The 227,088-nt window shown below is 61.9% G+C and carries 213 protein-coding genes and 10 pseudogenes; 138 read left to right on the forward strand and 85 right to left on the reverse strand.

Features of this window, described 5'->3' with window-relative positions:
- From AB3X95_RS12560 to AB3X95_RS12570, 3 genes are all read left to right on the forward strand, one after another.
- On the forward strand, positions 1-1,229 hold a 1,229-nt coding region (locus tag AB3X95_RS12560; RefSeq protein WP_368621496.1), incomplete at its 5' end, for a YadA family autotransporter adhesin.
- Positions 1,230-1,280: 51 nt separating this feature from the next.
- A complete protein-coding gene (locus AB3X95_RS12565) occupies positions 1,281-1,523 on the forward strand; it encodes a hypothetical protein (protein WP_176366298.1) in 243 nt (80 codons plus the stop codon).
- 266 nt (positions 1,524-1,789) lie between these two features.
- Entirely contained in the window at positions 1,790-4,006 is a 2,217-nt protein-coding gene (locus tag AB3X95_RS12570) for a beta-glucosidase (RefSeq protein WP_368621497.1), read from the forward strand.
- A 60-nt stretch (positions 4,007-4,066) separates the two neighbouring features.
- Here the strand turns inward: AB3X95_RS12570 and AB3X95_RS12575 are convergent, their stop codons facing one another.
- The 4 genes from AB3X95_RS12575 to AB3X95_RS12590 form a co-directional block, all read right to left on the reverse strand.
- A complete protein-coding gene (locus tag AB3X95_RS12575) occupies positions 4,067-5,389 on the reverse strand; it encodes an amidohydrolase family protein (RefSeq protein ID WP_368621810.1) in 1,323 nt (440 codons plus the stop codon).
- 369 nt (positions 5,390-5,758) lie between these two features.
- Positions 5,759-6,364 carry a hypothetical protein gene (locus AB3X95_RS12580; protein WP_368621498.1) on the reverse strand — a complete coding sequence of 202 codons (606 nt, stop codon included), beginning with the start codon at positions 6,362-6,364 and terminating at the stop codon, positions 5,759-5,761.
- A 17-nt stretch (positions 6,365-6,381) separates the two neighbouring features.
- Positions 6,382-6,921: a thioredoxin family protein gene (locus AB3X95_RS12585; RefSeq protein WP_176125872.1), complete on the reverse strand. Its 540-nt coding sequence runs from the start codon at positions 6,919-6,921 to the stop codon at positions 6,382-6,384.
- 1 nt (position 6,922) lies between these two features.
- Complete coding sequence (locus AB3X95_RS12590; protein WP_368621499.1) at positions 6,923-7,639, reverse strand: cytochrome c biogenesis CcdA family protein; 717 nt, start codon at positions 7,637-7,639, stop codon at positions 6,923-6,925.
- A gap of 374 nt (positions 7,640-8,013) precedes the next feature.
- Between AB3X95_RS12590 and AB3X95_RS12595 the strand changes: the two genes are divergently transcribed.
- From AB3X95_RS12595 to AB3X95_RS12605, 3 genes are all read left to right on the forward strand, one after another.
- On the forward strand, positions 8,014-9,057 hold the full coding sequence (locus AB3X95_RS12595; protein WP_368621500.1) for an alpha/beta fold hydrolase: 1,044 nt from the start codon (positions 8,014-8,016) through the stop codon (positions 9,055-9,057).
- Positions 9,058-9,437: 380 nt separating this feature from the next.
- Entirely contained in the window at positions 9,438-9,791 is a 354-nt protein-coding gene (locus AB3X95_RS12600; RefSeq protein ID WP_368621501.1) for a DUF4148 domain-containing protein, read from the forward strand.
- 88 nt (positions 9,792-9,879) lie between these two features.
- Positions 9,880-10,668: an alpha/beta fold hydrolase gene (locus AB3X95_RS12605; RefSeq protein ID WP_368621502.1), complete on the forward strand. Its 789-nt coding sequence runs from the start codon at positions 9,880-9,882 to the stop codon at positions 10,666-10,668.
- A 21-nt stretch (positions 10,669-10,689) separates the two neighbouring features.
- Here AB3X95_RS12605 and AB3X95_RS12610 read toward each other — a convergent pair whose 3' ends face one another.
- Entirely contained in the window at positions 10,690-11,163 is a 474-nt protein-coding gene (locus AB3X95_RS12610; protein WP_368621503.1) for an Lrp/AsnC family transcriptional regulator, read from the reverse strand.
- A 336-nt stretch (positions 11,164-11,499) separates the two neighbouring features.
- Between AB3X95_RS12610 and AB3X95_RS12615 the strand changes: the two are divergent.
- A pseudogene (locus tag AB3X95_RS12615) lies at positions 11,500-12,112 on the forward strand (LysE family translocator).
- 265 nt (positions 12,113-12,377) lie between these two features.
- Here the strand turns inward: AB3X95_RS12615 and AB3X95_RS12620 are convergent.
- The 5 genes from AB3X95_RS12620 to AB3X95_RS12640 form a co-directional block, all read right to left on the reverse strand.
- Positions 12,378-13,178: an SDR family oxidoreductase gene (locus AB3X95_RS12620; RefSeq protein WP_368621504.1), complete on the reverse strand. Its 801-nt coding sequence runs from the start codon at positions 13,176-13,178 to the stop codon at positions 12,378-12,380.
- Positions 13,179-13,283: 105 nt separating this feature from the next.
- Positions 13,284-13,439 carry a DUF3309 family protein gene (locus AB3X95_RS12625; RefSeq protein ID WP_013092523.1) on the reverse strand — a complete coding sequence of 52 codons (156 nt, stop codon included), beginning with the start codon at positions 13,437-13,439 and terminating at the stop codon, positions 13,284-13,286.
- A 689-nt stretch (positions 13,440-14,128) separates the two neighbouring features.
- Positions 14,129-14,347 (reverse strand): hypothetical protein, encoded by a 219-nt coding sequence (locus AB3X95_RS12630; protein ID WP_176106812.1) that lies wholly within the window; start codon positions 14,345-14,347, stop codon positions 14,129-14,131.
- Positions 14,348-14,533: 186 nt separating this feature from the next.
- Complete coding sequence (locus AB3X95_RS12635) at positions 14,534-14,833, reverse strand: hypothetical protein (protein WP_368621505.1); 300 nt, start codon at positions 14,831-14,833, stop codon at positions 14,534-14,536.
- A gap of 88 nt (positions 14,834-14,921) precedes the next feature.
- Complete coding sequence (locus tag AB3X95_RS12640; protein ID WP_176125864.1) at positions 14,922-15,191, reverse strand: hypothetical protein; 270 nt, start codon at positions 15,189-15,191, stop codon at positions 14,922-14,924.
- A 433-nt stretch (positions 15,192-15,624) separates the two neighbouring features.
- Between AB3X95_RS12640 and AB3X95_RS12645 the strand changes: the two genes are divergently transcribed.
- The gene (locus tag AB3X95_RS12645; RefSeq protein ID WP_368621506.1) at positions 15,625-17,784 is read left to right on the forward strand and encodes a protein kinase; all 2,160 of its coding nucleotides are present in this window, start codon (positions 15,625-15,627) and stop codon (positions 17,782-17,784) included.
- Between the two features lie 28 nt (positions 17,785-17,812).
- Here the strand turns inward: AB3X95_RS12645 and AB3X95_RS12650 are convergent, their stop codons facing one another.
- Positions 17,813-19,843, reverse strand: a complete 2,031-nt coding sequence (locus AB3X95_RS12650; protein WP_368621507.1) for an SUMF1/EgtB/PvdO family nonheme iron enzyme — start codon at positions 19,841-19,843, stop codon at positions 17,813-17,815.
- Positions 19,844-20,154: 311 nt separating this feature from the next.
- On the opposite strand from AB3X95_RS12650, the gene AB3X95_RS12655 reads away from it, so the two are divergent.
- The 9 genes from AB3X95_RS12655 to AB3X95_RS12695 all read left to right on the forward strand — a co-directional run bounded on the left by AB3X95_RS12655 (position 20,155) and on the right by AB3X95_RS12695 (position 32,856).
- Positions 20,155-20,658 carry a DUF4399 domain-containing protein gene (locus AB3X95_RS12655; RefSeq protein WP_254906118.1) on the forward strand — a complete coding sequence of 168 codons (504 nt, stop codon included), beginning with the start codon at positions 20,155-20,157 and terminating at the stop codon, positions 20,656-20,658.
- A gap of 45 nt (positions 20,659-20,703) precedes the next feature.
- Positions 20,704-21,141: a DUF4399 domain-containing protein gene (locus AB3X95_RS12660; RefSeq protein ID WP_176125861.1), complete on the forward strand. Its 438-nt coding sequence runs from the start codon at positions 20,704-20,706 to the stop codon at positions 21,139-21,141.
- Positions 21,142-21,391: 250 nt separating this feature from the next.
- Positions 21,392-21,676 carry a hypothetical protein gene (locus AB3X95_RS12665; protein ID WP_176106806.1) on the forward strand — a complete coding sequence of 95 codons (285 nt, stop codon included), beginning with the start codon at positions 21,392-21,394 and terminating at the stop codon, positions 21,674-21,676.
- 323 nt (positions 21,677-21,999) lie between these two features.
- Positions 22,000-23,403: an efflux transporter outer membrane subunit gene (locus tag AB3X95_RS12670; RefSeq protein WP_221313910.1), complete on the forward strand. Its 1,404-nt coding sequence runs from the start codon at positions 22,000-22,002 to the stop codon at positions 23,401-23,403.
- Positions 23,404-23,641: 238 nt separating this feature from the next.
- Complete coding sequence (locus AB3X95_RS12675) at positions 23,642-26,254, forward strand: FHA domain-containing protein (RefSeq protein ID WP_368621508.1); 2,613 nt, start codon at positions 23,642-23,644, stop codon at positions 26,252-26,254.
- On the forward strand, positions 26,232-27,605 hold the full coding sequence (locus AB3X95_RS12680; RefSeq protein ID WP_176106804.1) for an HlyD family efflux transporter periplasmic adaptor subunit: 1,374 nt from the start codon (positions 26,232-26,234) through the stop codon (positions 27,603-27,605). The genes AB3X95_RS12675 and AB3X95_RS12680 overlap by 23 nt, the downstream gene beginning before the upstream one ends.
- A gap of 38 nt (positions 27,606-27,643) precedes the next feature.
- Entirely contained in the window at positions 27,644-28,396 is a 753-nt protein-coding gene (locus AB3X95_RS12685) for a peptidylprolyl isomerase (protein WP_368595819.1), read from the forward strand.
- 39 nt (positions 28,397-28,435) lie between these two features.
- A complete protein-coding gene (locus AB3X95_RS12690; protein ID WP_176366289.1) occupies positions 28,436-31,504 on the forward strand; it encodes a peptidase domain-containing ABC transporter in 3,069 nt (1,022 codons plus the stop codon).
- Positions 31,501-32,856: a sigma-54-dependent Fis family transcriptional regulator gene (locus AB3X95_RS12695; RefSeq protein WP_176366288.1), complete on the forward strand. Its 1,356-nt coding sequence runs from the start codon at positions 31,501-31,503 to the stop codon at positions 32,854-32,856. The genes AB3X95_RS12690 and AB3X95_RS12695 overlap by 4 nt, the downstream gene beginning before the upstream one ends.
- A 56-nt stretch (positions 32,857-32,912) precedes the next feature.
- On the opposite strand, the gene AB3X95_RS12700 is transcribed toward AB3X95_RS12695, so the two are convergent.
- The gene (locus tag AB3X95_RS12700; protein WP_176125856.1) at positions 32,913-33,683 is read right to left on the reverse strand and encodes a protein phosphatase 2C domain-containing protein; all 771 of its coding nucleotides are present in this window, start codon (positions 33,681-33,683) and stop codon (positions 32,913-32,915) included.
- 5 nt (positions 33,684-33,688) lie between these two features.
- Positions 33,689-33,976 carry a hypothetical protein gene (locus AB3X95_RS12705; protein ID WP_176106799.1) on the reverse strand — a complete coding sequence of 96 codons (288 nt, stop codon included), beginning with the start codon at positions 33,974-33,976 and terminating at the stop codon, positions 33,689-33,691.
- Between the two features lie 451 nt (positions 33,977-34,427).
- On the opposite strand from AB3X95_RS12705, the gene AB3X95_RS12710 reads away from it, so the two are divergent.
- Positions 34,428-34,949 carry a lecithin retinol acyltransferase family protein gene (locus AB3X95_RS12710; protein WP_176125855.1) on the forward strand — a complete coding sequence of 174 codons (522 nt, stop codon included), beginning with the start codon at positions 34,428-34,430 and terminating at the stop codon, positions 34,947-34,949.
- Positions 34,950-34,989: 40 nt separating this feature from the next.
- A complete protein-coding gene (locus tag AB3X95_RS12715) occupies positions 34,990-35,241 on the forward strand; it encodes a hypothetical protein (RefSeq protein ID WP_018435181.1) in 252 nt (83 codons plus the stop codon).
- Between the two features lie 4 nt (positions 35,242-35,245).
- Here the strand turns inward: AB3X95_RS12715 and AB3X95_RS12720 are convergent, their stop codons facing one another.
- On the reverse strand, positions 35,246-36,124 hold the full coding sequence (locus tag AB3X95_RS12720) for a LysR family transcriptional regulator (RefSeq protein ID WP_184225266.1): 879 nt from the start codon (positions 36,122-36,124) through the stop codon (positions 35,246-35,248).
- Positions 36,125-36,463: 339 nt separating this feature from the next.
- On the opposite strand from AB3X95_RS12720, the gene AB3X95_RS12725 reads away from it, so the two are divergent.
- Positions 36,464-36,955: a DUF4126 domain-containing protein gene (locus AB3X95_RS12725; RefSeq protein WP_368621509.1), complete on the forward strand. Its 492-nt coding sequence runs from the start codon at positions 36,464-36,466 to the stop codon at positions 36,953-36,955.
- Between the two features lie 81 nt (positions 36,956-37,036).
- Here AB3X95_RS12725 and tehA read toward each other — a convergent pair whose 3' ends face one another.
- The 3 genes from tehA to AB3X95_RS12740 all read right to left on the reverse strand — a co-directional run bounded on the left by tehA (position 37,037) and on the right by AB3X95_RS12740 (position 40,101).
- Positions 37,037-38,062, reverse strand: coding sequence for a dicarboxylate transporter/tellurite-resistance protein TehA (tehA, locus tag AB3X95_RS12730; RefSeq protein ID WP_368621510.1), 1,026 nt, complete (start codon positions 38,060-38,062; stop codon positions 37,037-37,039).
- Positions 38,063-38,239: 177 nt separating this feature from the next.
- The gene (locus tag AB3X95_RS12735; RefSeq protein WP_176106793.1) at positions 38,240-38,590 is read right to left on the reverse strand and encodes a response regulator; all 351 of its coding nucleotides are present in this window, start codon (positions 38,588-38,590) and stop codon (positions 38,240-38,242) included.
- A gap of 5 nt (positions 38,591-38,595) precedes the next feature.
- Positions 38,596-40,101, reverse strand: coding sequence for an RAD55 family ATPase (locus AB3X95_RS12740; RefSeq protein WP_368621511.1), 1,506 nt, complete (start codon positions 40,099-40,101; stop codon positions 38,596-38,598).
- Between the two features lie 215 nt (positions 40,102-40,316).
- Between AB3X95_RS12740 and AB3X95_RS12745 the strand changes: the two genes are divergently transcribed.
- Both AB3X95_RS12745 and AB3X95_RS12750 read left to right on the forward strand, forming a co-directional pair.
- The gene (locus tag AB3X95_RS12745; protein ID WP_368621512.1) at positions 40,317-41,363 is read left to right on the forward strand and encodes a phytoene/squalene synthase family protein; all 1,047 of its coding nucleotides are present in this window, start codon (positions 40,317-40,319) and stop codon (positions 41,361-41,363) included.
- A gap of 104 nt (positions 41,364-41,467) precedes the next feature.
- Positions 41,468-41,716: a hypothetical protein gene (locus tag AB3X95_RS12750; protein WP_176106790.1), complete on the forward strand. Its 249-nt coding sequence runs from the start codon at positions 41,468-41,470 to the stop codon at positions 41,714-41,716.
- 195 nt (positions 41,717-41,911) lie between these two features.
- On the opposite strand, the gene AB3X95_RS12755 is transcribed toward AB3X95_RS12750, so the two are convergent.
- The 8 genes from AB3X95_RS12755 to AB3X95_RS12790 form a co-directional block, all read right to left on the reverse strand.
- On the reverse strand, positions 41,912-42,226 hold the full coding sequence (locus AB3X95_RS12755) for a DUF4148 domain-containing protein (protein ID WP_184225261.1): 315 nt from the start codon (positions 42,224-42,226) through the stop codon (positions 41,912-41,914).
- Between the two features lie 196 nt (positions 42,227-42,422).
- Entirely contained in the window at positions 42,423-43,985 is a 1,563-nt protein-coding gene (locus AB3X95_RS12760; RefSeq protein WP_368621513.1) for an alkaline phosphatase family protein, read from the reverse strand.
- 151 nt (positions 43,986-44,136) lie between these two features.
- Complete coding sequence (locus tag AB3X95_RS12765; protein ID WP_176366281.1) at positions 44,137-44,829, reverse strand: hypothetical protein; 693 nt, start codon at positions 44,827-44,829, stop codon at positions 44,137-44,139.
- Positions 44,829-45,311, reverse strand: a complete 483-nt coding sequence (locus AB3X95_RS12770) for a glycoside hydrolase family 108 protein (RefSeq protein WP_368621514.1) — start codon at positions 45,309-45,311, stop codon at positions 44,829-44,831. The genes AB3X95_RS12765 and AB3X95_RS12770 overlap by 1 nt, the downstream gene beginning before the upstream one ends.
- Before the next feature lie 53 nt (positions 45,312-45,364).
- Positions 45,365-46,840, reverse strand: coding sequence for a tetratricopeptide repeat protein (locus tag AB3X95_RS12775; RefSeq protein WP_368621515.1), 1,476 nt, complete (start codon positions 46,838-46,840; stop codon positions 45,365-45,367).
- 285 nt (positions 46,841-47,125) lie between these two features.
- On the reverse strand, positions 47,126-47,989 hold the full coding sequence (locus AB3X95_RS12780) for an ABC transporter permease (protein ID WP_176106784.1): 864 nt from the start codon (positions 47,987-47,989) through the stop codon (positions 47,126-47,128).
- A 16-nt stretch (positions 47,990-48,005) separates the two neighbouring features.
- A complete protein-coding gene (locus AB3X95_RS12785) occupies positions 48,006-48,800 on the reverse strand; it encodes an ABC transporter ATP-binding protein (RefSeq protein WP_026228638.1) in 795 nt (264 codons plus the stop codon).
- A 39-nt stretch (positions 48,801-48,839) separates the two neighbouring features.
- Positions 48,840-49,859 carry an ABC transporter substrate-binding protein gene (locus tag AB3X95_RS12790; protein WP_176106783.1) on the reverse strand — a complete coding sequence of 340 codons (1,020 nt, stop codon included), beginning with the start codon at positions 49,857-49,859 and terminating at the stop codon, positions 48,840-48,842.
- A 331-nt stretch (positions 49,860-50,190) separates the two neighbouring features.
- Between AB3X95_RS12790 and AB3X95_RS12795 the strand changes: the two genes are divergently transcribed.
- From AB3X95_RS12795 to AB3X95_RS12815, 5 genes are all read left to right on the forward strand, one after another.
- Entirely contained in the window at positions 50,191-50,868 is a 678-nt protein-coding gene (locus AB3X95_RS12795) for a response regulator (protein ID WP_013092490.1), read from the forward strand.
- Between the two features lie 2 nt (positions 50,869-50,870).
- Positions 50,871-52,256, forward strand: coding sequence for a sensor histidine kinase (locus AB3X95_RS12800; protein WP_176125845.1), 1,386 nt, complete (start codon positions 50,871-50,873; stop codon positions 52,254-52,256).
- 126 nt (positions 52,257-52,382) lie between these two features.
- On the forward strand, positions 52,383-53,423 hold the full coding sequence (locus AB3X95_RS12805) for an ABC transporter substrate-binding protein (protein ID WP_368621516.1): 1,041 nt from the start codon (positions 52,383-52,385) through the stop codon (positions 53,421-53,423).
- A 50-nt stretch (positions 53,424-53,473) separates the two neighbouring features.
- On the forward strand, positions 53,474-54,856 hold the full coding sequence (locus AB3X95_RS12810; RefSeq protein WP_368621517.1) for a sensor histidine kinase: 1,383 nt from the start codon (positions 53,474-53,476) through the stop codon (positions 54,854-54,856).
- A 31-nt stretch (positions 54,857-54,887) separates the two neighbouring features.
- Entirely contained in the window at positions 54,888-55,583 is a 696-nt protein-coding gene (locus AB3X95_RS12815) for a response regulator transcription factor (protein ID WP_176125842.1), read from the forward strand.
- Positions 55,584-55,664: 81 nt separating this feature from the next.
- Here the strand turns inward: AB3X95_RS12815 and AB3X95_RS12820 are convergent, their stop codons facing one another.
- On the reverse strand, positions 55,665-56,504 hold the full coding sequence (locus AB3X95_RS12820) for a DNA-binding transcriptional regulator (RefSeq protein WP_184225255.1): 840 nt from the start codon (positions 56,502-56,504) through the stop codon (positions 55,665-55,667).
- 220 nt (positions 56,505-56,724) lie between these two features.
- Between AB3X95_RS12820 and AB3X95_RS12825 the strand changes: the two genes are divergently transcribed.
- From AB3X95_RS12825 to AB3X95_RS12865, 9 genes are all read left to right on the forward strand, one after another.
- Positions 56,725-58,587: a bifunctional 3-(3-hydroxy-phenyl)propionate/3-hydroxycinnamic acid hydroxylase gene (locus AB3X95_RS12825; protein WP_368621518.1), complete on the forward strand. Its 1,863-nt coding sequence runs from the start codon at positions 56,725-56,727 to the stop codon at positions 58,585-58,587.
- A 1-nt stretch (position 58,588) separates the two neighbouring features.
- Positions 58,589-59,539, forward strand: a complete 951-nt coding sequence (locus tag AB3X95_RS12830; RefSeq protein ID WP_176125839.1) for a 3-carboxyethylcatechol 2,3-dioxygenase — start codon at positions 58,589-58,591, stop codon at positions 59,537-59,539.
- A gap of 18 nt (positions 59,540-59,557) precedes the next feature.
- A complete protein-coding gene (locus tag AB3X95_RS12835) occupies positions 59,558-60,367 on the forward strand; it encodes a 2-keto-4-pentenoate hydratase (protein WP_184225252.1) in 810 nt (269 codons plus the stop codon).
- A 35-nt stretch (positions 60,368-60,402) separates the two neighbouring features.
- Positions 60,403-61,353, forward strand: coding sequence for an acetaldehyde dehydrogenase (acetylating) (locus tag AB3X95_RS12840; RefSeq protein ID WP_368621519.1), 951 nt, complete (start codon positions 60,403-60,405; stop codon positions 61,351-61,353).
- Between the two features lie 13 nt (positions 61,354-61,366).
- Complete coding sequence (gene dmpG / locus AB3X95_RS12845; RefSeq protein ID WP_368621520.1) at positions 61,367-62,392, forward strand: 4-hydroxy-2-oxovalerate aldolase; 1,026 nt, start codon at positions 61,367-61,369, stop codon at positions 62,390-62,392.
- A 101-nt stretch (positions 62,393-62,493) separates the two neighbouring features.
- The gene (gene mhpT / locus AB3X95_RS12850; protein WP_368621521.1) at positions 62,494-63,756 is read left to right on the forward strand and encodes a 3-(3-hydroxy-phenyl)propionate transporter MhpT; all 1,263 of its coding nucleotides are present in this window, start codon (positions 62,494-62,496) and stop codon (positions 63,754-63,756) included.
- Between the two features lie 80 nt (positions 63,757-63,836).
- Complete coding sequence (locus AB3X95_RS12855; RefSeq protein ID WP_184225248.1) at positions 63,837-64,721, forward strand: alpha/beta fold hydrolase; 885 nt, start codon at positions 63,837-63,839, stop codon at positions 64,719-64,721.
- Positions 64,722-64,781: 60 nt separating this feature from the next.
- A complete protein-coding gene (locus AB3X95_RS12860; RefSeq protein ID WP_368621522.1) occupies positions 64,782-64,988 on the forward strand; it encodes a hypothetical protein in 207 nt (68 codons plus the stop codon).
- A 587-nt stretch (positions 64,989-65,575) separates the two neighbouring features.
- A complete protein-coding gene (locus tag AB3X95_RS12865) occupies positions 65,576-67,804 on the forward strand; it encodes an NADP-dependent isocitrate dehydrogenase (RefSeq protein ID WP_176366273.1) in 2,229 nt (742 codons plus the stop codon).
- Positions 67,805-67,992: 188 nt separating this feature from the next.
- Here AB3X95_RS12865 and AB3X95_RS12870 read toward each other — a convergent pair whose 3' ends face one another.
- Positions 67,993-68,220: a hypothetical protein gene (locus AB3X95_RS12870; protein WP_013092475.1), complete on the reverse strand. Its 228-nt coding sequence runs from the start codon at positions 68,218-68,220 to the stop codon at positions 67,993-67,995.
- A 360-nt stretch (positions 68,221-68,580) separates the two neighbouring features.
- On the reverse strand, positions 68,581-69,477 hold the full coding sequence (locus tag AB3X95_RS12875; RefSeq protein ID WP_176126375.1) for a LysR family transcriptional regulator: 897 nt from the start codon (positions 69,475-69,477) through the stop codon (positions 68,581-68,583).
- A gap of 98 nt (positions 69,478-69,575) precedes the next feature.
- Between AB3X95_RS12875 and AB3X95_RS12880 the strand changes: the two genes are divergently transcribed.
- The 3 genes from AB3X95_RS12880 to AB3X95_RS12890 are packed head-to-tail and all read left to right on the forward strand — an operon-like array spanning position 69,576 to position 72,571.
- Complete coding sequence (locus AB3X95_RS12880; RefSeq protein WP_368621523.1) at positions 69,576-70,880, forward strand: CitMHS family transporter; 1,305 nt, start codon at positions 69,576-69,578, stop codon at positions 70,878-70,880.
- 25 nt (positions 70,881-70,905) lie between these two features.
- Complete coding sequence (locus AB3X95_RS12885; protein WP_368621524.1) at positions 70,906-72,279, forward strand: acyclic terpene utilization AtuA family protein; 1,374 nt, start codon at positions 70,906-70,908, stop codon at positions 72,277-72,279.
- Positions 72,266-72,571, forward strand: a complete 306-nt coding sequence (locus tag AB3X95_RS12890) for a hypothetical protein (protein ID WP_176106766.1) — start codon at positions 72,266-72,268, stop codon at positions 72,569-72,571. Before AB3X95_RS12885 ends, AB3X95_RS12890 begins: the two co-directional genes overlap by 14 nt.
- Positions 72,572-72,628: 57 nt before the next feature.
- Here AB3X95_RS12890 and AB3X95_RS12895 read toward each other — a convergent pair whose 3' ends face one another.
- Complete coding sequence (locus tag AB3X95_RS12895) at positions 72,629-73,339, reverse strand: FadR/GntR family transcriptional regulator (RefSeq protein WP_176126372.1); 711 nt, start codon at positions 73,337-73,339, stop codon at positions 72,629-72,631.
- Positions 73,340-73,754: 415 nt separating this feature from the next.
- Between AB3X95_RS12895 and AB3X95_RS12900 the strand changes: the two genes are divergently transcribed.
- The 4 genes from AB3X95_RS12900 (at position 73,755) to AB3X95_RS12915 (ending at position 80,281) form a co-directional block, all read left to right on the forward strand.
- Positions 73,755-75,086 (forward strand): MFS transporter, encoded by a 1,332-nt coding sequence (locus AB3X95_RS12900; protein WP_368621525.1) that lies wholly within the window; start codon positions 73,755-73,757, stop codon positions 75,084-75,086.
- Between the two features lie 130 nt (positions 75,087-75,216).
- Positions 75,217-76,566 (forward strand): glucarate dehydratase, encoded by a 1,350-nt coding sequence (gene gudD / locus AB3X95_RS12905; RefSeq protein ID WP_368621526.1) that lies wholly within the window; start codon positions 75,217-75,219, stop codon positions 76,564-76,566.
- A 538-nt stretch (positions 76,567-77,104) separates the two neighbouring features.
- Complete coding sequence (locus AB3X95_RS12910) at positions 77,105-79,378, forward strand: beta-glucosidase (RefSeq protein ID WP_368621527.1); 2,274 nt, start codon at positions 77,105-77,107, stop codon at positions 79,376-79,378.
- 84 nt (positions 79,379-79,462) lie between these two features.
- A complete protein-coding gene (locus AB3X95_RS12915; RefSeq protein ID WP_368621528.1) occupies positions 79,463-80,281 on the forward strand; it encodes a peptidylprolyl isomerase in 819 nt (272 codons plus the stop codon).
- Positions 80,282-80,365: 84 nt separating this feature from the next.
- On the opposite strand, the gene AB3X95_RS12920 is transcribed toward AB3X95_RS12915, so the two are convergent.
- Entirely contained in the window at positions 80,366-81,874 is a 1,509-nt protein-coding gene (locus tag AB3X95_RS12920; protein WP_368621811.1) for an MFS transporter, read from the reverse strand.
- A 305-nt stretch (positions 81,875-82,179) separates the two neighbouring features.
- Here AB3X95_RS12920 and AB3X95_RS12925 point away from each other — a divergent pair, with 305 nt between their 5' ends.
- From AB3X95_RS12925 to AB3X95_RS12935, 3 genes are all read left to right on the forward strand, one after another.
- Positions 82,180-83,358, forward strand: a complete 1,179-nt coding sequence (locus tag AB3X95_RS12925; RefSeq protein WP_176125412.1) for a porin — start codon at positions 82,180-82,182, stop codon at positions 83,356-83,358.
- Positions 83,359-83,898: 540 nt separating this feature from the next.
- Positions 83,899-84,606, forward strand: coding sequence for a dienelactone hydrolase family protein (locus tag AB3X95_RS12930; protein ID WP_368621529.1), 708 nt, complete (start codon positions 83,899-83,901; stop codon positions 84,604-84,606).
- A gap of 530 nt (positions 84,607-85,136) precedes the next feature.
- On the forward strand, positions 85,137-85,838 hold the full coding sequence (locus AB3X95_RS12935; protein ID WP_176125414.1) for a GntR family transcriptional regulator: 702 nt from the start codon (positions 85,137-85,139) through the stop codon (positions 85,836-85,838).
- Between the two features lie 106 nt (positions 85,839-85,944).
- Here the strand turns inward: AB3X95_RS12935 and AB3X95_RS12940 are convergent, their stop codons facing one another.
- From AB3X95_RS12940 to AB3X95_RS12970, 7 genes are all read right to left on the reverse strand, one after another.
- Positions 85,945-86,490 carry a flavin reductase family protein gene (locus tag AB3X95_RS12940; RefSeq protein ID WP_368621530.1) on the reverse strand — a complete coding sequence of 182 codons (546 nt, stop codon included), beginning with the start codon at positions 86,488-86,490 and terminating at the stop codon, positions 85,945-85,947.
- A gap of 99 nt (positions 86,491-86,589) precedes the next feature.
- Positions 86,590-87,261, reverse strand: coding sequence for a 4-carboxy-4-hydroxy-2-oxoadipate aldolase/oxaloacetate decarboxylase (locus tag AB3X95_RS12945; protein WP_368621531.1), 672 nt, complete (start codon positions 87,259-87,261; stop codon positions 86,590-86,592).
- On the reverse strand, positions 87,258-87,935 hold the full coding sequence (locus tag AB3X95_RS12950; protein WP_176106756.1) for an RraA family protein: 678 nt from the start codon (positions 87,933-87,935) through the stop codon (positions 87,258-87,260). Before AB3X95_RS12950 ends, AB3X95_RS12945 begins: the two co-directional genes overlap by 4 nt.
- Positions 87,936-87,937: 2 nt before the next feature.
- Positions 87,938-88,600 (reverse strand): RraA family protein, encoded by a 663-nt coding sequence (locus AB3X95_RS12955; protein ID WP_176125417.1) that lies wholly within the window; start codon positions 88,598-88,600, stop codon positions 87,938-87,940.
- A 14-nt stretch (positions 88,601-88,614) separates the two neighbouring features.
- Positions 88,615-89,619, reverse strand: a complete 1,005-nt coding sequence (locus AB3X95_RS12960) for a protocatechuate 3,4-dioxygenase (RefSeq protein WP_368621532.1) — start codon at positions 89,617-89,619, stop codon at positions 88,615-88,617.
- Positions 89,620-89,646: 27 nt separating this feature from the next.
- Positions 89,647-90,660 carry an amidohydrolase family protein gene (locus AB3X95_RS12965; RefSeq protein WP_176125419.1) on the reverse strand — a complete coding sequence of 338 codons (1,014 nt, stop codon included), beginning with the start codon at positions 90,658-90,660 and terminating at the stop codon, positions 89,647-89,649.
- Between the two features lie 58 nt (positions 90,661-90,718).
- The gene (locus AB3X95_RS12970; RefSeq protein ID WP_176125476.1) at positions 90,719-91,678 is read right to left on the reverse strand and encodes a PDR/VanB family oxidoreductase; all 960 of its coding nucleotides are present in this window, start codon (positions 91,676-91,678) and stop codon (positions 90,719-90,721) included.
- Positions 91,679-91,951: 273 nt separating this feature from the next.
- On the opposite strand from AB3X95_RS12970, the gene AB3X95_RS12975 reads away from it, so the two are divergent.
- From AB3X95_RS12975 to AB3X95_RS13045, 15 genes are all read left to right on the forward strand, one after another.
- Positions 91,952-93,094 (forward strand): glycosyl hydrolase, encoded by a 1,143-nt coding sequence (locus tag AB3X95_RS12975; RefSeq protein ID WP_368621533.1) that lies wholly within the window; start codon positions 91,952-91,954, stop codon positions 93,092-93,094.
- Positions 93,095-93,175: 81 nt separating this feature from the next.
- Positions 93,176-94,360 carry an acyl-CoA dehydrogenase family protein gene (locus AB3X95_RS12980; RefSeq protein WP_368621534.1) on the forward strand — a complete coding sequence of 395 codons (1,185 nt, stop codon included), beginning with the start codon at positions 93,176-93,178 and terminating at the stop codon, positions 94,358-94,360.
- Positions 94,361-94,369: 9 nt separating this feature from the next.
- Complete coding sequence (locus AB3X95_RS12985) at positions 94,370-94,675, forward strand: hypothetical protein (RefSeq protein ID WP_368621535.1); 306 nt, start codon at positions 94,370-94,372, stop codon at positions 94,673-94,675.
- 59 nt (positions 94,676-94,734) lie between these two features.
- Complete coding sequence (locus tag AB3X95_RS12990) at positions 94,735-95,988, forward strand: Rieske 2Fe-2S domain-containing protein (RefSeq protein ID WP_176368715.1); 1,254 nt, start codon at positions 94,735-94,737, stop codon at positions 95,986-95,988.
- Positions 95,989-95,995: 7 nt separating this feature from the next.
- Positions 95,996-96,790 (forward strand): amidohydrolase, encoded by a 795-nt coding sequence (locus AB3X95_RS12995; protein ID WP_368621536.1) that lies wholly within the window; start codon positions 95,996-95,998, stop codon positions 96,788-96,790.
- Positions 96,791-96,816: 26 nt separating this feature from the next.
- Entirely contained in the window at positions 96,817-97,920 is a 1,104-nt protein-coding gene (locus AB3X95_RS13000; protein WP_368621537.1) for a zinc-binding dehydrogenase, read from the forward strand.
- A gap of 46 nt (positions 97,921-97,966) precedes the next feature.
- Positions 97,967-98,812, forward strand: a complete 846-nt coding sequence (locus tag AB3X95_RS13005) for an amidohydrolase (RefSeq protein ID WP_176125424.1) — start codon at positions 97,967-97,969, stop codon at positions 98,810-98,812.
- A gap of 241 nt (positions 98,813-99,053) precedes the next feature.
- Positions 99,054-100,112, forward strand: a complete 1,059-nt coding sequence (locus AB3X95_RS13010; protein WP_254906085.1) for an aromatic ring-hydroxylating dioxygenase subunit alpha — start codon at positions 99,054-99,056, stop codon at positions 100,110-100,112.
- A gap of 35 nt (positions 100,113-100,147) precedes the next feature.
- Positions 100,148-101,728 (forward strand): FAD-dependent oxidoreductase, encoded by a 1,581-nt coding sequence (locus AB3X95_RS13015; RefSeq protein WP_368621538.1) that lies wholly within the window; start codon positions 100,148-100,150, stop codon positions 101,726-101,728.
- 37 nt (positions 101,729-101,765) lie between these two features.
- Positions 101,766-103,106, forward strand: coding sequence for an MFS transporter (locus AB3X95_RS13020; protein WP_176368718.1), 1,341 nt, complete (start codon positions 101,766-101,768; stop codon positions 103,104-103,106).
- A 62-nt stretch (positions 103,107-103,168) separates the two neighbouring features.
- The gene (locus tag AB3X95_RS13025) at positions 103,169-104,341 is read left to right on the forward strand and encodes a mandelate racemase/muconate lactonizing enzyme family protein (RefSeq protein WP_368621539.1); all 1,173 of its coding nucleotides are present in this window, start codon (positions 103,169-103,171) and stop codon (positions 104,339-104,341) included.
- Positions 104,342-104,409: 68 nt separating this feature from the next.
- Complete coding sequence (locus AB3X95_RS13030) at positions 104,410-104,925, forward strand: hypothetical protein (RefSeq protein WP_176106742.1); 516 nt, start codon at positions 104,410-104,412, stop codon at positions 104,923-104,925.
- Positions 104,922-105,116 (forward strand): hypothetical protein, encoded by a 195-nt coding sequence (locus AB3X95_RS13035; protein WP_087738133.1) that lies wholly within the window; start codon positions 104,922-104,924, stop codon positions 105,114-105,116. The genes AB3X95_RS13030 and AB3X95_RS13035 overlap by 4 nt, the downstream gene beginning before the upstream one ends.
- 119 nt (positions 105,117-105,235) lie before the next feature.
- The gene (locus AB3X95_RS13040; protein ID WP_246391931.1) at positions 105,236-105,772 is read left to right on the forward strand and encodes a hypothetical protein; all 537 of its coding nucleotides are present in this window, start codon (positions 105,236-105,238) and stop codon (positions 105,770-105,772) included.
- A 12-nt stretch (positions 105,773-105,784) separates the two neighbouring features.
- Complete coding sequence (locus AB3X95_RS13045) at positions 105,785-105,973, forward strand: hypothetical protein (RefSeq protein ID WP_368621540.1); 189 nt, start codon at positions 105,785-105,787, stop codon at positions 105,971-105,973.
- 456 nt (positions 105,974-106,429) lie between these two features.
- Here AB3X95_RS13045 and AB3X95_RS13050 read toward each other — a convergent pair whose 3' ends face one another.
- Positions 106,430-107,518: a porin gene (locus tag AB3X95_RS13050; RefSeq protein WP_176125427.1), complete on the reverse strand. Its 1,089-nt coding sequence runs from the start codon at positions 107,516-107,518 to the stop codon at positions 106,430-106,432.
- Between the two features lie 632 nt (positions 107,519-108,150).
- Here AB3X95_RS13050 and AB3X95_RS13055 point away from each other — a divergent pair.
- The 6 genes from AB3X95_RS13055 (at position 108,151) to AB3X95_RS13080 (ending at position 112,752) form a co-directional block, all read left to right on the forward strand.
- Positions 108,151-108,414: a DUF4148 domain-containing protein gene (locus AB3X95_RS13055; protein WP_368621541.1), complete on the forward strand. Its 264-nt coding sequence runs from the start codon at positions 108,151-108,153 to the stop codon at positions 108,412-108,414.
- 474 nt (positions 108,415-108,888) lie between these two features.
- Positions 108,889-109,392, forward strand: a complete 504-nt coding sequence (locus AB3X95_RS13060; RefSeq protein WP_368621542.1) for a hypothetical protein — start codon at positions 108,889-108,891, stop codon at positions 109,390-109,392.
- Between the two features lie 23 nt (positions 109,393-109,415).
- Positions 109,416-109,937 carry a DoxX family membrane protein gene (locus AB3X95_RS13065; RefSeq protein ID WP_368621543.1) on the forward strand — a complete coding sequence of 174 codons (522 nt, stop codon included), beginning with the start codon at positions 109,416-109,418 and terminating at the stop codon, positions 109,935-109,937.
- A gap of 86 nt (positions 109,938-110,023) precedes the next feature.
- Positions 110,024-111,085 (forward strand): TRAP transporter substrate-binding protein, encoded by a 1,062-nt coding sequence (locus AB3X95_RS13070; protein WP_368621544.1) that lies wholly within the window; start codon positions 110,024-110,026, stop codon positions 111,083-111,085.
- Positions 111,086-111,180: 95 nt separating this feature from the next.
- Positions 111,181-112,536 carry an MFS transporter gene (locus AB3X95_RS13075; RefSeq protein WP_368621545.1) on the forward strand — a complete coding sequence of 452 codons (1,356 nt, stop codon included), beginning with the start codon at positions 111,181-111,183 and terminating at the stop codon, positions 112,534-112,536.
- Between the two features lie 15 nt (positions 112,537-112,551).
- Positions 112,552-112,752 (forward strand): hypothetical protein, encoded by a 201-nt coding sequence (locus AB3X95_RS13080; RefSeq protein ID WP_368621546.1) that lies wholly within the window; start codon positions 112,552-112,554, stop codon positions 112,750-112,752.
- A 200-nt stretch (positions 112,753-112,952) separates the two neighbouring features.
- Here the strand turns inward: AB3X95_RS13080 and AB3X95_RS13085 are convergent, their stop codons facing one another.
- A complete protein-coding gene (locus AB3X95_RS13085) occupies positions 112,953-113,927 on the reverse strand; it encodes a tripartite tricarboxylate transporter substrate binding protein (RefSeq protein WP_368621547.1) in 975 nt (324 codons plus the stop codon).
- A gap of 686 nt (positions 113,928-114,613) precedes the next feature.
- Between AB3X95_RS13085 and AB3X95_RS13090 the strand changes: the two genes are divergently transcribed.
- The 8 genes and pseudogenes from AB3X95_RS13090 to AB3X95_RS13125 all read left to right on the forward strand — a co-directional run bounded on the left by AB3X95_RS13090 (position 114,614) and on the right by AB3X95_RS13125 (position 121,832).
- The gene (locus AB3X95_RS13090) at positions 114,614-115,801 is read left to right on the forward strand and encodes a porin (protein ID WP_368621548.1); all 1,188 of its coding nucleotides are present in this window, start codon (positions 114,614-114,616) and stop codon (positions 115,799-115,801) included.
- Positions 115,802-116,082: 281 nt separating this feature from the next.
- Positions 116,083-116,376 (forward strand): annotated as a pseudogene (locus tag AB3X95_RS13095) (MarR family winged helix-turn-helix transcriptional regulator); the annotation flags it as partial.
- A 45-nt stretch (positions 116,377-116,421) separates the two neighbouring features.
- Complete coding sequence (locus AB3X95_RS13100; RefSeq protein ID WP_368621837.1) at positions 116,422-116,622, forward strand: hypothetical protein; 201 nt, start codon at positions 116,422-116,424, stop codon at positions 116,620-116,622.
- A gap of 266 nt (positions 116,623-116,888) precedes the next feature.
- On the forward strand, positions 116,889-118,454 hold the full coding sequence (locus AB3X95_RS13105; RefSeq protein ID WP_176368724.1) for a methyl-accepting chemotaxis protein: 1,566 nt from the start codon (positions 116,889-116,891) through the stop codon (positions 118,452-118,454).
- Positions 118,455-118,558: 104 nt separating this feature from the next.
- Positions 118,559-119,032, forward strand: coding sequence for a hypothetical protein (locus AB3X95_RS13110; RefSeq protein WP_176125438.1), 474 nt, complete (start codon positions 118,559-118,561; stop codon positions 119,030-119,032).
- Complete coding sequence (locus AB3X95_RS13115) at positions 119,029-119,205, forward strand: hypothetical protein (protein WP_176125439.1); 177 nt, start codon at positions 119,029-119,031, stop codon at positions 119,203-119,205. The genes AB3X95_RS13110 and AB3X95_RS13115 overlap by 4 nt, the downstream gene beginning before the upstream one ends.
- 337 nt (positions 119,206-119,542) lie before the next feature.
- Entirely contained in the window at positions 119,543-120,571 is a 1,029-nt protein-coding gene (locus AB3X95_RS13120) for a helix-turn-helix domain-containing protein (protein WP_368621549.1), read from the forward strand.
- Positions 120,572-120,575: 4 nt separating this feature from the next.
- Positions 120,576-121,832 carry a Zn-dependent hydrolase gene (locus tag AB3X95_RS13125; RefSeq protein WP_368621550.1) on the forward strand — a complete coding sequence of 419 codons (1,257 nt, stop codon included), beginning with the start codon at positions 120,576-120,578 and terminating at the stop codon, positions 121,830-121,832.
- An 8-nt stretch (positions 121,833-121,840) separates the two neighbouring features.
- On the opposite strand, the gene AB3X95_RS13130 is transcribed toward AB3X95_RS13125, so the two are convergent.
- The gene (locus AB3X95_RS13130) at positions 121,841-122,146 is read right to left on the reverse strand and encodes a panthothenate synthetase (RefSeq protein ID WP_368590926.1); all 306 of its coding nucleotides are present in this window, start codon (positions 122,144-122,146) and stop codon (positions 121,841-121,843) included.
- A gap of 134 nt (positions 122,147-122,280) precedes the next feature.
- Complete coding sequence (locus tag AB3X95_RS13135; protein WP_368621551.1) at positions 122,281-122,904, reverse strand: methylated-DNA--[protein]-cysteine S-methyltransferase; 624 nt, start codon at positions 122,902-122,904, stop codon at positions 122,281-122,283.
- Positions 122,905-123,203: 299 nt separating this feature from the next.
- Here AB3X95_RS13135 and AB3X95_RS13140 point away from each other — a divergent pair, with 299 nt between their 5' ends.
- From AB3X95_RS13140 to ilvD, 7 genes are all read left to right on the forward strand, one after another.
- Positions 123,204-124,583, forward strand: a complete 1,380-nt coding sequence (locus AB3X95_RS13140) for a leucine-rich repeat-containing protein kinase family protein (RefSeq protein WP_368621552.1) — start codon at positions 123,204-123,206, stop codon at positions 124,581-124,583.
- On the forward strand, positions 124,580-125,560 hold the full coding sequence (locus AB3X95_RS13145) for a substrate-binding domain-containing protein (RefSeq protein WP_368621553.1): 981 nt from the start codon (positions 124,580-124,582) through the stop codon (positions 125,558-125,560). Before AB3X95_RS13140 ends, AB3X95_RS13145 begins: the two co-directional genes overlap by 4 nt.
- Positions 125,561-125,621: 61 nt before the next feature.
- Positions 125,622-126,017 (forward strand): hypothetical protein, encoded by a 396-nt coding sequence (locus AB3X95_RS13150; protein ID WP_368621554.1) that lies wholly within the window; start codon positions 125,622-125,624, stop codon positions 126,015-126,017.
- Positions 125,936-126,583, forward strand: a complete 648-nt coding sequence (locus AB3X95_RS13155; RefSeq protein ID WP_368621555.1) for a LysE family translocator — start codon at positions 125,936-125,938, stop codon at positions 126,581-126,583. The genes AB3X95_RS13150 and AB3X95_RS13155 overlap by 82 nt, the downstream gene beginning before the upstream one ends.
- A gap of 23 nt (positions 126,584-126,606) precedes the next feature.
- Entirely contained in the window at positions 126,607-127,038 is a 432-nt protein-coding gene (locus AB3X95_RS13160; RefSeq protein ID WP_368621556.1) for an NUDIX domain-containing protein, read from the forward strand.
- Positions 127,039-127,322: 284 nt separating this feature from the next.
- Complete coding sequence (locus AB3X95_RS13165) at positions 127,323-128,468, forward strand: branched-chain amino acid ABC transporter substrate-binding protein (protein ID WP_176106719.1); 1,146 nt, start codon at positions 127,323-127,325, stop codon at positions 128,466-128,468.
- A 270-nt stretch (positions 128,469-128,738) separates the two neighbouring features.
- Positions 128,739-130,601 carry a dihydroxy-acid dehydratase gene (gene ilvD, locus AB3X95_RS13170; protein WP_368621557.1) on the forward strand — a complete coding sequence of 621 codons (1,863 nt, stop codon included), beginning with the start codon at positions 128,739-128,741 and terminating at the stop codon, positions 130,599-130,601.
- Positions 130,602-130,720: 119 nt separating this feature from the next.
- On the opposite strand, the gene AB3X95_RS13175 is transcribed toward ilvD, so the two are convergent.
- Complete coding sequence (locus tag AB3X95_RS13175; protein WP_368621558.1) at positions 130,721-131,929, reverse strand: GGDEF domain-containing protein; 1,209 nt, start codon at positions 131,927-131,929, stop codon at positions 130,721-130,723.
- Between the two features lie 338 nt (positions 131,930-132,267).
- Between AB3X95_RS13175 and AB3X95_RS13180 the strand changes: the two genes are divergently transcribed.
- Positions 132,268-132,723, forward strand: coding sequence for a CHRD domain-containing protein (locus tag AB3X95_RS13180; RefSeq protein ID WP_368621559.1), 456 nt, complete (start codon positions 132,268-132,270; stop codon positions 132,721-132,723).
- A 48-nt stretch (positions 132,724-132,771) separates the two neighbouring features.
- Here AB3X95_RS13180 and AB3X95_RS13185 read toward each other — a convergent pair whose 3' ends face one another.
- The 4 genes from AB3X95_RS13185 to AB3X95_RS13200 form a co-directional block, all read right to left on the reverse strand.
- Complete coding sequence (locus tag AB3X95_RS13185) at positions 132,772-133,464, reverse strand: cytochrome b/b6 domain-containing protein (RefSeq protein WP_368621560.1); 693 nt, start codon at positions 133,462-133,464, stop codon at positions 132,772-132,774.
- A gap of 153 nt (positions 133,465-133,617) precedes the next feature.
- Positions 133,618-134,817, reverse strand: a complete 1,200-nt coding sequence (locus AB3X95_RS13190; protein WP_368621561.1) for a diguanylate cyclase — start codon at positions 134,815-134,817, stop codon at positions 133,618-133,620.
- A 200-nt stretch (positions 134,818-135,017) separates the two neighbouring features.
- Positions 135,018-136,259: an FkbM family methyltransferase gene (locus tag AB3X95_RS13195; protein ID WP_368621562.1), complete on the reverse strand. Its 1,242-nt coding sequence runs from the start codon at positions 136,257-136,259 to the stop codon at positions 135,018-135,020.
- 395 nt (positions 136,260-136,654) lie between these two features.
- Positions 136,655-137,587: an MBL fold metallo-hydrolase gene (locus AB3X95_RS13200; protein WP_368621563.1), complete on the reverse strand. Its 933-nt coding sequence runs from the start codon at positions 137,585-137,587 to the stop codon at positions 136,655-136,657.
- A 363-nt stretch (positions 137,588-137,950) separates the two neighbouring features.
- On the opposite strand from AB3X95_RS13200, the gene AB3X95_RS13205 reads away from it, so the two are divergent.
- Entirely contained in the window at positions 137,951-138,706 is a 756-nt protein-coding gene (locus AB3X95_RS13205) for an SDR family oxidoreductase (protein WP_368621564.1), read from the forward strand.
- Positions 138,707-138,835: 129 nt separating this feature from the next.
- Here the strand turns inward: AB3X95_RS13205 and AB3X95_RS13210 are convergent, their stop codons facing one another.
- The 5 genes from AB3X95_RS13210 to AB3X95_RS13230 form a co-directional block, all read right to left on the reverse strand.
- Positions 138,836-139,294: an MEKHLA domain-containing protein gene (locus tag AB3X95_RS13210; RefSeq protein ID WP_368621812.1), complete on the reverse strand. Its 459-nt coding sequence runs from the start codon at positions 139,292-139,294 to the stop codon at positions 138,836-138,838.
- Positions 139,295-139,472: 178 nt separating this feature from the next.
- Positions 139,473-140,309 carry an alpha/beta fold hydrolase gene (locus tag AB3X95_RS13215; protein WP_176368731.1) on the reverse strand — a complete coding sequence of 279 codons (837 nt, stop codon included), beginning with the start codon at positions 140,307-140,309 and terminating at the stop codon, positions 139,473-139,475.
- Between the two features lie 255 nt (positions 140,310-140,564).
- Positions 140,565-141,563 (reverse strand): bestrophin family protein, encoded by a 999-nt coding sequence (locus AB3X95_RS13220; protein WP_184225213.1) that lies wholly within the window; start codon positions 141,561-141,563, stop codon positions 140,565-140,567.
- A gap of 207 nt (positions 141,564-141,770) precedes the next feature.
- Positions 141,771-142,343, reverse strand: a complete 573-nt coding sequence (locus tag AB3X95_RS13225) for a YbhB/YbcL family Raf kinase inhibitor-like protein (RefSeq protein ID WP_368621565.1) — start codon at positions 142,341-142,343, stop codon at positions 141,771-141,773.
- Positions 142,344-142,685: 342 nt separating this feature from the next.
- On the reverse strand, positions 142,686-143,063 hold the full coding sequence (locus AB3X95_RS13230; protein WP_176368733.1) for a response regulator: 378 nt from the start codon (positions 143,061-143,063) through the stop codon (positions 142,686-142,688).
- Positions 143,064-143,359: 296 nt separating this feature from the next.
- On the opposite strand from AB3X95_RS13230, the gene AB3X95_RS13235 reads away from it, so the two are divergent.
- The 3 genes from AB3X95_RS13235 (at position 143,360) to AB3X95_RS13245 (ending at position 147,281) form a co-directional block, all read left to right on the forward strand.
- Entirely contained in the window at positions 143,360-144,022 is a 663-nt protein-coding gene (locus AB3X95_RS13235; protein WP_184225211.1) for a response regulator transcription factor, read from the forward strand.
- 491 nt (positions 144,023-144,513) lie between these two features.
- Positions 144,514-145,257: an SDR family NAD(P)-dependent oxidoreductase gene (locus AB3X95_RS13240; RefSeq protein WP_184225210.1), complete on the forward strand. Its 744-nt coding sequence runs from the start codon at positions 144,514-144,516 to the stop codon at positions 145,255-145,257.
- A gap of 500 nt (positions 145,258-145,757) precedes the next feature.
- Complete coding sequence (locus tag AB3X95_RS13245) at positions 145,758-147,281, forward strand: PLP-dependent aminotransferase family protein (protein ID WP_368621566.1); 1,524 nt, start codon at positions 145,758-145,760, stop codon at positions 147,279-147,281.
- Positions 147,282-147,365: 84 nt separating this feature from the next.
- On the opposite strand, the gene AB3X95_RS13250 is transcribed toward AB3X95_RS13245, so the two are convergent.
- A complete protein-coding gene (locus tag AB3X95_RS13250; RefSeq protein WP_184225208.1) occupies positions 147,366-148,403 on the reverse strand; it encodes a LysR family transcriptional regulator in 1,038 nt (345 codons plus the stop codon).
- A gap of 903 nt (positions 148,404-149,306) precedes the next feature.
- Between AB3X95_RS13250 and AB3X95_RS13255 the strand changes: the two genes are divergently transcribed.
- The 3 genes and pseudogenes from AB3X95_RS13255 (at position 149,307) to AB3X95_RS13265 (ending at position 151,430) form a co-directional block, all read left to right on the forward strand.
- The gene (locus AB3X95_RS13255; RefSeq protein WP_260331996.1) at positions 149,307-149,588 is read left to right on the forward strand and encodes a DUF3331 domain-containing protein; all 282 of its coding nucleotides are present in this window, start codon (positions 149,307-149,309) and stop codon (positions 149,586-149,588) included.
- 409 nt (positions 149,589-149,997) lie between these two features.
- Positions 149,998-150,627 (forward strand): annotated as a pseudogene (locus tag AB3X95_RS13260) (cytochrome c).
- On the forward strand, positions 150,624-151,430 hold the full coding sequence (locus AB3X95_RS13265) for a cytochrome c (protein WP_368621567.1): 807 nt from the start codon (positions 150,624-150,626) through the stop codon (positions 151,428-151,430). The pseudogene AB3X95_RS13260 and the gene AB3X95_RS13265 overlap by 4 nt, the downstream one beginning before the upstream one ends.
- Positions 151,431-151,488: 58 nt before the next feature.
- Here the strand turns inward: AB3X95_RS13265 and AB3X95_RS13270 are convergent, their stop codons facing one another.
- Positions 151,489-151,797, reverse strand: coding sequence for an ATP-binding protein (locus AB3X95_RS13270; protein ID WP_368621568.1), 309 nt, complete (start codon positions 151,795-151,797; stop codon positions 151,489-151,491).
- 89 nt (positions 151,798-151,886) lie between these two features.
- On the opposite strand from AB3X95_RS13270, the gene AB3X95_RS13275 reads away from it, so the two are divergent.
- The 3 genes from AB3X95_RS13275 to AB3X95_RS13285 all read left to right on the forward strand — a co-directional run bounded on the left by AB3X95_RS13275 (position 151,887) and on the right by AB3X95_RS13285 (position 154,455).
- Complete coding sequence (locus tag AB3X95_RS13275) at positions 151,887-152,366, forward strand: carboxymuconolactone decarboxylase family protein (protein WP_176368746.1); 480 nt, start codon at positions 151,887-151,889, stop codon at positions 152,364-152,366.
- A 66-nt stretch (positions 152,367-152,432) separates the two neighbouring features.
- Positions 152,433-152,852: a cupin domain-containing protein gene (locus AB3X95_RS13280; protein ID WP_176368747.1), complete on the forward strand. Its 420-nt coding sequence runs from the start codon at positions 152,433-152,435 to the stop codon at positions 152,850-152,852.
- Between the two features lie 706 nt (positions 152,853-153,558).
- Positions 153,559-154,455, forward strand: coding sequence for a LysR family transcriptional regulator (locus tag AB3X95_RS13285; protein WP_176368748.1), 897 nt, complete (start codon positions 153,559-153,561; stop codon positions 154,453-154,455).
- Between the two features lie 191 nt (positions 154,456-154,646).
- On the opposite strand, the gene AB3X95_RS13290 is transcribed toward AB3X95_RS13285, so the two are convergent.
- The 3 genes from AB3X95_RS13290 to AB3X95_RS13300 all read right to left on the reverse strand — a co-directional run bounded on the left by AB3X95_RS13290 (position 154,647) and on the right by AB3X95_RS13300 (position 161,555).
- Positions 154,647-154,826 (reverse strand): catalase-related domain-containing protein, encoded by a 180-nt coding sequence (locus tag AB3X95_RS13290; protein WP_311733446.1) that lies wholly within the window; start codon positions 154,824-154,826, stop codon positions 154,647-154,649.
- 101 nt (positions 154,827-154,927) lie between these two features.
- On the reverse strand, positions 154,928-160,426 hold the full coding sequence (locus AB3X95_RS13295) for an AAA family ATPase (RefSeq protein ID WP_368621569.1): 5,499 nt from the start codon (positions 160,424-160,426) through the stop codon (positions 154,928-154,930).
- Between the two features lie 175 nt (positions 160,427-160,601).
- Entirely contained in the window at positions 160,602-161,555 is a 954-nt protein-coding gene (locus tag AB3X95_RS13300) for a LysR family transcriptional regulator (protein WP_368621813.1), read from the reverse strand.
- Between the two features lie 110 nt (positions 161,556-161,665).
- On the opposite strand from AB3X95_RS13300, the gene AB3X95_RS13305 reads away from it, so the two are divergent.
- The 3 genes from AB3X95_RS13305 (at position 161,666) to AB3X95_RS13315 (ending at position 164,005) form a co-directional block, all read left to right on the forward strand.
- On the forward strand, positions 161,666-162,415 hold the full coding sequence (locus tag AB3X95_RS13305; RefSeq protein ID WP_176368751.1) for an SDR family NAD(P)-dependent oxidoreductase: 750 nt from the start codon (positions 161,666-161,668) through the stop codon (positions 162,413-162,415).
- A gap of 30 nt (positions 162,416-162,445) precedes the next feature.
- Positions 162,446-163,447 (forward strand): LysR family transcriptional regulator, encoded by a 1,002-nt coding sequence (locus tag AB3X95_RS13310; RefSeq protein ID WP_368621570.1) that lies wholly within the window; start codon positions 162,446-162,448, stop codon positions 163,445-163,447.
- A 165-nt stretch (positions 163,448-163,612) separates the two neighbouring features.
- Complete coding sequence (locus tag AB3X95_RS13315) at positions 163,613-164,005, forward strand: DUF3331 domain-containing protein (protein ID WP_368621571.1); 393 nt, start codon at positions 163,613-163,615, stop codon at positions 164,003-164,005.
- 287 nt (positions 164,006-164,292) lie between these two features.
- On the opposite strand, the gene AB3X95_RS13320 is transcribed toward AB3X95_RS13315, so the two are convergent.
- The 4 genes and pseudogenes from AB3X95_RS13320 to AB3X95_RS13335 all read right to left on the reverse strand — a co-directional run bounded on the left by AB3X95_RS13320 (position 164,293) and on the right by AB3X95_RS13335 (position 167,480).
- Positions 164,293-164,838: a hypothetical protein gene (locus tag AB3X95_RS13320; protein WP_176368754.1), complete on the reverse strand. Its 546-nt coding sequence runs from the start codon at positions 164,836-164,838 to the stop codon at positions 164,293-164,295.
- 111 nt (positions 164,839-164,949) lie between these two features.
- Complete coding sequence (gene flgE / locus AB3X95_RS13325) at positions 164,950-166,209, reverse strand: flagellar hook protein FlgE (protein ID WP_368621572.1); 1,260 nt, start codon at positions 166,207-166,209, stop codon at positions 164,950-164,952.
- Positions 166,210-166,443: 234 nt separating this feature from the next.
- Positions 166,444-166,793 (reverse strand): annotated as a pseudogene (locus AB3X95_RS13330) (alpha/beta fold hydrolase); the annotation flags it as partial.
- Positions 166,794-167,102: 309 nt separating this feature from the next.
- Complete coding sequence (locus AB3X95_RS13335; RefSeq protein WP_184225199.1) at positions 167,103-167,480, reverse strand: response regulator transcription factor; 378 nt, start codon at positions 167,478-167,480, stop codon at positions 167,103-167,105.
- A 295-nt stretch (positions 167,481-167,775) separates the two neighbouring features.
- Here AB3X95_RS13335 and AB3X95_RS13340 point away from each other — a divergent pair, with 295 nt between their 5' ends.
- The 4 genes and pseudogenes from AB3X95_RS13340 to AB3X95_RS13355 form a co-directional block, all read left to right on the forward strand.
- Entirely contained in the window at positions 167,776-168,432 is a 657-nt protein-coding gene (locus AB3X95_RS13340) for a response regulator transcription factor (protein WP_176368757.1), read from the forward strand.
- A gap of 591 nt (positions 168,433-169,023) precedes the next feature.
- Positions 169,024-169,233, forward strand: coding sequence for a dodecin (locus AB3X95_RS13345; RefSeq protein WP_184225198.1), 210 nt, complete (start codon positions 169,024-169,026; stop codon positions 169,231-169,233).
- 227 nt (positions 169,234-169,460) lie between these two features.
- Positions 169,461-169,763, forward strand: a complete 303-nt coding sequence (locus AB3X95_RS13350; RefSeq protein ID WP_260331961.1) for a hypothetical protein — start codon at positions 169,461-169,463, stop codon at positions 169,761-169,763.
- Positions 169,764-169,845: 82 nt separating this feature from the next.
- Positions 169,846-170,202, forward strand: a pseudogene (locus AB3X95_RS13355) (methyl-accepting chemotaxis protein); the annotation flags it as partial.
- Positions 170,203-170,299: 97 nt separating this feature from the next.
- Here AB3X95_RS13355 and AB3X95_RS13360 read toward each other — a convergent pair.
- The 3 genes from AB3X95_RS13360 to AB3X95_RS13370 form a co-directional block, all read right to left on the reverse strand.
- Positions 170,300-171,592, reverse strand: coding sequence for an SUMF1/EgtB/PvdO family nonheme iron enzyme (locus tag AB3X95_RS13360; RefSeq protein WP_368621573.1), 1,293 nt, complete (start codon positions 171,590-171,592; stop codon positions 170,300-170,302).
- A gap of 115 nt (positions 171,593-171,707) precedes the next feature.
- Complete coding sequence (locus tag AB3X95_RS13365) at positions 171,708-172,364, reverse strand: helix-turn-helix domain-containing protein (protein WP_176369513.1); 657 nt, start codon at positions 172,362-172,364, stop codon at positions 171,708-171,710.
- Positions 172,365-172,672: 308 nt separating this feature from the next.
- Complete coding sequence (locus AB3X95_RS13370; RefSeq protein WP_176106710.1) at positions 172,673-173,140, reverse strand: universal stress protein; 468 nt, start codon at positions 173,138-173,140, stop codon at positions 172,673-172,675.
- Between the two features lie 281 nt (positions 173,141-173,421).
- Here AB3X95_RS13370 and AB3X95_RS13375 point away from each other — a divergent pair, with 281 nt between their 5' ends.
- Positions 173,422-174,111, forward strand: coding sequence for a FadR/GntR family transcriptional regulator (locus AB3X95_RS13375; RefSeq protein ID WP_176106709.1), 690 nt, complete (start codon positions 173,422-173,424; stop codon positions 174,109-174,111).
- Positions 174,112-174,168: 57 nt separating this feature from the next.
- On the opposite strand, the gene AB3X95_RS13380 is transcribed toward AB3X95_RS13375, so the two are convergent.
- Positions 174,169-174,762 carry an acyl-homoserine-lactone synthase gene (locus AB3X95_RS13380; protein WP_176106708.1) on the reverse strand — a complete coding sequence of 198 codons (594 nt, stop codon included), beginning with the start codon at positions 174,760-174,762 and terminating at the stop codon, positions 174,169-174,171.
- 154 nt (positions 174,763-174,916) lie between these two features.
- Here AB3X95_RS13380 and AB3X95_RS13385 point away from each other — a divergent pair, with 154 nt between their 5' ends.
- Positions 174,917-175,234 (forward strand): hypothetical protein, encoded by a 318-nt coding sequence (locus AB3X95_RS13385; protein ID WP_013092374.1) that lies wholly within the window; start codon positions 174,917-174,919, stop codon positions 175,232-175,234.
- Here AB3X95_RS13385 and AB3X95_RS13390 read toward each other — a convergent pair.
- A complete protein-coding gene (locus tag AB3X95_RS13390; protein ID WP_176106707.1) occupies positions 175,218-175,922 on the reverse strand; it encodes a LuxR family transcriptional regulator in 705 nt (234 codons plus the stop codon). The genes AB3X95_RS13385 and AB3X95_RS13390 overlap by 17 nt on opposite strands.
- Before the next feature lie 575 nt (positions 175,923-176,497).
- Here AB3X95_RS13390 and AB3X95_RS13395 point away from each other — a divergent pair.
- The 7 genes from AB3X95_RS13395 (at position 176,498) to araD (ending at position 184,700) form a co-directional block, all read left to right on the forward strand.
- Positions 176,498-177,487 carry a dihydrodipicolinate synthase family protein gene (locus tag AB3X95_RS13395; protein WP_368621574.1) on the forward strand — a complete coding sequence of 330 codons (990 nt, stop codon included), beginning with the start codon at positions 176,498-176,500 and terminating at the stop codon, positions 177,485-177,487.
- Positions 177,484-178,428, forward strand: coding sequence for an SMP-30/gluconolactonase/LRE family protein (locus AB3X95_RS13400; RefSeq protein ID WP_176125456.1), 945 nt, complete (start codon positions 177,484-177,486; stop codon positions 178,426-178,428). The genes AB3X95_RS13395 and AB3X95_RS13400 overlap by 4 nt, the downstream gene beginning before the upstream one ends.
- A gap of 252 nt (positions 178,429-178,680) precedes the next feature.
- The gene (locus AB3X95_RS13405) at positions 178,681-179,850 is read left to right on the forward strand and encodes an ABC transporter substrate-binding protein (protein ID WP_368621575.1); all 1,170 of its coding nucleotides are present in this window, start codon (positions 178,681-178,683) and stop codon (positions 179,848-179,850) included.
- 171 nt (positions 179,851-180,021) lie between these two features.
- Positions 180,022-181,101: an ABC transporter ATP-binding protein gene (locus AB3X95_RS13410; protein ID WP_368613136.1), complete on the forward strand. Its 1,080-nt coding sequence runs from the start codon at positions 180,022-180,024 to the stop codon at positions 181,099-181,101.
- The gene (locus AB3X95_RS13415) at positions 181,098-181,985 is read left to right on the forward strand and encodes an ABC transporter permease (protein ID WP_368621576.1); all 888 of its coding nucleotides are present in this window, start codon (positions 181,098-181,100) and stop codon (positions 181,983-181,985) included. The genes AB3X95_RS13410 and AB3X95_RS13415 overlap by 4 nt, the downstream gene beginning before the upstream one ends.
- Positions 181,985-182,932 carry an ABC transporter permease gene (locus tag AB3X95_RS13420; RefSeq protein WP_368621577.1) on the forward strand — a complete coding sequence of 316 codons (948 nt, stop codon included), beginning with the start codon at positions 181,985-181,987 and terminating at the stop codon, positions 182,930-182,932. The genes AB3X95_RS13415 and AB3X95_RS13420 overlap by 1 nt, the downstream gene beginning before the upstream one ends.
- Before the next feature lie 31 nt (positions 182,933-182,963).
- Positions 182,964-184,700, forward strand: a complete 1,737-nt coding sequence (araD, locus tag AB3X95_RS13425) for an L-arabinonate dehydratase (protein ID WP_368621578.1) — start codon at positions 182,964-182,966, stop codon at positions 184,698-184,700.
- A gap of 3 nt (positions 184,701-184,703) precedes the next feature.
- Here the strand turns inward: araD and AB3X95_RS13430 are convergent, their stop codons facing one another.
- Positions 184,704-185,309: a short chain dehydrogenase gene (locus AB3X95_RS13430; RefSeq protein ID WP_368621579.1), complete on the reverse strand. Its 606-nt coding sequence runs from the start codon at positions 185,307-185,309 to the stop codon at positions 184,704-184,706.
- Positions 185,310-185,453: 144 nt separating this feature from the next.
- Complete coding sequence (locus tag AB3X95_RS13435; RefSeq protein WP_368621580.1) at positions 185,454-185,906, reverse strand: DUF3005 domain-containing protein; 453 nt, start codon at positions 185,904-185,906, stop codon at positions 185,454-185,456.
- A gap of 326 nt (positions 185,907-186,232) precedes the next feature.
- On the opposite strand from AB3X95_RS13435, the gene AB3X95_RS13440 reads away from it, so the two are divergent.
- The gene (locus AB3X95_RS13440) at positions 186,233-186,466 is read left to right on the forward strand and encodes a hypothetical protein (RefSeq protein WP_013092363.1); all 234 of its coding nucleotides are present in this window, start codon (positions 186,233-186,235) and stop codon (positions 186,464-186,466) included.
- A 146-nt stretch (positions 186,467-186,612) separates the two neighbouring features.
- Positions 186,613-187,539: a serine O-acetyltransferase EpsC gene (gene epsC, locus AB3X95_RS13445; RefSeq protein ID WP_176125463.1), complete on the forward strand. Its 927-nt coding sequence runs from the start codon at positions 186,613-186,615 to the stop codon at positions 187,537-187,539.
- Between the two features lie 35 nt (positions 187,540-187,574).
- On the opposite strand, the gene AB3X95_RS13450 is transcribed toward epsC, so the two are convergent.
- From AB3X95_RS13450 to AB3X95_RS13460, 3 genes and pseudogenes are all read right to left on the reverse strand, one after another.
- On the reverse strand, positions 187,575-188,087 hold the full coding sequence (locus AB3X95_RS13450) for a metal-dependent hydrolase (protein WP_368621581.1): 513 nt from the start codon (positions 188,085-188,087) through the stop codon (positions 187,575-187,577).
- A 149-nt stretch (positions 188,088-188,236) separates the two neighbouring features.
- A complete protein-coding gene (locus tag AB3X95_RS13455; RefSeq protein WP_368621582.1) occupies positions 188,237-188,746 on the reverse strand; it encodes a hypothetical protein in 510 nt (169 codons plus the stop codon).
- Between the two features lie 92 nt (positions 188,747-188,838).
- A pseudogene (locus tag AB3X95_RS13460) lies at positions 188,839-189,033 on the reverse strand (porin); the annotation flags it as partial.
- A 605-nt stretch (positions 189,034-189,638) separates the two neighbouring features.
- Between AB3X95_RS13460 and AB3X95_RS13465 the strand changes: the two are divergent.
- Positions 189,639-190,175: a hypothetical protein gene (locus AB3X95_RS13465; protein ID WP_176125465.1), complete on the forward strand. Its 537-nt coding sequence runs from the start codon at positions 189,639-189,641 to the stop codon at positions 190,173-190,175.
- Positions 190,176-190,563: 388 nt separating this feature from the next.
- Here the strand turns inward: AB3X95_RS13465 and AB3X95_RS13470 are convergent, their stop codons facing one another.
- The gene (locus AB3X95_RS13470) at positions 190,564-190,995 is read right to left on the reverse strand and encodes a hypothetical protein (protein WP_184225192.1); all 432 of its coding nucleotides are present in this window, start codon (positions 190,993-190,995) and stop codon (positions 190,564-190,566) included.
- Between the two features lie 241 nt (positions 190,996-191,236).
- On the opposite strand from AB3X95_RS13470, the gene AB3X95_RS13475 reads away from it, so the two are divergent.
- The 5 genes from AB3X95_RS13475 (at position 191,237) to AB3X95_RS13495 (ending at position 196,122) form a co-directional block, all read left to right on the forward strand.
- The gene (locus tag AB3X95_RS13475; RefSeq protein ID WP_184225191.1) at positions 191,237-191,938 is read left to right on the forward strand and encodes a CDP-alcohol phosphatidyltransferase family protein; all 702 of its coding nucleotides are present in this window, start codon (positions 191,237-191,239) and stop codon (positions 191,936-191,938) included.
- On the forward strand, positions 191,935-192,750 hold the full coding sequence (locus tag AB3X95_RS13480; RefSeq protein WP_184225190.1) for a 2OG-Fe(II) oxygenase: 816 nt from the start codon (positions 191,935-191,937) through the stop codon (positions 192,748-192,750). The genes AB3X95_RS13475 and AB3X95_RS13480 overlap by 4 nt, the downstream gene beginning before the upstream one ends.
- Positions 192,747-193,799 carry a lysylphosphatidylglycerol synthase domain-containing protein gene (locus AB3X95_RS13485; protein WP_176369502.1) on the forward strand — a complete coding sequence of 351 codons (1,053 nt, stop codon included), beginning with the start codon at positions 192,747-192,749 and terminating at the stop codon, positions 193,797-193,799. The genes AB3X95_RS13480 and AB3X95_RS13485 overlap by 4 nt, the downstream gene beginning before the upstream one ends.
- A gap of 28 nt (positions 193,800-193,827) precedes the next feature.
- Positions 193,828-194,592, forward strand: coding sequence for an NTP transferase domain-containing protein (locus AB3X95_RS13490; protein WP_368621583.1), 765 nt, complete (start codon positions 193,828-193,830; stop codon positions 194,590-194,592).
- A 126-nt stretch (positions 194,593-194,718) separates the two neighbouring features.
- Positions 194,719-196,122, forward strand: a complete 1,404-nt coding sequence (locus AB3X95_RS13495) for an MFS transporter (RefSeq protein WP_176125484.1) — start codon at positions 194,719-194,721, stop codon at positions 196,120-196,122.
- 23 nt (positions 196,123-196,145) lie between these two features.
- Here the strand turns inward: AB3X95_RS13495 and AB3X95_RS13500 are convergent, their stop codons facing one another.
- Positions 196,146-197,195, reverse strand: a complete 1,050-nt coding sequence (locus AB3X95_RS13500) for a S1C family serine protease (RefSeq protein ID WP_368621584.1) — start codon at positions 197,193-197,195, stop codon at positions 196,146-196,148.
- Positions 197,196-197,370: 175 nt separating this feature from the next.
- Between AB3X95_RS13500 and AB3X95_RS13505 the strand changes: the two genes are divergently transcribed.
- The gene (locus tag AB3X95_RS13505) at positions 197,371-197,769 is read left to right on the forward strand and encodes a glyoxalase/bleomycin resistance/extradiol dioxygenase family protein (protein ID WP_176106685.1); all 399 of its coding nucleotides are present in this window, start codon (positions 197,371-197,373) and stop codon (positions 197,767-197,769) included.
- A 163-nt stretch (positions 197,770-197,932) separates the two neighbouring features.
- Positions 197,933-198,859: a polyphosphate kinase 2 gene (gene ppk2 / locus AB3X95_RS13510; RefSeq protein WP_176125470.1), complete on the forward strand. Its 927-nt coding sequence runs from the start codon at positions 197,933-197,935 to the stop codon at positions 198,857-198,859.
- Between the two features lie 102 nt (positions 198,860-198,961).
- On the opposite strand, the gene AB3X95_RS13515 is transcribed toward ppk2, so the two are convergent.
- The gene (locus tag AB3X95_RS13515; RefSeq protein ID WP_176125471.1) at positions 198,962-200,548 is read right to left on the reverse strand and encodes an inorganic phosphate transporter; all 1,587 of its coding nucleotides are present in this window, start codon (positions 200,546-200,548) and stop codon (positions 198,962-198,964) included.
- Positions 200,549-200,731: 183 nt separating this feature from the next.
- Complete coding sequence (locus AB3X95_RS13520; RefSeq protein WP_013092348.1) at positions 200,732-201,325, reverse strand: short chain dehydrogenase; 594 nt, start codon at positions 201,323-201,325, stop codon at positions 200,732-200,734.
- 225 nt (positions 201,326-201,550) lie between these two features.
- On the opposite strand from AB3X95_RS13520, the gene AB3X95_RS13525 reads away from it, so the two are divergent.
- Complete coding sequence (locus AB3X95_RS13525; protein WP_368621585.1) at positions 201,551-202,396, forward strand: CHAD domain-containing protein; 846 nt, start codon at positions 201,551-201,553, stop codon at positions 202,394-202,396.
- 169 nt (positions 202,397-202,565) lie between these two features.
- Positions 202,566-204,095: a diguanylate cyclase gene (locus tag AB3X95_RS13530; RefSeq protein WP_368621586.1), complete on the forward strand. Its 1,530-nt coding sequence runs from the start codon at positions 202,566-202,568 to the stop codon at positions 204,093-204,095.
- A gap of 66 nt (positions 204,096-204,161) precedes the next feature.
- Here AB3X95_RS13530 and AB3X95_RS13535 read toward each other — a convergent pair whose 3' ends face one another.
- The 3 genes from AB3X95_RS13535 to AB3X95_RS13545 all read right to left on the reverse strand — a co-directional run bounded on the left by AB3X95_RS13535 (position 204,162) and on the right by AB3X95_RS13545 (position 207,240).
- Complete coding sequence (locus tag AB3X95_RS13535) at positions 204,162-205,271, reverse strand: VTT domain-containing protein (RefSeq protein ID WP_368621587.1); 1,110 nt, start codon at positions 205,269-205,271, stop codon at positions 204,162-204,164.
- Between the two features lie 263 nt (positions 205,272-205,534).
- Positions 205,535-206,173, reverse strand: coding sequence for a GTP cyclohydrolase I FolE (gene folE, locus AB3X95_RS13540; protein WP_176125881.1), 639 nt, complete (start codon positions 206,171-206,173; stop codon positions 205,535-205,537).
- A gap of 137 nt (positions 206,174-206,310) precedes the next feature.
- A complete protein-coding gene (locus tag AB3X95_RS13545) occupies positions 206,311-207,240 on the reverse strand; it encodes a LysR family transcriptional regulator (protein ID WP_013092343.1) in 930 nt (309 codons plus the stop codon).
- A 433-nt stretch (positions 207,241-207,673) separates the two neighbouring features.
- Here AB3X95_RS13545 and AB3X95_RS13550 point away from each other — a divergent pair, with 433 nt between their 5' ends.
- From AB3X95_RS13550 to pcaC, 5 genes are all read left to right on the forward strand, one after another.
- A complete protein-coding gene (locus tag AB3X95_RS13550) occupies positions 207,674-208,381 on the forward strand; it encodes a 3-oxoacid CoA-transferase subunit A (protein WP_176106678.1) in 708 nt (235 codons plus the stop codon).
- A 13-nt stretch (positions 208,382-208,394) separates the two neighbouring features.
- Positions 208,395-209,054 (forward strand): 3-oxoacid CoA-transferase subunit B, encoded by a 660-nt coding sequence (locus AB3X95_RS13555; RefSeq protein WP_176106677.1) that lies wholly within the window; start codon positions 208,395-208,397, stop codon positions 209,052-209,054.
- 292 nt (positions 209,055-209,346) lie between these two features.
- Positions 209,347-210,726, forward strand: coding sequence for a 3-carboxy-cis,cis-muconate cycloisomerase (locus tag AB3X95_RS13560; protein WP_368621588.1), 1,380 nt, complete (start codon positions 209,347-209,349; stop codon positions 210,724-210,726).
- Between the two features lie 5 nt (positions 210,727-210,731).
- Positions 210,732-211,523 carry a 3-oxoadipate enol-lactonase gene (gene pcaD / locus AB3X95_RS13565; RefSeq protein ID WP_013092339.1) on the forward strand — a complete coding sequence of 264 codons (792 nt, stop codon included), beginning with the start codon at positions 210,732-210,734 and terminating at the stop codon, positions 211,521-211,523.
- A complete protein-coding gene (gene pcaC, locus AB3X95_RS13570) occupies positions 211,520-211,921 on the forward strand; it encodes a 4-carboxymuconolactone decarboxylase (protein WP_176106674.1) in 402 nt (133 codons plus the stop codon). The genes pcaD and pcaC overlap by 4 nt, the downstream gene beginning before the upstream one ends.
- Before the next feature lie 130 nt (positions 211,922-212,051).
- Here the strand turns inward: pcaC and AB3X95_RS13575 are convergent, their stop codons facing one another.
- The 5 genes from AB3X95_RS13575 to AB3X95_RS13595 all read right to left on the reverse strand — a co-directional run bounded on the left by AB3X95_RS13575 (position 212,052) and on the right by AB3X95_RS13595 (position 213,942).
- Positions 212,052-212,255: a hypothetical protein gene (locus AB3X95_RS13575; protein WP_176125883.1), complete on the reverse strand. Its 204-nt coding sequence runs from the start codon at positions 212,253-212,255 to the stop codon at positions 212,052-212,054.
- 117 nt (positions 212,256-212,372) lie between these two features.
- Positions 212,373-212,765 carry a hypothetical protein gene (locus AB3X95_RS13580; protein WP_176125884.1) on the reverse strand — a complete coding sequence of 131 codons (393 nt, stop codon included), beginning with the start codon at positions 212,763-212,765 and terminating at the stop codon, positions 212,373-212,375.
- A gap of 12 nt (positions 212,766-212,777) precedes the next feature.
- On the reverse strand, positions 212,778-213,167 hold the full coding sequence (locus AB3X95_RS13585; RefSeq protein ID WP_176125885.1) for a hypothetical protein: 390 nt from the start codon (positions 213,165-213,167) through the stop codon (positions 212,778-212,780).
- A gap of 14 nt (positions 213,168-213,181) precedes the next feature.
- Complete coding sequence (locus tag AB3X95_RS13590; protein WP_176125886.1) at positions 213,182-213,574, reverse strand: hypothetical protein; 393 nt, start codon at positions 213,572-213,574, stop codon at positions 213,182-213,184.
- Positions 213,571-213,942 carry a tlde1 domain-containing protein gene (locus AB3X95_RS13595; protein WP_176125887.1) on the reverse strand — a complete coding sequence of 124 codons (372 nt, stop codon included), beginning with the start codon at positions 213,940-213,942 and terminating at the stop codon, positions 213,571-213,573. The genes AB3X95_RS13590 and AB3X95_RS13595 overlap by 4 nt, the downstream gene beginning before the upstream one ends.
- A gap of 369 nt (positions 213,943-214,311) precedes the next feature.
- On the opposite strand from AB3X95_RS13595, the pseudogene AB3X95_RS13600 reads away from it, so the two are divergent.
- From AB3X95_RS13600 to AB3X95_RS13635, 8 genes and pseudogenes are all read left to right on the forward strand, one after another.
- Positions 214,312-214,437 (forward strand): annotated as a pseudogene (locus AB3X95_RS13600) (UPF0280 family protein); the annotation flags it as partial.
- Positions 214,413-214,955, forward strand: a pseudogene (locus AB3X95_RS13605) (amino acid synthesis family protein). The pseudogenes AB3X95_RS13600 and AB3X95_RS13605, both read left to right, overlap by 25 nt.
- Before the next feature lie 62 nt (positions 214,956-215,017).
- Positions 215,018-215,380: pseudogene (locus tag AB3X95_RS13610) on the forward strand (amino acid synthesis family protein); the annotation flags it as partial.
- Positions 215,381-215,522: 142 nt separating this feature from the next.
- Complete coding sequence (locus tag AB3X95_RS13615; RefSeq protein ID WP_368621814.1) at positions 215,523-217,475, forward strand: ABC transporter permease; 1,953 nt, start codon at positions 215,523-215,525, stop codon at positions 217,473-217,475.
- Positions 217,472-218,284 (forward strand): ABC transporter ATP-binding protein, encoded by an 813-nt coding sequence (locus tag AB3X95_RS13620; protein ID WP_368621589.1) that lies wholly within the window; start codon positions 217,472-217,474, stop codon positions 218,282-218,284. Before AB3X95_RS13615 ends, AB3X95_RS13620 begins: the two co-directional genes overlap by 4 nt.
- Positions 218,281-218,994 carry an ABC transporter ATP-binding protein gene (locus AB3X95_RS13625; protein ID WP_176125890.1) on the forward strand — a complete coding sequence of 238 codons (714 nt, stop codon included), beginning with the start codon at positions 218,281-218,283 and terminating at the stop codon, positions 218,992-218,994. Before AB3X95_RS13620 ends, AB3X95_RS13625 begins: the two co-directional genes overlap by 4 nt.
- Before the next feature lie 58 nt (positions 218,995-219,052).
- Positions 219,053-219,282 (forward strand): annotated as a pseudogene (locus AB3X95_RS13630) (cytochrome c); the annotation flags it as partial.
- Positions 219,283-219,378: 96 nt separating this feature from the next.
- Positions 219,379-220,587: an ABC transporter substrate-binding protein gene (locus AB3X95_RS13635; protein WP_368621590.1), complete on the forward strand. Its 1,209-nt coding sequence runs from the start codon at positions 219,379-219,381 to the stop codon at positions 220,585-220,587.
- Between the two features lie 96 nt (positions 220,588-220,683).
- Here AB3X95_RS13635 and AB3X95_RS13640 read toward each other — a convergent pair whose 3' ends face one another.
- Entirely contained in the window at positions 220,684-220,935 is a 252-nt protein-coding gene (locus AB3X95_RS13640) for a hypothetical protein (RefSeq protein WP_176125892.1), read from the reverse strand.
- A gap of 194 nt (positions 220,936-221,129) precedes the next feature.
- On the opposite strand from AB3X95_RS13640, the gene AB3X95_RS13645 reads away from it, so the two are divergent.
- On the forward strand, positions 221,130-221,654 hold the full coding sequence (locus AB3X95_RS13645; protein WP_368621591.1) for a DUF6496 domain-containing protein: 525 nt from the start codon (positions 221,130-221,132) through the stop codon (positions 221,652-221,654).
- Positions 221,655-221,756: 102 nt separating this feature from the next.
- Here the strand turns inward: AB3X95_RS13645 and AB3X95_RS13650 are convergent, their stop codons facing one another.
- The gene (locus tag AB3X95_RS13650; protein WP_184225177.1) at positions 221,757-223,085 is read right to left on the reverse strand and encodes an aspartate aminotransferase family protein; all 1,329 of its coding nucleotides are present in this window, start codon (positions 223,083-223,085) and stop codon (positions 221,757-221,759) included.
- A 187-nt stretch (positions 223,086-223,272) separates the two neighbouring features.
- On the opposite strand from AB3X95_RS13650, the gene AB3X95_RS13655 reads away from it, so the two are divergent.
- On the forward strand, positions 223,273-224,688 hold the full coding sequence (locus AB3X95_RS13655; protein ID WP_176125894.1) for a PLP-dependent aminotransferase family protein: 1,416 nt from the start codon (positions 223,273-223,275) through the stop codon (positions 224,686-224,688).
- A gap of 21 nt (positions 224,689-224,709) precedes the next feature.
- Here AB3X95_RS13655 and AB3X95_RS13660 read toward each other — a convergent pair whose 3' ends face one another.
- Positions 224,710-225,333: a LysE family translocator gene (locus AB3X95_RS13660; RefSeq protein ID WP_368621592.1), complete on the reverse strand. Its 624-nt coding sequence runs from the start codon at positions 225,331-225,333 to the stop codon at positions 224,710-224,712.
- Between the two features lie 260 nt (positions 225,334-225,593).
- Between AB3X95_RS13660 and AB3X95_RS13665 the strand changes: the two genes are divergently transcribed.
- Both AB3X95_RS13665 and AB3X95_RS13670 read left to right on the forward strand, forming a co-directional pair.
- Positions 225,594-226,496, forward strand: a complete 903-nt coding sequence (locus tag AB3X95_RS13665; protein WP_368621593.1) for a glutamate/aspartate ABC transporter substrate-binding protein — start codon at positions 225,594-225,596, stop codon at positions 226,494-226,496.
- Between the two features lie 139 nt (positions 226,497-226,635).
- Positions 226,636-227,025 (forward strand): hypothetical protein, encoded by a 390-nt coding sequence (locus tag AB3X95_RS13670; protein WP_221313888.1) that lies wholly within the window; start codon positions 226,636-226,638, stop codon positions 227,023-227,025.
- Positions 227,026-227,088 lie beyond the last annotated feature (63 nt).

Consider the following 227,088-nt stretch of genomic DNA (forward strand, 5'->3'; position numbering starts at 1 on the left):
GCACGGTGACGGGCGTGGCGAATGGCGCCGTGAACGCATCGAGCGTTGACGCGATCAACGGCAGCCAGCTGTACGGCGCGGCATCGAGCACGGCCGAGGCACTGGGCGGCGGTTCGACCGTGAACGCAGACGGTACGCTCAGCGCACCGAGCTACAGCGTAGGCGGCACGACGGTGCACAGCGTAGGCGATGCCGTCACGAACCTCGACGGTCGCACGACGCAGAACACGGAGGACATCACGAAGCTGCAGACTGAGGTGGGCGATGTCGGCACGCAACTGTCGGCCGCGGTGCAGTACGACCGTCGCGCTGACGGCTCGGTGAACTTCGGTGCCGTGACGCTGGGTGGAGGCCAGGGCACGGGTCCGGTGATTCTGACCAACGTGGCCAACGGCACAAGCCAGTATGACGCTGTGAACTACGGTCAGTTGTCCGCGTTGCAGAACCAGGTAACGGACCTCAACGGCCAGGTGTGGAATCTCGGCAGCCAGATGTCGAACCTTCAGCCGGGCAACTCGGTCTCCGAGGCAGAAGACGCTTCGTCTTCGGGTGCCGGTAACGACGTGGTGGTCAATGTCGCTACGCCGGGTAGCGGTGCGGGCAGCACGACGGCCGGAGCAGGCGCGGCAGCGTCGGGCAACTACGCCACGGTGATTGGCGCGAGCGCCAACGCAGCAGCGGACAACGCGGTGGCAGTCGGTGCCAACGCGGCTGCAACCGGCGCCAGCTCGACGGCGATCGGCACGGGCTCGCAGGCTGCCAATGCGAACTCGGTGGCGTTGGGTCAGGGTTCGGTGACGGATCGGGACAACTCGGTGTCGGTGGGTTCGGCCACGCAGCAGCGTCAGATCACCAACGTTGCAGCGGGTACGGCGGACACGGATGCGGTCAATGTCGGTCAGATGAACAGCTCGGTTGCGCAGGGCGTGCAGCAGGCCAACAACTACACCGACATGCGGTTCAACGACTTGAACAGCACGATCGACAGTATCGCGAAGAAGTCATATTCCGGCTCGGCAGCGGCGATCGCCACGGCCAATCTGCCCCAGGCTCCTGCCGCGGGCAAGAGCATCGTAGCCGTCGCAGGCGGAACGTATGCAGGCCAATCCGCAGTTGCCGTCGGTTTGTCGACGTTCACGCGTAACGGCAAATGGATCATCAAGGCTTCGGGCTCGACCACCACCGCGGGTTCGTTCGCCGTCGGCGCCGGCGCCGGTTTCGTCTTCTAAACTGGAGAACGGCGCACGGATAGACTAACGAAAGAAGCGGAACCGGGCGGGATGTGCGAACATCCTGCCCGTTTTTTTTGGGGGGCTTCTCAACGGGATTTCAATGATTACGTGGTGCGTCGTTATGTAATCGATACGAGTCCGCTCGAGCAATTCGAGGCCGAGGCATTTGCAAGGATGCGGATTCCGCCCGGCGAAATTGGCCGGCCAACATCAGGAATATTTTCTCCGGCCGGATTTCCAATAAAAGCCCGGAAAGAAATTGCTGGCGCGCTATTCAACTTGATTCATTAACTTTCAATTGAATTATGTAAGAAAAGGCCTTTACGCCCCATTACGCATAAAATCGCCGGCATTAGTACAACTACCGATGCTGTAGTCAGACTACATTCTTACATTACTCACCACGGAGAGTCGCTACAGCCCATCCAGCTGAGCCGATTCTTCTTCCAACAGGCAAACGTTTGCAGTCATCGCTGCATGCCTGTTTTCGCGTCCGCTTTCCACCCACTCGACGCGCTCCGTTGTCCCAAGAAGAGCACAATTTCGGAGAGACACCTATGCAGAAGAAACTATGGCCGGCCGTCGCGATAGCGGCGGCCGTGAGCGCTGCTGCGCACGCGGAAATGCCCACTCCTGGTCTCGACTTCGCACCCATGTCGACCGTGCTGAACGCGTTCGCGTCGGCGGCCGCGCATCGGCGCGCGGAAACGCTCGTCAACAAGATGACGATCGACGAAAAACTGCAGTTCATTCATTCGGAGTACGCGATGTCCGCCGTGCCGGGCGGCGGCGCGGGCTACATTCAGGGCGTGCCGCGTCTCGGCATTCCCGACCTGAACATGGTCGACTCAGCCACCGGTTCGGGCAGCACCAATCAGCCATCGACGACCTTCCCGGCGACGCTCGCGGTCGCGGCGAGCTGGGACCGCGCGCTGTCGTGGAACTTCGGCAAGCAGATCGCGATCCAGTTGCGTCAGCAGGGCTTCGGCATGGGCCTCGGCGGTGGCACCAACCTCGCGCGTGAGCCGCGCGGTGGCCGGCTCTTCGAGTATCTCGGCGAAGATCCGGTGCTCGCCGGTGAGATGCTCGCCGAACGCACCGACGGCACGCAAAGCCAGAAGGTCATCGCGACGATCAAGCACTACATGGGCAACGAGCAGGAACACAACCGCGGCGGCGGCAACAGCCAGATCGACGAGCGCACGATGCGCGAGCTCTATCTGCTGCCGTTCGAAATCGCCGCGCGCCGCGCGCAGCCGGGCAGCGTGATGTGCAGCTACAACGAGGTCAACGGCACCTATGCCTGCGAGAACTCGCACATTCTCAACGACGTACTGAAGAACGACTGGCACTTCGAAGGTCAGGTGCAGTCGGACTGGGGCGCTACGCATAGCACCGCCGCCGCGATCAATGCCGGTCTCGATGAAGAAGAAGACGTCGGTTCGACCGTCTATCTGACGCCCACGCTGGTCAAGCAGGCAATCGCGAACGGCTCGGTGTCGACCGCGCGCCTCGACGACATGGTCGAGCGCAAGCTGTACGTGATGATCCGCACGGGCGTGATGGACGATCCGCCGAAGGGTGGCGCGACCATCGACTTCTCGGCCGCGAGAGCCTTCACGCAGTCGGTCGAAGAGCAGTCGATGGTACTGCTGAAGAACGCCGGCAATCAGTTGCCGCTGTCCGCCGGTTCGCTGTCGCGTATAGCGGTGATCGGCGGGCACGCTGACGCGGCGGTGTTGACGGGCGGCGGTTCGGGCAACACCCGCGATCCGGTGACGGGCGCGTTCGCCGGTTGCGGCGGCTTGACGTTCGGCACCGAGACGGGCTGCAGCTGGTGGACCAACCCGTGGCTGAAGCTGGACACGCCGATCGTGTCGGCGATCAAGGCGCTCGCGCCGCAGGCCACGGTGACCTTTGCCGGCAACAGCGATCAGCAGTCGCCGTTTGCCGCCTATACGCAGCAGCAGATCACCCAGGCAGCAACGCTGGCCGCGAACTCCGACGTCGCGATCGTCGTGGTCGCGCAGCCGGCCGGCGAGGATATCGGCGATCTGCCGAGCCTGGGCCTCGCGAATCCGACCAACCAGGATGCACTCGTCGAAGCGGTTGCGGCGGCCAATCCGCATACGATCGTCGTCGTCGAAAGCGGCAACCCGGTGCTGATGCCGTGGAAGGACAGCGTGTCGGCGATCGTCGAAGCATGGTATCCGGGCGAAGGCGGCGGCAACGCGATTGCGAACGTGCTGTTCGGCAAGGTCAATCCTTCCGGCAAGCTGCCCGTCACGTTCCCGATACGCGACCAGGACACGCCGACGTGGGGCACGAATGGCGCGTTTGCGGCGAACCCGGTGTACTCCGAGAAGCTCGATATGGGCTATCGCTGGTACGACTCGCAGAACATCACGCCGATGTTCGAGTTCGGCTACGGCCTGTCGTACACGCACTTCGCGTACTCTGGTCTATCGGTTCAGCATCTGCCCGACGGTCTGATCGATGTGTCGTTCAACGTGCGTAACGATGGGCGCGTCGCCGGTGCCGAAGTGCCGCAGGTGTACCTCGGCGTACCGTATCAGGGTGAGCCGCCGCGACGTCTCGTCGGCTGGGACAAGGTTGGTCTGAACCCGGGCGAATCGCGTCGCGTGCACGTGGTCGTGACGCAGCGCATGCAGAGCGTGTGGGATACCACGAACAACCGTTGGCTTTATGTGCCGGGCAGCACGGTGTACGTCGGCGCATCGTCGCGCGACATCCGTCTGCAGGGGCACGGCTAAATAGTGTGACGTCGTAGCGAACGCGGGCGCGCGAAGTTGCGCGCCCGCTTGTATTGCCGATTACGCTTTCAGCGTGTTCTTGTAGAACTTTCCATCCTTCATCACAACCCGCAGGTTCTGCTCCGGGTTAGCCATCAGGTCGAGATTCTCGAGCGGATTGCCATCGACGAGAAGCAGATCGGCGTATGCACCTTCTTCGAGTACGCCGAGCTTGCGCGGATACGGATTGCGGTGCCCGGACAGCGCGAGTAGTTGTCCATTGGTGCCCGTTGCAATGGTCAATGCCTCGGCTCCGTTGTACCACCGCTTCATATGCGTGAGCATCCTGCCTTGCCCCGCGGCCACGGTCTGCGAAAAGATCAGGTCCGTGCCGAATGCGACCTTGATGCCATGCTTGCGCGCGAGTTTGAAAGCGCGATCGGTGCCCGCAATCACTTCGAGAAATTTCTCGCGGCTCTGTGGGGCGAGCGGGCCCACGTCGTCTTCGTTGACGAACGGCTGCGTGCTCAACCACGTGCCGTTCTTCGCCATCAACGCCGCAGTCTTGTCGTCCATCAGATGACCGTGCTCGACGCACTGCACGCCCGCCGCAACGGAGCGCTGAACCGCTTCTGGCATGTACGCATGCGTGAGGACATAGGTGCCCCAGTCGGCCGCTGTTTCGACGGCCGCGCGCAACTGCTTTTCGGTAAAGGTGAGCATGTCGAGCGGACTGCGCGGCGTCGATACGCCACCGGAGCCGACCAGCTTGATCTGCGTCGCGCCCTGGATGAACTGCTCGCGCACGCGCAAGCGGACTTCGTCCTCGGTGTCGGCGATTGCGAAGCCACCGCCCCGCTCCAATTGGGTGACCTGGCTGCTGGTGCGCGGCAGCTCGGTCAGTGCGCGGAAATCGCCGTGACCGCCGGTGGTCGTGATCATCGCGCCAGACGGATAGATGCGCGGTCCGGAAATCATGCCGCTATCGATTGCCTGCTTCAGCGCGAATGACGGGCCGCCCGCGTCGCGGATCGTCGTGAAGCCGCGCAGTAGCGTGCGTTCCGCTTCAGCGCTTGCCGCGATATGGACGAGTGAAATGTCCGATTGAAGGATGACCTGAACCGGCACCGCCGCGAGCAGCGCATGCCAGTGCATGTCGATCATGCCGGGCATCATCACCTTGCCACCGCAATCGACCAGCGTTTTGCCGTCGCTCGAAGCCGGTTGCCCTCGACCCAACTGGCTGATGCTGTCACCCTCGACAACCATATAGAGGCCGTCACGCAACGTCGACGATTTGCCATCGAACAAACGGAAGTTCGTGAATAGCACCGGCTTCGCGGGCGGTGCTGGCGGCACGGTGGTTTGGGCATTGCTGAGCCCGGGCATTACGAGACTCAGCATCGAGGCGGCGAGACCAGTGACAAAACCGCGGCGCGACAGGTCGGCGCTAATACGGCGGTTTGCATATTGCACTTGTGACTTGTCACAAAGACATGAGGAAGATGGACTGACTATTTTATTGCCAAGATACTTTCCTGAAGGCATAGCTCACCCCATTACGTGGACCGCGGTGCATCGAAAGCCGCCGTCTGACTACAGTTCACAATTGGCGACGTGAGAGTCAAGCCAGCACAGAGTATCTGCTGCGAACGATGATGGCAAATGCGGGAGCGCAGTGCGGAAATGATCGGTCGAACCAAGGCCGCGATGCGACGAACTGGCGTAGCGCGGCAGGCCCGCCTAACGGGTCGATGCGCAATCTTCGAGCATTCAGTGCCGGCGCTGAAATTCCCAATTGTCCGAACCGGACCGACAGAATCGCGGAGTGAGATGCATCGTTTGTCCTCTTGCACTGAGGTCGATTGCCGCGACCCGGCATGTTCGCGCCTCTTCCTTGACCGTGTGTGAGGGTGTGATCGTCGCGTGGACACGAGGCCTGTTGCGCGTAGCGTCGTTCGTCCAGTCGAGTGTTTCGCCATCCTGCTTGGTATCGAGCGCCTGATTCACTGCGGACTGGATCGACGCGATGTCCGCTTGCCGCATCAGACTGATCGGCGTATCGCTCAGGAATCCAAGGTTGATGGCCGCGTGAGCGCCCATTGTTCCCAGCACGAGCAAGCTACCAATAACCACTTTGTACGGCCGCGACGGTACTGACATGGGTTGGTTCTCCTGAGAAAAGGTCATGCGCAGATTGATGGCCAGAAGGACAATAAAGGCAATGACAGCCGATAGTACCATTGGAAAAGTCTCGACGAATACGCTCGTGCAGGGTTTCGTGGACGAAGAGAAGCCCGCCTGACCCGCACGGTTCGGCTCAGGCGGGCTTGCGCGATCACAGCTCGATATAGTCTGATCGTCGGGGATCAGCGTCATCGAGAAGGATCGCTTCGTCAGTTCTTCTGCGCGAGCAGCGCCTGAATCCTGGCTTCGGTCTGCGCATAGTCGCCTTCTCCAAAGTGCGAGTAGACGATATGACCTTGCTTGTCGATCAAATAGAACGCGGGCCAGTACTGGTTGTTATACGCATTCCAGGTCGCGTACTGATTGTCCTGCGCAACCGGATAGGTGATGCCGAGCCGCTTGAGCGCGGTCTTCACATTGCCGGTGTCGCGTTCGAACGGATATTCGGGCGTATGCACGCCGATCACCGTGAGCCCCTGATCCTTGTACTTCTGGTTCCAGCTTTTCACGTAAGGCAGCGTGTTGGCGCAATTGATGCAGCTATAGGTCCAGAAGTCGACGAGTACTACTTTGCCGCGCAACTGCTGCAATTTGAGCGGCTCGCTATTGAGCCATTGCGTGATGCCTGTGAGCTCGGGTGCGGGCGGCCCGCTTTCCTGCGGCGCGGCGATCGCGGCCGTACTCGCCGCGATCAACGCGCAGGCGGCAAACGCGGCGGACAGTGCGAAGCTTTTCAATCGGGTAGTCATGTCAAAGTCCTTTGAGTGAGGGGAAAAGGCCGGCGAGCCGCGCGTACAGCAGCACGTCGTACTGCAAATAGATGGCGAGTGCGGTCAGCATCACCAGTACGCCGAATACCTGTTGCAGACGCTCTGCGTGACGCGAGACGACACGTACATGACGCGTCACGTAATGTCCGCCATAGATGATCGCGAGCATTGGAATCGCTGCGCCGATCGCATACAGCGTGAGCAGCAGTGCCGACCAGCCGAGGTCCTGAGCGTTAACGACGAGCACGAGAATCGACGCGAGCACGGGTCCGGCGCAGGGCGTCCATACCGCGCCGAGCGACATGCCGAGCACGAAGCCACCCGCGTTGCCGCTGCCCGGCTGCGTGCCCGGAGCGATTGCCGCGCCGATCCGGTCGAGCGGTCCTTGCAGTTGCGCGACGAGCCAGTCGTAGGGGCGCGGCCAGATACGCAGAAGTCCGGACAGTGCGAGCAACGCGATGCCGGTATTGCGCAGTACCTGTTGCGCGACGTGCACGGTGCTCGACACAGCGCCCAATAGCAGCGCGAAAGACGCGAAGGTCAGGATGAAGCCGGCAACGATGAAGAGTGGCCGCGTACGGCTCGGTTGTTCGACGGAAGTGCCGAGCAGGATCGGCATCACCGGCAGCACGCAGGGAGAGGCAATCGTCAGCAACCCGGCGAGCAGGGCGAGCGGAGTTTCGAGGGTACTGTGCATGATGGGCGTTCCGTTGGCTGGGATGACCGTATTGGAACGCCCGCGCGTATCTGGTTTATGTCGGCGATCAGGCGCGGTTGCAAGGTTGTGTGTCCGCGCACGGCGCAGATACATTGCGAGACAAACCGGCTGACGAGTCGATGCGCGCTGCGGTGGCTGCAGCGCTGGTGGAATGCGTGATCAGCGCGTCCGGCATGTGATTAGTCGACTACGATTTATGCGTTGCCTATAAAGCAACGATGCGTGAACTTAGTTGCTCTTGGTGACGGCGGCCTGCGCTGTCACCATTCATCTCAAGCGGGGGGCTGCGCGATATCGCGCGCGAGCGGACCCGATCAATTCCGTATCCAAGCCTTGCTTGAAGGAGAACAACCATGTCGGATCAGATCAATAGCCGTCGCCGCCGCTTTCTCGGAACGGCGGTTGCGGGTATCAGCCTGCTCGAATTGGGACTGAGCGGACTCGCGCATGCGCAATCGGCCGACACGGCCGGCAATGCGAAAGCAGGTGCGCGCGTGGCGTCGTTCGAGAGCATTCGCTCGATCAATGCGGGCACGCTGAGCATCAGCTATGCGGAAGCGGGCCCGCAGAACGGACCGGTGGTCATGCTGCTGCACGGCTGGCCTTATGACATCTACAGCTTCGCCGAAGTAACGCCGTTGCTGACGGCGGCCGGTTATCGAGTGATCGTGCCTTACCTGCGCGGCTACGGCGGCACGCGTTTTCTGTCGGCCGATACGCCGCGCAACGGTCAACAGGCGGTGGTCGCGGTCGACATCATCAACCTGATGGACGCGCTGAAAATCGACAAGGCCGTGCTCGGCGGCTTCGACTGGGGCGCGCGCACCGTGAACATCGTCGCCGCGCTGTGGCCGCAACGCGTGAAGGCGATGGTGTCGGTGAGTGGATATCTGATCGGCAGCCAGGAGGCTAACCGCGCGCCGTTGCCGCCGAAGGCCGAGCTCGCGTGGTGGTATCAGTTCTATTTCGCCACCGAGCGTGGCCGCGCGGGTTATGAAGCGAACCGTCATGACTTTAACAAGCTGATCTGGCATACGGCCTCACCGAAATGGAATTTCGACGATGCCACGTTCGAGCGCTCCGCCGAATCGTTCAATAACCCGGACCATGTTGCCGTGGTGATTCACAACTACCGCTGGCGTCTTGGACTCGCGCAGGGCGAGCCGCAATACGACGAACTCGAAAAGCGCCTCGCCACCGGACCGACGATCGCGGTGCCGACCATCACGCTCGAAGGGGATGCGAACGGCGCCGCGCATCCCGAGCCCGCTGCGTACGCGAAGAAGTTCACCGGCAAGTATCAGCACCGCAACGTCAGCGGCGGCATCGGCCACAACCTGCCGCAGGAAGCGCCGAAAGCTTTTGCGGATGCGATTCTCGACGTCACGCGCCTTTGATCGAGCCGGCCCTCGCCGGCTTCTCACTTATAAACAGAACCCCGGCAGTCGAACGCACGGCTGCCGGGTTTTTTTCATGGGCGGGCCATTTGCAGCACGCGCGTAACTCGCAAGACGCATGCGACGCTGGCACTGTGCCGCATCATCGGAAGCGGGGTTTTGTATCGCAATGTATCAACGGCGTACGCAGACAAACACGCTTGCAGAAATGGGGGGTGACGAAAACATTGCAGATACGTTGGGGCGTTCTAATGTCTTCACGCAAGGTTGATTCACGACGTTGCGTGTGAATCAGGCGGGGCGTCACAGTGTATCTGCGCTGATGGCTTTGTGTCCCGCTCAATCCTTATCCCTGATGATTTGATACCCGGAGAAGACTCATGAAACTCGTCCAATCGCTGATCGTCGCTGCACTCGTCGCTGCTCCCGTTGTTTCGTTCGCGCAATCGCAAGCGCAACCGCAACAGGCGCTCACTCGTGCTGAAGTTCGCGCGGAGCTGGTTCAATTGGAAAAGGCCGGCTACAACCCGGCTAGTGACAACGCGCAATACCCGCAGAACATCGAGGCAGCAGAAGCGCGTGTCAGCGCGGGCAAGGACGCTACCGCCTACGGCGGCGTCGCGAACGGCAGTTCGGCTTCGGGCTCGCACGTGCCGATGAAGCATGCCGCGGCGGATCGCGTAGATGACGGCTCCAACGTCGTCGGCCTCGGTTCCATCTACGCGCATTCGTGATCGACACAAACGAGCAAGCCGTCCGCGCGCATCGATTCGTGTCGACGCGCGGACGCCTTGTTTTTAACCCACCTGACGAGAAAAAACGATGACCACGATGCTGAAAAAAATCCTTGGTTCCGTTCTGTTGCTGGGCGGACTGTTCGCATTGCAGGCCACGGAGTTCGCGCAGGCTGCGCCGTCCGACGACCTGAAGGGCAAGAACGTCGTGCTCGTTCATGGCGCCTTCGCTGACGGGTCGAGCTGGGACAAAGTGATCCCGTTGCTCGAAGCGCGCGGCCTGCATGTCGTGGCCGTGCAGAATCCACTGAGTTCGCTCGCCGACGACGTGGCGGCAACCCGGCGCGTGATCGCGCAGCAGAACGGACCTGTGATTCTGGTCGGCCATTCATGGGGCGGCGTGGTGGTTAGCGAAGCCGGCAACGACGACAAGGTGAAGAGCCTCGTATACGTCGCGGCATTTGCGCCGGACAACCGCCAGTCCATCGCCGACATCACGAAAGACAAACCCGCTCCGGTCTGGGCTAGCGAGTTGCGCAAGGACTCGGCCGGCTATCTGACGCTATCGACCCACGCGGTGCTCGACGACTTCGCGCAGGATCTGCCGCTGCCGCAGAAACGCCTGATCGCGGCGACGCAGCAGCCGTGGGCCGCTGGCTGTATCGACGACAAGGTGACGAACGCCGCCTGGCATGACAAGCCGTCGTATTTCGTGGTGTCGGGCCGCGACCGCATGATCGATCCGGCCTTGCAACTGGAGATGGCGAAGCACATCGACGCGAAGATCACGCGCATCGACACGAGCCATGTCGCGATGCTGAGCCAGCCGCAAGCGGTGGCCGACGCGATCATCGCCGCCTCGCGTGCCGCGCATTGAACCGCGCAGTCTGATCGCCAATCAGATTGCGATCGATGGAATGCTCTTCATGCAGCGCAGCGCGAACATCGAGCGGCTATGGCGAATGCCTGCGATCTTGTAGAGCTTTTCGCGCAGGAAGCGTTCGTAGCCGGCGGTGCCGTCTACCGCGACCTTGACCAGGTAGTCGTAATCGCCGGACACCAGGTACGCTTCGAGTACTTCGCTGAGCGTGGCGAGCTCGGCGCCGAAGCGCGCGAGCGCGTCTTCGTCGTGGCGGTCCAGCGTGACTTCGAGCAGCACGACGTCCGCGAAACCGAGCTTCTGCTGATCGAGCAAGGCGACATAGCCGCGGATATACCCTTCGTTTTCGAGCTGCCGCGTGCGATTCCAGCACGCGGTGGTCGACATGCCGACCAGTTCGGCAAGATCCGCATTGCTGAGCCGAGCGTTCTTCTGAAGCTCGCGCATGATCTTGCGATCGAGGACGTCGAGCGGGCGGTTTCGGGTGTTCATCAACGATGATGGAAGAATATTTTGCGAAACAGTATTATAGGTGAAGATTGTTCCGGATAGGCGGCATCAACGGATGCGTTTAAGAAGCCTATCCAGCCTGGCTCCGGGTATATTTTCAACGTGCATTCATGCCCGGGACATCCGCCCGGACCGCAGGCCTCGCGCCGGCGATCCTCCGTGGCCAAAAGCCGCTTTTTCGGTGTCTCGCCGCCTTCACGGTAAGGCGGCACGCGGGCGAATTCCGGCGTTACCCACGCAGGAAGGCGCGCTCGCCGGGCATGGACGCATGTCGCCGCATGTGTGTATCGCAACTCTCTTTTGCCTGCTGATTCGCCAATGCCGATCCAGTTGTATGTTTCGTTTCTTCTCGCGTCCGCCGTACTCGTTTATTCGCCCGGTCCGGTCAATGTTCTTACGATGAGTCAGGCGCTAAGCGCTGGATGGCGCGCGGCATTGCCCTGTGTATGGGGTGGCACCTGCGCGGTATTGCTGCAACTCGCTTTTACCGCGTTGTGTCTGAACTCGCTATTGCTGATCGATGAGCGCGCGCTAGTCGTGTTGCGCTGGGCCGGCGCAATTTATCTGGTTTATCTTGGTTTCAAACAATGGCGAAGCGGCACATGCGCGGCTTCGCCGCTTCTGTCAAAAAGAGCCGGACAACGCGGCTTGTTTTGGCGCGGCTTCGCGACGTCGGGCCTGAATCCGAAAACGCTATTGTTCTTTCCGTCTTTCTTTCCACAGTTCATCAGTACTTCGTCGAATGAAGCGCATTGGTCGGCCAATCACCAGTACTTTTGCACTGATGTTCGCGTTGGGCGTCGCATCGACGGCAATCTTCTCACACCGTCTGCGCACGGTTCTGCAGCGGCCGGCGCGGCTGCGCGTCGTGAACCGCCTGATGGGTAGCTTGCTGGTTGGAATGGGCGCGCTGATGGCGGCGGTACGCTGACTACGAAGCTAGCCGCATACCGCCGCCGCGGGGACAACGTCACCCTTATCGTCTGTACCGCGCGATATCAATGAAAAATGAGGTACAGGATGATCAGAACGATCAACGGAACGCCGAGTAGCCAGCCAATCAGGTAAGGCATGATGTCATCTCCTTTCGCATTTAAGTTCGAATACGCAGGAGTGGCAGCAGGCCGCGTGCCTGAGTCGAAACGGCACCAGGCTGCGACGCATAGGGGTGTCGTATCTCGTGCCCGTATCGTTCTTTAGCCGTTATTCGAGAAGCCCGGATACAGCGTCATCCCGCCATCGACGAACAGCGTCGTGCCGACGACGTAATCGCTTTCATCGGAAGCAAGCCACACCGCCGCCTTGCCGATATCTTCCACGGCGCCGACGCGTCCATAGGGAATCAACTGCAATAGTTTGTCGAGTGCCGCTTGCGAATCCCACGCGTCCTGATTGATCCGCGTACGGATCGCGCCCGGCGCAATCGAATTGACGCGAATGCGCTCGGGAGCCACTTCCTGCGCCAACGATTTCATGAACATCTGAACGCCGCCTTTAGACGCGGCGTAATTGACGCGCCCCGCCCACGGAATGACCTCGTGAACGGAGCTCATGCAAATGATCTTGCCGAGCGCTTTCGATACGGTCGTCGGGCCGCGGCGGCGGAATTCTTTTACTGCGGCCTGGCAGGTTAGAAACTGGCCGGTCAGATTCGTCGACAGCACGAGTTGCCAATCGTCGAGCGTCATGTCGGCGAATGCGCTGTCCTTCTGCAGTCCGGCATTCGCGACCACGATATCGATGCCGCCAAAGCGCGCGCGACTCGCCTCGAAGAGGTTCGCTACCTGAGCGGGATTGGATACGTCTGCCTGGATCGCGATTGCCGATCCACCGGATTCTTCTATTTCGTCGGCGAGCTTTTCATCAGGTTCCGCGTGCGAATGATAATTGAGCACGACCGCCGCGCCAGCATTCGCGAGTGCTTTGGCGACGCCATAGCCGATTCCAGAACTCGCGCCGGTAATCAGCGCGACCTGATTGGCCAGTAACTTTTCCATTTGAGTGCTCCGGCAACGACGAAAGGCGAAGCCGCCACCTACCGGCGCGCGACATCGCGCGAATAGACGGCGGCCCGCCTGGTGTTGCAGTCCACGACGCGTGGCCTATATCACGCCGGCAACCAGCAGAACGATCACCACGATCAATACGATGCCGAGTCCGCCGGTCGGACCATAGCCCCACGCCCGGCTGTGCGGCCACGCCGGAAAAGCGCCGATCAGCAGCAGAATCAGCACGATGAGAAGAATGGTTCCTAGCATGTTATGACCTCCGCCTGGTTGAAGGGGACCTGCTGTACCCACGTTGCCCACAGGGCCGCAGGGTCATCCCTAGAGAGCAAACCGTGTACCCAAGGCCGATCCTTTAAGAGGATCACAGTGGCAGCGCACGCCGGTGCGGAGATTCGCGAGTCAATTAAAACGGCACCCATTGCGCTCGAAACATGAGCAGGGTGCCGTTTTTCCAATTGCGGACACGTCGCGCGTCCTATAGAAGGTAGGGTCCGTTGATGCGGCCTTCGAAAATCGCGGTGTTGATGTCCCAATCGTCGACGGTGCCCGTGCCGCCACCGTCCACCTTGACGACTACCGATCGGCCGCCGCGCACCATTTCTCGTTGACGTGAAAAGGCGAGCACAGTGCGGCGCCCGCCTCGATTTCTGCAAGGGCTATGCCAACGTAGGGGAAGTGAGCCGCAAAATGGAGCGGGGGCCGCGATGCGAAACCTGGCAAGGATCCGCGCGATAGCCGCATTGAATCACACCGGATACGACCGCGATCTCGAGTCGAAGTGTTTGCGCGCGTCGCACGGGTCGCGTGCGAATGGTTGGGGCGTAGCGCAGCGTCGCGCGTGGCGAAGCGACGCGTGCAACGCTCTATCGCAAGCCCAAACGGAAACGGCACGCGCCCTGTGCGCGTGCCGTGATGCTGAAACGCCCCCGCGAGCAATGCTAGCGGCGTCGCCCTTTGCGCGGCGCAGCGGCTTCCGCGATACGCAGATGCGCGTCCGGAAAGCCCGGCGGGTATTCGACGACGCGCGTCGCGGCCGGCACCAGCGGCGCGGCCAGACTCGAACGCGCGCCGACACGAGCGCCGCCGACGATCGCGGCCATCGCCTCGCGGTCGAGTTCGACGCTTTCGGTCAGATCCTTGATGCTCAGCTTGGCCATGACGGCTCCAGAAAAACGCGCCGGCGGCCAGACCCGTTCGGGTTCCGGCCGCCGGGCTCGGAATGTGTTCAGTGTGCTATTCGTTTTACTGCGGTCTCAACGCACTATCAGTATAGGAAATCCGTTCGCGGCGTGCGCGGTCGTGGGGCTGTCGCGGCAGTGAAGGAACCCCCGGTCCCCCGCGGCTTACACGGCGGAGAGGTTCGCGCCCGCCAGGATCGGATCGACTTTCAGCTTCGGCAGCACGACGTCCGAGCCGATATAGCCGATGTCATTGAGCGCTGCGACATTGACGATTTGCTGTTGAGCCAGATTCTGAGTGACGTTGACATTGACGTTGACGTTGGCGATGCCGGCAAGGCTGCCGAGACCACCAGGGCCCGAGGGCATGGGCACGTTGCTGCCGGTGCCGCCGGCGATCCCGGACATGGTCCGGCGATCGAGTTCGCGCGCGCCGGGCAGATCGCGAATCATGAGGGATGACATGGCGTTTCTCCTAAAACGTATGGAAGGCGGACATGCATGGCTTGCGGCGAAGCGGCCCGCGACAGCGGGCGCCTCGCCGCGCCATGCATTAGTGGCCGTTAGAGTTGCTCGACACGACATACGGGCTGAGCGTCGAGTCGATGCCTTCGGAGAACGCAACGTTGTTGCCGTTGGCGTTCTGGAAGTTCAGTTCGTTGCCGATGAATTGCGAGGTGGTGCTGTTCTTGATGCTCGTCGGCGCATAGACCGGGGCGAAGCTGTAGTACTTGCTGGGGCCATAGCCACCGCGTACGGCTTTCATGGCCTTGCTGTCGAGTTGTTCGGTAACGGACAGGTCTTTGATCATCAGCGTTTTCATGGTGAGTCTCCTGAAGGAAGTTTTCGCAGTGTCGCGAGTGGTTTCGAGCAATTCGTTTGCTCGGGCATCACTAATGCACAGGCTGTGCCAGTGGTGGCCACGTATCCTGAGGAAATCGACGAAGCCTTGTCGTATAAGGGTTTTGCGCGAGGTTCGGCCGCCGCGCCGGTCCGCTCGAACCGCGTTGACGCGCTAGAGGCGGTGGCGGCAGTCCGACATCGCGGCGGACCCTGTTGGCTCGCACACGACATTGCCCACGACACCATGCGGCGCGGCGCGCGGCTCATGCCTGGTTTGCCTGGTTTGCGAAAGCGCGGACCGGGAGCTAGTATCGAAACGGCACATGTAACTGGATACGACAGCTTCTCTATCGACCCGCGTGGCGTCGGTCGCATGCGACACGGTCCAGCGGCAACGGCGGTGCTTCGCAAAAATGGCTAGCCTTGCGCGTGTGATTCTCGACTTCCAGAGCGGCGAGCTGTCGCGCGACGAGTTCGTCGCGCAGCTCGACAGCGCGTTGGCGACCGAGCAACTCGGTCCGACGCGGCTGCTGGAGACGCTATACGCCGCGCATCACAAGTCACCGTTGCCCGACGATCTCTATCTGGAAGTGCGGCGGCGCATCGAGCTGCTGCGCGTGTCGAACGTCGCGGCGGGTGGCGAGGAAACTGGCATACAGACCACGGTCGATCTACCGTCGCTGCGTTCGTCGAGCTCGGGCGGCGCTGGCAGCGCGGGCAGCGCGAGTACCACTGGAAGCACCGCGCACGAAACCATCAAAGGCATCGGCGATACCCTGAACAACCGCTTCGTGCTCGAAGAGTGCCTCGGCGTGGGCGGCATGGGCACCGTGTACAAGGCGCTCGATCTGCGCAAGCTCGAAGCGTCGGACCGCAAGCCCTATCTGGCGATCAAGGTGCTGAACGTCCAGTTTCGCGGCAATCCGAATTCGCTGGTCGCGTTGCAGCGCGAAGCACGCAAGGCGCAGGTGCTCGCGCATCGCAACATCATCACCGTGTACGACTTCGACCGCGACGGGCCGATCGTCTATCTGACGATGGAGTACCTGAGCGGTAAGCCGCTCAGCCAGCTGCTGCGCACGCCTGGATATCAGGGCATGCCGGTGCGGGCCGCGCTGCCGATCGTGCGCGGCATGTGCGCGGCGCTCGCGTACGCGCACGAGCGCGGCTTCGTCCATTGCGATTTCAAACCCGCGAACGTGTTTTTGACCACCAATGCCGAAGTGAAAGTGATCGACTTCGGCATCGCGCGCGTATTCCAACGGCCGGAAGAGGAGAGCGACGCGACCGTGTTCGATCCCGGCAGTCTCGGCGCGTTGACGCCGGCCTATGCGAGCCCGGAGATGATCGAGCATCGCGAGCCTGACCCGCGCGACGACATCTACGCGCTTGGCTGCATCACCTACGAGCTGCTGACCGGACATCATCCGTTCGACCGCCTGTCGGCCACGCAGGCGCGCAATGCCGAGTTCAAGCCGCAGCGTCCGCCGAATCTCGATGCGCGCCAATGGCGCGCATTGCGTGCCGCGTTGTCGTTCGACCGCAATACGCGGATGCCGAGCGTCGAGCGCTTTATCGCCGAGTTCGACAATGAAGCGCGCGCGGAGAAGTCCGGGTCGCTCGCATGGGCCGGGCTCGCTACGCTGGCCGTCGTGTGCGCGGTTACGGTGGGCGTTTTCGCTGTTCGCTCGGGGTCCAACCGGCAGCAGGCCGCGCGCTCCGAGGCGGCGGGACCGCTGGGCGATCAGGTCGATCGGGCGGCTGCGGCGTCCGCTGTCGCGCCTGCAACGAATGCCGCACAGACAGCGCCTTCGGCTGGCGCGAATGAAGGCGGTACTACAACGGGTGGTGCGGCCGCAACCGCGACGCCGGCGCCCGCGCCCAAGCCCGCGTTGACGCTTGCCGCGATCACGCCCACGCTTGCCCGGGTACCGTGTTCGGCTTTATCGGGCGCGGTGCAGGACCACGCACTGACGGTGCGCGGTTTCCTGTCGCAGCGGTACGGCGCCGCGCGTCTGAAGGAGACCTTGGCGGCGCTGCCTGGCGTCGATACGGTTTCGCTCGATGTGCGGCCGCTCGCCGACGACAAATGCGACTTCGTCAAAACGCTTGCGCCGTTTCTGGTGCGCAATTGGCAGGCGGGACGGGCAGCGTCGCTGCACATGCGACCGCCAAGCGGTTTGCTGACCGAGAACGACTCGCTGGTGGTCGACCTGAAAGCGCCTCCGTTCGATTCCTTCGCGACCGTCGACTACTACCAGTTAGACGGCCACGTCGTGCACATGGTGCCGAGCCGTCTGTGGCCGGACAACCAGATGCAGGCCAACGGCGGTCCGTACACGATCGGCAGCAATGCAGGCGATTGGACCGTATCGAAGCCGTTCGGCTCGGAGATGGTGGTGCTGGTGGTGACCCCGGTGCCGCTGTTCGACAAGCTGCGCCCGGAAAGCGAAGCGCGCGCCGATTATCTGCGCGCGCTCGAGACGCGGTTGAAGCAGATCGGCGGCCAATACGGGCAGGATCGTCTCTTGGCGGACTTCGCGCCGATTACGACCAAACCCGCCCAGCCATGATCCGTCAAAGAGCCAATCGAAACGGCCCTCAGCGCAAATCCTTGACGACGCGAAAACCGTTCTGCGATTGACGCACGCCCGCGCTGTATTTGAAGCGCGTCGCGCTGAGCATGTAGTCGCCGCCTTCGCGCCATGAGCCGCCGCGAATCGCGCGCATCTCGCAGCCGGGCGTGTCCCACGCGTGGCCGTCAGCGGGTGCGCCCTGATAGGAGTTGTGCCAGCAGTCGGCGGTCCACTCCCAGACGCCGCCGTTCATGTCGTACAGACCCAGCGGATTCGCGGCGAACGTGCCGACGCTTTCCGGTCCTTCCTTGTGCCACGGGTCGCCGCAGTCCTTGCAATTGGCGTTGCCCTTGCGCATCTGATCGCCCCACCAGTACGCGGTCGTGGTGCCGGCGCGATCCGCGTATTCCCATTCGGCTTCGGTCGGCAGACGGTACGGTTTGCCGGTCGTTTTGGCGAGCCATTTGACGTACTGCTGCGCGTCGTCCCAACTCAGATCGCGCGCGGGTGCGGTCTTGATGCTATTGCTCTCCGGGGTCAGCTTCTGGCATGCGCCGTCGGCGACGCACGCATTCCATTGCTCGACCGTCACCGGGAATTTGCCGATCGCGAAGGGTGCGCCGATGCTCACGTGATGCACGGGCTTTTCCGAAGGGTCATCGGTATTGCTGCCCATTGCGAACGAGCCGGCGGGTACGGCGACCATGATCGGACAGGCGGCGCAGTCGCGGATTTCACCGGCGGTCGGCGGATGGGCGACGGTCTTTTCGGCGAAGGGCGCAGCGGCGGCCGTGGCGGGCGGCGTCGGCGCTGGCGCGGCAGCGGGGCGCGGTGGTGGCGGCGCGGCCGCGCTCGCTTGCGCCGCGGGATGCGCGACCTGGGCAGGCGGTGCGGGTGGCGCGACATGCCCGCTCTGCGCCGCGGGCGCGGCCGGTTGCGCACCACTCACCGCCGGAGTCGATGCCGCCGCGCGCAATCGATCGATACGCGCATGCGCGAGTGTGGCGAAGCGCCCATTCGGATAGGCCTTCAGATAAGCCTCGTAATCGGCTGGGTAGTTGCTGTCCTTGATCGACTCCCAGAACGTGATTTCGTATTGTTCGCCGCTTTCCTTCGGCATGATGCCGCGACTGCGCGGTATTGCGGCGTGATCGTCCGAGGTAATCGACGACGCGATAGTGCGTTCGCCACTGGTGGGAATGGAAGTACGCGCTACGGAGAGCCACGGCTGCTGCGCTCCGCGAGTGGCGGCGCGCACCTCGGTGGCGACTTGGCGGAACAGCGCGGCGAGCGATTGGGACGATGCGTCGGCATCATCGAGCGCTTGCAGCAACGCACCGGTGTAGACGCCATGCCGCGGACCGTCCGCCGCGAAACCACCCGGCGCGGTTGCGTAGGCAATCACGGTGTTGGCAGCGAGCTTCGGTTGGTTGGTCGCAATCTCGGCGGGCCTAAATGGATTGTCGAGGCAGGTATCGAGAATCAGCAGATTGAGCCGGCCGGCGCGAGCGGATTGCATCGCATGCAAGACGGTATTCAGTTCGACGCCGTTATTCAGCAGCGACACCGGTGCGCGGTTATCGGCTCGAGCATCGAGTCCCGCCGGCAACAGCAGCGTTTGTCCGGCTACCTGCATGCCGTGTCCGGCGAAATAGAACAGCCCGATATCGCCTGTCTTCAAACGTCGTTGAAATTCGTCGATCGCCGCGCGCATTTGCGGCGGCGTCGCATTCGTGCGCGTGATGACTTCGAAGCCACGCGCCCGGAGTGCAGCGCCGATCGATTCGGCGTCGCGCGGCGCGTTGGCGCGGATCGGGTTAGCGGCGTCGCCGTATTCGCCATTTCCTATTACGAGCGCGATACGCCGCGAATGGGTGTCGTCGCGTGACGAAGCAAAGGGTGAAAGGAGCAAAGCGGTATCTGCCGGCCGCCCCGGTTCACTCGTCACCGAAGCCGCACTCGGCTCGATGAATTCGCGTTGCGTCGCGGCACCGGCGCTATCCCACTGCGCCTGGATTGCCCCAACCACGCACACCAGCAGGAATCGTCGCCACATCGTTTTATCCTGTTTGTACCGGACAGAATTCAGGCATTCGCGCACCACGATCGCGCTGTCCGCGCTCATTATTAACGATAGCACGCGCTTCGCGTCATAACTGTCCGGGAGTCCTGAACGCGTCATACGGTTAACGAGCATTGCGTATCTTTTTAGCAAGTTAAGTTCTAAGCTGATTCACAAAGTCACCTCCCACGGCCGTTTTAACTAGGTGGCTGTCTACCGGTTTCAATCCGCGACAAGCCGCTCGAACACCCGGATGGCCATCGATAGCCGGGCCCAGCCATGACTCCTGTTCGGGAGAGTGCGCTATGCGAAGAACCCGTGTTTCCTCTCTTTTCGGCAGACGTGATCCGGCACAAGCGCATTGCGGCGGATTGCGCGCGGCGGTGTGCGCGACGCTCGTCGCGGTGTGCATCGGCATAGGAACGGGCAGCGTCGCGCGCGCAGAGCAGACGGCGTCACCGCCGGGGGCCGAGGAGTACATCATCTGGCCGTCGGATGGCGCGGTGATTCACGGCGGCAAGCTGTGGGTGCGCATGGGGCTGCGCAATATGGGCGTGTGTCCGAAGGGCATCGCGTTTCCGAATACCGGCCACCATCATCTGCTGATCGACACGGATTTGCCCGCGCTCGACCAGGAGATTCCATCGGACCGCCAGCACCTGCATTTCGGCGCGGGCGAAACCGACGCGCGCATCGAGTTGCCGCCCGGCAAGCACACGCTTCAGCTGATTCTCGGCGACCATCATCACGTGCCGCACAACCCGCCGGTGTATTCGAAGAAGATCACCATCACTGTGCTAAAAGACTAACGCGATCCGTTGGTTCGAACTGTCAAGCCGGAACGGAGAGTCCTGATGAACAAGATCATTGCGGCCGCGGCATTCGTCGCGACGGCGCTGACGGCATCGACAGCGCCGCAGGGTGGCTGGGCAGCGACGCCGTCGCCGCCCAGCGCATACGCGTATATCGGCTATCCGAACGATGGCCAGGTGGTGCCCGCCAATAAGCCGTTTCGCGTGTGGTTCGGCCTGCGCTTCATGGGCGTCGCGCCGAAAGGCGTGAAGTACCCGAACACCGGCCACCACCATCTTCTGATCGATAGCGAGCTGCCGCCGCTGGATCAGGAGATACCCTCGGATCGCCACCATCTGCATTTCGGCGCGGGCGAAACGGAAACGATGATTTCATTGCCGCCGGGCAGGCATACGTTGCAGCTGTTGATGGGCGACGACATGCATATACCGCATAACCCGCCGGTGTATTCGAAGAAGATCACGGTGATCGCGCGCTGACTGTCATCATGCAGCCAACAATGCCGCGTGCGCTGTTGGCTGCGATCCACCATTCGCGAGCCCCGCTTCGCCGGCCGGTAGCGACGCCACGGCGGGTGCGTTCTTCCAGGCCTTTACTGCAAGGCCGTCATCACCCAGATAACGAAAGCGAAGCACTCCTGGCATAGCCCATGCATCAGTAGCGCCCGAGCAGACAAGTTGCTCGAACCCGACGCACCACGATGCGCTTTCCCTTCCCAGGAGTTTTGCCATGAACACGCTGATGATCAAGGACCTGTCCAACACCGAACAACTCGACAGCAAGGCGATGAGCGCCGTGCGCGGCGGCAACAGCTACTACTGCCCGATGCCGTCATACCTCAGCTATGCGCCCGTCTATGCGCCGACCAGCATCAAGAACATCTGCACGACGCAGTCGATCAACACGGAAATGAACATCCAGAGCGCGAATGGCAACAACTCGGCGCTGGTCAGCGGTACGACGACCTACATCGAACCGACCGTGTACTCGAGCAACGTCAACAACGTGAAGTGAGCGGCGCTCGCACGCGCGGCCCGTGCGGCCGCGTGGGCGCCCCCCGTAGCCGCGTTGCTCAAAAAGACCATTCATTCAATCGTCCTTTCCACGCATCCTTCGCGAATCCGCCGCTCCCCGCATCGAGATTTCCGCCGCTTCACCGCTGAAGCCGCGCGGACGCGGCTCGGCCTCAAAAAACCGGCCGTCTCGCGCGAAACAGGCGGGTGCAACTGGAGACAACCGTGTCAGCATCGCCGGATTCATCGTTCGGTTTGTCGTGTGATTCGCCGGACCTTCAGCGGGTTTGCGCCGCAGCCACGGCGCCGCGCCGCATCGGCCGCATGCTGCGCGGCCTCGGCGCCGCGACGATGTGCGCATTGGCGTTGAGTGCCTGCGTCGACGTCAGGATGCCGGCTTATCAACGCCCGGACACGCCGGCCAAGACATCATGGTCGGATCGCCAGGGCGCGCCGGTATCGGCCGCGGAGACGATCGAGCGCGACTGGTGGAAGGGCTTCCAGGACCCGTATCTGGATACGCTGATCGACAAGGCTATCGACGGCAACTTCGATATCCGGGTGCTAGCCGCGCGTATCGAAGTCGCGCACACGCAGATCAGCGAGACGGGCGCGGCCGCATTACCGACGGCGGACCTCGGTGCGGGCGCCGACTATTCGAAGACGACCGGCCAGCCTTTGACGAGGACCTACAACCTCGCGCTGCAGGTGAACTGGGACATCGACATCTGGGGCAAGGTCGAAAAAGGCGTGCAGGCGCAAAAGGCCGAATTCCACGCGACCGAAGCGGATTGGCGCGCGGGGTATCTCGAACTCGTCGCGAACGTAGCCAGTACCTATTTCCAGATCCTGCAATTCGACGACCAGATCGCCCAGCAGCAAAAGACCATCGCCACCAACAAGCAAATCCTGACGATCTACGAAGGCCAGGCGCGCAACGGGATCGTGCCGCAAACGCAAGTGTTGCGCCAGCAGGCGGAGATCAACCGCCTGACCAACGATCTCTACGATCTGCGCCGCTCGCGGGCAGTCTCGGACAACGCACTGTGCACGTTGCTCGGCGTGCCGGCCGGCGAATTCCATGTGCCGCAGGGCCATTTGCAGGAGCGCGTGAAATTGCCGGACGTGCCCGACGGTTTGCCCGCGCAATTGCTGTCGCGCCGCCCCGACGTGGTGGCAGCCGAATTCAGGGTGCTCGAAGCCTATGACCTCGTCGGTCAGTCGAAGCTCGCGCAATTGCCGAGCATCGGCCTGACCGCTCAGGGCGGCACGGCAAGCTATGCGCTCAACCAGCTGCTGAAGTCGTTCACGTTCGGCCTGATGCCGAGCATCAACTTTCCGCTGTTCGATCCGGGTGTGCGCGCTCATGTGAAGGTGACCGAGGCGCAATCGAAAGTCGCCGAACAGCAATATCGGGTGGCTGTGATGGGAGCGTTCGAGGAAGTGGAGAACGCGCTCGTCAATCTGAGTGCGCATAAGGCGCAGCATGAGGAATTGCAGCAGCAGGTGGCGCGCTTGCAGATCGTGGCGGATCAGATCCAGTCGCAACTGCACCTTGGCGTGGTGTCGCAACTCGAGGTGTTCGAAGACGAGCGGACCCTGCTGCAGGCGCAACAGGCGTTGCTGGAAAACCACCAATTGATTCTGTCCGATACGGTAACGCTTTATAAGGCGCTCGGCGGTGGATGGCCAGGTGTCGACGTGCAGGCGCAGGCCAAAGAAAAGTAACGAAGCATTGAGCTAATCCACGAGTTGGCGTACCACGCGGGTATTTCGTCGGTTGACGACTTATCCGCTGTCTTCTCATCCGGCGATCCAAATTGACACTCTCGATGCGTGACTTAAAATCCTTTAGGGGTCAGCGTTTGCGTGGCTCTTCGCGACAATATCGTTGGGCCGTCGTTCTTTGTCCAGTTCGCCCCGCGTTCCTGCCGCGGCAGGTAAACGCTTAAGCGATCCAGAGAAAATGGCCACCGGCGAAGCTCCGATTGCTGAAATGCGCACGACAGCGGACGCTGCTTTCGACGTGGTGTTGTCGCCGGTTGCGTGCGCGCAGCGCCTCGCGCTCGACGCCATTCGCATCGTCGACAACCTGTTCGCGGTCGGCCGCAGCGAAGCGCCGTTCAACGACTATCCGGCACAATTGACCGCCGGTCTGTCGCGCCGGCATGCGCGTCTTTTCATCGAGCATGGCGCGATTTACGTCGCCGATCTCGGCAGCAAGAACGGCACGACGGTCAACGGCATCGCGGTGCGGCAAACTCCCGCGCGCGTGCGCGGCGGCGATGAACTCTGCTTTGGCGGCGAACTGTGCTATCGCGTCGGCATCGAGCCGCGCGCGCGCGTCGTCACGGGCGCAAGCGCTTCTCCCCTCACTCATCTATTGCTGGTGCCGCAGCGCGACGACCTGGGTCTGCAACCGGTCGACGTGCTGGCTTTTCCGTTCCTGGTCAGCAAAACGGACGAGATCTTCTCGCGCTACAAAGACCGTTATCCGCACCAGGTCAATTACATTTCGCGGCGCCATGCGCACCTGTTTCTAAAGGGCGGCCGGCTCTATGTCGAAGATCTCGGCAGCACCAACGGCACGTTCGTGAATGGCCAGCGGATCGGCGAATCGGCGCTTGCGCTGGTGGACGGGGATGTCGTTGCATTTGGCGGCGACCACTTCGTCTACAGGGTGTCGCTACAGAACTCCGCCGACACCGAACCCACCGTGACCCAGTTCTCTCTTCGCCCCGCCGCCGACAGTGCCGCCGATGCCGACAAGACGACCTTCGTCGGCGCGGCGCATTCGTTTCTCGACATCTTTTGCGTCGATCCGGCACTGCAACGCGAAGACGAAGTGAACGAGGCGGCGCAATCGGGCTCCGCGCGCGCGAAGCGCGATGGAGCGGGGGCGGCAAGCGGCGCGCAAGCCGCAAAGGGCGCGCAGGCAGTACACCCTGCCGACACGAAAGACGGCGCGAATGAAAGAAGCGGCAAAGGCAAACCCGCGGGACGAAGTAAGCCGCGTCGCTGGAAGATGGTCGCCGGCGAACTCCACAAGGCGTTAGCGGACGGCGAGCGCACCAATGTGCGGCGCGCGGCGGCATGGGGCGGCGCGGGTGTTGCGCTCGTGGTTGCGCTTGGCGTGGGCCTCTATCTGCACGGTTCATCGGAACGCGAGTTGAAGAGCCTGCTCGCGAACGGTGACTACTCGAACGCCTTCACGATGGCGCGTGGCTATCTGGCCACGCACCCGGCGGACACCAGGATCAGCGCGCTCGCCAGCGAGGCGTTGCTGAAAGCGAACTTGCCGGGCTGGATCGAAGTCGTGCAGAAAGCGCAGTTCGACCAGGCCGACGCGCTGCTGAAGAACATGAGGGCGTTGAGCGCGACGGACTCCGATGCCGCGTCGCTGGTCGGCGAATTGCAGTGGGTCGGCGATCTCGAACGCTTCGTCGCGGCGCGCGGCGGCGTCGACGCGCCGATCCGCATGTATACGGACGAGGCGACGATCAACGGTCTGCTGCACCGCTGGGACGACGACGCGACGAGTCATCAGCGCGCGCTCGACCGGATTGCGAGCTACGTGCCGGCCTTCGCGGAGCCCTACGCGCACACGCTGAGCCATCTGCGCAAGCTCGAAAGCGACGATTCCGTGTACGTCGCCGCGATAGATCGGCTCAATGGCGTGATCCAAACCGAACTCTCGCGCGACAAACCCGACGCGCTGCCACCGGTATTCGACGATTACGCACAGCGCTACCCACGGCTCGCGGGGCTCGACAGAGTGCGCGACGATTTGCGCCAATACACCGCGTTGCTGAATGCCGCATTGAGCCGCCAATTGACGTCATTGCTCGCGATGATGAAAACGGCGCGCTTCAGCACGCCGCCTTTCCAGGCGCAATACCAGCAGCTTGCGGCGACGCGTTTGCCGTCGGCGGACATCGTTCAACGTCAGGACGCGGTTGATGCCGCGTGGCAGCGCGGCGACGCGCAGCAGGCGCTCAGCGAATTGCAGTCGATGCCGGCGAGCCCATGGTCCGACGTGCTCGCCGCCGAAGCGGCGCACAAGAAGGCGCTAGCCGATCAATACAACGATCTGCAGAAAACGCGTGGCGGCAAAGACTACGACCAGCGTCTGCTGTCGTTCTACGCGAGCCTCGATCCGCAAACCGACGCGTGGTTCGTGCAGGCGATCCAGAAGGACGTCGCCGCGTTGCATGACAATGCCCTCGCGCGTGCGCAGGATCTGTTGCTGCGCGCGCAAAGCCTGTGGAAAGAGTACCGCGCGAACGGCCCTATCGGCGGCACGCAGCGGCTCGAAGCCGGCATCTCGCCGGGCTTTCGCAGCGAGGCGCGCCTGCTTAGCGACGCGCAGACGGCGGCACGGCAGGGCATGCGCATCTATACGCAGCTGAAGGCCGATCATCCCGCCGACTTCGATCGCCTGCTCGCGGATATCGACGCCGAAGCAAGTTTGCAGCGCCGCTCGTTGACCGAGTTGCGCATGGTGCTGGACCCTGGGCTCCTGAAAGCGAAGCTCGCGTTGATTGGAGGCGATCAGAGTGAAACGCGATCCTCACCCTAGACCGTTGTCGGAGGCGCTCGAAGATCATAGCGTCGAAGGCATCGCGATCCTCACGTCCGAGCCGGTGCGGATTGCGCGCGCGCTGATCTGGGCGATGGTTGCGCTCGTCGTGTCGGGCCTGCTGTGGTCGTTCGTCGGCCGCGCGGATGTGATCGTCAGTGCGCCCGGCACGTTGTCGCCGGAATCGGAGGTGCGACGCATCTATACGCCGATCGACGGCGAGCTCGCGGATCTGTATATCGCCGAGGGGCAGCCGGTGTCGAAAGGCGACGTGCTCGCGCGGCTCAATGCGCGCGGCGCGATCGAAGCTGCGAGCAACGCGTTACAGGCGCAACTGAAACTCGAAGACGCCGAACGCGAATGGAAGCAGTTTCCGGAGAAAAAGGCGTTGATGGAACGCAAGGCTGCGTCGTTGAAGGCGCAACTCGAAGTCGAGGAGCGTCTGCACGAGAATCGCGTTTCGGAAGGCACGACCAAACTTGCCGAAGGGCAGAAGGCTGAACTCGACGAAGCGCGCAGCTCGCTCGATAATGCGCGCCGCGCGCGCGAAGCGGCGAACCAGGAACTCGATCGCTATTCGCGGCTGTTCGCGCAGCCGGGCGGCGGCGGCATCGCCGAATTGCAGGTCGAGCAGAAACGCACGGCCGCGCTCGAAGCGGATAACGCCTTCCGTGTCGCGCAGTCGAAGCTGGCCGAGCTGGACTTTCGCCTGAGCCATGAATACGCGCAGGCGAATGCGCAACTCGCGACGAGCGGGCAGCAAAGCACCGATCTGCAGCTGCAATACGATCAGGCGGTGCGCGACGTCACCGATGCGGAAGACAAACTGCGCGTGCAATTGCAAAGCGCGCGTCTGGAAGCCGAAGCCGCCGCGCGCGTGCGCTTCGAGAACATCGATAAAGACAATTTTCTGCTGATTCTGGCGCCGGTTTCCGGCGTGATTACCGACGTCACGTCGACGCAGCGCGGCGACAAGATTCAGGCGAATGCACCGCTCGGCGGTATTGCGCCAAAAGACGCGCGGCCCGTGCTGAAGATCGAAATCTCCGAACACGACCGCGCCTTTCTGCACGTGGGCCTGCCGGTCAAATTGAAGTTCAATGCGTTTCCTTACCAGCGCTACGGATTGATCAGCGGCACGCTCGCGTATATCTCGCCGGCCACGAAGCCGTCCGCGCAGGACAAGCAACCGGTCTACGAGGGCCGCGTCACGCTCGACAAGGATTACTACCAGGTGGCCGGCACGCGTTACCCGCTGCGTTACGGCATGACCGCCAATGCGGAAATCGTCGTGCGCGAGCGGCGCCTGATCGACCTCGGTCTCGATCCGTTCAGAGAGGTGGCGGGTTGAGCGCGCGAATCAAACATCCCAGCAAGGAGCAGAACAAAATGACCGCGATAGTGCGTATCGATGATGAAGTCGTGGACGTGGACGAGTTCATTCGTCTTCTGAAACTGACCGGCCAGTTCGAGAGCCTGATCGAGCAGATCGTGCGCGACAAGCTTACCGTCCATGCTGCGAAAAAGCAGGGCATCACTGTCAGCGCCGATGAGATCCAGCAGCGCGCGGATCAGTTTCGCCGCGTGCGCGGGCTGCATCGCGCGGCTGACATGAATCATTATCTCGACGCGCTGCACGTGAGCCTCGACGAATTCGAGGCGTTCATTACCGACGGGCTCTATCAGGAGAAGATGCTCGACGACATCGGTAACGACGCGGCGATCCGTGATTACTTCGCGTTGAATTCACCGAAGTTCGACGCGATCGAAGTCAGCCATATCGTGCTCGATAGCGAAGGCAAGGCGAAGGAAATGATCTCGTACCTGCGCGACGACCCCGACGCCTTCGCCGAGATGGCGCGCGAGCATTCGATTGCCGATACGCGCGAGTCGGGCGGCGTGATCGGCAAGGTACTGCGCGGTTCGCTGAAGCCCGATATCGAGGCGAAGATCTTCAATGCGGCGGTCGGCGATCTGCTTGGTCCGTTTCCGTCGGCCGACCGTTCGTGTTTCGAGATATTCGCGGTGACGGCCAAATATCCGGCCACGCTCGATGCCGACGTGGCGACCGAAATCCGCCGTTTGCTGCGCGAAAGCTGGCTGATCGCCCGCGCCCAGGAACACGTGATCGAAGCGCGCTAGTACCCGACTAGCGCCCGATAAAGCGAGGTTCACCGATACATGGACGCCCCCCAGACCGCGCCATCCGCGCCCTCCACCGCCGAATTTCTCGCTTCGGTGGAGATCCTGTCGCCATTCTCGCGCGACGAATTGGAGCGGCTTGCCGAATACGCGCAGGCAAAGTTCTATTCGTTCGGCGAAACGGTGTGCTCGGCTGGTGAAGTGGCCGATGGTCTCTATGTGATCCGCTCGGGCACGGTGCGTATCTTTACCGAGGAGCACGGCAAGGAAACCAGCATGGGTGTGCGCAAGTCGGGGGAGATCTTTGCCGACATTGCGATGTTGCGCTCGTACGTTCACGAAGCGTCGGTACGGTCGTCCGGCAAGACCGAAGTGCTGTTCATTCCGCGCAGCGCGATCGAACCGGTGATGGCGGCCAACGCCGCCGCGCTGGCGTTCGTCGCCAGCTATGTTGCGATCAATTCGGCCGGCGGCTTCGTCGCGCAACTGTTCGACCTGCGCGGCAAGCTGAACAAGGCGGAACTCGAAGAGTACGTGCGCAGCGTCGGCGCAAAAAGGGTGGCTGCCGGCAAGGAGATTCTGAAACAGGACGGCCGCGAGGACAGGCGGCTTTATGTGGTGCGGCAAGGCCAGGTGCGCATCGTGCGGCACGAGGAGGGTCACGACTACACGCTCGCGACGCTCGGCGAGGGCGAGATCTTCGGCGAGAAGGCGTGCCTGATGCGCCAGGAACAGATGGCATCGGCAATTGCGACCACCGACACGCGGCTGCTGGTGATCCCCGAGCGCACCGTCCATTTCATTCTCGAACGCAATCCGAAACTGCGCGAAGTACTCGACGAGCGCATCCGCTACGGCGACCGCGAATTGCAGCGTCAAAAGCGGCTCGAACAGCGGCGCAAGCTGCCGTTGATGCTCGACCTGCAGAGCAGGCCGGAACTCGGCGAGAAGATCATCCGGCGTTTTGCGCTCGTCGAGCAGGCCGAAGAAATGGATTGCGGCGCCGCGTGTCTCGCGATGATCTGCCGCCATTACGGCATTCCGATGACGCTCGGCAAACTGCGCGAACTCGCGAACGTGACGACCCAGGGTGCGACGCTCGACAGCCTCGCGCGCGCGGGCGAGTCGCTCGGCTTCACGACGCGCGGCGTGCAATGCACGTTCGATTCGCTGCGCGGCTTCGATCTGCCGTTCATCGTGCATTGGGAGGGCTACCACTATGTGATCGTGTACGGGCTGTCGAAAGAGTATGTCTGGGTGGCGGACCCGGCACTCGGTTTCAGAAAGCTGAGCGTCGAAGATTTCGAACGCGGCTGGAGCGGCACCTGCCTATTGTTTACCGGCGGATCGCAACTGTTGCAGATGTCGGCCGAGCGCTCGCCGTGGATTCGTTTTGTCGGATACCTGAAGCCGTACCGCAAGATACTCGGCTATCTGTTTCTGGCGACCTTCGTGATCCAGGTGCTCGGCGTGATTCCACCGCTGATCATTCAGAACATTCTCGACGGCGTGATCGTGCATCAGAACGTCAGTCTGCTGCATATGCTGATCGGCGGGCTCATCATTTCCAACGTCTTCACACAGTTGATGTCGACGATACGCGCGTATCTGGCGAACTTCATGGTCCGCAACATGGACTTCGCGATGATGTCGCAGTTCTTCAAGCATACGTTGTCGCTGCCGTTCTCGTTCTTCGCAAAGCGCAAGACCGGCGATATCTTCGCGCGCTTTCAGGAGAACCAGACGATCCGCGCGTTCCTGACCGAATCCACCGTGACGACCGCGCTGAATCTGCTGATGATCTTCATCTACTTCACGATCATGTTCGTGTACAACGTGAAGATGACGCTGGTGTTGATCGCATTCGTGATTCCGATCATGGGACTCACGGTGATCGCGACACCGAAGATCAAGGGCTACGCGCGCGAGGTGTTTACGGCATCGACCGAGGCGAAGTCGTTTTTGATGGAGGCGCTCTCCGGCGTCGAGACGGTCAAGGGCATGGGCATCGAGCGGCCGGTGCGCTTGCGCTGGGAAAAGAAATACGCGAAGGCGCTCGAATTGCAGTATCGCGCACATGCATTCAATATTTTGGTCAGCTTTGGCAGCCAATTGCTGAATGCGGCCACGACGATCGCGATTCTTTGGGTCGGCGCGAATCTGGTACTCGCGCGTGAATTGACGATCGGGCAGCTGATCGCGTTCAATGCGTTCATGGGCAGCGTATTGAGCCCGCTGATGGGTCTCGTCGGCTTGTGGAGCATGCTCAACGATGCGGGTGTCGCGATGGAACGGCTCGGCGATGTGCTCGATATCGAGCCCGAACAGAAGCCCCAGGATCTGCCTTCCCGTGTCATGCTGCCGGAGCTGCAAGGCGAAATCAGCCTGCAAGGCGTGTATTTCCGCTATGGCGAAGAGGATTCCGCTTATGTGCTCGAGAACATCAGCTTCGATATCAAGCCCGGTGAACTGGTCGCGATCGTCGGGCGCAGCGGCTCGGGCAAAACCACGCTCGCGAAGCTGCTGGTCGGGTTCTATCAGCCGAGCGAAGGGAAAATGACCATCGACGGTTACGACTCCGGCGTGATCGACAAGGCTTATTTCCGCGCGCAAATCGGCTACGTGATGCAGACCAACCTGCTGTTCTCGGGCACGATAGCCGAGAACATCGCGAGCGGCGACGACGCGCCGGACCGCCGGCGCATCGAGGAGGTGGCGAAAATGGCCGACGCGCATGGCTTCATCAGCAAGATGCCGCTCGGCTACGAGCAGGTGGTCGGCGAGCGCGGCATCGGCTTGTCGGGTGGTCAGATCCAGCGGCTGTGCATTGCGCGCGCGTTGTATCACGATCCGCGTCTGCTCGTATTCGACGAGGCGACATCGGCGCTCGACTCGCAATCGGAAAGCAATATTCTCGGCAATATGCACGACATCCTGAAGGGCCGCACTGCGGTGATCATCGCGCATCGGCTCAGCACGATCATGCGCGCGGACAAGATTCTCGTGCTGTATGAAGGCGCGATCGTCGAACAGGGCCGTCACGAGGAGCTGATCCAGCGCGGCGGCATGTACTATCAGCTCGTGCAGAAACAGTTGAGTGCATCATGATGAAGATACTCGACCAGATTGAAGAGGCGAGTCCTGCGATATCGTACGCGGGACTGATCGAGCGGATCGAGATCCTGCGCTCCACGTTGCGCTGGTCGTCGCGGCTCGAACGCGCCGATATCGACAAGCTGCTCAGGCAGGCCACCTCGTTGCGCGACGAAGTGATGCAGCTTTCGCACAAGGAGCGCTTCGTGCAGGCCGCCACCGCGGGCGAGCCGCAGACGAGCGCGGAGCAATCGCGTGGAGCGCGCCGCAAGGCGCTGCTCGAACGGAGCTTTATTTTCGAGGGCACGTTCGGCGACAATCCGCGGCTGCTCGAATCGCTCGAAATCGCGGAAAAAGCCGCGCCGACCGATTTGCCGGTGTTGATCGATGGGGAGAGCGGCACCGGCAAGGAGCTGATGGCGAAAGTGATTCACGCGAATGGCGCGCGTGCGGACAAGCCGTTCATTTCGGTGAACTGCGGCGCGATTCCGGACAATCTGCTGGAGTCGGAGCTATTCGGGCATCGCAAGGGCGCATTTACCGGCGCGTCGAACGACCGCAAGGGCAAATTCGAAAGCGCGCATACGGGCACGATCTTTCTCGACGAAATCGGCGAGTTGCCGCTCGCGGGCCAGGTCAAGCTGCTGCGCGTGCTCGAAGCGCACGAGATTCAACGCGTCGGTTCCGACGAAACGATCGCGGTCGATACGCGCATCGTCGCGGCGACCAACCGCAATCTGCGCAAGCTCAGCGAGGAAGGACGTTTTCGCGAGGATCTGTTCTACCGGCTCAGCGTGATTCACGTGACGCTGCCGCCGCTGCGCGAACGGCGCGACGAAATTCCGTTGCTGATTGCGTGGTTCGGCGACGAGGCGGCGGGCACGCTGAAACGCCGGCCGGTCAGATTGACGCCGCGCTTGCGCGACTTTCTGTTGAGCTACGCGTATCCGGGCAATATCCGCGAATTGCGCAACGTGATGTATCGCATCTCATGTCTGGCTGCTGATATGGCCGACGTCGAGCACTTGCCGCTCGATATGCGACCGGCCGCACCCGGTTCGGCGGCGGCGCAGGCGGAGGGCGGGCAGGCGAGCGGCGAGCAGCCGATCAGTGTCGCGAATCTGATGTCGTTGAGCGACGCGAAGCGGGCGGCCAGCGACGACGCCGAGAAAGCGTTTCTCGAACGCGGACTGCGTGAAGTCAGCGGAACGGTCGCCGAGCTGGCTCGGCGCATCGATATGAATCGCTCGCACTTGCAGATGCTGCTGAAAAAGCATGGCCTGCACTCGAAGGATTTCCGCAATCGCAATGCGCCGCCCACGAAAAACGGCACGAACGAGCGCGATGACGAAGACGATGAAGGCTGAGTGGAGGACCACTGAGGAACCACTGAAGGCTCGCTCAAACGCGTGCCTGAAGACTATCAAGGCGCCGGATTCAGCAAGGTCTTGTCCGCCGCATTCGGGTCTTGCGCTTCGACGACCACTGCCGTGATGTTGTCGCGTCCGCCGCGCGCGAGCGCGAGGTCGACCAGTTCGCAGCATGCGTTTTCGCGCTCCGCCGAGGTCAGCACGCCGGCGATCTCGTCGTCGCTCAGTTCGTTGCTCAGACCGTCGCTGCACAACAGGAACACGTCGCCGTCGGCGACTTCGATCGCGTCGTCGTCGAGTTCGAGCAGATCCGTTGCGCCGACCGCGCGCGTGATCATGTGTTGCGCCGGATGATTGCGGGCCTCTTCGTCGGTGATGACGCCGAGCGAGCGCAGTTCCTCGACCTGGCTGTGATCGCGCGTCAGTTGCCGCAACTGTCCGTCGCGGTACAGGTAGATGCGGCTGTCGCCGGCCCACACGTAGCCGCAGAAGCGATCGCAGGCAAGCAGCACGACCACGGTGCTGCCGATGCGCTGCACCTGGCGGCGCGCGGCTTCATCGCGCAACTGACGGTTCGCGTATTGCAGACGCGCGCGCACATCGGCGATCAGCATTCTGAGGCCGTGCGGCGCCGCCAGTTGAGTCAACGCGTCGATCACGGTGCGGCTCGCAACGTCGCCGACCGCGTGACCGCCCATCCCATCGGCGACAGCCCAGCGTCCCGCCTCGGGCTCGTTGAGGCAGGCATCTTCGTTGATTTCGCGGACCCGTCCCGTGTCGGAACGCGCGGACGACGTCCAGCGAAATTGGCTCTCGCAGGTCACAACGGCTACACCATCTGGTTTCGGTTGCGTGCGTCCGGAGACACGGTGAGGGTCGCGTTCGCGCCGGTGTTGCGTACGTCGACCGACTGGAACTGGTTGATCATCTGGTTAGCATAGAAGTTGTTGGAGACCTCGTACAGATTGACCACCGGCCCAATGCTAGGCGTTTGCGGCACGTACGGCTGAATCCAGCCATAAATCCATGGCGCGCCGCCGCCACCGCGAATCGCCGCCATCGCTTTGCGATCGAGCGCGAGGTTCAGCGAGAGGTCGTTCAATTTGATGCAGGACATATCGTTCTCCGGTTGGCCGCGTGTGCAATGTGCGCGGCTGAATGGACCCTGCACCCGACGGTGCAAAGGCCATGCCAATCGGGGGCGGATTCGGCGCGAAGCTCGCAACGCTTTGACTGGCGTGCGTTTCGCGGCTCTACCTCGAAACGCGGCCGACGCAATCGGTCGGTTCGTGGCCAACAAGCCCGCCTTCGAACAGGTGTAGGACCCAACACATTCAGGCGGGTCCTCTTACGTTTTCCATTCACCTGAAGCAGCGCGCGACACGGCTCGCAAATGAGCGTCGCGCGCCAACAGATCAGCGCGATTTCTGTTGGTCTCGTACTGACATCTGCCTCTTCAGAAAACCGCTCGATCGGCCGTCAAGCCCGTAAACACGGGCCTTCCGGCAACTGGCCCGGATGATGCAAAAGCTGTCGCAACAGTGTTGGAAATGCGAACGAGGCCAGCCATGAACACCCAAACGCTCGATACCCGCGACGACGAACCGCAATCCGCAGCCGCTCGTGACACCACATCATCGACGATCGATCTGCCGATCGGCGCGCATCTGGTTACGCAACGCAATGGCTACGAACATCACGGCATCTATGTCGGCAACGGCCGCGTCGTGCACTACTCGGGCTTTGCGGGTTCCGCGCATCGCGGCCCGGTCGAGGAAGTCGAACTGGCGCGCTTCGCCGCTGGCCATTCGATGTCGGTTCGGGCGACGCCGAGCGCGATCTACGTCGGTGCCGAAGCAGTGAGCCGCGCGCGCTCCCGCCTCGGCGAAAACCGCTATCGCCTGCTGACCAACAACTGCGAACACTTCTGCGCGTGGTGCCTGCTCGGCGAAAGCCGCAGCGAACAGGTGGATTGCTGCCTGCGCCATCCGAGCACGGGCGTGCGCGCACTGCTGTGCCTCGTGAAGGCGTTTGTGGAGAGCGGGGCGAGGAACGATCACCGCGCGGCGCAACTCGCGCAATTCGCGTGAACGCAGCGCGCGGGGAACGGAGCGATTCGAGGAGAACATCATGGTTGCCGCGGAAAAGAGCTTGCACTGGGCCGTCGACAAATGGCTCGCGCCCACGCCGTCGATGCCCGCGCGCGTCGTGCGGTTCTGCCATCGCGCGTCGCAACAGCAACGCTATGTATGCGTGCAGGCGTTGAAGCCGGAAGGATTGTTGTCGATCTTCTTCTTCCGCCACGGCGACGGTTCGTGGAACGTGTTCCCGCCGCAAGCCGAGCGGCCCGCGATGAACGGGTACGGCCGTACGGCCGCGTAGCAACTCAGGCGTGACCCGCGGTGGCAGCTTCCTTGGCGAGCCACTGACTGAACAGCAACATCGCCGGCGTCATCGGCTTGCCCTTCAGGCAGGTCAGCCAGTAGCTGCCCGCCTTCACCTCGACGTCGAACGGGCGCACCAGACGCCCGGTATTGATCTCCCGTTCGAACATCAACGCAGGCGCGAGCGCGATGCCCGCGCCTTGTATCGCCGCCTCCACCATCAGCCGCGACGAATCGAACACCGGCCCGCGCACCGGCCGCGGCGCGATGCCCGCGGCCGCGAACCAGTTGATCCAGTCGTCCATGCGGTACGAGCGCAGCAGCGTTTCGTTGGCGAGATCGTCGGGCCGCGTGAGGCGCGCGGCGATCTCGGGCGTGCAGAGCAGCGCGAGCGGCGCGTCGAGCAGCTTGGTGGCGAGCGAGCCGGGCCAGGTGCCGTCGCCGAAACGGATCGCGAAATCGAGGCCTTCGGTCGCGAGATCGACGAGGTTGTTATTGGTCAGGAGCCGCAGTTCGACGAACGGATGCGCGTCGCGAAACGACTTCAGGCGCGGCATCAGCCAGCCGACCGCGAACGTGCCGACCACACCGACCGTCAGCACCTCGTGGAAATGCCCGCCGTCGAACTGCTTGAGCACCGCCTCGATACGATCGAACGCGTCGGACAGCACCGGCCGCAGCGCGAGCCCTTCGTCGGTCATCGCGAGGCCGCGCGGCAAACGCTTGAACAGCGCGGTGCCGAGCCGCTCTTCCAGCGAGCGGACCTGCTGGCTGACCGCGGCCTGGGTCACGTTCAGCTCTTGCGCGGCGCGCGTGAAGCTCAGATGCCGCGCGGACGATTCGAACGCGCGCAGTGCGTTCAGCGGGAGGTACGGTCTCATGGTGCAGATACAAGCTTTTCTTGTGAGTGGGCTAACTTATCACCATCGGCCCGCTTCGCCGACTCCCTGGCTGTTATTCGCCAGTCGAATTGTGCGACACTAGGGCCACATCGACGGGGGCAATCGCCGGCCCGGCGCCGCGCGAGGCGCGCGGCGGCGAGTCGGCAATCAAGGTCCGGCAATTGTGAGCAACGGTGAATGGCCGCCGCGGATTGCCTCGATGTAGGTAGTGAGAAGTTGACTGTCCAGATGGAATGCTCGACATGTTCTGCCGACGTTCGTCCAGGTAAGCCGTCGGCTCGTGCAACCTTGCATCAGTGCCCTCGATCGGAGTCCGCTATGTCCGTGTACCTTCTGGCCTTGCTCATTGGCGTCGTCGCCGGCCTTCGCGCGATGATCGCCCCCACCGCCGTCAGCTGGGCAACGCGCCTGGGATGGCTGCCGCTGCAAGGCACGTCGCTCGCGTTCCTCGGCGCCGCGGCCACGCCATATATCTTCACTGTGCTGGCGGTCATCGAACTGATCACGGATCAATTGCCCGAAACGCCGAGCCGCAAGGTGCCGCTGCAGTTCGGCGCGCGCATCGTGCTCGGTGCGCTGAGCGGCGCTGCGATCAGCGGCGTGCATGGGGGCCTCGCGGGCGGCGCGATCGTCGGGGTGCTGGGCGCGGTGGTCGGTGCGGTAGGCGCGGTGATCGGCACGCTCGGCGGCGCGAAGGTGCGCAGTTCGCTCGCGAGCATGTTCGGACGCGATGCGCCTGCGGCGCTGATCGAGGACGTGGTGGCGATCGTCGCGGCCGCGTTGATCGTCGTGTCGATGCACGGCTTCTGATACGAACGCAAACCCAAACACAAACGCGAACGCGGCGGCACGCTTTGCGCGTCGCCGCCGCGTTCGGTCGCTGCCTGCCGCTTATTGAACCCGGGCGATTCGCGCGGCCGTCGCGACTTGCTTGACCGGCGCGGTCGCCGCCGTCGAACCCGCCGCCACCGGCGGAATCAGCTTGCCTTGCACGAGCAGCTGAAGCGTCTTCACCACCAGAATCGCGATGATCGCGTTCGCCACCACGAATAGAACCGGCGCCGAGAATTCGATTGGACCCGTTGCGCCGCGTTCGACGAGACGCAGCGCCATCGTCGGCAATGCCGCTACGCCGAAGCTGAACGCCCAGTAGCCGGGCACGAACGCCTGTTGGCGAATCCACGGCAGCAAACGCAGCAGCATCAGCGCTTGAAACAGGCCGTAGCCGAGCAGCGCGAAGGCGAACAGATCGGGCGTGCCGCTCGTGAGGCTCAGATACGCGACACCACCGACGACCGGCGGCGCGAGCTGCACGCCGAGGGTCGGGCGCAGCGCTTCGGGCAGCGGTTCATGCACGGCGGCGCGATGCAGGATCATCGATTCGAGCGCGAGCCACGCCAGCACGCCGCCGCCGAAAAACAGCTCGCCCAGTTGATGGAAGCCGAATGCTGCCGAGCTCGTCGCCGCGACGAAACCCGCTCCGACCGTCGGCAGATAGATCGCCGGCGTGGTCAGTTCGGGCTTGCGGCCGCCTTGCCATAGCCGGCCATGTAGATAGACCCCGAGCCCAAGTTGCGCGACCGCCGCGATGCCGTATAGCGTCAGCGCGATGATGTGCGCGTACGGCTGCAGCAGTTGCGCGGCGAGCAGCGTCGAGATCGGCGCGAGCGCGACGAACGACGACTGCACCGGGTGGTCCAGTTCGGCGCGCGCGTCGGCGGTCTGCGCGAACCACTTGTGCGCGTACGCGAACAGAATCACGACCCAGACAGCGAGCGCCGCGACCGTCACTACGCTGCCCGCGACGGCCGGCAAATGCCACAGGCGGATTGCCACGCGCCACAGGTTGGCAAGCGCCAACGAGCCCACCGCGATACTGAAGAAGCCAGCGGGAACCGCACCACGATTGCTGTTCATGACGACCTCCGAAAGTTGCGTCGCGCTGCGGGTTGCTGTCGATGCGCGATCGATGGCGTACTGTAAAAGGCCGCGGAGAATCGCAGAACGCTGCAAACGCTCGACAAATGGCGCGAGCGTCTCAAGCTGTGCTTTTAGCGGGAAAAGAGGCAGAGAAGGCAGGGAGGGAGCCCAGCGTCAACCGCCCATGCGCACCAGCATCGCCAGCAACTGGTCGAACGACAGCGGCTTGCGCGCGTACGCGATGTGCGGATTGGGCTGCACCGGAATGTCCGATGCGGCACTGCACAGGATGATCGGAATATCGCGCAGCTCGGGGTCCTCGTACAGCGCCGCGCACAGCTGGAGGCCCGACATGACCGGCATCATGCAATCCGACACGATGATGCCGGGCCGGCTCGAGCGGACCAGTTCGAGCGCGACGGCGCCGTTCGACGCGGTCCGCACCGCATAGCCGTGTCGTTCCAGCAGCAGCCGCCACACCGTGAGGATGTCGAACTCGTCGTCCACCACCAGAATGGTTTTCATGGCGGCTAGGTTTTTCGCCGCGATTGCAGCGTGGCCGACAGGCCCGGCGTCGGTTGGATGCCGGCGGCGCCGGGCGAGCCCTCGATCACGTCGAGTCCTTGCGACGAAATCGACAGTTCGCGCAGTGACGTGTCGTGCGCGCTTTCGCGTTGCTTGACCACCGAAATCATGCGCCGCAGTCCTCCTTCGGTCTCGGCGTAGCGCAGCAGCACGAGGTTCTCGGTCAGCGCCGACACGCGCACGGCCTTCGCGTGGGCCGGCTCGCTGTACAGCGGCAGCTCTTCGGTGACGAGCGTCGTGACGGCCGCTTCGCGCAACTGATGCAGTAGTGCATTGAGGAACAGGCCGAAGCGCTCGGTGCGCAACGCCGAATCGCGAAAGCCCTCGACGCCGTCGATCACGATGCGCGTCGCGCCGATCTGCCTGACGGTGGCGAGCGCTTTCGCTGCGATTTCGTCGATGGCGAGTTCGATCGCCGGCTGCCAAAGCACGACCAGACGGCCGTCCTGCCACGCATCGGCAAGCGGGATCGACACCGCTTCGGCTTTGCCGATCAGGCGCTGCGGCCCCTCGTAGAAGCCGAGATACACGCAGCGTTCGCTGCGTGCGAGGCCGGCTGCGAGGAACTGCAGGCACAGCAGCGTCTTGCCGACGCCCGACGGGCCGATCAGCGTGGTCGTCGAGCCTTGCGCGAAGCCGCCGCCGAGCAGATTGTCCAGGTGCGGCAAGCCGAAGCCGAGCCGTGCTTTCAGATCGACGGGGCCCGGTTGCGGCGCGCACTGCGCTTCGAGGCGCGGGAACATCAGCAGCCCGCTGCCGGCGATGCGGAAGAAGTGCTTGCCCATCCGATGATCGCGCGCACGCATCTTGTGCACTTCGATCTCGCGCGCGCGGCGCATGCCGTCGTGATAGCGGTTCAGCTCGATCAGACCATCCACCAGCGTGTGCTCGGGATGCGGCTCGTTGCCCGACAGCGGCGCGAGCAGCAGCGTCGTGCAGTCCATCGCGGCGACCAGCGCGTTCAGCTCGTGGATGAACTTCGACAGCGACAGCTCGGTTTCGCTGAATTCGCGCGCGCTGCGAAAGCCGTCGACGATCATCAGGCTCGGCCGGTAGTCGTAGATGCTCGACGCGATCAGCTTGAGGAAACCGTCGAGGCCGTCCTGCATCAGCTCGTGATAGCCGGACACGAACAGCATCTGCTGCGCGACCGCGGTTTCGTCGAAGAAGCTCAGGCCTTTCAGGTGACCGAGCAGCTTGTCGTGCGATTCGGCGATGAGCGTCATGTACAGCACTTTCTCGCCTTGCCGTACCCGATGAAAGCCGATCTGGCTGGACAGGATCGTCTTGCCGGCGCCAGCCATGCCCTCCAAAAGATAGACGCCGCCGCTCACCAGACCGCCGCCGAGGATTTCGTCGAAACCGGGCACGCCGGTTTCGACATTGCGTCGGGCCGCGTCAGGCCGGGCCGCGTCAGACAGGCGGGAGGTGTTCGATGCTTCGGTAGTCATGGTTGATGTGTCTTTCAAAGTGCAAGCGACGGCCTGGTCGTGACCGTCCCCTGGTTAACCCCGTCGTGGCAGCAATCCCCGTTCCCGCTCGCGATTAGCGATGTCGCACGGCGCGGGAGCCCGTTGCAGGCGACATGACGGAGAGCGCGTATACAATTCGGCAGCGCCTGATCCCCGCGGGCTTTCACCCGCCTATTTGCCAACCAGTCCAACTCATGCCGAATTCGACCCGGGCCTTTCTTCTCGGTCCGCTCCTGAAAGGCGTTTCACGCTCCTTCTATCTGACGCTGCGCGTGCTGCCGATCGGCATGCGCGATCCGATCGGCCTTGCATATTTGCTCGCGCGCGCCGCGGATACCATCGCCGACACCTCGCTGATCGCGCCGGGCCAACGCCTCGAATTGCTGCTTGCGTTGCGCGATCAGGTCAATGGCGTGGCTGTCGATAGTGCGCCGTTCCAGCGCATCGCCGCCGAAGTCGCGGGTCAGCAGACGCAGTCGGATGAAAAGCTGCTGCTCGAATCGTTGAACCCCGCGCTCGGCGTGCTCGCGCAACTGAGTGAGTCCGACCGCCACGCGGTGCGCGCGATCGTCACGACGCTGACCGAAGGCATGGAATTCGATTTGCGCACGTTCCCCGACGAACGCTCCGGCCAGATCGCGGCGCTGCGCGAATACGGCGAACTCGATCGCTATACGTATCTGGTCGCGGGCTGCGTCGGCGAGTTCTGGACCACGATGACTTACGCGCACATGCCGGGCACGCTGAAGGAGCAGCCCGACACGATGAAGCAGCGCGGCGTGCGTTTCGGCAAGGCATTGCAGATGACCAACGTGCTGCGCGATTGCGGAAAAGACTTGCGCATCGGCCGCTGCTATCTGCCGCAGAGCATGCTCGAGCGCCACGCTCTAAGCGCGCGCGATCTGCTGCAACCGGCCAATTCGATGCGCGCGCGGCCGCTGCTCGTCGAACTACTGCGCAAGACGCTCGATCATTTCCGCGCGGCGCTCGACTATACGCTCGCGATTCCGGCGAGCGCGGTGCGCTTGCGGCTCGCCTGCCTGTGGCCGATCCTGATCGGCCTCGACACTTTGCTGCTGCTCGCGGATAACGACGCGTGGCTCGATCCGGCGAAAGTGTCGAAGGTGACGCGCGGTGACGTCTATCGGATCATCGCGTCGTCGCTGCTGCTGGTGCCATCGAATGCCTTGGTGCGCAATGCGATCGATAGCCGCATCGCGCGGATCGAGGCTCGGCTGTAGGCATAAGCGATTTATTCTGGATCATTGAAACGTCAACAATCGGGAAAGCCCTAGGCCACTGCATTCGCGCTTCGCGTTAGTCTTTTCGAAAAGGAGACGAACCCATGCGACAAGCGTTCAATATTGCGTTGGTGCTTTTGCTTGGCTATTTGATGGCGGATCGGGCGTTGATGCGTGCGCAGGCGGGCGAGGTCGGCACGATTACGTGTCACCAGGGCGCGGCACTCGTTAAATCGGACGCGTTGAAAAAGGGCTTTGGTGACGCTGGCGCGAGCGCGCAGAGCGAGAGCTTCCTGTCGAGTTGCCTCGTGACCGGGCGTGGCCAGGTCGGCGATCTGATCGCGCGCGAGTGAGCGCCGGCAGCTGAGGATTCGTCACGGCGCACGCATAGCGCCGCGAAAAAGCGCCCAGACCGTGAAGGCCCGGGCGAAGTCATCGGGAACCCGATGACGGAGGTAACACATATGAACTGGCCCGCGCTCGGAGATACCCGAGCAGCGGGCCAGTTCATTTGAATCGGGGTGCGCGTCGCAAGGACGCGCCATCGCTTACTGACCGAAGTAGACCGACTTCGGGCCACTCATCGGAGCCGCACGGCTCGTTTGGGCCGTACCGCTCACCACACCACCGAAGCCGGTAGCGGCTTGGCCGCCGCCGTTTTGCGCGTCGACGCGGGCTTGCGCAGCCTGGATGTCAGCCGGGTAGTGCGGGTCGGCGTGACCAGGTTGATAGCCGGCCTTTTCCAGTTGGACCAGCTCGGCGCGCACTTGAGCGCGGGTCACGGGCTGGTTGGCTTGTGCGAAAGCAGCGGCCGGAGCGGCGACAGCGACGACGATGACAACAGCTTGAATCAGCGATTTCATGATACTTACCTCCAGTTCAGGATTTTTGTCTTGCTGCGAACGTGCTTGTTCGTAGTCAGTGATTGCATTGTAATTTGGTGAACTTGGCAGAGTAAGTCGTGATGCGACTAATGTTTGTTGCGAATCTTGATATAAAAGCGCGGAACTTTCAGGGTTAACGCGTAGACGTTCTTTGCGCGGCCGGCAATGCGGAGTGCTACTTCTCCGAGACCGGACTGACGGCCGAGGGTGTTGCCATTGCCGTTGCCGGTGCCGGCGCGTCGTTTCGCGCGATGCCCGGCGTCGCGGCACGCACCGATTGCCGCAGGCGTGTGAACGCCTGACTCGTGCGCGCATCACGCTGGTCGCGTGCGTCGTAGAAGTCCTTGCTGAGCCACTGGCCGAGACTCGTCATCAGCGAGCCCAATGCGCTCTTGAAGCGCACCCACGCATTGCCGGTGCGCGCCAGTTGTGCGGCCCCCTCGACCGCCTCGGCGGCGAGCCGGTCCAGTTCCGCGTGCAGAAAGTCGGCGAAGTGATGCAGGCCTTGCTGATTGCCATTCGACGATTTGCGCTCCAGCTCGACGTGCTCGGCAATCAGCGATTGATTGGGCACGCGAATAAACGCCGGCGTATCGGCGCGCGCGCCGCCGTCACGGCGAATCGCCACGCCGAGGTTCGCCGATGCCGCGGTGCGCTCGCCGAGCGGTGGCATTTGCCACTTGTCGCACAGGTATTTCAACAGGCTGCAATGATCGAATCGTTCGTTGCATACGCCGGCTTCGCACCACGGTGACACGAGGATCGCGGGAACGCGTACGCCGAGTCGTTTGAAATCGAAGCTCGTGGTGTGGCCGTCGGGTGCGACTGCGTCGGCCGGCGGCGATACGTGGTCGTAGAAGCCGCCGTGTTCATCGTAGAGGACCACCAATAACGTGCGCTCCCACAGCGCCTGATTCGAGCGCAGCGCATTGTAGGTGTCCGCGATCAGCTTCTCCGCCTTCATGATGTTGTGCGGCGGATGATCGTCGTTCTGCGCTTCGCCGAAGTACTTCGGCTCGATCAGCACGAATTGCGGGAATTGGCTGGCGGGTCCCGCTGCGTCCTCGAAGAACTTGTCGAAAGAGCGGTAATTCGCGAGGTTTTGCGCGCGTCGCTGGTTCTTCAGCAGCAGTGACGCGGGGAAGTCATAGAAATAGACGCTCCATGTTTTGCGCGCGGCGTTCAAGCGATCGAAAATCGTGTCCTGATCCTGCTCGGTGTACCAGCGTGGATTGAGTCCGTCGAGCCCCGAAGGCATGTCGATCTCGCCTTTCGACGTACCCGTCAGCGCGAAAAAACGGTTCGGCCACGTGGGCCCCGGCAATGAAGAGAACCACCGGTCACACACGGTGAATTGCGAACCGAGCGTATGCAGCGCGGGCAGAAAGCCGAGCGGGTAATAGCCCATCACGTCTTGCCGCGCGACGAGGCTGCTCTTCGGGTAGTCGTTGACGAACGAACGCACGAAGCCGCTGTTGTCGGCGGCGATCTGATCCATCACGGCCTTGTGCTCGTGATTCGGATCGTGCTTCATCTGCCGCTCGCGCGTCGCACGCGGATAGAAGGTATTGCCTTGACCGTCGGCGTTCGATTTGCCGGCCGCGTTGCGCACCCCGTCCAGTTTGTCGTGCACGGCGTCGAGGCAGCCGAGCATCTGGTCGAACGAGTGATTCTCCATCAGCAGCAGCACGACATGTTCGATCGGATCGTTCTGCGCGTTCGGCTTGACCTCACTCATCTTGATCGCTCCACTCGGGACGGGATGGATTTCGCGCTTGCCAACTTAGCGCAAAACGCGTGCTGGCGAAAGAGCTCTGCATTGAAACGGACCTGCACGCGACGCTCGGCGTATCTCGTCGCGTGCATGATTCGCTCAACCTGGCATGGACTCAACTGCCGCCAGAGAAGATCGGACCTTGCCCGCCCGGCGCGAACGACGGGAAGGGGTCGCCGGACGGCGCGACCGCCGCCGGTGCATGCGCTCCCGGCTGCGACGCCGGTTCGCGCAACGTCAACGCGCTATCGGCCGTGATCGGTACACTCGGCTTCGCGAGCAGCTCGGTCTTGCGCATCGAGCCGACCGACGTGCCGAAGTAATAGCCGATGATGCTGATCCACGCGGTTCCCAACGCGCCGACGATCACGTTGACGAGATCCTTGTTGGTGCCCGGCAGAGGCTGAAACGCCATCAGCAGCAGAATGCCGAAGAAGCCGGTGGTGACGGCCATCGCGAGCACCTTCGGGACCCAGTCGCGATTGGCGACACCCATCGCGCGTGCATTCGCGGTATCGCTCGTGGCGATGCGGGCCATGTCGGCGTCGTGCGCGAGGCTCGACTGCGCGGCCGTCACCGTCAACTGCTGCAATTGCAGCGAGTTAGCGCTCTCGGCCTGGCGAAGTTTTTCGAGTGCGCCGGGGTCGTTCAACGCGGGTTCCACGAAGGCAGGGTCGCTCGGCGTGCCGAGCGCGTGCGAGATGATCGCGGCGGCGGCGGTCACGCCGAGGCCGACCGGACCACCCACGAGCCCGGCGAGAAGCGGGGCGGTGCTGCTGATGTTCGTCGCTACTTTAGACCAGTCCATCATGCTGCTCCCAGGAGAAGATTGGCTGCCATCCGTTCGGTCCAGCCGCGGCTGAAACTCGGCCACGAATGCAGATTGCGCAGGTACCGCAGACGATACGCGGCGAAGCGCATCACGAACTTCATCGGGTCGGCGTTCTTGACCGCATCGAGCGTGTCGGGGCCGAACTTGCCGTCTTCCTTCGCGCCGGACGCTTTCTGCATCCACAGCACGACGAGGCCGCCGTTGTAGTTCGCATCGAAAATCTGAAAGGCCACGCGCGGATCGAGTTCGTCGAGATGCAACGGGTCCCAGTACCTGCGCTTGGCGATCTGATGGGCGGTTTCGAGCGGCAGGTCTTTCATCGCGCCGTTATAGCCCTCGCTGCGCGCGACGCGCGCCGTCACACCCCACATCGTTTCGCCGCCCGGATCGGCCGGATTGAAGCTGTACCCGCCTTCGTTTCCGATCAAGGCTTTGAATGCATTTTCGAAACTGTCCATCGAACTGTCTCCTGTTCGGCTGTGTTGCCAACTCAAATGGCGATGCGCGCGGCTCAGGCCGCTCGCATCGCCTGTCCTACGGCGTCGCGTACCGTGTCGAGCGAGGCCCGCAGCGGGTACGACGTCATCGGATTCGAAACGGGCTTGACGCGCGGGTCGGGCCTCGATGTCCGGGTGCCGGCCTCGTCGGGCGATGCGTCCGTCGAGAGCGCCAGCTCGCGTTCGCGCGCCGACAGCGTGGCGGCGTCGAGCTGCAATGCCTGTGCGTACTTGCGCGCGGCCTCGCGCAGAGCGCCTTTGTGTTCCAGCGCGCGGCCCCATTCCGCATACGACGGCGCGAGATCGGGCCGCAACGCGACGGCGCGCGAGAGCTTTTCGATTGCTTCGTCGTAGTGGCCGGTCTTGACGAGCGCCTCGGCCCAGTCGTGCAGCGTGTCGACGGATTCCGGGTTCATCTCGGCGGCCCGCCTGAATGCGTCGAGCGCTTCGCGGTCGTGCCGGTTCGTATGCAACAGCACATCGCCGAGCAGTCGCAGGTTTTCAGCGGTGCGCGACGTTTCGTTCGCGCCGGTCCGCAGTTCCTCGAGCGCATCGTCGATGCGGTTCTGCTGTTCGAGCGCGATGCCGAGACTCGCGCGCAGCACGGCCGAGTCTTTGTACTGGGTCAATGCTTCGCGGATCTGCTGCTCGGCTTCTTTCGAGCGCTGCTGACTGTCGAGCAACCACGCCTTGCCCGCGACCGCCCATTGGGCCTGTTCGGACGAGGGCAGCGCGAGGACTTCGTCGTAGATCCCGACGATCTCGCGATAGTCGCATTGCGCGAGCGAACATTTGGTCTTCTGCACCTGGGTGAACAGATGACTGGCGAGGATGTTGGGTTCGGCGAGGCGCATCGCCGTGGTTGCGATGTCGTGCACGAACTTTTCGAGGTCGCGCCCTTCGAACGGCACCGCGCTTTCGCGGCCGTTGAACGGGCCGTGTTCTATCTGCACATGCGCGACATACGAATCCGCGCTGTTGTTCGTCTTCGTGATGCCGACGTGCACGGCGACATCTTCGCGCTGGAGCAGGCCTTTGATGAAGCGCACCGTCGTCGCATACGACATCTCCTGACCCGGGATCTGGATGTCCTGCTGCGCGTCGTTGCTGGTCATCGTGTCGTGCGGAATCGATTCGGCGTCTCGCCCGATCTCCTTCATCGCCGACATGATCCGCTCGGCGACAAAGTTCGACGTATAGCCGCGCTCGGTCAACGCTTGCGGCGTCTCCACCGGCGGCACCAGCAATTGACGCGTGAGCACGCCGCGCGCGACGAGGCAGATCGAACCGATCGTCAGCAAGATGACCAGCCACGGCAACACATATGGCCAGAGCCGCTTCGGCCCGCGGCCGATCACACTGGCGGTATGCAAGCCGAACAGCACGAATCCGCTGGAATGATGACGATGGCGGCGATTCGCGGCGTTGGCGCGTATGACCGCACCGCTGAACCCGTTCATCGACCGACGTTGACCCTGTGCACTCGACATGACCCACCTCGCTTCAATCGGCGACCGATGTTGGCGACCGCCCGACTTGCGCGGTGGGTATGCATCGAACGTGCCATGCCGCACGGGACGGGCTAGCAGGCCGCTTTTGGCTTGCGGTGAGGGGATTGAAAGCAGGAAGTGTTGCGGGCCGGCCAACGTATCGGGAAAAACAGTTCGCCGGCGGAAGACAGAATGCGGGCTGGCAAATAAAAATGCCGCTCAGTCCGGCAGACTGAGCGGCATCGGTGAAGCGAACTACTGTTTGAGGACTTGCGCTGCGGCGGCTTAAACCGAACTCGGCCGCCACTTCAACAATCGATGCTCCACCGCGGTCAACAGGTAGTCGGCGGCAAGCGCGACCACCGCCAGCACGATCATCGCCGCGAACACGCCGCTCGCATTGAACGCGCCCTGCGCGGTGGAGATCAGCAAACCGATACCCTGCTTCGAGCCGAGAAATTCGCCGACCACCGCGCCGACCAGCGCGAAGCCGAAGCTCACGTGCAGGCTCGCGAGAATCCAGCTCAGTGCCGACGGAATCACGACCGAGGTCGTCACCTGGCGGCGCGACGCGCCGAGGATCTGCGCATTCGCGATCATGTAGCGGTCCGCTTCGCGCACGCCCTGGAACGCGTTGGCGAACACCACGAAGAACACCATCACGACCGCGAGCGCGACTTTCGATGCCATGCCGAGCCCGAGCGCGATCACGAACACCGAGCCGAGCACGACGCGCGGAATCGAGTTGGCGATCTTGATGTAGAGGCTGAACACGTCGGAGAGCAGCTTGTTGCGGCCGAGCACGATGCCGCAGACGATGCCCGCGACCGAACCGATGATGAAGCCGAGGCCTGTCTCTTCGAGCGTGACCCACACCTGCGTGAGCAACGGACCTTGCGACGTGCCGTTCACGAACCAGTCGACGATCTGTTCGAAGATCGCGCTCGGCATCGAGAAGAAGAACGGGTCGATCCACTTCAGGCGCGCGGACAGTTCCCAGCCGCCGAGCACGACCACGAGCACCAGAATGCGCAGCGAAATCACCAGAACCTGGCGCTGGCGGATCTTCTTCTGCGCGATACGCTCGACGTGAGCGAGCGACGCGGCGTCGATGCCCGAGGGCATCATCTGTTGAGAGGGTGTAGACATGTTTGCCGTTCCTTGATTAACCGATCTGCACTTCTTCGCGCAGGTCATGCCAGATATCGCGCGAAATTTCGATGAAACGTGAGTCGTAGCGGATCTCCGACGTGACACGCGGTCGCGGCAGATCGATTTCGTAGACTTTCTTCAGCGTGGCGGGGCGCGCGGTCAGCACGAACACGCGGTCGGCGAGCGCAATCGCTTCCTCGAGGTCGTGCGTGACGAACACGACCGAGCCGACGCCGCCCCACAATTGCAGCAGCTCGTCCTGCATCAACGTGCGCGTCTGCATGTCGAGCGCCGAGAACGGCTCGTCCATCAGCAGGATTTCCGGCTTGTTGATGAAGGTCTGCGCAAGCGCGACGCGCTTGCGCATGCCGCCGGACAGTTGATGCGGATAGTGCTTGCCGAACTTGTCGAGGCCCACGCGGCGCAGCCATTCGTTCGCTTCGTCGTAGGCGGCCGATTTCGAACGGCCGCGATAGAGCGGACCCGCCGCGACATTGTCGAGCACCGAGCGCCACGGAAACACCGCATCGGCCTGGAACACGAAGCCGATGCGCGGATCGATGCCGTCCACCGGCGCGCCCATCACGCGCACTTCGCCGGTGGTCGGCTTCAGCAAGCCGGTGATCATGCTGAGCGTGGTGGACTTGCCGCAGCCGGTCGGGCCGACCACCGCGACGAATTCGCCGCGTGCCACCGACATGCTGAAGTCGCGCAGCGCGATCGTGGCCTTGCCGTCCGGGGAAATGAAACGGCACGACACGTTGCGCATTTCGATCGCTGGCGTCTCGCGTGACATAGGTTGATTCATCGGCGGGTGCCTCGCAGTTCTGTGAATATGAAAGAAGCGTTACTTCGACGCGGTCTTGACCGGCGCCGACAGGAAGTCGTTGGTGTAGGTCTTGGCGAGGTCGATATGCTTGCCCTTCACCGACGGATTGAATGCGGACAGCACCTTCAGCACCGTGTCCGGGCCGTCGGCGGGCATCTTGCCGTCCTTCGTGAACATCGGCAGCGACGCCTTCAGCGCGCCCACGTACAGGTCCTTGTTGTTGCCGTAGTAGTCCTTCGGCATCTGCGCGGCGATGTCCTCGGCGCTATGCGTCGCGATGAAGTTCAGCGTCTTCGCGAACGCGTGCGACAGCTTCGCCGCGTCGTCCTTGTGCGATTCGGCCCACGCGCGCTGCACGTAGAAGCTCGACGCGGGGTAGGTGCCGCCGAGCGCGGCGCGCGTGCCTTCCACGGTGCGCATATCGACCAGCACCTTCGCGTCGCCGGTCTTCAGCAGTTGCGAGACGGTCGGCTCCGTGGTCATGCCGGCGTCGATGCGGCTTTGCTTGATGGCGGCGATGAAGCTGTTGTCCGCGCCGACCGGCAACATCGTGTATTGCGTCGACGCCACACCGGCGCGCTGCGCGAGGTACTGCGTGAGGAAGCTCGTCGACGAACCGAGGCCGGTCACGCCGAGCGTCTTGCCTTTGACGTCGGCCATGCTCTTCAGCGAATCGGCCGCCTTCGTCGAGACCATTTCGACTTCGCCCGGCACCTGGCCGAAGACGACGAGCGCCTGCACTTCCTTGCCCTTGCTCTGCAGGTCGATCGTGTGATCGTAGAAGCCGACAACCCCTTGCACCGCGCCCGCGAGCAGTTCGTTCTCCGCATCGACACCGGCCGGCTGCGACAGGATTTCGACGTCGAGGCCTTCGTCCTTGAAGTAGCCGAGCTGCTCGGTGAGCTTGGCCGGCAGATAGATGATCTTGGTGGCGCCGCCGACCATGATCGTGATCTTCTCGGCGTGAGCGGCGGCCGAAGCGGCGGCAAGGGCGAAAGCAACTCCTGACACAACGGCAATCTGGCGCAAGGTACGCATGAAGCAGTCTCCTTAGGTGGGTCGCCGCGATCGAGGCGCGGCGCTTTGTGGGTGAATGGCAGCGATTATAGAAACGCGAAACCTTCTGCCAGCTTTCGGGGTTTGGCGCAAAACATGGGTGTTAACCCGACGATGCGCCGACGATGCGCCGACGATGCGCCGACGATGCGCCGACGATGCGCCGACGATGCGCCGACGACGCGTCGAAATTTCGCGCGAATCGCCGCTGCGCTCGCGGCAGCCACAGGCCGTATGCTGTAAACCACACTGCACGCGCGCAGCCCCCTTGTTTTAAGGCACAATCGACGACCTGACTTTTGCCGTACCCGCCATGAAGCTGCTGCTGATCGAAGACAACCCCACGCTTGCGCACTGGCTCGCGAAGATGCTGGAGCAGGAAGCCTTCGCGCTCGACGCCGTGCAGGACGGCGACGAAGCCGACCGCCTGCTGCGCACCAATCACTACGACGTGATCCTGCTCGACCTGAACCTGCCGAAGCTGTCGGGCAAGAACGTGCTGCGCCGGCTGCGTCAGCGCGGCGACGCGACGCCGGTGCTGATCCTGACCGCGAGCGGCTCGATCGACGAGAAGGTGGAACTGCTCGGCGCCGGCGCCGACGACTACCTGGTGAAGCCGTTCGAAGTGCGTGAGCTGATCGCGCGCATCAAGGTGGCGATCCGGCGGCAGTCGCCGTCCAAAGCGAGCGAGGTGGTGTGCGGCGACCTGTCGTTCGACATCGACACACGCCAGTTCACGCTGAAAGGCGCGCCGCTGAACGTGACGCCGCGCGAGCGTTCGGTGCTCGAAGCGCTGATCCTGCGCCTCGGCAAGACGGTGACGAAGCCCGCGCTGGTCGATGCGATCTTCACGCTCGCGGACGAGCCGAGCGAAGACGCGGTCGAGATCTACATTTCGCGTTTGCGCAAGAAGCTCGATGGCAGCTCGGCCGCTATCGTCACGCTGCGCGGGCTCGGCTATCTGCTGCGCAAGCGCGAAGACGACCAGTAACGATGTCCAATAGCCTGCGCATCCGTCTGCTGTGGTGGCTGCTCGTGCCGCTCGCGCTCTATGTGTTCGTGACCGGCAAGACCGAGTACGACAACGCGCGGCACACCGCGAATCTGGTGCAGGACAACCAGCTGGTCGCGTCGGCGCGGATGATCGCGGGCGAGGTCGAATGGAGCGACGGTTTTCTGCGTGTCGATGTGCCGCCCGCCGCCCTCGAGATTTTCGCGTCGCCATATCGCGACCAGGTGTTCTACAGCGTGCGTGTCGACGATGGGCGGCTGCTCGCGGGTACGCCTGATTTCCCGCCGCGTCCGCTGCGCGCGCCCGACGTGCCGGATTCGTACTACACCGAGTTGCACGGCCAGCAGGTGCGCGCGGTCGACATCGTGCGGTTCATGTACGACAACGGCGCGACGCGCCCCGTGCGCGTGACGGTCGGCAAGACCGTGCGCTCGCGCGACGCGATGACTCAACAACTGTGGCGGCCGCAACTCGTGCGCCAACTCGAAATGATCGCGCTGGCGGTCGCACTCGTTTGCATCGGGCTCACGTTCGAGTTGCGCCCGTTGATGAAGGTGAAAGACGAGGTAGCCGACCGCGATCCGATGCAGCTCGAACCGATCCGCGTCGAGCGTCTGCATTCGGAACTGCGGCCTATCGTCGATGCGATCAATCAGTGCATCGCGCGGCTCGGCGTGCAGGTGGCGGCGCAGCGGCGCTTCATCGCGGATGCCGCGCATCAGTTGCGCACGCCGCTCACGCTGCTCGGCACGCAACTGCAGTTCGCGCGGCAGCAGGAAGGCCTGAATCCCGCGCTCGACGAAGCGCTTGCCGCGATGCATCGAAGCAATCGTTCGATGGTCGGTCTCACCAACAAGCTGCTGCTGCTCGCGCAGGCCGAGGCCGCCGACAACTCGCAACTCGCGATGGAACGCGTCGATCTGGTACCCCTCGCAATGGAAGTCGTCGAAGATCTCGGGCTGCTCGCGCAGGCGCGTGAAATCGATCTGGGCGCGGAATTGCACGGCGCGGCGCCGGTGCTCGGACATCGCGGCATGTTGCAGGCGCTGATCGCGAATCTCGCCGAGAACGCGATTCGCTATACGGGCAGCGGTGGCCACGTGACGGTCGCCGTGAGCGCGGATACCGAGGCCAATACGGTGACGGTCAGCGTGACCGACAACGGCCCCGGCATTCCGGCCGAGGCGCGCAGCCGCGTATTCGAGCCGTTCTTTCGCGCGTCGACGGATACGGAAGGCACGGGCCTCGGTCTGGCGATCGTGCGCGAAATCGCGGACGCGCATCACGGCGAGATCGTGCTGAAGGCGGGCGAGGGCGGCAAGGGCGTGGATATCGCGGTGACGTTTCCGCGCGCGACGCCGAAGTGATCGGGACAAACCCGAGGTTCGCGCAACAAATACAGCACTGAAAGCATCGGGAAGGGTTCGGCCCTTCAGAATCACGGGCAGGCGACCCGCGCGGCGCCCAGAGCAAGATAACGGAGACACCCGCAAATGAAGCTTTCCCCGACGCGTTTTTCGCGCGCGGCCTATGCCGTCGTGGCGGCGTCGCTCGCATGGTGCGCGCTCGCGAGGGTGGCGACACCTGCGCAAGCGGCCGAGCCGGAGAAACTCGCGATCATGGTGGGCGGCACCAACAAGCTCATCTATCTGCCGGCGCGTCTTGCCGAACAGCTCGGCTATTTCAAGGCGGAAGGGCTCGACGTCGAACTGCTGTCGCAGCCGACTGGAATAGAGGGCGAGAATGAAATGCTCGCCGGCGCGGTGCAGGGCGTGGTCGGCTTTTACGATCACACGATCGATCTGCAGACACGCGGCAAGGAAGTGAAGACGATCGTCGTGTTCAGCCAGGTGCCGGGCGAAGTGCAACTGGTCGCGGCGAAGTCGGCCGCTTCGATCCGCAGCATGGCCGACGTGCGCGGCAAGACGCTCGGCGTGACCGGGCTCGGTTCCTCGACGAGTTTTCTGACGCAATACCTCGCACAGCGCGCGGGCGTGCCGTCCACGCAATACACGCTGCTGCCGGTCGGCGCGGACAGCAGTTTCATCGCGGCGATCCGGGAAGGACGCATTCACGCGGGTATGACGACCGAGCCGACCGTCACTCAGCTATTGAGGGCGGGCGACGCCAAAGTACTCGTCGATATGCGCAACGTCGACGGCACGCGCGCCGCGCTCGGCGGCATGTATCCGGCGTCGAGCCTCTACGTGCAAAGCACGTGGCTCGACGCGCATCCCGACGAAGCCGCGAAACTCGCGCGCGCATTCGTGAGGACACTGCGCTATATGCATACCCACAGCGCGGAACAGATCGCCGCGCGGATGCCAAAAGAAGACATCGGCAACGACAAGGCACTGTATATCAGCGCGTTGCAGGCTTCGCTGCCGATGTACACCGTCGACGGCAAGATGCCCGCCGACGGTCCGCGGACGGTGCTGAAGGTACTGTCGAGTTTCAATCCGGCGGTGAAGGGGCGGTATATCGATCTGTCGCGCACCTTCACCAACCAGTTCGTCTCCGACGTGAAGCCTTGAAAGCGGGCTGACCGCGTGGGTCGCATCGAGCACAAGAGGATCGGCACATCGTGTTTTCAGGCAGTTTGCGCGGACGCTTGTTGTGGTGGCTGCTGTTGCCGCTGGCGGCATTCGTCTCCATTTCAGTCGTCATTTCATACCGGTTCGCGCAGAACACCGCGGACCTGGTGCAGGACAATGCGCTGCTGTCGTCGATGCGGATCATCGGCGAGGATGTCGACTGGGACAACGGTTCGGTGTCGATCCAGATTCCGCCGGCCGCGCTGGAACTCTTCGAGTCGCCGGAACACGACACGGTTTTCTATCGCGTCGAGGCAAGCGGCCATCGTTTGCTCGCGGGCATCCCCGAGTTGCCGCTGCCGCCGCATGTGAGCGACAAGCCAACGCTTTATTCCACCCATTTCGCCGACGGCCGCGCGGCGCGCGCGGTCGCCTACGCGCGGCAGCTTTACGACTCGGGTCACACCGAGGAAGTGATCGTCGCGGTCGCGAAGACGGAGGGCTCGCGCGACGCGATGGTGTGGCGTCTGCTGCGGCCGCAATTGTCCGGCGAAGTTCTGACGCTGGTGCTGGCGATGGTGTTCGTCTACCTCGGCCTGACCTTCGAACTGCTGCCGCTGATGAGGGTGAAGGACGACGTTGCCGATCGCAATGCGTCGCAACTCGAACCGATTCGCGTCGCGCGTCTGCACGTCGAGCTGAGGCCGATCGTCGAGGCGATTAACCAGTGCATCGCGCGAATGGGCCAGCAGGCCGCGACGCAGCGTCAATTCATCTCCGATGCAGCGCATCAGTTGCGCACGCCGCTCGCGCTGCTGGCCGCGCAGATCCAGTTCGCGCGGCAACGCGATAGCCGCGACGCCCCGCTCGACGAAGCGCTCGCGGGCATGCACAAGAGCAGCCGCAAGCTGACCACGCTGACCAACAAGCTGTTGCTGCTCGCGCAGGCCGAGTCGGCCGCGCCGCTGAACGTGCCGGAGCGGATCGATCTGAGCGCGTTGATCGCGGGCGTGCTCGAGGAGCTGATCGCGTTTGCGCAGTCGCGAGAGATCGATCTGGGCGCGGAGCTGGAAGACGGCCTGTACGTGACCGGTGACGAAGCATTGACCGCGGCCCTCGTGACCAATCTGGTCGACAACGCGTTGCGCTATACGCAGGCGGGCGGGCGCGTCACGGTGCAGACGCAGCGGCGCGAGGGCATGGCGATCGTGCGTGTGATCGACAACGGGCCCGGCATCAAGGCCGATGCGCGCGAGCGAGTGTTCGAGCGCTTCTATCGCGCGTCGACTCATGCGGAAGGGACTGGTCTCGGCTTGCCGATCGTGCGCGAGATTGCGCATCGCCAGGGCGGCAGCGTGACGCTCGAATCGAACGCAGGCGGCGCGGGCCTCGTTGCGACGGTCGAGATGCGCTTATGGCTCGGCGCAACCTGACGTCGCGCGACTCACCAATGAGAGGACAACGATGAAACTGCTGCTCGTAGAAGACGACGCGGACCTCGCGCGCTGGGTGATGAACCTGATGCAAGTCGAGCAATTCGCGATCGACTGGGCGCAAAACGGCGAATGCGCGGAGACGCTGCTCGGTCTGCAATGCTATGACGCGGTGCTGCTCGATCTGCGCCTGCCTGGCATCAGCGGCAAGGAGGTGCTCGCGAGGTTGCGCCGCAAGCGCGACAACGTGCCGGTGCTGATGCTGACCGCGAATGGCTCGACCGACGACAAGGTGGCCTGCTTTTCGGCCGGTGCGGACGACTATGTGGTCAAGCCCTTCGATGCGCGCGAACTGGTGGCGCGCATCAAGGCGCTGATTCGCCGTCAGGCCGCGGGAGACAGAGGGCAGTCGACCGAATGCGGCAATCTGCGTTATCTGTTCGATTCCCGCGAATTCGTGCTGCAGGACCAACGCCTGTCGTTGCGCCGCCGCGAACACGCGATCCTCGAAGCGCTGATACTGAAGCAGGGCAAGACCGTCTCCAAAGCCACGCTGATGGACAAGATCTTCACGCTCGACGAAGAGCCGAGCGCCGACGCGATCGATATCTATATTCACCGGCTGCGCAAGCATCTCGCGGCATCGACCGCGAAGATCATGACCTTGCGCGGACTCGGCTATATCTTGCGCGAAGAAGAACCGCACGAGGCATTTGCGTCTGCCTGAGATGACCGCACGATAGGAGCGCGTTTGCACGCGGTTCCGAGGTGCCAGGCGGATGATTTTGATAAGGTTTCGAAAGCGGCCTCACGAGTTGCGCTCGCGCCCCGTGCGCGTTTTACCCGCTCCGCTCTTCGCGCTGCTCTGCGCCGCGAGTTCCACGACCATCTCACGCGCAGCCGTCTGCAACTCGGGCACATAGCGCCGCTTCGCTTCCGCAAGCGACACCGCGCGCGACAGAAACACCACGTTCAAGCTCGCGAGCACCCGTTCCTCGAACACGATCGCGACGGCGACCGCGCCGATCTTCCCCTGGTCCGCCCAGTCGCCGTGATTCGAACCGAACCCATCCGCGCGCACGCGTCTCACGAGACTGTGGATCAACGCGTCGTTCGACGCGAGCGCCTTCTGCTCCTCGCCGCCCGCGCCCGCGCGCAGCAGATCGAGAATGTCCTCGCGCTCTTCATCGGGGCACATCGCGAAGTACGCGCGGCCCGCCGCGGTCAGCAGCATCGGCAATCGGCGGCCGACCATCGCGCGATGAAACGACAGCGTACTGAAGCGGTGCGTGGTCTCGCGGATGATCATCGCGTCGCCGTCGGGCGTGGTCAGATCGGACGGCCACGCAACACGTTGCAGCAGACGCCCCATGACCGGCGGCGCGATGGTCGCGATGCGTTCGTCGTCCGTGAAGCCTTCGCTCAGCGCGCGCACTTTCAGCGTGAGCCGGAAGCTGTCGTCCGACGCGCTGCGCCGCACGAAGCCTTCTTCCATCAACGTCTCCAGAAGCCGCCGCGCGGTGGTGCGATGCAGGCCGGTCAGCTCGCTGATCTGCTGGCTCGTCGCGCGGCCGCTGTCCATCGAGTTGAGTGCTTGCAGCACCTGCAAGCCGCGCGACAGACCTCGCACATTCGTGTATTTGGTCACTTAAAAACCTCAATTAAATCAGCTATGTGCATTCTATGCACATTTTCCAGATTTTGTTGAGCGTGCAGGTGGCCGGTCCTAGACTGCCAACAAATCAACGATTTCATGGAGACGCGAGCGGTTGCCCGCAGGCGATTTTCGCCGTGGCCAGCGCTGGTTCCCGCCGCCGCGCTCCGTGAATAGCTCGACCCGGTCAATCCGGTCGACATACGGAGACAACATGCCCCAACCGCTCGACCCGGTGGCCGCGCAAGGCCACAGCGGAACCGTCACCACCGACGTCGCGATCATCGGCGCCGGCCCGGTCGGTTTGATGATCGCCAACTATCTCGGCCTGCAGGGCGTACGCGTCGTGCTGATCGAAAAGCTCGAGAAGATCATCGATTATCCGCGCGCAATTGGCCTCGATGACGAAGCACTGCGCGTGTTCCAGTCCGTCGGCCTCGCGGATGCGTTGCTGCCGCACACGACTCCCGATCACTGGATGCGCTTCGTCACCCGCAACGGTCACTGCTTCGCATCGATCGAACCGCGCACCGACGAATTCGGCTGGTCGCGCCGCAACGCGTTCATTCAGCCGCTGGCCGATCGCGTGCTGTACGACGGCCTGCAACGCTTCCCGCACGTCGAGGTGCTGTTCGGCCACACCGTCAACTCGTTCACGCAGGACGGCAGCGGCGTCACGATCGAAGCGGAACACGCGCAGAGCGGCCGCCGCACGATCCGCGCGTCGTACATGGTCGGCGCGGACGGCGGCAACAGCTTCGTGCGCCGCACGCTCGACGTGCCGTTCGAGGGCCGCACGAAACCGAATCAGTGGATCGTCGTCGATGTGCGCAACGACCCGATCGGTTCGCCGCACGTGTACATGCACTGCGATCCACGACGCCCGTATGTGTCGGCCGCGCTGCCGCACGGCATTCGCCGCTTCGAATTCATGGTGATGCCCGGTGAGACCGAGGAAGAGCTGTCGAAGCCGGAGAACATGGCCGCGCTGATCCGCAAGGTCGTCGCCGAGCCGGACAAGGTCGACTACATCCGCAAGCGCGTCTATACGCACAACGCGCGCCTTGCGAGCAGCTTTCGCGTGAACCGCGTGCTGCTCGCCGGCGACGCCGCGCACATCATGCCGGTATGGCAGGGCCAGGGCTACAACAGCGGCATTCGCGACGCTAGCAACCTCGGCTGGAAACTCGCGATGGTGGTCAAGGGAGTCGCCGGCGATGCGCTGCTCGATACCTATACCGCCGAGCGCCGTTCGCATGCGCGCTCGATGATCCACCTCTCCGAAGTGGCGGGCGACATTTTCGCGCCGACGAGCCGCTTCGGCATCAAGTTCCGCGACGCGTTCGTGCGTACGTTCAACTGGTTTCCGGCGGTCAAGCGCTACTTCGTCGAAATGCGTTTCAAGCCGATGCCGCGCTATGAAAGCGGCGTCGTGTTGCTCGCGCACACGCCGCGCAAGCGTGGCTGGCTCGCGCGCGTGCTCGAACGCTCGGGCCATTCCGCGCCGGGCCGCCTGCTCGGTCTGATGAGCGAGAAGCGCGAGTCGCGGCTGGGCCGTCTCGTGTATGGACGCGACCCGCATTGTCATTCGCCGGTCGGCCGCATGTTCATTCAGCCGCGCGTGCGTACGGCGAGCGGCGAGATCGTGCGACTCGACGATGTGCTCGGCAACCGCTTCGCGATCGTCGGCTGGGGCGCGGAACCGACCTTCGGTTTGTCGGAGGAAGCGCGCGCGATCTGGCAGCGGCTCGGCGGCTGCTTCGTGGTCGCGAAGCCGGATACGCAACTGTCTTTTCATGACGACGTGCCAGAAGACGTGATCGCGATCGGCGATGTGAACACGCGGCTGAAGGACTGGTTCACGCGAGTGCCGGAGTCGGTCGTGCTGTTGCGTCCGGATCGTTTCGTCGCGGGCATGGGCTCGCCGCAGCAGGTGTCGCAACTGGTCGTCGATCTCGCGCGGAAGCTGCAACTCGACGCGGCAACGCGTGCGGATGCGGCGAATGCCGGCAACGATGCAGCGTTCGCGCGCGACGCCGTTGCCACTCTCGCAACCGCTGCAACCGCCGGAGCCTGATATGCCGATGCTGCTCGAATGCCTATCGCACACGCCGTTGCACGGCTATTACGATCCCGCGCCCGAAGTCGTCGCCGAAGTCGAGCGTGTGCATGCGGCGGCGCGTGCGCGCGTCGTCGAGTTCGATCCCCAACTGGTCGTCGTGTTCGCGCCCGATCATTACAACGGTTTCTTCTATGACGTGATGCCGCCGTTCTGCATCGGCGCATCGGCGAGCGCGATCGGCGACTTCAAGAGCCTCGCCGGTCCGCTGAACGTGCCCGCCGATACGGCGCTCGAACTGGCCGAAGCGGTGCTCGCGAGCGACGTCGACGTCGCGGTCTCCTACCGCATGCAGGTCGATCACGGTTGCGCGCAAGCGCTGGAGATTCTGACCGGCGGACTCGATCGATATCCGGTCGTGCCGGTGTTCATCAATTCGGTGGCCGCGCCGATGGCTTCATGCCGCCGCGCGCGTCTGCTCGGCGATGCGTTGGGCCGCGCGCTCGCACGCTCGAATCAGCGCGTGCTCGTGATCGGCTCGGGCGGCATCTCGCATGAGCCGCCGGTGCCGGAACTCGCGGGCGCGAGCGAGGAAGTCGCCGAGCGTCTGATCGCGGGCCGCAATCCGTCGGCCGAGTCGCGCGCGGCGCGGCAGGCACGCACGATTGCGGCGGCGCGCGCGTTCACCGCGGGCGACAGCCATCTGCATCCGCTCAATCCCGAATGGGATCGCGCGTTCCTGAAGCTGCTCGAAGACGGCGAGCTCACCGCGCTCGACGGCCTGACCAACAACGCAATCACGCGCGATGGCGGCAAGTCCGCGCACGAAATCCGCACGTGGATCGCCGCGTTCGGCGCGCTGCACGCGAGCGGCCCGTATCGCGCGTCGCTCGATTACTACCGTCCGATCCCCGAATGGATCGCGGGCTTCGGCGCGATGCACGCGCGACCCGTGACTGCCCACGTTTAACCGAATCTGGAATCCGCTATGAACACTCAAAGCAACATCGACGCGTTGGCCCTGCGCCTGCGCGAATCGGAACGTACGCGCGTGACCATCGCGCCGCTGCGCGACGACGCGCGTTTCGTCGAACTGCCGAACCCGGCCGACGCCGAGCAGCTCGCGTACGCGGTGCAGCAGGCCAACGTGGCTGCGCGCGTCGCGGCGGGCGAGCGCATCGTCGGCCGCAAGATCGGACTCACGTCGCCGGCCGTGCAGCGTCAACTCGGTGTCGATCAACCTGACTTCGGCGCGCTGTTTGCATCGATGGCGTATGGCGACAGCCAGCCGATTCCGCTCGGCGAGCTGATCCAGCCGAAGGTCGAGGCGGAGATCGCGCTCGTGCTCGAGCACGATCTGCTGCACGAGCGCCACACGTATGCCGATCTGATGCGCGCAACCGCGTATGCGGTCGCGGCGATCGAAGTGGTGGACAGTCGCATCGAAGGCTGGAACATCCGCTTCGTCGATACGGTCGCGGACAACGCGTCGAGCGCGCGCTTCGTGCTCGGCAGCCGCCCGGTGCTGCTGCGCGATGTCGATCTCGCGGCCTGCGCGATGACGCTGTCGAACGATGCCGAAGTCCTGTCGCGCGGCAATGGTGCCGCGTGTCTCGGCAATCCGCTGAATGCCGCAGCGTGGCTCGCGGATCGGATGGTCCGGCTCGGCACGCCGCTGCGTGCCGGCGACGTGCTGATGACGGGCGCTTTGGGCCCGATGGTCGCGGTCAGGCAGCCGGGCACCTTCAGCGCGCAGATCGACGGTCTCGGCAGCGTCCGCGCGACCTTTTCCGCATAAAGCAAGCACTCGCAAGCACTCGATTGGGAACTCATATGGCAAGCGAAAAACTCAAGGCCGCGATCATCGGCTCGGGCAACATCGGCACGGATCTGATGATCAAGATCCTGCGCAACAGCCGGCATCTGGAGATGGCGGCGATGGTCGGCATCGATCCGAACTCGGACGGCCTCGCGCGCGCCGCGCGGCTTGGCGTCGCGACCACGCATGAAGGCGTCGAAGGTCTGACGCGTCTGCCCGTGTTCAATGACATCGACTTCGTGTTCGACGCGACCTCGGCCGGCGCGCACGTGAAGAACGATGCGCTGTTGCGAAAGCTGAAGCCTTCGATTCGCGTGGTCGATCTGACGCCGGCCGCGATCGGCCCGTACTGCGTGCCGGTCGTCAATCTCGACGCGCATATCGGCGCGCCCAACGTGAACATGGTGACCTGCGGCGGACAGGCGACCATTCCGATGGTCGCGGCCGTGTCGCGCGTGGCGAAGGTGCATTACGCGGAGATCGTCGCGTCGATCAGCAGCAAGTCGGCCGGTCCCGGCACGCGCGCGAATATCGATGAATTCACCGAGACCACGTCGAAGGCGATCGAAGCGGTCGGCGGCGCGGCGAAAGGCAAGGCGATCATCGTGCTCAATCCGGCCGAGCCGCCGGTGATGATGCGCGATACCGTCTATACGCTGTCGGAGATGGCCGACCTCGACAAGGTCGAGGCTTCGATCGAGCAGATGGCCGCCGCGGTGCAGGCGTACGTGCCCGGCTATCGCCTGAAGCAGAAGGTGCAGTTCGATGTAATCCCTGCGAACGCGCCGCTCAACATTCCGGGCCTCGGCAAGTTCAGCGGCCTGAAGACGTCGGTCTTCATCGAGGTCGAAGGCGCCGCGCACTACCTTCCCGCCTACGCGGGCAATCTCGACATCATGACTTCGGCCGCGCTCGCGACCGCCGAGCGCATGGCGCAGGCGCTCGTGCAGGCATCAGAGGCTTAAGGAGACTCCCCGCATGGACAAGAAACTGTATATCTCCGACGTGACGCTGCGCGACGGCAGCCACGCGATACGTCACCAGTACTCGATCCAGAACGTGCAGGACATCGCACGCGCATTGGACCGCGCGAAAGTGGACAGCATCGAAGTCGCGCACGGCGACGGCCTGCAAGGTTCGAGCTTCAACTACGGCTTCGGCGCGCATAGCGACCTGGAATGGATCGAAGCGGTGGCCGACGTCGTCGAGCACGCGAAGATCGCGACACTGCTGCTGCCGGGCATCGGCACGATTCACGACCTGAAGGCTGCGTATAACGCGGGCGCGCGCGTGGTGCGCGTGGCGACGCACTGCACCGAAGCGGACATCTCGAAGCAGCACATCGAATACGCGCGCGAACTCGGCATGGACACCGTCGGCTTCCTGATGATGAGCCACATGACCACGCCGGAGAACCTCGCCATCGAAGCGAAGAAGATGGAGAGCTACGGCGCGACCTGCATTTACGTGGTCGATTCGGGCGGCGCACTGACGATGAACGATGTGCGCGACCGCTTCCGCGCGGTGAAGACCGTGCTGAAACCCGAAACGCAGACGGGCATGCACGCGCACCACAACCTGTCGCTCGGCGTGGCGAATTCGATCGTCGCGGTCGAAGAAGGCTGCGACCGCATCGACGCATCGCTCGCGGGCATGGGCGCAGGCGCGGGCAACGCGCCGCTCGAAGTGTTCATCGCGGCAGCGGAGCGCATGGGCTGGAATCACGGCACCGACCTCTACACGCTGATGGACGCCGCCGACGACATCGTGCGTCCGCTACAGGACCGGCCGGTGCGCGTGGACCGCGAAACGCTGGCGCTCGGCTATGCGGGCGTGTATTCGAGCTTCCTGCGTCATTCGGAAGTGGCCGCGAAGAAGTACGGTCTGAAGACCGTCGACATTCTGGTCGAGCTGGGCAAGCGCCGCATGGTCGGCGGCCAGGAAGACATGATCGTCGATGTCGCACTGGATCTGAAGCGCGGATCCGACGCAGTGGCCTCATGACCCAGACGCTGCGCGGCGGCGCCGCATGCCACGCGCGCAGCGTTCATTTCACCCAGCAAGGTCGCCGCAAGAGCGACGCTGATTCAACATTGGAGACATTCATGCGGCAGTCAACACAAGCAACCCCAACAACGCAGTCGACGAAACCTCTTGCCAGCGGCGCGCTGACGATCGGGCTCTGCCTGATCGTCGCGCTGCTCGAAGGCGTCGACCTGCAATCGACCGGCCTCGCTGCACCGCGCATGGCGCGCGAATTTCATCTCGCGGTCGCGCAGCTGGGCTGGGCGTTCAGCATCGGCGCATTCGGGCTGCTGCCCGGAGCCGCGATCGGCGGACGTCTCGCCGACCGGCTCGGGCGCAAGCGCGTGCTGATGTGGTCGGTCGCGCTGTTCGGCCTCTTCTCGCTCGCGACCGCGCAGGTATGGGATCTGAACAGCCTGCTCGCCGCGCGCTTTCTGACCGGCCTCGGTCTTGGTGCGGCGATGCCGAATCTGATCGCGCTGTGCTCGGAAGCGGCGCCGCCGCACCAGCGCAACACGGCGGTCGGCGCGATGTATTGCGGCATGCCGTTCGGCGCGGCGCTTGCGGCGGTGGTCGGCATCGTCAGTCCGGGCGATGAGGGCTGGCGGCATATCTTCTACGTCGGCGGGTTCGGGCCGTTGCTGGTGCTGCCGCTGCTTGCGCTGTTCATGCGCGAGTCGGCGCAGTTCGTCGCGGCGCGCGCAACCACGGGCGCGCGGCCCGATGCAGCCGCTAGCGTGACGCGCGCGCTGTGGCAGGAAGGGCGCGCGGGCACGACGATCGCGTTGTGGATCAGCTACCTCGGCACGCTGATCGTGCTGTATTTCCTGATCAACTGGCTGCCGTCGCTCGTGTTGACGCGCGGTCTGACGCGCGTGCAGTCGGGTGTCGTGCAGATGATGTTCAACATCGGCGGCGGCATCGGCGCGATCGTGATCGCCGGCATGATGGACCGGATGGGCCGGCGCCGCACGGTGGCGGGCATGTATGTCGGCATCGTCGTTGCGCTTGGCGCGTTGCTGAGCGCGCATGGCGGCGCGTCGATGGCGTGGGGCGGTCTGCTCGCGGGGCTGTTCCTGGTCGGCGGCCAGTCGGTGCTCTACGCGCTGGCGAGCAGCCTGTACCCGACCGAAGTGCGTGGCACCGGCGTCGGCGCGGCCGTGGCGGTGGGCCGTCTCGGCTCGATCCTCGGACCGTTGATCGCGGGGCAACTGCTCGCGATCGGTCAGGGCGCGAGCGTGCTGCTCGGCGCGAGCATTCCGCTGATCGCGGTTGCCGCGATCGGCGCGTGGCTCGTCGTGAATCGCTCGACACTTCGATACACCGCGGTGGCCGCGCAGTAGTTTGCGGCCTGAAATATGGAGCGGGTTCGCCGTCGGCGGCGGCCCGCAGTCACTCAACTCGTGAAACACAGGAATTCGACATGAGCAATACCAACACGCAAGCAGTGGCGATCAGTGAAGAAGCGACCAGCAAATTCGTCCGGATCACTGAAGATGGCCGCGAGGTGCAGCTGCACTACAACGACGTGGGGCAGGGCGCGGACACGGTCGTGATGCTGCACGGCTCGGGACCGGGTGCGACCGGCTGGGCCAACTTCAATCGCAACGTCGAGCCGCTCGTCGCGGCGGGGTATCGCGTGATCCTGATGGACTGCCTCGGGTGGGGCAAGAGCGACCCGATCGTCTGCAAGGGTTCGCGCGCGGAACTCAACGCGCGCTGCCTGAAGGCGTTGCTCGATGCGCTCGATATCGAGCGCGCGCATATCATCGGCAACTCGATGGGTGGGCATAGCGCGGTCGCGTTCGCGCTCGCTGAACCGCAGCGCGTCGGCAAGCTCGTGCTGATGGGCGGCGGCACCGGCGGCCCGAGCCAGTTCGTGCCGATGCCGACCGAAGGCATCAAGCTGCTGCAGGGGCTGTACCGCAACCCGACCATCGAGAACCTGCAGCGCATGATGAGCGTCTTCGTGTTCGACACGAAGGCGTTGACCGAGGATCTGATGCAGGCGCGTCTCGCGAATATGCTGGCACGGCGCGACCACCTCGAGAACTTCGTCGCGAGCCTCGCCGCGAATCCGAAACAGTTCAACGACTATGGGCCGCGCCTCGGCGAAGTGGCCGCGCCGACGCTCGTGATCTGGGGCCGCGACGATCGCTTCGTGCCGATGGACGTCGGGCTGCGGCTCGTCGCCGGGATGCCGAACGCCGATCTGCATGTGTTCGGCCGCTGCGGGCATTGGGCGCAGTGGGAGCATGCGGACAAGTTCAACCGGATGGTGGTTGAGTTCCTGGGACGCGAGGGGTAAGGCGGGTTGTTATTGCGAGCGACTGGCGCGCCGTTGCGGCGGCGGGCTGGTTGCTTCTTTATGCCCATTTCCCGGCGATTTTACGGCTCCGCGTGTAGAGTCAATGTAGATACCCTCTCGGGTTCAGGAACAGAAACTCCGGGGGTCGCGCTGATGAACATGGTGCGCACTCTGGGCCTGGAGGCACGCGCCGCACGCAAAGTCGAGTGCGCTCCGGCCGAGGTGGTCGAGGACGCGCTTGCCCGCCTTCAAACGATTCTGGAATGACGGGAAAGACGATTCGACCTGAAGCCGCGCGCGGCGAGTGACGCAATCACTCCGCTGCCAGCATCCGACTCGTATGTTTCACGTGCGAGCATTCCCGTCCGCGCCTCCCCCACTTCTCCCGTCTAACCGTCGACTGCCGCACCACCAGATGCGGATCTGTCCACTCTGCAGGGGACACTCGTGCGCCCTCCGTCGACGAAGCCCGCACGGAAACGTCGTGGCGCGCGAAGCGCGGGCCTGATGGTTCGCGGCGGCTGAAGCGAGCGAGATTAGCGACTTCTCAATGCGATCCATTCGCATTTAGCCAAAAATAATATGCCGCAAGTCATCTATAAGATATCTGTCTTAAGACCCGGGCAATCGGCCGCAAACCCTTGCCAGCCGGGGCTCGACCCTTTTCGGTAGGGTCTCGCGACCTGTTTGTTTACCCACATTTAGTGGAAAACGCGCATATACTCTCGGTCGTATCGCAAAACGAAGGTCGCGGGTTGCGTCGTGCCGAACCGGCGCCGTCGCCATCGCGCCGCGATTTGGGCTGGCCTCGACTGCCAACGCTCTGTCTATCACTTCCTAGCAAAGCATTAATCATGTCCACACCGCCGAAGATCATCTACACCCTGACCGACGAAGCGCCCGCACTGGCGACGTACTCGCTGCTGCCGATCGTCAAGGCGTTCACGCGCTCGTCCGACGTGCTCGTCGAAACGCGTGACATCTCGCTCGCCGGCCGGATCATTGCCGCATTTCCCGACTACCTGAGCGCGGAACAGAAGGCTTCCGACGATCTGGCGGAGCTCGGTGGACTCACCACGCGCCCGGAAGCGAACATCATCAAGCTGCCGAACATCAGCGCGTCGGTGCCGCAACTGAAGGCCGCGATCGCCGAGCTGCGCGACCAGGGCTACAAGCTGCCGTCGTACCCGGACGTCGCGACGACCGACGCCGAGAAGGACGTCAAGGCCCGTTACGACAAGATCAAGGGCAGCGCGGTGAACCCGGTGCTGCGCGAAGGCAACTCGGACCGCCGCGCGCCGCTGTCGGTCAAGAACTATGCGCGCAAGCATCCGCACAAGATGGGCGCGTGGAGCGCGGACTCGAAGTCGCACGTCTCGCACATGAGCGGTGGCGATTTCTACGGCAGCGAGAAGTCGGCGCTGATCGCGCAAGCCGGTAGCGTCAAGATCGAGCTGGCCGCCGCGGACGGCACGACGACGGTCCTGAAGGCGAAGACGCCGGTGCTGGCAGGCGAAATCATCGACGCGTCGGTGCTGAGCAAGAACGCGCTGCGCAGCTTCATCGAAGCGCAGATCGCCGACGCGAAGGCGAACGGCGTGCTGTTCTCGGTGCACCTGAAGGCCACGATGATGAAGGTCTCGGACCCGATCATCTTCGGCCACGTCGTGTCGGTGTTCTACAAGGACGTGCTCGCGAAGCACGCAGAGGCGCTCGCCAAGGTCGGCTTCAACCCGAACAACGGTATCGGCGACCTGTACGCGCGTCTGAAGGATCTGCCGGCTGAAACGGCAGCGGCGATCGAAGCCGACATCAAGGCGCAGTACGAACAGCGTCCGCCGCTCGCGATGGTCAACTCGGATAAGGGCATCACGAGCCTGCACGTGCCGAGCGACGTGATCGTCGACGCCTCGATGCCGGCGATGATCCGCGAGTCGGGCAAGATGTGGGGCGCCGACGGCGCGCTGCACGACGCGAAGGCGGTGATTCCGGACCGTTGCTACGCCGGTGTGTACCAGGCTGTGATCGAAGACTGCAAGAAGCACGGCGCGTTCGATCCGGTCACGATGGGCACGGTGCCGAACGTCGGCCTGATGGCGCAAGCCGCAGAGGAATACGGTTCACACGACAAGACGTTCCAGATCCCGGCGAACGGCGTGGTCCGCGTGACCGACGAAGCCGGCGCGGTGCTGCTGGAGCAGCCGGTCGAGGAAGGCGACATCTTCCGTATGTGCCAGACCAAGGACGCGCCGATCCGCGACTGGGTCAAGCTCGCGGTGAACCGCGCCCGCGCAACCAACACGCCGGCCGTGTTCTGGCTCGACCCGGTGCGCGCGCACGATGCGCAGATCATCAAAAAGGTCGAACAGTACCTGAAGGATCATGACACCAACGGTCTCGACATCCGCGTGATGACGCCGGTCGACGCGACGAAGTTCTCGGTCGAGCGCATCCGCGCGGGCAAGGACACGATCTCGGTCACCGGCAACGTGCTGCGCGACTACCTGACCGACCTGTTCCCGATCATGGAACTGGGCACCAGCGCGAAGATGCTGTCGATCGTTCCGCTGATGGCCGGTGGCGGCATGTTCGAAACCGGCGCGGGCGGTTCGGCGCCGAAGCACGTGCAGCAGCTGGTCGAGGAAGGCTTCCTGCGCTGGGATTCGCTCGGTGAATTCCTGGCGCTGGCCGCATCGCTCGAACATCTGAGCACCGCGTATCACAACCCGAAGGCGCAGGTTCTCGCGAAGACGCTCGATCAGGCGACCGGCAAGTTCCTCGACAACGACAAGTCGCCGGCGCGCAAGGTCGGCGGCATCGACAATCGCGGCAGCCACTTCTACCTCGCGATGTACTGGGCCGAAGCACTGGCCGCGCAAACCGACGACGCGGCGCTGCAAGCGCAGTTCGCGGGCGTCGCGAAGGCGATGGCCGACAACGAGGCGAAGATCGTCGCGGAACTCGGCGCGGCGCAGGGCAAGCCGGTGGATATCGGCGGCTACTACCGTCCGAACGTCGAGCTGACCAGCAAGGCGATGCGCCCGAGCGCGACGCTGAACGCGATCGTCGATTCGGTGGCTTGACGCCGTACGGGCCGCTGATGCGGTAAGCGTCGTGGCCGCAGCTACGCGGGCCCGGAAAGCCACGCGGTAAGCGCGCAGCGCAACCGCGCACAAAGCCGCAAGCAGGACCGCAAATACGACAATGGCGCCTTCGGGCGCCATTGTCGTTTCTGCTTTCACTGCTACGTCGCCGTCGGTCATATCCGTCCTTATACGTGAACGATTTCCCAATCGGCGAGCTTCTCCGGAATTTCGAGTGTCGACGTGTCGAGCTCGGACAGATGCTCGCAGCTCAGGCCGCGCGCGAGGTCGTCGGCGGCCTGTTGCGGGCTCGAGAATTCTCCGAGCGTTTCGTTGCCGTAGGTGGCTTCCCAGCCGTCCTGACCCGGCAGAATGTAGAACGCTCCCTGCGTCGAACCAAAGCGAAAGCCTTTCATTTTTTGTCTCCCAGTTACCAATAAAAAAGCCGCGATTCGTAACGGCTTCTGCGCAATCTCTGGGATTTGGGTGGCCATTTCGCGAGGCCCCTCGAATCCGACTGCGTGAAGCGCATGCTCTTGTGAAAGAGTCTACGTCAGGGAGTCGGCTGGCAAGCGGGCGTCAAACCGTTCTTTATCTTAAAAATATTTTTGTAAAAACAATGGGTTGCGCGTTTCATTTTGCGATGTGCAACGCCGCCGGACATCGTGAAATGCCCGGTTTGTGCCACGCACCATAATTTTTTACGACGCGCGGCATCGTTTCGTATCGTGAAAATTAGGGGCTGCGCGCGACGGGCAAAACGATGCCATGCGGCCCTATGACGCGTCGATCCGTTCGATCAGCATCGCGACGAAGGTCTCGCTCACCGGCGGCAAGGTTCGGCCACGCTTTCTGATCAGCGCGATGCGGCGCGTGAACGCGGCTTCGTCGATCGGCCGCGCGACCAGTTCGGGCTCCGCGCGTACCTCACGTGCCGACGCCGGCAGGATCGTGATGCCGAGGCCGGCGCGCGCCATCGCGACCGCGCTCATCATGTAGGTCGGCTCGCAGGCGATGCGCGGCTCACATTGCGCGTCGGCGAACGCGCTGTCGACGACCGCACGCACGCTCGTGCCCTGGGCGGTCAGCACGAGCGGCTCGTTGGCGAGATCGGCGAGCGTGACGGGCCGGCGCCGCCGTGCGAGTGCGTGCTGCTTCGGCAGCACTGCGACGAGCCGGTCGATGCCCTCATGCAGCACCTCGAGCCCGCTGTCGTTCAGCTCGCCGCCGGTCAGCCCGATATCGACTTCCTCGTTGCGCACCAGCGTGTTGACCATGCTCGCGACGACATCGCGCACCTCGAAGCCGACGCGCGGCACGGCTTTTCTCAGCGCCTGCACCAGCTCGGGCAGGACGCTCGCCGCGAAGGTCGGCAGGCAGGCGATGCGCACCGTGCCGCTCGCGCCTTCGCCGAGCGAGCGTGCATCGCGCAGCACGTGCTCCATGTCGTGCAGCGATTTCTGCAGCACGGGCAGCAGCTCGCGGCCGGTCGGCGTCAGCGCGACATTGCGGCTGTTGCGATCGAACAAGCGCAGGCCGACCGTTTCCTCGAGCCGGCGAATCTGCACCGTCAACGCCGGTTGCGACAGATGCAGCCGCGCGGCCGCGCGCGTGAAGCTGCCCGTTTGCGCGACCGCGATAAACGCCCGGATGTCCCGCAGATTCAGATCCATGATGATTTGTGATCGCTGCGATTAGTTCATTTCAATTGTTTTATTGCTGCCGCGAACTTACGCTCGATCACACTAAAAAACAACCTGGAGACAAGCTCATGCTGCCATTGCTGGGGCTGGCTACCATCGTCGTGCTGCTCGGCGCGATCCTGTCCAAACGCATGTCGCCGCTCGTCGCGCTGATCATCGTGCCGCTCGCGGCATCGCTGCTCGGCGGCTTCGGCCTGCAGACCAGCAAGTTCGTCGTCGATGGTCTGAAAAGTCTCGCGCCGGTCGTCTGCATGTTCGTATTCGCGATCCTGTACTTCGGCACGATCACCGACGCCGGCATGCTCGACCCGATCATCGAGCGTATCCTGCGCGCGGTCGGCACGCGGCCCACGCGCATCGTGATGGGCACCACGCTGCTCGCGCTGCTGATCCACCTCGACGGCTCCGGCGCCGTCTGCTTCCTCGTCACGATTCCCGCGATGCTGCCGCTTTACGATCGCCTGAAGATGGACCGGCGCGTGCTCGCCGCGGCGGTATCGATGGCGGCCGGCATCAACTTCCTGCCGTGGACGGGGCCGATGATTCGCGCGTCTGCGTCGCTGCATCTGCCGATCTCGGCGCTATTCAATCCGCTGATTCCGGTGCAGGCGATCGGCCTCGTATTCGTGTTCTCGATGGCGTACTGGCTCGGGCGGCGCGAGGAAAAGCGCCTCGGCCTCACTGCCGCGAGCGGGTCCGTGCCGATGCCCCAACGCGAACTGACGCCAGAACAACAGGCGCTGCGCCGCCCGCAAAACTTCTGGTTCAACATCGTGTTGACGCTCGTCGTGCTGGGCACGATGGTCGTGATGGGCGAGAAGATTCCGCCGGCCGTTATGTTCATGGTGGGCCTGTGCGTCGCGTTGATGGTCAACTATCCGAACGTCGACATGCAGCGCAAACGGATCGACGCGCATGCGCGCGCCGCGCTGATGATGGCCGGCATCTTGCTCGCGGCCGGCGTGTTCACCGGCGTGATGCAGGGCAGCGGCATGCTGAAGGCGATGGCGCAGGCGGCGGTCGGCTTCGTGCCGCCGGCGATGGCGAGCCATATTCCGATCGTGCTCGGCCTGCTGTCGATGCCGCTCAGCATGTTGTTCGATCCCGATTCCTTTTATTTCGGCGTACTGCCGGTGATCGCGGAAGTGGCGGGCCAGCTCGGCGTGCCCGCAGTGCACGTCGGGCAGGCCGCGTTGCTCGGACAAATGACCACCGGTTTTCCGGTCAGCCCGCTCACGCCCGCGACGTTCCTCGTGGTCGGCCTGTGCGGTATCGAGCTGGCCGATCATCAAAGATTCACGTTTCCCCTGCTGTTCGGCGCGTCGGTCGTGATGACGATGGCGTGCGTCGCGCTCGGGATCTTTCCACTGTGAGCTTCATTGAACGGACGGGAGCACCATGACAGCCACTGAATCTGAACGCATCGTGCGCATCGGCGCTGGCGCGGGCTATTCGGGCGACCGCATCGAACCCGCGCTCGAACTCGCGGAACACGGCCACCTCGACTATCTCGTGTTCGAATGCCTCGCCGAACGCACGATCGCGATCGCGCAGCAGGCGCGCAGCAAGGACGCGGAGCTCGGCTACGACCCGCTGCTCGAAGCGCGCATGCGCGCGGTGCTGCCCGTCGCGGCGCGCAACGGCGTGCGTATCGTGTCGAACATGGGCGCGGCCAATCCTCGCGCGGCGGCGCGCAGGACCGCACAGATCGCGCGCGAGCTCGGTCTCGGCGCGCTGAGGATTGCCGCCGTCACCGGCGACGACGTGCTCGACGTCGTGCGTGCGGGCGGCTTCCATTTCGTCGAATCGGGCGACGCGTTGGCCGCGTACGAGGACCGGTTGATATCGGCGAATGCGTATCTCGGCGCGAGCGGCATCGTCGACGCGCTGGCGGCCGGCGCGCAGATCGTGCTGACCGGGCGCGTCGCCGATCCGTCGCTGTTCGTCGCGCCGCTGGTCCACGAATTTGGCTGGCGTATGGACGACTGGCCGATGCTCGGCCAGGCGACGGTAATCGGCCATCTGCTCGAATGCGCAGGGCAGATCACCGGCGGCTATTTCGCAGACCCCGGCTTCAAGGACGTGCCGAATCTCGCGCGGCTCGGCTTTCCGATCGCCGAAGTTGCGCGGGACGGTTCGGTGGTGATCACGAAGCTCGCGCAAAGTGGCGGGCTCGTGACCGAGGCGACCTGCAAGGAGCAGTTGCTGTACGAGATTCACGATCCGCGTCGTTATCCGCAGCCCGACGTGGTGGCCGATTTCTCGCAGGTGCGCGTCGAGCAGGAAGCCCCGGACCGTGTGCGCGTCACCGGCGGTGGCGGCACGGAGCGCACCGCGACGCTGAAAGTGTCGGTTGCGTATTTCGACGGCTATATCGGCGAAGGGCAGATTTCGTACGGCGGACCGGGCGCGCTTGCGCGGGCACGGCTCGCTCTCGAGATCGTGCGCGAACGGCTCGCGCTGACCGGTGTAGAGACGCGTGAACTGCGCTTCGATCTGATCGGCGTGAACGCACTGCACGGTGACACGGTGGCGGCTGGCCATGGCGAGCCGTACGAAGCGCGCGCGCGGGTGGCGGGGCGCACGGCATCGCTCGCGGAGGCGGTGCGCATCGGCAACGAGGTCGAGACGCTGTACACGAACGGACCGGCGGGCGGTGGCGGAGTGACGAAGGCGGCGCGCGAGGTGGTCGCCGTGCAATCGGTGCTGCTGCCGCGCGAGCATGCGACGCCGGCTTTCTCGCTGGTGGAGGCTCGAGATGAAACTACGTGAACTGGCTCATTCGCGCACCGGCGACAAGGGCAATACGCTCAACATCTCGGTGATCTGCTACGACGCGCGGCATTACGAGCGGTTGCGCGATGTGTTGACGCCCGAGCGCGTCAACGCGCATCTGCGGGAGGTGGTGCGCGGTGACGTGGTGCGTCATGAGTTGCCGGGCCTTGCCGCGTTCAACTTCGTGCTCGGGGATGCGCTCGGCGGCGGCGTTACGCGTTCGCTCGCGCTCGATGCGCATGGCAAATCGCTGAGCTCGGCGTTGATGGATCTGGACGTGGGGGAATGAGCGGATGCTGCTGGCGGCGTGTCGTGTTGCGGGGCGGTCGATCAGCCCCGCATGCGATCACACGCCAGCCTTCGTCAAATCATGCGCGCGTCGCAGACGCTCGCGGCTGTTGCTCAGATGCATGCGCATCGCGGCGCGCGCGTCGTCGGCGTCCTGACGTTCGATCGCGCGATAGATCATCAAGTGCTCGCCGAGCACGCTACGCAGCACCTCGATATGGTCGAGCTCCGCGATCTCGGCCGAACCGAGCCGCGTGCGCGGGCTGACCGAGCGCCCGAGCTGGCTCAGCACGTCGAAGAAGTAGCGGTTGCCGCTCGCGCGTGCGATCTGCAGATGGAACTCGATGTCGTGTGCGAGCGTGTCGGTGCTGCCGCGCTCGAGTTCCGACTCGAAGCGATCGAGTGCGATGCGAATCTGCTTCAGGTTCTGCTCGGTACGCCGCGAGGCCGCGAGCGCGGCCGCGGCCGCTTCGACGTCGATCCGGAACTCGATGATCGCCATCACGTCGAGCATGCTGGTGAGATCGGCGGCGGGAAGCTGCATCGGCTTTTCCGCGGCGGGCGTGAGCACGAACGTGCCGATGCCGTGGCGCGTCTCGACGATCCTCGCTGCCTGCAGACGCGAAATCGCCTCGCGGACCACGGAGCGGCTCACGGACAACTGCTTCATCATCGCGACTTCGGTGGGGATGCGATCGCCTGGCCTCAGCGCCCCGCGGCGAATTTCATCGGAAAGGGTGGCCACCACCTTTTCAGTTAGGCTGCTCATTTTTGTGGCTGGTTGACTGATCCAACAAAGTATCGCACAGGACTGTACTCGATTCTGCCGGGTTCGGCGGCATCGGCGCGGGCTATTTTTTCCGTGCGGACGCGCGATGGAGCGAAGATCAGGCGGACATTGGCGCAAACGCATGGGGTGCTGCTAGCGAGCCGCCAATTTAAAGACATCGGACGTCTTATCTAGTGAGACCTAGAAGTGGGCTATAGTCTTTGAAGCCTTGAACCCGCTGTTATTTCAAAGGCATTGATCGAGACACGCAGGGTAAACACGCAACTAGATTTGAGAAAAACAACGCGGTAGACTGTCGTCAGACAACGTATCAGACCTGCCGGCGGGTCTCGCACTCACCTGTTGCGTCGCGCTGCGTTCCACCAGGCCACATGGCCGACAGGGGAGACAAATCTTGACATCAGTTCTGACTGCCGCGCTCGACCCGCTGGAATCAGCGGTCGCGAAGGTGAAGCGCAACGTGTTGCCGCTTTTCCTGATCATGTTCATCGCGAACTATATCGACCGCGTGAACATCGGCTTCGTCAACGCGCACATGAAGACCGATCTCGGCATCGGAGCGGCAGCCTACGGTCTCGGCAGCGGGCTGTTCTTCATCGGCTACGCGCTGTTCGAAGTGCCGTCGAACGTGCTGATGCAGAAGTTCGGCGCGCGCGCGTGGCTCACGCGCATCATGGGCACGTGGGGGCTGGTGGCGGCCGCGATGGCGTTCGTGTGGAACGATACGTCGTTTTACGTGCTGCGGTTCCTGCTCGGCGTCGCCGAGGCGGGCTTCTTTCCCGGCGTCGTCTTTTACTTTACTCAGTGGCTGCCGCAAAAAGAACGCGGCAAGGCGATGGCGATCTTTCTGTCCGGCTCGGCGCTCGCGTCGGTGCTGTCCGGCCCGATCACCGGCTCGCTGCTGTCGATTCGCGGCCTCGGCCTGCAAGGCTGGCAGTGGATGTTCCTGATCGAAGGCGGGTTCTCGATCGTGCTGTGCATCGTCAGCTGGTTGCTGCTGAAGTCGCACATCCGCGACGCGCACTGGCTCACCGGCGAAGAACAGCGCGTGCTCGAACACTCGATCGCGGCCGAACAGGCCGAGCGCGAGGCGCAGGGCGGCGCGCATCTGCCGACGATGAAGCTGCTGAAGGACCCGCAGATCGCGCTGTTCTGCTTCCTGTACTTCGCGATCCAGCTGACGATCTACGCGGCCACTTTCTGGCTGCCCACGATCATCCGCAAGATGGGCGGCCTGTCCGATTTCGAGGTCGGCATGTTCAACGCGATTCCGTGGCTGATCGCAATGGTCGCGATGTATGGTTTCGCGGTCGTATCGGCGAAGTGGCGTCATCAGCAGGGCTGGCTCGCGGTCGCGCTCGTCATCGCGGCGATCGGCCTGTTCGCGTCGACATCGGGCAACCCGGTCTTCTCGTTCGTCGCGATCTGCTTCTCGGCGATCGGCTTCAAGGCGGCGTCGTCGCTGTTCTGGCCGATTCCGCAGGGCTACCTCGATGCGCGCGTCGCCGCCGGCGTGCTCGCGCTGATCAACTCGCTCGGCAACCTCGGCGGCTTCTTCGCGCCCGCTACCTTCGGCTATCTGCAGCAGCACACGGGGTCGATCACGGGCGGCTTGTACGGCCTCGGTGTCGCGTCGCTGCTCGCGGCTGCGGCCGGCTTCCTGACGCGCAACAAGCCCGGCAATCGCGAGCCGGCGCCCGAGTCGTTGCGCGGCAACGCGCATTGACTACACTGACGGCTCGTATGCGGCCGTCAGTTCTTCTGTATTCGAGTTTTCATCCGGTCCGGTCGAACGCGCACGCAGCGCGCGGCGGCTTCCGCCGGCCGGCTTACTTCATCACACAGGTGCTTTTCCCATGTCCACCAAACCTACCGAATCGAACGCCACGCCGGTCGTCACCGAGCTGCGCGTCGTGCCCGTCGCTGGCCGCGACAGCATGCTGATGAATCTGAGCGGCGCGCATGGTCCGTTCTTCACGCGCAACGTCGTGATCCTGCGCGACAGCGCGGGCCATACCGGTGTCGGCGAAGTGCCGGGCGGCGAGAACATCCGCAAGACGATCGACGACGCGCGGCCGTTCGTGGTCGGTCAGTCGATCGGCAATCTGCAGGCGATATTGAACCAGGTGCGCACGCAGTTCGCCGATCGCGACGCAGGCGGTCGCGGTCTGCAGACCTTCGACCTGCGCACGACGATTCACGCGGTGACCGCGCTCGAAGCCGCGCTACTGGACCTGCTCGGCCAGCATCTCGGCGTACCGGTCGCGGCGCTGCTCGGCGAAGGCCAGCAGCGCGACGAGGTGGAAATGCTCGGCTACCTGTTCTATATCGGCGATCGCAACAAGACCGATCTGCCGTATGCGAACAACGCCGGCGCGCGTGACGACTGGGAGCGCGTGCGCACCGAACAAGCGCTGACGCCGGAAACGGTCGTGCGTCTCGCCGAAGCCGCGAAGGCGCGCTACGGCTTCAACGACTTCAAGCTGAAGGGCGGCGTGCTGCAAGGCGACGCGGAAATCGAAGCGGTCACGGCGCTGGCCGAGCGCTTCCCCGAAGCGCGCGTGACGCTCGACCCGAACGGCGCGTGGTCGCTCGCCGAAGCGGTGCGCCTGTGCCGTGACAAGCACGACGTGCTCGCCTACGCGGAAGATCCGTGCGGCGCGGAGAATGGCTATTCGGGCCGCGAAGTGATGGCCGAGTTCCGCCGCGCGACCGGCCTGCCGACGGCGACCAACATGATCGCGACCGACTGGCGTCAGATGGGACACGCCATCCAGCTGCAATCGGTGGACATTCCGCTCGCCGATCCGCATTTCTGGACCATGCAGGGCTCGGTGCGCGTCGCGCAGATGTGCAACGACTGGGGCCTCACGTGGGGCTCGCATTCGAACAACCACTTCGATATTTCGCTCGCGATGTTCACGCACGTCGCGGCCGCGGCGCCGGGCAAGATCACCGCGATCGATACGCACTGGATCTGGCAGGACGGTCAGTTGCTGACGCGCGATCCGCTGCGGATCGTCGGTGGCAAGGTCAAGGTGCCGCAGAAGCCGGGCCTCGGCATCGAGCTCGATATGGACGAACTCGAGAAGGCGCACGCGCTGTATCAGCAGCACGGCCTCGGCGCGCGCGACGACGGCGTTGCCATGCAATATCTGATTCCGAACTGGAAGTTCGATAACAAGCGTCCGTGTCTCGTGCGTTAAAGAGGATTTAACTCAATCGAAAGCCTGGCGGGCTGCACGAAAGGTGCGGTCCGCCAGGTTTTTTTGTTTTCAGGCCGTAGACATCCTCGCTCGCCGCACACTACTCATCAGACGTCTGTGCATATCTATTAAGTCATTGTTTTTATTGCTGTCACGTAAACCCTAGTCGTCTGATGACGATTAAATCATTACGATGGCTTCACTGGAAAGCGGATCGTGTCCATGTTGAGGTGAACGTCGGGAACGAGAGGTTTCCAGCCAGGCCTACATGTCTTTTTAGATTCGGGCCTTGGAGCAGCAGCAAGCGGAAAACTGGCAACAAATCGAATCGCAGTCCTTCACATTAAAACGACCGATGCGCGTCTCGCATTTGTGCATATAACAATTGAGGAAAGACATGTCTGTGAAATTCACTCAGAGGAGAACAGCCGCTGCCGCAAGTTTCGTATTCATTCTGGCGGCGTGCGGTGGCAGTGATAGTCCGAACACAACGGCGGCTTCAACGCCAGCCCCGACGCAGACATCCACCATGCCATGGATGAATACGTCACTGTCTCCCGAAGCACGCGCGGCACTGCTTGTCCCCGCAATGGCGCTTGCCGATAAGGAAGAGCAATTGGCCGGTTCGAATCCCGGCATCCTGCCTGAATTGCCGCAGTGCTACGGTGCGCGGCACATTCTCGGCCTGACGAAGTACGCTATTCCGACGTTGCGCATCACCAATGGGCCCGTGGGTATCGGCCAGAACGACTGCGTTTCTCCGTCCGTATCGGGCTTCGCCGCCTATACGGATTCCAGCTCCGCCAAGGCGACCGCTCTGCCTTCAGCGATCGCGATGGCGGCTTCGTTCGATCCTTCCGTAGCAACCCAGTTTGGCAACGTGGTTGGCGTCGAAGGAGGCAATCTGGCTCTGCACGTGTTCGAAGCGCCGGGTATGAATCTGGCAAGGTTGCCGGTGGGCGGACGCAACTTCGAGTACATGGGCGAGGACCCCTATCTCACCGGCACGATGGGTGTCGCCGAAATCCATGCCGTGCAAGCGCACGGCATGATCGCGATGGCGAAGCACCTCGTGGCGAATGAGCAGGAAACGAATCGCATGACGATTCAGGAGAGCATCGACGACCAGACGTTGCACGAACTCTATATGCTGCCGTTCGAAATGGCGGTGAAGGCAGGCAACGTCGGCGCCGTCATGTGTTCGTACAACTCGGTGAACGGTTTTTCGATGTGCGAGCAGAAGCACATCCTGTCCGATGTGCTTCGCGGACAATGGGGCTTCAAGGGCTACGTGCAGTCGGACTTCTTTGCGGCGCACAGTACCGCGCCGACCCTTCTGGCAGGCATGGACAACGAAATGCCGCTGCCGCAGAACTGGTCGCCGGCAAATCTGAATGCGGCTTTGGCTTCGGGGCAGATTCAGACCTCGGATATCGACAATGCGCTGCTGCGCCGATACACGCAGATGTTCCGCGCGGGCATCTTCGATCGGCCCATTGCTCAGACCGCCATCAACGCGACGGCCGACGGTGCGGTCGCGAAGCAGATCGGTGAACAGTCGGCCGTGCTGCTGCAAAACAACGGGACTTTGCCGCTGAAGAAGACGGTTCGAAACGTCCTTGTGGTCGGCAAGACGACACAGGTCTATGCGCAGCAAGCGGTTGCCGGCGGCAGCTCGGTCGGCCACCCGATGGGTTCGGGCGGCGGCAGCTCCGACGTCGTCGCCTTGTACACCGTGACGCCGGTGCAGGGCATCAAGGACACGCTAGCGAACCTCGGCAATACCGGTGCTCAGGTTCATCTGGCGCTCGTCGACGACAACAATTCGACTGGCACGATCGACGGCGCGGCCGCCACCATCTCCGATGTCACGTCAGCGGCGACCGGCGCAGACGCTGTGATCTTCATGGCCGGCTCCATGTCGGAGGAGGGTGCCGACCAGGCGACCTTTACCGACTCGACGGGGCTGACGCTCGACACAGGCAAGTACCTGAATACGCTCGACTGGTATTCGCCAAAGTCGAGCTCGATCACCACCTCGAGTACCGCAAAGAACAGCAACACGCTCGCGTTGCTGCAGACCATCGTCGCGGCAAACGGCAACACCGTGCTCGTTCTGAAGGACAGTGCTGCCGAAGCGCTCGATCCGTCGATCCTCACCGGCGGGACATCCGCCGCGAGCGCGATTCTCGAGACGTGGTTCCCGGGCCAGGAAGACGGGCACATCGTGGCGGATCTGCTGTGGGGCGTCGCGAATCCGTCCGGCAAGCTGCCTGTGACGTTCCCGCAGGTCGGCCAGGGCTTCATGGATTCGATTACGGCTTACCAATACCCGGGCGTGTCGATCAACGGAAGCGCGACGGTCACCTACTCCGAAGCGCTCAATGTCGGCTATCGCTGGTATGACGCGATGGGCAAAACTCCGGCATTCCCATTCGGTTACGGTCTTTCGTACACGACCTTCACGATTACCGACCCGACCGTCAGTACCGGAGCAAACGGCACGTACACGGTTAGCGCGGTCGTGAAGAACACGGGTTCCGTCGCGGGCGCCGAAGTTCCGCAGGTGTACGTTGCGCTGCCGACGTCAGCGGGAGAGCCGCCCAAGCGTCTGGTGGGATTTCAGAAGGTGAGTCTGAATGCAGGCGGAACGCAGACCGTGTCGATCACGATCGATCCCGCCGCGCCGAATCATCCGCTCAGCACGTGGAGTAAAGATGCGCAGCAGTGGACGACTCCGACGGGTTCCTACTCGGTGTATATCGGGAACTCGTCGCGCAGCCTTACTCTTGCGGGAACTATTACTAAATAAAGTCGAATAAAGCGCCAGAGTCTGATCAGGTTCGATGCTTGATCGGACCTGGCGTTACACACACCAACGAAAGTGGTCCGCTTAATGAAAGTACTATCACGACGGATGTTGGCACTTGTGCTCGGTGCAATGCTCTCGCTGACGACGAGTGCAACAGAGAAGCCCTTCGTCACGGTCAATGGCAAACCGGTTTCTCAGGCCGATGCCGATTTGTACATCGGACAGGCGCATGCGCAAGGATTTTCCGATTCCCCACAATTGACGGACCATGTGCGGGACGAACTGATCCGGCGCGAAGTTCTGTTCCAGCAGGCGCAGAAAACTGGCTTCGACCGCAACCCGGAAGTCGCGGCACGCGCCGAGGCCGCGCGGCAAAAGATTCTCGCGCAGGCGCAGGCGACCTGGGAGATCGAGATCGTCAGAGCGTACATGCAGGACTTTCTGAAAAAGAATCCTGTCAGTGACGATCAATTGAAGGCGATGTACAACGACATGAAAGCAAAAGGCGGAAGCACGCAATATAAAGTCCGCCATATCCTCGTCAAGGATGAAGGCCAGGCAAAAGACATCATCGCGAAGCTGAACAAGGGTGCGTCATTCGGCGACCTCGCAAAGGAATCGATCGATGCCGACACTCGATATAACGGCGGAGATCTGGGCTGGATAACTTCCAGCAAGGTGGTCAAACCGTTTGCTGACGCGGTTTTGCATTTGCACAAGGGCGAATACACTCGCACGCCGGTCAGGACCGGATACGGTTTTCATGTGATCGAAGTCGATGACACTCGCCCCTTGCAGGTTCCGTCGTTCGAAGACATGAAGCCGATGCTGTACCAGCAGGCACAAGCGGAACTCGTCGACAGGATGGTGAAGGATCTTAGAGCGAAAGCCACCATTCAGTAAGCGGCCAAGTCACGTTCGTCATCCTTGGGATGCGATTGAGAGCCTGATGTGACGGCGTCGGGTCTCTATGTCTTATTCGCGCACTCAGTTCTTGCGAAACACCACGTGCGAAATCCGTTGCACCAGCAGCGCGGCCGCGAGCGATGCCACCGCCGTCAGCCACACGCCCATATGAATCGACTGTACGAGGGCATCGCGCGCGCTATCGATCAGCGCGAGCGTATCGAGTCCCGACGACTTCATGTCCGCGATCAGCCGCGTGCGCGACGCATCGTCGATCAAAATGCGCAGATCGACGAAACGCGGCCGCCATTGCGATGAGGCCGGCTCGCCGAGCACGCTCATCGTGCGCGTGACGACGTCGCGATAGTGATGCTGCACGACGGTCGCGACGATGCTGGTGCCGAGCATGCCGCCGACCATGCGGGTCGATTGCAGCAGTGCGGTGGTGATGCCGAAGCGCTCCCGTCCGGCGATCTCCTGGCCGAACACGTTCAGATTGTTCAGGATGAAGCCGAGGCCGATGCCGACCGCGCCCATCGGCAGCACGATGCGCAAGCGCGGCGTATCCGGATTCGCGAAAGCGAGCGCGATCGACGCGAACATCAGCAGCCCGAAACCGATGGTCAGAATGCGCGTGGGCTTCTTCATGTGAATCACGATGCGCGTGTTCAGCAGACTGCCAAGCGCGATGCACGCGGCGATCGGCGTCGCGAGCAAGCCGGCCTGCTGCGGCGACAGACCGAAGCCCCCTTGCAGCAGCAAAGGCGCGAAGAAGATCAGCGAGAACATCACGAAGCCGGACAGCATACCGAGCGTGAATAGCGTGACGAGCTGCGCGTCCTTGAACAGATCGAGCGGGATGATCGGATGCGTGGCTCGCTTTTCGCACTTGAAGAGCGCGACAGCACCGATGACGACGCACGCACCGAGCACGAGGTTGCCCACCGTGAGGCCACTCTTCGGCACTGCTTCGATGAAGGCCTGCAAGCCGCCGAGCACGCACGCGACGAGCCCAGCGCCGAGCCAGTCGATCTTGACTTCGCCCTCCTGCGGCCGTCGGAAGTTCGGCAGATGCATCCAGACGAAATAGAGTGCGGCCGCGCCGACCGGCAGATTGATGAGAAACGTCGAGCGCCAGCCGAGGTGCTCACTCATCCAGCCGCCGAGCGACGGACCCGTCGCCGTGCCGATGCCGTAGGTCGCGGCCAGCACAACCTGCCAGCGCACGCGAGTGCGCGGGTCGGGGAACAGATCGGGAATCGATGCGAACGCAGTGCCGACCATCATGCCGCCGCCGACGCCTTGCAGGCCGCGCGCGATCGCGAGAAACAGCATGCTGTTGGCGAGGCCGCACAACACCGACGCGACCGTGAACGTGATCACCGCGGCAATCACGAAGCGCTTGCGGCCGAAGTAGTCGCCGAGCCGCCCGAACACCGGCACCGTGACGACCGACGCGAGCAGGTACGCGCTCGCGATCCACGCGAAATATTCGAAGCCGTGCAGCTCGGCGACGATCGACGGCAACGCGGTGCTGACGACGGTCTGGTCCAGCGCGACCAGCATATTGACAAGGCCGATGCCGAGCATCGCGTAAAGCGCGTGGCGAAACGGCAGGGTGGGGGCGGCGGGAACTGCGGCGGAACTGGCGGCGGGGGCGGTGGAATTCACGGGTCGGGCAGAAGGCGGTTCGGGGTGGACGCTGCGCGGCGGACGGTCAGGCACCCGGCGATTGTACGCAAGTTGTCTGACGTCTTGAGGATTATACGGGTTTCCCCTGGTCGAAACCATTCGTCGCGCGAAAAAACCCGCTGCGACCTACGCTGCCGCGCGCATGCATCCATCGTTCGGGTGTGCGCCAGCGTACTGGACGGCCCGCATGGTCTCGTCCGAACGTGGTAAGTTCGCACGCGGAATATCCGATCGATGTGTTCGAGGAGGACCTCATCCTGCGTCACGCCATGGCTTGCCTGCTGAACACGGTCCGCGAAGCCTTGACGATCAGCGTCGGCGTGACAGCGGCCTGGTTAGGTGGCGCGCTGCTGCTCTACGCGCACGGCGCGGGCGCCGTCACCGACATCGATACTGGCACCGGCGCCGCTTCCGCTTCGGGAACCAACGCCGGCTTCGTCTCGCTGTATGGCGTGATCGACACGAGCGTCGAAATCACCGACCCCGGGTCGGGCTGGGTCGCGCGTATGGACTCGGGCGCATATCGCGGTTCGCGTGTCGGGCTGCATGGCGCGGAGCCGCTCGGCGGCGGCAACGCGATCGTGTTCACGCTCGAAAACGGCTTCGGCTCGACCGACGGCAGCCTGCAGGTGCCTGGCTCGATCTTCAATCGCCAGGCATGGATCGGCGCGAGCGGCGGCTGGGGCGAACTGCGCTTCGGCCGCCAGTATTCGCCAATCTATATTCCGTTCAAGGGCGATCTCGACGCGTTCGGCGCCGGAACGATCGCTTCGGGGCTCAACAACCTGTCGAAGATCACCCCATACGCGAACAATGCGGTTGCGTATCTGTCGCCGCGCATCGCCGGCTTTAGCGCGACGCTGATGATGGCGATGCGCGATCCGTCCGAGAAGGACGGCAACGGTATCGACGGCTATTACGTAACCGCGTCGTATCGGTTCGACCAGTTGCATCTGCTGTACGCGCGCCAGCAGACCCACGGTGCCGGTGCACTGCGCGCGAATCTCGGCGGCGCGAACTACGCCTTCGGCAAGCTGCGCGTGTGGCTGTCCTTTTTCAATGGCGATGGCGGCGCGCCGGTCTATCACGGCGCGGGCGGCTCGCTATCGGCGCAGTACAGCTTTTCGAACAACGCGCGTGCGTCGCTCGGCTATGCGCACGTGCGCGACTACACGACGCCTGGCGGCAGCGCCGACCAGTTCAGCGCGGCATTCGAATACAGCATGTCGCCGACGCTGCTGCTGTACTTCAGCGCCGCGTATCTCGCGAATCACGACGACTCGAGCTTCACGCTGCGCGGCGTCAACGTGACCGGGCTGCCGGTCGCCTATCCGGGTGCGCCGGTGGCGGGTGTTCAATTCGGTGTGATCGAGCGGTTCTAGCGCGGATCGCAATACGTGATTAATTGGTATCTGTCGAATGCACTTTTGATGCGACTGCCAATTGACGAAAGTGTCGCGCGAGTCGGAATTGCAAAAGCGTCGCGAATAAAAAAAAGCCGACACAGTGTGTCGGCCTAAAGATTCTGGCATCCGAGGATGATGGCCAGAACCTGAGAGACATGGACCCGCAAAGCAGCGCCAGTGCGGTATTTCGGGGCGCCGCGATGCGCATCGACCAGCGTCGTACTTTAACGTTAGCTTTCGGCACGAGACGATTGAGAGCGCGTTCCGCCGACTGCTCTTCCTTCGAATGTCGATCCAGAAAGCATGGCGTGGAGTATAGCGTCGTCAATCGACTTTGTGGAACCGCACTTCGGCGAATTGGTTAATGCGCTTTTCCTGATGTTCAACGTCGTATGGTTGGATTTACATAATGCGCAATTCAACGGGAGCACGCCCGTGCGCTGACACGGTTCCGATAGAACAGGAAACGGGGCAGTGGCGCTATGCTAGCGGTTTCGTCTACTCGAGGAGCGACCGATGACCCAACAAGCAGGTTCGATGATCACGTTCAACCGTCCGGACGGCAAGCAGCTACAGGGCTATCTCGCGAAGCCGGAAAAAACCGCCGGCGCGCCCGCAATCGTCGTGATCCAGGAATGGTGGGGCTTGAACGACCAGATTCGCGGCGTCGCCGATCGCCTCGCGAAAGCCGGCTACTTTGCGCTCGTGCCCGATCTGTATCGCGGCAAGTCGACGGTCGAAGAGGACGAGGCGCACCATCTGATGAGCGGCCTCGATTTCGGCGATGCCGCAACGCAGGATGTGCGCGGCGCGGTCCAGTATCTGCAGCAGCACGCTGCGAAGGTCGGCGTGACCGGCTATTGCATGGGTGGCGCGCTGACGTTGCTCGCGCTGTGCAACGTGCCCGAACTGGCGGCCGGCGTCGTCTGGTATGGCTTCCCGCCGCTCGACTATATCGACGCGTCGAAGATCAAGGTTCCGGTGATGGGCCACTGGGGTCAGCAGGACGAGTTCTTCGCCGCCGACACCGTCGACGCGCTCGAAAAGAAACTCACCGACGCGAAGGTCGACATCGAGTTTCATCGTTATCTGGCGCGTCACGCGTTCGCGAACGAAACGGCGGTTGGGTCGGGCCGCATTGCGAAGACGCAATACGATCCGGTCTGGGCGCAACAGGCGTGGGATCGTACGCTGACGTTCTTTGGCCGCACGCTGTGGAAATGAGTTGGTGAATGGCGGAAGCGGACGGCCGCGCTGTTTTTTTTTGCAGCGCGGCCGTTCTCTTATGCAGCCTTTTCCGAGTTTGCGAGGTGCGCTTCAAACCCTGAGTGTTCAATGGCGTGTCAATATGGCGGATGTGGACTATTTGATTTGGCGCAAACGTAGTTTTCCTTATCGGATGCGTCTCTTCAAGAATTGCATTTGAAAGCAAAGCCAACATAAAATGCTAAACGGTATTGGAATCCTCGGTTAAGTTGTAGAGCAGCACTTAACTCGGCAGACGGTGTCCGTTCATTTCGTTGTTCGGGACTCGATAGCATCATTCCCCCGGTCGGGAGCGGGCGACATCTTCGCTGACATTGTCTGACCGGTCGAGCACCGGCAAATACAGTTAAGTACCTACCTAATACCCAAGGTGAAATTCGCGAGCCCGAGGCAACACGCGGGGCGGCGAGCGTCCGGGCCAAGGGCCGGCTACGACGTGTCGTTGAGGTTGACGCTTGCGTCGGGATATTCTGGGATATAATACGAAAATGAATACGATTGCAATCCTAGGCCGAGTGACTTCCGGCGAACTTCAGGAACTGGACGGCAGTGATTTTCCGGCTCAGGTAGCGGCAGAGACACGCAAACTGATCAACCGGGGAGTGCTTGCACCCGGCTTCCAACTACGACAGTCCGATCTTGCCGAGCGCTTCGGCATTAGCCGGGTGCCCGTGCGTGAGGCGCTGAAACTGCTGGCCGCTGAAGGCATCATCGAACACGATCCGAATCGTGGGTTCTTTGTCGCCCAACTGTCGAGCGACGAGGCACGGCAACTATATCGGATGCGGCAACTGCTTGAAGCCGAATTGCTGATGACCATCGAATGGCCGACGCCCGCGCAGATGAAGCAACTCAAGGCAATGCTCGCGGATCTGGAGCATTTGCTCGGTGCGGGTAATCGCGAAGGCTGGATCGAGCAGCACCGCGCATTCCACGACATGATTTTCGATCTGTCACCGAACAAGGTGCTTAAGCGCGAAGTGCTGCGATTGATGCGATTGACCGATCGCTATCGTGCATTGGCCGCAGATATCTCAGCGAACCCTGAACACCGCAATGCGAATATCGAGGCGCGGTTGGTGAAGGCTCTGCAGAGTAAGGATAAAGACTTGCTGCTCGCGACTTACGAAAAGGGCCGATCAATTGTTTTGAGCGGCTTGATGGCGGTGCTTGCGGCCAGAGAGACCTGATCGATAGATGGGGCGCCAACGGTGCCCCTTTTTTCATCTACAGCCGGTATCGTGCAACGTGATTGTCGTTTGACGCCCACGCGAAGACGCCTGCCAAATTGCTAAATTAATCGGACCCCCAGTTCGAGATCCAAAGCATGTCGTGGAAATCGACGGCCTTATTGGTTTGAAATTCACCGTAAGAACCCTGCGAATACAGTAGCGGGGTCTTTGCGTCCGTATTAATGGCGGTTCCCAATACGTGGCCAAAAATTACGGCATGCGTGCCGATTTCGACGATACGTTCGACGCCGCAATCGAAATTCACCATCGCCGTGGCCAGCGCCGGGGCGCCTGTCCTGATGCGATTCCACGTGCCAGCCCGGAATTTCTCCTCAGGCGAGATAGGGCGAGAAAACCGTTGTGCCAATTCCTGCTCGCTGCGCGCTAGCACGTTGACGACGAAATGACCGGTCGCCTGCACGTGCGCCAACGAGGAATTCGCGCGATTGATGCAGACGAGCAGGATAGGGGGCGCAGCACTCACGGAAGTCACGGCGGTTGCTGTCATGCCAGCAAGTGGACCGTCAGCGTCAGAACCGGTGGTAATCAAACACACGTGCCCGGTGAGACTGCGCATGGCGCGCCTAAATTCAGATTCTTCGATGCTCAATTGCGCCCCCAGGTCATCATAATTTGGTGACACTAAAAGAAACACGGGTGGCGTCCCAAAGACGGCCGCCCGTGAGAGAGACTCGCACCTCTCAGCTGGTTACTGGTCCCAGCCGAAGATACTGAGCGTGCTTTCGCCTGCCTCGAGCCGTTTCAACTGCTGTGCTTCTGCGGCCTCACGTGCTTCCGACGCTGCGATAGCGGTTGCGACCTGCTCGCGCGGAATGCAGACGACACCATCTTCGTCGCCGACGATCAGGTCACCTGCATTGACGGTCACGTCGTCGACTCGGATCGGTGCGTTGATCCAGCCACGGGCGCCAAAATCTTTTCCGGTGCCACGGATACAAAGTCCTCGGGCGAAGACTGGGAACCCGATCTCGGACAGCAGTCGCTGATCACGAACGCACCCGTTAATGACGAGACCTGCAAGCCCGCGAACCTTTGAAGCCGTTGACATGATCTCGCCCCAGTACCCATGCTCATACGCTTCGCTGACCGACACGACCAGCACATCGCCCGGCTGTGCGGCGTAGATCGCCCGGTGCAACCACAGGTTGTCACCACCCGGCGAATGGACGGTCACAGCAGGGCCACACACTTTGAAACCCGGTGCCACAGGGTGAATTGCAGCCGGCAGCGCACCGATCTTTCCAGCCGCTTCATGCAGCGTGGCAGACGGCAGTTTGCCCGCCGACTTGATTAGTTCGGTATCCGGACGTTGAATGTCGAGTCGTGTCGTCTCTGCTGGGTTCAAGCGCGGGCCGGTCATGCCTTGCTCCCGGTGGTGCGCGTTTGCAATTGATGGTACTTGAACTGCTTGCGCGCTTCGTCGAGGCGCATGCCCGACGCGACTGCTGCACGAATGGCTCTTTCTGCTGCATCGATTTCTTCGGCAGCGGCGAGCACACGCTCTTCGTGTTCTTTGGGAATCGAAATAACGCCATCGGCATCACCGCGTAGCAGGTCACCCGGAGCAACACGTACGTCGCCGATGTTGACCGGCACGTTCGTGGCTTCGACTTGCACGCGATCCTTTCCAGTGCGCATCCAGTTGTCCTTGGAGAACACCGGATAACCGAGCGATAGGCAGAGATGGACGTCGCGGTTGATGCCGTCGATCACCGTGCCGGCGATGCCGCGACGGTGTGCGATTTCGGTCAGGATGTCGCCCCAAACGGTGGCATCGGTGCGACCGCCGTTGTCGAGAACAATCACGCTGCCGGGCGGCACGTCGTCGATGAAGTCGCCGACCGTGCCTGCGGGAGAAGCAGCCGGGCCGTAGAGGATCGTGAATGCACGACCAGCCATGCGGAAGGACGGGTCACGGGGCTTGATGCGGCTGCACTGGCCGTTGAGACCCAGACGATCGAGAGCGTCGCTTAGCGTTGCCGTTTCGAGTTTTGCTGCACGAGCAACGTTCTTGTCTTGTTCGATTTCGGACATGACTAATCCTTAAGCATGAATTCGTAGTTGCCGCCCATTACTTCGTGGATGGGGGTGCCTGCCAGTACAGCCTTCGCCATCAGGGCTTCACGGGCCACGATCGACTCGGCGGTTTCGATCACGCGTGCAACGTTGGCCGCGCTGATGAAGATCACGGCGCTGCTGTCGGCGATCACATAATCACCGGCTTCAACGGCGGTACCGAAGACCTCGACCGGAACGTTGACGCCCTTCTCGACGATGCGACCGCGGGCAGTGCGGGCGGTGAACGCGTTTGCGAACACCGGCAGATCCATCTCGCGGGATTCGTCGATATCACGGACCGGGCCGTCGGCGATCACGCCAGCGATGCCGCGAACCTTGGCGCCCAACGAGAGGATGCCGCCCCACGAACCGGCTTCGACGCCCGTGCGCTGCTCGACAACGATCACGTCGTCGGCGCCGCCGAGTTCGATCGCGGTGGTGCCGAGGTGACGCGGCGGGCCCGGAGGCGGATCGCCAACGCCGAGTTTCATCGTGATCACGCGACCTGCGATCCGCCTCGTGCCCGAAGCCTGCTGAACACCGCTGACGACACCGGTCAGACCGAGTTTGTCCAGCGCATCCGAGACGGCACAGCAGTCCAATCGCCGAAGGCGGTGGACGTATTCGTCTTTGCTTTTCATATCTTTGCTAATCCTTATTGCTGGTCCGGCGATTTCCAATAGACGAAACCCATCGCGTTGCCGGTGCCGGCTTCGCTGCGATAGCACGGCACGTAATCGACCACCGTCATGTCGAAGCCGATTTCGTCCATCACGCCAGCGACCGGAATCCAGTTCTTGATTTCCGACGTGCCTGCCTGGAAGATCGCTTCATCAAGTTCGGAGACCGGCGAGAAATCATGGTTCTTCATCGCGCTCAGGACCAACTGGTCGACGCGCTCGTCGATCACGAAGTGCGTCAGACCGCCCGAGGCGATGACGGCAACGCGTGCATCCGTGTCCCACGACTGGATAGCGCGACCGATCGAGCGACCGAACGCGTGGCAGCGGGCAACGGTCGGTTGATTCGGCGGGTAGAACGTGTTGACGAGCACCGGCACGGTCGGGATCACCTGATCCTTCATCAACTGACGGAACACGAACCCGAACGCGTGCGGCGTTTCGGTTTCCGACAGGCGCTGAAGGGCTGCGACGTCGAACTGATCGTTCATCGCGGTCTTGATGATGTGCTTCGCGAGTTCGGGAACGCCGGAGTAACTCGCGGTATCCGGCATATAGCCCGGCATCGCGTGACGCACACCCGGGGGCATCGTCTGAAGTTTCTCGTGGCTGATCATGTTGTTCACGATCGTCGGGCCACACATCACGCTGAGCGCAGGGATGCAGTCGGTATCGAAGATTTCCATCTGATCGTTGCCGACGATCACAACGACGTCCGGCTTCGCTTCAGCGAGAACCCGCGCCATCTCCTCGATAGCCGCGAGACACTGGGCGTGCCTGGCTTTCCATACGTCGAGCGTGATCTGGTTCCCGAGGTTCTCGGCACGCCGATAATCGACGAGTTCATCGAAGGACCACTCACGGCCCTCGAAGTGATGCTTACTCAGTCGGTCATCGGGTACACGAGCGCCCCAGGTTTCAGGCGGCGTCACGAGCATGGGACCGTGCGATGTCCCCATTCCCAGTACGATTTTTGCCATGGTTTCGAGTCCTGTGGGCGCCGGGAATTATTCGTAATCCGCGAGGTCGAGTTTGAAGAAGTCGCGGGCATTGCCGAAGAAGATCTTGTCCTTCTCCTCCTGCGACAGCCAGTCGAAGCCCTGGATGTACGGCTTGATGTCGTCGAACGTGCGGCCCGTATCCGGATTGATCGCCGAGCCGACGCCCGGGCACTCGGCGCCGAACAGGCAGCGATCGGCTCCCACGGTCTTGATCAGCAGGCGCAGCGACTCTTCCGAGTAGAGCACGGTGTCGTAATACAGGTTGCGCATACCTTCGAGGAAGTTGCGGCCGGCGCGTGCGCCACCCGACTGGAAGCGACCGATCTGATATGGGATCGAGCCGCCGCCGTGCGAGATCATGATCTTCAGCTTCGGGAAGTCCTTGAAAACGTTCGAGTTGACGAGGTTGAACACCGCGATCGTTTCTTCATTGATGAAGTGAACGGTGTAGGGCGAGCGAGCCGAATGTGAACCCGTAGCGTGGATGTGCGCCGGAATGTCGAGTTCGCACAGCTTTTCGTACAGCGGATACCAGTAGCGCTCACCCAGCCCCGGGGCTTCGCTGCCGCTGTTTTCGAACGGATCGGGGTTGAGCAGCACGCCCTTGAAGCCGAGTTCCTTCACGCCGCGTTCGAGTTCCGGCAGCACGGTTTCGATCGGGTCACCCGCAACTTGCGGCAGGCCACCGACACCGATAAAGCGCTTCGGCAGCAGCTTGACCGTGCGCGAGATGATGTTGTTCGTTTCTTCGGTGAACCAGTGTACGAGTTTGCCCGGCTTCTGGCTGTGCATCATCTGGAACGGCCGCGGCGACAGCAGCTGGACGTTCGTGCCCACGCGATCGAGCATGTCGAGATGGCCGACCGGCGCCATTTCCTTCTTGTTGGCGTAGTGCAGGATCTCTTCGTCCGTCACTTCCGGCATCCTGCGACCATGCTCGCCGCGATGCGAGAGGATGTGTGCCTTGTAGACCCAGAGTTCGGCGGGCGCGCTGACGTGACCGTGGCAATCGATAATCACTTACTTGTCTCCTTGACTTAACGTGAGATGTGGGCGACGTCGTCGCCCGGTGTTCTACTTACAGATCGAGGACGAGACGGTCGCCCTTACAGCCAGAACAGCAAATGATCATCGTGTTGTTCGCAGCCTTTTCGGGCTCCGACAGAATGGCATCGCGGTGATCCGGCTGCCCTTCGAGCACGCGGACTTCACACGCGCCGCACACGCCTTCTTCACAGGAATAGGAAATGGGGATTCCCGCGTCGCGCACGACGTTGAGAATCGTCTTGCCCTGCGGGACCGTCAGGGTTTTTCCGCTCTTGCGCAATTCGATGACGAAGTTTCCATCGAGCGCGGCTTCCTGCTTCGCGGAGAAGTATTCGACGTGAACCTGTTCCTGAGGCAGCGATGCACACGCGGCTTCGAACGCCTCGAGCATCGGGCCGGGGCCGCAGCAGTAGAAGTGAGCGGTAGACGGTTCGTTCTTGACGACGTCCGCGATGTTGAGGAATGTGCCGGCCTCGGCATCGACGTGAACCAGCGCGCCTTCGAAGCTTTTCAATTCCTCGGCAAACGCGACGTCGACGCGTTCACGGCACGAGTAATAGATACGCGGCGATTGGCCGAGCTCTTTCAGACGACGCGCCATACACAGAATGGGTGTAATCCCGATGCCGCCGGCGACCAGGACGGTGTGCGCGGCATCTTCATTGAGCGGGAAATTGTTACGAGGTGCTTCGATCTGGATGAGATCGCCGACACGCATCGTTTCATGCATATAGCGCGAACCGCCGCGCGACTGCGGATCGAGTTTGACGCCGACCACGTACGAACGCTGTGTCAGGCTGTTGCTGTATTCCAATAGCGAGTACTGACGGGTCAGGCCGTTCGGCAAAACGACTCCGACGTGAGCGCCCGGTTCCGCCCCGGGCAGCAGGTTGCCCTCGGGGTCTTCGAACGTGAAGGCCAGCGTGTTTCGGGCCAGATAGTTGATCGCCGTTAAACGCAGGGTCATCACTTCATTCAGTTGTTCACTCATGTCACCTCCAAATTCGTAGAACGCGGGGAACCGCGCAAACGGCGCGCAAGAATCACACATCACGCTTCCTTGTTTAAAAACCTCTGACGTCAGAATCACGGGGCACCGAAAGTTCCGTGGGCCGTTTGACGCGTAATTCTTTTTTGCATATTATTTGGCCTGACCAGAAAAAAGTCAAAGCCTCTTCGGCGCAGAGTCTGGCGGAAGCTGTAGCGACTACGTTTCTGAGGAAAACAGGCGACATCACACGGGGTATTCCCCTAGGGAGGAGAAATGATCGCAGTTCTGACCACCAACGGTGGAACCGTCACGTACGGTGAGGGTGCGGCAACCACGCTGTTGGTCGCCACTATTCGCGGCATGCTCGTGTTCGAGCGTGCCGACGCCAGTGCGCCGTGGAAGCTCACGCGCAAGGCGCTGGAAGATCGCCACGTGAGCGCGCTGCTCTACGTGCCGAAAGCGGGTCTGTTGTTCGCGGGCGCACACGGCCAAGGCAGTCTGTCGGTCAGCAAGGACCTCGGGCTGACGTGGGAACCGGCCAACAACGGGCTGAACAGCACGCATATCTACACGATGGCGCAACAGGAGCGCGATGGCCGTACCGTTCTGTTCCTGGGTACGGAGCCGTCCGCGCTTTATCGCAGCGACGACCTGGGTGCCACATGGGTCGAAATCCCCGAGATGATGACGGTGCCGGACCAGGACAAATGGACGTTCCCGCCGCCCCCGCACATCGCGCACGTGAAGAACATCGCGTTCCATCCGGCCGAACCGGAGACGCTTTATATCTGTATCGAACAGGGCGCGCTGCTCAAGACGGTCGATGACGGCAAGACATGGACCGAGCCGCGTAGCTACGAATCGGAAAACGACAAGTTCTACCACGACAACCACCGCGTGCTGATTCGTCCGTCCAATCCCCGGCAGATGTTCATGTGCGGCGGCGAAGGCCTGCACTACAGCGCAGACGCAGGCGAGACGTGGGTGCACCTGATGACGCGTCAAGACCTGATCGGCTATCCCGACGCGATGTTCATCGATCCCCGCAACGAAAACGTGCTTTATCTCGGTGGCCCGGGCAACGCGCCGCGTGACTGGGGTGCACGGAAGTCGGCGGATGCCACGGTTCTCAAGAGCACCGATGGTGGCGTCACCTGGGACCATATGCGTAATGGTTTGCCCACGGAAATCATCGGCAACATCGAGGGCATGGGCCTCTATCACTGGGACGACAGGATCATGCTCATCGCCGGTACCGCGACGGGCGAGATTTACGCGACCGAGAACGACGGCGAAAGCTGGTACGCGATCTCGGAAGACGTGCCGCCGATCTCGAAGGGTGGTCATTACCGCTGGTTCCTCGATGCCAAGGAACGCATGAACGTCGAAGGTCGTTACGGCCGCAACGAACACTGACCCGGCCACATCGGCTAAACAAAAACTATTCTGCGCGCCGGTTCCTCGAGCGCGGCGCAGCAAGCCTAACAGGAGAACGCCTTGAGTCGTATTGCTAGTCACGAGGACGCCCTCGCTATCGCTCGCGGTTTGCACGACGTGATTCGTTCACGTGTCAAACAGACCGAAAGCGATCGCGTGGTGCCGAAAGAAACCATCGACGCACTACGTGAGTCGGGTCTTTTCAACATCATCACGCCGAAGTCGTTTGGCGGTTCCGAGTTGGGCTTCACGACGCTCGTCGAAGTCACGGCAGAAATCGCGTCGGCTTGCGGTTCGACCGGCTGGGTGTTCGGCGTGCTCGCCGGTCACAGCTGGATGCTGAACCTGTTCCCGTTGAAAGCACAGCAAGACGTGCTGGGCAAAGGCCACGCTCTGACGGCCACGGTGTTCCGCCTCGGCGGCACGATTACCGAAGTCGACGGTGGCTACAAACTCGTGAACGGTGAAGGGCGTTTCTGCTCCGGTATCGATCACGTGGAGTGGGTCATCGTCGGCAATGCGGTGCAGCGCGAAGACGGCCCGCCCGAACCGCGTTTCTTCGTGATCCCGCGCTCGGACATCCAGATCGTCGATGACTGGCACACCGCAGGCTTGCGTGGCACCGGCAGCCGCACGATCAAGGTCGCCGAAGCGTTCATCCCGGCACACCGTTCGGTGTCCGTCAAGGAAATGATGACGGGCAATGTCGAAGGCGCCGATGCCATGCGCGCTCCGATCTATCGCATGCCGTTCCATAACGTCACGCCGTTCTCGCTGATCGGTGCGCCCCTGGGCATGGCACGCGCGGCAATCAAATCATTCACCGAAGGCCTGGCGCCACGTCTGAAGGCAATGCCGGCTGACCAAATGGCAGAGCAGTCCGCAACGATCGAACGTCTCGCACACGCGACGGCGGATCTCGACGCGGCCTATGCGTTGATTCTCGAAGACACACGTCGCATTGACGCAGCAGAAAGCGCAAAGTCGTTGACGCCGCTCGAATGGTCGCGCATTTCCCGCGATTGGGCATATTCGGCGCAAACGGCTCGTCGTGCGGCCAACAGTTTGTTCGAAGCCGCGGGTGGCACCAGCATCTATAACGCGTCGGACCTCCAACGAATCTGGCGCGACGTCAATTCGGCCGCGCAGCACTTCGCATTCACGTGGGACAGCGCACTGACGAGTTATGGACGTCAGGCACTCGATCTGCCGCCTTCGAACTTCGGCCCTGGTCCTAAGAAATAGGAGTTACCAATGAACGTGGATGATCTTCATTCAATCGAGGATTACTCGCCGGAAACGCTGCGTCAGATTATCGAACGGGTGGAGAACTCGCGCACGTTCGAACAGATGATTTATCGCGAGTCCGAACTGGACGAAGTCTGGCGACTGCTCGACAACGATATCGCCGCGGAAGCACGGAATGCCGCGAACTCGGCCGAAGGGCAGAACCTCGTGGCGCTGCGCAATCTGGTCATCGAAGCGCACGACCTGGTCGGCAACGAAAGTAACACAGTAGACGCTCGCGAGCGACTGCTTAAAGCGGTCGCACTCGTTTAAGGCCGACGGGGGATTTCGGTCTCCCACGCAAATTCACATATAAGAGATTAGGAGCAAACATGCTTTCCCGTGAAGACAACGACGTTCTGACTCAAGTAGGAAAAGGCACCCCGAACGGCGACATGATTCGTCAATTCTGGATTCCGGCGCTGCTCGCATCGGAAATTCAGGAGCCGGGTGGTGCGCCCAAGCGCGTGCGTCTGCTGGGCGAAGATCTCGTGGCGTTCCGCGACAGCGACGGCAAGGTCGGCCTGCTCGAAGAACAGTGCCCGCACCGTCGTGCATCGCTCGCGCTGGGCGATAACTCTGAAGGCGGTCTGCGTTGTCTGTACCACGGCTGGAAGTTCGCGGTAGATGGCCAGTGCATGGACACCCCGACCGAGCCGGAAGATTCGAAGCTGTGCTCGCGTATCAAGGCGATCGCGTACCCGGTGCGTGAAGTCGCTGGCGTGATCTGGACGTACATGGGCGACCCGGCGAAGGTTCCGCAGTTCCCCGACTTCGATTTCCTGTCGTACCCGGCAGAAAAGGTCGCAGCGTTCAAGGTTCTCGAAGACTGCAACTACGCTCAGGCCGTCGAAGGCACGATCGACTCGGCACACGCGGGTGTCCTTCACCGCGAGCAGCCGTGGTCGGCACCGGCGAAGTACGAGCACGAGCGCGATCTGCGTCCGAAGATCGAAGTCGAATACACGCTGTACGGTTTGCGCTACGCTGGCGTCCGCAATTTCCGGGAAGAAGGCAAGCTGCACGCCCGCGTCACGGAAGTGATTCTGCCGTTCTTCACGCTGATCCCTCCCGATGGCTTCGGCGTCCGTAAGAACCGCCGCATGGCCAACGCTTTCGTTCCGCGCGATGACGAATCGACGTGGCACATCCAGTGGTTCTTCGACGAAACCCAGCCGGTCGATATCGAATATCGCATCCAGGAAGGCGGTCACTGGGTCGACGAAAACTTCCGCAAGGAACTCAACATCGACAACTGGTACAAGCAGGACCGCGAAGCGATGAAGACCTCGTCGATGTCGGGCATCAAGGGCATCCTGACGCAAGACCACGCAGTCAGCGAAACGCAGGGCCGCATCCTCGACCGCACGAAGGAACACCTCGGCACGTCGGACGTCGCGGTCGTCGCATGGCGTCGCCAGATGATTCGTTCGGCACGCGCGTATGCACAAAGCGGTGAACTGCCGAGCGTGCTGACGAACACGATTCCGTGGAATCAGATTCACGCTTCGACAGTGATCTTCCCGAACGACCGCACGTGGAAGGAAGAAGTGCCCCTCAACCCGGACGTCGCTCTGAAGGCCTGAGGTTCGCATGATCGTCGATAGCCACGCTCACGTATCGCCTCATTGGTATGAGCCCGTCGAGACGCTGCTCGATCAGATGAATGAATACGGTGTTGGTCATGCCGTGCTCACGCAGATGATTGGACAGACGGATAACCGGTATCAGCAGGAATGCGTTAAACGATTTCCCGGCCGTCTGTCGAGCGTGGCCTGGGTCGATGTCGGGGACCCGGACGTCGCGAAAACGATCGAATCGCTGGCCCGTGCTGGTGCCAGCGGTATTCGATTGAGACCATCGGCATGTCTTGTCGACGGTCGCCTTCCCGAGGCTTGGCGCGGTATCCAGGCCTCGGGATTGCCAGTGAGCTGCGTTGGATCTGCTGAAGCATTCAACGCGCCGGGCTTCATTGAATTGATCACCAAATTGCCGGGTACGACGATTGTCCTCGAGCATCTTGGCGGTACCAGCACGCCGGCTTCAACGGATGAAGCGCTGGCGCAGCGCCGCCAGGTGTTCAAACTCGCGGCGTTCCCCAACGTGATGCTGAAAGTACCGGGCCTCGGCGAACTATTGCCTCGCGATCTGAAAACATGGCAGCAGGGCCGGCCGTTTGGTGATGCCCATCCTACGCTCCTACACGAAGCAGTTAGCGCGTTTGGCGCTGATCGTTTGATGTGGGGCTCTGACTTCCCCGTCGTGAGTTCACGCGAGGGATATGGTCTGGCGTTGAAACTCACGCGCCAGGCACTCGCGGGACTGACGAATGACGATCTCGACGCGATCTTTGGCGGCACCGCCCTGCGCGTATTTTCGAAAGCCTGAGATTGAAATACTAGTAGGAGACAGACATGACGAAGAAGGTATTGGCCGCGGTTAAGACGGATGTCGAGACCACCGCATTGCGTGAATTCGATTATCCGCAAGTGCGCCCCGAGACCGGCATTCTGCGCATCGAAGCCAGCGGCGTCGGTGGCAGCGATCCCGAGTTGTATCGCAAGGCCGGTCACGTTCCGGTGATCATGGGCCACGAGAACGTCGGCACGATCGAAGAAGTTGGCGACATCGCGGCTAAGCGGTGGGGCGTCAAGCCCGGCGACCGCGTTGCTCTCCATGAATACCTGCCGTGCTGGAATTGCGAGTGGTGTATGAAGGGCGATTTCCGTCTGTGCATGGAGGTCGATTTCTTCAACGTGAAGGATCGTCTGAATACCGATCGATTCGGCATGTCCACCGCCAACAAGCCGCCGCATCTGTGGGGCGGTTACGCGCAGTACATGCACATGCCGCTCAACACGGTGATGCACAAGATTCCCCACGACATGCCGGCCACGCATGCGACGCTGGCCGTGCCGTTCGGCAACGGCGTGCAGTGGGCGTGTCTTGACGGTGGCGCAGGCCCCGGCAAGGTCGTGCTCGTCTTCGGTCCTGGCCAGCAGGGTTTGGGCTGCGTGCTGGCGGCAAAGGCCGCTGGCTCGTACACGGTGATTCTCGCGGGTATGACGCGTGACCAGACTCGTCTCGATCTGTCGCTGCGCCTTGGCGCCGACTACGCGATCAATGTCGAGACGCAAGACCTTGAAGCCGAAGTGATGCGTATCACGAAGGGCCGTGGCGTGGACGTCGTTGTCGATACCACGGGCGATCCCAAAGGCGAAATCGTCAAGCAGGCGATCGCGCTGGCAGCGAAGGGCGCCTACCTGAGCCTGAACGGCCTGGAACAGCACGTGCCGATCGGCGAGATCAAGAAGCGCTATCTGACGGTGCGTGCACCGCGTGGCCGTAGCTATGCGGCTGTGGAACTGGCACTGCGCTATATCGGTTCGGGCCGCTATCCGATCGACGAGGTGTGCTCGCACACCTTCGGACTCGCACAGACACACGAAGCGATCCTGGCGACGGCCGGGCGTGGCGTCGAAGGCGCTATCCACGTCTGTGTCGATCCGTGGAAATAACGCACTACCGTTTGTTGATATCGAATTTTACAGAGAAGGTAACGTCATGATCGACAGTCACGCCCACCTGATTTCCACGAACGTGGAGAAGTATCCGCCGTCGCCTTTGAGCGGCACGCTCGAAGCCAACGCATTCGACAACCCGGTGACGGCCGAACGCCTGATCGACCTGCTCGATGCAAATGGTGTCGAGAAGGCGCTCGCGGTCCAGCGCGCTCACCTCTACGGCTTCCACAACGACTATGTGGTGGACTCCGCAGAGCAATATCCCGATCGTCTGCGGTCGCTGTGCATGATCGATGCACTGGCCGACAACGTGGAAGAAACCGTGCGCTACTGGGTTGGCCAGCGTGGCTCGGTCGGCATTCGTCTGACGGAGCCGAACAAGGGCGCGGACTCGAGCTGGTTCGCGTCGAAAGAAGCCATGCGTGCATGGTCGGCTGTGTCGGATCTCGGCGGCTCGGTGCGCCTGCACTTCTATCGCTGGAATCGCGCCGCCGCGCTCGAAGCGCTTCGAGATGTCGTCAAGCAATTCCCGAACACGCCAGTCATTCTCGATCACTTTTCGAACATCGTCGGCGAATCGGGTGCACCGGACTACGGCGTGGACGAAGCGCTGCTCAAGTTCGTCGACTCGCCGAACGTCTACCTGCTGTACTCGATGATCAACCTCGGCAAGCTGAAGGCACTCGAGCTGCCGGCAGCGCCCGTCGTCGAGCGTGTCGTCCGGTCGTTCGGAGCCGACCGCGTGATGTGGGGTTCGGACATCGCGCAGTCGAAGGGTGAGTACAAGGACATGGTTCAGTTGGCAAAGGATTCAGTGTCGTCGCTCTCTGAAGCAGATCAGCGGAAGGTCCTGCACACGACCGCTGAACGCGTGTACTTCAGCTGATATTCGCCCACGTGGATACGGCGTTCCAGCAAGAAAAAGCGGGACGCCGATTCTCGCATTTAAGGGTATCCCCGAGTCTTGTCGAGCGGTGCTACAAGATAAGATAAAGAATACCCAATTGAATACTTTCGGCAATCGAGCTCGGTAAATCCGATCCGGGGCAAGTTGGGTCGGCTGTACCGCATGTATCAGGCAATACGCTCGATTTGTCCGTTCTCGATTCTCTCTGAGGAGACATCAAATGAAATTCCTTCGGAACTGTTGGTACATGGTTGGCTGGTCGAGCGAGTTCTCGGCTACCGACATCGTCCCGTTCACCGTGATGGACGAACCGCTGGCGCTCTATCGCAAGGACGACGGCACGCTCGTCGCTCTGGAAGACTTGTGCCCGCACCGTTTGGCGCCGCTGACGGTTGGCCGCAAAGAAGGCGACGAACTGCGCTGCATGTATCACGGCCTGAAGTTCGCTGCCGATGGTCGCTGCACCGAAATCCCGGGCCAGGAGCGGATTTCGTCGAAGGTCTGCGTGCGCAGCTACCCGATCGAAGAAAAGCACGGTGCCGCGTGGGTCTGGATGGGTGACCCGGCAAAGGCCGACGTCGCACTGATTCCGCCGATCGAAGGTCCGGATAGCGACACGTACTCGATGGTCTGCTCGAAGTTCGTCATGAACGGCAATGCAGAACTCGTGGCCGACAACCTGCTCGACCTGTCGCACGCACCGTTCATTCACGAATCGACGTTCGGTGCGAATAACAAGGTGTCGCTGAAGGTTCAGAAGGATGGCGAGACCAAGCGCGGCACGACGGTTCTCGAACGTGGCGTCGTCGCCGATCGTTGGCACATGGGCCGTCCGACGAACCCGTATTTCGATCTGCCTTCCGACGATAACGTGGTCAGCACCTTCCTGGTGCCGGGCGTCTTCATTCTGAAGATCAACTCCTTCGCACCGGGCGTTCAAGATCGTTTCGTCGACGGTAAGCCGAACGAGGAACCGATCTTCCGTCGCTGCACGTGCCAGATGATTACGCCGATCAACGATACACAATCGATGTTCTTCTACAACTTCGGTCCGGATCATGAGCACGCCGATCTGAAGGAGCACGCATTCGGAATCGCCGACGCGGCATTCGCCGAAGACAAGGCAATCATCGAAGCGCAGCAGGCAATGATCAAGAAGGTGCCGGGCCGCAAGATGATCATGCTGGCGATGGATCAGCCGGTGCTGCGTTACAACGAGATTTATGACGGCCTTCGCACGAAGGAAGAAGCCGAGCAGGCAGCATCTCCCGCAGCCTAAGCAGCTCAACCCGCGCCGGTATGTTTAGAGACACGATGGATAACGAAAAGATGGAAGTGAACTGGACCGAGCCCCGATGGGATGAACAGGCCGATATGGTGGTGGTCGGCTATGGCGGTGCGGGCGCAACGTTCGCGTTCGCTGCCGCCGAACAGGGCGCTGACGTGCTCATCCTCGAAAAGGGTGCGCAGGGCGGCGGTAACTCGGTCTGTGTGGCGGGTGGTCTGATCATGACCTCCGTGGATGAAGAAGAGTCTTTCAAGTATCTGAACTGGTTGTGTGCTGGTCAGACCGAGGAGAGCGTTCTTCGTCATTTCGTCGCAAGTCTCAAAGACATACCTGCGTTCCAGCACAAACTGGAATTGCCGCTCAAAGACAACCCGCAGCCGTTCTCGGCCCCGGGTTTCTTTCCCGAGTTCGCGGGCGCTCCGGGTGCCGAGAGCATCAAGGGTATGAGCGTCGTGGCCGCGCCAGGCGGCGCAGGTCTCTATAACGCGATCTCGGCTCAAGCAGAGAAGGCGGGTGCACGTGTCAAGTACAGCACGCGTGTCACGCGTCTGATTCAGCATCCGGTGACACGTGCGATTCTCGGTGTCGAAGCCGAACGCGAAGATGGCACGACGATCACGATTCGCGGTCGCAAGGCAACGGTGCTGGCCAGCGGTGGATTCGAAGCGAACGAGGCCATGTGCAAGCAGTTTCTCACCGCATGCCCGATCTATTTCCTGGGCAGCCCGAATCTGACCGGCGACGGCATCCGCATGGCGCAGGAAGTCGGTGCCCAGCTGTGGCACATGAACGCCGTGGCAGGCCCGCTCAACATGGGCATCAAGTCTAAGGAAGGGTACGTCTATGTCACGTATGACCTTAACAAGGTAGCGGGTTTCGGCTACAAGTCGGGCGCGTTCAAGGACGGCGGCAGTCTGCTGTGGGTGAACCGACAGGCGAAGCGCTTCCACAACGAAACGATCGACACGTCGGTCGTTCAACACGGGTTGGCGAATCGCGACACGTGGCTAGCAACGACGCCGGGCATTCCGGAATTCACCAACGTGCCGGCATTCCACATCTTCGACGAAAAGGTTCGGGCCGGTGGCGCGGCGATGACCACGCTGAATTCGCGCGTACCGCCGTGGAGCCAGGACAATCTCAAGGAACTCGAAGAAGGTCTGATCATCAAGGCCGATACGCTCGAAGAGCTGGCATTGAAGTGCCAATGGCCGGAAATCCCGGGCGTGACCAAGGCAGGTCACCTCGATCCCCGGGCACTTCGTGAGACTGTGGAGCGCTATAACGAGCAGTGCCGTCTGAATGCCGATCCCGAGTTCGGACGCGAGACGTTCCTGGTGCCGCTCAACGACGAGGGGCCGTACTACGCGATCGGACCCATGCTGCCGACGTACCTCAATACCCACGGCGGACCGAAACATGATGCGGGGCAACGTGTTCTCGATCATCACGACAAGCCGATTCCCGGTCTCTATGCAGTTGGGGAGTGCGGATCTTTGTGGGGTCCGTTCTACAACTCGATGGGCGATATTGCGGAGTTCATCGTATCAGGCATGACAGCAGCGAAGACCGCACTTTCCGATAGCGAGGATCGGAAGCTTCGCTGATTGATTACACGGATAACTAACCAGGAGACAGAGAACAATGAGTGAGACCGCAGAGGTGCGAGCGACGTTCGCACCCGCCGAAGCCGCTTCGGATTCGAAAACGTCGAAGGGAGCATGGTGGATGCTCGCCATTTTGACGGCGACATACGTGGTCTCCTTCATCGATCGGGGCGCGATTTCCCTCGTCGTCGGGCCGATCAAGGAAGACCTCGGAATTTCCGATCTCGAAGTCAGTTGGCTTCTCGGGCTCTCATTCATGCTTCTGTACAGCGTGCTTGGCGTCCCCATGGGTGCGCTGGTCGATAAGTACGAGCGCCGGCGCCTGCTCGGTGGCGCGATCATGGCATGGTCCGCCGTTCAGGTTTTGTGCGGTCTCAGTCAGACGTATGTCCAGTTGTTCGTGACGCGGGTGGGCCTCGGTGTTGGCGAGTCCGCGCTGTCGCCTGGAGCCGCGTCGATGATTCGCGATGCGTTTCCGCCGCAACGCCGCAGCCTCGCGTTCGGCATTTACAACATCGGCCCGCTTCTCGGCACCGGTCTGGCTCTCGGCCTCGGCGGTTTTCTTCTGAAGGCGGCGTCCGCGGGCGCATTTGGGGGCCTGCCGCTGGTTGGGGGGCTCAAACCATGGCATTTCGTGCTGCTGGTGCCGGGTCTTATCGGCATTCCGTTCGCTGTGCTTCTGTGGCTCGTACGTGAACCGGCACGCCGCGACGTCAACGCGGGCAGTGGGGTCACGTATCGTCAAGCGCTTTGTTTCGCGTGGACCAACAAGGCCGTCTACGTTCAACTCTGGGTTGCGATCTGCTTGTACGGCATTGCGGTTGGTTCGCAGATGGCGTGGCTCCCGGAAATCATCGCGCGCACGCTGAATGTCCCGCGTCCGGAGATCGGTAAGGCGTTGGGCGGTGTGGCACTGTTGGCGTCGCCCGCTGGCCTGTTGATCCTGGGCCGTATCGCTGACTGGCTGCGTGAACGCGGCATGATCGACGCACCGGTTCGTGTCGCCGCTGTCACGACGGCCATCGCTGCAATCGTCACCGCATGCTTCCCGCTGATTCACTCGATGAATGTCGGCCTGATCGCATATTTCGTACAGACGTTCATGTTCTCGATGTTCGCGGTAGCGGGCGGTGCAACGATGGCCAACTTCACGCCGGGCAACATGATGGGAAAACTGACGGCGGTCTACTACCTGATCACCAACCTGCTCGGCCTGGCACTCGGGCCCACCGTCGTCGCGCTCGTTGCCAAACTGTTCTCGGGTCCCAATGCACTCGGCGCTTCCTTCGTCGTTTGCTATGTGATCTCGGTAGCACTGGCAGTCATTCTGTTGATCCGTGTCTGTGGTGCACTGCATCGTGCGGCGGCAAATAGCTGATATCTGATTCAGGAGTGTCCGTTGGGGGCACTCCTCTCTCGAGTTTCTATAGGTTCAATCCCGTGAAAATTACCCGCGTTGAGTGCGTTCCGGTTTCAATGCCGCTTAAGAAGCCACTGAAGCTTCCGAACGTCACGATCACCTGTCTGAATACGCTCGTGGTGCGTATTTATGCCGATAACGGATTGGTGGGCGTCGCTGAATCTGGCGACACCTCGTCGTGGTATCGCGGTGAAAGCCAGGCCTCGATGACGGCAATGATTTCCGATATTTTCGCTCCGCGAATCCTGCTTGGCGAAGATCCGTGCAATATCGAAAAAATCGTCGGCATGATGGATCAGCTAGCACGCGACAACAATCAAGCGAAAGCTCTCGTCGATTGCGCGTTGCATGACCTGAAGGGGAAAGCTCTCGGTCGCCCGGTCTACGATCTTCTGGGTGGCCGCACTCGCGAGTCAGTACCGTTGGGCTGGGTTCTCTCGGCCGGCGATCCGGAAAAAGTGGCAGAGGCAGCAGTCCAGGTTCGGGAGGCTGGTTTCTCGGCCTTCAAACTCAAGGTTGGGCGCCATACGTTCGACAACGATGTGGCGACGGCCCGCGAAGTGCGTAAAGCACTCGGCCCGGACGCGATGATCACTCTGGACGCAAATGGTTCGTGGAATTACGAGCAGGCCCTGAAGACGGTGCGTCGCCTGGACGAATACAACCTCGCTTTCATGGAGCAGCCGCTGGCGCATCAATACCGCGACAGCATGTCCAAACTCCGTGAGCGCGTGAACACGCCGATTTACGCAGACGAGGGGGCACAGGAACTTGGCGACCTGCGCGAGATCGCGGAGCGCCGCTCGGCGGACGGCGTGATTCTGAAGATTCAAAAGGTCGGCGGTCTGCTCAAGGCGCAACGATTCCTGGCGGCATGCCGGATCTACGATATCCCCGTGTTCTGCTCCACCTTGATCGGTGGCGGTATCGAGTCGGGCCCGAGCACGCATTTGATGGTCTCGGATCAGTGGGCGTGCCAGTTCATGAGCGAAAGTATGGGGCCTCTGGCCGTGCATTCGGTATTCAACAGCGACGAGATTCCGGCGGGCGAAGATCTGGCAATCGGCGGTCAGCGGTTTGCCCGGGGCCGGGCATATCCGAGCGAAGGGCCGGGCTTTGGATTCGAGGTCGATGAAAAGCTCCTGAGCAAAATCATCACGCCGGGCGCAGCCCATCGGGTCGTTCAGGCGTAAACGGGCATTCAGCGGCTGACTCGATTCCGCCGCGTTGCGAAAACTAAAGCCAACAACGGAGACATCTGATGCAAGGTATTAATTCGCCGCCGTGGAAGTACGCTGTCCTTTGGCTCCGGATTTATTTCGGTGCCGATTTGCTGTGGTCGGGTTTTCGTTATATCTCCACCGGATGGGTTCCATTCATTCCGGGCACCGGAGGTGCATACGTGCAAGCGCTGGATGCGATTCACATGTTCCCGGTCGTCAAGTATATGGAATGCGTGCTCGGTATCCTGATGCTGAGCAACCGTTTCGTGCTGCTCGCTGCGATTTTCGAGTTCCCGACTTCGGTTTCGATTTTCTGGATCAATACCTTCATCGTTGCGACTCCGCGCCAATTGTTCTCGGGCCCGAATCAACTGCTGATGAATGGTCTATTGATTTTGGCCTACAGCGGCTACATGGCTTCGGTATTTAAGCCAAAACTCACGCCTCTAGCATTGTGGGAAGGGTTCAAGGTCGATGTCTGGAAAGAGTCTCTCAAGTTCAAGAAAACACCTGAACCGCGCAGAGATATCGTCGAATCGGGAGAACTGCAATGAAGAGCAACCGGAATCTCTATATCGGTCTCGCCCTTTGTCTGGTCATGACGTGCTGGGTCTTCTTCGGATCGACGGGATTGGGTTACACGGAATATCGTCCTCTGCGCGCGCGTGACATGTTTGGTCTGGCAATTCCGTGGATCTGCGTCATTACTGTACTGATTCGCGATCGCCGTAAAGGCATCGTTTAAAACGGCTCTTAGGTGATGGGAAGTTTCCATCACCTTTGAGATATCCTGCCGTATTGCAATTTCTGCGGCACCATATTTCAACGTTGTACTGCAAGAACCTTTACGGAAATACCCTTCCAATGAATAGCGCGAATTCTTCCCCGTGGAAGTATGTGATCACGTGGTTGCGTCTGTATTTCGGCGCCCACCTTTTCTTCTCAGGTATCCGATTCGTGATCGACGGCTATGTGCCGATGATTCCGGGTCTCGCCGGCCAGTATGTGGCGGGAGCCGATGCGATCGGTATGTATCACTGGGTTAAGTACATGGAAGCGGTTTACGGGGCACTTCTGCTGATGAACCGTTTCGTGTTCCTGACACTGATTCTCGAGATGCCGACCACGGTCACGATTTTCTGGCTGAACACGTTTATCTCGGCGACGCCGCGTCAACTGTTCTCGGGTCCGCAAGAACTCCTGATGAACGGCATTCTGCTGCTCGCATACAGCGGCTACATGGCGGTTTGCTTCCGGCCGACGCTCAACCCGATGTGGCTGTGGGACGGCTGGAAGGGTTTCAGCCTGAAGGGCAAGGGTGGAAGCCTGGTGGGTGTACCCGCCGTCGAACAGCAGCAAAATGTACCCGCCTTCGAACAGCGGAAAAAAGAATTGGCTTAAGGAGCACACGCGATGAAAAAGAATACCTGGATCGCAATCGCCATCTGTCTCGCACTGACGCTGGCGGCCGTCGACGGCTCGACGGGTTGGGGCTGGACGGATTACCGTCCGCTGCGTAATTTCGACTACTTCGGCCTCGGCGTCTCCTGGCTGCTGTTCATCTTCGTGCTCGTGCGCGATAAGATAAAGGGCGAAGCATAAGTCTGCGGTCACCGCGGTTCTAGATTCAAGGAAGTCCGGGGAGAATTTTCTCTCTGGACTTTTTTGTTTATATACGGCTTGGCGTGTCCATCTGAGTTGGGTTCAGCAGGATCGACCTGATGGTGGCGCAGGGCGCGAGTACGCATGACCCAAGTCGTAGGCATTTCGTCTCTGATCTATCGAGCAATGAGCTGCGACAGATCTCCCAATCTCGCTTTGTTCCGAGTGCGTTTGAAAGTCCTTAGACAGAGGCACTGCGTCTGATTGAACGGATGGAGAAGTACCTTCCACTGGCGACAGATAGATGCCTGCCTGCAAAGGATTGGTAGGCTAAGCGGGTGTTGATCGATGAGCGAGAGCGTATAAGCGGGACGGTCATCGACGTTTTGGTAAGCAGAGGACTATGAATAAAAAAAGCCCGCTCGAAGCGGGCTTTTTTCAAAGGAGCAGGAAGGCTTAGAAGCGCGTTGCCAAACCCAGGCCGATTGCCGTGACATTGGCGTGGTAGCCGGTCGGGGCACCGAGACCACCGGGCGGGTAGATCGTTTGGTGCGCGATCCCGCTGTTCCAGAGCTTCTTGAAGAAGCCGTACAGCATCGTCGCCTTCGAGAGTTGGTACGTGTAACCGACAGCAGCCGATCGAATCGCCCAATTGCCAGTTACCGGACCGTTTGTGCTGGCATAGGTAATGTTCTGGTCGCTCAGTCCGCCGTAAGAAGCGCGAATGGTGCCGAATGGGCCGGTCGGAATCGTGACACCGGCTTGCCAGCCCTTATCGGTCTGGCCCGGATCATTCAGACGCACTTGGTACGTACCGTAGAGCGCGACGAAGTTGAAGTCGTATTTCACACCCAAGACGTGTTCGTACGTATTGCGTGCAATGGTCGCTGACGGTTGCAGGCTGTGGCCGAAACCGTAGCTCGTGAGCAACGGGCCGTTGGCGTAGGTAAGAGTCGCGAGTTGGTAGTGCGTCGCGTTCTGTAGACCTTGATTGTTGCCCCACGAATACGCTGCCGTGCCATTCAGACCCCGCCAGGTCGGCGACGAATACTGGATCGTATTGTCCTGGCGAGCCGGATCTTGCAGCATGTTGAAAATCCACGGACGCGGTTCTTCGCCGCCAATCGAGCCGAGCGGCGAGGCTGCTGCCAGCAGCATCGGGTCGAAAGTGCCGCCCCATTCGTAGCCGGCCGTTTGCAGGCGACCTGCAATGATCTGGCCGAAGTCGCGGCTGTCGATGCCGACGTAGGCGCGACGCCCGAACAGACGTCCACTCTGCCCGGAAGTACCGTTGTTGATGTTGAAGCCGCTTTCGAGCACGGCGATCGCTGACAGACCGCCGCCCAGATCTTCCTTCGCGCGAATGCCCCAACGGGAACCACCGGCACCGCCGCTGTTCATGCTGATGACGTGTTGGCCTTCCGAGTTTCCGAAGTAGCCGATGAATGCATCGGCGACGCCATACAGCGTCACGCTGGTCTGTGCCTGTGCCATCACAGGCGCGATTGCTGCCGTAACGGCGCAGCTAACGAGCAGTTTGCGCAATTCCAGTGTCTCCTATTTGTGGATGTTAATTTGTAGAGTGGTCGACGTTGCACAAGGGGAGGCGATGCACAACAGTACGCATGCAAAATAATATACGATGTTGCATATAACAGGTGGAAAATTTCCGACTTGTTGTGTTCGAGGGTATTCCCTGGATGACAGCTGATGCTCGCTATTTTCCTTTTGTGGTCATTGATTGGGATTGCAAAGGAAAGAGCGATGGTGCAGAGCGATTCTTCAAAAGAAAAAGATAGAGCACCATTGGTTGAAGGCGTCTGAAGCCGGCATGGGGAAAGGCCCGCGGGCGAAGCTCTTTTCGGCGGAACAGAAGGCGCTTACAGCGGGAAGCTTCCGGCGCGCATTCTATCGGCAATTGCGGCGCGCCTCGATGCCGCGCGATCCATCGAACGCCTCGCTCTGGCAGTGGCCTTGTCCTCGAAATTCCTCCGCTGACACAGGACAGCGCCGAACGATATGCGCTTGGTGATCCGTTAGTCGGCGGGTTGCCAGACCATATTCCCGGCCCCTCGTTTTGTGCACTACGCGAGAAGTGAATATGTTTCGATTTGCCTTTCGTTTGTCAAGACAACGCCTATACTTTCAGTGATAACCCCGATAAGAAAGGCCTTGCCATGAACTCCGTTCCGCGTATAGCGCTCGGCGTCCTTGCCGCGGCGTGCTGTTTCGCGTCGATTGCGGCGCAGGCCCAACCGTACGATTCGACGGTTCCGCTCACACGAGCCACGGTGCGCGCCGACCTGATCGAATGGCGGAAGGCGGGCTACGACCAGTCCGACGACTGGTTCGACTACCCCGATAGCGCGATACGCGCAGGCGCCATCGTGGCGCAATGGCATGAGGCGGCCAGCGCTCCAACTGGTCAGATGCCCCAGTAGTAACGCAGCCGCAACACCCCGATCATCCGGCGTCGGGCGCTGCAAGGGCCAATGCCGGTGGTGGATCGTGTTCGCTCGCGGATTGAATCTTCCTGTCTACCCATCCGGGTGAGGACTCGGGCATTACGCAAGGCCGAGGATGGCAAGGCTTTTGCCACCATGCCGCGTCAACTATCGCGGCATACGGGTTCCTTGCCACTGACCGACTCACTGCTGACGGATCGTCAGCCCCCAAAACCGACCTTGCCGTCCGCCCGGCGCCGTCGCTCCCCGCGGATTACATTCCGCGCGAAGGAAATGTCGCGTACATCAAATAGCACCTCTCCGCCGACAACGGCAATAGGGAAACCCCGACGTTTACACACGATCTTTCGACCTATACGATTCGGTAGGCTAAATTAAATACAAAAACGCAGGACCGAACCATCTCAAGCCGAAGCGTTTCACTCTTCACAATGCTTTCAAGGAGGCAGGATGTCGAATAACCAAGGGGTTCTCTCCTCGGGGGGTATCGCCACGCGTATCAACGTGTGGATGGACAGCATGACTGGACGCGTGGTCACGGCAATCGTGGGCTTCCTGTTCATCGCGCAGATCGCTCACGGTTTGCATTCGGATCCGCGTTGGCACTGGCATGCGGGCACCGGCAAACTGCCGCATGACATCGTTCAGGAGTTCATGGACCTGGCCTATACGGAGGGCAAGGGCGCCGAAGCGTACAAGACTTACTTTTCGGAAAAGGCTGTCGATAACGCGCCGAACACGATCGATCATCGGGATGGCGAACCCATTCCCCACGAAGTGAAGAAGATCATCGTCCAAGGCATGGACGTCGCGGTCTACCAGACGATCGGCGCCGCCCGTGGCCAACCGGCGCAAGACGTTGTCGATGTATACGAGATCAGCGGGTCTGGCTGGATCATTCGCCATGATCGCATTACGCAACAGAAGGCGGCGCCTGTGCAGGCTGCGAACTAAACAGCAAAGGACGAAAGCACACTATGGACAACGATGATCGCAAAACCATGCCGCAACTCATCGGCAAGGTCATCTTGACGTTCTGCCGGCTGTATCTTGGCGGCTGGATGATCGTCAGCGGTACCAGTTACTGGCGTACGGCTCTCGGCATGTCGCCGATCTTCCCGCAACCGTTCGGCACGCTGCCCGAGTCGAATGAACTGCTGGTCACGATGGTTCACACGCACTTTTTCCATATCGTGAAGACGTGCGAAATTCTGGGTGGCCTTTCGCTCATTCTCGGTATCTTCGTCCCGGTCGGCCTGCTTATGCTTCTGCCGGTGTCGTTCGTCGTCTGGTACAACGCGATCGTGTTGAACCATCGCTTCGACAAGATGTTCACGCCGTACATGGGCGTTGGTTGCCTATATATGAACCTGATTCTGATGGTCTGGTACATCAAGTATTACCTGCCGATGATGACGTTCAAAACCACGATCGGCCGCATCAGCGACTGGAAGAAGCTGCCAAAGATTTTCAAGTCGGACGTTGTTGATCTGATCTGATTTCGGATGTGAAGTGAGGGATTTGGCTACGTTGCCTCGGTAACGTAGCTTTTTTTGTTTAGGTATTTGGCGATATTTCCTGGAACATGACGAAAAGATTTTTACGTCTTAAATCGGGTTGGTCATTGAGCCGAGTTTGTGGCGATATCAGCGGTGCGATATTTGGCATGCTGTTGATCGTGCAGCCGTTGATCGCGCATGGGCAGCCTGTTCAAACGCTCACGATCGTAGAGTATCGAGCGCATATGTCGCCGGACCAGCCGACAATGCGCGGCATGGCCAGGTTCGCAGATATCGTGAACCGGGAGTCTCACGGTCGTCTGGTGGTGAGCGTGAGCGCCGATACAGTACCGGGTTCGCCGGGTGAGCAGATCAAAACATTGCAGGCAGGTGGCCCGGGTGCCCCGGATTTGATGCTGCTGGTGACGCCGGCATTGCGTCATCTCGTGCCCGAATTCGAGATCATGGATCTGCCGTATGTTGTCCGCAGCGAACGTCAGGCGCAGGCGCTGCTCGATGGTCCGTTCGGACAAGCTCTGTTGTCGCGCCTCGAGGGTCACGGTTTGACGGGTCTCGCCTGGTGGGAGAACGGCTTCCGACAGATCACGACGTCGGGCCAGCCGTTCCAGCACGCGCTCGATCTGGCGAACCGGCCGGTTCGCGTGATCCCGGAACCCGCGTTCGTTGAGACGTTCAAGGTCTTGGGCGCTGACGTCGTGGGACTTCCGTATTCTGAACTAAACGGAGCATTGAAGAGTGGACGCATCGTTGCGGAAGATAACTTCTATTCGCAGATCTTGGCCGGTCACCTTTATGATGTTCAATCGGCCGTTTCGGTCACGAATCACTCATACAGCGCCATTGCTGTGGTTGCCAATTCGGCAATCTGGCAGAAGTTGACGGTGCAGGACCGAAATGTTTTACAACACGCTGCGATAGAAGCTGGGCGGTTTGAGCGCGATCTGATTCGAGAACAGGCGAAAACCGATCGTGCTGAGCTTGAGCGTCACGGAATGACGGTTCATACCGTCGCGACGGATGAAATAGCAAAACTGGACACCCTTACAGATCCCGTCAGACAGCAGTTCTTCCGCAACTACGATCCCAAGATCGTCGATATGTATCGACGTCAAATAGCGAAACGCTAGACAATCCGGTGCTTGAGAAAAATATAACTATTGGGGATGCGCGAGACTCCACCCAGGAGTCTCGATCTGCATCCCGGCGTACGCGACTGATTCCAATGATCGTTGCGGTGCCGATGTTCTTGCAGAGTCTGGATACCTCGATATTGGGCACGTCTCTCCAGTCGATTGCCGCTTCCCTGAATGTCGAGATACTTCATCTCAACTTCGCTATAACCGCCTATCTGTTGAGCCTTGCACTGTTCCTCCCGGCAAGCGGGTGGCTCACCGATAGGTTCGGAACGCGGCGCGTATTCTGTTCGGCAGTCGCCATCTTCTCACTGGCATCCGCACTATGCGGCGCGGCCACCTCGATCACTGAAATCGTTCTATTCCGGGTCTTGCAAGGCCTTGGCGGAGCCATGATGGTGCCTGTAGGGCGCCTGATTCTGCTGCGAAGTATTCCGGCAACGCAGCTGGTGGCAGCAATGGTGTGGTTTACAGTTCCCGGCGCCATTGGGCGTGTGATTGGGCCGCTACTGGGTGGGCTGATCGTCACGATGGGCTCCTGGCGATGGATCTTTCTGCTGAACATTCCATTCGGTGTATTGGGCATCCTGCTGTCGTTGAAATTTGTGCCGGATTCGCGCTCGGAGAAGTCTGAGCCGTTCGACATGACGGGATTCATTCTGATGGCGATAGGGCTTTCTGGCATCGTATGTGGTCTGGAAACCGTCGGCCGCAATTTCGTCCCTATGAGCGTGACGATTGGAATCACGGCTATTGGGGTTCTGGCAATGGTCGCATACGGGCTTTATAGCCGTGGACGTCTCGATGTCATTATCCCTCTCAAGATTTTTGGATATAAAGCGTTTAGCATCACGACGATTGGCGGCATTCCGCTCAGACTCGCGGTCGGCTCGGCTCCAATCTTCGTACCGCTGCTCTTGCAGGTCGGCTTGGGATTGACGCCCATTCAATCCGGCTTGATGAGCGCCTGGCTCTCTGTCGGCGCATTCGGTGTCCGTCCAATCATGGATCGTGCAATAAGGAAGTTCGGATTCAGGCCGATCATGATGCTGGGCGCCGCGATGACGGGCGCGACATTCGCTTGCTATGGCTTGTTCAGACCGACGACGTCGGTTGGGCTTATGTGCTTCGTGCTTTTCGTAGCGGGTATCGTCAATTCTCTGGGGATGATAACTATGAATACGGTCGGCTATTCCGGCATTCCTAAGACCTTGATGAGTAAGGCCACGGCACTTTCGACAATGATGCAGCAGACGTCGATCAGTTTTGGTGTCGCAGTCTGCGCATCGTGCCTGACGATCACCGCGCAGGTTCATGGGCACAGCGCGAATCATCTGGTAATCGACGATTTCCCGATGACATTCTTCGTTGTCGGAGCCTTTACCCTGTTGTCGGTCGTGGCATTCGCCGGTCTTCCCAGGGAGGAAGGCCGGGAACTGCGCTAGATTACGAGAAACGATATGAGCTATTCCTTTAAATCACACGCAAATACATATCCGGGCTCAAGTGATTACGGTCGAGACCTGGCGGATCACTTCGGTGCTTTCGAGGCAGAATTTTACGACCGGCGCGTGGCCGATCCAGCAGCCGAACTACAGGTGACGCCGCGAGATGAAGCGCGCGAAAATTCACGAGGGCGGCAGGTTAGCGCTCGCGCGTGATCAACGCGATTGGACGGCTCGGAAGTGTCACGATGGCGTCGATTTTTCCGTGAGCGGAGTAGCGGGGAGCGTGACGAGGACACTGAGGAGAATCCCCGTAGCCTCCAGTTGCGACAAGAGATGGATGAGCGACAGAAGAAAAAAGCTCGATGCCTTTTCAGAACATCGAGCTCCAGTTGCTATACACGCAAGGTACAACGTTACTTCGCGGGCTGACTCAGCTTGTCGTGGTCAGTGGCGATAACCTTCGCATAGTCAGCGGATGCGAGATAAGCGGCCTGGTGACCGTTGACGTTCAACGCCTTCTGGACGTTCGGGTCCTGCACGGCCGTCTTTACGGCATCCGCGATCTTATCGCGGAGCGGCGCCGGGAGATCCTTCGGTGCCAACACACCCGTATGCGACGCGAAATCGAAGCCTGGGAACATTTCGCCGAGTGCGGGAACATTCTGAATCTCGGGAATACGGCGCGAACCCAGGACCGCGAGCACACGCATCTTGCCGGCCTTGATCTGCGGCGCCGCCATTTCATACGGAATCTCTATCATTTGCACCTTGCCGCTCAAGAGCGCCGGGATCTGTTCGGCGTCGCTCTTGTAGGCGGTATGAATCATTTTGACGCCGGCACGCTTCTGGAACGCCGCCATCGCCAGATATTCTCGCGACGTGGTGCCTGTCGATCCAAACATGTAGCAGTTCGGATTGTCCTTCAGACGGCTGATCAGATCGGCGTAGTCCTTGATGTCGGTGCCGCTCAAACCGGCGCCGTTGCCCGCGACCAGAACCAGGCCCGCGTGACCGGTGACCTGTGCCACCGGAGTCAAATCCTGGCGTGCGCCGTCCACTTGATCGGTATCGCCGACGAGAAGCGTCAGTCCGTCAGCGGGCGCTGCTTTTGCTGCGGACACCGCAGCCGCGTCCGGCTGATTTTCGACGACAACATCGGTGCCCAGCGCCTTGCTCAATGCGGGTGCCAATGCGCGTGCAACCAGGTCCGAATTCTGGTTCGGCCCGGCAGCGATCAGCTTGACCGGCGCCGACTTCGCCGGTGCTTTGGCGATGGAGGCTTTGACGGGGGCCGTCTGTGCCGCGAAGCCACGACTTGACATCGTGATGCCGGCGACTGCGGCGAAAGCGAGTGCCGCACCGACGAAGATTTTTCGATTCGCGTTCAAGCTCACGTCTCCTTTATGTTGGGGTTACAGATATGATGCGCGATTTTGTATTCAAAAAAGACTACGATTGTACTAGGGCAAACGCGTACGATGCGGCACGAGTGCGAGTGCAGACGCCCCGCGAATTCCCTCGTGCCTCAGGCAAATTGCGACGCGACCGGAAAGCCACGCCCAGGGTTTTTACCGGAGCATGGTCCGTTGACATTGTAGGCTGTCGTAAATACTATTTTGACTGATGATAACGAATTCAAAGATCGGACGCACGATGATATCGGGGTGCGGTGCGAATCCGGTTGTGGCAGGTCGCGCATCCCGAATCTGTTGAGGTTTTGCTAACGCGTCCTGCTCGAACATTCGAGCCGCCAAGCAGTTCACGGCAAATGCACTGCCTTGGGCAGCGGCCGATCTGAGCAATCGATTCGCATGCAAGAACGCAACATCCTGATCGCCAACGTGCCGAGCTCTGTCATTCGTCACGCCGAGACCGGCTCCCCTCTCTATTAGGCCGGTGCCTCCGTACAGCTGGCGCCGGCCACGGCTCGCACGATTCATGAGTTGCTTCGGGTGTTCAACTGGGACCCGGACGCCCGCATTGGATGCTGCACAACTTCAGGAGGGCAACCGACCAGCGAAACAATTCACCAGCAGTCAGTTTCAAAGATCACTTATAACAATCAGGAGAATGTATGAATGACCAGGGGGGCGGGAGGAAACGCCGATGGGCCACGGTGCCGTTGGCATGCGCATCGGTTTGCATGAGCATGACGGCCGCACATGCGCAAAGTAGCGTGATGCTTGGAGGATTCCTTGACGAAGGGATCGCTACCTATCGTGATTCAGGTGGGTCACGTTTATTTCAAATGCAGGATTCCGCCATTTTTCCAACCAAGTTCTTCTTCCGCGGGAGCGAGGACATGGGGGGCGGCCTGCGCGCCAACTTCAGCCTCGACTCGATGATCAGCCTAAGCACAGGGGGACTTGATCCGCAGTCACGCGGCGCGATGTTCGAGAACTCGTCGTGGGTCGGACTGAGTCAAGCAGGGATTGGCAGCTTCCGCCTCGGGCGGCAGAACGACTTCGCCTTCGACTATTACCTGCTCGGCGGTATCGATCCGGCCACGGGCATCGCTGGCGGTATGCTGAACTTCCGCACCGGTAGCTTCGGTGCCGACCTGCTCGGCGTTTCGGGTCCAGCCCAGATCGCCGGTGCCGTCTCAGGCGGGCCGTTCGCACCTATCACAAGCAACGGCCAGATCACTGGGCTAGCGGCCATCAACTGGGATCGTGTCGGCGGCAAACGAATGTCGAATGCCGTCAAGGTCGTCTCCGAGGAATATGCCGGGCTGTCGGTTGGCTTGATGTATAGCTTCGGCGGCACGGCGGGGGACTTCAACAACGGGGCTGGAAAGAGCGCCGCGATCAACTTCAGGAACGGGGAAACGCGTGCTGCGGTTGTTTACACCGAGCAGAACTACGCGCCGGTCAACAACGGGCATAGTGGCATCGCCAACCTCCTCGCCGGCGCAAGGACGAAGTACGCCCATTTCACGGTCTCGGGGATCTACAGCCAGGCGCGCAACACCCATACGGGTGCCAGGATTTACGCGCTTGCAGGTGGCGTCGGCTATGACTTCTCACCGGCCTGGAACCTCGGCGGCGCTTACACCTACGAAAATGGTAACGAGCTGCTGAAGAACGTGACGATCAACCAGGCCGCATTGCAGTTGACATACACGTTGTCGAGACGCACCTCGCTTTATGCCGCTGGTGTATTTCAACGCACCAATGGCGCATATGCTGCAGAAATCGGGAACATCGTGGCAAACGGCAATATCCAGTCAGTTTTTCAGCTTGGCATGATGCATCGATTCTGATGCTTCATTGAGAGCGGCGGCGATGAGCATGTTTTCGTCATCGCTGCCGTGCTCTTCACGGATTGCAATAGTAAAAAGTCCCCCCGATCAAGCGCAGAAAGTGCCACGAGGCTTTTTCGTCTACTATGATAGTATACAATTTAGAATTATAAGTAATTCAGTGCGCCGGACACGCGGTAGCGGCGCGGGACCGACCGATCAACCATAGTACGAGGTAGTGTTCGGACGTATAGGCGCAAACCCGACGTCTGGTTCCGATCACATTTGAAGGAGCGGCAGATATGAAGAGCGAGGAGGACCTACCCCTAAGCCATGGAGTTGAAGCCCCAGCTTTGAATTGGCTAACCGGTTTTGTTGCCGTCGACAAGGCGGTCTCGGAGTCTGCTGATCGACATCTGAAGTCATCGCTTGGGGTTTCATCTGCGCAGGCTAAGGTCATCATTTGCCTCGCTGGACGGCAATTCATGACGCAGGTTCAACTCGCCCGCCGGCTGAATTACGATATGGGGTCGCTATCCCGACTCATTCCGCGTCTCATCGACGCTGGAATTGTAATGAGGTCCCGGCATCCAGACGACTGTCGCTGCTGGTGCGTTCAGCTCACGGGAAGCGGAGTGGCCATGGTCGCGAAGATCACCGCGTTTCTCGGGGCAACTGACCAGAAATTGATTAGCCTCTTAACCGAGGACGAAGCGGATATTTTCATGGCGTTGCTCAAGCGCTTACTCGTGAATTCCGCAACTCATGGGGCAGCCGATGTCTCGGCAGTTGCCTCGACGGTCAGCCCGAGGTCCTTCGGCGCCATTGGCGCACCGGCGTGACCGACAACGCTCTCTCCTTCGCACTACAACGTGGCCAGCGCGGTCGATGCCGCTATCCGGAGGCCGCATCCACGGACAGAAAAAACAGAGCACACCGGCCATCGTTGGCGCCCGTGCTGCGTTAACTTTGCCTTAGCGGTCGAAAGATCTCGCGAGTCCGGCACTAACACATCAGACCGGATTTCACAATCATGCTTGCCCCCTATCCATACTCAGGGGATTTATGCCGAAATCCAAGGTTATACAATCAATGTAGGCAAAAAAACATGCTAATGCTTCTTCGCAATCTCAAAGTACGCAACCGGCTGTTTGTTAGCTTCGCAATCGTTATCCTGCTGTTATGCGGTGCCGCGGGATTTGCGCTTTTCCAGGCGCATCGGATCGAATCGCATCTAGTGGACATCAAACAGAATTGGATGGAGTCGATCAAAACGATTGCTGATCTTCGTCTGGCCCTCAGTACGGATCGTCGCGCCACGCTGGGTCTGGTGTTGTCTGATTCCAAACAAGCCAAAGATACCAATGCGGCGATTCGGACCCAAGCCCTGGATCAGCTGAGACAGGGTGTCAATCACTATGAGAAAAACGCGCTGCCGGGCGAGGACCGTCAGTATTTCGAGAACGATAAGAAGGCAATTGCTGCGTATGCGGTGATCAACAAAGAACTCTACACGCTTGCAATGACTGACAATCCAGATCTTGCTACCGCCCGGGTGCTCGCCAACACCAAGATCTTTGATGTCTTCAAGGCGACCGAGAACACACTAAGCGCCCATATGGACTTCATCCAGAAGAATGCGGATGAAGCTGCGGAAAACGCCATTCACGACTACGACATGGCCCTGATGCTGACATTCACCGTGATCTGTATCGCTATCATTGCGACGGTATATGTCTGCAACACGGTTGCCACATCAATCGTCTTCCCGTTAAATGACGCCGTAAGAATTGCCGAAGCAGTTGCGTCGGGGGATTTGACGTCACAGGTCAGGGTGCATTCCGATACTGAACTCGGCCAATTGATGCGTGCGCTTCGCAGCATGAATGAGAGTCTCGTGGATATCGTGAAGCAAGTCCGGTCCGGTAGCGAGGCCGTATTGACCGGCGCATCCGAGATCGCGGCAGGTAACGAGAACCTGAGTCAGCGCACCGAGGAACAGGCGGCGTCTCTCGAACAGACGGTAGCTTCGATCCAGCAGTTGACGGCGACCGTGGAGAACAACGCGGCGAATGCCAGACAGGGCCTCAAACTCGCGCAGACTACATCCGATTTGGCAAACGGCGGTGGAGAGGTCATGAAAGTGGTCGTGACCACCATGTCAGGCATTGCCGATCAATCCAGGAAAGTCGCCGACATCATTGCGACTATTGAGGGTATCGCCTTTCAGACCAATATCCTGGCCCTTAACGCGGCGGTTGAAGCTGCACGTGCTGGCAACGAAGGTCGTGGCTTCGCCGTCGTTGCCCAGGAGGTCCGCACGCTGGCTCAACGCTCGGCATCGGCCGCCAAGGAAATCAAGGAATTGGTCAGCAATTCGGTCACCCGCGTTGATCAGGGATCACAGCTGGTGAACGATGCCGGGTCAAAAATTAACGAGGTGGTGAGTGAGTTCGCCCACGTATCGACCCTGATGGAGGAGATCACCCATGCATCCGATGACGGCCACCGGGGCATCATGGAGATAAACAAGGCGATCGGCGAAATCGATACCGTGACACAGCACAACGCAGCCCTGGTCGAAGAGGCCGCTGCCGCAGCCCGGGGCGTTCATGCAGAAGCTGAGCGCCTACAGTCACTGGTGACCAACTTCAAGATCGCACGCGCCATTTGATTCACGGTCTCCCGACACCCGCGCGGACTCCTCGCAATGCCTTTCAAGGAGTGAGTAAAAGGCCGATGGCAAAGTTTCTAATCCGAAAAAAAGGATAAAGAGCGATGAAAGTAGCAAATGAATCACCCTGGAAGTTCGTCGTCATGTGGATGAGGTTATATTTCGCATTCCACTATCTCTCTTCCGGGCTGAATTTCGTGGTTTTCAGATACATTCCGGATTTCAGCCACGCAGGAAAAGTGGGCGCCTATATCGGCGCTATGGCAGATGTCGGCTTCTACCAAATGGTCAAATATCTGGAAGTCGTGCTTGGGTCCATGCTGCTGCTAAACATCGGGGTGCCGCTCGCATTGATCATAATGGCCGGCATCAGCGTCACCATTGTCTTCCTCAACCTTTTCGTTTCGCCAGATCCGCGCGAACTGTTCACCGGCTTCCAGGAGTTGCTGTTGAACGGAGGACTCTTGCTAGCGTACGGAGGCTACTATGCAAACTTTTGTCGCGTCAAAGCGGAGCCTTTCTGGTTTTGGGACGGAATGCGGAAGCGGGGAAATTTCGACGCAAGGAGCCAATCGTGAATAAAGATTTCCTGGTGGTTTTTTCCATCATTGCCGTTGTAGTTTTGATAGTAATTTCGACTTCCACCATTTTCTTTGCGCGGCACTTGCGGTTTTATGACTATGGGCCCCCTTTGGGGGCAGGGCTAGTCACCTTGGCAGCAATGCTTCGAGCCGCTGCGATGAAACGATAGCTGCTGGATGCGCGTTTATTTGAGATAATCTACGCGTTTCGAAGCGATTCTTTTAAACACAAAATGGCCTCAGTCTGGAGGCCATTTTTTTATGTTGTCCGGCCGGATCGCACGAGTGCCTGCGACATGGACGAAAGCGAGCTCGAGCGGCGGCATGAGAGGCCTTGCGCAAAGTGAAAAGACTTTGTAGGCTGGTGCTGATGCCTGTCAGGCATGAGCGGAGCGGGGGCACATGAGCTTCGACGGCCACGGCATCGACGCACTAGCAACAGGCTCATGACGTTTTCGCCAACCGCGGCTATCATGCCGCGCACACTACAAAACCGGCGGGGAGACCTTGACGACCAATCAGGCAGCCAACCGCACCGCAACCGCGGCCGCAGCAATGCCAGCGGCTTTCGACTACACCCACTTCGACACCTACACCACGGCGCCGCGCGCGCAATTGCCCATGTGGCGGGAGCGCGTCGGCCATTTTCTCGACGTGCCGATCTCGCGCCGGCAACTCGCCGACGGCTTTCGCGGCAGCATCGACACCTATCGCGCCGGCGGCATGGCCTTCACGGATTGCCGCTCCGATCCGGTCGCGCAAGCGCGCTCGGTCGCGCGCATTTCGACTGACAACGTACGTCAGATCGTGTTTCACGTAGCCGTCGAAGGGACCTTCGAGACGACCACCGGCCTCTATCCGAAGCGCGTCGCGCTGCAAACGCGGCCGAGCATCCTCGCGCTCGACATGAATCAGCCGATGCAGATGACGCGGGGGCCGTGCCGCCTGGTCGCGCTGTTTTTGCCGCGCCATCTGATCGATCCGGTGCTGCCGGAAGCGGAGTCGATACATGGCCGCATGATCGAATACGAAACGCCGCTTGCGCGGCTGATTCCCGCGCATCTGGCCGATCTATGCCGCAGGTTGCCCACGATGGACGCGCCCGCGGCGCAGGAAGCGTTCCACACCTGCGCGTTGCTGATGGCGGCGGCGTTCGGCAAGGAGACCGGCTTGACCGGCAGTGCGCGCGCGGTGGCACGCACCGCGATGTTCGCGGCGGCGCGCCGCTATATCGACGCGAATCTCGGCCAACCTGATCTGACCGTCGACAGCGTGCTGGCCGTGTCGCAGCTGTCGCGGCCCACGCTGTATCGATTGTTCGAGCCGGAGGGCGGGCTCCACGCGTATATTCGCAACCGGCGCCTGCGCGAGGCGGCCGACGAACTGTATCGCCACCCGCGCAGGCCGGTGATCGACGTCGCGTACGGCTGGGGCTTCAATAGCGCGTCGGATTTCAATCGCGCGTTCAGACGTGCGTACGATATGTCGCCGGGCGATTTTCGCGCGGCCGCATCCGCAATCAATTCAGGGAGATGACAACGTGGTAAAGATCGATCCGGACCGGCTGATGGCCGACCTCAAACGGCTGCGCGGATTTGGCGCGGCCGGCTCAGGCGCGGCCGGCCCAGGCGTGGTCCGGCTCGCGCTGTCGCCGGTCGATCTTGCGGCACGCGAATGGCTGGTCGGCAGGATGACGGAGGCGGGGCTCGACGCGTGCATCGACGGCGTGGGCACCGTGTTCGGACGCTCGCGCAACAGCGGCCCCGCGCTCGTGATCGGTTCACACACGGACACGCAGCCGACCGGCGGCTGGCTCGATGGCGCAATGGGCGTGATCTACGGGCTCGAAATCGCCCGCGCGCTCGCGGAGAACGACGCGACGCGGCACCTCGCCGTCGACGTCGCGTCGTGGATCGACGAGGAGGGCACATTCTCGGGCCTGCTCGGTAGCCGTAGCTTCCTCGGCGAGGCGGTCGACGAATCGATTCGCGGCGCGACCAACCGGCAGGGCGAACGTCTCACCGATGTACTGGCGGCGGCGGGCCTCGCGGGCCGGCCGCGTGCGCGTTTCGAGGCAGGGCGCCAGGTCGCGTATCTGGAGCCGCATATCGAGCAGGGCGGGCGGCTCGAAGCGATCGGCAAATCGATCGGCGTGGTCACGACGATCGTCGGGCTGCGCGAATCGCGGCTGCGCTTCACGGGTCAGCGCAACCATGCGGGCACGACGCCGATGGCGATCCGCCGCGACGCGGGCGCGGCGCTCGTCGCATTCATCGCGCGGATGAACGACGCGTTCACGCAACTGGCCGACGCGGATACCGTCTGGACCGTGGGCCGCATCGATCTCGATCCGGGCTCGATGAGCGTCGTACCCGGCGCTGCCGACATGTATCTGCAATTCCGCGACGCGAACCCCGCACGGCTTCACGCAATGGAGCATGCGCTCGCGGAACTGGTGCGCGACTTCAATGCGCACAACGCCGTAAGCGTCGACTTGCAGACGATCGACGAGCCGATCGAGCCCGTCAGCATGGACGCCACGCTCGCGGAGCACATCGCGCGAGCCGCCGAAGCGATCGCGCCGGGCCAATGGCTGCGCATGCCGAGCGGTGCCGCACACGACGCGCAGGTGATCGCGCGTTGCATGCCGGCCTGCATGATGTTCGTGCCGAGCATCGGCGGCGTGAGTCACGACTTCATCGAGGACACGGCCGAGGAGCATATCGTGCTCGGCTGCCAGGTCGCCGCGACGGCCGCGGCTTCGATGCTGCTGCAGCTATCGGCGGGGCATTCCTGAGGGCCGCGCTACTTCCACTTGTCGCCTAGCGCGTCGAGGCCGGCTTTCATCAGATCATCGGGCAGCATCGCGATGCGCAGTTCGCACTCGGCGTCGAGCTTCAGGAACCACGGTTCGGCGAGTGCGGGAATCGCCGATGCATCGGCGACATCGACGACCGCCACCGCGCCGCGTTTGCCCTGCTGCTCGGTGAAGTAGATGGCTTCCGGCTTCATGTCCTCGAGGATCTTTTGCATCAGCTCGCCGATTCGGCCTTCGCGCACGAGTGTGCTGAACGGTTCATTCGGTATTTGTATGTTGAGAAGCATGCGCATGTCATCCTCCTGTTCGATACCTCAACGGGCATCTCAAGGATAGGTGTTGCATGCGCGGCCGATGGCGTTGATCGCGGACGAAGCATCGGCGATTACGGCCGACGGGTGGCGCGTTGTGCTGTGTCTGCGCGGCTTCAGCTACCGAACAGCGATCCCTGTGTTCCCCGGCTCGGTGCGTGATGCGCCGGTTTCGCGGGTGCATCGTCCCTGACCGGCCGCGCTGCCTTTCGTTCCGGCGCGGGCCGTTGCGCATCATCGGCCGCTGCTTCGAGCGACGTCTGCCCCGCCTCCAGCGATAGCAGCAGCATCTTGTTGGCGAGGCCGCCGGCGAACCCCGTCAGCTCGCCCGACGCGCCAATCACGCGATGACACGGCGCGACGATCGAAATCGGATTACGGCCATTTGCCGCGCCCACCGCGCGCACTGCATTGAGCTTGCCGATCTGCTGCGCGATCTCCGAGTAGCTGCGCGTCTGGCCGAACGGGATGGTCAGCAGCGCGCGCCAGACCTGCTTCTGGAACTCGGTGCCCTGAAAATCGAGCGGCAGATCGAAGGTCTGCCGCGTGCCCGCGAAGTACTCGCGCAACTGCCGCTCGGTTTCGACGAGCACCGCCAGCTCGTTCGCTTCGCCCATTTCGCCGAGTCGCACGCGGTTCGGCTTGTCGTGTTCCCACAGAATCGCGGCAAGGCATTCGCCTTTCGCCACGAGCTTCAACTGACCGACCGGCGAATCGATCAACTTGTATGCGTACGTCACTTTCTCAGGCTCCTGACAGGGTGGAGGCGCAAGACCCGCGAGACGGACGTGCTTGAACGACCCGACGCGGAAAGCCGTATGAAGGCTGCGCCGATACTGGGGAGTGTCCCGCTCGCGTCGCCTGAACGCCCTCCGGATATTGCTGTCTCATTCGCATTCGACACGGCCGCGACTGTCGTGAGCGTCGCGGCGATCACGTCACTGTACCGCAGAGAACCCCAGATGGCCTTTGACTCAGTAAAATCGATAGCTTCGGTACGACGCGCTGCGCGCGCTACCCGATCTTCTTTCCCACGACTGTGACCACGACTTTAGAACAACTGCGGGCCGGGCAACTGGCCGGTACGCGCGAACTCAAACTCGCGTGTGGTGTCAGCGAATTTCCGCGCGAGATTTTCGATCTCGCCGATACGCTCGAAGTGCTCGACCTGTCGAACAATGCACTGACGACGCTGCCCGACGATCTGCCGCGCCTGCGCAAACTGCGCATCCTGTTCGCGTCCAACAACCCGTTCACCGAACTGCCCGGTGTGCTCGGCGAATGCGCGCAACTGAGCATGATCGGCTTCAAGTCGAATCGCATCCGCGAGGTGCCGGCGAGCGCGCTGCCGCCGCTGTTGCGTTGGCTGATTCTGACCGACAACGACATCGAAAGCTTGCCCGCGGAACTCGGCCGCTGCACGCAACTGCAGAAGCTGATGCTCGCCGGCAACCGGCTGCGCGCGCTGCCCGAGGAACTGGCCGCATGCACGCGGCTCGAACTGCTGCGGCTCGCGGCGAATCGGTTCGACGCGTTACCGCATTGGTTGCTGCGTCTGCCGCGGCTTGCGTGGCTCGCGTATGCGGGCAATCCGTTCGACGCGGCGCTCGAACGGGCGGCGCTCGTCGACACACCGATCAGCGGCATTCGCTGGGATGCGTTGCGGCTCGAACGGCCGCTGGGCGAGGGCGCATCGGGCGTCATCTATCGCGCGGCGCTGCACGCGGACCACGAACCCGCGCCGCGTGCGGTCGCCGTCAAGCTGTTCAAGGGCGCGGTGACGAGCGACGGTTTGCCCGACTGCGAAATGGCTGCTTGCATTCGCGGCGGCGAACATGCGAACCTGATTCCCGTGCTCGGCAAGGTGATCGGGCATCCGTCGGACACGCATGGCCTCGTGATGGGATTGGTCGATCCGCGCTTCGCCAGTCTGGCCGGTCCGCCGAGCCTCGCATCGTGCACCCGCGATATCTATCGCGACGACGCGTGCTTCGACCTCGAGACGGTGCTCGGTATCGCGAGCGGCATCGCGAAGGTCGCGAGTCATCTGCATCGGCGTGGCGTGATGCATGGCGATCTGTACGCGCACAATATCCTGCACGGCGGCGCGGGGCGCGCGCTGCTCGGCGATTTCGGCGCGGCGTCGTTTTTCGATGCCGGCGATCGCGAGCTTGCTATCGCGTTGCAGCGGCTCGAAGTGAGGGCGTACGGCTGTCTGCTCGAAGAACTGCTGGAGCGTTGCGACGCGCAAGCGGACATCGCCGGGCAACTGGCCGCGTTGAAGACGCGTTGTCTGAGCGAAGACATCGACAGCCGGCCGCTGTTCGACGAAATCGTTGCCAGCGTCGCGTCGTTCGATCGGCACAGCCGCAACCAGTCCGTCCGCAACCAGCACCTCCGCGAAGGAGTCAAGCCATGACGCAGAACATGCGCCGCCGCGTGCTGCTCGCGGGCGCGCTGGCAGCAACCGGTCTCACCGGCGTCGCGCGATTCGCGGACGATGCCCATGCCCAGGTACCGCCCGCCGCGAAGCCGAAGATCGCGCTCGTGCTCAAATCGATGTCGGACCCGTTCACGGTCGCGATGGTCGACGCCGCGCGCAATTACCAGCAGCACTTCTCATCGCAATTCAGCCTGACGATTCGCGGCACGGCCAGGCAGACCGACACCGCCGCGCAGATTCGCATGGTCGACGAGATGATCAGGGCGAAGATGAACGCGATCGTGATCGCGCCGACCGACTCGAAGGCGCTGATCCCGGTGATCGCACGTGCGATCAAGGCCGGCATCATCACGATCACGATCGACAACCCGCTCGACGACGCGGCGCAGGCGGCCGCTGGCATCTCGGTGCCGTTCGTCGGGCCGAACAATCGCAGCGGCGCGAAGCAGGTCGGCCAGTATCTGGCCACGCGGCTGAAGCCCGGCGATCAGGTCGGCATCATCGAAGGCATTTCGGTGAGCAGCAATGCGCAGCAGCGCACGGCCGGCAGCCGCGACGCGATGGATGCGGCGAAGGTGCAGGTCGTCGCGGTCGAGTCGGGTAACTGGGAGTACGGCAGGGGCCGCGACGTGGCCGCGAAGATGCTGGCCGAGCATCCGCAGCTTCGCGCGCTGTTATGCGGCAACGACAACATGGCGATGGGCGCGGTCGACGCGATTCGCGACGCGGGCCGCGGCGGCGGTGTCTACGTCACCGGCTACGACGCGATCGATGCGATCAAGCCGCTGCTCGCCGACGGCCGCGTGCTCGCGACGATGAACCAGTTCGCCGACCGCCAGACCGTGTTCGGCATCGACTTCGCATTAAAGGCGGTGACCGAGCGACGCAAGCAGCGCGAGCTGTCGAGGGTGATCGAGACGCCGCTGCAACTGGTGACGGCCTCCAAACGTTGATGCGGGGCGCGCGATTGCGCCACTTGCCGCCGCCGCGCGTCGAACACCGATAGCAGGTCGAGTGCGCGGCCCGCGGCAGAAGCTGCTGGGCGGCGCGGTCGCGATTGCGGTGCTGGTCGCCAATTGCTATCTGTTGCTGAGGCTTTCGCTGCGCTGGCAGATTACCGTCGTGTGGTGCGAACTCGCGTTGCTGGTCGTGCTGTTCTTCTCGACGTTCAATCTGAGCTTCGAATTCATCGAGCGCAAGATCGGCTATCTGGTGCTGCAAGGCGCCGCTTCAGGAGGTCCGCGCGATGACGCCGGTCGCGGCGTTTTTTTTCGTGTCATCATGTCTGGTCTGTTGGAATCCAATCACAACGAACTCCCGGACGTGCCATGTCATTCCATACCTGGTTGCTTTTCGCCGCTGCCTATCTGCTCACCACCATTTCGCCGGGACCGAACGTTCTGCTGGTGATCCGCAACTCCGTTCGCTATGGAAGCCGCGGCGCGGCCGCGAGCGTTGCCGGCAATCTGCTCGCGCAAGGAGTCGTCGTCGCGCTCGTGGCGCTCGGTGTCGGCGCGGTATTGACGACACTGCCGCCGCTCTTCGTCGCAATGAAAGTGCTCGGCGCGGGTTATCTGATGTATCTCGGCATCAGGCAACTGCGCGGCGGCGGCAACAGGCAGGCAGCGCAGGCCGCGCAGCCCACGGGCGTCGCATCGCCCGCTGATACGTTCGAGCGCAGCAAAGTATTCCGCGAAGCCTTGCTCGTGTCGGGCAGCAATCCGAAGACGATGATCTTTCTTTCGGCGTTCATGCCGCAATTCATCGACCACGAGCGCGGCCTGCCGGAGCAGTTCATCGTGATGTATCTGACGATCGCTGTCACCGTCGCGCTCGTACACACCATTTATTCGCTCGGCGTGCAAGGTATCCATAAGCGCGTCGGAGCCAGCCGGTGGATCGCGGCGATCAAACGCGGCAGCGGCCTCGTCTTCGTCGCGCTCGGCATCAAGCTGCTGAGCGCGCAGCGCGCGTAGTCCGTCACGATGACTGCAAGCAAATGAGCCGAATGCAAAGCGTCGTCGATGTGAACGTGCTGTTTCTGAACGGGCAGGGCGAGTGCCTTTTCATGCAGCGGGCGAATACCGGTTTCAGGGACGGCCAGTACGCGCTGATTGCCGGCCATCTCGAACCTGGCGAATCGATCGAAGAGTGTGCGATTCGCGAGTCGAAAGACGAAGCGGGCGTGACGATTGCGCCCGGCGAACTCGAATTCAAGCTCGTGATGCGGCGCGACTCGGACACGAACCGCATCAGCTTCTTTTTCGCGTGCCGTTCATGGCAAGGCGAACCGGCGAACATGGAGCCGCACAAGTGCTCGGGCTTCGTGTGGGCGAAGCCGGACCATCCGCCGGCGCCGATCGTCGACTATGTGGCGGCCGCTCTCGCGCATATCCGCGAGGGCGTGATGCTGGCCGACTTCAAGCCTTGATTGCTCCGTACCGTTGCCGAAGAATAAGCGCGAGATTCAGCTTTATTGGCTGAGTTGCCGCTTATTTCGTCGCTTTTACTGACGATTCCCTCAGCAAATCGAACGCGCAATCTCCCGCTTCAATAGAGCGACGAAACGACCGCTCATTGACGCCGCGGCAATCCCATTGCGCGGGAATTTGTCGCTTGCGCCGGTTTTGCGTTATCGTGCTGCACCAAAAATGGCGGAGCTGGCGATTGCCCAGCCGTCCGGTTGGCAAGGTAAGTAAAGAGGAGATGTGTCGTATGTCGTTCAAGCTTCACAAACTGCTGCCGCTCAGCGCGGCAGTCGTCGCATTCGCGGGCATTGCCGGTACGGCAAATGCGGATCAGGTCGTCAAGATCGGTCACGTCGGTCCGTTGACGGGCGGCTCCGCCCACCTCGGCAAGGACAATGAAAACGGCGCGCGCCTCGCGATCGAGGAAATCAACGCGAAGGGCCTGACGATCGACGGTCAGAAGGTCACGCTCGTGCTCGACGCGCAGGACGACGCGGGCGACCCGCGCCAGGCAACCCAGGTCGCGCAGAAACTCGTGGACGATAAGGTCGTCGCGGTGGTCGGCCACTTGAACTCGGGCGCGTCGATTCCGGCATCGAAGATCTATAGCGACGCGGGCATCGTGCAAATTTCGCCGTCGTCGACGAACCCGGCCTACACGCAGCAGGGCTTCAAGACGACCTACCGCGTCGTCGCGACCGATGCACAGCAAGGTCCGGCACTCGCCGCCTACGCCGCGAAGACCCTGAACGTGAAGACCGTGGCCGTGGTCGACGATTCGACCGCCTATGGCCAGGGTCTCGCGAACGAATTCGAAAAGACCGCGAAGTCGCTCGGCCTGAAGGTCGTCTCGCACGACGCGACCAACGACAAGGCGGTCGACTTCCGCGCGATCCTGACCAAGATCAAGGGCGAGAATCCCGACGCGATTATGTACGGCGGCATGGACGCGACCGGCGGTCCGTTCGCGAAGCAGGCGCGTCAGCTGGGCCTGCGCGCGAAGTTGCTGTCGGGCGACGGCGTGTGCACCGAAAGCCTCGCGGACCTCGCCGGTCCGGCGGCGGGCAACGTGGTGTGCTCGCAGGCCGGCATGGCCGTCGAGCGCATGAACGGCGGCGCGCAATTCGCGGCGAAGTACACGAAGCGCTTCGGTCATCCGATCGAATTCGACGCACCGTTCACGTACGACGCGGTGTATATCGTCGTCGACGCAATGAAGCGCGCGAACTCGACCGACCCGGCGAAGGTGCTGGCCAAGGTGTCAAGCACCAACTACAAGGGCGTGACCGGTGAAACGACGTTCGACGCGAAGGGCGACCTTCAGCATGGCGTGATCTCGCTGTACGACTACAAGGATGGCAAGAAGTCGCTGCTCGACGTCGTGAAGATGTAACAGCGCAGACGCGTTAAAAGCGTTGAAAGCACGAAGGGCCGATGAAGCATCGCTTCATCGGCCCTTTGCTTTGACTGAAATCGAGCGGCGTGGATCGGCTAAGCGGTCGCTGCATCGATTAATACCCTTTGCGACCTAATCGCGCCTGAAAAATATATTGGACGTCTTACTGGCGCTCTTGCACTATTCGTTTCCAGCGCCGACTCCGCGCTGCGATCCCCACGCCCGCGCGGGCGCTCAAACCGATAACAGCAATACCTGAGGATACAGATGCCCAACTATCGCTCACGCACTTCGACTCATGGCCGCAACATGGCCGGCGCCCGCGCGCTGTGGCGCGCGACCGGCATGAAGGACGACGATTTCGGCAAGCCGATCATCGCGGTCGTGAACTCGTTCACGCAGTTCGTGCCGGGCCACGTGCATCTGCGCGACCTGGGCGCGCTGGTCGCGAAGCAGATCGAGGCGGCCGGCGGCGTGGCGAAGGAATTCAACACGATCGCCGTCGACGACGGCATCGCGATGGGTCACGGCGGCATGCTGTATTCGCTGCCGTCGCGCGAACTGATCGCGGACTCGGTCGAGTACATGGTCAACGCGCACTGCGCGGATGCGATGGTCTGTATCTCGAACTGCGACAAGATCACCCCGGGCATGCTGATGGCCGCGATGCGCCTGAACATCCCGGTCGTGTTCGTGTCGGGCGGCCCGATGGAAGCGGGCAAGGTCAAGTCGCCGGCCGACGGCCAGGTGATTGCGAAGATCGACCTGATCGACGCGATGATCAAGGCCGCCGATCCGAAGATCAGCGACGCGGAAGTCGCCGAAGTCGAGCGCAGCGCGTGCCCGACCTGCGGGTCGTGCTCGGGCATGTTCACGGCGAATTCGATGAACTGCCTGACCGAGGCGATCGGCCTCGCGCTGCCGGGCAACGGTACGGTCGTCGCGACGCACGCATGGCGCAAGGGGCTGTTCGAGCAGGCGGGCAGCCTCGTCGTCGATCTGTGCCGCCGCTACTACCAGGAAGAGGATGCCTCGGTCCTGCCACGCAGCATCGCCACCAAGCAGGCGTTCGAGAACGCGATGACGCTCGACGTCGCGATGGGCGGCTCGACCAACACCGTGCTGCACCTGCTGGCCGCCGCACAGGAAGCGGGCGTCGATTTCACGATGTCGGACATCGATCGCATCTCGCGCAAGGTGCCGTGCCTGTGCAAGGCCGCGCCCATGACCGACAAATACCACATCGAGGACGTGCATCGCGCGGGCGGCATCATCGGTATTCTCGGCGAGCTCGCGCGCGCGGACCTGCTCGATCTGTCGTGCGGCAACGTGCATAGCGGCACGCTCGGCAACGCGATCGCGAAGTGGGACATCGCCGGCGGCGCGGGCGACGAAGCGCAGAAGTTCTTCCGCGCGGCGCCGGGCGGCATTCCGACCACGGTCGCGTTCAGCCAGGAAGCGACCTACGCGACGCTCGACACGGACCGCAAGAGCGGCTGTATCCGCAGCAAGGAAAACGCGTATTCGAAGGACGGCGGACTCGCGGTGCTGTACGGCAACCTCGCGGAGAAGGGCTGTATCGTGAAGACCGCGGGTGTCGACGAATCGCAGTGGCTGTTCTCGGGCCGCGCGCGCGTGTTCGAAAGCCAGGACGACGCGGTCGATGCGATTCTCGGTGACAAGGTCGTGCCGGGCGACGTCGTGGTGATCCGCTACGAAGGTCCGAAGGGCGGTCCGGGCATGCAGGAAATGCTGTACCCGACTTCGTATCTGAAGTCGAAGGGCCTCGGCAAGAGCTGTGCGCTGTTTACCGATGGCCGTTTCTCGGGCGGCTCGTCGGGTCTCGTGATCGGCCATGCGTCGCCGGAAGCGGCGGAAGGCGGCACGATCGGTCTGGTCGAAGACGGCGACGTGATCGAGATCGACATTCCGCAGCGCAAGATGCATCTGGCGGTGTCGAATGAAGAGCTCGCACGCCGTCGTGCGGCGATGGAAGCGCGCGGCGCCGACGCATGGCAGCCGACCAATCGCGAACGTGTGGTGTCGCAGGCATTGCAGGCGTATGCGGCGCTCGCGACCTCGGCCGATCGCGGCGCGGTGCGCGACATTTCGCAATTGAAGCGCAAGTAAAGCGCGGATCAGCGCGACGGCCCTGTTCGCGGTGACGCGGACGGGCCGAACACAGACCGGTATGCGGGCGACTGCATGCCGGTCTTTTTGCAGGGGCAGTGCCCAGCGCGGAACCTTCCTTAAGCCGGAACACTGGAAACGAGGCCATCGGCAGGCTGCGAAGATGCTGCAACCATCACGCAGTTTCTGCCGTTGGCTTTCGCTGCATAGAGCGCCGTGTCGGCTCTCGCCATCACCGAGGCAACGGTATCGCCATTACCGAATTCGTCGACGCCAGCGCTGAGTGTGCAGGCGACGTCGCCGGTCGGAGCACGCGCAACAGACGCCGCGACGAGTGCGCGCAACCGGTTCGTGAAATGGGCCGCTTCGTCTTTGCCGGTCAGTGGCATCAGCAGCGCAAACTCTTCACCGCCGATGCGGCCAAGCACGTCGGTTTGCCGTAGTTCGCGCGATATCGTCAAGGCAACATGCGCAAGGGCGTGGTCGCCGGCTGCATGCCCGTATCGGTCATTGATGCCCTTGAAGTTATCGATGTCCAGGATCGCGATGGACAGCTTCGACTTCGCCACCTTTGCCAACTCGAACAGCGCCTCCGCGCGCGCGATGAAAGCGCGCCGTCCGAGCGCGCCCGTCAGATCGTCGATGGTGGCGAGGCGTTCCATCCGCTCCGCCAGCCGGTCATGAGCCAGCATTACCATGCCGACCGACAGGCATGGCAAAGTCAGTATCGCCATGCCGAGAAATGCGACGTTTAGCGGCGTTTCCTCCAGAAAGACCGATTCATGCGCTAGCCCCGACCCATATACGACGCAGCGGGCTGCGTGGACGACCGCCCCCAACACCGCCGCAACAGCCACGAAGTGGTAGCCGTATTTCGGTCTGCCCGCCGGCCGATACCGTTGCACGACCCAGGCGATCGCAAATCGGATGTAGGCGAGAAAACCCGAGATCATCGCGCCCCGGGCACTGACGTCAGGCGACACGTAAGTCCAATAAACGAGTCCCGCCAGGATCGCGCACAGCGCGCCGTACTCCCAGATTACCGATGGCGGCCGATGAAAGAATTGCCGGAAGCCGTGAATCGCGAGGAGCGACGCGACGAGCAGCAATACGCTCGCGCCCAGTACGACGAGATCAGACCTACGGAACAGGAGGAGCGTGGCCGTGACGGCCAGCAGACCACTCGCCACACACCAACGGCGTATCCCCGGAACCTGAGTGTGAAACAGCGAGCCTAGAACGGCGACGCTCATCAGGCAGGACAGAATCGCAATGCCGATTAGCGCGTTCGGAATGGACATGGCAGCGTAACGATGGGTGTGATCCATGAAGGCGCCTGGCGCAATACGAGGTCGCGCTGGTTACATCCGCTGCCTTCGCGCAAAGCGCATATCGTACCGGAAGAATTTTTCGCTTTGGATCGATTTTTCAACGATTTTCGCCCAGCGTTTTTCTTTCGGCTCGCTGTCCACACTTGTGGGACGTCGACGTAACGGGGCGGTCGTCATGCCATGACCAGAGTTCGGCCTGATGCGAACTTCGCGTAACGGCCGGCTTGCGTCTATGCTTGACTCACTTGTTCGGCTGTCTACGACGTCGACGAGCTCTTCTGCAGTCTTCAATAATCGCCCGTTCACCAAGGGCAAACCCAACAGGAGAAAACCAGATGTCACGATCCATCACGCGGCGCGCTTTCATGGTGTTCGGTGGTTTGGCCTTAGCGGGTACGCTGACCTTCGCGCAAGCGGCGCCCGTCTCGTTCGCGGTGCCTTTGACGGGCGCTCAACAGGTTCCACCGGTGCAAACTCCGGGCAGCGGCAACGCCAAGCTCACGTACGACGCCAGCACACGGGTCGTCACCTGGAACATCACCTTCAGCGGATTGACGAGTCCGACCACGATGGCGCACTTCCACGGACCCGCGCCGGCCGGTAAAAACGCCGGCGTAAAAGTCTGGATCTCGCAGAAAGGCTCCACCGAGGTGACGAGCCCGATCACCGGTCAGGCCACGCTATCTCCGGACGAAGCCAAGATGTTCGAAGCGGGTGAGATGTACATCAACGTTCACACGAAGAACAATCCGGACGGCGAGATTCGTGGCCAGGTGACGCCGCCGAAGTGAGGCTGAAGCAGGCACGGTAGCCGCCCCGAGATCGGGTGCGCGGCTTGCTCACAGATATGCCGCGAGCAGCATCACCACGGCAACGCCGACGCCGAGCGGCAGCAGCGCCAGCAGCGCTGGCGCCTGCCGCGGCGCGTCCACGGACGAGGGCAGCAGTTTGGAGCCGGTCAGCATCGGACGAAGCAGGTTGTGTCCCTTCGCTACCGCGTAGACGGCGATCACGAGCGTATGCAGCGCGACGGCCGCGAGCAGCACGTACCAGACCAGCCCATGCAGCGCCGAGATTGCGTTGGCGAGCCACGCGGGCACGAGTTCGCTCAACGGGCCTTCGTCGGCGATGTCGTTGTTGACGTAGAGCCCGCTCAGCGTCTCGGTCAGCAGCAAGGCGAGCAGAAATAGAACCATCCAGCCGCCGGCTGCATTGTGGCCGACCTGCACATCCGGTTCGCGATGAAACAGCCGGCGCAAATGACGAAGCGCGGCCGCGGGCGACGCCACGAAACTGCGAAAGCGCGCGGTCTCGCTGCCAAAGCAGCCCCACAGCAGCCGGAAAATAACCAGGGCGAGCAGCGTCTCGCCGACGCGCACGTGCCAGTCGATCCAGTTCAGCTTCAGGGTGATATAAGCCGCAGCGACCAGCACGACCACCAGCCAGTGAAACAGTCGCACCGGCGCGTCCCAGACCAGCACCGGACGGGGCATTGGCTGTATCGGCCGCGTGACGGGTTTGGGTGCATCCATGTTGTTGGGCCTACGTGCGCAAGCGGCGGTTTGGCGATGTGAGCTCGGGCGGTAGCGGGCGATTAAGCATACCTCTCACCGATCCTTGACGTACCTTGGCGAAAATTTGACGAACACTACCGATATGAAGGTGCATGCCACATTACTGAGCGATCAAATCTGGTTTCGATCCGCGGAGTAGCTATCGGCAGGGAGCGCAGCCCTTGGCGTCTGTTCGAGCCGGTTGCCGCCTAGCGACTTGGCTCGATACAACGCCTGGTCGGCGGCTGAGAGCAGGTCGGCGAGGGAAGCCGTTTCGCGACTCGACTCGGCGAGTCCAATGCTGACGGTGGCGCGGATCCGGTCGCCGTCGGCGCCATGGGACATTGCAGCGAACCGGCTGGCAACGGTCTCGCCCACCTTTCTTGCGCGTTCCCTGTCGTGGCCGGGCAACAGGGCGGCAAATTCTTCGCCGCCGATGCGTGCAAGAATCGCGTCTCTGCCCGTCACGGCTCGAACGGTTTCCGCGAATGATCTCAAGACCTCGTCGCCAGTCTTGTGTCCGTAGCGGTCATTGATTCTCTTGAAGTGGTCGAGGTCGAACGCGAGGAGCGTGACGGGTCGTCGATGTGTCTGGTGGTCGCTGATGGCCCGCTCGCCCTCTTCGAAAAACAACTTTCGATTGCCGAGGCGAGTCAGGTAATCCGTGCGGGACTCTTGCAAAAGCTCACCATGAATTTCTTCCCGGGTCATCCGGAGCAAGGTCATCGGCAAAATGACCGAGTAGAGAACTCCTTCGTACATCGTGATTTCGCTGGAGACAGCCAGCACGCGTGGCCCGAAGATCGACACCATCCATGGCAGCACGAATGCCCGGGTGACGTAAAACAGCGCGTGGATACCCGTGACCACCACGGCGACGCGCCTGGATTGAACCGCCGGCATGCCGTCGCCTCGCAGCAGTTCGAGCGACGTCATGGCGGAAGCCAGCGCGATCGGGATGGCGCTGACGTACATCCAGACGGCAGCCTGCCAACGCACGCCGGCTACCGTCCACGTGAGCGCCGTCAGCACGAGCAAACCGATCGAACTCGCGAGATAGCGCCGGCCGTTGAACATTGCCACACCGTCGAGGACGAGCAGATAGCCGGTGAGAATCACGAGATTACTCACTGCCGGGCCAGCGGCGCCGAGCAGTTGAACCCGAAACAAGGCCGCCGCGCAACCCAGTCCAAGGGTGGCGTAGCCGATCGCCAGCGTTCGCAATTCCTTGCTGCGCTTCGGATGAGACAAGTGTTCCCAATACATCATCGCGGAACTGGCTAATAAGGTTCCAATCACGAGAAGGTATAGGGTGGCTAGATCGACTTTCATCGCTGACTTCAGAGCGCGTCCCCGCAATGACGGGGAAAAGGTTGGAGACTACATATGGGATAACGGCAAATGCCGCGCATGTTTGCGAAATGATAACGGAATGGATAACGTAGCGGTCGTGGCATCGGTGTCCCAGTACACGTCGTGCCAGGCAGCGCGATCGAGTAGAGCGCCATTACGTCTGTGCGCAGCGGCAACCACTAGTTGAGATGCTTGTTAACCGCCAGAAAAATCAACTGGGATTCGTTGCCTTTATGGCTCACGGTAAAGCCGTTTTGCTCGAGGAACCGCAAAAAGGCCAAACCGTCACCCCTATCAGATCCACCTGCCTCGCCAACGATCACGCGAACCTTCTGTGACAACAGTCGGCCGTGCGGAAACAAAATGGCATGCTCCGAGCCTTCGACATCAATCTTCAACAAATCCAGGATTTCCGACGAAAAGCCCCGCAGTAGCGTCGGAAAATCCGTTACGGGGACCTCGACCGTCTCCGCTGAGGAATGCTCGACCATGTTCAGCTTATTTCCGCCAGTGTTGTCGGAGCTAATAAACAGCGTGCCCACACCAGATGCCGAAGACACCGCCATCTCCTTCAGCTCGATCGAAGATTGGAGCTGGTTGAGGTCGATGTTCTTCCGAATCAACTCGGCATTACGAGGTGCCGGCTCGACAATGATTATCTGCATGGGCTGTTTCAACAGCGCACTGACCTGGATAGAGAACGAACCGATATGGCCACCGAGGTCGAGTACGGTAGTGCCATGGAAGTCGATTCCTGACAGTGGGTCGAGATATTCGGACCTTACCTCATCGACAATACCCTCATCCATTGTGCCGGTTCGCACCGCAAACTGAAAACCGTACCTGCTTACGATGACTACGTCGCCCGGCGCCTTGTTGTCCGCCACTTGCTCCGCGAGTTGCCTCGGTGACTCGGGATTGGGCACCGTACTGAGGCGGAGACCCCTGTCGGCAATAACGATATAGGCGCCATTCGCAAACGGGACTTGCATCTGCGCGATCCTCTGTGCGTACTGTGGCGGAATCTGATTCAACATTGCCCGGTTGATTACCATCAAGCGCACCTGCGGAGAATATTCTCCGATAGGACACAGTTCCAGCCTGCCGTTCAGCAACAACGGACGAACCATCCCAAATACCTTTTTCCAGTAGTTTGGGACCGCAATGGTCAACTGATCATCCGATTTCAGAGAATTGAGATTGGGAACAAGCCACATCAGCATCTCGATTGATTGTTCGTCCCCTGCTTGCTTCGCAAGAATCTTCACGGCTGAATCATTCTTTTGTTTTCCGAGAAACGGTGGCGCTGCACTGAAGAGCTTCAAGCGAGCGCGAGTATCAATGTAACCAAAGGCACGTCTTAGCAAGTTTCGGGTGCCGCCCGACTTATAAGCCGATGCTATTTTCTGAATCAGTTCCATCTCGAAATGTCTTTTCCGATGACTGCATTAAGAATCTAACGTGCGGCGGGGCGTTTAGCCGCATGCATGTTCTTTATAGGTTACGTGATTTTTGACGTTTCCAGCAATTAATTTCTTTGCTGGCCCGACAAGGCGCGCGTAAAACCTTTGCCTGCATTCTGTTCCGATGTCGCATTGAAGAATTAGCGATAATCGAAGCAATGCCTGGGCGATCACGCGCGATAAGCCACTTCAGTGCCGGGGGCAGACCTCAGCTATGCCGGCATCCTGATGTAGCCGCCCACGCATGAATGGCAGTGGTCGTTAACAAAAAACCGCCACGAGTCTCGTGAACTCGTGGCGGTCTTCCGACAATCGTCGGTCTATACGACGATGGTTGATAGTCGAGGCGTCAATCAGTAGTCCCACTGCACCGGTACGAAACGGAAGCCTTCGCCGTGCTTCGCAACGTGACCGATGGACGGGAATGCGACATGCGCTGCTGCCAGTAGCGAGCCGGTTTCAGCGGCTTCGTTGAATAGCGCGATTCGCACGTCCACAGCCTTTTCAGGATCGTGCTCGAAGCCATTTTGCCAAGCGGGATTATCGAAGCCGACTTCGAAAATTGCGTCGCCTACGAACGTCAGCTTCTCGCCCTTTGATGCGACGTCGACGACGCAGTGCCCCGGCGTGTGCCCGCCCGTCACGCGTGCCGACACGCCCGCCGCGATTTCGACGGTTCGATCGAACCGCACGATATTTTCGCCGTAGAGCTCCACGAACTTTGCAGCAGCCTTGCGAAGCGCCGGAGGAACCGATTCCGGCATCACCGTCTTGCTGAAGTCCGGATTTTTCCAGAACTCCACTTCCGCGGCCGACACGTGAATGCGCACGTCGGGGCGCAGCTTGGCCTTGACGCCAGCAACGTTGAGCCCGCCGACGTGATCCATGTGCATATGCGTAATCACGATATCGGTAATCCCAGCCAGGTCGATGCCAGCCGTTTCCAGGCGCATCACCGACCGACCGGCGCGCGAGAAGTATTCGAAACCGTCGCCCACGCCCGAGTCGATCAGGATCAGGCGTTCGCCGCTGCGCACTAGCGCGATATTCAGCGCCCAGTCGAACATGTCACGTTGCAGGAAACGGCCATCGAACCATTCGTTGCGGTCCGCTTCGCTCACGTTAGTGGACATGGTGGAGGTGGGCAGCGGCAGAACGCCATCGCTGATCAGCACGACGTCGATGTCACCCACGCGCACGGCGTAGCGCGAAGATACGAGTTCGCCTGAATCTTCTTTGCCAAGGTCGGCGATAACCGGCTGCACATTGCGGGTAGTTGCGCTCATCTTCAATAGTCCTGTTGATTAAGTGGGGTAAGCCGCACGGGGCGACGCGGTTCACGAGCACGACCACGAGTTTCGCGCGCTTCGTTGTGCTCGCGTTTCGACTGATCGTGAGAGCGATTTTAGTTAGGCTGGCGAACGTAAGTAGTGTCGCAAATGCGTTTATCGTGTTGTCCGAACGGCAACAATCGAAGCCCCTGTTGATTGATGTTCCGCGCGCAACACTGTGGGTGCCGGCAACGATCTACCGCAGGGAGCAGCGCGTACGTACGATCACTCGTGGATGGACCGTCGTCGCCGCGCACGCCGAATATGGCGCCATACGCGGCGGCAATCTGTAGAGGCAACATCGCACGGAGAAACTACATGAAGCTCATCGTCATTGGCGGTACGGGACTGATCGGCAGCAAGGTGGTGAAGAATCTGCGTGAGCTCGGTCATACCGCCGTCGCGGCTTCGCCGGCAACGGGCGTGAATACGCTCACCACCGAAGGACTGCGCGAGGCGCTCGAGGGGTGCGACGTCGTCGTCGATCTCGCCAATTCACCTTCGTTCGAGGACAACGCCGTTTTGGCCTTCTTCGAAACATCGGGCCGCAATCTGTTCGCGGCGGAAATCGAGTCCGGCGTCCGGCATCACGTCGCGCTTTCTGTCGTCGGCACCGACAGGCTTTCGCAAAGCGGCTATTTCCGCGCCAAGATCGCGCAGGAAAAACTCATTCGCGATTCGGGCGTGCCATACACGATCGTGCATTCCACACAGTTCTTCGAGTTCCTCGGTGGCATTGCGCAATCGGGCACCGAGGGCGACAGCGTCCGGCTCTCGCCCGCTTTCTTCCAGCCAATTTCGTCCGACGACGTGGCCGCGGTCGTGACGGACTTCGCGGTTGGTGAGCCGCGCAACGGCATCGTGGAAATCGCCGGGCCGGAACGCGTTCGACTTGCGGCAATGGTGCGACGCTATCTACAGGCGACGCAAGATAACCGTACGGTCTTCGAAGATGCCAACGCGCGTTACTTCGGCGCGCAACAGCAGGACGACACGCTTGTGCCAGGTCCGCATGCGCGGCTGGGCGCTGTCGATTTCGATGCATGGTTCCGGCAGGCCCAGGCGGCGAAGTAAACGCGACCCATGAAGGCGCGTTTTCAGAGGTCTTAGCGTCGAGCTATTCCACTCGTCGATTAGCGCTCCCCCTGTTTGCCCGTCTGGTAAGGCGGGTTTTTTTTCATACTGGAGTGCCCATACGCACGATCAGATGTCGCGAGTGTGTGGGATGATCACCGCCTGGCCGTGCAGTGTGCCGTTCGCGTCGAGTAGCTGCCACAGTGTGGCTTGCTCGATCATGAAGCGCTCGCCAGACTTGGTAACACGCACGCCCCGGTAGTTCGTCTCGTAGCCGAGCCGCTGCACGCGTTCGAGGAATTGCTGCCGTTCCTCACGATTCGGGGCCTCGGCGGAAAGCCGGGACGGCAGCCTGGTGATTTCATCCCAGCTATATCCAAAGCGGCGCTGTGCGGCCTTGTTGCCGTAAATAAAGACCGGGTCGGGATCGGTATTGTGCGCGAGTACCGCGAATGGGACGTGTTCATAGAGCCATTCGGTCGCTTCGGCAACGGGCATGACGTGCGGAACCAGACTGTGACCGACTAGCCGGGCGTAACTGTCGGAAAGGAGTTGGTAAAAAGACGGATTACGGTGAAGTGGAATCATCGGATTTATATCGACGAAGAACATTGGGGACACTGGATCGCGGAACCCTGATCCAGATTGTCCATGATTGTTGCATCCAGGTCGACCAACCGAGACCTGACGGGGACAACGGTGCTGAGCGGCTGGTCGAAACCATTGCCGCATCGAAAATCCCGCCGAAGCGGGCCTATGTTAAACGTTAGCTGCGCACGAAGGCGAGCAGATCCGCGTTGAGGACCTCGGCGTTCACCGTCAACATGCCGTGCGGAAAAGCCGGGTACGTCTTCAGAGTCCCGTTCTTCAACAGCTTGATCGACTTCAGCGCCGCAGCGGCGATCGGTACGATCTGGTCGTCGTCTCCATGCAGTACGAGCGTCGGGACGGTAATCGCCTTGAGATCTTCCGTCTGGTCAGTTTCCGAGAAGGCTTTGATACCCTCATAGTGCGCTTCCGCACTACCCATCATTGCCTGCCGCCACCAGTTTTGGACCACACCCTGGTACACGGTCGCGCCGGGACGGTTGAAACCGTAAAAAGGACCGGCCGCGACGTCGAGGAAGAACTGGGCTCGATTGTCTGCAAGCGCTTTCCGGAAACCGTCGAAGACTTCGACTGGTAGACCTTCCGGATTTGCGTCAGTCTTGAGCATGAGCGGAGGCACGGCACTGACCAGGACGGCTTTGGCTACTCGTCCCGCCGGCTGCCCGTGTTTCGCTACATACCGGGTTGCCTCGCCGCCGCCCGTCGAATGGCCGATATGCACCGCGTTATGCAGATCGAGTGCTTCAACGACAGCAAAGGCATCGGCAGCGTAATGGTCCATATCATGACCGCCCGAGACCTGCGACGAACGACCATGGCCGCGCCGATCATGCGCGATGACGCGGTAGCCTTTCTGCACGAAGAAAAGCATCTGCGTATCCCAGTCGTCGGAAGAGAGCGGCCAACCGTGATGGAAGACGATGGGCTGGGCGTCCTTTGGACCCCAGTCCTTGTAGAAGATATCGACATTGTCCTTAGTCCTGACGTACGGCATGGTCATGCTCCTTTGACGTTGTCCGCGCTAGGAGACGGATCATCATGATCCGGCGCCCGCGCAACAGAAGTCACCGCTTCGGCACGAACGCTCGCAAAAAGCGGACGAAGCGAAGCGATGTGAAGACAGGCATTGGGACGGAACAAAGACGTACCGTCTGAAACATCGTAGCAGTCGCAAGGGTATGCGAACCATGCTTAATGTTGCCGGATATGCAACACGGTGAGCCGTCCCGCTCGCCTCACCGTCCTCGGGCTACAGGGCGATCGTCTGCTGTTCGAGATCCTCCGTTCGCTCGCCTAGCATCGATCGAACATCGCGCTCGATGTGCGCGCACAGCGTCGAAATCGGCACGTCATTCGCGCTTCCTTCAAACGGGTTTTCAGTGCTGTCGCCCACCTGTTCGAGCGAGGTGTACATCCACGACACGGCCACGCTGAACGGCACGACGAGCCATATCATGTTTCCGTGCATAAAGCCGCTCACGCTGTCGTTGAGCCTGTCGAATTCCCGCAGTAAGCCAAACGGAAAAAGTAGGCAAAAGAAGCGGACGAATAGCGCGCACACGGTTGCGTATTGACGGGGATACGGAAAGTCCTTCAACTGTTCTGCCTTTGCTTGCAAATCAATGAAATCTCCCAACGCGCGTTGAAGTTCCAGATAGAACGACGAATGCAGTTTTCCCGCCGCGTGAAGCTCCTGCAGACTAGCGCCTTGGGCGCTCAGCAGGCTTGTCGCGGCGCTCGGGGAATCGAGCGTGTGCTCGGTCTCCAGCACAGTCAAATATTTGCGCAGCGCTTCTTCGAGACTCCTTTCCCATTCGGGCACCCTGTAGTGCCGACGGTATTCGGTATTGAATCGCTTGCTCATGCTTTCCCACACGCGCGGGCGGCGCAGCGAGTAACGCAATGCAGTGAGCCAGGCGAGATGACGGTCGATCAACTGCCGGCTGGTGCTGTCGTCGTCCAGAAAATCACGGGCAAGCTGGGCCCAGCGCCGGCTTGCGCTCACGATGCCTGTCCAGATCGTTTGGGCATCCATCGCCCTGTTATAGGTCTGAACGTTCTTGAAGCCAACAATGAACGACGTGGCGGTGCCAAGCAGAACGACGATCGTCAGCGGCACTGACAGCCACGCCATGCCGCAAAACTTGAAGAGAATGACGGGCAACGTGCCCCAGATGATGAGGGCATAGATTTGCCTTCTCGTCCAGAACAGGAATTCCGATAACTTATAAGATTTGCCGAGGTGCATGGCGCGGTTACCTGGTGACGCGGTGACGTTCGCCTGCGATTGACTCTTGCGCGGACAGTCGCTTGAGGGCTCAGGCGGGATAAGGCCTTTCGACTCGCACGTGAAGGATGCAAGCAGGCACGCAGAGCATGAACTGTGCATCCATCATCTGACGCTCCGTGGGGCTACCTCGGCTCGTCGCTGACATGAATCCGCGCGGGACGCAGTTCAGTTCGGCGCACTCTGGTACGTTGCGACGAAGCGCGCCTGTGCGACGATCTTGCCGTGCATCTGAAACGCAACGAGCGCCGGACTCGACGCAGCACTGACGTCGATATGTGGCACGTCAAGTGCGTACGCTGTGACCACATAGCGATGCGGCTTGCCTTGCGGCGGACAGGGCCCGCCGTACTTTGATATGCCAAAGTCAGTCAGTGTCTCGATGGCGCCAGCCGGCAGCAGTTGTCCGTTACCGGAGGCGCCTTTCGGAAGCGACGTCTGCGAGGGCGGTATGTTGGCAACCGCCCAGTGAGTCCAGCCCAGACCGCCCGTCGGCGCATCGGGATCGTGGATGGTCACGACGACGCTGCGGGCTTCGGCCGGCAGGTGCGACCAGGACACACCGGGCGACACGTTCTCGCCGTGGCAACCGAATCCGCTGTACACCTGTTCATTCGTGAAGCGGCCATGATCGAGGTCGGCAACTTTGAGGGAAAACGGTTCAGCGGCGGCGACCGCGGGCAGCGTTGCGACTAGCGCGCATACGCAGACAGCTTTTCGTGGCAGGACAAAGAGTCCCATGTCAGCCTCCTGTGATTGAAGAAAGTCCAGTGACGTTGCTGCCAGACGGTATCGCGCGCCGGTGCTTGGCAGAAGCCGGTCCACAGAAACCACTGTGTTGCCTCGTGCGCAACAAGCACTATTCGGTGAGCGTGATGCAATTCCAGAGGGTGCCCGCTCAGTGCGGATGTCTGGTCAACGAGGGCGCCAGGGGGGGACTGGCGTTCAACGGGACGATGGCCGATTCTCGGTTGTTCGAATCGATCCAGAACCAATGCGGGATTGCGGCTGGTTACTTCGCGCGATCACACAAACTGTGTGCGGCTTGAAGGAAGGTTGCGCGCTTACCTGACGCTCATTACGCTAACTGGAACGCGTGCTCGTGACCGCCTCGATGGCAGCTGTCAGTTCTTTGGCACTCAAAGGCTTGGTCAGAAACACACAGGCGCCCGTGGCTAGCGCTTCCTGCTGCAGTTCAGGCTTCGGATAGGCGGAGACAAATACTGTTGGTATGGACCGTCCGGTTTCGATCAGACGCAGAGTCAATTCGAAGCCCGACATGTCGGGCATCTCTACGTCCGAAATGATGCAATCGGGCTGCGTTTCTCCGGTACGTGTCAACAGGTCCGCTCCAGACTGGAAGGTCAAGACAACGTAATCGAGCGATCTGAGCAGGCTTGAGAGTCCCGATCGAAACGAGGGATCGTCATCAACGACCCAGATTACCTGTGGCGAGCGCAATTAGCCTTCTCCCAGTCCGCGCCGGCTGCGACGGTTTGGCCGCCCTGTCGTGTGTGCGCAAACGAAGGATACTCAACATAGAGCCCGGTTGAAAGCATACCCAGGTATATCGAGAGGTTCGTGCGGGTCGTGGGTGGCATGCGGGAGGCGAGTGAGCTACGTGCTGCAGCGGGCGGTGCCGGCGATGTCGGCACCGCCTCGCCAGAATCCTACATTTAAATTACACTTCGGGAGGCAGTTTAAATCTTGGTGCGCAACCGATGCGTTGTGCACATCAATACAGGAAAGGAACGCGAATGGAGAAAACTACCTTTCCAGCCGTGGCTAGCACCGACGGTGCAATTGTCTATGTAATTGACGACGACGCGTCGCTTCGCTCGTCGCTCTCGAGCTTACTGCGTTCGTGCGGATATTCGGTGCGAACCTTTGAGCGGATCCGGGATTTCATTTCGGCTGAAAAACCAGGGGTTCCAAGCTGCCTGCTACTGGACGTTCGCCTGCAGGGGGAGAGTGGTTTGACGTTCCAGTTGAGCGCGAGAAGGCATCAGGTCGACATGCCAATTATCGTCATGACTGCCCATGCGGATATTGAAATGTCGGTGGAGGCCATGAAAGCCGGCGCCGTTGATTTCCTGACCAAACCTGTCCGGGAGCAACGTGTTATTGACGTTGTTTCATCGGCGATCGGTCGTCATGCCGAGCAACTGGAGAAATCTCTGACAAGGGTTTCGCTTCTGGCGCGTTACGAGACGCTGACCGTGCGGGAGCGTGAAGTGATCTGGTACGTTGTGAAGGGGCTTTTGAACAAGCAGATCGCTGCTGAAATGAACTTGAGCGAAATCACCATCAAGATGTACCGTGGCGCTGCGATGAAGAAGCTTGAAGCGTTATCGCTTCCCGATCTGATCAGAAAGACGGACATCATCAAGGGTTGTGTCTCGACGAAACAGGAATGGTGAGCAGGCTGCGACGCAGCACGACTGCTTACGGCAACGCTGAACAAGCCGTTGTATTCACCGGTTCGGCCAGCACGCCGAAGGCGCGATTGGCGTTCTTCGCCAGACCTCGATAGCGCACCTTCGCGAAGCCTGACAGCGCGGCGCTATGTCTTCCCGCCGGACGGAACAGGCTTCGCGTGCGCAATTGTAGTGAACCGATTTCCGCGCATTTATGACATCGCGTACAAACAGTTGATCCGATTTTTCATGAAACAGATCATCCTGATCGATTTAGTATTTTATCTCTGCTGCTCTGGATTTTCCCTCATCTTCGATATGGCTATCTAACTAGCCGATCTTGTCGAGGAAGTAAAATAATCGATATCCGATTGGAAATTGTGATCTTGATCATCATGCGTTGAATTTTGATTTAGTGCTTCACTCTTATTGCCATGATTTTCTGAAGGACCAATCTGTCCTACAGAAAAACAGCCGCCAGGAAGGAAAGAACGATGCTTAATGATTTTGAAGGTCGTCTTGCTGTGGTCACGGGAGCGAGTTCCGGAATTGGGCTTGCGACTACCCGTCGCCTATTAAACAATGGGGCGCGCGTGCTGGCGATGAGTCGAACGAAAGGGGGTTTGGCCGCATTGCAGTCGACATTCGACGAGAGGCTCGTATGGATCAAAGGGGACGTCACACGAAGTGACGATCTCGAGTTGCTTTCTGCGGAGGCCCAGCGGCTCGGTCCGATCGACTTTCTGGTGCCGAATGCAGGCATCGCTATATTGGACGACGGTCTTGAAGCCGCGGCGTTCGAGCGTCAATGGGCGGTGAACGGAGCGGGTGCGCTGAACACGCTTTCAGTGGTGCGAGAACAGTTGGCGAAACCTGCGTCGGTTGTGTTCATCGGGACGTTTCTGTCGCAGACAACATTTCCGGGTCTCGGCGCGTATATAGCATCAAAGGCGGCAGTCAAGGCGCATGCGAGGACACTCGCAGTGGAACTGGCATCACATGGCATCAGAATCAATCTGGTCTCGCCGGGACCAACCGCTACAGCAATCTGGTCCTCGTTGGGCTTGCCAGATAATCAGCTTTCCGCGATTGCGGAACGAGTCAATCGGCGTTTGCTTCCTGGCCGCTTCCTCGAGGCCGATGCGGTAGCCGACACAATCATGTTTTTGCTGTCGCCGGCGTCTCGCGGGATATATGGTCAGGACTTGATAGTCGATAATGGCTATACGTTGGGCTAGGACATTTGTCTTCGGCCGCGCGTCTGCACTCAGACGGCTATTCCGCTGAAGTACTTTGGGGACCCAACATCGCATTCAAACTGAACGCGATGTTGCGTTGCTGTCTCTCGGTCGGCTTGTTTAAGCCTTGTTCAAGCGCGCCGAGAATCGATTTGTCGTATCCTGACGCACCATTCCATCCGCCTGCGTCTCGCACACGACAAGGTTCGCGTTTGCATGGCCATCCATGCGCAAACGGCTTCGCAGCGAGAGCTCGACATCAACTGCGGTTTCAGACCGGCGAACGAGTGGGTAGCGATAGACCCGCAGGCTGACCCGCGGCCTTTCCTGGGCGCTTGAAACGGGTGGCGAGCGCGACATGCGGGCCGCCGAGCCCGTGGTCGATACTCCGACGCCCGCCCATGCCTCGCCCTCCACTCGTTAGGCCACGCTCCTACACTGTCTGTAATCCCGAGGTCACCAAAAACGTCACCTCTGCTTCGTTCGCACGCGAGACCGTAATGACCGCACCGTTACCGGCATTGACCATCGAGATCGACCCGCAACATGAGTTGCCGATCTATCTGCAAATCTGCGAGCGCTTCCGGACTGCGATCGCCGCGGGGAATCTGCGCCCCGGAGACCGCGTGCCCGCATTGCGCGGTCTGGCCACGCAGCTGAATACCGCACTAGGCACGGTTGAACGCGCGTACACGACCCTCGTCGGCGAGGGCTACCTGCAGGTGCGCGGCGCGGCGGGCACCTTCGTGTCGCCATCGCTTCCGGTGGCGGCGATGCGATCGTCAAGGCTGCAAACCGTTCGGAACTCGCTCGACAGGCCTCGCGCGGTCGCAGGCGGAGTAACGACTGAGCCGGTCGCGCCGCACGGCAGTCAATCGACGCTGTATCGACCGGTCGTTCCCTTCAGCGGCGAACCGCTGCCGTTACAACCGGGCTTGCCTGCGCTCGACGCTTTTCCGCGCAAGGTCTGGAACCGGCTGTTCTCGTTTCGCGTACGCAGCGGCGAACGTGCGGCACTCGCTTATCCAGCGCCGGCCGGCTACCAGCCACTGCGCGAACACATCGCTACGCATCTCGGGCTGTCGCGCGGCGTCACCTGCCTGCCCGAACAGGTGTTCGTGACCGGGAGTTACCGCGCGACGCTCGAACTCGTGATGCGCAGTCTCGCATCCGCAGGCGATCGCATGTGGTTCGAAGATCCCGGCTATCTGCTCGCACGCAGCTTTCTGGCCGATGCCGGCGTGCGGCTCGTGCCGGTGCCGGTCGATCGTGAAGGGATCGACGTCGAGCGCGGCATACAACTGGACGCACAGGCACGCTTTGCACTCGTTACCCCGTCCCATCAGAGTCCGCTCGGGCACACGCTGTCACTCGCGAGGCGGATCGCACTGCTCGATTGGGCGGAGAACGCCTCTAGCTGGATCCTGGAAGACGACTACGACAGCGAATTCCGCTACACGGGCCGGCCTTTGCCGGCTTTGAAGAGCATTGACCGGCACGGTCGCGTGATCTATTGCGGCACCTTCAGCAAGGTGATTTTCCCGGGCTTACGGCTCGCGTATGTGGTCGTGCCGGAACGGGCGATCGAGAGCGTCGAGCGGGTGACGCACAGTATGAACGCAGGCGCTTCGACATTGCTGCAGGCGGTTGCTTCAGATTTCATCGGGCAGGGACATTTCGCGCGCCATCTGAAGCGTATGCGCGCGTTGTACGGGGAGCGTCGCATGCTGATCGTGGACGGGTTGAAGCGGGCGTTCGGAGAACGACTGATGGTCGATCCACCATCGGGCGGAGTGCAGTTTGCGACCCGATTCGCCGAAGGCCCCAATGGCCCAATCGACGATGTCGCAGTTGCCGCGCGCGCCCGCGAGGCCGGACTTGCGGTCCTGCCGCTTTCGAGCTGGTACGCGGATGGCCGCACACCGCACACTCCGCGCGGTCTGGTGATGGGCTTTGCGAACGTTGCCGACGCGCGGGAGGCTGAGCGTCTCGCGCAATTGTTGCGAGCCTGCCTGGACGGCTGACATCACGAATCGATCAAGCCTTGCGACCGTTTAAATCATGGAACGGTCCGGATAGCGTGCAACGCTGTCGCCGCCGGTCGGACACTACGCGGGCATCGCCGCAATGCAGTTCATAGCCTCGCTCGCATTGGTGCGGTTCAGGTTATTCAGATCGAGTGCCCGGATCTGCTCAGTCATGAAATCGATAAAGACGCGGACCCGGATCGGCAGGTGTTCACGGCAAAGGTAGCAAATGTAGTAGCCACGCTCCTTCGACAGATGCTGGGTCAACGTCATCACAAGCTCCTGGCGCCTCGCGTAGTCCCAGATCTGATGCGCCGGCATCTGCGCAATGCCGCGACCACCGAGGACGGCATCGCGTACGAGATCCGCGTCATTGAACGTCAACTTGGAGGGCGGGAGGAATTTTTGAGTCCGGCCCTCCACCATGAACTCCCACTCGACGACTCGCCCAGTTGACTGTTTCATGTTGATGCACTCGTGCTGGCCAAGCTCGCCGAGGCTGGAAGGAAGTCCGTGCCGCTCGGCGTAGGCACGCGACGCGCAAACGATGAGCTGCATCGGAATCAGCCGCTTTGCGACGATGCGGGAGTCTGTGAGGTGTCCATCGCGGAACGCGACATCGATCTGGCCACCGGCGAAATCCACCGGTTTGTCATCGAGAAGCAGTTCGACCGAGATGTCCGGGTAGAGCTCGGAGAACTTCAACAATAGCGGCGCGACCACATTGCGCCCGAACCCGATGCCCGATGAGACCCGCAGCAAGCCACGAGGCGGACCGTGGCGCAGGTCGAGCATGTCGTTGACGGCCCCGACGATATGAGCCACACCAAGATTGCAGTGCTCAAAAAAGCGCTCTCCCTCGCGCGTCAGGCGCGTGGTTCTCGTCGTTCGAAGGAACAGACGTGTGCTGAGCTGCTTCTCGAGCCGCTGGACACTGCGCGAGACGCTCGAGCGTCCAACTCCAAGTCGCTCGCCCGCTTTGGCAAAACTCCCTTCTTTAGCAACCGCCATGAACGTGACGATGCCTGCATAGCTGCTCGCAAAGCAGTTTAAGAAAGGATCGGCGTGGTTCAGAAAATCGGCAGGAAAGGCGGGTGGCGAGATATTCAATTGATTCATGAAACGCTCCAAAGCTATTCGACTTGCGGACGTTGAGACGCATGGGCATGTCGTCCCGTGCGAACGGGACAGAGCTCCACAGCGATCGTTTCCCCAAGCCAAGTTACTTCGCACGCGTACCTCATACCAGTCTACGATCGTACGGACCCCGCATACCTTTGTTTGGTCAAGTGTTTCGATTCAAAATCGACCGTCACTAATTGACTATCGAGAAATTAGAGAGGTGGAAATCGGGAGCCAGATTCGATAACAACGCTGTATTGGACATCGGGTAAGAGGGCGAAGCCGACACTTGCCATCGTGCGTGATTGCAGAGCACTAAAACGCTTACCCTGCATGACGCCGAAATGACGCGAACGACAGTGGACCGTTCATCCCTATGATGAGATGACGGTACGGTGGTCTCTACTATACGAAGGTATGAGCGTTCCAATCCGGTAAGTAGCTTATGCCAATTCAAAGTAGGGTGGCGACGTGGGTCTATCAGGGATACCGTTGATCATGACGATTCAGCCTGCATTTGCATCTGTTCAGCACGGAGATCGGACTAGCAATAGGAAGAAGGACCATGAAACCTGCCTGACTGTGCCCCGCCCACAACCGCAAGACCGATTCGAGTAGAGCGCCAGCCGACCGATACCGACGGCAATCCTCTGATGTGTTTGTGCGGCGAGGGGTGCCGAAATGCCGAAATGGCGTATGACCGGCGTAATCGAATTCGTCGATTCGCCTCTCGCAGCCGCGTGACGAGCACCAATCATTCGAACTTGGGGAACCCGTATGGTATTGGAACAATCGGATATTTGCGATCCATGGGCGAGGACCGTCGGGTTGCTGGGGCAATTGTCGGACGAGCTACCCGTAAACGGCGAAACGAGCGTTACTGCTTTGTTCAAGCGGGAAATGCAGAACGTGTCAACGGCACCGGTCGTGGGCGTCAAGGTACGGCTGCTAGAGCGTTCGACTGCCACGCGAGTTACGCTCGCCTGGAGTGATCCCTTGCGTTGTGCTTACCATGATCAGGAGTGGCATCTGACTCGCGCACGCCACTCGGGAGTTTGCGCGATAAGTGGAATGAAAATCCGCCGGGGTGAGATCGTTTATCGCCCTCGGGCAACGCGCCCGAGGATGCCGCTCAACGCGAATGCGATGATTCATCCCATTGCGTTACAGGGCGATCAGTGAAGCCACTGGAACGAAAACGCCAGGATTCGATCGATGGTCACAGTTCGTTATCGGCTGTAGGCGGCTCCATCACAACCCATACGTTATCGATGAAGAAAGCGTGCTGTGATTGTTGCTTTTCTGGAAACTCAGAAGCATGCACTGCTGATCTGCTATCGGGGACAAGGCATCCATATGATGGTGAGTCAGATCCGAGCCGCCCGGTAGATGGCTCGGTTGAACGCTGCGAAATGCCTCTGACCTTTTTGTACATTGCGATGCACTACTTCGCACACAGAGATCGCTGAACTTTCTTTATTTTTCCGTGAGACTTGTCGTGCATCGCGCATTTACGACCGCGTCGCTCTTCGTGTTGCTATGCCTCGCATCAGCGTGCGTATTCGCCCAGTCATCCGCTTCGTCCTCCGCGATGGACGAGCGTATGCGCGCCTGCACGTCGTGCCATGGTGTACAGGACTAGGGGCGCAGCAACGACTACTTCCCCCGCATTGCCGGCAAGCCTGCTGACTATCTGTTTAATCAGCTGTCCGCGTTTCGCGACGGCGGCCGGACCTATCCGCCGATGAGTTACCTGCTGGCGTTTCTGACCGACGAAGATCTGCGCAGGATCGCCCAGTACTTCGCTGGCTTTCAGCCTCCGTATCCCGATCCCGATACTGCCGCGGTGCCGCCCGATGTGCTCGACCACGGCAAGCAACTCGTGATGAACGGCGATGCGTCACGCAAGCTGCCTGCGTGCGCGGCGTGTCACGGAGCCCGCCTGACCGGCGCGAAGCTCGGCGTGCCCGGCCTGCTCGGTCTCTGTGCGAGCTATATCGCCGGGCAGATGGGGACATGGCGCTCGGGCACGCGACACGCACTCGCGCCCGACTGCATGCACGAGATTGCCGCCAGGCTGAATGATCGCGATATCTATGCGGTTTCCAGCTGGCTCGCGCGGCAGCCTCGGCCCGACGATCCCTGGCCGTCGCCGGCAGGCGGTTTAAAACTGCCGCTAGCATCCGGGAATCCGGCCGTTGCCGTGGGAGCACCGCGATGAAACAGGAACGCGTGTTCAGCCTTCGCAACCCGTGGTTTGCCGTGAGCGCCGGCGGGACATTTCTCGTCGCTGTCCTCGCGATTCTCATTGGCTTCGTCTGGTTGCCATCGATGCAGCGCGACTTCACGGCGAACGAGCTGTGGAGCGCGATCTGTAGCGCGGCGGGTGTGCCATCGTCGGGGTCAAAGGGCAGCGACATCGTGCCTGACGCACCACCGAGCAATGTCGTCGTGCTGCCGCCGCTGCGCGCCGTGCGCATCAACGCGGTTTCGAGCGGACGCGGCGCCACGCTCGCCACGCAGCGTGGCTCGATGTGCCACGGCGCGCAGAGCCCGGCCGGCATAACGGCTCCAGCGCTCGCTGGCCAGTATGCCGATGCGATCTACAAGGAACTGCGCGACTTTCAGAACGGCGCACGGGAGAGCGCGATCATGCAGCCGATCATCGCGAGCCTGAGTGACCAGGACCTGCACGATGTCGCCGAATACTATTCGAGCCAGCCACGCCATACGCAGGCGCAGGAAGCGGGCAGCCGCGATTACGGCGCCGCTCACGCGCTTGCGATGCAAGGCGCGCCGATCCGCAATATCGCTCCTTGTGCAGCGTGCCACGGCACGATCGACCGCAAGGGCGCGGCGCCCTCGCTCGACGGGCAGTCAGCCTCGTATCTTGCCGCGCAGATGCGCGCGTTTGCCGGCGGCACCCGGCGTAACGACATCGGCGAGCAAATGCGCAACGTCGCGCGGCAACTTCGACCCGAAGAGATCGACGGTCTCGCAAAGTATTACGCGGCTCGGCCGTGAATGCGCGATTTGGGCGACCGACTGCGCAGCCGGGTGTTTTCAGGCAAATCCCCGACGACTACGACGAAACGCCGGGATGCCTGGGTAGCCTGAACTGAACGCACACGCCGCGTGGGGAGCACTCACTGACCCACAGCCGGCCGCGGTGCGCATCGATGATCGAACGACAGATCGAAAGCCCCATGCCGAGGTGACCGTCCGCGTGAAGACGAAACGCCGGCGGCGGCGTGGATCTGCTCAGAGCGAACATTTCACCCCGGAGTGCCGCTGCGCGACACCCCGGCTCACGCGAAAAGGTCACCCAGTCTGATTGGTGCTGGCCGAGCAACATCGTGAGCCGGTTGCCGCGTCTACCGGCTGGGGTCATGGGGTCCTAAGATGCCTTCGTGCGGGCTCGATGCTGCTGAACGCATCCCCCACGCCACACATACCTGCTCATTTCAACCAGGAGGCATCATGTCGCAGCGTATCAACTACATCCAGCAATCGCCGGAACTATTCAAGAAGTTTCTGGAGTTCAGCAACCTGTTGAAAGAGAGCGCGATCGAAGAATCGGTTCGCGATCTCGTATCGATTCGCGCTTCGCAACTCAACGGGTGTGCGTTTTGCCTCGACATGCACGTAAAGGAAGCAAAGATTCACGACGAGCGCGAATTGCGCATTCATCATCTCACGGCCTGGCGTGAATCGACGCTGTTCGCTCCGCGTGAACGCGCCGCGCTCGCCTGGACCGAAGTGCTCACGAAGCTTCCGGAGCAAGGTGTGCCTGACGATATCTACGAGCGCGTGCGCACGCAGTTCAGCGAAAAGGAACTCTCGGACCTGACGTTCGACATCATGGCGATCAACGCGTGGAATCGCGTGAACGTTGCGTTCAGGACCGTGCCGGGTTCGGCCGATAAAGCGTACGGCCTCGACAAGGCGAATCTGATCTGAGCGCATCCTCTACACGTTTCGTTGGCGCCGGTCCGCACGGGCCGGCTCATACTGGAGCACACGAATATGCTTCGCCTGAAGAAAGCCCCACTCGTGACCTTGCTTGCCGTGGGCGCGTCGCTGGGCATCGCTCACGCTGGCACGCCCGCTGAGGCCATTGTCACTCCACTGATGACGCAACGGCTTGGCGATTATCCGGGCAAAGAAGCCTTGATGATTAGCGTCGAATATCCACCGGGCGCCGAGGACCCCGTGCATCGCCATCACGCGCACGGTTTCATCTATGTGCTGGAGGGATCCATCGTCATGCAGGTCAAGGGTGGCAAGGAAGTAACGCTGACGCCCGGCCAGACCTTCTACGAAGGTCCGACCGACGTGCATACGGTGGGGCGCAACGCCAGCCAGACGCTGCCGGCGAAGTTCGTCGTGCTGCTGCTCAAGAACCAGGGCGCACCGGTTTTGGTTCCCGAGAAACAGGGCCATTGACTGTCGCGACGGCGGCATCCGCCAAAACGTTCGAACGGGTGAACGCGTCAGCGCACGCGTACCACCTGTTCGTCGCTTGCGTTGTATAGCGGCCCCGGCTCCGGGGCGGCGCACGTTTCTTTTGTGTCGCGACTCAGCAGCGTGCTGCACGTGACGGTCTTCGCATCCTCTCGACCCCGGCATTCGGCGCCAGACTGCAGCGCCGCTGCCGAGTGACTTTCATACACGGTATCCAGAGATTGACGGGCTCATGCCAAGCCTGTCACCCAACACACGTTCAACGAGGCGGGTCTGATTGCGCAGGCACAGTCTGGCGCCGCCGCATTGTCCAATTGCCCGCGATCGAACCACGCATAGCCTCTAAGGCCACGAAGTGCAGCGCCGCGGTACGGCCTTCGCAATAGGTATTCATGACCTAATCAGATTGTCAGTTCTTGTACCTTCCGATTTCGCCGCTGAATTCGTAAAGTTATCCTTTCAACGCGAATCCCGGCGATTTCAACCAGTCATTCGAGTCATGCGATTTGCGATGAACACAGGCACACTTCCCGCGCCGAACCGCGAACTCTGGTTTCAGAAACCGAGCTCGCGCATACCTGAAAGTACGACTTGCAGTTCGTTCGCGGTACTCGGGACACCGCGGACGTAAATCCTGAATTATGAGTATTTGGGCGCGCGCGATCCTACTTAACCGGGGAACCGTAGGGTGGACACATTAGGTACCCTCAGCATATTTGTACACGCGGCGGAGACCCGCAACTTCACGCGAACTGCTCAGCGTCTCGGCCTCTCCGCGTCAGCGATTGCCAAATCGATTGCCCGTCTCGAAGACCGGATGGGCATCCGCCTGTTTCATCGCAGCACCAGAAACGTAATGCTTACCCACGAGGGCGAAATGCTCCTGGAAAGCTGTCGACGCATCATCGAAGAACTGGAGATGATCGAGGAGCGCTTTACCAGGAGCGGAAAGGCTCCGAGCGGCAGGCTACGCGTGATTGCGCAGATTCCCAGTGCCTATCTCGCCCCGGTACTCCGCAAGTTCATCGTTGCCTTTCCAGAAATAGAACTCGATATCGAATGGGGAACTGGCGCTGCCGGTTTGATAGAAAGCGGATTCGACGTTGCAATCTGTCCCGGCCTCGATACAGACTCCCGACTAATGTCGAAGCACCTCGGGTACTCCAGGATTTGTATTGCGGGTGCCGCATCCTATTTCGAGCGCTGCGGAACACCTGCGACACCGCAAGACCTCGCGCATCACGTCTGCATTCATCTGAAAGATGCAGGAAAGCTGATCCGATGGCCACTCGGGCTCAGCGAATCGGACGCCGGCGAGCCGCCTGTCTCTATGGCGGTTTCGATGCTTGGCGCACTGGTCAATCTGGTGGAATGTGGATCCGGCATCGCATGCCTGCCGGAATTCGCGATCGAGCGGCAATTGAAGGATGGATCAATGCGGCGCGTGCTGGGAGACCATGTCTCTGGCAGTTACCAGTGCGTGGCAGTGTGGCCATCCAGTCGGCACATGGCGACGAAAATACGGGCATTCGTGGACTTCGTGGCTAATAACCTATTCAGCGAGGCGAACGGCGACGAAGCCTGACGCTAGCCCTTGGCCCGCCAGCGACGCGAGCCGCTATCCGGCACGTATATGCCTCCAACGATAGCGGCTCCGTGATCTACATGCGATCGGTTCGTTCGCATCAGGCGTTGCAAGTGACGTCGGCCTGCGTGATCGCCAGGATGCCAGACGGCGCCCGCTCAGTCATCTTGACGCGCCCGGAAAAGTACGCATTACTTGTGCGTTTGCAGCTCCGATCGAGTTGCGCTCTCACCCGATGCATCCAGCGCTTCGAGCGCATTTCGAACATCCGCGCCATACAGCGGGTCTGCCCTCGTACAGTGATCTATGTGCAACTCCCGAATCGGGCGTGAAACACCGCGCATTGCGCGTGCGGTGTTCTCGAACAGCAACGAAGGTAAGCACGACCCCGATCTCTACCAGCGTCGAAAAGATGGAATCTATGACTGCAGTCGTCGTTATTTGCTATTCGGCTTTATGTCGCCACGGACGATCACGACAAAACCGCGCGATGCCGGGGTAGCCTGAACTGAACGAGCGCGCCGCATGGAGAGCACTCACTGACCCACAGTCGGCCGCGGTGTGCATCGATGATCGAACGGCAGATCGAAAGTCCCATGCCAAGGCCCGTGGACTTCGTGGTGTAGAACGCGGTGAATGCGCGTTCGGCGCCGTCCGGACCAAAGCCCGGACCCGAGTCGCGCACCGTCACGAGCACGCACGCGCCGTCGGCCTCACCGGTACTGATATGCACCTGTCGCACCCCATCGATGCCGCTCATTGCCTCGAGCGCATTGATGATCAGATTGAGCATGACCTGCTGCAGTTCGACGCGGTCGCCTTCGACGAAGGGCAAACACTCTGCGAGCTGCATCACCAGCAGGGCGCCGCATTTCCTTGCTTCCCCCTGCACGAGTTCGACGATCTCGCGGATCGCCTCGTTGATGTTCACCGGCTCCTTTTTCCGTGGCGCCTTTCTGATCAGTTGCCGCAGCCGCCCGAGCACCTCGCCGGCGCGGTTGCCATCCCTGAGGATGCCGTCGAGCGCCAGGCCGACCTCGATGAGGTTGGAGGGTTCGCGGTTCAGCCATCGCAATCCGGCTTCGGCATGGGCCACCGTCGCGGCAATGGGTTGATAGACTTCGTGAGCAATCGAGGCCGCGAGCTGCCCCATAGTCGCCACGCGGTTCGCGTGCGCCAGATCGGCCTGCACCTCGCGATAGCGCTGCTCGCTCTCGCGGATTTTTCGTTCCGCCTGCTTCTGCTCGGTCAGATCGAGCACGAACGCCAGGCCTTCCCGGCCGCTTGCGTCGAACGCAGCGAGGCCCAGAATGATGGGAACGCGACTGCCGTCTTTCCTGATGTATTCCATTTCGAACGGCTTGGTGCGGCCAGTTTCGGTTAACTCGATGCGCGCGCGGATGGCGTCGTCATGCTTTTCCGGTGGCGTCAGATCCAGCCAGCGGACGCGGCCAGAGACCAGATCGTCGCGGTCATAGCCCACCATGCGCAGAAATACGTCATTGGCTTCGAGGACAATCCCGTCGGCATGCCAGACATTGATCCCGATGATGTTGGCATCGACGAGACGCCGGATCTTCGCTTCGCTTTCCGCGACATCGCGGTACAAACGGGCATTTTCGAGCGAAATCGCAGCCTGCGAGGCCACGAGCTTCAGGACGGCGACCCGGGCCGGGCTGAACACGCGGGCAGTGAGGTTGTTCTCGAGGTACAGCGCACCCATGAGCTTGGCTGCGTTCATCAAGGGCAGGCAGAGAACGGACCGGGCGCGATGCAGACGGACGTAGGGATCCGCGGCAGCCAGGGGATCCGTTGCGGCATCGTCCAGAAAGATAGTCTCGCGCGTACGCAAGACCTGGTTGAGGATCGACTGCGGCAACATCGCTGCGGTGAGCGGCGCGTCGGAGAGCTGCACATGGACCGCGTCGCCGGCGGTGGTGGCTTCCGCAGCAATCCGATGGCCGCCCGCATCCGACAGGATCAGCAATCCCCGTTCGGCGCCCGCCTGCTCGATCGACGTGCGCATGACCATCCCGAGCAGCTTTTCCAGATGGATCTCGCCGGAAGCCGCCTGCGACACCTTGATCACGGTCGCCAGATCGAGGTGCTCGATGGGCGCCGCGATCGTATTCGTCGGTCCGGTCGCCGCCGCCTCGTCGGTTCTCAAGTACGGATGCTGTTCCTCGAGTTGCCGCACCTTGCCAATGGCACCCCATCGCAGATAGCCATTGTGGGCGTCCTGCATGCAAACGCGCGCAAACCTGCGAAGATCGCGTGCGGCATAAAAGCGGGACGCATGTTCGTTGGCCAGTGCCTCGACGTGCGCGAAATCGCTATCCTGCGCCAATCTGATGGCTTGTTCGTAGAGCATTTCGGCCTCGATCACGCGGCCTTCGATGCGGGCGATCTCGGCGCCGACCAGCGCGGTATGGCTGGCGAAGTTCTCCGCGCAAAGATCCGCCCAGATACTCAGTTGCTTTTGATGGGCGCGCAGCGTGTCAAGGTGCTGCGTACGCTCGCCAGCCGGGATGGCGTCGATCCGGCCAGCCCACGCGAGCGCGGCATAGAAGCAATATTCAGCCTCCTCGGTGAACGAGTACATGGCCCAGCCTAGCTCATTCGCCTTTGCACCTGCATGCGTGGCCGCCTCGTAGTCGCCGGCAAGACAGCGTGCCTGTAGTTTGCGGATCCAATACATGCACACGTACGACACGGAGGTTTGAGACAGGTGACGTTCTGTGTGAAGCTCGTCGAACTCGGAGCAATCGAAGCTGCCGAACACCCGTGTCAGGCCGCGGAGCGTCCGGATCAGTGCGAGCTGCAGCCCACTAAAGGCCGTGACCATCGGAAACTGCACTCTCTCGCAGTATGCAATGCCGGATTCTGTCTCTCGGTGTGCCTCGGATAGTGGTGCGCCGGTTACAAGCAGGGTCGAGACGACGTGATTGCGCGAGAACGCCCCCCACGGAATATCGCCAGTCCGATTGGCCATGTCGAAAACGCGGTGCATCTGCTCGGCGCAATTGCGCATGGGTTGAACCAGGCGCGCAGCATACATGTAGTAGGACAGATACGTGCGGGCTTTGTAGCGTTCGAGGCCACGCCGTTCGACCAGTTGGCAGCCGAGCTCGCCGAACTGGAATCCGGCCTGATAGTCGCCGAAAACGCGTCCGGCGAACCTCGGAAAATTAGCGTAGGCCACGGACGAGGCGTCGCTATTGCCGTGCTCGAGGCTCAGCGTGATTGCCTTGCAGACCGTCAGGCAGGCGAGGTTCCCGTCGCTGTGGAGGGCTGGCGGGACTAGCGAGATCACTGCATCGATGGTTGCGAGGGCGACCGCGTCCTGCATCGGCGGCAGATCGATGAGCTCCTCGATGGCCCGCCCCCCAAGCAGCGGCCAGATGCGCTCGTATTCGCTGCGCACGGTCGCGTCGTCCGGATGGGGTGACCACTCTATGCCCACATGACGAAGGAAGGCGAGGCACACAGCGACCCCGATCTCGCGCTTGCCGAGCATCAGGAAGACATCCATCTGCAAGCACGCGACCCGGGCGCGCTCGACGGTGGTCGTAGCACGCCTCGATAACTCCGCCAGTCGCGTTTCGGCAGCCAGCAGTTGTCCCGTCAGGAGTTCGCATTCGGCCCGGTTCAGTTCCAGTGCAAAGGTCAACTCATGCCGGCGTTCCCGGCCATTGTCATTCAACAGATCGGCGCCAGCGCTGAAATAGGCGAGCGCCGAGGCATAGGCTGCCGACGCCCTGGCGCGCTGGCCAGCGCGCAGATTGAGTTCGGCCAGTTGCTCGCGTTCGTCCCGTTCGGTGATCAGCGCGGCGCCGCGATTGAGTTGCCCGACGATTTCGAAGATCGCTTCCTCGCTCTTTTCTGCAGGTGTCTGCGCGACGAGCAGCCGGCCGATCCGCAGATGGGCCTCGGCCCGCGATGATTCCGGAATCAGTGAATAGGCAGCTTCGTGAATCCGGTCATGAACGAACGCGTAGGCGCCTTCCAGCCGCACGACCAGTTCCTGGCGAACCGCCTCCCAGACCACGGCGTGAATCCCCGCCTCCGGCATGCCGAGCACGGCCGACAGCGTCGCAATGTCCGCAACGTTTCCAAGGCAGGCAAGCTGCTGCAGCGCGTGCTGTGTCGCGGGCGGCAGGCGCGTCAGCTTGCCGGCCATCAGGTCCACGACGTTGTCGGTGTAGCCGCTGGCCTGGATGCGTTCGGTATCCCAGCGCCACTGCCGCGCATCATGATCGAATGCCAGCAGACCGCCTTCGGCCAGCGCGTGCAGGAACTGGATCACGAAGAACGGATTGCCACCGGTCCGGTCGGTCACGAGGCGCGCCAGTGGCCCGATCGATTCGGGCGCACAGTGCAGCGCGTCCGCGATCAGATGCCCGATGTGCGCACCGGTCAGCGGCGCGAGCCGGATTTCCCCGATCTTCGCGCCCGCGCTGCGGATCGCCTGGAGCCTGGCGGTAAGCGGATGGGCGGCATCTACCTCGTTGTCGCGATAGGCACCGATGACCATCAGGTAGCGCAGATCCGGCTGGATCAGCAGATCCGCAAGCAGGTCCAGGGTCGCTGCATCGAGCCACTGCAGGTCGTCGAGAAACAGTGCCAGCGGATGGTCTGCCTGTGCGAATACGCCGATGAAGCGCCGGAATACCTGCAGGAAGCGCTGCTTCGCCTGTTGTGGTTCGAGCTCCGGGACTGGCGGCGGCTCGCCGATGATCAGCTTCAGTTCAGGGATCAGGTCGCTGATGAGCGCCGCATTGGGCGCAAGCGACTCGAGCAATGCGGCGCGCCAGCCTGCCAGCTCCGTCTCGGACTTGCCAAGAAGCATGCGGACCAGGCCCTGGAATGCCTGAATCAGCGTGGCATAGGGAATATCACGCTTGTACTGGTCGAACTTGCCGGAGGCAAACAATCCACGGGGCGGCACGAGGATCTTGTGCAGCTCATTGACCACCGACGATTTGCCGATGCCCGAATAGCCGGAAACCAGCACGAGCTCGGGAACGCCGTTCTCCAGAATCCGGGCGAAAGTGGTGACCAACGTTTCGACTTCGCCCTCACGCCCGTAAAGCTTCTCGGGGATCATCAGCCGGTCGGGGGTGCCGTGCTCGTCCAGCGGGAAGTCGTCGATACGGCGCTGACGTTGCCAGTCCGCGAGGCAATGCCGCAGATCATGTTCGACACCAGCGGCAGTCTGGTAACGCTCCTCGGCGGTCTTGGCGAGCAGCTTCATGACGATGCGGGAGATCACCGCAGGGACAGCTTCCACCCGCGCGCTGGGTGACAACGGCGTTCTGGCGATATGGCAGTGCACCCATTCCATTGCGTCCGTGGCCGCAAACGGCAAGACACCCGTCAGCATCTGGTAGAACGTGACGCCGAGCGCATACAGATCGCTGCGCGAATCGATCGAACGATTCATCCGTCCGGTCTGCTCGGGGGCCATGTAGGCGAGCGTTCCCGCGATGGTTTCGGGAGGCTCCGGCGCCTGCCGCTCGCGTGGCAGACGCGAGGCCAGGCCGAATCCGGTGAGCCGCGCCTGTTCGTCGGCGCAATGCACGAGGATATGCGCGGGCTTCAGATCCTTATGGATCAGGCCGCGCTGGTGAAGCTTGCCGAGCGCGGCGGCAATGCCAATGGCGAGTTCCAGGAAATAGCCAATCTCCATGGGTGCGCCGAGCAGACGCGCGACCGGCTCGCCGCCGGGGTCCTCGAGCGCCAGCACGGTCTGGCCGCCTTCGCGCACCAGCCTTAGCGGCCGTACCGCCCACGCACTGTCAAGCTCGTCCCTCAGCCCGAACTCGTGGGCAAGACGATCGAGACTGGCGGGCATCGGCTGGTCAGCGGCAAGCCGTGCGAGCAGCACATTCTGGCCAGCCACCACGGGGAACTGTTCTCGCGAGAAAATGCGCTCGCCGTCGTCCCATAGAACATTTCTTTTCTGATCCATCGGAGTTGCAACGAGATAGGTCAAATTCTGCGGATACAGGCACTTCGGAAGAATACACGTTCCTTATGGCGGCGTCATTGGTAATGCGGATCATTATCAATGGGGGTGCAAGTAGCAGCATCATGCGTGAACCCTTTCCCCGGCATCATTCGCACGTACGGCAGTGACAGCGCCATCAGGTCCTTTTCGATCGCATTTTCAGGTGCGAACGTGGTGCAGCTACACGGACGGACCCGGCAGGCGTGGCCTTCCATCCAACTAGTTGTGCCGTGACGAAATCCATGAATACCCTTGCGCGCATTGGAATGTTCCGTCCAAAGGCATGAAGCGCATGCACGGGCACGGCCGCCAGCGCCTGGTCCTGCAGCACGGGGCGTAACCGTCCGGCAGCGAGGTCATCTCGCACGGCGATCGCCAGGATCTGCGCAATACCCAGTCCATTCAACGCTGCCACCCGCATTGCGTCGCCGCTGTCCGCGTCGAACATGCCATCGACAGCGACAGTCGTTCCATCTGCGAAGATCACGGGATACGCGCGCCCGTTGAGCCGATAGCGCACGTGTCGATGCGCGACGAGATCCGCGATCCTCCGCGGTGTTCCGTGTTCACGCAGATAACCCGGTGCAGCCACCAGCACCAGTGGCAACTCTGCAATGGTGTGCGCATGCAGACCGCTATCTCCTAGCCATCCTGCTCTGATCGCGATATCGAAGCCATCGCGGATCAGATCGACATGGCGGTCGCTGACGCTCACATCGAGCGCGAGTTCCGGATGTTTCGTCATGAGTTGCCGGGTTAGCGGGTCCAGCAAAAGGCGCCCCAACTCGCCTGGCAGGCTCACGCGCAGTCTTCCCGTGGCAGTTGCGGGCGAGCGCAGAACTTCTTCTGCACTCTCCAGGCCGCGCAGGAGCGGAGCGACTCGCTCGTAGTACGCCTGCCCTTCCGCGCTCAGGAGGAAGGCGCGCGTCGACCGTTGAAACAACCTGACGCCCAGGCGCTTTTCGAGCCTCGCGATGCTTTTGGACACTGCGGAAGGGGTGGTGCCTAACGTTTGCGCTGCACTCGTGAACGAGCCAGTCTCGACGGCGCGGACGAATGCAGCAAGACCATTGAAATTTTCGACAGACATGATGACAGAACGGAACAAGTGAAATGATCATCGTGTGACTTTAGCGCCTTCGCAGTCGTTGCTACATTCCGGCTGTACGCCAGATCGGCGAAATACGACGAGGAAAGAAAATGAATCGGCTCGCAAATAAGGTCGCAGTCGTCACAGGCGCGAATAGCGGAATTGGGTTGGCGACAGCCAGGCTGTTGGTCGAGGAGGGTGCGAATGTGATCGTGGTAGGCCGCCGGGCAGATGCGGTCAATGCGGCCGTATCCGAACTTGGAGATAGGGCGATCGGATTGACGGGCGATCTCGCGAACCCGCAAACGCACGATGACGTGGCCTCGCTGGTTTCCCGCCGTTTCGGCGGACTCGATATCTACTTCGCCAATGCGGGAATCAATACTATTGCGCCCTCGAGCGATGTGAGCCACGAATCGTACGACCTTCACTTCACGACCAACACCAGAGGCGTCTTTTTTGGCGTCCAGAAAATCGCACCGTTGATGCGCGAGCACGGCGCCATTCTGCTGACCAGTTCGATTGCGAGTTCGAAGGTATTCGAGGGGCACGCCGTCTATGCCGGCACCAAGGCCGCAATCGAGGCATTTGCGCGAAGTTGGGCGCTCGAATTCCAGGCACGTGGCATTCGCGTGAATGTCATCAGTCCGGGACCGGTCGATACACCTATTCTCGGGAAGCTCGGCATTGGGAGCGCCGAGAGGCCCGCATTCGAGGCGGCCGTTGCAGGCCGGATTCCATTGGGTCGCCTCGGCCGGCCCGAAGAATTGGCGCGCGCCGCGCTCTTCCTGGTCAGCGACGAAAGCAGTTTCATCAGCGGCATCAATCTGAACGTCGATGGCGGTATGTCGCTGATATGAGTTAACTCGAAGTGATTAACGGCTCGTGAAATGAACGGCAAACAGCACATGCTCGTCCCGACCGGCTTGACGAGGTCTCCCCCGGCTTCGAGCGACGACTCTCTCGCATCCAGTTTCGCCACCAGCTATGCGGGCGTGATCTCCTTCCTCGCGGTAGTGAGCGAAGGCAGCTTCGCCAAGGCTGCCAGTCGGCTCGGCATCGGCCGCTCGGCTGTGAGCCGCAACGTCCAGAAACTCGAAGCGCAAATCGATGCGCGGCTCCTGCTGAGGACCACGCGCAGCACGGCATTGACACGCGAAGGCGAACTTTTCTATCAGAACTGCAACCCCGCTGTCGAGCGCATCGTCCAGGCGCTCGCGGATATGCGCGAACTTCGTCAGGGTCCGCCGCGCGGCCAGTTGCGCGTCTGCTCGACGACGGGCTTCGGACGCAGGATCGTAGCGCCGCTGCTCAGCGGCTTCTGTACAGCGTACCCCGATATTGCGCTCGACTTCATGCTCAAGGACGACCCCGTCGAATTCACAACAGAGCGTATCGACGTCGCGTTTCGTGACGGCAAGCTGGACGACAGCCAGGTCGTCGCCAAACAGCTGATCCCGATGCAGATGATCGTGTGTGGGTCGCCGGAATATGCACGCGCTCACGGCTTGCCGCGCTTCGTCGAGGACCTCGAGATGCATCGCTGCATCAATCTCCGTCTTGCTTCGGGCCGTATCGCCGGATGGGAATTCAAGGTCGGCGGCGTGAGCCGCAGAGTCGTACCGAAGGCCGTGCACGTTCTCAACGATGCGGATCTGATGCTGCAGGCGGTGCTTGCGGGCCACGGCATTGCCCAGCTCGCAGCCTACCAGGCGAGCGAACTGCTGCGCGCGAAGCGTCTGTACGCGTGCCTTGCACAGTATGCGCCCGACGATCGTGGTCATTACGCGTGCTATCTGAGCCGCAAGCACTTGCCGTCGCGCATTCGCGTATTTATCGATTACATGACCGAGCAGATCCGCGCGCTCGATCTGCAATCCTGTTGTCCGTGATTGTTGATGCGATGACAACACGGTGAGCCCGTGCTCGGGGCTACTGCTGCTCGCGTACCGCGCCTAGGATTTCACCTGACGTGGAGCGCTTCTTCGGACGCTCACATTGGCATGCGAATCCGACTGAGCTTGAAGAACACGCAACGATGTACGAGGAGCCCGAATATGGAGGCGCAGTCGAATATTCTCGATCCGTGGCTGATGACTATTGGCATCCTTGGGCAACTGTCGGGTGAGAAGAGCTTGGGAAGCAACGTTGCATCGGAGTGGACGCGATGGTCGGAACGTTCGGCAGGAAAGCGGGCAGACGGACTCACAATCCGCTTTTTGGAGCGTGCCACGACAACGAGCGTAACGCTCGCCTGGCTGGACCCGTTGCGATGTGTCTACGGAAACCAGGAATGGCACCTGATTCGTGCTCGTCACTCAGGCGTATGTGCAGTCAGCGGTCGCCAGATCCAGTTCGACGAGTACGTTTACCGGCCCCAACGTAGGCGCCCTCAAGCCGTGAACGCAGACGCGATGATCCTTAAAGACGAATTGGAGAAGCGCTTGTAAGCGAATGCGGCAAGCGCTGCCGGGAATCTGGTTGGCTGTCTTCGGCGCGCGTGCAGGCAACTGCATGTGTTGAGCGTTATCGCCATCGCGACGGCGCTGCCCGCCGAGTACGCGGGGTTTCGTGTCGCGTTCTGGTTGTCGTTGGTCGAATGCGCACTGAAAGGCCTGTTATTCGTCGCTTTGCTGTCATCACGCCATACCGCCGTGTCCGGATGATGTTCGGCGCATGTCGCACGATATCGCTTTATTCCTTCACCGCTCGCCCCTGATATGCCAGCGCCGGGACATTAATTCTCGACGGTCGTCAGAACGCAGGCTACAACGTCGATTGTGACGCTCGTGATGAGCGGGGGGCGCGGGATCTTCGTGCTTCCCCCTCCACCAATCTGGAAGGCGATCAGAAGGCGACTCGATATCGGTAACTGGTATGCAGAAACGTCGAATTGCAGCGCACGGGGCATTCGTTGCCCGAAATATCTCAGGTCCAGGCTACCCACGGGATGGTCGAGTTCATCAAAGACATACCCAGTTGCCCGTACCGGGTATGCAGCGTCACTTTGCATCGTGACGTTAAAAGTCAGCGTTGAGATGATCTGCTCATTTTCAATTTGATATGGGGAAAAATAAGCGGCTACAAAGTCAACGTTCCAGTCGTCAGGACAGACGCAACACTCCTGGAAGCCGGACCATCCCGCTGGCGTAGCGGCCAGCGTGGAGGGTTTAAGTCGGGTGGCCTTGACAATCGGAATCTCCGTCAGCGAATTTCCAGCTTCCCCCGTCACGCAAAACGGTCTGAAGGCGGAGGGAGCTGATACAACCGAGGTGCTTTCCATGTCGATTTGGGGACTGTGGTGAGAGCTAGCAGCGCAGCTAGCGCCACACGAAGTACTGGAGGGTTCAGGTGAGGGCAAAGGCAGGACGCCGCCTGCCTCGGTCCTGCCTGGCTACAAATTGATAAGCGATTGGTCGACGGTTTGCTGGGTCTTTATCGTTTGAGCGTTCGCCTGATAGTTCCGTTGCGCCGTAATGAGCGCTACGAGCTGGTCAGTCAGATCAACGTTCGAACTTTCTTGCATAAACCCTTGTAGCACACCGTGGTTGAAAGTGCCCGGCGTGCCGATTTGCGCAGCCCCTGACGCCAGAGTTGCGTAAAACAGGTTGCCGCTTTGACTTTCAAGCCCATTCGGATTGGCGAAAGTCGCCGTCGCCACTTGCCCAATGACGAGTGTCTCCCCGTTCGTGTAACCGGCAGTGATGGTGCCGTCGTCAGCGACGGAAAGTGTGCCGTTGTAAGCGGCCGCGGCGTATCCGTCGGGGTGGTACCGGGTCACGCTGTCTGTCGTCGCGGCGTACTGCGTGGTGTTGCCGAGATCGACGGCAATCGTTTGCGGGCTGGCGCTGCCATTAGTCGTGTTCATCTCGAACGAAAGGGAACTCGAACTGGTGAGTCTCCCGGAGGAATCGAAAGTCAGTGTTCCGATTTGCGTGTACGGGGAAGGCGTCCCGGTTCCATTGTCAACGGTGACATCCGAACCTTGGGGCGCTATATAGGCACTGCATTGATTGGGGGTGGCCGGATCTTTCACAAGATAAATGCTGATCTGATGCTCGTTACCTTCTGAATCGTACGTAGTAGCCGTCGTTGCGAAGTTGTAGCTCTGGTTGTTGGTAGGGTCGAACGGCGTGACCTTCGGGGTTTCATCTCCCGCGTTGAGATTGAAAGACCACGCGATCGCGCTGGTCGGCTTCGGGGGCAGATTCGCCACGGTCGCAGTCGTTAATTGAACCAGTCGTGAAGTGTCGACGACGCTATTCGGACCTACTGCGTATCCCATTAACGGAAGGCCATTGCTGCTGTTAATAATATTTCCGTCACTGTCCTGCTGAAATTGACCGTTTCTCGAGTAGACCAGCGTACCGTTCTGAGAAAGCAGAAAGAAACCATTCCCTCTAATGTCGAGATCGAGCGGATTAGCTGTTTGGGTGGGTGTCCCTTCCGAGAAGTCCCGGACGATCGTCGACGTTGCAACGCCGATGCCGATCTGATTATTCGTCGCGCCGAGCATTGCGTTAGCGTACATATCGGAAAAAACCGCCATGCCTTGCTTGAATCCCACTGTGTGGGCATTTGCAATATTATTGCCGATGACATCAAGATCGTTTGAGGCGGCATGCAAGCCGCTTAGCCCCGTCTGGTAACTCATATGGTCTTCCTTGGTCGAACATCAGAGTGTGTGGTGATGTAATTCCGCCGGCGGCAGGCGGTTTTGCCCGAGGAATTCTAAGTGATGTGTTTTCCTATTATTTATGAAGCTTCGTCCGAATATTTGTTCCGTATATTCATAGAATTGGGCAGCTATTGGGAATTGGTTTTCTGCTGCAGACGATTGCTGCGGATTTCAGCGGACAGGGACATTTTCGCGCCATTTGAAGCGTATGCGGCTCGAACGTCCGTGGCCTCTGCGGTCGTGCGCCACGGCGCGAAAGCCGTGCGACGCCACTAGCATCATCTGCGATTCCCAACTATCGGAGCTCAGCGGCCAGCCGTGACAGAACACCACGGGGCGGCTGTACCCCAATCCTTGTAGTACAACTGAGTGCCGTCTTTCGACGATATGTAACTCGAGAAGTGTCGGTGGTCCGCTTTCGATGCCTGTGGTGAAGCGACGGCTGGGCTTGCCTGAACCGTACCCGGGAGCATGGCGGCCGCCAGGCCGCCTGCGGCCGCGGCACCGCCGATCAACAATTTTCGACGTGTGGGTTGTTCATTCACCTTACTGCTTTTCATATTCATCCTCGTTGTTGAGCGTCTGCTCTGAGCGGGTCTGGTTTCGTTGACCATGGCGATCGCACGAAGTCATGCTTCAGCAGCGCGAGAGGAATGTTAGGGGGGCATCCCGACGAAAAGAAGGCTGAAAGGAGGCAACGTCGTGTTGCATCCGGAAACATCAAAGGACGCGACGTTAATCGGCTCTTGAATGAGGGGCCACCCCGATCTGGCGCGGCCGAATGCAGTTACCGAAGGTAGGGTGTCGATATTGCGCCGACGGCAGTAGCGCTTCTCGAAGTTTCCGATAGAAGTATCTGATATGTAACGCTAACCGGAGCTCTTGCTCGTCGCACTCTCGATGGCAGCTGCCAGGTCGTTGGCACCCAAAGGCTTGATCAGAAGGGCACAGGCTCCGGTCGCGAAAGCTTGACGATGCAGTTCGGGCGTCGGATATGCGGTGATAAATATCGTTGGTATGCGCCACCCGTTTTCGATCAGGCGCACAGACAATTCAATGCCCGATAATCCCGGCATTTGAACATCTGAAACGATGCAGTCGGGCTGAGTATCGCCAGTATGTGCCAACACCTCGGCGGCCGATTCGAAGGTCACGATATCGTAGTCAAACGATCTGAGCAGGGTTGATAGACCCGATCGAACCGAGGGATCGTCGTCAACGACCCAAATCACCTGTGACGCGCGCAATTATCTTTCTCCCTGTCCGCGCCGATTGCGCGGAGTGGCCATCGCGTCCAGCGGATGAATGCGATCATACCCGACGGGGGGGCCGCTTAAAATCATACGCAAGTATATATAGGGGCAGTACTGTTTGTCGGTAGAATGTTAGTGGCCAGTAAGCTGTGAGCTTCTGCCGGCGCTGCTTGTGATACCGGCTCCGACGTTCACCATTCGCTTACAATTACATCTCATTCCGAAAGAGCGACTATTCCCACTGACGGACCGACGCATTGTGCACACCAGTACGGGGAAAGGAATGCGAATGGAGAAAAACGTTTTTCCGGCCGTGGCTAGCACAGACGGTGCAATCGTCTATGTAATCGACGACGATGCGTCAATGCTCTCGGCACTATCTAGCTTGTTGCGCTCGTGCGGATATTCGGTGCGAACCTTTGAGCGGATCCGGGATTTCATTTCGGCTGAAAAACCAGGGGTTCCAAGCTGCCTGCTACTGGACGTCCGCCTGCAGGGTGAGAGTGGTTTGACGTTCCAGTTGAGTGCGCGAAACCATCAGGTCGACATGCCAATTATCGTCATGACTGCCCATGGCGATATTGAAATGTCGGTGGAGGCCATGAAAGCCGGCGCCGTTGATTTCCTGACTAAACCTGTTCGAGAGCAACGTGTTATCGACGCTGTTTCGTCGGCGATCGGTCGTCATGCTGAGCAATTGGAAAAATCTCTGACAAGGGTTGCGCTTCTGGCGCGTTATAACACGCTTACCGCGCGGGAGCGTGAAGTGATCTGGTACGTGGTGAAGGGGCTTTTGAACAAGCAGATCGCTGCTGAAATGAACCTGAGCGAAATCACCATCAAGATGTACCGTGGCGCTGCGATGAAGAAGCTTGAAGCGCTATCGCTTGCCGATCTGGTGAGAAAGATGGAGATCGTCAGATCGGCGGAACGCGGACGGTATTGACGGTTAGGGTCCAGGCGGTGAAGTCGTAGGCCGCCGCCGAGTCGGTTCTGGCCAAAGGACTGGACTGTAGCCTACGAAACTGCCTGACAAATGCGGCAATCTGCGGTTCCTTCACTTGCAAAAACGCCTCACTGGCGGCACGGACTCTCCCGAGGAGTTGCGGATCAAAGGCGGGCCAGATTCTTGATCCGACTGTCTGCGAGCGGAATCTCTCAAGCCATCATGTGTGTACACCACCAGGCCGCACTCATGGTCTGGCACACGCCACCGGAAGAGCCCACCGGGGCAACGTCGATTGATGTTCTTCGATGCAACACCATGTTGCCCTCTTTCCATCTTCTTCTCGTGGGGACGTCCCCCTAACATTCGTCTTGCTCTGCTGGAGCGTGACGTCTTGAAACAGCAACTGCCAGCGCTCGGTGCAATCGCTGCAGCGAATGGCAAACGCGTTGTGCGATCGAAAGTTCTCGCGGTGAATTGAAACGGGCCGTCTCAAGTACGAGGTTCAACCGAACCGCTGCGTATGTATTTTCCATCTGCGTATCCGAGCAGCTTTTTGCCGCTCGGCGGCGCACACCGATTAGGACATTTATGTCAGAACACTTTTACAAGAAGGTCGAACTGACCGGTTCGTCGAAGAAATCGATCGACGACGCGATCACCACAGCGATCGCCAAAGCGTCGGAAACGCTGCGCAATCTGCACTGGTTCGAGGTCACGGAAACACGTGGCCAGATCGAGAACGGCAAGGTCGCGTACTGGCAGGTGACGCTGAAGGTCGGCCTGCGCATCGAGGACTGAGCAGCTGCCGCACAACTCGCTGGTGCCTGACGTCGCGCAAACCCGAACAACGATCCAGTGTGAGTGGAAGTCGGAATCGAAAACAATATCGGTGGCATCGCACCACGGCTTTCACGCCGACGTGGCCCGGAACCGAAAACTTACGGCCCCCCGCACCGCCGCTATTTCAAGGAAGCACTGAAATTGATGGGCTTTCTGTTGGCGCGACGCAGGAAAGGAGATGCACGATGAGAATGGCTACTGGAACAAGGTCAATACTTCCAGGTCTGGTGATTCTTCTCGCAGGCTGTGCCGCTTGTGGCATGCCGTATGACGGGCCACGCCTCACCTCGACGGAGTGCCGCGACCTGGTGGCGCTCAGAGAAAACGCGCACCCTACCATAGAGCAACACCATAGCGAACTCACTGCCCTCAGGAAAGCGGGCTACGCTGCGTCAGCGTGGTATGACGATCCATACTACCCGGATGATCTGCAAGCGGCACAGCGCCTGGTCGACTCCTGGTTCAAAACAGAGTGCCAGCAGCTTTAATCCGGCCGAGATAGACAGGCCGAGTACTGACAAGGGCATTCCGCGCGCGGAACGAATAACGCGCTGCTGACGTTGGTATGGCGTTGCCGGGGAAGTCCGTGCGCTTGCAGAACGTAGCGCGAATGCGGCGAAAGAGATCAAGAACCTCATCTTGACCAGCGTTGAGAAAGTCGAGGCGGGGTCCAGCCTGGTCGACGACGCTGGTAAGACAATGGACGAGATCGTGACGCAAGTGAAGAGAGTGTCGGATCTGATCGCGGAGATCAGAGCCGCAACGGAAGAACAAAGCAGCGGCGTCTCCCAGATCGATCAGGCCGTGAGCGATCTCGACAACATCACGCAGCAGAACACAGCGCTGGTCGAGAAAAGCAGTGCCGCTTCGGATAGCCTCAAGCAGCAGGCGACGAGGCTTGTGGAGGCCGTGAGCGTCTTCCGATAAACTTTTCGCGCGTTCGGAGTGCGCATCTCATGCGGCTTCCATCATCGATGCGGCTTCGCAAGCACGGAATGTCGCAGGTCAGCTATCGCTATATCGATCAACCCCGCACACACCGAAACCCCGCATACACATACTGATAGTGCGGCTGAAACCAGTTGCGAAATTCCGGCCGCAGCATGCACAGCGCGGTACGCGCCGAGCCGCCCTTCAGCACGTAATGCTGTCCATCGAAGAAGTTGGCCGAATAGCCGGGATAGAACGGAAACGCTTCGAACCCCGGCAGCGCTTCGAATAGCGTCGAGGTCCATTCCCAACCGTTGCCGAACTGACCTTCCGCACCGAACGCGCTGACGTTGTCCGGATGCGCATCGACGGGCCGTGGGTCCCAGCTGCGGAAATCGAAATTCCCCGATGCCGCGTGCGGCGCGCCGTGCGCCGCGCGCTGCCATTGCGCCTCCGTCGGCAGGGCTTTGCCGGCCCAGCGCGCGTAGGCGCTCGCTTCGGCGTGGCTCACATAGACGGGCCAGTCGAGCGGCAACGGCACGTCGTCGAACATCGTGCGCAGCGTCCATGCGGTGCGGCCGTCTTCCGACGTGCGTTGCGACCAGCCGGCCGGATGCTCGATGCACTCCGCTTCCTTCCACGCCCAGTCTTTCGGCGACCACCACTTCGGCTCGCGATAGCCGCCGCCTTCGAGGAACTCGAGGAACGCACCGTTCGTGACCATGTATCGATCGATCTCGAACGCGGGCACCTCCACGCCCATCTCGCCGAATTCATTGTCCCAGCCGAAACGGCCGGCCTCGCGCGGCATGCCGAGCACGGTCGTGCCGGCGGGCACGCGGACCATCGACGACAACCCGTCGCGCCGCTCCGTGCGTGTCACCACCGGTTCGCGCAATGCGGTGTTTTTCTGCGCGAGCGGCAACTGATGGAGCATGTACGCGAGCGTTTCCGCGTGCATCAACCGATGCTCGATCGCGACGTTCAGCAACTGCACGGCCGCTTGATCGCCCACCGGGTTGCCGAGTTCGTCGAGCGCGGCGTCGATCTGGCGGCGCGCGCGCATCGCATACTCGCGCACGGCGTCGAGCGACGGCCAATCGCTGGGCTGATCGGTGGGAAAGCCGCCGTCTACCGGATCGATGCCGAATGCGAACAGCTGGTCGAGTTCCGGTGCGAAAGCCGGCAGATCGAACAGACGCTGGTCGAACAGATTGCGATCGAACGCTTCGAGATGGCCGATATAGAACACGACACGGTGACGCTCGCGGATCGGCCGTTCATAGAGGTAGTCGGGTTTGACGATTGCAAACAGGTCATCGGTGACTTGACGCGCGTCGTGCAGGCGCTGCACGAGCGGATGATGCGGGGCAGGGTCGCGATTCATTGGGGCCGGGTCTCCATGCAACACGGTTGCCGTGGGGGGCGGTCTGAAAACTTTACCCCCTTGCAGACGGCGTGCCAAGACGAACCGAGCAACCCGTTCAGCCCCGCCCAGCTGCTCAGACCTGCCGCAAGCCTTCGAGATCGACGATGTGAATATGCTTGCCCCGCGTGTCGATCAGGCCACGCTTTTGAAATCTTGACAGCGTGCGGCTGACCGTTTCGAGCGTCATGCCGAGGTAGCTGCCCATGTCCTCGCGCGTCATGCGCAGGTTGAATTCCGACCACGAGTAGCCGCGCTGCGCATTGCGCTGCGACACGTCCAGCAGGAAGGCGGCGACGCGTTCGTCGGCGGACAGAGAGCCGAGCACCATCATCTGCGCGGCCTCGCTGACGATCTGCGCACCCAGCAGCTTGTGCATGCGCTCCTGGATCGAACCGATTTCGCGGCATAGCTGCTTCAGCGCACTGTATGGAACGATGCACACTGTGCTGTCTTCCAGCGCGACGGCGCTGCACGCATGGATGTCCGCGCTGATGCCGTCGAGCCCGAGCGGCTCGCCCGCAAGACGCAGGCCGGTGACCTGCTCGCGGCCGTCGCGGTGGACCATCACGGTCTTCATCGAGCCGGAACGCAGCGCGTAGATGCTGTCGAACCGGTCGCCGCTGCGATACAGCGCTTCGCCGCGCGGCACCGAGCGCGCCGAGCAGATCAGCGTTTCGAGCTTCGGCAGCTCCTCCGCGGACAGCCCCTGCGGCATGCAGATCTGACGCATCGAACAACTGGAGCAGCGCGCGGCGGTGCGTGCGGTGGCGCGTCCCGCCATGGACTCGCGGCTGCCGCTCGCGGCAGAGCCGGCGGAGCGGGTCGAGGAACGGGGCACAGCGGTAGGATTCAGCATGTTCTGCGCGCGATTATTGGTAGTGGTGAAATTGTCCCACCCGTTATGACCCTCAACAGGTGGCAAAGTGACGCGTTCGCTGCTTCGCTTTCCTGGCGACCATGCTGCCCCGACGAGGGTGGGAAGGTGAGCCGCCGCGGCTTGTGTCGTCGTGGCTCACCGTCTTGCGCATGATGACCGTGTCAGACGGGTTGCTTGTCGGCGCCCGCGGCGGACGGTACCAGCAGAACCGGCAGCGTGGCCTGGCGCACGCAGCGTTCGGCGACGCTGCCGAGAATCAGCCGCTGGAAGCCACGCCGCCCGTGCGTGCCCATCACGAGCAGGTCGGCGTTGAATTCGGCGGCGGCGTGCAGCACGATCTCGGCGACATCGCCGAGCGACGAAGCCTCGGAAACCCCCGGGTCGCCTTTCACACCTTGCTCGGCCATCACTTTCGAAAACTCGGCACGCAGCTCCTGGCCTTCCTCGATCAGCCGGTTGCGCAGGATCGACGGGTCGTAGCCGGGCGCCTCGAAGTACATCGGCGTATTTTCGACGACGTAAAACGGCCGCAGCACAGCGCCATTCGACTTGGCGAGTTCGAGCGCCGCTTCGAACGCACGGCGCGAGGTATTGCTGCCGTCGACCGCTACAAGGATGCGTTTGTACATATCGGCTCCACGTCAAAAAAGCGTCTGCCACATTGCCAGCGGCGGCAGGGTTTATTGATCTTTTATACCAATGAAGCTTAGATGATTGCCGGAAAAGATGCACTCGACCAGGATGTAAATCAAACATTTGCCAAATATTCAGACCCGGCGCGGACGAAATGGCGGGCGCGGCAGCGCGCGCGAGTGGTCTTGCATGCTTACAAACCGCATAAGTTTGCTGAAGCTGGAACAATGTTGGCCTTACAATCAGGCCATATTCAGACAAGCTGGCCAGTCCGCTGATGAACGATCGAAAAACCAAGGGCTTACCCGACCAGATCTACGGCGACATTCTCAACCGCATCCTCGAAGGCGAGTACAAGGAAGGCGAGCGGTTGCCGACCGAGCATGCGCTGGCGGAGCGTTTTGCCACGTCCCGGCCGACCGTGCGCGAAGCGCTCGCGCGATTGCGGGCCGACGGCATCATCTCGACGCGGCACGGCTCTGGCACGACCGTCGCGCGGCGCCCCGACCCGGACGTGCGCCGCTTCGCGCCGCTCGAAACGCTGTCCGATATCCGCCGCTGCTATGAGTTTCGCATCGTTACCGAGGCGGGCGCGGCCGCGCAGGCAGCGCTGAAGGCCGACGCTCAGGACATCGCCGCGATCCAGCATGCATGGGACGAGCTCGAGCGCATCATCGAGGCGCAGGGCATCGGCGCGAAGGACGACTTCCTGTTCCACCAGGCGGTCGCGCGGGCGTCGAAGAATCCGTTTTTCATCACGGTGATGTCGTTCATCGAGGAACAGATCCTGTTCAGCATGAACCTGTCGCGCAATCTGTCGCTGGTCAAAACGGTGGAGCGGCAGCGGGTGGTGCAGGCCGAGCACATGGCGGTGCTCGACGCGATCCGCCGCAAGGACTCGGCGGCCGCGGGCGCCGCGATGCGCGCGCATCTCGAGAACGCGCTGGAACGGATGTTCGGCTCCTGAGTCCGCGCGCTCGGGTGAAGGTGTCGAGATTTCGGTGCGGCCACGCTCCGGCGCGGCTCAAGCCGCGTCGGCGACCGGCCCGAATAGCGAGGTCAGCGTTTTCGCGCTTACCGCGACGTCGAGCGCAACGGCCCGTTCGACGCCGATCTGCAGCGGCGGCCCGAGCCGGCTGATATCGAGCCCGGCACGGCGCAGCATGCGCTCGATCGGCGTGGTAGTCACCGTGACGTAATGCGTGATGCCCATGCGCTGCGCGAAGCGCATCACTTCCTGAATTGCGCGAATTGTCATATCCGTGAAACCAAAAGACTGTTCCTCCCCGTTGGTTTCGATCGCCCAGCGGCTCAGTTCCCAGATATGTCGGCCGACCGGCGCGGCCGCGCCATGCAGCAGTTGCGGGAAAGTGTCTTTCAGCATGTTCGGACCTTCGGTCGGCATCAGTCGCCAACAGCCGCGCAACCGTTCGTCTTCGCCCTGAATCAGCATGTAATACGGCCCGAGCGCGTCGTAGCCGTCTATCTCCATTCCCGCGATGGTCGGTATTTCCCAGCCGAGCCGGCCGTGAAAGACCCGGGCGCGCAGCCGGTACATCTCGTTGATCAGTTCGTTGTCGAATTCCTGCCGGAGTCCAATACGGATCGTGGTTTGCATGACGTTCTCCTGTGCGTGTTGGGGCTGCCACATACGCAGGAAAACTTATGCATTCTGAATCTTTGCGCCACCTACCTACCTGGATAGGTGTGGATGCTTATCGGGTATCGCAAAATTCACACACGTATCCGCCCCCAACCTACAAGGGTCCAAAATGGAACTCCTCGACAATCACTGGCAACCGCAAACCCACCTCCAGGCGCGTCCCTCGGAGGTCTCTTCGGCAGTGGATCGTGTTCTGATCATTGCCTACCGGAAGAAGAAAAAAGAGAGCCAGCGTCGTTTCTGGGCTCGCTTCGGCGTCACGCAGTCGCGCGGCAGCCGCTTCGAGTCGGGTGCGGAGATCCCGGCGCCGGTGTCGATCCTGCTTGGCCTTTACTTCATGAAAACCGTGTCGGACGCCGATCTGGGTCGCGCCGAGCGCGTGATGTACAGCCGCGACGCGGCCGCGCTGCTCAACCCGGGTCAATAAGCCCAAGCTGGGCCGCGATCACGGCGGCCGCGCGCCGTGAATTCACGCCGAATTTCGCCCTGATGTTTTTCATGTGGAAGTTCACCACGGCTTCCGAGCAACTCAGGATGTGAGATATCTCCCACGTGGATTTGCCGCGCGCGGTCCATTTCAGACATTCGCGCTCGCGCGGAGTCAGCTTCGGCATCAAGCTCTGCGCATGCGAATCCAGATGCTGTTTGCTGGTGTCGATCACCAGGTCGCGCAACAGCACGAGGTTCGGCAACGCGGCGTTTACATGGCGCCTGAACCCGTCCGACGGCTTGTCGTCATTGACGAAGCACATCATGCCGGCTTCCTGATTCGGCCCGTGAATCGGCAGCGTCACACCCGCACCCAAGCCGTACGAGCGGGCTTCCTCGTACAGGGCTTGCTGTGGCGGGGTGGCGAAAATCTCTGGCGTCCAGATGAGCGGCGCGGAGCGTGACAGGCAGTGCGCGACCGTCGGGTCGATATGCACCATGCCCTGTTCGTCATACGTCTGCCGCCATGCCGGGGCGTAAGTGCTGCGCAGGTAAGCGTCCTCGAGACGCATGGTGGGCCGCGGCAGCATCGCGACCAGTATCCTGTCGAAGCCCCACGTTTCGGCGAGGCCCGTAATCACGCCGAACCATTCCGCCTCGTCGGCGGCGTCCAATAGCGGTGCCATCTGCTCGATAAAGTGTAGCGACAATTTTTGGCTCTCTCAGGCTCGCAAACATCCCATTCGCGGTTATTGGCAGACAAACTTCGGTCCGCTCTTTTGGTCCGCATAATCTATCACTAAAAACTCGAAAGCAATGCGCTGCTGCTGCGCGGGGTAAACGATAGCAGCCATGTGATAGCAAGGGCGGTGTTGCCTATTATTATGCTGATTGAAATAGATCTTTAACCCGCCCGGGTCTCGGGCGAGAAATACGGCTAATCGGCATCCGGCTACCGCATTTTAATGTGTTTCATTGACAGCATTATTTCTTTCGTGATTCGGAATTAATCGCATTTACTCGATTATTTGGGAACGCGGGTTATTTGCGCGTCGCGTCGGTCTTGCCAAACAAGCGCCTGCGCGGTTTGCATGAGGGTTGTGGCTCCATTGTTATCCAAAAGGAAATTTCGTGAGCAGTTCCCGGGCAATTCGCCACCGACGGCATGCTGGGGCAATCGCCGCGCGCAGGTTGTTTGACAACATTGTGATGCCGATGCTACCGTGAAAACTCCGCCCAGCACGTTTGCGCGTCAACCATCATGAACGAATCTCCGCTGCGCGACGGCGAGTTCGCCGCGTCGGTCATGGCCGTGCCGCCGCTCGCGCGCCGCGCCGACTACACGCTCGACCCTGCTCGGAATCTCGCGCTGATCCGCCATATCGAAGCGGGTGGCGTACGCACGCTACTGTATGGCGGCAACGCGAACCTCTATCACGTCGCAGTCAGTGAATATCACGAGCTACTGGACCTGCTCGCCGAAGCCGCGAGTCCGGGCACACGCGTGATACCGGCGCTCGGTCCCGACTACGGCAAGATGCTCGATCAGGCGCGCATCCTCGCGCAGACGCGTTACCGCACCGCGATGGTGCTGCCGCTCGGCGGCGTTACGACGTCCGAGGGCGTCGAGACGGGCCTCACGCGGATCGCCGACACGGCCGGCATGCCGCTCACCTTGTATATCAAGAGCGAAAACTATGTGGCTGTCGATGCGCTCGCGCGGCTCGCCGAGCGTGGCACGTTGAGCGCGGTCAAATACGCGATCCCGCGCGACGATCCCGCCGACGATCCCTATCTGCGCCGGCTGCTGCAATGCGTGCCGGCCGCGAAGATCGTATCGGGCATGGGCGAGCGGCCAGCGCTCGTGCATCTGCGCGAGTTCGGGCTGGCAGCGTGGACGACCGGCAGCGGCTGCATCGCGCCGAACATGGTGATGGCGTTGCTGCGCGCGGTGCAAAGCGGCCGGAGCGCCGATGGCACCGATAGCGCGGACAACGACACCGCCCAGCGTTTGTACGATGCGTTCATGCCGCTCGAAACGCTGCGTAACGACATCTCGCCGATCCGCGTGCTGCACGACGCGATTACCTTCACGGGCCTCGCCGACATGGGGCCGTTGCTGCCGCTACTCAGTTCGACACCGCGCGAGCATCATGCGAAGATCGCGCAGACCGCGTGCACGCTGCTCGCTCTCGAGCGCGAGTTCGCACCCACCCAATCGAACCGCTCCGACACGCAGGCAAGCACATGACCGAACACAGCCGACGCTATCCCGATCCCTCCATCCGAGTGTTCGATCCGCGCTTCAAGTCGTTGATCATCGCATCGGCGTCGGTCGAATGCCTGTATCAGGGCACGCGCTGGTCGGAGGGGCCGGTGTGGTTCGGCGACGGCCGCTATCTGCTGTGGAGCGATATTCCGAACGACCGCATCCTGCGCTGGGACGAAACGACGGGCGCGGTCAGCACGTTCCGTCAATCGTCGAACAACGCGAACGGCCATACGCGCGATCGCGAAGGGCGTCTCGTCAGTTGCGAGCACCTGACGCGGCGCGTGACGCGCACCGAGTACGACGGCTCGATCACCGTGCTCGCCGACCGCTATCAGGGCAAGCGCTTCAATTCGCCGAACGACGTGGTCGTCAAATCGGACGGCTCGATCTGGTTTACCGACCCGACCTTCGGCATCGAAGGTTTCTACGAGGGCGAGCAGCAGCAGTCCGAACTGAAGCCGTGCGTGTATCGGATCGACGGGCAGTCGGGCGAGGTCTCGATGGTCATCGACGACGTGCTCGCCCCGAACGGTCTCGCGTTTTCGCCGGACGAGTCGCTGCTGTACGTGGTCCAATCGCGCGGCGAGCCGCGCAAGATCCGCGTATTCGATGTCGAGGCCAATGGCAAAGGCACGACGGTATCGAACAACCGCGTGCTGATCGACGCGGGTCCGGGCACGCCCGACGGCTTTCGGGTGGACGTGCACGGCAACCTGTGGTGCGGCTGGGGCATGGGCACCGACGAACTCGACGGCGTGCGCGTCTTCACCGCGCAAGGCGAGCCGCTCGGCCATATCGCGCTACCGGAGCGTTGCGCGAACGTTTGCTTCGGCGGACGGCATCGCAACCGTCTGTTCATGGCGGCGAGCCACGGCTTGTATTCGCTGTTCGTCAATACGCAGGGCGTGCGCGGGGGTTGAGCAGTTGTCCGCTAACTAGACAACAGGTGTTGCAGCCACTGCGGATGCTCGGGTTTGCCCTTAACTCGCGTTACCAGGCATTGAACGGCAAGGATTTCACGTCAATCGAGCCACTTTTGACCAGGCCTCGCGCTCTTGACTATTTGCTTGACATCGGCTGTTACGCTTCGCTATGTTCCGTTGGTAGAAAGATACCGCCCGCATGCAACACATCGACCAGCGGGCTTCCATACCAAGAAGCGAGGAGACGCAATGACTGTTTCGCACAGGCTGTCGTTCAAGCTGGTATCCGTCTGTATCGCTGCGAGTGCGGCGTTCACTCTTGCCGCGCACGCGGCCGATCCGGTCACGATCAACATCGTCGACGTGGCCGGCGATCTTCAACTCACGCAGAAGGGCTTCGAGGCGTTCAAGGCGAAGAATCCGAATCTCGTTGTGAACATCACGTTCACGAACGCTCCGTCGCCGCAATTGCCCGGCAAGATCAAGGCGATGCAGGCCGCGGGACGCTCCGACATCGACCTCGTATTGACCGGCACCGACGCGCTCGCGGCCGGCATCGAACAGAACCTGTGGATCAAGCTGCTGCCCGATAACGCGGCGCAGTTCCCCGGTGTGCTCGACAAGTACGCGCCGGGCCCGCGCAAGATGCAGGATCTGGCGCAGGGTTACGGTCTCGAGGTCGCGTATATGCCGGCTGGTCCGCTGCTCGAATACAACCCGGCCAAGGTCAGCGATCCGCCGAAGACACCCGAGCAACTGCTGCAATGGTGCAAGGCCCACCCCGACAAGCTGATCTACGCGCGGCCGGCCAATTCCGGTCCTGGCCGCACGTTCCTGATGGGCCTGCCCTATGTGCTCGGCGACAAGGACCCGCAGGACCCGGTGCACGGCTGGGACAAGACGTGGGCGTACCTGAAGCAGTTGAACGACTGCATTCCGTACTATCCGGGCGGCACCTCGGCGGTGATGAAGGAACTGGGCGAAGGCACGCGCGACATGACCGTGAGCGTGACCGGCTGGGACATCAATCCGCGCGCGCTCGGCATCGTGCCGGCCGAATTCCGCGTACAGCCGTTCGACAACATGACGTGGGTCAACGACGCGCACTACATGGTGGTTCCGAAGGGCGTGCCGAAGGAAAAGCTAGACGTGCTGTACAAGATGATGAACTTCATGCTGGAGCCCGCGCAGCAAGCATTGACCTACGACGACGGCTACTTCTACCCGGGCCCGGCGATCAAGGGCGTCACGATCGAGCAGGCGCCCGCGCATAGCCAGGAGGTGCTGCAAAAGTATGGCCGACCGGAATACGCGAAGATGTTGAGCGATCGTCCGCATGCGTTACCGCTGAATGCGGCGGCAATGGTCGCGGCCTTCAGGAAGTGGGATACCGACATCGGCGCGCAGAAGACCCGCTAGGCCTTCACCATTGCGACGGAAAACGAGGCGAAACGCAGCGCCGCGTGAGGTAGCGCCGCGCTGCGTGTTTGCGGCGACCACGCGCGCCTCGGCTTAACTGCCTGATGCGCCGCGCGCACCGCACGCGCGGCACTTGCGACACCCGTCGTCTCACGCGGATCAGGAAACCGTATGAAGCATCACTTTGAGCAGTTACGGCTCGACTCGGTGAGCCGCAGTTTCACGAACGCGCAAGGTCACGCGATCGCCGCGCTGCAGGGTCTCGATCTGACGATCCGGCGCGGCGAGTTCATCGCGCTGCTGGGACCGTCGGGTTGTGGCAAATCGACGGCGCTGAACTGCATCGCCGGATTGCAGCCGCTCACCGGCGGCGGCATCTGGCTCGACGAGCGCCGCATCGACGTGCTGCCGCCGGAAAAGCGCGGCTTCGGCATGGTGTTCCAGAACTACGCGCTGTTCCCGCACATGAGCGTGCTCGACAACGTCGGCTTCGGGCTGAAGATGCGCGGCGTCGGCAAGAGCGAGCTCGCGCGCCGTGCACGCGAGGCCTTGAAACTGGTGCAACTGACAGGGCATGAGCAGAAGCTGCCCGGCCAATTGTCCGGTGGCCAGCAGCAGCGTGTCGCGATCGCGCGTGCGATCGTGATCGAGCCGCCGCTGATCCTGATGGACGAGCCGCTGTCGAATCTCGATACGAAGCTGCGCATCGAAATGCGCGCGGAGATTCGCCGCATCCATACGCAGCTCGAACGCGCGACGCTGTACGTGACGCATGATCAGGACGAAGCGCTGTCGATGGCCGATCGCATCGTCGTGATGAGGGAGGGCGTCGTGCAGCAGGTCGCGACGCCGAAAGAGGTCTATACGCGGCCGCGCAATCTGCATGTCGCGCGCTTCATGGGCTATCGCAACGTCGCCGAGTTCACGCTGGAGGGCATGCAAGGCGAGGGCGTCGTGGTCAGTGCTAACGGTGTGCGGCTGATCGGCACGGCGATGGCCGGCTTCGACAGCAAGCGCGTGAGCGTCGCGCTGCGCCCCGAAGACATGGAGCGCGCCGAGCCCGGCGCCGACAACGCGTTCGAGGCGCTGATCGACGCGGTCGAATACGGCGGCCACGATTCGCTGCTGCGCGTGAAGACCGCGTTCGGCGACGTGTGGGCGCGCGTGACCGGTGAATGCGCGGAGGGCGAACGCATCATGCTGCGCGTGCGGCCGTCGTGCGTGCTGGTCTACGATGCCGAGGCCGCATGAACACGCCGACGCTCGTCCCCCCGCTTCCTCCCCGCGCGCCGCGCGATGCCAAGGCCTGGCTCGTCGCGCCGGCGCTGCTCTTTATCGTCGCGCTGTTCATTTATCCGTTCGCGTACGGTCTCGCGCTGTCGTTCCGGCCGATGAACGGCGGCGGCCTATGGGCCAACTATCTGACGTTCTTCAGCGACACCTCTATGTGGCCGACGATCCTCGTCACGCTCAAGCTGTCGGTGCCGGCCACGCTGATCAACGTCGGCGTATCGGTGCCGGTCGCGTTCGCGCTGCGCCGCTACTCGCGTTATCAGAAGATCGTCACGACGCTGCTGGTGATTCCGGTGACGCTCGGCACCGTGCTGATCGCCGACGGCATGCTCACGTACTTCGGTCCGCACGGTTGGCTGCCGCAGGCATTGCAGGCGCTGCATCTGTACACGCAAGAGGTGCGGCTCACGCACAACTTCACGGGCGTGCTGCTGTCGCTGATCGTGTCGGGCTTTCCGTTCGCGTTTCTGTTAACACTGTCGTACGTGACCGGCATCGACCCCACGCTCGCGAGCGCGGCGGCGACGCTCGGCGCGAGTCCGTGGCAGCAGTTTCGCCGCATTTATTTTCCGCTGCTCGTGCCGGGGCTCACGATGGCCGCGTGTCTGTCGTTCGTGCAGGCGTTCTCGGTGTTTCCGTCGGCGGTGCTGCTGGGCGCGCCCGCGGGTCCGACGCGCGTGATGTCGATTGCCGCGGCCGAAGCCGCATTCGAGAGCTACGACTATTCGCTCGCGTCGGCGATCGCGATGGTGATGGGCTTCGTGCAACTGCTGGTGGTCGCCGCGCTGCTCGGCGCGCGCCGCTGGTTCTATCGTGGTCCGGTAACGGGAGGCAAAGGCTGATGACGACCGATCGTCGCGCGACGCAGCCCGACTGGCCCGCGCCCACCTCCGCGTCCGCATCCGCGGCGCCGCAGCCGGGCGATGGCGCCCGCGAGCCCGCGCGACACGCGCGTCAGCGCGCGAACTTGCCGGGCCGCATCTGGCAGGTGCTGGTGTGGGCCGTGATGGCGTTTTTCCTGATCAACGTCGTGCTGCTGATTGCGACGGTCGCGGTGAATTCGATCGCGACGCGCTGGTTCGGCACCGCGTTGCCGCAAGGCTTCACGCTGCACTGGTATGCACAGGCGTGGAGCGACTTCCAGCTTGCGAGCGTGCTGTGGGTGACCGTGCAGGTGGTCGGCGCGGTCGTGCTGCTGTCGGTGCTGCTCGGCGTGCCTGCCGCGTATGCGCTCGCGCGCGTGCAATTCCGCGGCAAGCGCCTTGCGATGCTGATCTTTCTGCTGCCGCTGATGGTGCCGCCCGTCACCTACGGCATTCCGATGGCGACTGTGATGTACAAGGTCGGCCTCGCCGGCACGCTATGGGGCGTGATTCTTGCGAACCTCGTACCGGCGCTGCCGTTCGTGATTCTGGTGATGACACCGTTCATCGAGCAGATCGATCCGAATCTCGAAGCGGCCGCACGCATTTTCGGCGCGAACACGTTCCGCTATTTCCGTTATGTGCTGCTGCCGCTGCTCGTGCCGGGGATGCTGGCCGCAGGGTTGCTCGTGCTGGTGCGTACGATCGGCATGTTCGAGCTGACGTTCTTTACGGCCGGTCCTGCCACGCAAACGCTGGTGGTCGCGTTGTACTACGCTGTGTTTTCGACCGGCGTGCGCGCGCCGCAATCGATCGATGCGATGGCGATGATCTACATGGCGATCACGTTGATCTGGGTGCTGATCGCACTACAATTCGTGAGCCCGACGCAGATCGTGTCTCGCGTGAAAGAACAGCGGCGCTGACGCGTGGTCGGCGTCAATCGTGGAGTAGACGTTGACGAAGAGAAAGACCCCCGAGGAATTGCGCAGTCATCGCTGGTATGGCGCGAACGATCTGCGTTCGTTCGGCCACCGCTCGCGCACCGCGCAGATGGGCTACAACCGGGAGGAATACGCGGGCAAGCCGGTCATCGCGATTCTCAACACGTGGAGCGAGATCAATCCGTGCCACACGCATTTCAAGCAGCGCGTCGAGGAAGTGAAGCGGGGCATCTGGCAGGCCGGCGGCTTCCCAATCGAGTTGCCTGTGCAGACGCTGTCCGAGCCGTTCCAGAAGCCCACCACGATGCTGTACCGCAATTTCCTCGCGATGGAAGCCGAGGAGATGCTGCGCTCGTACCCCGCCGACGGCGTCGTGCTGATGGGCGGCTGCGACAAGACCACCCCCGCGCTGCTGATGGGCGCGATCTCGATGGATCTGCCCGCCATCTTTCTGCCCGCCGGCCCGATGCTGCGCGGCAACTGGAACGGCGTGACGCTCGGTTCGGGTTCCGATTCATGGCGATACTGGGCCGAACTGCGCGCGGGCACGCTGACGCCGGAAGACTGGCAGGGCGTCGAGGGCGGCATCGCTCGCTCGCCGGGGCACTGCATGACGATGGGCACTGCGTCGACGATGACCAGCGCGGCCGAAGCACTGGGCTTCACGCTGCCCGGCTTCGCGTCGATTCCCGCGCCTGATTCGCGCCATGCGCAGATGGCCGCGAAAACCGGCATGCGGATCGTCGAGATGGTGTGGGAGGATCTGAAGCCGTCGGACCTGATTACGGCGGCATCGGTCGATAACGCCGTGACGACTTGTGTCGCGCTGTCCGGCTCGACCAATTCGGTCGTGCATATGATCGCGCTTGCACGGCGCGCGGGCATCGAGTTGACGCTCGATCGCTTCGACGAGATCGCGCGCCGCACGCCCGTGCTCGCGAACATCCGGCCGACCGGCGCCTATCTGATGGAGGACTTTTTCTACGCTGGCGGTTTGCGCGCGCTGCTCGCGGAACTGGGCGAGCTGATCGACGGTTCGCAGAAAACCGTGAACGGCCGCACGCTCGGCGAGAACCTCGCGGGCGCGCAGATTTTCAACGACGACGTGATCCGCCGCCGCACGAATCCGCTACTGCGCGACAGCAGCCTCGCGGTGCTGCGCGGAAATCTCGCGCCCGACGGCGCGGTGATCAAGCCCGGCGCGGCCGAGCCGCATCTGCTCGTGCATACGGGCCGCGCGGTCGTGTTCAGCGACTACAACGACATGGCCGCGCGCATCGACGACGACGCGCTCGACATCGACGAAAGCTGCGTGCTGGTGCTGCAGCACGCGGGGCCGGTCGGCGCGGGCATGCCCGAGTGGGGGCAACTGCCGATCCCGCGCAAGCTGCTGCAAAAAGGCGTGCGCGACATGGTGCGCATCTCCGACGCGCGGATGAGCGGCACGAGCTATGGCGCGTGCGTGCTGCACGTGGCGCCCGAGGCGTTCGTCGGCGGGCCGCTGGGGTTGGTGCGAAGCGGCGATCTGATCGAGCTCGATGTGCCGCGCCGCAGGCTGAACCTGCTGATATCGGACGAAGAGTTCGCGCGCCGCAAGTCCGCGTGGGTCAAACCGGCGGCGCGCTTCGAGCGCGGCTATGGCGCCCTGTATCAAGCGCACGTGATGCAGGCGGACCAAGGCTGCGATTTCGACTTCCTGCAGCGTGGCGGCGCGAGTCCGGAAACCTCGGGCGAACCGGAAATTCACTGACGCTCAATACCCGACGCGATACACGCGCCCCGTCTGCGCGCCTTCCACGCTGCGCAGATAAGCAAGCGCAGCGCGTTGTGCGCTGACGGGCTCGAAGCCGCGAAAGAACGGCGCATAAGCCTCCATCGACTCGGTCAGCACGGTCGGACTCACGACGTTGATGCGCAGCCCGCGCGGCAGTTCGATCGCCGCGCCACGCACGAAGCCTTCCAGCGCGAGATTGACGGTCGTCGCGCTCGCGCCCTGCGCGATCGGCTCGTCGCCCAGAATGCCGCTCGTCAGCGTGAACGAACCGCCGTCGGCCACGTACGGCAGCGCTGCGAACACGACGTTGATCTGGCCCATCAGCTTGTCGCGCAGCCCGACCCAGAACTGCTCGATGCTCATCTGCGCCAGCGGACCGAAATGCACGTTGCCGGTCGCGGTGACGACGCCGTCCACCTTGCCGATGTCGCGAAACAGCCGCTCGACGCTCGCGGGGTCCGTGCTGTCGACGTGATATTGCCCGCGCGTCGCGCCTACCTCGATCACTTCGTGACGCGCCTTCAACTCCGCGCTGACGGCGTGGCCCAGCGTGCCCGTGGCACCGATGACGACGATCCGTTTCATCCGCAACTCCGTTAAACGAACCAACGTTAAAGCAAAGCACGCACCAGAATAAAACGGTGCGTGCTGCGTGAATGCCTGATTTAATCGGAATAAATGCGGTAATTCAAACGCGCGCGTATAAAGGGATGATACGCGCGCGTCCGCCTATTTCACGCGGTGTAATTCGATAACGCGCGCGGGCCGCAAATGATTGAGCGCATAGTGAATCCGGCCGCGATCCTGGCGCTGTCCGACCGGACGCGGGTCGATGTACTGGTTGTCGGCCGAGTAGACGGCGAGCGGCTCGACCATGCCCTTGTCGATCACCGCGTAACCGGGCTCGAGCGCGAGCAGCAGATGGTTGCCGCCAAGCCGGCTGTCGAAGCCGGCCATGCCGTCGAGCGCCTCGGGCACGCTGTTCTCGAGCGTCGCATTGCTGGTGGTGATTTCGTCGGGCGAGATCGCGCCGTGGCCCGCCAGACGGGCCGCTTCACGGTTCTTGCCGTCGGTGTCTACGGTGCTGTCGTGCGTGCGATCGTTGTGCAGGTCCGTGGTTGGTGGGTCCTTCGGGTCTGGTTTCGTGCCGGCGTTTTCGGGTTTGCTGATCGCGCTGTTCATCGTGCATCTCCTGAAGAGGACATTCGAAGAAAGAGCAAAAGCCGTTCCGACTGACACGGCGCCGCTTTGCGCGGGAGTCGCGATGCGTTGTCCGCCATGATTCGATGCGAGTGGCGTTGCCCACGCGATTGAATGGCGATGACGTCCGCGATTCATTTCGTTTTTTTTAATGGACGCGTATTTTCTACAGAGTATGATTCTACTCCTGCGACCGACGCGCGGATAAATTGGCGGCATGCTCCGGCTGTTCACGATGGTCGGAAAAAATTAACAAACAAATGGCCGCGCGACTGAAAATGTTACGGGGCTTCAGGGGCGGGTGACTCATGCACTTCGATGCTGCATTCACACATCGCGGCTATCTATTGAATTGCGAACCGGCGCGCTCGGGCGACGGCTCCTGGCAACCGTATGTGGTGATCTCGCGCTCGAGCGACGGCGAACTGGTCGCCAACCGTTTCTTCCCCACGGAACTGCGCTTCTCCGACGAAGCCGCCGCGATCGCGCACGCGCGCGATTGGGCAGTGCGCTGGATCGACGCGAGCAGTCTGACAATCTGACGTCAGGGAACGATGCATGCGTGCAGGCACGCGCCGACGCAACGAGCCGAGCCGATCTGCGCGCCGCCGGGCGGGCAGCGTTAAAACGCGGTAATCTCTGCTGGATAACCACTTTGAACCGTGCACGCTGCACGGCGCCGTCCCTTATGCCCAACGAGCCTTCCCCGAACTGGGGCCTTGAACAGATCGTCGCCGACCTGCGCGCCTCGCGCGAGCAATTGCATCGCACGCGGCATCCGCTCGGCATTCGCGAGTTGCCATCGCGCGAAGCGGTGGTCAATATCGTGACCGGCTTGCGCGCCGCGATGTTTCCGACGCACTACGGCGCGCCCGATCTAACCGACGAGACGGTCGACTACTACGTCGGCCACACGCTCGAAAGCACGTTGCGGCTGCTCGCCGAACAGATTCGCCGCGCGCTGCGCTTCCTGCCAGAGTTCGGCGCGACGCCCGACGCCGAGTTGCGCGAGCGCGCATTCGCGGTGGCGCGCGAGTTCGCGACGCAGCTGGCGGGCATCCGCGCGCTGCTCGTCAGCGACATCCAGGCTGCGTACACCGGCGACCCCGCCGCGCAGCACATCACCGAAATCCTGCTGTGCTATCCGGGCGTGTGGGCGATGACGCATCACCGGCTCGCGCATGCGCTGCATCGGCTCGGCGTGCCGCTGCTCGCGCGCTTCATCAACGAGATCGCGCACTCGGCGACCGGCATCGACATTCACCCGGGCGCGACGATCGGGTCGAGCTTCTTCATCGATCACGGCACCGGCGTGGTGATCGGCGAGACCGCGATCATCGGTGAGCGCGTGCGCGTGTACCAGGCGGTCACGCTCGGCGCGAAGAGTTTCGCGGCCGACGAAGACGGCATGCTGATCAAGGGCAACGCCCGGCATCCGATCGTCGAGGACGACGTCGTGATCTACGCGGGCGCGACGATTCTCGGACGCGTGACGATTGGGCGCGGATCGGTGATCGGCGGCAACGTGTGGCTCACGCATAGCGTGCCGCCGGGCAGCAGCGTATCGCAAGGCAAGATCCGCGAAGGAGAGCGCACCGACAATGGGCGGCAGTGATGCTCGCCTGGCCGCGGCCGGCTGCATCGCTGCGCCTAGCTGATCGGCCAATGGCGTAACCATGGCAACGCATACCTGCCATGCCGCCACACATGCTCGCCGATGAACCACGCGGCTACCCACGACGCCGCGACGACGATCAGATCGCAGTGCCCGCTATTCCATAGATTCAATGAATGTCGCCCGGCGATCCACGGCACGCCGAGCGGATTCGGCCAATCGGCGAGCAGATGCATCAGGCCGCCGCACGCGAAGCCGAACGCGGGCGCCGCGTAGATCGAATGTCCGAGCATGTGATACGACGCCGCGAGCAGCGCGAGCCAGCCGATGCCCCAATGCGTCAACGTGCGATGCGTGATCCACAGCCGCCGCGCGCGCGACCACCATGCAACTTCGAGCCAGTCCGGCGCGGTGCTGCCGGCCACGCCGGCGATGAAGCTCAGCAGCACGCCAGCGTGAAACGGACCGCCGCCGCTGCGCGCGACGATCGCCGCCGCGATGATGCCGGCTGCGAAACCGGTCGCATGATGCGCTTTGCTGGATGCCATCGACATTCGCGACACAAGTGTCGCGCGAAAAACAAAGGGCGGCTATGTTCGCAGATGAGCGCGTAAAAAAATAGCCGATGGGCGAGATATAAATTTGCGCATCGGCCTTCCGTGAGTGACGCGCACGGCGTTCAAGTGCGCCGCGCCGCTCAGGTCGCGCAGCGTGCGATAGCGAAGCGCATTTCCTCTTCGGGTGGATCGTCGGGCGCATTGGCCGGATGCATGACCTTGATGACCGTGCTGCCGTTGAGCGGGGTCAGCGTGACGAAGTACGAGTTGTGCGAATCGGCGCCGACCGCGAGTTCGGTCGCGGCGCCGGTGTGCGAGGTACGCACGCGCGGCAGACGTCCTTCGAGGCAGGCGGCGATGGACGCAGGCGTGCGTGACGACGACACGTACACGAGCGGCGCGGACGCATCGCGCGCGGGGCCGCCCGACGAACCGCAAGCGGCGAGGGTGGTAGTGAGGGCGGCAGCGGGGGCAAGCAGGAGAAGTCTTTTCATGATCCGATCGTCGGCGTTCCCAGTCATGCATGGGAAGGTGAGGCGCGGGCGAAGCGCGATGCGCTGGCGAACAGCGCGATGCTTCGCGACGAAGCTACCGTGCAGGCGGCGCGGTTTCGCGGCGTCGCACGGCGGCCGGGGCAGTATACCGAGCAAGCGCCGGCGTCGTCACTAGCGCAGCCAGGGAATCGCCTTGCAGCGACACGGTGTGCCGCTTCGGCTTGCCCGAGCCGTTGGAGCCGCTCACCTTCCTCGCTGCCACGCGGACCAAAGCAGGTGTTCGACAATGAGCCGCTGCCCTGCTGCCAGCTGCTGTGACCGCCCTGGCTGTTCGAGTAGACGAGACCCGAGTCGAGCGATCCGTACAACGTGACGCTGCTTTGCGCGTGCGCGGTGATTGCGAAGGCGCTCAGCAGGCCTGCCGTGATGAGGCTTCTTTGCATGTTCGGGACTCACTTCGTGGTAGGTGCAGAATCGGCATGTTGACCGCCATTCCCAGCGAAGTGTAATTACCGCTATGCAGATATTTAATTATTCGACTGACAACAGTTTATTTTCGAATCCGCGATTATGTGAATTAATCGTGTAAGTGCGGGTCCCCAAAAGCAATTTCTTTTTAAAGTAGAATGGGCGGCTGCGCCGTCAAGTCCAGCGACGTTGCCGGACCGTTACGACACAAGGCCTCCCGTCCTGCATCGGAGGCCCTCGTTTGCGCCGATTCCCACCGTTTTGCGCAACGCAGTCTTACGAAGAAGGCGTTAAATCATGGTGGGATGCCACTTATAATTTCAATAGACCCCTTCGACCAAAGGGTGTCTTTTTCATTTTTACACGCGGCTTTCGGGCCGCGTTTTTTTATCTGACATTTAAAGCGGTTTTATACGTTGTCGCGTAAGGGTAAATAGAATTTTTCGCGCCCCTCGAGCGGCTTCGCCGTTCCGAGCGCGCCTTGTCCGTTCGTCAGAGCGAGCAGGGCGAAGCGGGCCGGGCAGGTAGAATCGCGGGTTCGAAATCTGTTTGTGCGCCCCGCGAAGTGAGTGAACCTGTGATGAACGACACGCCCTTTCCCTCGACCGACACGAATGCCGGGTTCCTGGCCGACGACTCGTCCGGACCGGACGAAAGCGTGCATGAAGAGCGTCTGTGGCGCGATAACGGCTGGACCGCGCGCATCATCAAGAACGAAGACGACGAAGGCTGGGCCGTCGAAATGATCAAGGACGGCGAGGCGGAGCCCGCGCTCGTCGGGCCTTGGACGATGGGTCGCAACAAGAAGGATCCGAAGCCGCTCGATGTGTCGGCGTTCAACACGCTGGTGAAAACCGCGGCGGAAGTGCTGCGTCGCCACGAGCAGCAACTGCGCGCGCAACTGCACAAGGCGGTGCGCGTGCCGAGCGCGGACGGCAACGACGAACTCGACATCACGCTCGACATCGTTCCGGACGAAGACGAGCCGTACGCGCTGTTGAGCGCGCTCGATATTTTCGGCGAGCAGATCGCGCAGGTGCAGGTCGCGCCGACCTTCAAGCTCAGCAAGGCGAGCGCCGCGGCGTGGGTGGCGAACGAGTTTCGCCGGCCGGGGTAAATGGCGGTTGCAGCGCAAGTGCGGCTCGTGATCGAGAGCGCGTATGTGCGCAACCTTGGCAGCCCGCAAGCGGCAGGCAGGCCGGGTATTCCTCGCAACCGCCGGAGCATCGTGCGGTTTCGCGTGATCGCGGCCAAGATTTTGAGAGGCGAATCGATCCGCGACCCGAGCCTGAGTCGGCAGTAGAAAAGAATTGGATGTGTGAGAGTGGCCGGGCCAGAAACAGGTGAGGCCCCGCGCGGGGGCCTCATAACTTCGCGGGAGCGCTTGATCGGTGCGACCGACTTAACCAACACGGCTGGAACCTGTTGACCAGGAGGCGGATAGACACCCTTGCGGACCCCCGAAAAATCCGATGGCCGCAGCCAGCGCGTGCCGCCGCCAATTCCTAGTTGCGCTTGCAAAAAATCGCGGTGATCAGCGGTGCGACGTGGTGCACGATCGCTGTACTGCCGGCGTTCTCGAGCGCGCTTTTAACCTTGTCGTCGCCGCCGAACACGACGGCGCCATACGCGGACTGCGCGACCGGTTCGCCGTCGCCGACCCGGAACATCGGGTCGTCTTTTTCGAAGCCCACCACCGCGAATACGCGGAAACCGAACGCGGTTAGATGCGCATCGGGCATCGGCGAGAACGCGTTGATCGAGTTGCTTTCGACGTGACTTGGCTTCGGGTTGATCAGTTGCTGCTGCATCAGATCAGCAATGAACTGGTGGCCGCTCTCATTGCATACGAGTGGCGCGTCGAGCTCCACGGCAAAAGAGGACAGCGGCAGCGCGGCGGCTGCGGCAAACAGCAGAGGGACAAGAAGACGGTTCATGAGTGTAGGCGGGCGTCCACAGTCGATGCCGTGGATTAGCAACCACTGCGCCATCCCCCGGAGGGGCGCGAGCGGTGCTGCACATCGAACGGATTCCGCGTGACTGGCACAACTGGATTCGCACTTTACAGCGATTCGGCGAATTCCGCTTTGGGGCGGACATACAAACGGTATTTGCAAATTGCCAGGAGATATACGACACAACAGCAAGCTTTCAGAATCCCGTATATATTTCCGCCTTATGACTTCGCAACCCCGACCTCCAATAAACGTCCCGCCGCCACGTACGTGGGATGCCCGGCTCGCTCGCCGGCTCGTGACACCGCTAATCGACACCTGGGTCACCCCGAATCATTTGACCACGCTGCGCCTGCTGATCGGCGTCGCAGGCGCGCTGTGCCTTGCGCACGGAGGATTCGGGTGGGCCAATGCGGGAGCACTTCTGATCGTTCTGTCTAATTTCGTCGATCACACCGACGGCGAACTCGCGCGCGTCGGCGGCAAGTCGAGCCGTATCGGTCATTTTTACGATCTCGCCTGCGATGCTCTCGTGACCGTGATGCTGTTCGTCGGCATGGGTATCGGTGTCGGCGGTGCGCAGATCGATGCTTTGAAGCTCGCGCCCGGCATGCTCGGCGCGGTTGCGGGTGTCGCGGTTGCCCTGATCTTCTTCTTGCGCATGCGGATCGAGGAAATGGTCGGCAAGGCCGGCACGAAGCAGGCGTCGGTGGGGGGCTTCGAAACCGAGGACGTGCTTTACCTGCTGCCCATCGTCACGCTGACGAATGTCGTCGCGCCGTTCGTGGTGGTCGCGTCGATCGGCGCGCCGCTGTTCGCCGCATGGGTGGTGATCGACTACTGGCGCGTCGCCCGCCGTAGCGCTCGCCTGACGGCCAAGTCCCCCGCCACTTCAGAAACCAGTCAACAGTGGGCCAGCAAATGAATCTGCACGCCGAAGACGACGTGATCGCGCCCGTGTCGACAGGCACGCCCGTGGCGGCGCTCACGCCCGCGCCCGATGCCGACCGCGCGGTCGCGAGCCGTACCCGCACGTTCGACAACGCGCGTCTGCGCAAAGACTTCGCCGCGCAGGACGCGTTTCTGTATCTCGAAGATTTCCTCGCGCCGGAAGTCACCGCGCAGCTGGTTCACAGCGCGCGCTCGCTGCTCGACGAAGTGAACCGCAACTATCTGCCTGGCCACAAGCAGGGCGGCAGTGTCAGCCGCCATACGATCGACCGTCTCGCGCCGTTCATCGCCGAGCTGTATCGTTCGAAGGAGTTGATCGGCTGGCTCGAGCAGCTGAGCGGCGACCAGTTGCAGGTGTCGCCTGCCGACGACCCGCACGCCTACGCGCTCTACTACTACACGCGCCCCGGCGACCATATCGGCTGGCACTACGATACTTCGTATTACGACGGGCGCCGCTACACGCTGCTTCTCGGCGTGATCGACGAATCGTCGTGCCGGCTCGACTACGAGCTGCATACGCGCAATGCAGAGATGCCGGACCAGCCGGGTTCGGTGCAGATTCCGCCCGGTGGCCTCGTGTTTTTCGATGGCGACAAGCTGCGTCATCGCATCACGCCGGCCGGCCCGAACGAGATGCGCGTGTCGCTGACGTTCGAATACGTCACCGATCCCAACATGCGGCCGTGGCGCCGCTTCGTCTCGAACATGAAGGACGCGATCGCGTACTTCGGTTTCCGTCAGGTGTTCCGTCAGATGGCCTCGCGCGGCAAGGACGCCGCATGAGTCGCGCGGCGCTGCTTCTGCTGTCGATCGGCTCGGCGCTGTTCGTCGGTCTGCTCGCGTGGCAGGGCTTCGGCTCGGTGGCGTCCACCTTGCTCGCAGCCGGCTGGGGGCTCGCGGTCGTCGCCGCGTTCCACGTGGTGCCGCTCGTGATCGATGCGGCTGCGATCGCGGTGCTGTTCAAGCGCGGCCACCCGTCGCGTGACGGCGCGCATGAAGGTCCAGCAAGCCGCGCGGGAGCCGGACTTTCGCTGCGCGATGCGCTGTCCGCGCGCTGGATCGGCGAATCGGTGAATAGCCTGCTGCCCGCTGGACAGATCGGCGGTCCGGTGGTGATGGTGCGGCAACTGTCGCAGCGCGGCATGCTGCTGCGCGACGCGGCCGCCGCGATCACCGTCAGCACGACCTGGCAGGCGCTCGCGCAAATCGTGTTCGCGCTCGGCGGCCTCGCGATGTTCGGCGCGTACGCCGCGCACGGCACGCTGCACGACCTGCGCACCGCAACGCTGATCGCGACCTGCGTGCTCGGCGCGCTGATCGCCGGGTTCTACTTCGCGCAGCGGCGCGGTCTGTTCGGCCGGCTGCTGAGCGTGGTGTCGAAGGTGTTCGGCAAGCGCGACTGGTCGTCTCTGATGACGCGCGCCGAAGCCGTCGATGCCGCCGTGCAGTCGCTGTACCGCGAGCGCGGCCGCGTGGCGGCGAGCTTTGCGCTGAGCCTCGTCGGCTGGGTCGTCGGCACGGTCGAGGTTTGGCTCGCGCTGCGTTTTCTCGGCCATCCGGTCGGCTGGGTCGACGCGCTGCTGCTGGAGAGCATCGGCCAGGCGATTCGCGGCGCGGCCTTCATGATTCCGGGCTCGCTCGGCGTGCAGGAGGGCGGCTATCTGCTGCTCGCGCCGCTGGTGGGTTTGCCGCCCGACGCGGCGCTGGCGTTGTCGCTCGCCAAGCGTGCGCGCGAAATCCTGCTGGGCCTGCCGGGCCTGCTGGTATTGCACTTCAGCGAACGAAGCTGGCAACGTCGGCGCGCCCCGCGGCGTGTACCGGTTGCCGATTGACCTCCGTACTTTTTTCAAAGGACCGCGCATGCGCGCCATCATTCTCGCAGCGGGCCTCGGCCTGCGTCTCCAGCAGCCGCCGCAAGCCCAGTTTCCGAAATGCCTGTTGCAGTTCGACGGCATGAGCCTGCTCGAACGGCATCTGCAGATGCTCGAAACCGCCGGCGTGACCGACGTCGTGCTGGCGCTCGGTTTCCAGCCGCAATCCGTGCAGGCGGAACTCGCGCGCATCAACTGGCCGCACAAGGTCGAGATCGTGCTCAATCCGCGTTTCGATCTGGGCAGCGTGCTGACCGTGCATACCGTTGCCGACGCGTTGACGCGCGGCGGCGACGTGCTGCTGATGGACGCCGACGTGCTGTACGACGAGCGCATCCTGAACGCGCTGGTGGCGGGCGAGTCGGTCAACCGACTGCTGATCGACCGCGATTTCGAAGCGGGCGACGAGCCGGTCAAGCTATGCCTGAAGGACGGCGTGCCGGTCGAGTTGCGCAAGCAGCTCGCGGTCAATCTGGAGTTCGACACGATCGGGGAGTCGGTCGGCTTCTTCCGCTTCCGCGAGGAAACCGCGCGACGCTTTACCCAGATCGTCGCGGGCTATATCGACAGCGGCCGTGCGAACATGCCGCACGAAGAGGCGGTGCGCGACCTGCTGCTCGAGCGCAGCCAGGTATTCGACACGGCCGACGTGACCGGCGCGCCGTGGATCGAGATCGACTTCCCGAACGACGTCGCGCGCGCGGCCAACGAAATCCTGCCGCAGTTGCAGCCGCTCGTCAGCGCATCGCGCTAAAGCGTCCGCCGCGCGTCAGCACGCATGACGGCGCGCGGCAAAACCCCTCGCGCGACAACATTTGTTGCCGCCGCAATGCCATAATCGGCACTTTCCATTGATGGCGGGCCGCCCGTCGCCATGACAATGCTGCTCGCTTTAGGCGCTTTCATCGTTCCGCTGATCGTCGCGTGCGCGATGTTCATGGAAAACGTGGACGGCACGGTCATCGTGACGTCGCTGCCGGTTCTGGCGCGCGACCTCGGTCATGATCCGATCACGCTGAAGCTTGCGGTTACCGCGTATGTGATCGGCCTCGGCGTTTTTATCCCGATCTGCGGCTGGGTCGCCGACCGCTTCGGTTCGCGCACCGTGTTCCGAACCGCGATCGGCATCTTCATGGCGGGCTCGCTGCTGTGCGCGGCCTCCACTTCGCTCGATACCTTCGTGCTCGCGCGCTTCGTGCAGGGCATCGGCGGCGCGCTGATGGTGCCGGTGGGGCGCATCATCATCTTCCGTTCGCTGCCGAAGTCGGAGTTCATTCGCGCGATCAACTATCTAACGGTGCCGGCGTTGCTCGGCCCGGTGGTCGGGCCGCCGCTCGGCGGCTTTATCACGACCTATCTGCACTGGCGTCTGATCTTCGTGATCAATGTGCCGATCGGGCTGCTCGGAATCTGGCTCACCAACAAGTACATCGCCAATACGCGCGAGCCGCATCCAGGCCGGCTCGACTGGCTTGGCTTCGTGCTGTCGGCAAGTGGCGCGTCGTTGTTCATGCTCGGGCTCTCGCTCGTCGGCGGCGAACTGGTGTCGACGGGAGAATCGGTCGGCATGTGCGTGACCGGCATCGTGCTGCTGCTGGTTTATGTGCTGTATGCGAGCCGCGTCGCGCTGCCGGTGCTCGATCTGCGTTTGCTGCGCATTCCGAGTTTTCATGCGAGCGTGATCGGCGGTTCGCTGTTTCGTATCGGTCTTGGCGCGGTGCCGTTCCTGTTGCCGCTCGCGTTGCAGGAAGGGCTCGGCATGACCGCGTTCAGAGCCGGCGCGATCACCTGCGCGTCCGCGTTCGGCTCGATCTTCATGAAGACGGTGGCGTCGCGCATTCTCGAACGCTTCGGCTTTCGTACGGTGCTGATGGTCAATGCCGGGTGCGCGGGTCTTGCGATCGCCGTGTACGGGTTGTTCTTTCCCGGCACGCCGCATTGGGTGATCTGGTGCATCGTGCTGGTGGGCGGCTTCTTTCCCTCGCTGCAATTCACGTCGCTCAATACGCTGGCCTATGCGGATATTCCGAGCAGCGACGTCGGCCGCGCAACGAGTGTTGCGAGCGTGATCCAGCAGATGTCGCTCGGCCTCGGCGTGACGATCTCGGGCATCGTGCTGCTGATTTCGCATCGTCTGCAAGGGCATCCGAACATCGTGTTCTCCGATTTCTGGCCGGCGTTTCTGGTCGTCGGCCTGTTCTCGTGCCTGTCGATTCCAATTACCCGGCGGCTGCCGCGAGACGCGGGTGATGAGATCGCGCGCGGCAGCCGCGGGCGCGCGTAAGTCAAGATTCGGGCGCAGTCTGCTTACCCCGCCTGCTCCACCGGCGTCACCGTCAACTCCAGCCGCTGCGCGCCGCGCAACACCGTCACGCTGACCGGCTTGTCGATACGCGAAGCATCGAGGGTGCGTTGCAGACCATCCACATCCTGCACCGGCTGTGCGTCGATCGCGACGATCGTGTCGTCGGTGCGCAAGCCGCCGAGCGCAGCCGGACTGCCTTTGACGATCTCCATGACGTGCACGCCGCTTTGCGTGCCGAGGCCAAAGTAGCGCTGCACACGCCGCGATAGCGGCGCCGTCGTGCCGGCCACGCCGATATACGCGCGTCGCACGCGGCCATGCGCGAAGATCTGCATGATGACCCACTTCGCGGTATCGATCGCGGTCGCGAAACAGATGGCCTGCGCGCCAGGAATGATCGCGGTATTCACGCCGATCACCTGACCCGCCGAATTGATCAGCGGTCCGCCGGAGTTGCCCGGATTCAACGCCGCGTCGGTCTGGATCACGTCGTAGATCATGCGGCCGGAGTTCGAGCGCAGCGACCGGCCCAGCGCCGAAACGACGCCGGTCGTCACGGTCTGCTGCAGCCCCAGCGGGCTGCCGACCGCAATGGCGATCTGCCCGACGCGCAGCTTCGACGATTCGCCGAGTTCGACATGCGGCAGCGGCTCCGGCGAACCGATGCGCAGCACCGCGAGATCGCTGCCGGGATCGTCGCCGACCAGATCGGCGTCGAACTTCGCGCCGTCGGCCAGCGTCACCTGGATATGCGTCGCGCCATGCACGACGTGGCTGTTGGTCAGCAGGTAGCCGTCGGGCGTGAACAGAAAGCCCGAGCCGGTGCCGCCGCGCGCGCCGCGCCCATGCGGGGACGCGTCGCCGGGCAGCCGGCGCTCGACGGCGATAAACGCGACCGCCTGCTGCACGCGCTCCAGTGCGCCGATCACGGTGCGGGAGTAGGCGTCGAGCAGCGCGTCGTCGTCGTTGGTCAAAAGTTCGGTGGATTGGGGCCCGGGGGCGTCGGATGCGGCGCTCGACAGGTCATCGATGAAGCGTGGACGGCTTCCCATAACGATGCTCCGGATAGACGGGCTGCGAGATGCGGGGCGTCGCGCGGGTTTTCAAGGGCGTCTGGGGCGGGGCGCCCGGGGTCGTCCCGAGTGCCGCACTGGCGGCCACCGCGTGTGAGACACTTTCCGGGGCGGGCCGTCGCTCGCCGCTCGCTCGCGCCACGGAGACCCCTTCATGTCCGCATCTACCCCTTCAGCGCCGCAACCTCCGCAGCCGGAACCACGCATCGAGTCTCTGAGCGCAATCACGCTCGCCACCAGCGACATGCAGCGCGCCGTCGCCTTCTACGAAGCGCTCGGCTTCCCGCTCAAATACGGCGGTCCGCGCGAGGCCTTCACGTCGTTCGCGTTCGGCAGCTCGTATCTGAACCTGATCGCCGATGCGCGCGCGCCGGTCAACTGGTGGGGGCGCGTGATCATCTACGTGTCGGACGTCGACGCGATCTATGCCAAGGCGCTGGCCGCGGGCTTGCAGCCGTCGCTCGCGCCGGCGGATGCGCCGTGGGGCGAGCGCTATTTTCATATCACCGATCCGGACGGCCACGAATTGAGCTTCGCGCGGCCGCTGCACTAGCGGCGGCAGCCCAGGCAAAACTCGCTATCATGGGTGTTTCCACGCATCCGCAGCGGCCGCCCACGCGGTAACACGGCTGACACCTCGCGCTTCGATAATCGAACGCGACCGCGTCGCGCTAGCCGCCGCGCGCCATCCCATTCCTGTTGCGAGGAGAGCCGCAATGAAAGAGCCGGACCCGAGACCCGATTTCGAATTGATGGCGGAGCGGCAACGCCGTTTCGAGGAAGACCTCATCGATGCCTACGACGAAGAACTCGAAATGGAGGTCGACGACCGCATCATCGACGGCCCGGCCGGATTTACGCCCGAGCATCGCGAGGCGCGCAGGCAGTACTTCCGTGAACTGTTCCGGCTGCAGGGGGAACTGGTCAAGCTGCAGGACTGGATCGTCGCGACCGGACATCGGCTCGTCGTGATCTTCGAGGGGCGCGATGCGGCGGGTAAGGGCGGCGCGATCAAGCGCATCACCCAGCGCCTCAATCCGCGCGTGTGCCGCGTGGCAGCATTGCCCGCGCCGAATAATCGCGAGCGCACGCAATGGTATTTTCAGCGCTATGTATCGCACCTGCCGGCGGGCGGCGAGATGGTGCTATTCGATCGCAGCTGGTACAACCGCGCGGGCGTCGAGCGCGTGATGAACTTCTGCACCGACGAGGAATACGAAGAGTTTTTCCGCTCGGTGCCGGAGTTCGAAAAGATGCTGGTGCGCAGCGGCGTGCAGATCCTCAAGTACTGGTTTTCGATCACCGACGAAGAGCAGGAAATCCGCTTCCAGAACCGCATTCACGATCCGCTGAAGCAGTGGAAGCTGAGCCCGATGGATCTGGAAAGCCGGCGCCGCTGGGAAGCGTATACGCAGGCGAAAGAAGTGATGCTGCAGCGCTCGCATATCCCCGAGGCGCCGTGGTGGGTCGTGCAGGCCGTCGACAAGAAGCGCGCGCGCCTGAACTGCATTCACCATCTGCTGAGCCAGGTGCCATATCACGAGATCGAGCACCCGCACATCGAATTGCCGTCGCGTGTCTATCACGAAGACTATAGCCGCCAGCCAGTGCCCGACGCGATGATCGTGCCCGAGGTGTACTAAAAAGCGGATCGTATGGACTAGCCGGCCAACGAAAAAGCGCGGTACGTATAGAACGTACCGCGCTTTTTTTCGTGCTGGATGGGTTCCGCCAGATCGGCGAACTCAGAACACCGAACGGAACACCCAGTACAACCCGCCCGCGAGCGCGATCGACGCGGGCAGCGTCAGCACCCATGCGAGGATCAGGCTGCGCACGGTGGCCCATTGCAGGCCCGAACCGTTGGCCGCCATTGTGCCGGCCACGCCGGAAGAGAGCACGTGGGTCGTCGACACCGGCAGACCGTAGACGTCGGCGGCACCGATCGTGACCATCGCGACGAGTTCAGCCGACGCGCCCTGGCCGTACGTCAGATGCTGTTTGCCGATCTTCTCGCCCACCGTGACGACGATGCGCTTCCAGCCGACCATCGTGCCGAGACCCAGCGCGATCGCGACCGCCACCTTGACCCAAGGCGGAATGAACTTGGTTGCGTGATCGATCTGCTTCCTGAAGTTGGCAATGACCTTAGCGTCCTCGGCCGAGAACTGCGGCTGATTGGCCTTCTGCATCAGACGGATCGCCTCGGACGTGACATACATGTTGTTGCGCACGTTATCGACGATGCCTTGCGGCAGCGCGGCCATCGAGCCAAATTCGCCGACCTGGCGGCCGATCTGCTCGGTCAATTGCCGCAGCGCCGGCAGCGTCGCGGGTGTCAACTGACGGGTGCGCACGAAGGCCTCGACATCGGCGCGCGGATCTGCGGAAGGCGCCGCGCCCTGCGTGTAGCGCGCTAGCGTCGCCGCGGTTTGATGCGCGACCGCGACGAAGTTCTGCGTTTGCTCCGGCGTGACCGCTCGATTCAGTGCGTACGCAGTGGGCACCGTACCGATCAGGATCAGCATGATCAGACCCATGCCTTTCTGGCCATCGTTCGAGCCGTGCGCGAACGACACGCCCGTGCAGGTCAGAATCAGCAGGCAGCGAATCCAGAACGGCGGCGGCTCCTTGCCCTGCGGCTCGGCATACAGCGCGGGCACCCGCACGACGGCCTTCAGGATCAGCAGCAGCAAGCCCGCGAGCAGAAAGCCCACGATCGGCGAAAACAGCAGCGACTTGCCGACGCCCAGCGCCTGAGTCCAGTCGACGCCGCTGGTGCCATTCGCACCGTGCATCATCTGATTCATCAGGCCTACGCCGATGATCGAGCCGATCAGCGTGTGCGAGCTCGAAGACGGTAGGCCTAGGGACCACGTGCCGAGGTTCCAGATGATCGCGGCGATCAGCAGCGCGAATACCATCGAGAACCCGGCGCTGCTGCCGACCTGCAGGATCAGCTCGACAGGCAGCAGTTGCAGCACGCCGAAGGCGACCGCCCCGCTAGACAACAGCACACCGAGAAAATTCCACGCGCCGGACCAGACGACCGCGATATTCGGTGTCAGCGAGTGGGTATAGATGACGGTGGCGACCGCATTGGCCGTATCGTGAAAGCCGTTGACGAACTCGAAACCGAGCGCGATCAGCAGCGCGACGCCGAGCAATAGATAGGGCAGCACCGAGCTTTCGCGCACGGGCTGCAGATCGTCTATCAGATGAACACCGCAGTACACGACGCCCGCAATCAGCAGGCCGGCAAAAATCACCAGGCCCGCGCTACGGCCCTTGCCGCTGGCGGCGCCTGGTTGCGGATACGAAAGTTCCGGCATGGCGTGAGCCCCAAAAATGTGGTCGCAGAGTATTCGATGCTGCTTTCGCTGCGTGTCGCAATGATGACAACTGCGTGACGGCAATGGGGGTGTAAAAAATAGACGCGGCGCGGCTTATGCCGCCGCGCACTGGACTAAGCAAGTGATGAATAAAACCAGGCAGTGGACGCACCGCAGTCGCGCCTACGATGCGCTCACGACTTCGCCGCTTGCGCTGCCACCGAGGGTGCGTTTATAGGCTTGCGCGACGATTTCCGCCGGTATCCCTTGCGACGGATCGCGGCCCATCGATTCGAGCGTTTCGGCGACCCACCCCGGGCTCACCACATTGACGCGGGCTTTGCCGCGCAACTCGAGTGCGGCCGAGCGCGCGAACGCCTCGACACCCGCATTGACGATGCTGACCGCGGCGCTGCCTTCCATCGGCTGTTGCGCGAGCACGCCGCTCGTCAGTGTGAACGAGCCGCCTTGCGACACATGGTCCACGCCGCAGCGCACAACATTGACCTGCCCCATCAGTTTGTTGGCAAGACTAAAAGAAAAGTCTTCGTCGCCAAGCGCCGCGAGCGGCGCGAATTTCGCTGAGCCGGCCGCGCAGATGATCGCGTCGAAGCTGCCGGCTTGTGCATACATCGCTTCGATGCTGCGTTTGTCGGACAGATCGACGTGCAGGTCGGAGCCCTTGCGGCTTGCGCCGACCACGTCGTGCTCGGTGGCGAGCAGCTTCACGATGTGCGAGCCGAGCAGGCCGGTCGCACCGACAACGAGTATTCGCATACATCCTCCTCAGGTCTGTTTGCGGCATTTGCCGCGCTGCACACTGCATCGTCAAGCCGGAGCATTCGCCGGACCGCGCGATGAGCGGCCCCATCGGTCGAGCATAGGCGCTGCCGGCACGACGCGCCAACGCATAACTGGGAAACCCGCTGATATGCACGGTGAATCCCTCGTGAGCATCGATCTTGCTACGCTGGAAATACGGTCATGTTTCCGGGAGCATCGATGAAGCAAGACAGTGAAACAGCCAACGAGCCGGTACCCGAAGAATCGGCGCAGCGGGCCTTTACTTCCTACGCCGCGCCACTGGTGGATGAGGCGATCAGACTCGCCAAAGGCATACACGACGACCCGTCACCCGAAGCGCTGCACAAACTGCGTGTGTCACTGCGGCGTTTGCGTTCGTTGTGGTGGGCGTTCGCACCGCTGCTCGACAAGGGCGAAAATTCTCGCCAGCGCGCCGTCTATAAGTTCCTCGCCACCGCGGCGGGTAAAACGCGCGATTGGGACATCCTGATCGAGTTGCTCAAGCAGGAAGGCGGCGACGCACGAGCGTTGATGCCGAAGCTCGAGCAGACGCGCCGCGACACGCTGGCGACCAGCCGCGAGACGTTGTTGAATGCCGACGTCAAACATCTGTTGCGCGATGCGTTGGCCACCACTTCCGGGGAACTTCACGCCACGCACGATGCGGATATTGCGTTGCGCAAATTTGCCGCTCGGCGCATTCGGGCGTCGGAGCGCTCGTTGAAGAAACGCATGAAACGCGCGCGCCATGCAAAACGCTCGAATTACGCGGCCTTCCACGATGTCAGAAAAGCGGGCAAGAAACTGCGCTATCTGTTCGAGTTTTTCGGCCCGGTGCTTAAAATCAGCCATAAGCGCACGCTCAAGCGGCTGAAAAAGCTTCAGAAGCGCTTCGGCTTGCTCAACGATACCGTCGCCAGCGAAGCGCTGTTGCGCGACAATGCGGCGTCGCTTGCCGACGCGGACCACATCGAAGCCGCGTTGGCCTGGCTCGACAGGAAACGCAAACGCCGCTTGCGCGCGGCGTCGGAGCTACTGGGCTGAGCGAGTGCTCTCGTCTCGCTGGCGCGGAGGACCCGCAGCCCAACATGCCCTGCGCACCGCGCTGCCGGTCCGAAAGAATCGTCCGCGAAAGGAGGCGAGGAGCGTGGCACAGAATGGGCTTTCGCTGCGTCATCGGTTGCGCCTGACGTTGCATGCCGTTCGAGCCGGGATGACCCGCTATGTGGGCAACCGCCCGTGGGTGGCCGGCGTCGCCGGCACGCTCGTCGCGTTGGCGATGTCGATCCTGACTGCGGTCGAAGTCGGCGAAGGCCGCCGCGAAATGCTCGATCATGCGCGCCAGACCTCGCAAAACCTCGTGTCGATCATTTCCGCGGATCTCGCGCGCAACGCCGAAATCTATAACCTGTCGTTGCAATCGATGGTGGATGCCGCGCGCAGTCCGGACACCTGGACGCTGCCGGTCCCGGCACGCCAGGCGAAGCTGTTCGATCCCGCGACCACCGCCGCCTTTCTCGGCGGTGCGTATGTCGTCGGCGCCGACGGCGAAGTAGCGGCCGCACAGTACGACGACGCCAACACCACCGTCCATCTCGACGACCGCGAATACTTTCAGGTGCAACTGCGCAACCCGGCGGCGGGCCTGTATTTCTCGCATCCGTTCATGTCGCGGCTGCGCGGCGGCAAGCCGTCGATCGCGCTGACGCGGCGCATCGACGATGCGCAGGGCAACTTCGCCGGCATCGCTCTGCTCGCGATTCGCATCGAGTACTTCCAGCACCTGCTGGACCGGATCGACCCCGGCGAGCAGGGTTCGGTTTCCATCGTGATGGCGGACGGCACGCTGCTCGCGCGCAAGCCGGTCGACGGGCGCGATATCGGCGCGAGCGTCGCAAAGTCGCCGACCTTCGTACCGATGACCGCGCACGACTCCGGGACCTACGTATCGGTCTCGCCGGTCGACGGTGTGCGTCGCATCGTTACGTACGCGCACGTACCCGGCACGCCGCTGATCGTGGCGATCGCGCCCGCCGTCGACGACGTGCTCGCGCCGTGGCAGCATCGCAGCCACGTGGCGGCTGCACTGACCATCGGGTTTGGTGCGGTGTTCGTGGTCGTGTCGTGGCTGCTCGCGTTCGCGCTGCGCGACAAACAGCGCGCGCAGGCCGCGCTGCTGCGTCTCGCCTCGACCGATTCGCTGACCGGGCTCAGCAATCGCCGGGTGCTCGACAAGCGGCTCGACGACGAATGGAAGCGCGCGCGGCGCGACGACAAGCCGCTGTCGGTGCTGTTCATCGATATCGATCACTTCAAGCGTTTCAACGACACCTACGGCCATGAGAGCGGCGACGAAGTATTGGTCGCGGTGGCGGATTGCATCGCGTCTGTGGCGCGGCGCTCGGTCGATCTGGTCGCGCGCTACGGCGGCGAAGAGTTCGCGGTGGTGCTGCCGGATACCTCCGCGCGGGGCGCGTTCACGGTCGCGGAGCAAATTCGCCGCAAGGTGGAAAACCGCGTCATCGTGCGTGGACACGATGCGCCGCAGGCGGTGACGGTAAGCGTCGGCTGCGCCACGGCGCTGCCGGGCGCCACGGATTTCGCCAACGGAGCCGAGCTGCTGGCCGCCGCTGACGCGCAGCTCTATGTGGCGAAGAACGAAGGGCGCAATCGCACCCGGTCGGCGCAGTGGGAAGAGTATTCGGCGGTGCAGGGGGCGTCGAGTACGGGCGCGGCGCTCTGACGCCAGGTATCCTTTCACGTGAGCGTGAGCGCTCGCTCGGCCCAAATGGCCGCGACGCAGCGCGATTCAGGCGCGCTCCACGCTGCGCGGCGCGAAACCGCGCAACGTCACTGCAGCTGCAGTTTCGCCCCGCCACGCCGGGCGTGGCTGATCGGCCGCCATACCGTCCGCGTAAGCCAGCGAGCCCACCGGGAAGCCGCGCCGCCGCCATGCATCGAGCCCGCCGCGTAGTGCGCGAATCCGCGTGTAGCCGTTGCGGCGCATATGTTGCGAGACTTCGAGCGCGGTCGCGCTGTCCGGACAGATGCAATAGATGACCACGTCGTGCGTGCGCAGTGCACCGTCGATCAGTTCGGGCGAGTGAGGATCGAGCGCGAGCGCGTCGGGGATCTGGCCTCGCAGATCGAGCAGTGGTGCACCGGGCCGCGCATCGAGCACGCGGGACGGCGCCGTGCGGCTCAGGCGACTCGAGTGCCGCCAGCTCCATGGCAGTCTCGATGCGTCGCTCGCCGGTGACGCGTGCGTCGGCGCGGCCAGCATCGGCGTGGCCGGGGCCGACGCGGCTCGCCTGAACCGACGTCGTTCGTCATATCGCAGATACAGCCGGTAGAGCAGATAGGCCAGCGCCACCACAAGAAGGATGTCGGCGAGTGTGCCGCCGCGCCGTTCGACGAATGCGCGCAGCATATGCACCTCGCGCTCCACCGCCGCGCCGCCAAGCAGCCAGAAAGTCGCCCACGTGATCACGCTCGCCAGATCCCATAGTGCGTAGATGCGGATGTCGACGGCGGTCGTGCCCATCAGCGGTGGCGTGATCAGGCCGAGCCCAGGCACGAACTTGGAAATCGACACGAGCGGCATGCCATAGCGTTCGAATAGCGAGCGCGCCATTTCGAGCCTCGTATCGACGACGGGCGACAGGCGGCCGAGCCATGCGAGCAGCTTGCGGCCATACAGCCGGCCGGCCGCGAACCAGGTGCCGTCGCCCATCAAGGCGCCTAGCACCGCCGCGCCGAGAGTCGGCCAGAACGACAGGGTGCCCGCGGCGATCGCCGAGCCCGCGAACAGCAGCATCGGCACGGCCGGGATCGGTACGCCGAGGCGCGTCAGCAGGACGTTGACGAACACGATCGCGCTGCCCCAGGTTGAAATCGCCGACAACGGAAACTCGACCAATTGAGCCGCTCCTGTTGCTGCTGGTGGGCTGCCATGCGCACCTTGGATTTCAGCATAGGCGATGGCTTGTGGGCGGTGCGCGTGGGGAGGGGGTGGATTGGGCGGGGGGGTGATCGTCAAGGCGCAACTAACTGTCAACCCCACCTGCCCACCACGACGTTGCCGGTGAGCGTGAAGAGAGTGCGCGCGGGGCCGCACACAGGATTCGCAGGGGCGGGGGCTGCATCGTCAGCGAACCCCAAACAGCCCCTGCGTTCACCGCATCAGGCATTCGGCATGGCCACCACGCCCGGATTCCCGACGATCGCCAGAAACTCCCGCCGGGTCGACGGATCGGTGCGGAACGTGCCGAGCATGCGCGAGGTGACCATCGTGACGCCCGCTTTATGCACGCCACGCGTCGACATGCACTGATGCGCGGCTTCAAGAATCACGCCGACGCCGGCCGGTTGCAGCACGTCGTTCAGCGTATCGGCGATCTGCACCGTCATCTTTTCCTGGATCTGCAGCCGCTTCGCGAACGCATCGACTAGACGCGCGAGCTTCGAAATGCCGACCACGCGATGATTCGGCAGATACGCGACGTGCGCGCGTCCGATGATCGGCACCATATGGTGCTCGCAGTAGCTTTCGAAGCGGATGTCCTTCAGCACGATCATTTCGTCGTAGCCGTCCACTTCGGAGAAGGTACGCGCGAGGATTTCGCGCGGATCGACCTGATAGCCCGCGAAGAACTCCTCGTAAGCGCGCGTCACGCGCGCCGGCGTGTCGATCAGGCCTTCGCGCTGTGGATCGTCGCCGGCCCAGCGCAGCAGCACGCGCACGGCTGCCTCAGCTTCTTCGCGGCTCGGGCGTTCTACGGCCGCTGCGGGTTTGGTTTTCTTTGCCTTGCTGCTGGTCATGCGTCGTCCTCCTGGATCGCGTGTCGATGCTGCGCTGCGCGTGGGGTCAGTAACTGAGGTCATTGTTCCATGTTTTGCGCCCGAAGATGCCGATGTCCCTTTCGCTGCCGGGGCGGTCGCGGACTTGCCTCGAGCGGCTACTTCGGCCATTCGTCCATCGCATCGTTGAACAGTTCGGCGACCACGCCGCGCAGCCAGCTGAGGCGCGGATCGTTATGAAACTTGCGATGCCAGTGCTGCCGCAGGTCGAAGCGCGGCAACGGCAGCGGCGGCTCGACGAGCATGATCGACGCATGCTCCGACACGTACGCGAAGCCGATCGCGTGCGGGACGGTCGCGAGCAGATCGGTGCGCGCGAGGATGAACGGCAGGCTCATGAAGTGGGGCGTTTCGAGCACCGCGCGTCGCTTGATGCGCTTCTTTTCGAGGTACTGCTCGAGCACTTCCTGGCTGCGTCCCTCGGCGCGCACCACCGCATGCCCCGACGCCACGTATTGCTCAAGCGTGAGCGGCCCCTTCGACAGCGGATGTCCGCTGCGCATCAGGCAGATGAAGCGGTGGGTGAAGAGTCGCTGCTGAAAGAAGTTGTTGCCCGCCAGGTCCGGAAAATAGCCGACGGCGAGATCGACGTCGCCCGATTCGAGCCCGCGTTCGACCTGCGACGGCGACAACGTGACCGAGCGCAGATTCGCCGACGGCGCGCGCTCGGCGAACAGCTGCAAAAGACGCGGCAGGAACACGATCTCGCCGACGTCGGACAGCGCGATCGAGAACGTGTGCGTGCTCGTCGCCGGATCGAAGTCCTGCACGTCGAGCATGCCTTTCTCGATGCGCAGCAGCGCGTCGCGCGCGGCGGGCAGGATCGCGAGCGCGCGCGGTGTCGGCTCCATGCCTTTCGATGTGCGCACGAACAGCGGATCGTCGAAGTATTCGCGCAGACGGCCAAGCGCGGTGCTCACGCGCGGCTGGCTCACGCCGAGCTGCTCGGCGGCGCGGCTCACGTTGCGCGTGTCTTCCATTGCAACCAGATAGGGGATCAGATTCAGATCCAGATGTGTCTCGGACATGCTAGTTATGGCTCGCGGCGCGGGCAAGGCAAGGCGGTGCCTATGCCGTATCGCTATAGAGCCTAGTTGAAAAATCGCCCATAAGCATAGTGGGATTTTGCGCGGCCGGCTTTTTCGCGCGCAGGGCGAGCACTCGACGAGGGCTACCCGCACCTTCGCCGCCGCGTGCGGCGACCTATGATGAAGGGGGTTTCCCTGCCTTGACAATCCGCCCACAGGACAACCATAATCGCCGGAGCGTTCGCTAAACGAATCACTGTTCATGTAACGAACAAAATTCAGCGGCGAATCAATCGAAGGCGCCAGCCCGCTCTCTCCCTCGCGAGCCGTCGCCAGCATGCCCGGAGACTGTTTCCGCGCGAGCTTTGCCGCGAGCCAGGTTGGTGAGAGCTGTCAGCCCAGCGGCACGTAGCGCCCCCAAAGGAAATTCGACATGATCAACAAGATTTTCGAGACACTTCAATCGGCGGTCGCCGATGTCCACGATGGCGCGACCGTCATGATCGGCGGCTTCGGCACGGCCGGCATGCCGTCCGAACTGATCGACGCGCTGATCGAACAGGGCGCGCGCAACCTGACCATCGTCAACAACAACGCAGGTAATGGCGACATCGGCCTCGCGGCGCTGCTGAAGGCCAAGCGCGTGCGCAAGATCATCTGCTCGTTCCCGCGCCAGACCGACTCGTATGTGTTCGACGCGCTCTATCGCGCCGGCGAAATCGAACTGGAACTCGTGCCGCAAGGCAATCTCGCCGAGCGCATCCGCGCGGCGGGCGCGGGCATCGGCGGCTTCTTCACGCCGACCGCGTACGGCACCAAGCTCGCCGAGGGCAAGGAAACCCGACTGATCGACGGCCGTCACTACGTGCTCGAGTCGCCGCTGCATGCGGACTTCGCGCTGATCAAGGCGTACAAGGGCGACCGCTGGGGCAACCTGATCTATCGCAAGACCGCGCGTAACTTCGGGCCGATCATGGCGAGCGCCGCGAAGACCGCAATCGTGCAGGTGTCGGAAGTGGTGCCGCTCGGCGGCCTCGATCCGGAAGAAATCGTCACGCCCGGTATTTTCGTGCAACGCGTGATCGAAGTGCCGCAAGCGGCGCATCTCCCCACGCCCAATCCTCACGACGCTGCTGCCTGACCCGGAGACCGACATGAAGAAACTGACCCGCGATGAAATGGCCAAGCGCGTTGCCCAGGACATCCCTGAAGGCGCTTACGTGAACCTCGGCATCGGCGTGCCGACGCTGGTGGCGAACCACCTCGCCGCCGACAAGGAAATCTTCCTGCACAGCGAAAACGGTCTGCTCGGCATGGGCCCGGCACCGGCGAAGGGCGAGGAAGACGACGAACTGATCAACGCCGGCAAACAGCACGTCACGCTGCTGACGGGCGGCGCCTACTTCCATCACGCGGATTCGTTCGCGATGATGCGCGGCGGCCATCTGGACTTCTGCGTGCTCGGCGCGTTTCAGGTGTCGGCGAAGGGCGACCTCGCGAACTGGCACACCGGCGCACCGGACGCGATTCCGGCGGTCGGCGGTGCGATGGACCTCGCGATCGGCGCGAAGCAGGTCTACGTGATGATGGAGCACCTGACCAAGCAAGGCGAAAGCAAGATCACCGCCGAGTGCTCGTACCCAGTCACCGGTATCGCCTGCGTGACCCGTATCTATACGGACCTCGCGATGATCGACGTGACGAAGGAAGGCCTCGTCGTGCGCGAGATTTTCACGGACATCGGCTTCGACGAACTGCTGAAGCTGACCGGCGTGCCGATGACCGACGGCACCCAGGCCGCACGCGCGGCCTGATGCGTGGCTGAGGCGTCGCGGCGGCGGCCTGCCTTGCGGCCGCATCGATGGCGCTTCGTCTGAAGGCAGCATTGCGCAAACGGGCCAGCGCTGACGAGGCAAACTCTTCGTCAGCGCTGGCCTGGCAACTTCAGCGACAGCCTGCCCGCGTTTGGCGCACAATACGCAGCACATAGTGCGGCATACATATGGCACGAGCGCACTACAAGCGCCGGTCCACCGCGGTGTCTGCTTCGACCCGCCGCGCCGCGCCGTTTCTTCACTTCCGATTCCCTCAAACATCGTCGTCACCATGCTCGACTCCAGCGCCCGTCTGACTGGCCTTCTTTGCGGCACACAGCCGATGAACGACATCTGGGCGCCGCGTGCCACGCTGCAGCGAATGCTCGACGTCGAAGCCGCACTCGCGCGCGCCTCCGCCGCGCACAAAGTCATTCCCGAATCCGCCGTCCCCGCGATCGAAGCGGCCTGCCAGGCCGACCAACTCGACGCCGACGCGCTCGCACGCGACGCCGCGCTCGGCGGCAACCTCGCGATTCCGCTCGTCAAGCAACTGACCGCACGCGTCAAAGCCGCGGACGCCGAAGCGGGCAAATACGTGCATTGGGGCGCGACGAGCCAGGACATCATCGACACCGCGACGGTACTGCAACTGCGCGACACCTTCGACCTGCTCGACAGCGGCCTGCAAGCCACCTGCGACGCGATCGCGAAACTCGCGGCCACCCATCGCGCGACGCCGATGATCGGCCGCACATGGCTGCAACAGGCGCTGCCGATCACGCTGGGTCTGAAGTTCGCGCAATGGCTCGACGCGCTGCTGCGACATCGCGATAGGCTCGATGCGCTGCGAGAGCGCGTGCTGGTGCTGCAATTCGGCGGCGCGGCCGGCACGCTCGCGAGTCTGCGCGAGGCGGCGCCGCAGGTCACGCAGTCGCTCGCCAAGGAACTCGGGCTCGCGGTGCCGACCTTGCCGTGGCATACGCAGCGCGATCGCATCGCCGAGACGGCGTCGCTGTTCGGCATGCTGATCGGCACGCTCGGCAAGATCGCGCGAGATGTGTCGCTGCAGATGCAAACCGAAATCGACGAGCTCGCCGAACCGGCCGCGGCCGGCAAGGGCGGATCGTCGACGATGCCGCACAAGCGCAACCCGGTCGGTTGCGCGGCGGTGCTGACGGCCGCGACGCGCGCGCCCGGCCTGGTCGCAACCGTGTTCGCCGGCATGGTGCAGGAGCACGAACGCGCGCTCGGCGGCTGGCAAGCCGAATGGGACGCGCTGCCGGATCTCGCGCGTCTCGCGGGCGGCGCGCTCGCGAACATCGAACAGATCGCGTCCGGCTTGAACGTGAACGTGCCGCGACTCGCGAAGAATCTCGACGTCACGCACGGGCTGATCCTCGGCGAAGCGGTGATGCTCGCGCTCGGCGATGCCATCGGCCGGCTCGACGCGCATCATCTGGTCGAGCGCGCGTCGAAGGCGGCGATCCGCGACGGCAAGACGCTGTACGACGTGCTTGCCGCCGACGCGGCCGTCACCGAACATCTTTCGATCGAGCGCCTCGAGCAGCTGCTCGATCCCGTTCAATACGTCGGCCAGGCGCACGCATATGTCGACGCCGCGCTGACGCTTCACACCACGCGCGCGCAGCGCGCCCATTCCAAGGAGTAACCGGCATGCCCTACGCCGCAGTCAACGGCACCGAGCTTCACTATCGCATCGACGGCGACCGTCACGGCCACGCGCCGTGGCTCGTGCTGTCGAATTCGCTCGGCTGCGATATGTCCATGTGGACGCCGCAGGTCGCGGCGTTGTCGAAGCACTTCCGCGTGCTGCGCTACGATACGCGCGGTCACGGCCATTCTGAGGCGCCGAAGGGGCCGTACACGATCGAGCAACTGACCGGCGACGTGCTCGGTCTGATGGATACGCTGAAGATCGCGCGCGCGAATTTCTGCGGCATTTCGATGGGCGGCCTGACCGGCATCGGGCTCGCCGCGCGTCACGGCGACCGCTTCGAGCGCGTCGTGCTGTGCAATACGGCCGCGCGCATCGGCTCGCCGGAAGTCTGGGTGCCGCGCGCCGCGAAAGCGCGCTCGGAAGGCATGCTCGCACTCGCCGACGCGGTGCTGCCGCGCTGGTTCACGGCAGACTTCATCGAGCGTGAGCCGGTCGTGCTCGCGATGATCCGCGACGTGTTCGTGCATACCGACAAGGAAGGCTATGCATCGAACTGTGACGCGATCGACGCGGCCGATCTGCGTCCCGAAACGCCGGGCATCAAGCTGCCGACGCTCGTGATCAGCGGCACGCACGACCTCGCCGCCACGCCCGCGCAGGGCCGCGAACTCGCACAGTCGATTCCGGGCGCACGCTACGTCGAGCTCGACGCTTCGCATATTTCCAACATCGAGAAAGTCGACGAGTTCACGAAGACCGTGCTCGACTTCCTGACGGAGGCAAAATGAACGACGAAGACCGTTACGAAGCCGGAATGGGCGTACGTCGCGCGGTGCTGGGCAACGCGCACGTCGACCGTTCGCTCGCGAACCGCACCGAGCTGACCGAGGAGTTCCAGAACCTGATCACGCGCTATGCGTGGGGCGAGATCTGGACGCGTGAAGGTCTGCCGCGTCATACGCGCAGCCTGCTGACGATCGCGATGATGGTTGCGTTGAATCGCAGCGAAGAACTCGCGCTGCACCTGCGCGCCGCGAAGAACAACGGCGTGACGCGCGAACAGATCAAGGAAGTGCTGTTGCAGACCGCGATTTATGTCGGCGTGCCGGCGGCCAACTCAGCGTTCCACCTGGCCGACAAGCTGTTCCGCGAGGACGATGCGGCGGCCGCGGTGGCGAAGTCGTAAAGACGAGCGCTCGTAGTTTTCAGAGCCAATCAGCAAACGCGCGACGGATATTTCCGTCGCGCGTTTTTTATGCGGCGGTCGTCGCTATGACGCTTGCCGGCATCTGCACGTTCAGACCGGACGCGACAGGTCAGGACTGTCTCGAGTTCAATGCAGGCCAGCGGGCCAAGGCAATGAACCACAGTAGAACGACGTTCACCACCGGAATGAAGGCAAGCAGCGACCAGACTCCCGCATATCCCGCCTTCTTCAGGATCAGCCATAGTGGGATAATCTCCGCGATGACGACAACAAGAACAAACACCAGCCAGTGCCAAATGGAAAGAGCGCCCACGCCTACCTCCATCTTTAAAATTGACGGGCAGAGCTAAGTACAACGACGCAAGGCCGACTCCTTGCTCAATGTAAAAAAGACCCGTGCGAAGCGGGTCCGCGTCTGAACCGGCGCGAGTCACTCGATCTGCCTGTACCGAGTGTCCCCGCTGACACGCTGCAACTGTTTCGAAACGATAAGAAACTGTTCGTCGCGAATCGTGCACTCCAGTTCGCCTATCTCATACACAGCAACCAGCTTGATCTTATTTCCATTTCGCTCCTCAAAGGTGATCTGATAGACCCCGCGCCACTTTTGTTCGCCATCTTCGTATTTACCGATCTTCTCGGACGCCAGTCGCACGGCTTTTGTTTTCGTAGCATCGAAATCCAAGGAGAGGATGTCTGTTTTTCTCACCGCCATCTGGGCCACATAGGCCGGAAATCGGTCGCCGCATGGGGGGGATGGGCCGGTTTCCGCTAGGCATAGCGCGGGAACGGATACCAGCAGGACTGCAAAAACGTGTTTCATGGAATCAAAGCCTCACTCTATCTGCTTGAATACTCTGTCGGCGTCGCGTGATGGCAAATGACCTGAAACAATAAAGACGTCGATCCCACCTATCGAGCATTCAAATTCGCCTGCTCCTTCGTTCACAGCAATCAGCTTGACCTTGTTTCCGCTTTTTTCGCGGAAGGTGATGTGATAGACCTCACGCCACATCTGTTCGCCATCCTCATATTTTCCAATTTTTTCGGACGCGAGTTGCACGGCTTCGGTTTTCGTATAGTCGATACTGCCAAGCATGCCAGCGCTTTTTAGTCTCCCTTCTGCGATGTTGGTCGGCCACCTGTCGCATGGCGGGTTCGGTCTGCCTTGCGCCAGGCATAATGCGGGAAGGGATAGCAGCAGGACTGCAATAGCGTGTTTCATGGATTCAAAGGCCCTCACTCAATCTGCTTGAACATTCTGTCAGCCTCGACTCTTGACGGCAAATGCCTCGAAACCACAAAGACTTCTACAGCGCTCATTGAGCATTCAAATTCGCCAGCGTCGTTCACAGCAATCACCTTGACCTTGTCTCCGTTTTCTTCGTGGAAGGTGATGTGATAGACCTCGCGCCGTAACTGTTCGCCATCCTCCGATTTTCCAATTTTCTCGGACGCCAATTGCACCGCTTTTGTTTTCGTGTAGTCGATATTGCCGAGCAGGCCGGCTTTTTTTAGTCTCCCCTCGGCTATGTTGGTCGGCCACCTGTCGCATTGGGGTTCTGGTTGAGATTGCGCCGCGCATAACAACGCGGGAAGGGATAGCAGCAGGGCTACAACAGTGCGCTTCATGGATGTTCCACCCTAAGCATTCTGTCGCCACTGTTCCAGATTTTCTTCCGGTATTGCAGATGCAGAACAATACAGCCATTGGATGCGTTGCCGGGGTCAGTCTTGCTGTCGCCGTGGATCATGAAGCCGTCGCGCCCGCCCAAGCTCGTTCCCGCAACAGGGTTGAGCCGCATCGAAAACGGTCCAGTTTTATGGTGCGGAAACGGTGCCGTAATTTCATACAGACCGACGGGGATCGGTCCAAGGTCGCGGACATACTGGCTATCGTGTTTGTTCTTGTGTATGCCCTTGCCTGCATATCCGTCATCGGTAATGAAGTCATCATCGTGATACAGCTCGCCGCTCGCGTGTTTGTAAATCCACACCATTGTAGTTTCCTCATTGGTTGTACGAACCAACGATTACACCAGACCAACTGGTTGAATACAATTTTTAAGATATGCGTCAGTTTGATCTGCATCCCTGTATCGAGCCGGCAGAGGCGAGCGCAAACGGTCGCGAAAGATCACGGCAAATACGAGTTTGGGGGATACGTTCGGAGATGGGCGAAAGCCGCAGCAAACGAAAGACGCAAAACAAGAACGCTTGTTGTCGTTGTGAATGAATGTGCGCCGTTCGGGATTGATATCGAAGGAATCTGCACGGCGTTCGCGAATTCGGCGCCCCGATATTTTTCTATGCACGTCGATGCGGTGCGCTCGTTGGAGAGCGTGCTGGCGAGTGGGCCGACGCACACGGAAGGCGCCGCGCTGTTCCGGCAAGGACGGGCGCGGGTCGCAAGCATCGACGATTCGTGCGCGTTGTCCGCCACGCGCGCTTCACTGACAACGGAGGCTCCGTGTTCGAAATACGCCGCGTGCTGACGCACGTCGAAGACATCTTCCACGAGTTCGGCCCCCGCACCCGCGCAACCGCGCTACGAGCCGAACATCGAACCCGCCATGGAAACGCTGAAGCCGATCGGCTTCGATATGGCGCAGCGGCTGCTCGCGGCGATGGCGGTGCCGCATGCGTCGATCGAGAGCTATGGCAAGGGCGCGATCGTCGGCGCGCGCGGCGAGCTCGAGCACGGTGCGCTATGGCACGTGCCCGGTGGCTACGCGATGCGCGAACTGCTCGAAAAGCACGGCGTGCCGACCAACGCGATCGTGCCGTCGACGAAGAAAGTCGGCGCGCCGTCCACCGCGCTCGACGTGCCGCTCGCGCATGTTAACGCGAGCTACGTGCGCAGCCACTTCGATGCGATCGAGGTACGCGTGCCCGGCGCCCCGGCCGCCGACGAGATCGTCTACATCATCGTAATGAGCACGGGGCAGCGCGTGCATGCGCGGGTGGGCGCCCTCGCGAACGGGCGATTGTCGGCAAGTATGGCTTGCGCTGAAACTGAAGCGGTGCACACCAATTCACAGCAAACCGCAATGCAACGAACCTCGGAGAGCAGAAATGGCAATCAGGCTTCGCAAGCTGGTCGTGCAGCCAGACCGTCGAGCCGCCGCGCGCCGTGCGGTCGCGATCGCCGTGATCGATAATGCGTATGCGGGCCGCTACGAGGCGAAGCTCGGCACGCTGCTCGGCAAGCGCTGCGTCGAAGTAATCGGCATCGCGCCCGGCGAGGCGCAAAGCTACGGCAAGTTGGCGATCGTCGGCGAGGCGGGCGAGCTCGAACATGCGGCCGCGATCCTGCATCCGGAGCTCGGCGCGCCGCTGCGCGCGGCGGCCGAGAAAGGCGCGGCTCGGGTGCCGTCGGCGAAGAAGATCGGCACGCTCAGCACCGCGATCGACGTGCCGCTCGCCCACAAGGACGCCCTTCGCTTGTTGCGCGGGTTATTTCGCTGGTAGTGTGCTGCCTTTGACGCGGGCGCGCATGGTGCCGCCCGCGCTGCAACGTCCGTCGATCGGGCCGCAGCACATGTTGTGCGCGCCGTTCGGCGAGCTGCCGAGGGTCACGATGCTTTCGAATCTGCTGGTACAACTGGTCAATGGACTCGCCGACGCGTCGACGCTGTTTCTGGTCGCCGCCGGTTTGTCGTTGATCTTCGGCGTGACGCGCATCGTCAACTTTGCGCATGGCTCGTTCTATATGTTCGGCATCTACGTCGCGTACAGCATCGCGAGCCGCTTTGGCCAGACCGCAGGCGGCTTCTGGCTGTCGGTGCTGGGTGCCGCGCTCGCGGTCGCGGTGCTGGGCGCGCTCGTCGAAATCGTGGTGCTGCGGCGGATCTATCAGGCGCCCGAGCTGTTCCATCTGCTCGCCACCTTTGCGCTCGTGCTGATCTTTCGCGACGCCGCGCTCTGGCTTTGGGGCCCCGACGACCTGTTCGGTCCGCGCGCGCCGCATCTCGCGGGCGCGGTCGACTTTCTCGGCCATCCGCTGCCCACTTACGACATCGCACTGATCGTGATCGGTCCCGTCGTCTTGCTGCTGCTGTGGTACGCGTTGACGCGCACGCGTTGGGGCACGCTGGTGCGCGCCGCGACGCAAGATCGCGAGATGCTCGGCGCGCTCGGCATCAATCAGGCATGGCTGTTTACCGGCGTGTTCTTCATCGGCGCGTTTCTGGCGGGACTGGGCGGCGCGCTGCAAGGGCCGCGCATGTCGGCGAACCTGTCGCTCGACCTGGAGACGATCGGCAATGCGTTCGTGGTCGTCGTGGTCGGCGGCATGGGTTCGATTCCGGGCGCGTTCATCGCGGCGTTGCTGATCGCCGAGATCAAGGCGCTGTGCATTGGCATCGGCCATGTGACGATCTTCGGCATCGGTTTGTCGCTGAGCCGCTTTACGCTGGTGGCCGAATTCGTCGTGATGGCGGTCGTGCTGGTGGTGCGGCCTTGGGGGCTGCTTGGCCGCGCAAGTGCCGCGGTGCGCGCGATGGGTGCGCCGGCAGCGCCATTGCGTCCAGCGGGCAAGCGTCTGAAGTGGCTCGCCGCCGTCGTGTTGCTAGTGCTCGCTCTGGCGCCGCTCGCGGCCAACGCGTTTCCGTATGTGCCGGTGCTGCTCGTGGAAATCCTGATCGCGGTGCTGTTCGCGACGAGTCTGCATTTCATCATGGGCCCGGGCGGTCTGCATTCATTCGGCCATGCCGCGTACTTCGGACTCGGTGCATACGGCGCGGCGCTGTTTCTCAAAGTGCTGAATCTGCCGATGGAAGCCGCGTTGCTGCTCGGGCCGCTGCTCGCGGTGGTCGGCGCGCTCGTGTTCGGCTGGTTCTGCGTGCGCCTGTCCGGCGTCTATCTGGCGATGCTGACGCTCGCGTTCGCGCAGATCGTCTGGTCGGTCGTGTTCCAGTGGGACGATGTGACGGGCGGCAGCAACGGCATTCTCGGACTATGGCCGTCGAACTGGCTGTCCTCGCCGGTCGCGTTCTACTACCTGACGCTAGCGTGCGCGGTGCTCGGCGTGGGGCTGTTGCGCCGCATGCTGTTCTCGCCGCTCGGCTACGCGATGCGCGCGTCGCGCGATTCCGCGCTGCGCGCCGAGGCGATCGGCATCGACGTGAAGCGCGTGCAGTGGGCGTCGTTCGTGATCGCGGCGTTGTTCTGCGGACTCGCCGGATCGCTGTACGCGTTTTCGAAGGGCAATATCTCGCCCGAAGTGATCAGCGTGAGCCGCTCGGTCGATGGCCTAGTGATGGTGCTGCTCGGCGGCTTGCAGACCTTGAGCGGGCCGATCGTCGGCGCGGCCGTGTTCACGTGGCTGCAGGACACGGTCGCGCGACAGACCGACTACTGGCAGGCGCTGCTCGGCTTCGCGATCCTGCTGCTGGTGATCGCGTTTCCGCAGGGAATCGTCGGCTTCATTCGCGAGCGTTTCGGCGACACGAACGACGATCAGGCGGATAAGTCCAACGGCGGCGCCGCGTCGCCATCGCAACGGACCGCCGCGGTCAAGGAGGGCCTATGAGCCTGCTGCGCGTGAGCGGTCTGTCGCGATCGTTCGGAGGACTGAAGGCGGTCGATGACGTTTCATTCGAGCTCGAAGCCGGTCAACTGCTGGCGCTGCTCGGCCCCAACGGCGCGGGCAAATCGACCTGTTTCAACATGGTCAACGGTCAGTTGCAGCCATCGTCGGGATCGATCCTGCTCGACGGTCATGAACTCGTCGGCATGCGGCCGCGCGATATCTGGCGGCGCGGCGTCGGTCGCACATTCCAGATCGCCGCGACGTTCAACTCGATGACGGTGCTTGAAAACGTGCAGATGGCGCTGGTGTCGCGCGAAAAAAAGACCTTCGGTGTCTGGAAACCAGCGGGCTCGCGCTATGCCGACGAAGCGTTCGCGCTGCTCGAACAGGTCGGTATGAGGGAGCACGCGAAACGCGCGTGCGGGGTGCTCGCGTATGGCGACGTGAAGCGCGTCGAACTCGCGATCGCGCTCGCGAACCGGCCGAAGCTGCTGTTGATGGACGAACCGACCGCGGGCATGGCGCCGAAGGAGCGCAACGAATTGATGGCGTTGACCAGGCGTTTGGTGACCGAACGCAGGATCGGCGTGCTGTTCACCGAGCACAGCATGGACGTCGTATTCGCACACGCGGACCGGATGATCGTGCTCGCGCGCGGCAAGCTGATCGCCGAAGGCGACGGCGATACGATCCGCAACGACCCGCGCGTGCAGGAAGTCTATTTCGGCACGGGCAAGATGTTCCGGCCGCACGCGGCGCTGCAGGACGCGGACGGCAATGCGCAGAATGGCCGGGGAGCGCAGCGATGAGCGAACCGATGTTGAAAGTCTCCGGCCTCAATGCGTTCTACGGCCGCGCGCATATCCTGTTCGACGTCGACCTCGAAGTCGGCCGTGGCGAAGTGGTCGCGCTGATGGGCCGCAACGGCGCCGGCAAATCGACGACGATGAAAGCGGTGATGGGACTGCTGCCGCACCGCCACGGCGAAGTCACGTTTCGCGGCCAGAACATCAGTGCGCTTGCGCCGTACAAGATCGCGCGCATGGGCGTCGGCTTCGTGCCCGAGGACCGCCGCGTGTTCGCGGATCTGTCGGTGATGGAGAACCTCGACACCGGCCGCCAGCCGCCGCGCGAAGGCGCGCCGCAATGGACGCCAGAAAAGCTGTTCCGCCTGTTTCCGAATCTCGGCGAAATGCCGAAGCGCCCCGGCGGCCAGATGAGCGGCGGCGAGCAGCAGATGCTGACCGTGTCACGCACGCTGATGGGCAATCCGTATCTGGTGTTGCTCGACGAACCGTCCGAAGGCGTCGCGCCGGTGATCGTCGAGCAGATGGCGAACATGATTCTCGAACTGAAGCGCGAAGGGCTATCCATTCTGCTGTCGGAACAGAATCTGCACTTCGCCGAGTTGGTCAGCGACCGCGGGTATGTGCTCGAAAAAGGGCAAATCCGTTTCAGCGGCACCATCGGCGAGCTCGCACGGAACGAAGCAGTGAAGCGCGCTTATCTGAGCGTGTGAATTCATCCGGTAATGTCGGCGGAAGGATAGGCCGATGGCGCCGGCGATTGGCGGCCGCGCGGCGCCGGACAACCTGATTCGCGTGACTCTCGACGGCATCGGCTCGCCTGCGCGGCCCGAACTCGGTACGATGCCGGCTTACCACGATAGTTTGAACGACGCCCAGGTCGCCGAGCTCGTGTCGTACCTGCGCGCGCAGTTCGCGCGCAGTTCGCGAGCGGCGAGCCGGCATGGCGGGACGTCGCCGCGAACGTGGCCAGAATCCGCGCGGAACCGCGCGAGCAATGAGCCGCCGCGGCAGCTGCGCAGGTCCGTGCGCTTGCCCGTCCGCCCGTTCGCACGTCTGACAAAACCCACCATTCCTTTTTGATTACGGAGTAACGCATGACCACGCGCGCAGGATGGATCTCTCGCCTCATGGTGTCGACCGTGTGCTCGGTTGCCGCGCTCGGCGCGAGCGCCCAGCAGACCATCAAGATCGGCGAGATCAATAGCTACAAGGCGCAGCCCGCCTTTCTCGGGCCTTACAGGCAAGGCTGGAATCTCGCGCTCGAGCAGGTGAACGCGGCGGGCGGCGTGCTCGGCAAGCAGCTCGAAGTGATTTCGCGCGACGACGGCGGCAACCCCGGCGACACGATCCGCGTCGCGCAGGAACTGATCGCGCGTGAGCAGGTACAGCTGCTGTTCGGCGGCTTCCTGTCGAACACGGGCCTCGCGCTCGCCGACTTCGCGAAGCAGAAGAAGATCTTCTTCCTCGCCGCCGAACCGCTGACCGACAAGATCGTCTGGGCCGATGGCAACAAATACACGTACCGTCTGCGTCCTTCGACCTATATGCAGGTCGCGATGCTGGTGCCCGAGGCCGCGAAGCTGAAAAAGAAGCGCTGGGCAATCGTGTATCCGAACTACGAGTACGGGCAATCGGCGGTGGCGACCTTCAAGAAGCTGCTGACGGCCGCTCAGCCGGACGTGCAGTTCGTCGTCGAACAGGCGACGCCGCTCGGCAACGTCGACGCGGGCGCCGTGACCCAGGCGATCGCCGACGCGAAGCCGGACGCGATCTTCAACGTGCTGTTTGCCGCCGACCTCGGCAAGTTCGTGCGCGAGGGTAATACGCGCGGGCTCTTCAAGGATCGCGCGGTGGTGTCGCTCTTGACCGGCGAACCCGACTACCTCGATCCGCTCGGCGCCGAAGCGCCGACCGGCTGGATCGTGACTGGCTACCCGTGGTATTCGATCGATACCGCCGCGAACAAGCAGTTCGTCGACGCGTATCGGGCCAAATATCACGACTATCCGCGGTTGGGCTCGGTGGTGGGCTATTCGGCGCTGATGTCGATCGCGGACGGCATCAAGAAGGCGGGTTCGACCGATGCGGACAAACTCGCCGCCGCGTTCAAGGGGCTCAACGTGCAGACGCCGTTCGGTCCGATCACGTACCGCGCGCAGGACAATCAGTCGACGATGGGCGCGTATGTCGGCGTGACCGGCGTGAAGGACGGCAAGGGTGTGATGACGTCGTACCGCTATGTGGATGGCGCGAGCGTGCAGCCATCGGACGCCGAGGTGAAAAAACTGCGGCCGGCGGATTGAGGACGCGGCGCGCGGCGGTCCGTCGTGACTGCCGCGCGATAACCGCGTGAGTGTTGGTAAAGGCGCTTCAGCAGCGGCTTCTGCCGCCGGTGAAACCTACTCTTCCGCGTCGTGCTCCATGACGAAGCGCTTCAGATAAGCGAGCACGGCCGCTTCCATCGCGCGATGATCGGCGGTGTTTTTCGAGCCCGCGTTTTCTTCATCGCCGAACAGGGTGGACGGTGCGTTGTGCACGTCCACTTCCTGCCCCTCGCGAAACACGCGAATTTCGTGGACGTCTTCGACGTACTCGGCGATCCAGTGCACGCCCTCGATATGTGCGCCAGCGCGAACCGTAACTATCTTCATGGCTGTCTCCGTGCAAGCGGTCGATTTGAGTCGGCGCCTCGGCGCTGACTCCCGTCCCATGTCCACAACCATACGCCGTCCCGCCGACGCACGCGAGTCCCGCCCGTATCTGTCGTCGGACCAGAGCGCGGATGGGCGTTGCGGCACGCTCGTTGCTGAACCATAAGAGCGTCACCCACAACCGGAGAACCGTCATGCCAGAGCAGAAAACCTTGAAGCGTGCCGCGGCCGATAAACGCGCGGGCAAATCAGCGAGTACCCAAGCGGGAGAGTTCGTCAAGGAACAGGTGGACAAGGTCCGCGCCGGCAAGCACGGCGTGCGCTCACCGAAGCAGGCGATCGCGATCGGGCTGTCCGAGGCGCGGCGCGCCGGTGTCGACCTAAAGCCGCCGAAGAAGGGCGCGACGAGCGAGGCGACCCGCAAGAAAGCGCAGAAGGACAGTGCGGCGGGCAAGCACGCCGGCGCTGCAAAGAAGAGCGCGAGCAAGGAGTCGAGCGCTAAACGCTCGCGTGTGTCGGAGAGCGTGCTCAAGCGCGAGAGCAAGGCCGGGGCGTCGTCGGCGGCGATGTCGAAGCAGGCGAAGTCGGCGGCGGCCAAGCGGCCTGCCGCGAGCCGCTCGGCCGCAGCCAAGAAGGCCGCGGCGACCAAAGGCGCGGCTGGACGCTCCGCTGCCGCGAAAAAGGCCGCGCAAACGCGGGCGTCGCGCGCGCATCACTGAGCTTTGCGGCTCGCAAAGCGGCGGCAATGGAAAAGAGCGGCGGCACCCATGCGCGTGCCGCCGCTCTTTCGTTGTCGCCCGGTGGCGGGCTTGCCTGCCTACTTACTGCACCGTCGCCAGCACCTCGCCAACCGTGCGGAAGAGCCGCGCGATCTGCTCTTCGTCGATGATAAGCGGCGGCGAGAACGCGAGGATGTCGCCGGTGAAGCGGATCAGCACGCCCGCCTCGAAGCATTTGACGAACGCCTCATAAGCGCGCGCGCCCGGCGCACCGTCGCGCGATTCGAGCTCGATGCCCGCGACGAGGCCGAGATTGCGCACGTCCTTCACATGCTTCGCGCCGCGCAGCCCATGGGCGGCGGCTTCGAACGTCGGCGCGAGGCTGGCCGCGCGCTCGAACAGCTGGTCGCGGCGGTACAGATCGAGCGTCGCGATCGCGGCCGCGGCCGCCGCCGGATGCGCCGAGTACGTGTAGCCGTGGAACAGCTCGATCGCGCCCGGCGCGCCGCTGCCGACGACCGTGTCATGGATCGTGCGGCTCGCCGCGACCGCACCCATCGGAATCGACGCGTTGTTGATCGCCTTCGCCAAGGTCATCAGGTCCGGCGTGACGCCGAAGTGTTCGCTCGCGGTCGCGTTGCCGAGACGGCCAAAGCCGGTGATCACCTCGTCGAAGATCAGCAGGATGCCGTGCTTCGTGCAGATCTCGCGCAGCTTCTGCAGATAGCCTTGCGGCGGAATCAGCACGCCGGTCGAGCCGGCCACCGGTTCGACGATCACCGCGGCGATCGTCGAAGCGTCGTGCAGCGCGACGATGCGCTCCAATTCCTCGGCCAGATGCGCGCCCCATGCGGGCTGGCCCTTCGCGAACGCGTTGTGTTCGAGGTTGTGCGTGTGCGGCAGATGATCGACCGCCGGCAGCAGCGCGCCCGAGAACGTCTTGCGATTCGGTGCGATGCCGCCGACCGAAATGCCGCCGAAGCCGACGCCGTGATAGCCGCGCTCGCGGCCGATCAGACGCGTGCGCTGAGCTTCGCCGCGCGCGCGATGGTACGCGAGCGCGATCTTCAGCGCTGTGTCGACCGATTCGGAGCCCGAGTTCGTGAAGAAAATGCGGTCGAGTCCTTCCGGCATCAGCTCGGCAACCTTGGCCGCCGCTTCGAACGCGAGCGGGTGGCCCATCTGGAAGGTCGGCGCGAAGTCGAGCGTCGACAACTGCTGCGTGATCGCGGCGACGATTTCATCGCGGCTGTGGCCCGCGTTCACGCACCACAGTCCCGCGCAGCCGTCCAGAATCTCGCGCCCGTCGGTGCTTCGGTAGTACATGCCCTTCGCCGATTCCAGCAGGCGCGGCGCGGCCTTGAACTGGCGGTTGGCGGTGAAGGGCATCCAGAAGGACGACAAATCGTCGATGACGGGGCGCGAAGTCATGGCATCTCCTCGAAGTGGGTGTCGGTTGGGGGCTTTGAGCGTAGCCAAACTGTAGTCCTCGCGGTTTAATGGCGGCATAAACAGTTGACGAAGTGTGGTGCCAACTGTGCTGGTGGATTCGCGCGAACTGTCCCGGTAGGCGGGGCAGTCCACGCTTGGTCTTTTTTCCTGGTTTTTCGCCCAAAACATGATCGAACTGGACCTTCAACGCGACCGGCGTGCGGCGCCGACGCTCGTCGAACAGGTCGTGCAAGGCTTCGCGCGCGCGATCGATGCGCAATCGCTGCGCGCCGGCGCGCTGCTGCCGTCGGTGCGGCAGCTTGCGCAAAGCCACGCGCTGAGCACCTTCACGGTGACCGAGGCGTACAACCGGCTCGTGTCGATGGGGCTCGTGGTCGCGCGGCGCGGCTCCGGCTATCGGGTGGCGGCGCGCTCGCCGTCCGCGCGCGCGGCTGTCGCCGATTGGACGCCGCCGAGCCTGACCGCGACATGGCTGCTGTCCGACGTGTTCGCCGATCACTCGGTGCCGATCAAGGCGGGCTGCGGCTGGCTGCCGAGCGAATGGACCAACGAGAGCGGCCTGCAGCACTCGCTGCGTGCGCTGAGCCGGGTGCCGGCCGCGCGTCTCGGCGACTACGGCCATCCGTACGGCTTCGCGCCGCTGCGCGAACGCATCGCCGAACAACTCGATCGGCGCGGGCTGCCGGTCGACGTCGCGAACGTGCTGCTCACGCAGGGCGCGACGCAGGGACTCGATCTGATCGTGCGCACGCTGCTGCGCGCAGGCGATGCGGTCATCGTCGAGGACCCCGGCTACTGCAACCTGCTGCAGATCCTGAAGCTCGCCGGGCTGGTCGTGCATGGCGTGCCGCGCACGCCGGCCGGCGTCGATACTGAGGTTCTCGAAACGCTGGTCGCGCGGCACAAGCCGAAGGCGATCTTCGTCAACACCACGCTGCAGAATCCGACCGGCGCGACCTTCGGCATGTCGGCCGCGTTCCGCTTGCTGCAGATCGCCGAGCGCGAACGCATCTGGGTGATCGAGGACGACGTGAGCCGCGAACTCGCGCCGGCCGGCGCGCCGCTGCTGGCGGCGATGGAGGGCTTGCAGCGCGTGTTGCACGTCGGCGGCTTTTCGAAGACGGTGACGCCGTCGCTGCGCTGCGGCTACGTGGTGGCCGAGCAGGCGGTGCTGCGCGAGCTCGCGCGCACGAAGATGGCGGTGGGGCTGACGTCGTCGGAAACGATCGAGCGGATCGTCGACAAGGTGCTGGTGGAAGGGCGTTACGCGCGCCATGTCGAGATGGTCAACGAGCGGCTGAAGCTCGCGCACGTGGCACTCGAAGAACGGCTCGACGCGCTCGGGCTCGAGGTGTTTCATCGGCCGCGCGCGGGGCTCTTCATGCTGGCGCGTCTGCCGATCAAAGCGGAGCACGCCGCCGAGGTCGCGACCGCCGCGCTCGCGCACGGCATCTGGCTCGCGCCGGGCTCCTACTTCCGTCCCGACGACGCGCCGAGCGCGTGGTTCCGCTTCAACGCGCCGTATTCGACCGACGACGCGTTGTGGCGCTTCATCGAGAGGGTCGGGCAGGGGGCGTGGTAGACGCGGCGGCGCGTCGAACGCTCAGCCGCCGTGCCCGAACAGCTTCAGTGCGATCGGATACAACGATCCCACGAGCAACAGCGCCATCGCGACGTTGAAGATGCGCAGCCGTTTCGGGTTCGACAGCACCTCGCGCATCGCCGTGCCGAAACCAGCCCACACGCAGATGCACGGAAAGCCGATCACATAGAACACCGCGGCCATTGCAACGGCGTTCATGCCGAAGCTGTTGCTCAGATGAATCGTCGTCGCGGCGGTCAGCACCATCATCCACGCCTTCGGATTGACCCACTGAAACGCGATTGCTTCATGAAAGCGCATCGGGCGCCGTTCGCCGTTCCTGAGCTTCAGCTCGCCCGACGTGCCGATTTTCCACGCGAGATACAGCAGATAAGCGACGCTGACGACTTCGAGCACCGTGTACAGCAGGGGAAAGTGCGCGAACGCTTCGCCGAGGCCCACGCCGACCGACAACATCAACAGCACCACGCCGACGCTGATGCCGGACAGATGCGGCAGCGTGCGGCGAAAGCCGAAATTGACGCCCGATGCGAGCAGCATCGTGTTGTTCGGACCGGGCGTAATCGAGGTAACGAGCGCGAACAGAATGCCGGCGGGCAGCGCGCTGAGCGTGACGAAAGACATGGGGGATGGCTCCGGTGTCGCCAACAGAAACGGTGAAGCTCATTCTAGCGATAGGTCCCGGTACAGTACCTGTACGGTTTTGAAAATGGTGTCCGGTACGGATCTATGATGAATTGATGAGCGGACAACGCCGTTGCACGGCGTGGCGACACTCGGTAGTTAACATATGTTGCAAGTATTTTTTTAATGGCAACATATGTAGACGGCTGGCACAGCAGCCCGCCATCCATCAGGAACCTGCAGAACGCTCGGAGATACCTATGAAAGTGATGAATTGGTCCGCTGTTGCCGTGCTCGTGGCGACAACCTTGGTGAGTACTGCCGCGTTCGCGCAGGACACGACGTCCACGCTCGCGAAGATCCAGCAAAGCGGCGTGATCGCGATTGGCCATCGCGAGACCTCGGTGCCGTTTTCCTACGTCGATGCGAACAACGAAGTGATCGGCTTTTCGCAGGACTTGTGCAACAAGATCATCGATGCGGTGAAGACGAAAACGAAGCGTCCGGACCTCAAGGTTCGCTTCATCCCGGTGACCTCGCAGAATCGCATCCCGCTCGTACAGAACGGCACAGTCGATCTCGAATGCGGCGTGACGACCAATCTCGCCGCGCGCCAGAGCCAGGTGAGTTTCGGCGACACGTTCTTCGTCGCGACGACACGTCTTCTGACGCGCAAGGACTCCGGCATCAAGGACTTCCCGGATCTCGCGGGCAAGACGGTGGTGACCAATCAAGGCACGACGTCCGAGCGCATCCTGCGCAAGATGAATGAAGACAAGAAGATGAACATGCAGATCATCAGCGCGAAGGACTACGGCGAAGGGCGCCTTACGCTCGAAAGCGGCCGTGCCGTCGCGTACATGATGGATGACGTGCTGCTTGCCGGCACGCGCACGCTGACCGCCAAGCCGTCGGACTGGATCATCACCGGCACGCCGCAATCGTCGGAAGCGTATGGCTTCATGTTGCGCCGCGACGATCCCGAGTTCAGAAAGCTCGTCGACGACACGCTCGAACAGGTGATGAAAGGACCCGAAATCCACACGATGTACGACCGTTGGTTCGTCAAGCCGGTGCCGCCGAAGAACATCAGCTTCGACTTTCCGATGAGCGATTCGCTGAAGCAGCTTTACGCGCAACCGAACGACAAGGCGCTCGAATAACGGGTTTTGCCGCGATTGCCTGTAGGCATGGGTTTTTGTGTGGCAGCGTTTGGCTCTTTCCTCTATACCTGGCTATAGGCGGCGTGTTTCGGTTCAGCGTCGCCTGTAGCGGGAACGGAGGCGAAAAGTGAAGAAGCCGATGGAAACTTCACGGCGCGGACGGATTTTCCTCAGTGGGATCCTTCCTGCCGTGCTGGCGCTGGCAAGCGGCGTATTCGTGGTGTCCGCCAACGCCGACGCGCCCATGCGCGCGATCACGATCGTATCGGGCACCTATGGCGGGAATTGCGGCGCGCCGCCGGGCAACCTGACTCGCGAGCTCGAGCGTCATTGCAACGGACGGGAAACTTGCGATTACCCGCTGCCCGGTCTGCACAAAGGCGGCACGACGCTGGCATGCCCGCGCGACTTCCACGCCGAATGGCATTGCGACCACGCGGACTTCCACACCGCGGCGCTGGGTCCGGGCGCGAAATCGGGCGACACGCTCGTGCTGGGTTGCGTCGAGTCGCGTGGCGCGGGCAAATAGCTGCATGCGCGAATAAAAAGGCCGAGGCCTCGCGGGGCTCGGCCTTCGACTATTGCAGCGGTC

The organism is Paraburkholderia sp. BR13444, assembly GCF_040948755.1.
Taxonomy (GTDB): Bacteria; Pseudomonadota; Gammaproteobacteria; order Burkholderiales; family Burkholderiaceae; genus Paraburkholderia; species Paraburkholderia youngii.

Bases quoted from the DNA above. Each gene is read 5' to 3' on its own strand.
- AB3X95_RS12565 (WP_176366298.1), top strand. From the start codon at position 1,281: ATGTGCGAACATCCTGCCCGTTTTTTTTGGGGGGCTTCTCAACGGGAT.
- AB3X95_RS12570 (WP_368621497.1), top strand. From the start codon at position 1,790: ATGCAGAAGAAACTATGGCCGGCCGTCGCGATAGCGGCGGCCGTGAGC.
- AB3X95_RS12575 (WP_368621810.1), bottom strand. From the start codon at position 5,389: ATGCTGAGTCTCGTAATGCCCGGGCTCAGCAATGCCCAAACCACCGTG.
- AB3X95_RS12580 (WP_368621498.1), bottom strand. From the start codon at position 6,364: ATGACGCTGATCCCCGACGATCAGACTATATCGAGCTGTGATCGCGCA.
- AB3X95_RS12585 (WP_176125872.1), bottom strand. From the start codon at position 6,921: ATGACTACCCGATTGAAAAGCTTCGCACTGTCCGCCGCGTTTGCCGCC.
- AB3X95_RS12590 (WP_368621499.1), bottom strand. From the start codon at position 7,639: ATGCACAGTACCCTCGAAACTCCGCTCGCCCTGCTCGCCGGGTTGCTG.
- AB3X95_RS12595 (WP_368621500.1), top strand. From the start codon at position 8,014: ATGTCGGATCAGATCAATAGCCGTCGCCGCCGCTTTCTCGGAACGGCG.
- AB3X95_RS12600 (WP_368621501.1), top strand. From the start codon at position 9,438: ATGAAACTCGTCCAATCGCTGATCGTCGCTGCACTCGTCGCTGCTCCC.
- AB3X95_RS12605 (WP_368621502.1), top strand. From the start codon at position 9,880: ATGACCACGATGCTGAAAAAAATCCTTGGTTCCGTTCTGTTGCTGGGC.
- AB3X95_RS12610 (WP_368621503.1), bottom strand. From the start codon at position 11,163: ATGAACACCCGAAACCGCCCGCTCGACGTCCTCGATCGCAAGATCATG.
- AB3X95_RS12620 (WP_368621504.1), bottom strand. From the start codon at position 13,178: ATGGAAAAGTTACTGGCCAATCAGGTCGCGCTGATTACCGGCGCGAGT.
- AB3X95_RS12625 (WP_013092523.1), bottom strand. From the start codon at position 13,439: ATGCTAGGAACCATTCTTCTCATCGTGCTGATTCTGCTGCTGATCGGC.
- AB3X95_RS12630 (WP_176106812.1), bottom strand. From the start codon at position 14,347: ATGGCCAAGCTGAGCATCAAGGATCTGACCGAAAGCGTCGAACTCGAC.
- AB3X95_RS12635 (WP_368621505.1), bottom strand. From the start codon at position 14,833: ATGTCATCCCTCATGATTCGCGATCTGCCCGGCGCGCGCGAACTCGAT.
- AB3X95_RS12640 (WP_176125864.1), bottom strand. From the start codon at position 15,191: ATGAAAACGCTGATGATCAAAGACCTGTCCGTTACCGAACAACTCGAC.
- AB3X95_RS12645 (WP_368621506.1), top strand. From the start codon at position 15,625: ATGGCTAGCCTTGCGCGTGTGATTCTCGACTTCCAGAGCGGCGAGCTG.
- AB3X95_RS12650 (WP_368621507.1), bottom strand. From the start codon at position 19,843: ATGTGGCGACGATTCCTGCTGGTGTGCGTGGTTGGGGCAATCCAGGCG.
- AB3X95_RS12655 (WP_254906118.1), top strand. From the start codon at position 20,155: ATGCGAAGAACCCGTGTTTCCTCTCTTTTCGGCAGACGTGATCCGGCA.
- AB3X95_RS12660 (WP_176125861.1), top strand. From the start codon at position 20,704: ATGAACAAGATCATTGCGGCCGCGGCATTCGTCGCGACGGCGCTGACG.
- AB3X95_RS12665 (WP_176106806.1), top strand. From the start codon at position 21,392: ATGAACACGCTGATGATCAAGGACCTGTCCAACACCGAACAACTCGAC.
- AB3X95_RS12670 (WP_221313910.1), top strand. From the start codon at position 22,000: ATGCTGCGCGGCCTCGGCGCCGCGACGATGTGCGCATTGGCGTTGAGT.
- AB3X95_RS12675 (WP_368621508.1), top strand. From the start codon at position 23,642: ATGGCCACCGGCGAAGCTCCGATTGCTGAAATGCGCACGACAGCGGAC.
- AB3X95_RS12685 (WP_368595819.1), top strand. From the start codon at position 27,644: ATGACCGCGATAGTGCGTATCGATGATGAAGTCGTGGACGTGGACGAG.
- AB3X95_RS12690 (WP_176366289.1), top strand. From the start codon at position 28,436: ATGGACGCCCCCCAGACCGCGCCATCCGCGCCCTCCACCGCCGAATTT.
- AB3X95_RS12695 (WP_176366288.1), top strand. From the start codon at position 31,501: ATGATGAAGATACTCGACCAGATTGAAGAGGCGAGTCCTGCGATATCG.
- AB3X95_RS12705 (WP_176106799.1), bottom strand. From the start codon at position 33,976: ATGTCCTGCATCAAATTGAACGACCTCTCGCTGAACCTCGCGCTCGAT.
- AB3X95_RS12710 (WP_176125855.1), top strand. From the start codon at position 34,428: ATGAACACCCAAACGCTCGATACCCGCGACGACGAACCGCAATCCGCA.
- AB3X95_RS12715 (WP_018435181.1), top strand. From the start codon at position 34,990: ATGGTTGCCGCGGAAAAGAGCTTGCACTGGGCCGTCGACAAATGGCTC.
- AB3X95_RS12720 (WP_184225266.1), bottom strand. From the start codon at position 36,124: ATGAGACCGTACCTCCCGCTGAACGCACTGCGCGCGTTCGAATCGTCC.
- AB3X95_RS12725 (WP_368621509.1), top strand. From the start codon at position 36,464: ATGTCCGTGTACCTTCTGGCCTTGCTCATTGGCGTCGTCGCCGGCCTT.
- tehA (WP_368621510.1), bottom strand. From the start codon at position 38,062: ATGAACAGCAATCGTGGTGCGGTTCCCGCTGGCTTCTTCAGTATCGCG.
- AB3X95_RS12735 (WP_176106793.1), bottom strand. From the start codon at position 38,590: ATGAAAACCATTCTGGTGGTGGACGACGAGTTCGACATCCTCACGGTG.
- AB3X95_RS12740 (WP_368621511.1), bottom strand. From the start codon at position 40,101: ATGACTACCGAAGCATCGAACACCTCCCGCCTGTCTGACGCGGCCCGG.
- AB3X95_RS12745 (WP_368621512.1), top strand. From the start codon at position 40,317: ATGCCGAATTCGACCCGGGCCTTTCTTCTCGGTCCGCTCCTGAAAGGC.
- AB3X95_RS12750 (WP_176106790.1), top strand. From the start codon at position 41,468: ATGCGACAAGCGTTCAATATTGCGTTGGTGCTTTTGCTTGGCTATTTG.
- AB3X95_RS12755 (WP_184225261.1), bottom strand. From the start codon at position 42,226: ATGAAATCGCTGATTCAAGCTGTTGTCATCGTCGTCGCTGTCGCCGCT.
- AB3X95_RS12760 (WP_368621513.1), bottom strand. From the start codon at position 43,985: ATGAGTGAGGTCAAGCCGAACGCGCAGAACGATCCGATCGAACATGTC.
- AB3X95_RS12765 (WP_176366281.1), bottom strand. From the start codon at position 44,829: ATGGACTGGTCTAAAGTAGCGACGAACATCAGCAGCACCGCCCCGCTT.
- AB3X95_RS12770 (WP_368621514.1), bottom strand. From the start codon at position 45,311: ATGGACAGTTTCGAAAATGCATTCAAAGCCTTGATCGGAAACGAAGGC.
- AB3X95_RS12775 (WP_368621515.1), bottom strand. From the start codon at position 46,840: ATGTCGAGTGCACAGGGTCAACGTCGGTCGATGAACGGGTTCAGCGGT.
- AB3X95_RS12780 (WP_176106784.1), bottom strand. From the start codon at position 47,989: ATGTCTACACCCTCTCAACAGATGATGCCCTCGGGCATCGACGCCGCG.
- AB3X95_RS12785 (WP_026228638.1), bottom strand. From the start codon at position 48,800: ATGAATCAACCTATGTCACGCGAGACGCCAGCGATCGAAATGCGCAAC.
- AB3X95_RS12790 (WP_176106783.1), bottom strand. From the start codon at position 49,859: ATGCGTACCTTGCGCCAGATTGCCGTTGTGTCAGGAGTTGCTTTCGCC.
- AB3X95_RS12795 (WP_013092490.1), top strand. From the start codon at position 50,191: ATGAAGCTGCTGCTGATCGAAGACAACCCCACGCTTGCGCACTGGCTC.
- AB3X95_RS12800 (WP_176125845.1), top strand. From the start codon at position 50,871: ATGTCCAATAGCCTGCGCATCCGTCTGCTGTGGTGGCTGCTCGTGCCG.
- AB3X95_RS12805 (WP_368621516.1), top strand. From the start codon at position 52,383: ATGAAGCTTTCCCCGACGCGTTTTTCGCGCGCGGCCTATGCCGTCGTG.
- AB3X95_RS12815 (WP_176125842.1), top strand. From the start codon at position 54,888: ATGAAACTGCTGCTCGTAGAAGACGACGCGGACCTCGCGCGCTGGGTG.
- AB3X95_RS12825 (WP_368621518.1), top strand. From the start codon at position 56,725: ATGCCCCAACCGCTCGACCCGGTGGCCGCGCAAGGCCACAGCGGAACC.
- AB3X95_RS12830 (WP_176125839.1), top strand. From the start codon at position 58,589: ATGCCGATGCTGCTCGAATGCCTATCGCACACGCCGTTGCACGGCTAT.
- AB3X95_RS12835 (WP_184225252.1), top strand. From the start codon at position 59,558: ATGAACACTCAAAGCAACATCGACGCGTTGGCCCTGCGCCTGCGCGAA.
- AB3X95_RS12840 (WP_368621519.1), top strand. From the start codon at position 60,403: ATGGCAAGCGAAAAACTCAAGGCCGCGATCATCGGCTCGGGCAACATC.
- dmpG (WP_368621520.1), top strand. From the start codon at position 61,367: ATGGACAAGAAACTGTATATCTCCGACGTGACGCTGCGCGACGGCAGC.
- mhpT (WP_368621521.1), top strand. From the start codon at position 62,494: ATGCGGCAGTCAACACAAGCAACCCCAACAACGCAGTCGACGAAACCT.
- AB3X95_RS12855 (WP_184225248.1), top strand. From the start codon at position 63,837: ATGAGCAATACCAACACGCAAGCAGTGGCGATCAGTGAAGAAGCGACC.
- AB3X95_RS12860 (WP_368621522.1), top strand. From the start codon at position 64,782: ATGCCCATTTCCCGGCGATTTTACGGCTCCGCGTGTAGAGTCAATGTA.
- AB3X95_RS12865 (WP_176366273.1), top strand. From the start codon at position 65,576: ATGTCCACACCGCCGAAGATCATCTACACCCTGACCGACGAAGCGCCC.
- AB3X95_RS12870 (WP_013092475.1), bottom strand. From the start codon at position 68,220: ATGAAAGGCTTTCGCTTTGGTTCGACGCAGGGAGCGTTCTACATTCTG.
- AB3X95_RS12875 (WP_176126375.1), bottom strand. From the start codon at position 69,477: ATGGATCTGAATCTGCGGGACATCCGGGCGTTTATCGCGGTCGCGCAA.
- AB3X95_RS12880 (WP_368621523.1), top strand. From the start codon at position 69,576: ATGCTGCCATTGCTGGGGCTGGCTACCATCGTCGTGCTGCTCGGCGCG.
- AB3X95_RS12885 (WP_368621524.1), top strand. From the start codon at position 70,906: ATGACAGCCACTGAATCTGAACGCATCGTGCGCATCGGCGCTGGCGCG.
- AB3X95_RS12890 (WP_176106766.1), top strand. From the start codon at position 72,266: ATGAAACTACGTGAACTGGCTCATTCGCGCACCGGCGACAAGGGCAAT.
- AB3X95_RS12895 (WP_176126372.1), bottom strand. From the start codon at position 73,339: ATGAGCAGCCTAACTGAAAAGGTGGTGGCCACCCTTTCCGATGAAATT.
- gudD (WP_368621526.1), top strand. From the start codon at position 75,217: ATGTCCACCAAACCTACCGAATCGAACGCCACGCCGGTCGTCACCGAG.
- AB3X95_RS12910 (WP_368621527.1), top strand. From the start codon at position 77,105: ATGAATACGTCACTGTCTCCCGAAGCACGCGCGGCACTGCTTGTCCCC.
- AB3X95_RS12915 (WP_368621528.1), top strand. From the start codon at position 79,463: ATGAAAGTACTATCACGACGGATGTTGGCACTTGTGCTCGGTGCAATG.
- AB3X95_RS12920 (WP_368621811.1), bottom strand. From the start codon at position 81,874: ATGCTCGGCATCGGCCTTGTCAATATGCTGGTCGCGCTGGACCAGACC.
- AB3X95_RS12930 (WP_368621529.1), top strand. From the start codon at position 83,899: ATGACCCAACAAGCAGGTTCGATGATCACGTTCAACCGTCCGGACGGC.
- AB3X95_RS12935 (WP_176125414.1), top strand. From the start codon at position 85,137: ATGAATACGATTGCAATCCTAGGCCGAGTGACTTCCGGCGAACTTCAG.
- AB3X95_RS12945 (WP_368621531.1), bottom strand. From the start codon at position 87,261: ATGACCGGCCCGCGCTTGAACCCAGCAGAGACGACACGACTCGACATT.
- AB3X95_RS12950 (WP_176106756.1), bottom strand. From the start codon at position 87,935: ATGTCCGAAATCGAACAAGACAAGAACGTTGCTCGTGCAGCAAAACTC.
- AB3X95_RS12955 (WP_176125417.1), bottom strand. From the start codon at position 88,600: ATGAAAAGCAAAGACGAATACGTCCACCGCCTTCGGCGATTGGACTGC.
- AB3X95_RS12960 (WP_368621532.1), bottom strand. From the start codon at position 89,619: ATGGCAAAAATCGTACTGGGAATGGGGACATCGCACGGTCCCATGCTC.
- AB3X95_RS12970 (WP_176125476.1), bottom strand. From the start codon at position 91,678: ATGAGTGAACAACTGAATGAAGTGATGACCCTGCGTTTAACGGCGATC.
- AB3X95_RS12975 (WP_368621533.1), top strand. From the start codon at position 91,952: ATGATCGCAGTTCTGACCACCAACGGTGGAACCGTCACGTACGGTGAG.
- AB3X95_RS12985 (WP_368621535.1), top strand. From the start codon at position 94,370: ATGAACGTGGATGATCTTCATTCAATCGAGGATTACTCGCCGGAAACG.
- AB3X95_RS12990 (WP_176368715.1), top strand. From the start codon at position 94,735: ATGCTTTCCCGTGAAGACAACGACGTTCTGACTCAAGTAGGAAAAGGC.
- AB3X95_RS12995 (WP_368621536.1), top strand. From the start codon at position 95,996: ATGATCGTCGATAGCCACGCTCACGTATCGCCTCATTGGTATGAGCCC.
- AB3X95_RS13000 (WP_368621537.1), top strand. From the start codon at position 96,817: ATGACGAAGAAGGTATTGGCCGCGGTTAAGACGGATGTCGAGACCACC.
- AB3X95_RS13005 (WP_176125424.1), top strand. From the start codon at position 97,967: ATGATCGACAGTCACGCCCACCTGATTTCCACGAACGTGGAGAAGTAT.
- AB3X95_RS13010 (WP_254906085.1), top strand. From the start codon at position 99,054: ATGAAATTCCTTCGGAACTGTTGGTACATGGTTGGCTGGTCGAGCGAG.
- AB3X95_RS13015 (WP_368621538.1), top strand. From the start codon at position 100,148: ATGGATAACGAAAAGATGGAAGTGAACTGGACCGAGCCCCGATGGGAT.
- AB3X95_RS13020 (WP_176368718.1), top strand. From the start codon at position 101,766: ATGAGTGAGACCGCAGAGGTGCGAGCGACGTTCGCACCCGCCGAAGCC.
- AB3X95_RS13030 (WP_176106742.1), top strand. From the start codon at position 104,410: ATGCAAGGTATTAATTCGCCGCCGTGGAAGTACGCTGTCCTTTGGCTC.
- AB3X95_RS13035 (WP_087738133.1), top strand. From the start codon at position 104,922: ATGAAGAGCAACCGGAATCTCTATATCGGTCTCGCCCTTTGTCTGGTC.
- AB3X95_RS13040 (WP_246391931.1), top strand. From the start codon at position 105,236: ATGAATAGCGCGAATTCTTCCCCGTGGAAGTATGTGATCACGTGGTTG.
- AB3X95_RS13045 (WP_368621540.1), top strand. From the start codon at position 105,785: ATGAAAAAGAATACCTGGATCGCAATCGCCATCTGTCTCGCACTGACG.
- AB3X95_RS13055 (WP_368621541.1), top strand. From the start codon at position 108,151: ATGAACTCCGTTCCGCGTATAGCGCTCGGCGTCCTTGCCGCGGCGTGC.
- AB3X95_RS13060 (WP_368621542.1), top strand. From the start codon at position 108,889: ATGTCGAATAACCAAGGGGTTCTCTCCTCGGGGGGTATCGCCACGCGT.
- AB3X95_RS13065 (WP_368621543.1), top strand. From the start codon at position 109,416: ATGGACAACGATGATCGCAAAACCATGCCGCAACTCATCGGCAAGGTC.
- AB3X95_RS13070 (WP_368621544.1), top strand. From the start codon at position 110,024: ATGACGAAAAGATTTTTACGTCTTAAATCGGGTTGGTCATTGAGCCGA.
- AB3X95_RS13075 (WP_368621545.1), top strand. From the start codon at position 111,181: ATGATCGTTGCGGTGCCGATGTTCTTGCAGAGTCTGGATACCTCGATA.
- AB3X95_RS13080 (WP_368621546.1), top strand. From the start codon at position 112,552: ATGAGCTATTCCTTTAAATCACACGCAAATACATATCCGGGCTCAAGT.
- AB3X95_RS13090 (WP_368621548.1), top strand. From the start codon at position 114,614: ATGAATGACCAGGGGGGCGGGAGGAAACGCCGATGGGCCACGGTGCCG.
- AB3X95_RS13100 (WP_368621837.1), top strand. From the start codon at position 116,422: ATGGTCGCGAAGATCACCGCGTTTCTCGGGGCAACTGACCAGAAATTG.
- AB3X95_RS13105 (WP_176368724.1), top strand. From the start codon at position 116,889: ATGCTAATGCTTCTTCGCAATCTCAAAGTACGCAACCGGCTGTTTGTT.
- AB3X95_RS13110 (WP_176125438.1), top strand. From the start codon at position 118,559: ATGAAAGTAGCAAATGAATCACCCTGGAAGTTCGTCGTCATGTGGATG.
- AB3X95_RS13130 (WP_368590926.1), bottom strand. From the start codon at position 122,146: ATGCGCATGCTTCTCAACATACAAATACCGAATGAACCGTTCAGCACA.
- AB3X95_RS13145 (WP_368621553.1), top strand. From the start codon at position 124,580: ATGACGCAGAACATGCGCCGCCGCGTGCTGCTCGCGGGCGCGCTGGCA.
- AB3X95_RS13155 (WP_368621555.1), top strand. From the start codon at position 125,936: ATGTCATTCCATACCTGGTTGCTTTTCGCCGCTGCCTATCTGCTCACC.
- AB3X95_RS13160 (WP_368621556.1), top strand. From the start codon at position 126,607: ATGAGCCGAATGCAAAGCGTCGTCGATGTGAACGTGCTGTTTCTGAAC.
- AB3X95_RS13165 (WP_176106719.1), top strand. From the start codon at position 127,323: ATGTCGTTCAAGCTTCACAAACTGCTGCCGCTCAGCGCGGCAGTCGTC.
- ilvD (WP_368621557.1), top strand. From the start codon at position 128,739: ATGCCCAACTATCGCTCACGCACTTCGACTCATGGCCGCAACATGGCC.
- AB3X95_RS13175 (WP_368621558.1), bottom strand. From the start codon at position 131,929: ATGGATCACACCCATCGTTACGCTGCCATGTCCATTCCGAACGCGCTA.
- AB3X95_RS13180 (WP_368621559.1), top strand. From the start codon at position 132,268: ATGTCACGATCCATCACGCGGCGCGCTTTCATGGTGTTCGGTGGTTTG.
- AB3X95_RS13185 (WP_368621560.1), bottom strand. From the start codon at position 133,464: ATGGATGCACCCAAACCCGTCACGCGGCCGATACAGCCAATGCCCCGT.
- AB3X95_RS13190 (WP_368621561.1), bottom strand. From the start codon at position 134,817: ATGAAAGTCGATCTAGCCACCCTATACCTTCTCGTGATTGGAACCTTA.
- AB3X95_RS13195 (WP_368621562.1), bottom strand. From the start codon at position 136,259: ATGGAACTGATTCAGAAAATAGCATCGGCTTATAAGTCGGGCGGCACC.
- AB3X95_RS13200 (WP_368621563.1), bottom strand. From the start codon at position 137,587: ATGAGCGCAACTACCCGCAATGTGCAGCCGGTTATCGCCGACCTTGGC.
- AB3X95_RS13205 (WP_368621564.1), top strand. From the start codon at position 137,951: ATGAAGCTCATCGTCATTGGCGGTACGGGACTGATCGGCAGCAAGGTG.
- AB3X95_RS13210 (WP_368621812.1), bottom strand. From the start codon at position 139,294: ATGATTCCACTTCACCGTAATCCGTCTTTTTACCAACTCCTTTCCGAC.
- AB3X95_RS13215 (WP_176368731.1), bottom strand. From the start codon at position 140,309: ATGCCGTACGTCAGGACTAAGGACAATGTCGATATCTTCTACAAGGAC.
- AB3X95_RS13220 (WP_184225213.1), bottom strand. From the start codon at position 141,563: ATGCACCTCGGCAAATCTTATAAGTTATCGGAATTCCTGTTCTGGACG.
- AB3X95_RS13225 (WP_368621565.1), bottom strand. From the start codon at position 142,343: ATGGGACTCTTTGTCCTGCCACGAAAAGCTGTCTGCGTATGCGCGCTA.
- AB3X95_RS13235 (WP_184225211.1), top strand. From the start codon at position 143,360: ATGGAGAAAACTACCTTTCCAGCCGTGGCTAGCACCGACGGTGCAATT.
- AB3X95_RS13240 (WP_184225210.1), top strand. From the start codon at position 144,514: ATGCTTAATGATTTTGAAGGTCGTCTTGCTGTGGTCACGGGAGCGAGT.
- AB3X95_RS13245 (WP_368621566.1), top strand. From the start codon at position 145,758: ATGACCGCACCGTTACCGGCATTGACCATCGAGATCGACCCGCAACAT.
- AB3X95_RS13250 (WP_184225208.1), bottom strand. From the start codon at position 148,403: ATGAATCAATTGAATATCTCGCCACCCGCCTTTCCTGCCGATTTTCTG.
- AB3X95_RS13255 (WP_260331996.1), top strand. From the start codon at position 149,307: ATGCAGAACGTGTCAACGGCACCGGTCGTGGGCGTCAAGGTACGGCTG.
- AB3X95_RS13265 (WP_368621567.1), top strand. From the start codon at position 150,624: ATGAAACAGGAACGCGTGTTCAGCCTTCGCAACCCGTGGTTTGCCGTG.
- AB3X95_RS13270 (WP_368621568.1), bottom strand. From the start codon at position 151,797: ATGACCCCAGCCGGTAGACGCGGCAACCGGCTCACGATGTTGCTCGGC.
- AB3X95_RS13275 (WP_176368746.1), top strand. From the start codon at position 151,887: ATGTCGCAGCGTATCAACTACATCCAGCAATCGCCGGAACTATTCAAG.
- AB3X95_RS13280 (WP_176368747.1), top strand. From the start codon at position 152,433: ATGCTTCGCCTGAAGAAAGCCCCACTCGTGACCTTGCTTGCCGTGGGC.
- AB3X95_RS13295 (WP_368621569.1), bottom strand. From the start codon at position 160,426: ATGGATCAGAAAAGAAATGTTCTATGGGACGACGGCGAGCGCATTTTC.
- AB3X95_RS13300 (WP_368621813.1), bottom strand. From the start codon at position 161,555: ATGTCTGTCGAAAATTTCAATGGTCTTGCTGCATTCGTCCGCGCCGTC.
- AB3X95_RS13305 (WP_176368751.1), top strand. From the start codon at position 161,666: ATGAATCGGCTCGCAAATAAGGTCGCAGTCGTCACAGGCGCGAATAGC.
- AB3X95_RS13310 (WP_368621570.1), top strand. From the start codon at position 162,446: ATGAACGGCAAACAGCACATGCTCGTCCCGACCGGCTTGACGAGGTCT.
- AB3X95_RS13315 (WP_368621571.1), top strand. From the start codon at position 163,613: ATGGAGGCGCAGTCGAATATTCTCGATCCGTGGCTGATGACTATTGGC.
- AB3X95_RS13320 (WP_176368754.1), bottom strand. From the start codon at position 164,838: ATGGAAAGCACCTCGGTTGTATCAGCTCCCTCCGCCTTCAGACCGTTT.
- flgE (WP_368621572.1), bottom strand. From the start codon at position 166,209: ATGAGTTACCAGACGGGGCTAAGCGGCTTGCATGCCGCCTCAAACGAT.
- AB3X95_RS13340 (WP_176368757.1), top strand. From the start codon at position 167,776: ATGGAGAAAAACGTTTTTCCGGCCGTGGCTAGCACAGACGGTGCAATC.
- AB3X95_RS13345 (WP_184225198.1), top strand. From the start codon at position 169,024: ATGTCAGAACACTTTTACAAGAAGGTCGAACTGACCGGTTCGTCGAAG.
- AB3X95_RS13350 (WP_260331961.1), top strand. From the start codon at position 169,461: ATGAGAATGGCTACTGGAACAAGGTCAATACTTCCAGGTCTGGTGATT.
- AB3X95_RS13360 (WP_368621573.1), bottom strand. From the start codon at position 171,592: ATGAATCGCGACCCTGCCCCGCATCATCCGCTCGTGCAGCGCCTGCAC.
- AB3X95_RS13365 (WP_176369513.1), bottom strand. From the start codon at position 172,364: ATGCGTCAGATCTGCATGCCGCAGGGGCTGTCCGCGGAGGAGCTGCCG.
- AB3X95_RS13370 (WP_176106710.1), bottom strand. From the start codon at position 173,140: ATGTACAAACGCATCCTTGTAGCGGTCGACGGCAGCAATACCTCGCGC.
- AB3X95_RS13375 (WP_176106709.1), top strand. From the start codon at position 173,422: ATGAACGATCGAAAAACCAAGGGCTTACCCGACCAGATCTACGGCGAC.
- AB3X95_RS13380 (WP_176106708.1), bottom strand. From the start codon at position 174,762: ATGCAAACCACGATCCGTATTGGACTCCGGCAGGAATTCGACAACGAA.
- AB3X95_RS13385 (WP_013092374.1), top strand. From the start codon at position 174,917: ATGGAACTCCTCGACAATCACTGGCAACCGCAAACCCACCTCCAGGCG.
- AB3X95_RS13390 (WP_176106707.1), bottom strand. From the start codon at position 175,922: ATGGCACCGCTATTGGACGCCGCCGACGAGGCGGAATGGTTCGGCGTG.
- AB3X95_RS13395 (WP_368621574.1), top strand. From the start codon at position 176,498: ATGAACGAATCTCCGCTGCGCGACGGCGAGTTCGCCGCGTCGGTCATG.
- AB3X95_RS13400 (WP_176125456.1), top strand. From the start codon at position 177,484: ATGACCGAACACAGCCGACGCTATCCCGATCCCTCCATCCGAGTGTTC.
- AB3X95_RS13405 (WP_368621575.1), top strand. From the start codon at position 178,681: ATGACTGTTTCGCACAGGCTGTCGTTCAAGCTGGTATCCGTCTGTATC.
- AB3X95_RS13410 (WP_368613136.1), top strand. From the start codon at position 180,022: ATGAAGCATCACTTTGAGCAGTTACGGCTCGACTCGGTGAGCCGCAGT.
- AB3X95_RS13415 (WP_368621576.1), top strand. From the start codon at position 181,098: ATGAACACGCCGACGCTCGTCCCCCCGCTTCCTCCCCGCGCGCCGCGC.
- AB3X95_RS13420 (WP_368621577.1), top strand. From the start codon at position 181,985: ATGACGACCGATCGTCGCGCGACGCAGCCCGACTGGCCCGCGCCCACC.
- AB3X95_RS13430 (WP_368621579.1), bottom strand. From the start codon at position 185,309: ATGAAACGGATCGTCGTCATCGGTGCCACGGGCACGCTGGGCCACGCC.
- AB3X95_RS13435 (WP_368621580.1), bottom strand. From the start codon at position 185,906: ATGAACAGCGCGATCAGCAAACCCGAAAACGCCGGCACGAAACCAGAC.
- AB3X95_RS13440 (WP_013092363.1), top strand. From the start codon at position 186,233: ATGCACTTCGATGCTGCATTCACACATCGCGGCTATCTATTGAATTGC.
- epsC (WP_176125463.1), top strand. From the start codon at position 186,613: ATGCCCAACGAGCCTTCCCCGAACTGGGGCCTTGAACAGATCGTCGCC.
- AB3X95_RS13450 (WP_368621581.1), bottom strand. From the start codon at position 188,087: ATGGCATCCAGCAAAGCGCATCATGCGACCGGTTTCGCAGCCGGCATC.
- AB3X95_RS13465 (WP_176125465.1), top strand. From the start codon at position 189,639: ATGAACGACACGCCCTTTCCCTCGACCGACACGAATGCCGGGTTCCTG.
- AB3X95_RS13470 (WP_184225192.1), bottom strand. From the start codon at position 190,995: ATGAACCGTCTTCTTGTCCCTCTGCTGTTTGCCGCAGCCGCCGCGCTG.
- AB3X95_RS13475 (WP_184225191.1), top strand. From the start codon at position 191,237: ATGACTTCGCAACCCCGACCTCCAATAAACGTCCCGCCGCCACGTACG.
- AB3X95_RS13480 (WP_184225190.1), top strand. From the start codon at position 191,935: ATGAATCTGCACGCCGAAGACGACGTGATCGCGCCCGTGTCGACAGGC.
- AB3X95_RS13485 (WP_176369502.1), top strand. From the start codon at position 192,747: ATGAGTCGCGCGGCGCTGCTTCTGCTGTCGATCGGCTCGGCGCTGTTC.
- AB3X95_RS13490 (WP_368621583.1), top strand. From the start codon at position 193,828: ATGCGCGCCATCATTCTCGCAGCGGGCCTCGGCCTGCGTCTCCAGCAG.
- AB3X95_RS13495 (WP_176125484.1), top strand. From the start codon at position 194,719: ATGCTGCTCGCTTTAGGCGCTTTCATCGTTCCGCTGATCGTCGCGTGC.
- AB3X95_RS13500 (WP_368621584.1), bottom strand. From the start codon at position 197,195: ATGGGAAGCCGTCCACGCTTCATCGATGACCTGTCGAGCGCCGCATCC.
- AB3X95_RS13505 (WP_176106685.1), top strand. From the start codon at position 197,371: ATGTCCGCATCTACCCCTTCAGCGCCGCAACCTCCGCAGCCGGAACCA.
- ppk2 (WP_176125470.1), top strand. From the start codon at position 197,933: ATGAAAGAGCCGGACCCGAGACCCGATTTCGAATTGATGGCGGAGCGG.
- AB3X95_RS13515 (WP_176125471.1), bottom strand. From the start codon at position 200,548: ATGCCGGAACTTTCGTATCCGCAACCAGGCGCCGCCAGCGGCAAGGGC.
- AB3X95_RS13520 (WP_013092348.1), bottom strand. From the start codon at position 201,325: ATGCGAATACTCGTTGTCGGTGCGACCGGCCTGCTCGGCTCGCACATC.
- AB3X95_RS13525 (WP_368621585.1), top strand. From the start codon at position 201,551: ATGAAGCAAGACAGTGAAACAGCCAACGAGCCGGTACCCGAAGAATCG.
- AB3X95_RS13530 (WP_368621586.1), top strand. From the start codon at position 202,566: ATGACCCGCTATGTGGGCAACCGCCCGTGGGTGGCCGGCGTCGCCGGC.
- folE (WP_176125881.1), bottom strand. From the start codon at position 206,173: ATGACCAGCAGCAAGGCAAAGAAAACCAAACCCGCAGCGGCCGTAGAA.
- AB3X95_RS13545 (WP_013092343.1), bottom strand. From the start codon at position 207,240: ATGTCCGAGACACATCTGGATCTGAATCTGATCCCCTATCTGGTTGCA.
- AB3X95_RS13550 (WP_176106678.1), top strand. From the start codon at position 207,674: ATGATCAACAAGATTTTCGAGACACTTCAATCGGCGGTCGCCGATGTC.
- AB3X95_RS13555 (WP_176106677.1), top strand. From the start codon at position 208,395: ATGAAGAAACTGACCCGCGATGAAATGGCCAAGCGCGTTGCCCAGGAC.
- AB3X95_RS13560 (WP_368621588.1), top strand. From the start codon at position 209,347: ATGCTCGACTCCAGCGCCCGTCTGACTGGCCTTCTTTGCGGCACACAG.
- pcaD (WP_013092339.1), top strand. From the start codon at position 210,732: ATGCCCTACGCCGCAGTCAACGGCACCGAGCTTCACTATCGCATCGAC.
- pcaC (WP_176106674.1), top strand. From the start codon at position 211,520: ATGAACGACGAAGACCGTTACGAAGCCGGAATGGGCGTACGTCGCGCG.
- AB3X95_RS13580 (WP_176125884.1), bottom strand. From the start codon at position 212,765: ATGAAACACGTTTTTGCAGTCCTGCTGGTATCCGTTCCCGCGCTATGC.
- AB3X95_RS13585 (WP_176125885.1), bottom strand. From the start codon at position 213,167: ATGAAACACGCTATTGCAGTCCTGCTGCTATCCCTTCCCGCATTATGC.
- AB3X95_RS13590 (WP_176125886.1), bottom strand. From the start codon at position 213,574: ATGAAGCGCACTGTTGTAGCCCTGCTGCTATCCCTTCCCGCGTTGTTA.
- AB3X95_RS13595 (WP_176125887.1), bottom strand. From the start codon at position 213,942: ATGGTGTGGATTTACAAACACGCGAGCGGCGAGCTGTATCACGATGAT.
- AB3X95_RS13615 (WP_368621814.1), top strand. From the start codon at position 215,523: ATGCTTTCGAATCTGCTGGTACAACTGGTCAATGGACTCGCCGACGCG.
- AB3X95_RS13620 (WP_368621589.1), top strand. From the start codon at position 217,472: ATGAGCCTGCTGCGCGTGAGCGGTCTGTCGCGATCGTTCGGAGGACTG.
- AB3X95_RS13625 (WP_176125890.1), top strand. From the start codon at position 218,281: ATGAGCGAACCGATGTTGAAAGTCTCCGGCCTCAATGCGTTCTACGGC.
- AB3X95_RS13635 (WP_368621590.1), top strand. From the start codon at position 219,379: ATGACCACGCGCGCAGGATGGATCTCTCGCCTCATGGTGTCGACCGTG.
- AB3X95_RS13640 (WP_176125892.1), bottom strand. From the start codon at position 220,935: ATGAAGATAGTTACGGTTCGCGCTGGCGCACATATCGAGGGCGTGCAC.
- AB3X95_RS13645 (WP_368621591.1), top strand. From the start codon at position 221,130: ATGCCAGAGCAGAAAACCTTGAAGCGTGCCGCGGCCGATAAACGCGCG.
- AB3X95_RS13650 (WP_184225177.1), bottom strand. From the start codon at position 223,085: ATGACTTCGCGCCCCGTCATCGACGATTTGTCGTCCTTCTGGATGCCC.
- AB3X95_RS13655 (WP_176125894.1), top strand. From the start codon at position 223,273: ATGATCGAACTGGACCTTCAACGCGACCGGCGTGCGGCGCCGACGCTC.
- AB3X95_RS13660 (WP_368621592.1), bottom strand. From the start codon at position 225,333: ATGTCTTTCGTCACGCTCAGCGCGCTGCCCGCCGGCATTCTGTTCGCG.
- AB3X95_RS13665 (WP_368621593.1), top strand. From the start codon at position 225,594: ATGAAAGTGATGAATTGGTCCGCTGTTGCCGTGCTCGTGGCGACAACC.
- AB3X95_RS13670 (WP_221313888.1), top strand. From the start codon at position 226,636: ATGGAAACTTCACGGCGCGGACGGATTTTCCTCAGTGGGATCCTTCCT.